Source organism: Herbaspirillum sp. SJZ107 (assembly GCF_006715485.1).
GTDB lineage: Bacteria > Pseudomonadota > Gammaproteobacteria > Burkholderiales > Burkholderiaceae_D > Telluria.
Genome location: NZ_VFNH01000001.1, coordinates 1137120 through 1365831 on the forward strand (window position 1 = coordinate 1137120; position 228712 = coordinate 1365831).

Sequence of the window (228712 nt, forward strand, 5' to 3'; positions counted from 1 at the left end):
TTCGAGCCCGGCCAGCGCCGCACGGTGGAGCTGGTCGACCTGGACGGGGCGCGCACCGTGGTCGGCTTCCAGGGCCGCGTGATGGGCGCGCTGGCGCCGGATTCCAGCAAAGGGGGAGACTGAATGGCCACGATCACGCGCCAGGCTTACGCCGACATGTACGGCCCGACCACGGGCGACCGCATCCGCCTCGCCGACACCGGCCTCGTCATCGAGATCGAGCGCGACTACGCGACCTACGGCGAGGAAGTGAAATTCGGCGGCGGCAAAGTCATCCGCGACGGCATGGGCCAGTCGCAGCTGACCCGCGACGGCGTCATGGACACCGTCGTCACGAATGCCGTCATCGTCGACCACTGGGGTATCGTCAAGGCCGACATCGGCATCAAGGACGGCCTGATCTTCGGCGTCGGCAAGGCCGGCAACCCCGACATCCAGCCGGGCGTGACGCTGCCGATCGGCGCCGCCACCGAGATCATCGCCGGCGAAGGCATGATCGTCACCGCCGGCGGCATCGACAGCCACATCCACTTCATCTGCCCGCAGCAGATCGAGGAGGCGCTCACCTCCGGCATCACCACCATGCTGGGCGGCGGCACCGGGCCTGCGGTCGGCACCGCGGCCACCACCTGCACGCCTGGCGCCTGGCACATCCACTCGATGCTGATGGCGGCCGACGCCTTCCCGATGAACCTCGGCTTCCTCGGCAAGGGCAACGTCAGCCGTCCGGGCCCGATCGAGGAGCAGATCGCGGCCGGCGCCATCGGCCTCAAGCTGCACGAGGACTGGGGCAGCACCCCGGCCGCGATCGACAACTGCCTGGCGGTGGCCGAGCGCATGGACGTGCAGGTGGCGCTGCACTCGGACACGCTGAACGAGGCCGGCTTCCTGGAATCCACGCTGGCGGCGTTCAAGGACCGTACCATCCACACCTTCCACACCGAAGGCGCGGGCGGCGGCCACGCGCCCGACATCATCGCCGCGGTGGGGCAGGCCAACGTGCTGCCCTCGTCGACCAACCCGACGCGCCCGTTTACGGTGAATACGCTGGACGAGCACCTCGATATGCTGATGGTCTGCCACCACCTCGATCCGGCGATCGCCGAGGACGTGGCCTTTGCCGAATCGCGCATCCGGCGCGAGACCATCGCCGCCGAGGACATCCTGCACGACCTCGGCGCGATCTCGATGATGTCGTCCGATTCGCAGGCCATGGGCCGCGTCGGCGAGACCATCCTGCGCACCTGGCAGACCGCGCACAAGATGAAGGCGCAGCGCGGTCCGCTGCCCGAGGATTCCAGCCGCAACGACAATTTCCGCGTCAAGCGCTACGTGGCCAAGTACACGATCAACCCGGCCCTCACCCACGGCATCGCGCATGCGGTGGGTTCGATCGAAGCCGGCAAGATCGCCGACCTGGTGCTGTGGCGCCCGGCCTTCTTCGGCGCCAAGCCGTCGATGGTGCTGAAGGGCGGCATGATCGCGTCGAGCCTGATGGGCGACCCGAATGCCTCGATCCCGACGCCGCAGCCGGTGCATTACCGGCCGATGTTCGGCAGCTTCGGCGGCGGATTGAAGAAATCGTTCACTTTCGTGTCGCAGGCGGCCTACTACGCCAACATCGGGCAGCAGCTCGGCCTGGCCAAGACCCTGATCCCGATCCGCGGCACGCGCGGCCTGCGCAAGGCCGACATGATCCACAACGGCGCCACCCCGCACATGCAGGTGGACCCGGAAACCTACGAAGTGCGCGCCGACGGCCAGCTGCTGGTGTGCGAAGCGGCCAGCGTGCTGCCGCTGGCGCAGCGGTATTTCTTGTTCTAGATGCGTTCATTCTGAAGGATTCACCATGCTGTCCCTGCATACCAAAATCGCCACCGCCGACACCGTCCACGACGAGCTGGTGCTGCCCTACGACGGGCGCGAACGCTGCCGCCAGCGTGCGCGCCTGGCGTCGGGCGAGGAGGTGGCGCTGTTCCTGGTGCGCGGCACGGTGCTGCGCGACGGCGAGCTGCTGACCGGCGAAGGCGGCCCGGCGGCGCGCGTGGTACGCGTCGTGGCGGCGCCCGAGCCGACCTACCTGGTGCGCTGCCGCGATGCGACCCAGCTGGCGCGCTGCGCCTTCCACCTGGGGAACCGCCACACCCGGACCGAGGTCGGCCCCGGCTGGCTGCGCATCCGCGTCGACCCGGTGCTGAAGGAGATGCTCGAGGGCCTGGGCGCCGAGGTCGCCGAAGAAGTGGCCAAGTTCGAGCCGGAGGCGGGCGCGTATGGCGGCGGCCACGGCCACCACCATGACGACGATGGCCATCGCGGCGGCCTGCTGGCGCCGGTGCCGGTGCGCCAGCGCATCCACCGGCCATCCGACCTGACCGCGCCGGCTGCCACCACCCCGGCCGAACCGGCATGAACGCCGCCAGCCTGCTGCACCTGCTGCAGTTTGCCAGCCCGGCGCTGCCGATCGGCGGCTACAGCTATTCGCAGGGGCTGGAGGCCGCCCTCGAGCAGGGCCTGGTGCACGACGCTGCGTCGGCGCGCGGCTGGATGGTGCGGTACCTAGGAGAAGTGATGGCGCAGTGGGACGGCCCGCTGCTGTGGCGCCTGCTGAAAGCCTTCGAGGCGCGCGACAGTGCCGCCGTGGCGCTGTGGAGCGAATGCTTCCTGGCCTCGCGCGACACCGCCGAACTGCGCGCCGAGACGGTCCAGATGGGCTACTCGCTGACGCGCCTGATCGCGGAGCTGGGCGTGGCAGATGTCGGTGTATTGGGCGATGAGGTGTCGCTGCCGGCCGCCTTTGCCTGCGCCGTCGACGCGCTCGACATCCCGCACGAGGAAGCCTTGCTGGCCATGCTGTTTTCCTGGCTCGAGAACCAGGTGCTGGTGTGCGTCAAGTCGGTGCCGCTGGGGCAGGTGGCAGGGCAGCGCCTGCTGCTGTCGCTGCGTGCCGACCTGGAGCAGGCGGCCGTCACCGCGCGCACGCTGCCGGACGAGGCGCTGTCGAACTGGTCGCCGGGCCTGTCCATGCTGTCGATGCGGCACGAGGTGCAGCATGGCCGCCTGTACCGATCCTGATTTTTTATGAAAGCTGATATGACATCGAATCCCGCACTTTCCACCTTACGGGTCGGCATCGGCGGCCCGGTCGGCTCCGGCAAGACCGCGCTCTGCGAACGCCTGTGCCAGGCCATGCGCAACGACTACGACATGGCCGTCATCACCAACGACATCTACACGCGCGAAGACATGGAGATCCTGCTGCGCGCCAACGCGCTGCCCCCCGAGCGCCTGATGGGCGTCGAAACCGGCGGCTGCCCGCACACCGCGATCCGCGAGGATGCCTCGATCAACCTGGAAGCGATCGCGCGCCTGCAGGCCGATTTCCCGGCGCTCGAGCTGGTGCTGGTGGAATCCGGCGGCGACAACCTGGCCGCCACCTTCAGTCCCGAGCTGTCCGACCTCACGCTGTACGTGATCGATGTCGCCGGCGGCGAGAAGATCCCGCGCAAGGGCGGGCCGGGCATCACCCGCTCCGACCTCCTGATCATCAACAAGACCGACCTGGCGCCGCACGTGGGCGCCGACCTGGACGTCATGGCCAGCGATGCGCGCCGCCAGCGCGGCGCGCGGCCCTTCGTGTTCACCAACCTGCGCACCGGCGAGGGCGTGCAGGCGGTGGTCGACTTCATCCGCGAGCAGGGACTGCTCGATCACTAATCAACAAGGGAGAAAACATGCGCAAGATGGTTCGATATGGGGTGGCCGGGCTGGCCGGGATGGCGGGGCTGGCACTCGCGCTGCCGGCACTGGCGCACCCGGGACATGCCGTGGAAAGCGGCTTCACGGCAGGCCTGCTGCACCCGCTGACCGGGTTCGACCACCTGCTGGCGCTGCTGGCCGTCGGCCTGTGGAGCCGCCAGCAGCGCCACGGTTTCGTGCTGCCGCCGGTGCTGCTGGTGCTGATGGCGCTGGGGGCCTCGATGGCGTGCGTGCTGCCGGCCGTGTCGGCCCTGGAAACCTCGATCGCCGCCACCGTGCTGCTGTTCGGCGTGCTGGCCGCGTTCGCGCTGCGGGTGCCGCCGACGCTGTCGGTGCTGACCGTCGGCTGCTGCGGCTTCCTGCACGGGCTGGCGCACGGACGCGAACTGGCCGGGATGGCGAGCGGCGCCGGCTTCCTGCTGGCGAGCGCGGCGATCATGGCGCTGGGGGCGTTGCCCAGCGCGCGCGTGCGCCGGGTTGCAGGCGCCGCCATCGGCGCGGCCGGCGCGGTGCTGCTGGCACAGGTGGGTTGAAAACGCGCCCGGGATGATCCGGGCCGGTATTCAGGAGGCCTTGTCGGCGCCGCCGGCCGGCGGATTCGGCGCCAGGCGGATCGGCGCCATATCCTTTGGAATGCGGCCGCGCACGCCTTCGTAGCGGGCGGCGATGGCCGCCATGTCGGCTGCCTCGTCGCCGCTCAGGGACATGGTGCGGGTAACGTCGATGATCTTCCTGCCGTAGTCGATGGCGATCAGCGCTACCGGCACCTCGGCTTCCAGCGCAATGCGGTAGAAGCCGCTCTTCCAGTAGGGGCGGTAGCCGCGCGTGCCTTCCGGCGTGACCGCCAGCCAGAACCATTCTGAAGCGTGCATGGTCTGGGCCAGGCGCTTGATCGCGCCCTGCGGCGCGCTGCGGTCGACCGCGACGCCGCCCCAGTAGCGCATCAGGACGCCCATCGGGCCGCGAAACAGCGAATCCTTGGCCAGCCAGCGGAATTGCAGGCCGACCGCCCACTTGGCCAGCAGGCCGACGAAAAAGTCGATGTTCGAAGTGTGCGGATACACCACGGCGATGCCGTGCGGGCCGGGCAGGGGCTTGAAGTGGAATTGCCAGCCGATCAGGTTCAAGAGCCGCAGGGCGGTGCGCTGGCGCCAGGTCGGCAGGGCCGACGGGCGCATCAGGTAGTCATTCATGTTCTCTCCGTCGGGCCGTGGGCGGCCTCTCAGTTGCACGTGCTGCAAGCCTCGGCATTTATATTGCGGTTCGGCAAGCAAACCGCGCATTCTATAGCGGGACATTTCCGGGGACAAGAAAAAACTGGAAGCCCCGCGGCGCTGCCGGTATCATCCTTGCCTCTTCAACAAGGATGGCAAAGATGGACGTCAGGATCTACCACAACCCGCGCTGCGGCACCTCGCGCAACACGCTGGCGCTGCTGCGCGATGCCGGCATCGACCCGCAGGTGACCGAATACCTGGCCACGCCGCCGACCCGTGCCGAGCTGGCCGAGCTGGCTTCGCGCAGCGGCGCCGGGGTGCGCGGTCTGGTGCGCAGCAAGGAAGCGCTGTTCACCGAACTCGGGCTGGACGATCCGGCGACCGGCGACGACGCGCTGCTGGACGCGATGGTGGCCCACCCGATCCTGATCAACCGCCCGATCGTGGTCACCCCGAAGGGCGTGCGTCTGTGCCGCCCGGCCGAGCTGGTGCACGAGATCCTGTAAGCCGCGGCGCCCTGGCCGCTCAGTGCTGGGCGGCGCCGATGTCGACCGGTCCCGCGCCGGCGCGCGCCTTGCCGTAGAAATCCGGCCCGCCGGCTTCGTCGCGCAAGCCCTTGCCGATCGCCGGCGAGCTGGCGGCCAGGCGGAAGTCGGGGGCGCCGTTGCGGTCGTAGGCGATGAAGCCCGGCTCGGCCGCCACCGTGCCGCTGTGGCGCATGCCCTGCGCCAGCTGCCAGTCGCCGTCGAGGTTGTGGAAGACCAGGTTGTTGCGGTAGCTGTTGTGGGCGCCGGTCGCGCCCAGTTCGGTGATGCCGTGGCGGTTGTCGTAGGCGATGTTGTTGATCACGCGGGTGTGGTCGTTCGGTCCCTTGCTGTGGAAAAAGTCGCCGCCGCCGACCAGGATGCCGGTCTCGGACGCCGTCACCGTATTGTTGGCCACCAGGACATCGTGCGCATCGTGCCACAGCAGGATGCCGCTGCCGGAGATCCGGTAGACGATGTTGTTGCGGATGCTGCCCGGCGCATTCATGTAGATGCCGTGCACGAAGCGGCAGCCGGGCGGGCCGATGTCGTGCACGCTGTTGGCGTCGACTTCGGAATGGATGCCCTTGTAGAAACTGTCGACGCCGATGCCGGCGCCCTCGGACGTGGTGCAGGCGATCGTGTTGGCGACGTGGTGCACGTGGTTGCCGGCAATGCGGTTGTACGATCCGCCGCTGTAGATGCCGACGCTCCATTTTTTCCCGGTGCTGGCGGCCACCCCGAGCGCCTGGGCGCCGTCCACCTGGGCGCTGCCGTCGACTTCGAAGCCCTCGATGTCGACGTGGCTGGCGCGGTTGTCCCAGGCCACGTCGCTGCCCGACACCGGCGGCGGCACGATGCGCGCGCGTCCCGGCTCGCTCGAGCGGAACACGATGCGTGCATTCGGCAAGCCGTTGACGTCGGTGCGGAAACCGCCGTGGTAGGTGCCGGGCAGCACGTTGACGATGGTGCCGGGCGCCACCAGGCGTGCCGCCCGCGCCAGCGTGCGCAGCGGCGCGCTGCGGGTGCCGGGATTGCTGTCCAGGCCGTCGGGCGCGACGTACAGCTCGGTCGGCACGACCTGGGGCGTGACGGTGACGGTGGGCGCTTCCTTGACGCGGCAGCCGGCGCACGCCAGCAGGAAAGCCAGCGGCACGGCAGCCGGCAGCCCCGGCAGCAGCACCGGCAAGCCCCGGCAAAAAGGCAAAAAGGTCGGATTCATGATCATTGGGTCCCGGTTCAGCCAGCGGCCCCATTGTGCCGGACCGATCCGGCAGCAAGTCCGGGTACCTCAAACGCGCGCTTGAGCACCCGCAACGTCCATCCAAGGTGGCAAAGCGCGCTACGGCAGGCGCATGCCACCTGCGTGGCGCGAAGGGCGGCGCCAAACCGCTAGAATTGAACGAGAGAACTTGCCAAAAACCGGACGCTGACCCCGGTTGAGAGAGGACACATGAAACAGTTGACATTGCCTTCCGGCCGCACGATCCCGGTGCTGGGCCAGGGCACCTGGTATATGGGCGAGGACCCGGGCGCGCGCGCCGGCGAGGTGGCGGCGCTGCGGCTCGGGCTGGAACTCGGGATGACGCTGGTCGATACCGCCGAGATGTATGGCGAGGGCGGCGCCGAGGAAGTGGTGGGCGAGGCGATCGCCGGACGCCGCGACGAGGTGTTCTTGGTCAGCAAGGTGTATCCGCACAATGCCGACCGCGCCGGCGTGCGTGCCGCCTGCGAGCGCAGCCTGCGCCGCCTGAAGACCGACCGCCTCGACCTCTATCTGCTGCACTGGCGCGGCGGCGTGCCGCTGGCGGAAACGCTGGACGCCTTTGCGCGCCTCAGGGACGAGGGTAAGATCCTCGACTTCGGCGTCAGCAATTTCGACCTCGACGACATGCAGGAAGCGGCCGCGCTGCCGCACGGGGACAGCATCGCCGCCGACCAGGTGCTGTACAACCTGGCGCGGCGCGGCATCGAATGGGACTTGCTGCCGTGGTGCCGCCAGCAGGGCATCCCGGTGATGGCATATTCGCCGCTCGAATCGAATGCGGCCGACCAGGCGCCGCTGCTCGGCCGGCCGCAGCTGCACACGGTGGCCGGGCGGCATGGCGTGACGCCGGCCCAGGTGGCAGTGGCCTGGCTGCTGCGCCAGGATGGCGTGGTGACGATCCCGAAGGCGGTGCAGCCGGCGCACGTGCGCGCCAACCGCGCGGCGCTCGACCTGGCGCCGCGTCTCACCGAGGACGACATGGCTACGCCGGACGCGGGCTTCCCGCCGCCGAAGCGGCGCCGCCCGCTGGAGATGCGCTGAGGCTCAGGCCAGCGCGACCAGCGGCGCCGCCGCCGGCGCCGACAGCGACCCGCCGGCCGGCGCCGGCATCTTTTCGCGCAGCCAGTCCAGCAGCGAGGCCGAGGTCAGCGGCCGGCTGAACAGGTAGCCTTGTCCCTTGGCGCACTGCTGGGCGCGCACGGCGGCCAGCTGGGCCTCGGTCTCGATGCCTTCGGCAACCGTGCTCATGCCCAGGCTCTGCGCCACCTTGACGGTGGCTTCGATCAGCACCTGGTGGTGGTGGCTGGTGTCGGCCTGGCACACGAAGGAGCGGTCGATCTTGACCGTGTCGACCGGCAGCTGGTGCAGGCTCGACAGCGATGAATAACCGGTACCGAAATCGTCCAGCGCCAGCGTGATGCCGATTGCCTTGAGCTCGTGCAGGCGCTGCTGCACCTGCTGGTCCTGGGCGGCCAGGCTCTCGGTCACTTCCAGCTGCAGGGCCGAGGCCTGCATGCCGTTCTGGTCGAGCACTTCGCGCACGGTCTGCGGCCACCCGGCTTCGCCCAGCTGGGCGCGCGACAGGTTCACCGCCAGCAGGCGCGGCGCGCGGGTGCCCAGTTCGCGCTGCCAGGCGGCGAAGTCGCGGCAGGCGCGGCGCAGCACGAAGTCGCCGAGCGCGCCGATCAGGCCCGATTCCTCGGCCACCTGGATGAATTCGAAGGGCGGCACCACGCCGCGCTGCGGATGCTGCCAGCGCACCAGGGCCTCGACCCCGGCGTTGAAGTCGGTGCCGCCGTCGGCGCGCAGCCCGACCACCGGCTGGTAGACCACGAACAGCTGGTCCTCGACCAGCGCCAGGCGCAGGTCGGCCTCGATGTCGGCGCGGCGCGCGGCGCGTTCGCGCATGGCGGTTTCGAACTGCACGCAGCGGGCACCGCCGGCGCGCTTGGCTTCGATCATGGCGATGCTGGCGTCGCGCAGCATCTCGCCGGCGGCGTCGCCGGCATCGTCGCTCCACACCATTCCGAGGCTCAGGGTGCAGGTGACTTCCTGGCCGGCCAGCGAATGCGGTTTCGACAGCGAGTCCAGCAGGCGCGCCGCGACCCGCTCGGCGTCTTCGCGGCAGCGCATGCCGTCCAGCAGCACCGCGAATTCGTCGGAGCCGATGCGCGCCGCCAGCTGGCCGCCGCCGGCGCCCGGATCGATGCGGTCGCTGGGCGGGCGCAAGGCGGCGCGCAGGCGCTCGCTGACCTGCACCAGCAGGCGGTCGCCGGCCTGCTGGCCGAGCTTGTCGTTGATCTGACGGAAGCGGTCGCAATTCATGAACAGCAGGGCGTAGCCGGTGTTCCCGCGCGGGCGCGCCAGGATCTGCTGCAGCTGCTCGAGCAGCGCCTCGCGGTTCGGCATCCGGGTCAGGGTGTCGATGCGCGCTTCGTTCTTGAGGCGGCGCGCCAGCCGTTCCTGTTCGCGCTGGACCTCGGCGGTGGCGTCGCTGACCGTGGCCATCAGGCGCGTGCCGTCGAGCTTCAGCACGCTCAGCGACAGCACCTGCGGCGCACCCGGGCCGGCGGCCGCGCCGAGCTGGATGCGCAGGCTCTCGCACACCACCCCGGACGGCGCGTTGAAGGCCGACACCATGCGCGCCAGCTGGGGGACGGCGTCCTGCAGCACGGTGAACAGGTTGTCCATGCTGCCGTCGTGCACCAGCGGCATCAGGAGGTTGGACGACATCGGATTCAGCATCTCGACGGTGCCGTCGAGGCAGGTCTGCACCATGCCGATCGGGGCGCGGTACAGGAACTGGACAAGGGCCTCGTAGGCGTCGATGTTGTCGGGCTGCGTCATCGCGGCGCCCCGGTTGACGGGCCGGCCGGCTCGGACAGGGCCGGGGTCCAGCATTCGACCCGGTTGCGGCCGCCGGCCTTGGCGGCGTACAGTGCGCGGTCGGCGCGCTTCATCAGGGTCTCGAGGTCGAGGTCGACGCCGTCGCTGGCGGCCACGCCGGCGCTGACGGTGAGGGAGATGGAGGCACCCTCGAAGGCCACCGCCTGCGCCTGCACCACCTGGCGCAGGCGCTCGGCCACTGCGGCCGCACCCGCCAGCGTCGACGACGGCAGCAGCACCGCGAATTCCTCGCCGCCGATGCGCGCCACCACGTCGACCTGGCGGAAGGTCGCGGTCAGGACCAGGCCGAGCTGGCGCAGCACGGCGTCGCCGCCCGGATGGCCGTGGCGGTCGTTGATGCACTTGAAGTGATCGGCGTCGACCAGGATCAGCGCGGTCGGGCGCGGCGCGCGCCGGTTGCGCTGCAGTTCCAGTTCGGCCGCCTCGAAAAAGGCGCGGCGGTTGGCGACGCCGGTCAGGTGGTCGCAGAAGGCCGACTTGCGGCGCGTCTCGATGGCCTCGCGCTTGTCGCTGATGTCGCGCACGACCATGCAATAGGCCGGCGCGTCCGGGTCCACCGGCTCGAGGTCGCGGTCCGGAATCGGCGAAATCATGGCGCTGGCCCAGAACTGGCTGCCGTCGGCGCGCACGCGCGCGCCTTCGTCCAGGTTCCAGCCGTTCTGGTCGGCTTCGCGCAGGCGGTCGTGCACCTGTTCGTCGGTGATCGCGTCGGGCGGATAGAACACCGCGTACGAACTGCCGACCACCGCTTCGGAATGCCCGGTGACGCGGCCGATGGTCTCGTTCCATTCGCACACCCGGCCCTCGCGGTCGAGGCCGACCAGCGCGTAATCGGTGATGCTGGTGAGGAGGGCGTTCAGCCAGGCGTCGTTCTGGCGCAGCTGGCGCTCGCGCCGCACCTGCTCGCTGACGTCGGACAGCACTGCCATCAGGCGCGTGTCGTCCAGTTTCAGCAGGCTGAGCGACAGCACCTGCGGGCTGCGCCGCGGGCGCAGGGCGCCGCCGCCCGCATAGTTCGGGTAGTTCAGGTGGATCTGCAGGCCGTCGCACACCATCCCGTTCGGACGCGTGAACGTCGCGCACAGGTGGCGCAGCTCCGGCGCCACGCCTTCGAGCGCCTCGAACAGATTGACTAGGTTGCCGTCGTGCGCCAGCGGCATCAGCAGCTGGGCCGAGATCGGGTTGATCATCAGGATCTCGCCGCCGCTGTCGGTCTGCACCAGGCCCACCGGGGACAGGTACAGGAACTGCATCAGCGCCTCGTGTTCGGCGGCCAGGCGCGCGTTGGCGTCCTCGGCGAAGGCCCGCAGGTCCACCGCCGCGCTCACAGGCGGCGCTGTACCAGGACGTAGCGCACCGCGCTACCCGGTTCGGCCAGCAGGCGCAGCTTGACCTTGATCGGGCGCATGCGCAGCGTCAGCACGTAGTCGATGGTGTCGTCGAGTGCCGTGTTGCCGTCTTCGGCGTCGTCGAAACGCTGCCCGACCATAAAGTTGTTCAGGCAGGGCGCGACGTTGGTGAACAAGGGCTGGCCCAGCACGCGCGGCCCGGTCAGGCCGGCGGCTTCCGATTCGGTGCGGTTATAGCGGCAGACGTTGGTCTCGGCGTCGAAGCCGATCACGCCGAAGTCGAGTTCGTCGAGCTGGTCGGCATTCAGTTGCGCCAGCTGTTCGAGCAGGGCCGGCGTGGTAAAGGACAGGGTGGTCGCAGTATTCATTGAGGACTCAAGCAAGGTCGGATCTGGATGTTGCAGTTAAGAAATGCATGGTGACACGGTGCCATGGGCGTGTCAAATCAATCGTACGGGAGTGTGTCGGAATTGTGTCTCATAGGCGTTCCGTTGAATAATTGACAGTAATGCGGCCCGGCCTCACCATCTTGCGCTGCCCCCGAACCGCGACTTTCACCCATGAATGATTCCACGCCCGCCGCCTGGTGGCGGCACGATCCGACCCTGCTGCGGGTCGTTACCGACCTGCTGGCCTTCGAGCTGGCCCAGGCCCGTCCGGGACGGCCGCCGCTGCCGCCGCCATGGCCGCGGACCTGCCATTTCATCCACGACCTCGGCGTCGATTCGCTCGAACTGCTGGGCATGGGTACGGCGCTGGCCGAAGCCCTGCACCTGCGGGGCGGCGACGTCGATGCGCGCCTGCTGGCCCATCCGGTGCTGGAGGCGTGGGTGGCGGCGGCGCGTGCAGGCCTCGAAACGGATGGCGCGCAAGCTGTCACCTTCCGCACCTCGGGCAGCGCCGGCACGCCGAAACGCTGCACGCACGCGCTGGCCACGCTGTGGCAGGAAACCCGGGTGCTGGCCGGCCTGCTGCCGGGCCGCACCCGCATCCTGAGCGCGGTGCCCTCCCACCATATCTACGGCTTCCTGTTCACGGCGCTGCTGCCGCACGCGCTCGGCATCGACGAAGTGGTCGACCTGCGCGCGGCCAGCCCGGCTGCCTGCCTCGGCCTGCTGCGCCCCGGTGACCTGGTGGTGGCCCATCCGGGCTGGTGGGAAGCGCTGGCGCGCCTGCAGCCGGCATTCGCGCCGGACATCGCCGGCGTGAGCTCGACCGCACCGTGCCCGGACGCGCTGGCCGGCGACCTTGCCGGCGCCGGGTTGCGCCTGCTGCAGGTGTACGGCAGCTCGGAAACCGGCGGCGTCGGCTGGCGCGAGGCGGGTGGCGCACCGTTTACCTTGTTCCCCTACTGGCAGGGCGCGGATGGGGTGCCGGAACTCGAGCGACGGCTGCCGGACGGCGCCGTGGCGCGCTACCCGCTGCAGGACAGGCTCGAATGGATGGACGACCGTCGCTTCCTCCCCGCCGGCCGCATCGACGACGCGGTGCAGGTGGGCGGCAGCAACGTGTTCCCGGGCTACGTGGCGGACGTGCTGTGCATGCACCCGGCGGTGGCGGAGGCATCCGTGCGCCTGATGCGGCCGGACGAGGGCAGGCGCCTGAAGGCCTTCATCGTGCCGCGCGCCGGCCATGGCGGCGACCGCGCGGCCCTGGGCGAGGCACTGGCCGCCTGGGCCGGCGAACGGCTGGCGACGCCGGAACGGCCGGCAGCCTGGACCTTCGGCGAACGCCTGCCGCGCCAGGCCAGCGGCAAGCCGGCCGACTGGATCATCGATGCCGAATGAAGCACACATGGAAAGCGTGTGACTAGTCGCCTGCCTTGATGGCCTGCACCACGGCCGGCATGTAGGCATCGAGAAAGGCCTGCGGCATGCGCCGCGGGCGCCCGCTGCTGATATCGATGCAGACCAGGTCCCAGTGGCCGCGCAGCACGGTGGCGCCGTCGCTTTCCCTGATGAGCTGGAAGCGGCGCGCCATCGACAGCTTGCCGTCGCCGGCCACCAGCCAGGTGCCCAGCAGCAGCGGCTCGTCGAGCACGGTCGGCAGGATGTAGTCGTATTCGCCGCGCCGGATCGCCATCGCGCGGTCGAGTTCGCGGTAGTGGTCGAGCGTCAGGCCGAGCGCCTCGGAGTGCGCCCAGCCGACCTGTTCGCACCAGCGCACGTAGACGGCGTTGTTGGTATGGTTCAGCCCATCGATGTCGGCCGCTTGCGGCACGCGGGGCAGGGTGTAGGGGTTCGGGTAATCCCAGTCCAAAACATGTCCTTGCTGATTGGTTCGCCCGGTATTCTACCGCCGCTGCCCGACCCGGCGCGCTCAGCCGAGCGTCAGCAGCAGCGGCTGGTGGTCCGAGCCGACGGCAGCGTCGTCGACGCGCACGCTGCGCACCCGCGGCACCAGTCCGGCGCCGACGAAGGCGTAGTCGAAGGTGAACGGGTCGGCGCTGCCGATGCCGACCGTCGGCGCATGTGCCTGGCCCGGCCGGGCCAGCTGCCAGGCATCGAGCCAGGCCGGCGTGCCGTCGGCGAACGGCGCCAGCAGGCGCTGCCAGGACCGCGAGCCGGGCAGCATGTTGAAGTCGCCGGCCAGCACGGCATCGCGTGCGCGCGAGATGGCGGCGAACGGCCCGCCGGCATCCAGGCCCGGACGGGGCGCACCGGCATGGGCGCAGGCTTCCTGCTGCAGCCGGCGCAGGCCGTCGACCTGGGCCAGGCGCTGCGCTTCCGAAAAGTATTCGAGGTGGGCGTTCAGCACCCGCAGGGGGCCGAGCGGCGTGTCCAGTGTCAGTTCGAGCACGCTGCGCGGCATGCTGGGCACCGCGGCATCAAGCGGCCACGGCAGCGAATGGCGCAGCACCTGCACGACCGGGAAGCGCGAGAAGGTCATGCAGCCGAGGCGGCGCCGACCGCCATCCGGACCTGCCACATCCAGTGCAATCGCAGTCGCCGCGTGCCAGGCGGGCAGGGCGGTCGCCAGCGCGGCGAAACCGTCGCCGCCCGAACTGCCGTCGCGCGCCGGAAAGCCGCTGCTGACTTCCTGCAGGCACAGGATGGCGGCATCGGGGAAGCGCCCGAGTGCGGCGGCGACCTGCTGCCAGTCGGCGCTGCCGGCCGCCGTGCGGGCGGACTGGACATTCCAGGTGATGAGCTCGATCATGCGCGTCCTCCCGAAAACACCAAGGCTAGTGCGGCTGCGCCGCCGCAAGCTGATGCAGATCAGGCGTGCGGAACGCGGCCGCGCGGCCGGCGTCCTAGGTAGACGATCGACGGAGTCCGCAATGTATACGATGATTCTTTTGCTGTACCTGCAGCAGGGACTGGACGTCACGCTCGACCAGGCCAACCTGCGCGGCGAATTCCCGAGCCAGGCAGCCTGCGAGACGGCGGCGCGCAAGCTGCGCGGTCCGCTCCCGATCCCGCACAACGTGCAGGCCGCCTGGCAGGACGTCATGTGCATCAAGCTCGCCAGCAACGTCCACGTCAACGCGATGAAGCCGGTCGAGCTGGGCAAGCTGCTCGAGCTGAATCCGCCGCTCAACTGCCAGGCCGAGGGGGCCTGGGCGCGGTTGGCAGAGATGTGCCGCGGTCCGGCCGCGCCGGCGGCGCCGGCCGGCGAGGACCGCCGCGAGCGGCGCTGAGCGCCGCGCTCGCGTCGCCGATTACTTCGCGGTCATGGCGCCCTTGATGGCCACGCAGCGCTGGTCTTCCTGCAGCGTGTCGAGCAGGGCGCGGCGGGTGCCGGCCGACAGCGCCGTCATGCCGGTGCTTGCTGCCTGCAGGCGCGCGACACTGGCCGGGGTGCAGGCGGCCGGGATCAGGCTCGGGCCGTAGGACCGCATGTAGACGGTGCCGGCGGCCTTGTCGAGCTCGGGCAGTTTGGCCAGGCGCTGGGCGGCGCTCTGCTCGGCCAGCGCGCCCTGTTCGGCCGGGTACAGGCTGCCCATCGCCGTGCGTACGCGCGAGAACGGCAGCTTGGTCTGCAGGTCCTGGATCGTGCCCAGCCATTCGGTCTTGACCGCCGGGTCCGGGCGGCTGACGGTGGCGGCGATCGCGGCGGCGGCGCCGGTGTCCGACTTGTCGCGCGCCTGCTCGGCTTCCACCAGCGCCGCGGCGCCCGGGTAGCCGTAGCGGTTCAGGCGGCCGATGATGGCCCAGCGCAGGTCCTGGTTGATGGCCAGGCCGTCGATCGTGGTCTTGCCGTCGAGCAGGGTGGCGAGGCGGTCGAGGCCTTCGCGCGAGCCGACCACGCCGAGATAAGTGCCGAACCAGCGGCGCTGGAAGTTGTCGTCGCCCTTGGCGGCCACGGCACCTTTCCAGCTCATCTCTTCGAGCTGGCGCGTGGCTTGCGCGGTGTAGGCGCCGTCGAGGTGCATGCGGTCGAGGTAATGCTTGGACTGCACGACCTTGCCCAGCACGTCGCCCAGCAGCGTGTAGTCCTTCTCGCCCGGCGCATTGGCGAGCGCGGTGGCGATGAAGTCGTTCAGCGGCAGCTTGGCGTCGCGGACGCCATCCCACAGGCTCTGCCACAGCATGGCGCGCAGCAGCGGATCGTCGACGCCCTCCATGTGGGCGCGCGCGCTGTCGAACGAGCGCGGGTCCAGCTGCACCTTGACGAAGCCCCAGTCCTCGTAGTTCGGATACACCAGGTCCGGGCAGGCAGCGCCGACCATGCCCGGCACGGCAGTGCTGGCACCCTTGTAGGTGACCGCCACCTTGCGGTCGAGTTTCAATTGCTCGCCGTCGCGGCGGAACGACGCCACCTGCACGCGCTGCTCGCGCAGGGTCGGGAACTCCTGCGGCGCACTCTGCTGCAGCGTGAAGCTGCCGATCTTGCCGCCCGTGCAGGTGTAATTCGCAGTGATCGTATTCACGCCCGGCTGGTACAGCCATTGCTGGGTCCAGCCCTTCATGTCGCGCCCGGCCGCCTGGCCCAGGCTGCCGATGAAGTCGTCCAGCTTCGCATTCTTGTACTGGTACTTGACCAGGTAGTTGTGCACGCCCTTGCGGAACACGTCGGCGCCCAGCAGGTGCCGCAGCTGCATCAGGGTCGACGCGCCCTTCGAGTAGGTGATGGCGTCGATGTTGTCGAAGGCGTTCTGGGTCGACGGCACCGGTACTTCGATCGGGTGGGTGGTGCTGCGCTGGTCCTGGGCATAGGCGTCCTGCTTGCCGCTGGAGTAGAAGGCGCGCCAGGCGTCCTTGAACTCGGTGGCTTCGGCCGTGGCCAGCGTCCCCATGAAGGAAGCGAAGCTTTCGTTCAGCCACAGGCCGTTCCACCATTGCATGGTGACCAGGTCGCCGAACCACTGGTGCGCCATCTCGTGCATGATCACGCCGGCCAGGCGCTGGCGCTGCTCGGCGGTCATCTCGGCCTTGTACATGAAGCCGCGCTCGGCGAAAGTGATGGCACCGGCGTTTTCCATGGCGCCGTACAGGAAATCCGGCACCAGGATCTGGTCGTACTTCTCGAACTGGTAGGGCACGCCGAAGTAGTCGTCGAAGAAGGCCAGGCCGGCCTTGGTGTACTTGAACCACTCGGCCGGCTTGATCTGCGTCGCCACCGACTGGCGCGCGAACAGGCGCATCGGGTATTTGCCGCTGCTGTCTTCCCACATCTTGTAGGGGCCGGCATGCATCGAGAAATTGTAGGGGCTGAGCTTCTTGGTCCGGGGGAAGGTCCAGCGCTTGGCGGCGCCGTCCGCGCTGACCCTGGTCTCGCGGGTGGTCGAGATCACCGTCCAGTCGGCCGGGGCCGTCACGTTGATCTGGTAGGTGCCCTTCAGGTCGGGCTGGTCGAAGGCGGCGAACATCTGGTGCGCCGCCGCCGGCTCGAAGTGCGAGTAGGTATACACGCGGCCATCGACCGGATCGACCATGCGGTGCAGGCCTTCGCCGTTGGTGCTGTGCGGGCGCTCGTAGGCGACCGTCACCGTGTTGCGGCCCTTTTTCAGGTCTTGTGCAGCCAGCGTGATGAACCAGCCATTGTATTGCGGGGTGACGCTCTTGCCGTTCACGGTCAGCGACTTGACGGTGGCCTTGTCGAGGTCGACGGTGAGGGCCGACGCATTGTCCTTCAGGTCGAACGCCAGGGTCGTGGAGGCGCTGAAATTTTCCTTGCCGGTCAGCGTGAAGTCCAGCACGTAGTCGACGTTCGAGACGCGTGCCGAACGGGCAGCGGCGTCAAGCTGCGACAGGTAGGCGTTTTCGGCGCGTGGTACGGTCGCTGCGGCGGTGTCGGCGGCAGCGGCAGGCATAGCGGCGCAGGCCATTGCCGTGGCGGCGGCCAGCGGCAGCAGGCGCAGGGTGAAGGAAGAGCTGAAGGCGAAGCGGGAGCGGTTCACGGTGATCCTTGCGGTTCGACGATTGAAGACCATGGCCGCGGCTTGTGGCCACGGCCAGAACGAATTGCGCAAGAATATCATGACAGCAATATCAAACGTACCGGTTGCGGCGCCGGTACGGGAAATTTTTGCTGGAGGCGGGCTCGATGGAGAAGAAAGCGACTCCGGGCTGTATGTATGCCGGAGCCGCTCTCGGGGGCCGCGCTGGACTCAGGCGTTGGCTTGCAGCGCCGGGTAGTCGGTATAGCCTTCGGCGCCGGGGGCATAGAAGGTTTCCGGACGGGCCGGGTTCAGTGGCGCATCGGCCCGCAGGCGCGCAGGCAGGTCGGGATTGGCGATGAACCACTGGCCGAAGGCCACCGCATCGGCGTCGCCGCTGGCGATCAATTGCTCGGCGCTCTCCTTGCTCAGCTTTTCGTTGGCGATGTAGACCCCGCCGAAGGCTTGCTTGAGGGCCGGGCCGAGGCGGTCGTCGCCGATCGCTTCGCGCGCGCAGATGAAGGCAATGCCGCGCTTGCCGAGTTCGCGCGCGACGTAGCCGAAGGTCTCGAGCGGGGTCGAATCGCCCATGTCGTGCGAGTCGCGGCGCGGCGCCAGGTGCATGCCGACGCGGTCGGCGCCCCAGACGTCGATGCAGGCGTCGGTGACTTCCAGCATCAGGCGTGCGCGGTTCTCGATCGAACCGCCATAGATGTCGTCGCGCTGGTTGGTCTTGTCCTGCAGGAACTGGTCGAGCAGGTAGCCGTTGGCGCCGTGGACTTCGACGCCGTCGAAGCCGGCCTTTTTGGCGTTCTCGGCACCCTTGCGGTAGGCGGCGACGACCTCGGCGATTTCATCCAATGCCAGTGCGCGCGGGGTCTCGTAATCCTTCATCGGACGCAGCAGGCTGACGTGGCCGGCCGGCTTGATGGCGGACGGCGCCACCGGCGCCTGGCCGTCCAGGAACACCGGGTCCGAGATGCGGCCGACGTGCCACAGCTGCAGCACGATGCGGCCGCCGGCGCGGTGCACGGCCTCGGTGACCAGCTTCCAGCCTTCGACCTGCTCGTCGGACCAGATACCCGGGGTGTCGGCATAGCCCACGCCCATCGGCGTGACCGAGGTCGCTTCCGACAGGATCAGGCCGGCCGAGGCTCGCTGCTCGTAGTACTGGGCCATCAGGGCATTCGGCACGCGGCCGCCGCCGCCGGCGCGGGCACGGGTCAGCGGGGCCATGACGATGCGGTTCGGCAGGCGCAGGGCGCCGATCTGGATCGGGTCGAACAATGTGCTCATCGATATTCCTGTAGTCGGTATGAATGGCTGGCCATCTTAAGCCAAGCGCGCGATTCCTGCCGGCGGCCGGCCATTTTGCCGGTGCTATACTCGGCGGCCCATCATGGGACAAGGAAAGACAAGCAAGGACATGGAATGAACTGGATCGTCTTGATCGTCGCCGGGCTGCTGGAAGTGGCCTGGGCCGTCGGCCTGAAGCACACGGCCGGCTTTACCCGGCTGTGGCCGTCGGTATTCACGCTGGCGACGATGGCCGGCAGCGTCGGCATGCTGGGCCTGGCGCTGCGCACTTTGCCGCTGGGCACGGCCTATGCGGTGTGGACCGGCATCGGCACCGTCGGCACTGCGGTGTTCGGCATGGCGGTGATGGGCGAACCGGCCGGCGCGCTGCGCCTGCTGTCGATCGGCCTGATCGTGGCCGGCATCGTCGGCCTCAAGCTCTTGAGCCCGGCCTGATCCGGCCAGCCTCATTGTCCTCCTGGGCCGCCGACCGCGCACACATTTGCGCTGTGTCGTTCGTGGCGCTTTCATGCGGGGTGAATATACGGTCTGCTCAGCCGCACTTGCGGCCCACGACCGGAGATTCGGATGAAGCTGCTCGCTGTGCCGCCCGACGATGTGCCCGCGGAGGATGCTCCCGTCGCCCTCTCGGTCGTGGTGCCCCTGCACGACGAGGAAGACAACGTGCTGCCGCTGGCAAGCCAGGTGCAGGCGGCGCTGGCCGTTTCGCCGTGGCCGTGGCAATTGATCCTGGTCGACGACGGCAGCCGCGACCGCACCGCCGCGCGCATCCGCGAGGCCGTCGCCGCCAATCCGCAGCAACTGGCAGGCGTACTCCTGCGGCGCCGCTTCGGCCAGACCGCGGCCATGCAGGCCGGCATCGACGCCGCGCGCGGCAGCGTCGTCGCCACCATGGATGGCGACCTGCAGAACGATCCGCACGACATCCTGCGCATGGTGCGGCGCCTGCTCGACGAAGACCTCGACCTGCTGGTCGGCTGGCGCCGCGCGCGCAAGGACGGCTTCTGGCTGCGCCGGCTGCCGTCCCGGCTGGCCAACGGGCTGATCGGGGCAGTCACCCGGCTGCCGCTGCACGATTACGGCTGTTCCCTGAAGGTCTACCGCGCCGCCGTGCTGCGCGAAGTGCGCCTGTACGGCGAGATGCACCGCTTCATCCCGACCTGGATGGCCACCGTCACCGCGCCCGAACGCATCCGCGAAGAAGAAGTCAGCCATTTTCCGCGCCTGCACGGCAAATCCAAGTACGGGCTGTCGCGCACCTTCAAGGTGCTGCTCGACCTGCTGGCGGCGGTGTTCTTCGTGCGCTTCCGCGCCAGCCCCGGGCACTTCTTCGGCCGCATCGGCCTGGCCTGCGCCTTTCCCGGCATGCTGGCCCTGGCCTGGCTGGCCTGGGCCAAGCTGGTCGAGGGTGAAGCGATCGCGGGGCGCCCGCTGCTGCTGTTCGCGCTGCTGCTGGCGGTGATCGGGGTGCAGTTCATCTGCACCGGCATCCTCACCGAAATGCTGGCGCGCACCTATTTCGAAGCCGGCACGGCGCGCACCTACCTGGTGCGCGCTACGCTCGGTACACCGGGTGCGGTCGATGGCGCGGGCGGCCTGGCGCAGCGGGTGCCGCAGTGTGGACAGGGCGCGCAGGGTGGGCAGGGTGGACGGCCTGCAGCGGCGGAGGGGGCATGAGGCCGCCGGGGCAGGACGGTGAGCAGGGCAGCCACGCGTCGGTGACGACGGCGCCGGCGCACGGCGATGGCCGGGCTGCCACGCTGCCGGCCAGCGTCGCCGCGCATCTGCTGCCGCTGCTGGCGCTCGCACTCGCGGTGCTGGCCAGCCTGTTCCTCGGGCTGGGGACGGTGCCGCTGTTCGATGTCGACGAAGGTGCATTCAGCGAAGCCACGCGCGAAATGCTGGCGCGCGGCGACTACGTGTCGACCTGGCTCAACGGCGCGCCGCGGTTCGACAAGCCGATCCTGATCTACTGGCTGCAGGCCGCTTCGGTCACGCTGTTCGGCATGGACGAATTCGCGCTCCGCCTGCCGTCCGCGCTGGCGGCGACGGCCTGGATCGGCGCCATCGCCGTCTTTGCGCGCACCCGTTTCGAGGGCGCCGACGACCCCGGCACCGGCTACGCCGCCGCCTTCATCGCCGCCACCACGGCCGGCGTCGGCGTGATCGGGCGCGGCGCCATCGCCGATGCGCTGCTGAACCTGTTCCTGGCGCTGGCCATGTTCGACATCATGCGTTACGCGACGGACGGGCAGGCCGCCCAGCGCCGCCGCGTCTACCTGTGGATCGGACTGGGCCTGCTGACCAAGGGACCGGTGGCCCTGCTGGTGCCGGGCGCCGCCAGCTGCCTCGGTTTCGCCTTGCAGGGCCGCTTGGCCGCATGGTGGCGCGCGCTGCGCGATCCGCTCGGCTGGGCGATCCTGCTGGCGGTGGCGGCACCCTGGTACCTGCTGGAATATGCGCGGCGCGGCGACGCCTTCCTGGCGGGCTTCTTCATGCGCCACAACGTCGAACGCTTCATGGCACCGTTGCAGGGCCATGGCGGCGGCATCCTGTATTACCTGCCGGCGCTGCTGCTGATCCTGCTGCCCTGGTGCGGCCTGCTGCTGGCCACCGTGCCCGCCATGTTCCGCGCCGTGCTGCCCGCGCTGCGCCGGCGGCGCATGGCGTCCGACGATGCCTTCCTGTGGAGCTGGTTCCTGTTCGTGTTCGCCTTCTTTTCGCTGGCCGGCACCAAGCTGCCGCACTACCTGCTGTATGGCGTGACGCCGCTGTTCATCCTGATGGCGCGCGCGCGCCGGGCGCCGCATCCGGCCTGGCTGGTGCTGGCGCCGCCGCTGCTGATGCTGGCCGCGGTGGCGGCGCTGCCGTACGCGCTCGAGCGGCTGGCGCCCGGCATCGGCAACACCTACATGCGCGAGGCGCTTGGACGGGGCGAGGTGTTCGGCGGCGCCTGGCGCGCCGTCGCCGGGCTGCTGCTGGGCGCCGCACTGGGGCTGGCGCTGTGGCGCGGCGCCGCCTTGTGGCTGCGGCTGGCCACGACCAGCCTGCTGTGCGCAGGCGCCCTCGGCGGCCTGCTGCTGCCCGCGGTCGGCGAACTGCAGCAGGGGCCGCTGAAGGAAGCGGCGCAACTGGCCCGGCGCGAGGGGTGGGACGTGCAGCGCTGGCGCATCGACGCGCCGAGCTTTTCGGTCTACCGCGCTGCGGTCACGCCGTCGACCCCGGCGCCGCATGCCGGCCAGGTGATCCTCACCCGCAGCGACGCGCTGCACACGCCGCAACTGGCGGGTGCGCAGATCCTGTACCGCAAGGGCGGCATCGTGCTGCTGCGCGTGCGCAACTAGGCCCGTCATGCGCCCACCCCTCCATCCAGCCTGGGTCTGGCTGCCGCCCGCCGCAGCCCTGGCGGCGTTGGCCGCGATCGTGGCCAGCGGCAGCAATCACGCGCTGTTCCTGCTGTTGAACCATGCCGGCGGCGTGCTGGGCCAACCGGTCTGGCTGCGGCTGACGATGTTCGGCGACGGCGCCATTGCGATGGTGCTGGTCCTGCCCAGCATCCGGCGCGCGCCGCACTGTTTCTGGGCGGCGCTCGCGGCGGCGGTCTTCGCCGGACTCTGGACCCAGGTCACCAAGCAGTTCATCGACGTGCCGCGGCCGCTCGCGGTATTCGGCGCCGGCGAGTTCTTCCACGCGGGCCCGGCCTACCGCCAGGTGTCGTTTCCGTCCGGGCACGCGGCGGCGGCGTTCGCGATTGCCGGCATCGGCATCATGGGCCTGGCCCGGCATACGCTGGTGCGCGCGCTGCTGCTGACGATGGCGGTGCTGGTGAGCCTGTCGCGCATCATGGTCGGCGTGCACTGGCCGGTCGACATCCTGTGGGGCATGATCGGTGGCTGGGTCGGCGCCTGGTCCGGCCTGGCGCTGCACGGGCGTTGCGGCTGGCGCACCTCCGGCATCGGCGGCCTGCTGGCCGGATTGCTGCTGCTCGGCATGGCGGCAGGGCTGCTGGTCAGCCACCACATGCACATCCCCGCAGTGATGCCGCTGCAGCGTACCGTCGCCGGCGCTTGCCTGCTGTGGGGAGCTTGGGAAATCGCGGCGATGCTGCCCTGGCGGGGCTGGCGCTGGCCGCTGACCGGGCGCGGCCGCGAACAGCCCGGCGAGCGTGGCGCCGAGCCTGCGCCCGAACGGCCGGTCGAGCGCACCGATGAGCATGCGGCGGAGCACAGCGCCGATGCCGCCAGGCCGGTGGCGATCAACAGGAGTGCTTCGGATGGATAAGGAAGGGTGGTGGCTGGTGGTCGGCTTCGGCGGGCAGGCCCTGTTCATGGCACGTTTCGTGCTGCAGTGGTTGACGAGCGAGCGTGAGCGGCGCAGCGTGATTCCGGTGTCGTTCTGGTACCTGAGCATCCTGGGGGCGCTGGTGCTGCTGGCCTATGCCGTGCACCGGCACGATCCGGTATTCGTCGTCGGCCAGGCGCTCGGCGTGGGGATTTACCTGCGCAACCTGCAGCTCATACGGGGTGAGCGGGAAGCCTCACGAAATGTCACCTCATCTTGACATTGTTTTACCAAACTTTACAGTGGCCGTGTATTTTTTAGCGCTGTTGAACAATAGAATTTGCCATCGCTTTTCAGCTCATGGAGGTCCTATGGTGTTCTGTGCCGTTCCCGTCGTTTTTCTCACGAAAGGCGCCAGCTCATGAAACCATTGCGCTCTCAAGCGGTCGAAATTGGTGCGCGCTGGCGTCCGAACGGGGCATTCCTCCGTGCCCCCGCCTCGGGCAAAAACAGTCCCGTTGCCGACACCGCCTGGAAAGCCGAACCGTCCATGCCCGTCCAGATGCCATTGATCCCGCCGGAGCGGCTGGCGCAGGCCGGCAAGATCCTGTTCATCGCACACCTGGCGCTGGGCGACTTCACCTATCTGCAAAGCTGTTTCCGCGCGCTTGCGGCGGCCTATCCGCAGCTCGAGATCCACCTGTGGGTCGACGAGCGCCGCCGCACCGCCAACGCAGCCGAATGGCCGCACCTCAGGAAATACGCGCTGTACGACTGGCTGGCCGAGTGTCCGTTCATCGCCAGGGTCTACAACGAGACCTACAGCCCGGCGTTGTTCGCGCAGTCCCTGGCCGCCGCGCAACGGGAAGATTATCCACTGGTGGTATCGCTGGCCGTGCTCGAGCGCCATAAATACGCGACCCTGGCGCGCAAGATCAGCCGTCGTGGTTTCGTGGTCGGACAAAAGAAACGGGTGCGTCCTTACGATGTGATGAAATACCTGATCTATCGCAAGTTGGACGCCAGTATCCCTGCCTACACCGCGGCATCGCATCGCGACCAGCATATCAGCGACATCTACGCCGGCTGGTTCACCCAGCTGTTCGGCATGGACATTCCTGCGCGCGCGCGTTTCCCGGTGCTCGATATCGGCGCGCACTGGATGCGTTATGCGCACGAACAGTTCGTGGCCTGGGGTTTCCGCCAGGCGCAAGGCCAGGGCCCTGGTCAGGGCGCCCGGCCGCCCGCCAGGGTGGTATTCCTGAATGCATTCTCCAAGTGCGCCGAGCGCAGCTGGCCGCTGGAGCGCATCATCGGCCTGATCCGCACGATGCGTTGCGATCCGGCCTGGGGCGACAGCGGCTTCGTGGTCAACGTCGTGCCCGAGGAGCTGGCGCGGGCGCGGGCGCTGTTCGATGCCGAGGGATTGGCGCATACCCATCTGTTCAGCGCGGAAGACAATTTCTTCCAGCTGCCCGCCATCCTCAGCCTGTGCGACCTGGTGATCTCGGTCGAGACGGCGGTCATGCACCTGGCAAACGCCGTACATGTGCCGGTGATCGCCCTGATGCGCCAGAAAAATCCCGAGTGGGCGCCGATCGACAAGGACAACAGCATCGTCATCACGGCGGCTGGCCGCGATGACTGGGTCGACCGCATCGGCGTCCAGGACGTGATGGCGGTGCTGGCGCAGCCTGTCGCCGACCACGCCTGAGTCAAGCGAAAACGGGGCGGGGCGCCGCCGGGGTATCATGGGGCGACGAAGCATTGACCTGACGCCTGCCCGGCTTGTGCCGGCGTCCACCGGATGTGAAAGGACTGCAGATGACGACGATGACCGGCAGCCGCGACGCCAGGCTGCGCCAGACTGCGGGCAAGCGGGTAGGGCGGGTCCTGTGGGTGACCGCCGCGATGCTGCTGGTGCCCGCGGTGGCGATGCGCTTTACCGCCGAGGTGAAGTGGGGGCCAATGGATTTCGCCGTCGCCGCCGTGCTGCTGGCCGGGACCGGCCTGGTCTACGAGCTGGCGGTCCAGCGCATCGGCAACCGCACCCACCGCATCGTCGGCGGGCTGGCGCTGGCGGGCGCGCTGCTGCTGGCGTGGGCCGAACTTGCGGTCGGCGTGTTCCACTGAGCGCTGCCCGCCGGCTTTACTCCTGTCCGAACGACGGATTCGGCCGCGTCATGTAATACCATTCCTGGTTCGGACCGGCATTCGTGTCCGGGAACAGGATACGGCCCGCGAACTCGGCCAGCACCGGCGTGCCGTCGGCACGCACGCCGATCTGTTCGCCTTCGGCGACCGGATCGAAACTGGCCCATGTACGCGTAAAGCGGTCGCCGGCGTCGAGCTTGTCGTGCACCACCACCATCTGCAGCGCTTCCATCTCCTCGAACGGCACCGGCGCCGGCGCCGGCGCGTCGATCAGTCCAAGGAAGGCGAGCGTGTTCATGATGGCGCGGTAGGCCACCTCCGGCGCCTGCGGATCGAGGTGCTGGCCGCATTCCAGCGTCAGGGCATAGCCGCCGGTGCTGCGCATGTATTCGGTGGTACCGACGCCGTAGCGCAGCACGGTTTCCAGCTCAGACGCACTGGATGACGCCGCGCGCGAACGGCGCTGCACGCCGCCGCCGTAGGCTGCCATCCAGCCGGTGACGAAGCGGCGCACACCCAGGCGCCGCGCCAGCGCGCGTTCTTGGCGCATGTGGCGGAACGGTTCGAGCGGACCGTCGTTGTCGGCCGGGCCGACCATCACGAAGGGTTCGCCGTGGGCCGCATTGAAGGAATGCAGGTCGAGCAGCACGTCGTGCCGGGCCAGCAGCGGGCACAGCCAGTTGGCGACGCGGTCTTCGAAGTCCTGCGGATCGGCTTTCGGGAACAGGTCGCGGTTCAGGTTGCGGTCGCCGGAGCGGGTATTCCTGGCGTACGCCAGCGGATTGACGATCGGGACAAAGGTGACGCTGCCGGCGCCGATGTGCAGGCGGCCGGCATCGAGTTCCGCCATCACCCGGCCGATGGCCTGGGTGCCGCAGACTTCGTTGCCATGCGTCGCCCCCATGATGATGACGCGCGGGCCTTGCCCGAGGCCGGTATAGGTGACGGATTTGAATTGCAGCGTGCTGGCGGAAGTCATGCGATGGTGGTCCAGGGATGTCGATCCAGCCATTTTAGCGGCAAATCCCGGCGCAACCCTGGCTGCTGCGGCCGGCGCATGGCATGATCCGGGTTTTGTCGACGACAGGCCACCATGAACGGCACTTCATGAGCACTCCAGCCGCAAGCAGGATCCACGGGCTCGATACCCTGCGCGCACTCGCGGTCACGCTGGTCGTGCTGCACCATTACGTGCTGTTCGTCAGCGACGCCCCGACCTTCGGCTGGGTCGGCGAGATCGGCTGGGCCGGGGTCGATTTGTTCTTTGCGCTGTCCGGCTACCTGATCGGCAACCAGATCTTCGCCGGCCTGCGCGACCCGAACGGCTTTTCGCTGCGCCACTTCTATGCGCGGCGCCTGCTGCGCACGCTGCCGAATTTCTGGGTGGTGCTCGCCCTGTACGCACTGTGGCCAGCCTTCCGCGGCGACGCGCCGCTGCTGCCGCTGTGGCGCTACCTCACATTTACCCAGAACATTCATCTGGAGCCGGGGACGGCGTTCTCGCATGCCTGGTCGCTCTGCATCGAGGAACAGTTCTATATGCTGCTGCCGGCGCTGGCACTGCTGGCGACCGTGATCCGGGCGCCGCTGCGCTGGGCCTGGCTCGCGATCGGCGCCGCCTTCCTGGTGGGGATGGCGGTGCGCTGGCAGGTCTGGCTGGACGGCATGACCGGCAAGGCCTGGCTGCACCACTATTATAAATACATCTATTACGCCAGCTGGTGCCGCTTCGACGAGCTGCTGGCCGGGGTAGCGCTGGCGCTGCTGAAGAACGGGCACCGGGCACTCTGGATTCGCGTGATGCGTCACGGAAATTATCTGCTGGCAGCTGGCGGTGTGGTCACGGCGCTGGCAGTGGTGCTGTTCCTGCACGACCACTACGGCCTCGGCGTGACCGTGTTCGGCTATCCGCTGCTGGCGCTCGGCTTCTCGCTGCTGACCCTGGCGGCGCTGGCGCCCGGATCGCTGCTGCACCGCCTGCGGGTGCCGGGCGCGGCCAGCCTGGCGCTGTGGTCGTACGCGGTCTATCTGGTACACAAGCAGGTATGTGTCATGGTGGCGGCGTGCCTGGCGCGGATGGGCTACGGCGCCGAGGACCCGATCACGATCGGCCTGTCGCTGGCAGCCTCGCTGCTGGCCGGCTGGCTGCTGTACCGCTTGGTGGAGACCCCGTTCATGGCCTTGCGCGCCCGCCTGGTGCCGGCCAATGGGCGGGCACCGGCGGCACCGCTCGGCAACCTTCGATGACCGCAGCCGGCGCCATGTTCGCCGACAGCGGTCGAGAAGTGCCCCGGTGTTGTGTGCCTCAGGTCAGGGTGGCGCTTTCATGTTGCGGAATAACGGTAGCCGGGTAGCGCGCGGCCGAGGAGGCGTTGATGAATTTCGCGCGCAGGATTCGGTTCAGTGGTTCCTCGATGTACTTGAAGCAGAGGCATGCCAGACCTGTGGTAAGGATGAAATACAAGCCAAAGTAGAGGTTCGGCTGACTGATGGCAAACGATGAACGCCCGAAAACCTCATCGAGAATCATCCATACCGGCCAGTGCAGGATGTAGACCGAAAAGCTGGCCTTCCCCAACTTGACCAATGGCTCGCAAGAGAGGATCTTTGCGATCGGCCCTTGTCCGCATGCAAGCGCGCAGATGAACAGCGCGACCAATGGGGCGAAGGTAGCTCTCGCATACCATCGGTCGTCGAGCGGGAGCAACATGAGGAGGACCAGAGCCCCCGCCGACAACGCCGTTACCCAGGATGCCGAGCGGTCGAACGCCCGGGTGTCGCGGCGCTTCCATATCAGCCCGGCGGCCACCCCGGTCAGAAATTCGGGAAGCCGGATCAGCGGTATGTAACCCCATAGATCCCCAGCAGCAAGCTCGACTATCGTCTGAGTGAATACCGAGAGCGCACCGATGCCGCAGCATACGCCGGCAAACACGGCCAGCCGGATTGTCGACAGTTTCGACAGCCTCACGCAAACGGCAGGGAAAAGCAGGTAGAAGAACGCCTCTGCAGACAAGGACCATCCCGGCGGGTTCCATATTCCCCAGGAGGTACCGAGCGAATTGAACCATGACTGGATCAACGCAAAAGACAAAATACCGCTGGCCAGTTGCTGCCATGCCGGCTCGGTTGACCGCATCAACACGACCGGGGCCATCAACATCATGCCGACGACATAAACGGGATAGAGACGCGCCACGCGAGCGGCCCAGAATGCCGGCCTGATGCCGCGAAATTTACCCGCGCCGGCGTCATAGCTGTAGACCAGAATGAAGCCGGAGAGAACGAAAAAGATCACCACGCCGAAGCCGCCATGATCGACAAGAGCTCTAACCCAGGCATTGCCCGATTTCGAAAAATGGAATGCGACCACCGATGCTGCGGCAAAATACCGCAGGCCTGTCAAAGCCAGGATCTGGCCGCCGTGTTGAATGGACATAGTTAGATTCTAATTGGAAATATTTCTCCAATTTACTTTCTAACAATGTTTTATGAACCTAGCGTAGTTACTAGGAGACATCAACTATCTTTGCATGCTTGCAACAAAGATAACGCTGCGTGCAAGGCCTGGACGTTGGCCTATACGCGAGCTGGGCGGCTTTGCGCTCAGCGCGCCTCGATGATCCGGTCGTCGATGACGTCGAAGGCAGCCGGCATGTCCGACAGGAAGGCAGTCAGGTGGGCCACCCGCATCGACGGGTCGTAGCCGTCGGTGGACGCGATCGCGGCGCGCAGGCCGGGCAGGGCTTCCGGGGTATAAGGGCTGGCGTAGGCCTCGAGCAGCATTGCCACCAGATCGGTGGGGTTGGCGCCGGCACCGCCGCCGCGGCGCAGGCGTGCGTGGATGATGCCCAGCAGGGTGCGCTGCATGCGCGGCGTCGGGTGTTCGATGTGGGCAAAGGCGGCCGGGGTGTTGGCGATGGCCTCGCAGATGGTGCGTTCGATGGCGTCCGGCTTCAGGTCGGACGGGATGTCGAACCAGGCCTTGTCCCAGCGCGTGCGCGCGTACTGGTGCCCGGGAGGAAAGGCGTCGAGCGACTCCAGGCCGAGCGCGCGGCTGGCGCGGGAGAGCAGGGTGGAGAGGGTGTCGAGCAGGGGCATGGCGCGGGTCGGAAAAGCGAATACCGCTAGTGTAGCCGAAGTCACAAGCGCGTCGCCCTGCGAAGGCCGGGGCGACGTTCAGAGGCTGACGGGAAAGAACAAGCTTGCTCTTCTCAACGGCGCGTCAAGCCGCAAACCGCCCGGCGCGGAAATCCTCCACCGCCTGGAACACTTCCGCCTGCGTATTCATCACGAACGGCCCATACTGCGCGATCGGCTCGTTCAGCGGCCGCCCGGCAATCAGCAGCAGCCGGCTCGGCGTCGCCGCCTTGATGCGCACGCCGTCGGCGCCTTGGGCGTTGTCGAGGATCGCCATGCGCGTCTGCGGCACACCCTTGCCCCCGACCACGGCTTCACCGCGGAACACGTAGATGAAGGCGTTGTGCCCGGCCGGCAGCGGCAGGTCGAGCGTGACGCCCGCCGGCAGTTCGATGTCCAGGTACAGGGGCAGGGTGCCGTCGCGCTGGACGGCGCCGGTCACGCCGTGCGTCTCGCCGGCGATCACCTGCACCACGGCGCCGGACGGCAGCGTGAAGCGCGGCACCGCTTCGGTCGGGATGTCGCGGTACCAGGGCGCGCTCATCTTGTCCTTGGCGGGCAGGTTGAGCCACAGCTGGAAGCCTTCCATCAAGCCTTCTTCCTGCTCCGGCATTTCGGAGTGGATCACGCCGCGGCCCGCGGTCATCCACTGCACGCCGCCGTTGGTCACCAGGCCTTCGTTGCCGGCGCTGTCGCGGTGGCGCATGCGCCCGGTCAGCATGTAGGTGACCGTTTCGAAACCGCGGTGCGGATGCTCGGGGAAGCCGGCGATGTAGTCGCCGGCCTTGTCGCTGCCGAAGGCATCCAGCATCAGGAAGGGATCGAGGCGGCGCTGCAGCGGCTGGGTCAGCACACGGTTGATCTTGACACCGGCGCCGTCCATCACGAACTGGCCGCCGAGCACGCGCTCGACGCCGCGGCTCTTCGCCACTGTCTGCTCCTGGATCTGCTCAGTCATGTTCATTCTCCCGTGGTCCGACCCGATGTGTGACTTAGGCCAGTGCGGCGACCGCAGCGTCGGCTTCGGCCTGGCCCTTGGCGGCCGCTTCCGGACCCATCGCCAGGCCGGCCGAGTAGATGAACTCGTTCTCGGTCATGCCCAGGAAGTTCAGCAGCATGCGGATCTGCGGCACTTGCGGATCGGCGTCGGCCGGGTAGATGCCGCCGCGTGCGGTCGCAACGTAGACCTTCTTGTTCTTCAGCAGGCCTTCCGGACCGGTCTCGGTGTAGCGGAAGGTGACGCCGGCGCGGGCGACCGCGTCGAACCAGGCCTTCAGCTGGATCGGCATGCTGAAGTTGTACATCGGCGCGCCGATGACGATGACGTCGGCGGCCTGGGCTTCAGCGATCAGGGCGTCGTCCTGGGCCACGCGTGCGGCCTGCTCGGCGCTGCGCTGGTCGGCCGGGGTGAACAGGGCGCCGAGGGCGGCACCGTCCAGCACCGGATGCGGATTGGCGCCGAGGTCGCGCACGGTCACTTGCGCGGACGGGTTGGCGGCGGTCAGGCGGGCGACGATGTTGCTGGCCACGCGGGTCGATTCCGATGCCGCGCCGCGTACGCTCGAATTAATTTGCAGAATCTTCATGCTGTCTTCCTTTAGTCTGGATGGGTGGGGTGTTGCAGTGTAGAGACTGTAACCGTTCCACTGGAAGTGTGGAAGACGATAGAATGGATAACATTATTCACGCGATGGAACAATGGTTTGCCCATGGAACCGAACGACTTGCTGCTGTTTGCCCGCATCGTCGAAGCCGGCAGCTTCAGCCTGGCGGCCCAGCGTCTCGACCTGCCCAAGTCGACGGTCTCGCGCCGCATTTCGCTGCTCGAGGCCAGCCTGGGCGAGCGCCTGCTGCAGCGGACCACGCGCAAGCTGATGCTGACCGAATTCGGCACCAGCCTGCTCGAGCATGCGCGCAAGGTGGCCGACGAGGTCGAGGCGGCCGGCGCCCTGGCCCAGCACCGCCAGGCCGCGCCCAGCGGCAAGCTGCGCATTTCGGTGCCCCACGATTTCGCCAACGTCGGCATGACGGAGTTGATCGCGCGCTTCGCCGAGCGCTATCCGGCGGTGTCGCTGGAACTGGACCTGTCGCCACGCCGGGTCGACCTGGTGGCCGAAGGCTTCGACATCGCGATCCGCATGGGCGACCTGCCCGAGGATTCGACGCTGGCCGCGCGCCGCGTGGCGCTGGAGCGCATGGGCCTGTATGCGGCGCCGTCGTACATCGCGCGCCGCGGCCTGCCGGAACACCCGGACGACCTGCTGCAGCACGACCTGCTGTGCATCCTCAGCCGCAGCGGCGGCCCGGTGCCCTGGGTGCTCCATCGCGGCAAGGTCGAGTGGAAACGCGAACTGCGCGCGCGCCTGACCGCCAATTCGCCCGAGCTGCTGGCGCGCATCGCCTCGAGCGGCATGGGCATCGCGGCCAGTTCCGATCTGTTCGTCGCGTCCTACCTGCAGAAGGGCGAACTGGTGCGCGTGCTGCCGGAGTGGGAGATGCCGACCGCGACCGGCTGGGCGGTGTTCCCGGGACGGCGCCTGATGCCGGCCAAGACCCGCGTGTTCCTCGACATGATGGAAGAGATGTTCTGCAAGGCGCAGGCGGGGAAATGAGACGCGGGCCTTTGCGGGTGCTGGTGGTGGAAGACCACGCGGCGATCGCGCGCCAGATCGTCGACTTCCTCGAGGGCCTGCACTGGGAAGCCGACCATGCCGCCGCCGGCGCGCTCGCCATCGAACTGGCCACGCGCGAGACCTACGACGTGGTCCTGCTCGACCTGAACCTGCCCGACATCGACGGCATCGCCGTATGCCGGGCGATCAAGGCGGGCGCGCCGCGCAACGTGCCGGTGCTGATGCTGACCGCGCGCGACGCTTTCGAGGACAAGGCGCGCGGTTTCCACGGCGGCGCCGACGACTATCTCACCAAACCGTTCGACCTGCGCGAACTGGCGCTGCGCTGCGAAGCGCTGGCCCGGCGCGGGCAGCTGCACCAGGATCGGGAAATCCGGGTCGGGTCGCTGACGCTGCGGGTGCGCGAGCGGTGCGCGCTGGTGGACGGTGCGCCGGCTTCACGCTGCTGCTGGCACTGTGCGAGGCCAGCCCGCGGGCGGTGTCGCGCTCGGCGCTGCTGCATGCGCTGTGGGGTGCGCAGCCGCCAGACAGCGATGCCCTCAAGTCGCACGTGTATGCGCTGCGCAAGGCGCTGGAAAAAGCCGGGGCGGCGGACCTGATCGCGACCATTCCGCAGCTCGGTTATCGTTTGCAGGCGCAGCTGCAGGCACCGCCCGAAGCCGATGTCTAGATCGATCCGCCATGGATGGTTCGCCGCGCTGGCCGGCTTCACGCTGCTGATCTGCGTCTGCTATACCGGGCTGGCGCTGATTGTTGCCTACGTCACCGAGGACATGCTGATCGACCGCCTGATGGCGCGCGAAGCGGCCGCCGTCGAGGCCCGCGCGCGGCAGGGCGGCGGCGTGGTCGCGGGCGAGGGCTGGATCCGCGCCTACCGCGACCCGTCTGCGCTGCCGCCCGCGGTGCGCGCCGCAGCCGCTGCCGGCCGGCAGCGCGCCGAAGTGTTTGCCGGCGGCGGGCGCCATTATCACCTGCGCACCCTCGACCTGCCGGGTGCCGGCGCCGGCGCGCCGCAGCGCCTGTACCTGGTGGCCGACGCCGGGCCGCTGCTGGTGGTGTCGGCCGTGGTGCGGGACGTCGGCGCGGTGCTGGCGGCGGTGGCGCTGGGGCTGACCGGGCTGGCGCTGCTGCTGGCCTGGTGGCTGTCGCGCCGGCTGGTGGCGCCGCTGCTGGCGCTGGCCGATGCGGTGCGCGGCCTGAAGCCGGGCGAGGCCGTCGCCTTCGACGCCAGCCGCCGCCGCGACGAGATCGGTTACCTGGCAGAGCGGCTCGGTACCGCGCTGTCCGAGCTGCATGCGGCGCTGGCGCGCGAACATGCGTTCACGCGCGACGCCGGCCATGAACTGCGCACGCCGCTGACCGTCATGCGCAACACCCTGGCCGGGGCGCAGCCCGACGTGCACGCCGTGGCCCAGCTGCGCACCCAGGTCGACGCGATGGCCGCCACGGTGGACGTCCTGTTTGCATTGGCACGCGCCGAACACGTCGCCGCCGAGACCTTCGACCTGCGTGCCCCCATCGAAGACACCTTGTTGAAGCTGCTGGACGCGCAGGCCTTCGATGCCGGACGGCTGGCGCTCGACCTGCCGGACCGCCTGCCTGTCAGCGGCAACCGCTACCTCGCCCTGCTGCTGATCGAAAACTGCCTCGGCAATGCGCTCTTTCACGGCGGCCCCGGCACCCGGCTGGCGCTGTCGTTCGCAGACGGCGTGCTGGCCATCGCCAACAGCGTCGATCCGGCCCGGCGCCGGGAAACCCAGGGCTTCCTGCACGGCCAGAACCTGCTGCGCCGGGCCGCCGCGGCAATGGACTGGGACCTGCGCTTCGAGGCCGGCACGGCCAGCTACCGCGTCGAGCTGGTGCCGCTGCGCCCGCGCTGAAAGCGGCCGGATTTCACCGCCGCTTCACCGGCGCGGGCCTATGCTGGCGGTTCCTCCACTTTTCAAGCCTGCCGCATGAAACGCCTGATCGCCGTCCTCATCCTTGCCTGCACCGCCGCGCCGGTCCTGGCGCAAGTCAAGTCGCTGGTCCACAAGGACGACAAGCGCCGCTACCTGGTCTACACGCCGCCATCGTACGAGGCGCAGCCGCACAAAGCCTTTCCGGTCGTGTTCAACTTCCACGGCGGCGGCATGACGATGGCCGAGCAGATGCTGTACACGCAGATGAACCGCGCCGCCGACCGCCACGGCTTCATCGTAGTCTACCCGGCCGGCATCAAGCAGGACTGGAACGTCGGCTTCGGCATGTCCTACCTGGAAGGGACCGACGACATCGGCTTTACCAGAGCGCTGCTGGCCAGGCTGCAGCAGGATTACCGGGTCGACCCCGGCCGCGTGTATGCCACCGGACTGTCGCGCGGCGGCTTCTTTGCGCTGCGCATCGCGGCCGAGCTGCCGCAGCTGTTCGCCGCGGTGGCCTCGGTGGGCGGACCGATGCCCGATGCGGTGATCCGGCATCACGCGCAGCCGGGCAAGGTAGGGGTATTGATCATGCACGGCAGCGCCGACCAGGTGGTGGCCTACGGCGGCAAGGCCGGCGATTACCTGTCGGCGCAAGCGACTTATGACTACTGGCTGCGGCACAACGGGGGCGCGGGGGCGCCCGCCCGGCGCCGCATCGATGCCGACCGCGGCGACGGCACCGAGGTGACGTGGCTGGAGCAGCAAGGGGTGGAGGAGAGCCGTGGCCGCCACAGCGTGGCGCTGGCGACGATCCGGGACGGCGGCCACACGTGGCCGGGCGCCGACCCGTTCAACGTCGGCCTGCCGATCGGCAAGACCACGCGCGATATCGACGCCAACGAGGCGATCTGGGATTTCTTCAGCCGGCAGCGCCGCTGACTGGATTCATTCAGGCTTGTTGCCCATCACCTCGCCCAGCACCACCTTGCGCTCCGGCGCCCAGTCGGCGTTGAAATCGATGGTGTTCTGCTGGAACAGCATGACGATGGTCGAGCCCAGCAGGAAGCGGCCCATTTCCTCGCCCTTTTTCAGGACGATGTCCTGGTCTTCATAGGTCCACTCGCTGATCTTTTGCGGGCGCTTCGGATTGACCACGCCGTGCCACACGGTGGCCATGCTGCCGACGATGGTGGCGCCGACCAGCACCAGCACGAAGGGGCCGTATTCGGCACTGTCGAATACGCACACCACGCGTTCGTTGCGGGCGAACAGGTTCGGCACGCCGCGCGCGGTGGTCGGATTGACCGAGAACAGGGCGCCGGGTACGTAGATCATGCGCGTCAGCTTGCCGTCGCAGGGCATGTGCAGGCGGTGGTAGTCCTTCGGCGACAGGTACAGGTTGGCGAAGCTGCCGTGGCGGAAGTGCGCCGCCAGGCTGGCGTCGCCGCCGACCAGTTCGGTCGTGGTGAAGCGGTGGCCCTTGGCCTGCAGGATGTGGTGGTCGTCGATGGCGCCGAACTGGCTGATGGCGCCGTCCACCGGGCATACGAAGTCGGCCTGCGCCAGCGGACGCACGCCGGCCTTCAGTGGACGCGTGAAGAATTCGTTGAAGCTGCTGTAGCTGGCGATGTCCGGATTTTCCGCTTCCGCCATGTTGACCCCGTACTTGCCGACGAACCAGCGGATCAGCCGGGTCGTCATCGAACCGCCCTTGGCCCCGGCGACGCGGCCGGCAAAGGTGGTGAGGCGCTGCTTCGGCAGCAGGTATTGCGGCAAGACTTTGAAGCGATCGGACACGGTAACCCTCGTGATGTTGACCAGTCAATTATAACGGGGGCAGTGCACGGGTGGACAGTTTTGGCGCCCGCCGATCGCCGCAACTGACATGCATACCAAATAAATTTCCCTATAAGCAACAAACAACAGTTGCTCGAGGCGCATCAGGCCAGGCCGCGCTGGCGGAACACCCACCACGCGATCCCGATCGCCAGCGCCTGCATGGCTGCGCACATGTAGAAACTGCTGCCCACGCGCCAGTCGCCGGGCGGCAGGTGGCTCACCGCGCCCAGGATCGCCGTTCCCACCAGCGGCATGATCACCAGCGCCAGGCTGCTGATCGATTGCAGCGATCCCATCAGCTCGCCCTGTTCACGCGGCGTCGACGACTTGGAGACGATGCCCTGCAGCGCTGGCCCGGCGGCAAACGACAGCAGGTTGCACAGGATGATCACGTATATCAGCCAGCCTTGGGTCGCCAGTCCGTACAGCAGTAAGGCAAGGGCGCCCGAGCTCAGGCCCAGCAGGGTGAGGCGCACCTCGCCGAAGCGGCGGATCAGGAAGGCCAGCAGGCCGGCTTGCACCACGATCGAGGACAGGCCGACGCAGAAGAGGGCCAGGCCATTGTCGGCCGGCCCCCAGCCGAAGCGGAAGCTGGTGTACAGGACGAAGGTCGATTGCAGCGACATCTGGGCGAAGGTGACCAGCGTGAATACCACCACCAGGCCGCGGATGTCGCGCCGGCGCACCAGGCGCAGCAGCGCCGCGAACGGGTTCATGCGCGACCACTGAAGCGGGGCGCGCCGCTCCGGCGCCAGCGATTCCGGCACGGCGATCCAGCCATAGATGAAGTTCGCGGCCGACAGCGCGGCGGCGACGTAGAAGGGCAGGTGCAGCCCGACGTTGCCGAGCAGGCCGCCCAGCGCCGGCCCGCAGATGAAGCCGAGGCCGAAGGCGGCGCCGATGCGGCCGAAACTCTTGGCACGGTTGTCCGGGGTCGATACGTCGGATGCATAGGCCGCCGCCACCGCCATGCTGGCCGACGATGCCCCACCGATCACGCGCCCGATGAACAAACAGGCCAGGTTCGGCGCCCAGGCGGTGGTGAGGAAGTTGATGCCCATGCCGGCCATCGAATACAGCAGCACCGGGCGCCGGCCGAGGCGGTCGCTGGCCATGCCGATCATCGGCATGAACACGAACTGCATCAGGCCGAACACGGCGCCGAGCATGCCGTACCACAGCGCCTGCTGCTCGCGGCCGTTGACGTATTCGCCGACCAGGGCCGGCAGCACCGGCACGATCAGCCCGACGCCGAGCATGTCGATGAAGACGCAGATCAGGACGAAATTCAGGTTGCCGGCCGGAGCCTTGGCGAACGTCGCGGTGCTGGTCATGGGCTGCCCGTCGTGGGTACGGAGGAGCTTCATGGTAGCACCGTTGGCGGCGCCTTCTGGTTGTTCGGCGGCGACGCTGCCTAGCGGCTCATGCGCCCGTCCATTCTGCTGCGAACACGGTGCGGAAGTCTTCCAGCATCGCCAGGCGCTGCTCGCCCAGGCGGCGCCCGGCCGCCGTCTGCATCATGGCGGGCAGCCTGGCCAGCTTGACCGGGATATGGTCGAGCGAGTAGGCCTTGTCGTCGAGTGCGCGGCTTGTGCCGAGCGGGTCGCTGCCGTGGGCCAGGCTGCTGCCCATGCGGCCGGCAATGTAGAACATGCGCGCCAGTCCGACCGCGCCGAGGCCGTCGAGGCGGTCGGCGTCCTGCACGATCTTCGCCTCGAGCGTGGTGGCGGGAATCGCGGCCGAGAAGCTGTGCGCCTCGATCGCGTGGGCGACGCTGTCCAGCCGCTCGGCCGGGAAGCCGAGGCGCTGCAGCTCGGTGCGCGCCAGCTCGGCGGACAGGCGCGAGGCTTGCGCACGGCGCGGGTCGTTCTTGGGAACGTTGACCAGGTCGTGCAGGTAGCAGGCGGCCAGCACGCTCAGCGTGTCGGCCTGCGCGCCGTTTTCCGCATGCTGGCCGGCCATGATCGCCTGGGCGTTGCGCCAGACGCGGTCGAGGTGGCTGGCGTCGTGGGCGCCGTCGTCGTCGGCAAGCTGTGCCGCCAGGGCGCGCAAGCGGTCGCGCCAGGTATCGAGTTCATGCATGGTGGGATTCCGCGGCGCGCTGCGACAGCGCGTCGGCTTCGAGGTTCTTGTGGCGCGGCACCCAGCGCAGGTGCAGGCTGGCGATGCGCGCGGACAGCGCGCGGACGGTGGCACGGTAGGCGGCCAGCGACGGCGCGGCAAACGCGTCCGGGCCATTGACGTCGTCGATCACGACGCGGCTGTCGCCGTACACCGTCAATTCGTCGGCGCCGTGGGCGACCGCGGCTTCGAGCACGGCGATCAGGGCGCGGTATTCGGCTTCGCTGCTGTTGCCGTAGCCGGCCGGCTGGGCCAGTTCGACGGCGGCGCCGTCCGGTCCGCGCAGCACGGCGCCGATGCCGCACTGGCCGGGGTTCGGACGGGCCGAGCCGTCGAACCAGGCGCGCCAGGCGGTCGGGCGGCCGTCGTGGGCGCTGGCGCGGCGCGCCTTGTCGGCGGCGCGCTGGGCGGCGCGGGCAGCATCGCGTTCGTCCTGGGCGGCGCGCTGGGCCAGGCGTGCCGATACCAGGGTGGCGAGGCCGGCCTGGCCGGCTGCCTGTTCCAGTACCTGGCGCAGGGCCTGGCCGCCGCTCAGGCCGCGGGCCAGCGCGAGGCGGCGGCTGGCGGCGCGTTCGCTCTTGTAGGCAAGTTGCTCGAGATGTTCAGGATCGGGAAGTTCGTTCATGCCGAGAGGATAACAAAAAAGCGCCGGTGTCCACGAGGGAACACCGGCGCAGCCTCTTTCAGAAGGACATCGTCGCGGTCAGGAACCGTTCATTACCGCAGGCCAGGCATCAGCGGCGCCAGCCGTTATCCGGGCGGCGGTCGTAGCGGTTCGGCACGCCGTCGCCGTCACGGTCGCGGTCGTAGCGGTTCGGGATACCGTCGCGGTCTTCGTCGCGGCGCGGGCTGTAGGCGTTGCGATCGTAGCCACGGTCATGGCCGCGGTCGTAGCCATGGCGTTCGTAGCGGTCGGGGATGCCGTCGCGGTCGCGGTCACGGCCGCGGTAGTCGTTACCGCGGTAATCGCTGCGGTAGCCGCCGCGGTAGCCATTGTCGTACGGCGTCCAGCGCGCCGGTTCCATGTACCAGCCGCCATTGCGGGCGTACCAGGTCGGCGCGTTGTAGGCATAGCCCGGGCGTTCGGCAACCCAGTAGCCGGGCGCCCAGACGTGGCGCTGGCCACCCCATTCCCAGTGGCCCGGCGCCCACACGTAACCGTGGCGCGGTGCCGGGATGCGCTCGACCAGCGGCGCGGGCGGGGCGGTACCGATGAACAGGCTGACATTGCTGGCGGCCATCGAGGTGAGCGGTGCGGCGGCGGCGCCGACGGCGATCAGGGCGGCAAGGGCGGTGCAGGTGAGGCGTTTCATGTTCTGTCTCCAGTCCGGAAATCGGATGGATGAACTATAGCGCGCGCTGCCGTGGCGTTGAAGGGGCGGAAAAGGATGCTTACATGTGATACAGATTCAAGGCAGTCGGCGATGCACGCTTGCCACAAAGCCTGTAGATAAAGGGACAACGCGATTTCACGGCGAAGCGGGCGGGACCCGGCGCGGCGGCCGGGTCCTGTGCTGCGCCCCGCATCATCAGGCACCCTGGCGGGCGCGCTCGAGCGCCAGCGATTGCTGCTTCTCGGCCGCCGTCATGCGCTTGGCGCTGACCTTCACCACGGCCATGCTGGTCGGGGTCGCGATGCTGGCGGCCTGCGCTGCGGCCGGGGCTGCAACATGGGCCTGGGCCGGCGGAATCGCTTCCAGTGCGACGCTGGCTGCGCCTGCCACGCTCAGCGAGAAGAGGAAGGCGGCTTCCATGTTCCTGATGATGTTCATTTGCTGCTCCTTTGCGGGTGGGTTGTCGATGGAGTCACTGTAGCCAAAGGCGTTATGGGTCTCCAGCGGCGTGCGACGGGCTGCACGAAATGCGGGACGAACTGCAAAAATGGCGGCCCCGGAAGGCAGGCCGCCCAGCCGTTTTTCCGGTTCCCTCCGCTACATGGCCGGGACAGCGCGAGGGCAGGGGAGAACAGGATGATCGGAGCGGTATTCGAGGTGCTGGCGGCGAGCCGGACGCGCCGGCGGCGGGCGCGCAACCTGCGTGCGGGCGGGCGCGCAAGCACGCGTACGCATGCGGGTGCGGGCATGGCAGCGCCCGCGGTCACGGACGCCGGCGTGCGCACGGCCGGGCTCGGCCTGGCGGCACGGCTCGCCGGCGCGCTGCCGCGCCCGCGCGTGCCGGTACTGCACATGCCGGTCCTGCGCAAGCCGGGTCCGCTGGCCTGGCTGACGCTGGCCGCGCTGCTGCTGGCCGGCGCCGGCGCCTGGGTCATCGCCACCCATGCACGCTGGCTGGCCGCAGCGGGTGTCGACGCCGTCAGCCCGCAGCTGGCCGTGCTGCAGCCGGCCCTGCCCGGTATCGCATTCGAGGTGCCGGACAGTGCCGGCGTGCGGCTCGGCCGGCACGGCGACGCCGCTTTGCTGGTCCTGTCCGGCATGCGCGCCGAGCCGGTCCAGCGCATCGACCTGTGCGCGCAGATGGCCGACCCGGCCAACGGACGCCTGCTGCCGGTACGGATCGGCTGGCCACTGGAGGCATTAGCGGCGCTGCACGCCACGCCGCGCAACCCGCTGCTGGCGAGCGGTCCGATGCCGCGTGTCGAGCTCAAGGGCAGTGCCCTCGGCGGCGTCCCGTTGACGCTGGCATGGAACGGCCACCCGGCTAACTGGATCGGCGATGCCGGCGCAGGCCGGCCGCTGTCGGGCGTACGCGGCGAGACGCCGTTCTACCGCCAGGGCTGGCTGCTGTGGGGTGGCACGGGGGCAATGCGCGTACTGCGCCGCCCCAGCAGCGCCTGCCCGCAAGCCGGCGAGCTGGTGCTGCAGCTGTACCGTCCGGACCCGTCGGCGGCGCCGGCGCGCGCGCTGGTGGCGGCCTTTCCCGCGGCCGGCACGCCGGTCGAGGTGCGGCTGGCGCCGGGCCGCTACGCCGTGCCCGCAAGTGCCCCGGCGCGCATGGAAGACCAGCAGCTGTTCGAGGGCTTGCGCGCACACAGCCTGGTGCGCCTGGGCGCCGATGGCCTGGCCGAGCTGGCGCCGCCCGACCTGGCCGGCTGGCGCGCCGCCGGAGCGACGCCCTGGGACCGCGCCGTGCTCGACACCGAGGGCCGGCGCCTGCTGCAGCACCTGTATGCGCGCGCCGACGGCGCGTTCGTGCGCGAGCAGGTGCGCATCTTTAATAGCGAACGCCGGCTGCTGGCCTGGCGCGTGCGCAGCGCCGAGCTGCAGGCCGCGCCGGCACCGGCATGGCGCATCGAGCTGGGCGGCGTGCCGGCGCCGCTGGCCGCCGACATGCCGGATGCCGGCGCGCGCCTGTTCGCACGCCTGCCGCAGGGCTGGGCGCCGTGGCAGCGCGTCGGCGCCTGGCCGTCCGGCAGCAATGCGCGCCTGCGCCTGACGCTGCCGGCGGCAGCGCGCGCCGGCGATGCGATCCGGGTGATGCTGGCCGGGCGCCTGCTCGGCGTGCAGGGTGGGCGGCTGGCGGCGCCGCCGCTGCCGGCCTGCAGCGGGCGCGCCTGCCGCAGCCCCGATCAGGTGCAAGTGCTCGACCTCCAGCTCGTGCCGGGCGCGCGCGAACTGGTGCTGGAGGCGGCGCCGCTCGGCATGGACGCGCTGGCCACGCCCGGCGATGCGCGCTACCGCCACCTGGGCGTGCGCGACGGCGCGCTGGCCTGGCAAGCCTTGCCGGCGGCGGCGCACGCATCCGGCCCGGCCCCGGCCTCGGCCGAGGTGCGGATCAGCGACCGCAACGGCGCGGCGCTGTGGCAGGACGGCGCCCCGACCGAGGCCGCGCGCGCCGCCGGCCTGGCCACGCTGCTGGGCGTGCGCGCCGACCAGGCCTCCGGCGTGGCCGGCATGCTCGGCCGCCTGCCCGGCGCCGGCCGCCACGACGCGCGCCTCAGTATCGACCTCGGCCTGCAGGGTGCGGCCCAGGCCGCGCTGGACTGCATCGGCATGCGCCGCGGCCAATGGCTGGACGGCCGCTGCAGCGGCGCAGGCGCGGCGCCGGAAGGCCGCCAGGCGGGGCTGGTGGTGCTCGACACCGAGACCGGCGAGGTGCTGGCCGCGGCCGGCAGCGGCAGCGGCCAGGTCGACGCCGCCAACTGGAGCGAGGCGCGCGCCTTCGAGCGCCTCGACCCGGCCGCCAGCCCGCTGCGCCTGCCGGCCTTCCAGCACGACGGCGGCGCCGAGCGCAGTCCCGGCTCGACCTTCAAGATCGTCAGCGCGCTCGGGCTGGAACTGGCGGCGCAGACCGAGCCCGGCCTCGACGCGCTGCTGAACGGCATGCCGCTGGCCGGCATCAACGCCTATGCGGCGGCGCGCGGCTGGGATTTCCGCACCGGGGCGCCGAGCTATCCGGCGGACGGCCGCGCGCGCATCACGAATTTCCGCGACCAGGGGCTGGACCGGCACGCCCAGGACGGCCGCCTCGGCCTGGCACAGGCGCTGACCTACAGCCTGAACACCTGGTTCGCCTGGACCGGCGAGCTGTCCGACCGCGCCGCCGGCCTCACCGACCTGCAGCCGCTGGCGGCCGACGGCCTGGACCGGGTGCGGCCGATCGTCGCCATGGCGCACCGGCTCGGCTTCGGCCAGGCGCTGCGCCTCGACGGCGGCCTGCTGCCGGCCGGGTATCCGTGGTCGGCCTGGGACGCGCTGCAGGCGACACCGGCCGCGATCGACCCGGTCCACACCCGCCACGAACTGCGCCAGATGGTGATCGGGCTGCGCATGCAGGCCACGCCGCTGCAGATGGCGCTGGCGGCGGGCGCGGTCGGGCAGGGCGGCGCGATTGCACCGCGTTTGCTGGTGGGGCTGGACGGCAGGGGGGCGCAGACGCTGCCGCTGCAACCGCTGGGCGTGCGCCTGGACCGCATCCGCGCCGGCATGAAGGGCGTGGTCGATGCCGGCACCGCGGCCGGCGCCTTCCGCGGCCCCGAGCTGGCCGGGGTGCGGCGTGGCCTGTCCGGCAAGACCGGCACGGCCCCGGTCGGCGACGGCGAGCGCGCCACGGTATGGTTCACCGGCTGGCTCGAGCCGGGGAGCGTCCCTGGCCAGGCGCACCGGCGGGCCATTGCGGTGTTCGTCAGCCGCTCGGAAGCGACCGGCGGCGAGCATGCAGCGCCGGTGGCGGCGGCCGTGCTGCGCCATCTCGCGGCCAGCACGCCACAGTATGCGTCGAAAGCCCGAAAAGAGGGGTAAATAAACCTCACCAGCGCGCCTTGCTAGTGTGTTTGTATGGCATTATTTGCTACGGCCAGGCATTGCCCGGCCGTCCACACGTCGAAAGGGAAGTATGCGTTTGCCGGGCACCCGGTACCAGGAACCGGGTTGGGAAGAAGTGCGCAAGCTGCTGGGGCAGTGCTCGCTGGCGCTGCTGCGCGCCGCGAGGCTGACGCTCGGGCTGGACGACTACGTCGACGGCATGGCGCGCCAGCTGCGCGCACAGCGCCGCAGTGCGCGCGCCCAGGCGTCCGGCAACAGCTATGGCGACAGCGTGCTCGAACTGGCGCTGGCGCTGGTCTACGAGCTGCGTGCCCGCGCGGCCGACTGGGACGCCCTGTGCGCGGCGCTGGCGGCCGAGGGTGACGGCATCGCCGACGCCCTGCTGCGCAAGAAGGCCAACGACATGTATGCGCTGCTGCGCGACAAGGTCGACGCCGACAATTACCAGGCCGCCTGCGGGCGTCCATGCAGCCCGAACCGGATCTACGCCTACCGCATGCTGGACACCGCCTACGGCGAAATCGCGCGCCTGTTCGCGGGCTGGGAACAGCACCGGGCCCAGGTCGGTGCCATCCTCGGGCGCGCCATCGACGGCGGCGTGCCGATCGAGGTGCGCCAGCTGCGCGCGATCGGCGACTGCCGGCCCGAATGGCTGTTGCGCTGGAGCGAGACGCTGGAACGCTATACCGGCACGATCGGCCCGCTGCACACGCGCTCGAAGCGCTTCGCCAGCCTGAAGACCAGTCCCGACAAGATCGGCGCCATGCTGCGCGAGATCGGCGAATACGAAGCCCTGTCGGCCAACCGCGACCACGACTGGCTGCAGGACCTGGACGACGCCTCGGTCTGGATGGAAGATTACTGGCGCGTGCTGCAGGCTGCCGGCGACGCCACCCCGGGGCCGGACCGCATCCTGGAAGCGCGCGAGGACGAGTTCGCGCCGGCGGACGATGAACAGGCTGCGCCGGCGCCGGACGATTTGCCCGACGCGGCGGCCGACGCGGGCCGGCAGGCGCGCCTGGAAACGATTGCCGCCACGGTTTCCCTGCCCCCCGGCTACATGCTGGCGGCGGCCCGTGCCGAGGACCGGCAGAGCTGGGCCGCGCGCACCATGGCCGGCGACGGCCTGGCGGTGCGGCTGGCGGTGTATGCGCGCCTGCTCGGGCCGGACGACGACAGCTTTCCGGACGCCTGGCGCGATCCGGCCAGCGGCGAACTGCCGACCATGCAGCAGCTGGCGGCGCTGGCCGAGGTATCGCTGCCGACGCTGCGCAAGCGGCGCGACGCGGCCATCGCGCGGCTGCAGGCTGCGACCCTATTGAAAGGCGGATGACGATGATGAAGGCGAAACAGATGGAGCGGCGCTTGCAGGAACAGGCGCTGCTCGGACGGCGAATCGACGGCGACCGCCTGGTGCTGGACGACGCCACCCTGCTGGCGGCGCTGGACGGCAGCCGGCCGCTGCGCGCGGCCGAGCGCGAGGCGCTGCAGGCCTCGCCGCTGACGGCGCGGCGCTTGCGCCAGCTCGCGCTCGAGCGCCGCGCCGGCGCCGGATCGAGCACCGTCACCGCCTGGCGCGGCAGCCGCGGCATGCTGCGCGCGGCCAGCAGCGGCGGCGCACCAAGCCCGATCCGCACCGACGACGGCTGCTGGACCCTGCATTTCATCGAATCGGCGGACGGCTGGCGTACCATTCTGCAATTGGCGCCGGATGCGCCGTTCGCCGCCGCGCTGCTGGCCGCGCGCGCGCCCTTGCAGGTGCGCGACGGCCTCGGGCGCATCCTGCTCGAAGGCCGGCTCGACGCCGACGGCGAATGCGAGGCGCCGTGGCCCTTGGCGGCGGCGCCGGCCACGCACCTGCAGGCGCACGGCGCCGCATTCACGGTAACGCCTCTCACGGAGACTTCATCATGTTAGGCCTGTTCAAGCGCGCGACCCCGGTCGCCGATGCCTGCGAGCTGGGCAGCAGCGCGGTGGCGCTGCCGGTGCGCAGCGGCTGCAACGTGCCGCCGCAGTTTCCGGTGGTGGTGGTCGACGCCCGCGGCAGCACGCGCCGTGCCGGCGCCGCCGCCGCCAAGCGCATCGAACTGCGCGACGGCGAGCTGGCCTATGCCTTCCATCCGGGGCCGTACACGGTCGACCTGCTGCCGTTTGCCGGCGCCCCCGAGATCGGCCTGCGCACCCGCTTCGCCATTGCCGCCGATGCGCAAGCCACCCACCAGCGCTTCGACCTGTACCTGGCCAGCGAAGTCTCGGGGCGGCTCGGGCTGGATGCGCTGGTGGCCGCGATGGAGGGCGCACTGCAGCGCGAACTGCAGGACGGCGGCCTCGCGCTGCCGCCGTGCACCACCATCGACGAGTGGAACGCCTTCCGCCTCGGCCTCAACCAGCTGCTCTACATGCGTTTCGGCGTGACCGTCGACGATTGCGTGCCGGCCGACCTGGGCGGCAGCCGCGATTATGCGGCGCTGCTGGCGGCACGTGCGGCGGGCGGCGCGGCCACGCTGGCGCCCAAGGCGGCGCCGGCGGTACCGGCTGCGGCGGCCGACGCCATCGCCGAACCTGCCATTGCCGACGCCAGGGCGCTGCGCCGCCTGTTCCTCGAGCTGCCCTGCCTGATGTGCGGGCTGCGCCTGGCCGCGCTGCCGGCCAGTCCCGAGCAGTTCCGCCAGCAGCAGGCCATGCTGCAGCGGCTCGACCTGCTGTGCGTCGGCGTCAACGCCATGCCGGCGCTGGCCATGGCGGCGCCGGGGCAGGCACTCGGCGCGGCCGAACAGCAGCGCCGCGCACGCCATAGCCGCCGCGCCACGGTGTCGCTGGACGAAGCCTGGGCACTGCTGGCGCGCCTGAAAAACGCCACGCCGGCGCTGCTGGCGCCGCTGTACGACGAGGCCGAGCGTATCGTCGCCAACCTCGAAGCCGACTGCGAGGGCCGCCGCCGCACTCAGGGCAGTGCGAACGAAAGCGAGACGGCATGAGCGGCCTGCCCACCAGCGCCGAGTGCCGCAGCCTGCTGCCGGACGGCAGCGTGCTGACGGTCAGCGCCACGCGCCGGCCGCGCGCCGGCCGCGCCGACGTCAAGTGCAGCGCCCCCGGCGACGCCCGCCTGGCCGAACGCATGCAGGAAGTGGTGCGCCTGGCGCGCCACACCGAAAGCCGTTTCGACAGCCGTGACCAGGTCGTGATCGGCATCGACCGCGCGCCCGCTGCCGGTGAGCGCGACTGGGAACTGGCGGTGGTGCTGGCCGACCGCATGGTGCGCGGCGTGTGGATGGCGCGGGGGGCGGTGCTGGCCAACGGCTGGTCGGATGCCTGGCACCTCGGGCGGGTCGACGGCCATGCGGCCGCCGTGCCCGCCGACACATTGCCGGCGGCGCTGCTGGGCGGCCCCGGCGGCCTGGTCCACCTGGGTCAGCTGTCCGGCCATCCGGACCCTGCCGCGGCGGTGTCCACGGCGCGTGCCTGGTTTCCGCTGCACGCCGGCGGCGCGGCCGACAGCCTGTGCTGGGTCGAGGTCGGCGTCTATCCGGTACAGGGCGCATCGGAAGCAATCGACGACGAACAGACCATCGCCGTGCCCGGCCAGGATGCGGCGCGCCAGCTGGCCGTGCGCCAGGCGCTGGCCGCGGCGCGCCACTTCGACGCCGGCCATCGCCCCGGCCAGGGCGGCGGCGTCCGCTGGCGCACCACGGTGCGCTTCGGCCAGCCGCATTTCCAGGGCCGCTCGTTCGAGCTGGCGCTGGTGCTGGCCGACCGCATCGCGCGCGGCCGCGAGTTTTTGCCGCGCGGGCGCCTGATCGCAAGCGGGCAGTCGGACGCCTGGCATGCCGGCCGCGTCGACACGGTCGAGGGCATCGCGCCGAAATGCGCGCTGCTGCTGCGCGAAGCGGCGCCCGGCGACCGCATCCTGCTGCCGCAGGCCTGGCAGGCGGCGCTGCCGGACGGTTTCGCGCAGCAGTTGCGCGCCCTCGGCGCCAGCATGGCCTGTGTCGAACGCATCGGTATCATCTAGGGTCGCTGCGCACGCTTGTTGCATGAAAACAGGATCGGGCCGCCGCTGCTACAATCGCGCGGCATGAAAGCAGGGCACAGTTTCAGTAACACGGGAGACCATATGTTCAATCTGTTCGCGGGCAATGCGGCGCCCTTGCGCAAGTCGCCGGTCCTGGTCGACAACCGCTGGATGCCGGAGGCGGACGATCTGGCCGTGTTCTTCGGCGTGGATGCCTTGTCGGGGATTTTCGTGAAGACCCTGCGCGTGCCGGCCACCGCGCGCGCCTACATCCTGCAGGGCGGGCAAGCCACCGAAGTGCCGCAGGGCGAGTACGAGATCGAGGGTTTCTTCACGCGCCTGAACCACCTGCTGCGCGACCAGCACGCCGAGATCCTGGTCACGCGCAGCAGCGCGATGGCGCTCGATTTTGCGCTCGACGGCCTGGTCACGGCCGAACAGCTGGAAGTGGCGGCGCGCCTGGCGCTGTCGGTCCGCATCGAGAACGTGCCGGCGTTCGCGCGCCATTTCATGACCATGCCCGGCACGATCGGGGCCGCCCAGCTGCGCGAACTGCTGCAGCCGCCGGTGCGCCAGCTCGCCGGCGAATTCGTGGCGGCGCGCTCGCTGCGCGACATGGCCGGCATGGCTCGCCTGCGCGAGGAACTCGACCAGCACCTGCAGGGCGGTATCGCCATGCTGCTGGCCCAGTACGGGCTGGCGGTGGTGCGGGTCGACACTTTGGCACTGCGCCACGATAAATTCGACGCCAACCGTGCCCGCATCGGCAGCCTGTGGCTGGCGGCCGACGAGCGCCACGTCGAGGTCGCGCATGCCAAGCAGCTCGACGATCTGTATTCCGAAGAAGAATGGCGCCGCATCCGCCGCCGCGAACAGGAGGCGCGCCTGGCCTACCGGCGCGCCGAGCTGGCCCAGGACGGCAGCCTGGAACGCGCCGAACTCTCGCTGAAAAACGCCGAACGCGCGCACGCGATCCGCGCGCGCGAGATCGAGCTGTATGGCCGCATCGTCGAGTCGCGCACGCGCAAGCAGGCGATCGAGCGCGGCGCCGTCGACGCGGTCAAGGAACTCGAGCACGAGCTGGCCGCCAAGCGCGGCGCGCGCCTGGACGAAGCCGGGCAGTGGGAACACCTGCGCGAGCTGGCCGCGATCCGCATGCGCACCGAGCTCGAAGTGGCGCGCCAGGACGCGGCGGAGGCACGCACCGTGGCGCAGCAGCGCTTCACCCACCGGTTGCTGCAGCAGCAGATCCGCAACAAGGTCGAGCAGGCGCAGGGCATCGAGGATGCGGCCCGCCGCCGCGCCGAGCTGGCGCGCCTGCAGGCCGCCGAGCAGGCCGCCGCCCGCCGCGCCCAGGACATCGACGACGAGGAGCACGCATCCCAGTTCCGGCTGGTGCAATTGGCCAACCGTGCGCGCGTGCGCGAAGCCGAGCGCGTGCTGGAATGGGAAGAGGCCCAGTTCGGCACGCGCCTTCGCGGCGCCGAGCGCGGCGAGTCGGTCGAGGCCGAGGACGTGCGCCAGCGCATCGAGTCGCTGCGCCGCGCCGGCGGCCAGGCCGAGGCGCTGGCCCAGCACGAAAAGCTGCTGCGCACGATCGAAGCCGATGCGCTGCAGCTGCGCCGCCAGCAGGAAGTGCGCAACGCCGGGCGCGAAGCCGAATGGCAGCACGAACTGCGGCGCATGGCCCAGGAGGCCGAACGCGCGGCGGCGCTCGGCGCGATGGACGACACCGCCAAGCTGGCACTGGCCGACCCGGCCAACGCGGCGCTGCTGGCCGACGTGATGAAGACACGGGTGCATGCCGGCATGAGTCCCGAGCAGCTGGCGGCGCTGGCCGGCATGGTCGGCGCCGCGCATGCAGGCGGCGTGGAGGCCCTGCGCCTGGCACAGCAGCAGGTCGAGGACGAGCGCGTGCGGCGCGAGCGCGAAGTCGACAAGGACCGCCGCCACCAGCTCGACCTGCTGGCACTGCAGAACGACGTCAACAAGGCGGCGCTGGCGTCGCAGGCGCAGCTCGGCACCGCCCTGGCCGGTACCGGAAAGGGGGACCCGGCGTCCGCATGCACGCACGCGCACGCGGGCGCCGGCGACCGCTTCTGCGGCGCCTGCGGCGCGCCCCTGCCGGCGCGGGGATGATGCAGACGGCGCTCGACAAGCTGCGCGAACTGCGCGCGCTGCACGAAGACGGCTTGCTGAGCCGCGAGGAGTTCGAGAGCCGCAAGAACGCGATCCTCGACGCCAGTTATGCGCCGCCGGCGGCGCCGTCGGATACGCCCGACGCCGCCGCGCGTCCCGGTACCGAGATCGGCCTGATGGCCGGCCAGGAAGTCGGCCCGTTCGAGCGCCGACACCGGCTCGACCGCCTGATCGCCCACGGCGGCATGGGCCAGGTGTGGGAAGCCACCGACCTCGCCACCGAGGCCGAGCTCGGACACAGCGCCCGGGTCGCGCTGAAGATCCTGCCGCCCCAGCTGACCGAGAACGGCGCCCACGCGCGCCTGCTGATCGAGGAAGCGGCGCGCGCGCGCCAGCTGGCCCACGAACACATCGTGCGCGTGTACGACTGGGCCCAGGACCCGGCCACGTCCAGCTACTTCATCATCATGGAATGCCTGGATGGCGAAGACTTCGACAGCCTGCTGGCGCGCGAAGGCCCGCTCGGCCTGGAACGCACGCTGCAGCTGCTGGCGCCGGCCGCGGAAGCCCTCGATCACGCCTGGGAGCGGCACCGCCTGGTCCACCGCGACATCAAGCCGGCCAACCTGTTCCTGACCCGCCGCAGCGACGTCAAGCTGCTCGATTTCGGCATCGCGGCCAGCGCCCGCGGGGGCGGCGATGCCGGCGGCGCGGGCGTGGAAGCGCCGCCCAGTTCCGGCACCGCCGGCTACCGCGCGCCGGAAGCCGGGCGCGACGCCGCTGCGCCGGCCCCTGCGCTGGACGTGTATGCGGTGGCGGTGCTGGTCTACCGGATGGTGGCCGGACGCCTGCCGTTCGGTCTGCTGCGCGATCCGCTGCAGCAGCCGGCGCGCCCGGCGGCGCTGAACGAGGCGCAGTGGGACCTGCTGCAGGCCGGTTTCGCGCTCGACCCGGCAGCGCGCCCGGCCAGCGTGCGCCAGCTGCTGGCACGCCTGCAGGGCGCCGCCGGACCCGGGGCCGCCGAGCTGGCCGAGGAGGAAAGGCAGCGCCGCGATGCCGCGCAGCGCCAGGCGGCCGAGGCCGCCCAGGAAGCCGAGCGCAAGGCCCAGCAGGCGGCGCGCGAAGCGGCGATCCGGGCCGCGGCGGTGGCTGCCGCCAGGGCCGCGGTCGAGCGCCAGCGGCGCGAACAGGAAAAGCTGGCGCGCGCGGCGGCCGAGGAAGCGCGCGCGGCACGCAAGGAAACGCTGCGGCGCCAGCTGGCCGAGCGGCGCGAGCTCGAGGCCGAAAAGGCCAGGGCGGCGCAGGAAGAGGCGCAGCGCAAGCAGGCGCAGGCCAGGGCCGCCGCGGTCTACCTGGCCGAGCAGAAGCGGGCGCGCGCCGAAGAGGCGGCGCGGGCACAGGCAAACGCCGGAGCGGCCTCGGCCGCAGCCGAGGCGACCGAGGCGCTTGTCCTGTCACCGGCGCCGACGCCGGCAGCGGCACCCGCCGGCGCGGCTGATGCCACTGTTGCCACTGCCGGCGCGGAAGGCATCCTGCGCGACAGATTCATCGCCATGGAGGGCCACGGCCCGGAACTGGTGGTGCTGCCGACCGGCCGCTTCCAGATGGGCTCACCCGAGCACGAGCGCCAGATCGCGATGGAAGCCGGCTCGCAGAAGGGCTGGCTCGCGCGCGAGCTGCCGCAGCACTGGGTCGGCATCGAGCGCCCGGTGGCGATGGGAAGGTATCCGGTGCTGGTGGAAGAATGGCGCGACTTCGTGCGCGCCACCGGCTGGCGCCCGGGCGGCGACGTCGACTGGAACGCGCCCGGCTTCGACCAGACCGGGCGCCATCCGGTGGTCGGCGTCAACTGGTTTGACGCGCTGCGCTACGTGCAGTGGCTGTCGCAGGCCACCGGCCACAGTTATCGCCTGCCGAGCGAGGCGGAATGGGAATACGCCTGCCGTGCCGGCACCCGCACCGCCTTCAGCTGCGGCGACACGATCAGCCCGGAGCAGGCCAACTACGATGGGAATTTCACCTACAACGGCGGGCCGCGCGGCGCCTACCGGCGCGGGACCACGCCGGCCGGCATGTTCGCCCCGAATGCCTGGGGCCTGCATGACATGCACGGCAACGTGTGGGAATGGGTGCAGGACGTGGTGCACGACAACTACGAAGGCGCGCCGCTGGACGGCAGCGCCTGGGAAACCGGCGGCGACGGCGCGCGCCGCATCCTGCGCGGCGGCTCCTGGCTGTACAACCCGCGCTACCTGCGCTCGGCGCTGCGCAACGGCTTCTCGGCCGTGCTGTCCAACGATATCGTCGGTTTCCGCGTGGTGCGCGAGCTTATCTAGCCCGCGCCTGGCTCCATGCCCGGTTCGACCTTCAGGCCGCCAGCGCCAGGCGGCCGCCGTGCACCGCTGCGCTGCGCGGGGCCGCAGGCGCATGCTCCTGGTCGAGGCGGAAGGTGCCGACCATTTCGGCCAGCGCATGCGCCTGGTCCTGCAGCGAGGCGGTGGCCGCAGCCGCTTCCTCGACCAGGGCTGCGTTCTGCTGGGTGGCCTGGTCCATCTGCACCACGGCCTGGTTGATCTGCTCGATGCCGGCGCTCTGCTCGGCGCCGGCCGCCATGATCTCGGCCATGATGTCGGTCACGCGCGCCACGCTGGCCACGATCTCGTCCATCGTGTTGCCGGCCTGGTCGACCAGCCCGGCGCCGGCGTCGACGTTCGCCACCGACGCCGTGATCAGTTCCTTGATTTCCTTGGCCGCCGCGGCCGAACGGTGCGCCAGGTTGCGCACTTCGCCCGCAACCACCGCGAAGCCGCGGCCCTGTTCGCCGGCGCGGGCAGCTTCCACCGCCGCGTTCAGCGCCAGGATGTTGGTCTGGAACGCGATGCCGTCGATGACCGAGATGATGTCGACGATGCGCTTGGACGAATCGTTGATCGAACCCATGGTCTCGACCACCTGCGACACCAGCTGGCCGCCGCGCACCGCGACTTCCGAGGCCGATACCGCCAGCTGGTTGGCCTGGCGCGCATTGTCGGCGTTGTGGCGCACGGTCGAGGTCAGCTCTTCCAGCGAAGAGGCGGTTTCCTCGAGGCTGCCGGCCTGCTGCTCGGTGCGGTTCGACAGGTTCAGGTTGCCGGCTGCGATCTCGCTGCTGGCAGTGGCGATCGAGGCGCTGCTGTTACGCACGCTGCGCACGGTGCCGGCCAGGTGGCGCTGCATGTCGGCCAGGCCCTGCAGCAGCTTGCCCATTTCGTCGGCCCGGTCGATCGTGACCGGGGTCGACAGGTCGCCCTTGGCCATCGCGTTGAAGTGGACCAGCGCCTGGTCGAGCGGACGCATGATGGCGCGCAGCAGCGATACCGAGGACGCGATGATCAGCAGCGCGCCGAGCACCACGGCGCCGATCGCAAGGTGCATCTGGCGTTCGCCCATGCTGACGCTGCCTTCGAAAGCCGTCTTGGCGGTGGCGATCTGGTAGTCGTCGAGCTTGGTCGAGGCGGTGTTGTAGTCGCCAAAGGTCGCGGTCAGCTTCTTCATGAACAGCGTTTCCAGCGTCGCGGCATCCTGCGCCTGCACCGCGCGGCTCACTGCCTCGATGGTGTCGACATAGGCCTTGCGCTGTTCGGCCAGGGTCTTGACCAGCGCCGCTTCCTCGTCGCTGCGCGGCATGGCCTGGTATTGCTGCCAGGTCTTCTCGGAATCGGCCATGAAGCCCTGCATGCGCGAGATGGTCTTGGCGACGTCGGGCGCATCCGGGTGCAGCACGGCGCGGTCGAGCACGAAGCGGGCGCGCGCCAGCCAGTTCTTGGAATTGTTCAGGGCAATACTGGACAGTAGCTGGTTCGAGTACACCTGTTCGAGCGAGCGCTGGGTCGCGCGCATGCCGTTGATGCCGATCAGGCCAGTCGCCACGATGATCAAGCCGAGCAGGGCCATGGTGGCGATCAGGCGGATACGGAGGGTCAGTTTGGTTGTCATACCGGGAAGCAGTGAATAGGGTAGGGGAACTCTACCGTCCAACTTTCCTTAACTCAACAAAATGGTGCGGATTTGTTGCTCTATGGATACATTGCACCAATAACTGCAAATTAAATAGTCAATGCACGATACATAATGACAACGTCGCGGAAAGTGCCATAATGGGGCGCTCAGGCTTCCCTGTTCATGATCGGACTGCGAGGTGTGACATGCACATTCCCAAGGACATCCAGATTCCCGTCATCGTGTTCGGGCTGCAGGCAGCCCTGCTGGCGGGAGCGGCGCTGGTGTTCCTGATGCTGATCCCGGACTGATCCGGTAAGGCGTCTGGCGGACTCAGGCGTTCAGCAGCGGCGCCGCAATGGTGCGGCGCGGCTCGGCGTGGTGCGCGTCTTCGGGGCGCGGCCGTCCCGTAAAGCGCACGGCGCCGTGGAACCCGGCCAGGCGCTCGAGTATGGTCGCCGGTGTCAGCGGCGTTTCCTGGCCGCTGGCCCGGTCGAAGTGCCAGAATCCGCCGTCGCGGTGGAACAGCAGCGGCATGGCGGCAGCGCGCGGCAATGCCCGCGCAGCGCTGTCTTCGGTACCGGGCGGCGCCGGCGCGCGTTCGGGCGCAAGCAGCATGAAGCACTCGGCGCCGCCGCCGGCATCCACGCGATGCAGCACCAGCGCGTGATCCAGCAGCGCCGTCACCACCAGTGTCACCACGCCGCGGATGCTTGCCGTCAGTTCGATGCGCATCCCGAGCCGCAGCGGCACCGGCTTGTGCTTGCCGGGCCAGACCCCATCCAGCAGCAGGCCGTAGCGCGAGACGTCCTCGATCTCGAAACCGTGGCGCCCGGCACGGACAGTGGCGTGGCGTCCGGACAGCCGGCGCGTCAGGCCGCCGGCGTCGGGACCGTGCTCGCCGTGGTGCTGCAGCAGCAGGTCGGCCTCGGCATGCGCCGTCTCGAAGCGCCCCAGCACGCACTCGTCGAGCGCGAACAGGCGCAGGTGGCGCGGGAAGCCGGCATCCGGCTCGGCCTGCACCAGGCAGGCGCTGGAGGCCGGGCAGGGATGGGCGGACGGCACGGCCGGCAGGCCGATCTCGACCAGGTCCTCGTCCCAGGCCAGCGTCGGCAGCGCCAGGTTGACTTTGCCGCCGCCGTCGCCGCCGCTGAAGGCCGCAAAGTCGAGCTGGGCGATCGAGGCATTGCGCGCCCCGATGTCGATGTCGAGGGTGCCGCCGGCGGCCAGGCCCTGCGCCAGACCCTGCAGGCGCGTGATGGCGCCGTCGTCAGCGTGCATGCGGACGTTCTTGTGGGTCGACAGGAACGTCTGGTGGATGTCGCCGAGCGTGGCGTCCGGGCGCGGCACCAGCAGCACCAGGGTCGCGGCCCAGGCGCGCGCGGCAGCACCGGCAAAGGCTTGCGCATGTACCTCGGCGTCGATCCGGTACTGGCCGTGCTCGCGTCCACGCGAGGAAAACTCGATGAACACCGGTCGCCAGTCGCCACCCGGCCCGCGCCGGAAGGCCATGCGTGTGCCGCTGTCGGCCAGCAGGTCCGATTGCAGCAGCAGCGCCAGTTCGGCCGGCGCATCCGGCGGCATGCCGCGCAGTTCCAGCTTGACGGCATGGCGGCCGCCGGCGGCGCGCGGGTCGTAGCCGCTGACGTGCAGGTGCGGCCGCGGCGCCGGCGCGGCCGCGCGAACGGCATTCGCATTGCCGCGCGCGCTGCGCAGTTCGGGGATCGTGTCGTAACTGGGCGTCTCGAAGGCATCGGTGGCGGCGCCGGCCGTGGGTTCGCCCTGCGGCTGGGCGTGGCCGTGCGCGCACTGCGTCTCGCCGGGCAGGACCCAGTGGGTGCAGTGCGGATGGTCGGGGCTGGCGCAGCGGTTCATGGTGGCGGCGGGCAGTGGCGGCGGGATGTTAGACGATAAACGGACGTGGCTCGAGCATAGGCGATTCTACCGGCAAGCGGCGCCAGCCTCCCCTGCGGCCAGGCACATTTTGCAATACTTTTTGCTGAATCGCATCGGTTTGCCACACCTCAGGCCAGCGGCAGCGCCGTTTCGTCGCGCCCGCCGCCATCCGGCGTGCGCAGCAGGATCGCGCTGACATTATCCGGATAGAAGAAGGCTGCAGGATGGGCGTTGTAGGCGGCCAGCAGCGCACCCAGCATGGTGGCGGCGTCGGCGCGCCCGGCCAGCAGCTGCGGCCACTGGGCCGCCCAGCCGTACGGGTCCGAGCACGACCACAGGCCGTCGGTGGCCAGCAGGTAGGACGCGCCGGGCACGAGACGCAGCGCGCGGCGGTCGGGCAGGTGCGCCAGCCAGGCCGGCAGGCGCTGCGGCGTCAGTTCGAACAGCGGGTCCTGCAGGCGCATCGGATCGGCGAAGGCATTGCCGAGGATGAAAGCCTGCGATACCTGTGGGCGGTGCTCGCCATGCACCTGCTGCCACCACTGCGCTTCCTGCAGCTGTCCGGCCATCGCGAGGGCGGTAGCCGGAACATGGTCGACCGTCAGCGGCGCCACCCGCGCGCGCGTGATCTCGTACAGGCGCGAGTCGCCGACGTGGTACAGCAACGGATCGGCGCCGGCCGGCAGTTCGAGCATGGTCAGCGTGGTGCCGGGGCGCGGGCCGTCGTCGAAGCGGGCGTCGGCGAAATGCCGCTGCAGGTCGGCGTGCAGGGTGTCCAGGCGCTGCGCCAGCACCGCCGCGTCGGTGCACGGCGGCACGGCCAGCAGGCCGGCCACCACGGCTTCGGCTGCCTCGCGTCCGTGGCCGTGGCCGCCCATCCCGTCCAGCACCGCCAGGCGCGCATGCCCGCGCGGCCAGCCGGACAGGCGGCGCCGCACCGGCACCTGGCCGTGCAGCCAGACCGCATTGCCGTCGTGGTCGACCAGCAGCAGGTTGTCCTGGTTTTCCGTGCGCAGGCGCGGGCCGGCGCCGAGGCGCGAGCAGGCGGCGACGTCGAGCGCGCCGAAGCGCAGGTCGTGGAGGATGTCGGATGGGAGCGGAATCGGCATGCTGTTACTTTAACCGATGCCGGCGCCGAGGTGGCCGGACTTCAGGCGCGCACGCAGGTGCCTGCCGCTTGTGCGGCCGCAGCGGCGTCGCCGGCACACTCGGGCGGCAGGGATTCGAAGCGCATGTCGTCCAGCTGCGCACACAGCTCGGGGTCGCCGCGCACCACGGCGCCGCGCTCGACCAGGCATTGCTCGACCGGATCGTGCGGCACCGCCGGGTTCTCGACCCGCACCACGTGGCCGGCGGCGTAATGGACGATCGTCAGCGTTTCCCAGCCGTCGCCGGCCTGCGCCCACAGCGTCTGGCAGCCGGCATAGTCCGGGCCGATGTCCGGGGTGCGCGGATAGACTTTCAGGAGCACGCCCATCTGGCGGTCGACCCCGGCGTCCGGCGGCGGCACGGCCAGGCCGCAGTTGGGAGCGGCACCGGCGGCGGCGTGCAGGGCCAGCGCCAGCAGGGGAAGGGAGCGGATCATGAGGGTCGGAAAGCCGGACATAACCATGAATTGTACCCGGCTGCCGCCCCTGTGCTAAGTTAACTCGACAATAACGATGCCGGATTCGCCCCGGATGCCTGCCATGCTGATCCGCCCCATCGAAGACGCCGACATCCCCGCCGCCGCCGCGCTGCTGCGGCGCGCGGCCGAAGAATTCATCCTGCACGAATCGACGCCGCAGGACGCCGCCGCTTTCCTCGTCGACCAGGGCGAGGCCGCGCTGCGCAGCCGTATCGCATCCGGCTACGTCTACCACGTGGCGCTGGTCGACGGCGAGCTGGCCGGGTTTGTCGGCGTGCGCGAGCGCAGCCACGTGTACAGCCTGTACGTCGACAAGCGCTACCAGCGCCGCGGCATCGGCCGCGCCCTGTGGGAGACCGCGCGTGCCGCGGCGCTCGACGGCGCTTCGGACCATCCCGGCGTGTTCACCGTGAACGCCTCCAACTACGCCGTGCCGTCCTACCTCGCGCTCGGTTTCGAGCGGACCGCGCCGATGCAGGTGTCGACCGTGCGCTATAACCCGATGCGTTTCGTGCCGGCCTGAGCGGCGCTAAGGGCGCCGTTCGTCGGCGCGGCGCAGCCACAGGCTGCTGGCCCAGCCTTCGCGCGCCTGGCCGTCCACGCGCGCGCGTACCTTCCACCAGTCGCCGTCGGCGGCGCCGGTGGTGGTCACCAGGGTGCCGGCGCGCAGCACCGCGGTCCGCTGCGCCCGTACACCGTGGGCGTCACGCAGGTTCAGATCGTCGACCACCAGGTAACTGCCGCCGGGCGCCGGGCGTGCGCCATGCGCATCCGGCACCACCGGGGCCGCCGCGCGCATAGGCGGCGTGATGGCGGTCGCCGGCAGCCAGGCCGAGAACAGCAGGCCGAAGGCGAGCGTGCCGCCGGCCAGCACGCCGAGCGCACGCAGGTTGGGACGGCGCCACCAGGCGCGCGGCGTCAGCCAGGCGGCCATCAGCAGCGTCAGCGCCAGGGCGGCGCCCCAGGCCGCGATGTGGATCAGGTCCATCTCAGGCATCGAAGCGCAGCACGTAATGGCCGGCCACCAGGTGATGCCCGGCCGGCAGCGTGTAGGGCGCGTCTGCCGTGGCGTCGCCGATCGCCGCCACGAAGTTCAGGTCCGGGTCGAGGTGGTACAGCGCTTGCGTCGGACTCAGGCGCGCGATGCGGTAGCCGTCGGTGACCGGTTCGAAGCTGAAGGCGCTGCGCGACAGGCCGAGCCGGTCGGCGCTCGACGTGGCGCTTGAGGCGGCGCTCCCGGCGGCGTGGCGCAGGAAGCGCGGCGAATCGAGCACGCGCAGCGCGGCCAGCACCGGCGTGCTGCGTCCGAACACCTGGCGCACGCCCGGCGCGACCGGCAGGGCCGGCGGCTGCGGCAGGCGCAGCAGCGCGCAGTAGCGGTCGGCCATCGCGGGCGCGGGGGCCAGCAGGTCGAGCGCGGTATGGTCGACCGGGCGGAAGCTGGCGGGCACGCTGATCGCCTCGCGGCCTGCGGCGGTGATCGCGTGCAGCGTGTCGCCGTCGTCGACGGCGAAGCGGATGATGCTGCCGCCGGCCGACGGCGCCAGCGCGCGGTCGAGGCCGATCTCCAGCGCCTGGGCGCCGGTATCGCGGTAGCGCGACAGGCGTGGCAGGGCCAGTGCCGCCAGCGCGACCCGCTGGCGCGACACCGGCGCGTAGGTCGCTTCGGCTTCGGCGGCCGCGGCGATGGGCGGCTGCGGCGTGGCCTGAAGCGCAGCCGGCACGGCGGTGAGGTCGGCCGGTGCCGCCATGCGCGGTTTCCAGACGGCGGGTCGGGCAGGGACCGGCTCGGCCGCAGGCGCGGCGGATGCGGCGGCGGTGGCTGCGGTGGCGCGCGTCGGCTGCGCCGCGGGGACGGATGCCGCAGGTGGCGCGGCCTGCGCTGCCAGCGGGCGCGGCGTTACCAGCGCAGCCGGCGCCACGGCGGCCGGCGCCGGCGTCACCCGCAGCAGCAGGCGCAGCGGCGCACCGGCGGCATCGACGCCGCCACGGCGCGAACGCACGATGTAGTAGCCCTGGGCGGCGTCGTGCACGCACTCGAAGGCATCCTTGGGGCGCACCTGGACTTCGATCGGCGTGCCGGGGCCGTCGTTGACCAGCAGGATCGACCCCTCCAGGCCAAAGGGCCAGCCGGGCGCGGCCCAGGTCGCGTGCTGGTCGTCGTTGCCGATCAGGGTCAGGCGCTGGTTCGGGTAGACCGGGCACGCGGTCTTCCAGACGGCGCTGTCGCGCGACACGCTGACCGTGTACTGGATGGTCTCGCCGGGCGCCGGCAGGTACACGGCGTGGCCGAAGCGGACCTCGACCTCGCCCGGCACCAGGCGCTCGGCGCCGACCACCTGGTAGCGCACCTCGTCGCCCTGCAGCAGGTCGCCGAAATCCTTCTGGTGCAGTGCCGCCAGGCCCTCGGTCAGCTCGCGCACGCGCGCGCCGCGCGTCAGGTGGCGGTCGTCGTCGACTTCTTCCTGCGGCAGCGCCAGTGTGATGTGCGAGAAGCAGCGGGTGGCGGCGCGTCCGCGCTGTTCGCGCGGGGCCCGTTCCAGCAGGTCGCGCAGCAGGGCGCGCCGCGAAAACAGGGCCAGCCCCGGCGCCTGCCAGATGGCGTCGGCGTCGAAGACGTCGGGAATGCCGGCCAAAATTTCGCGTTGGACGTAATTCGGTACGAGGCGGGGCATCATGATCAGGTTTCCTCCAAAGATTGGGCACTGGCTGCGGTCAACGCTAGCAGGGGGCAGATGAAAAACAGCAGGTGCGAGCCGCCGGCCGACAGAAAGCTCATCGGCTGGCCCATCACCGGGAAGATCGCCAGGTTGGTGCCCCAGGACAGCAGCAGGTGGCCGGACACGAAGGCGGCGCCGCCGCACAGCAGGAAGCAGCGGAAGCGTGCCAGCCAGGCGCGGCGGAAGTCGCGCGTGCCGGCCTGCGCCTGCCAGCAGCGCAGCGCCACGGCCAGCAATCCGCCGACGAAGGCGGCCTGCAGCAGCCACAGGCCGAGCGCCGCGGCCAGGCCGTGGCGGTTCAGGAAGAACGAGGGGGCGAAGTCGTCCTGCACCGCCGGGATGTGGCGCGCCGGACCGGCATCCTGGCCCAGCGCGGCCAGCCCGAACAGGTGGTCGGCGCCGCGCCAGCCGCCTTCGGCGACGGCGCGCGCGCCCAGCAGCAGCTGCTGGCCGGTGTGCGGATGGGTGCCCGGGTCGAGCCAGACCAGGAAGCGGTCGGCATAGAAGTTCCACTGCGCGATCTCGCCCGGGCCGGCGCCGCGCAGGGCGGCCACCGCCAGCACCGCGCCCCCGGCGCCGGCCACCAGCAGCACGGCGGCAAGGCGCTGGCGCGTGGCCAGCGCATGCGCCAGCGCCATCGCGCCGCCCCAGACGCCGAGCAGCACCAGCGGCGAATAATCGTCGACCTGCACCAGCGCCACGCCCAGCAAGGCCATGAACAGCAGCGCCGGCGTCGCCAGGCGCAGGCTGCGCATCCACAGGCTGCCCGGCGCCGGCTGCGCGCCCGCGGCCAGCGCCAGGCAGTGCGCGCTCAGCGCCGCCAGCGCCAGCTTGGCGAATTCCACCGGCTGCAGGTCGAACACGCCGGTCTCGTCGCCGAACACGACCTGCACCAGCAGCGCGGCCAGTGCGGCGCCGGCCAGCAGCACCAGCAGCGCTTCGATGCGCGCCTGCGGCAGCGGCGCGCCGTGCCGGGGCGGGCGCAGCGCCAGCAGCATGGCACCGCCGCCGACGCCAAGCGCCAGCGCGGCGGCAGTCTTTTGAAAGTAGCGCAGCCAGGACGATTCGGGCGCGCCCAGGCCGAGCTCCAGCTGGGCCAGCAGGCCGACCGCCAGCAGCAGCACGCCGGCGCCCAGCGCCAGCGGCAGCCGCCGCGGCGCCCACAGCGCCAGCCACAGCGCGCCCCACGCGACCAGCAGCGAGATGCCGGCGCCGGGCAGGGTGCCCGGGCCGCCCGTACTGCGCTGCAGCCACAGCAGGCCGAGGCCGCAGCCGGCCAGGGCGGCGCCGGTCAGCGCCGGCACCAGGTCACGCAGGCGATGCCGGCGCCGGCCGGCGCACAGCAGCGCGGCGGTACCCAGCAGCGCCGCGGCAGCGATCGCGGCCGGCACCCCGGCCCGCTCGGGCAGTTGCCACAGCCCGCGCCGCGTCCATTCCCAGCCGACGCCGGGCGCCAGGCGCACTTGCGTGTCGCCGTAGAGGGCGACGTGGCTGGCCGGCTGCAGGTGCAGCAGGTCGCCGTTGCGCTCGACCAGCAGGCGGGTGCGGCCGGTGACCAGGGCGGCGGCATCATCGAGGCGCTGCTCGCGGCCCGCCAGCGGCGCCGGCGGCGTGGCGGCGTCGCGCTCGGCCAGCAGCAGCGGCGCCAGCGTGTCGGCGCCGGCGGCCAGTACCAGGCCGTCGCGTGCGCGTGCAATGGTCGCCGCCGGTGCGGCCAGGCCGGCGACGGCGATGCGGTTCCCGCAATCGAGGTTGCCGCCGAAGACCAGCGGACGCGCCAGCGTCAGCGGCGCCGGCACGATGCGGTTCCAGGCCGCCGCGACGCGGGTGCCGAGACGGGCGTCCGGACAGCTCGCCTGCAGCGCGCCGTCGCGCAGCAGCATGGCGCCGTCGTAGTGCCAGCGGGTGCCCTGGCTGCTGAAGGTGGCGCCCCTGCCGTCGAGCGCATCGATGGTAAATGCGGCGGCGCCGAGCTGGAAGCGCTGGCCGGCGGCCAGCAGGGCGCTGCCGCTGCGGCGCTGCACGCCGTCGCGCTCGAGCGCGAGAAAGCCGCTGCCGGCGCCGCTGCGTGCCAGCCACCAGGCGCCATCGAGGTCGCGGCGCAGGCGCAGTTGCGGTGCGCTGCCGCGCGCCGCGCCGAGCATGGCGCTGTCCAGTTCCAGCGCGGCGCCGCGTGCCAGCGTCAGCGTGACCCTGGACGGCATCCAGGCCACGGGTGTACGCAACAGGGCCAGCAACTGCAGCGCGCACAGGCCGGCCAGGGCCAGCGCGGCGAGCGGACGCCAGGCCTTCATGCCGCGCTCCGCAGGGCGGGTGCGGGTGGGTGGCCGGCACGGGCCAGCAGGCGGCTGATCTCGAGCGCGTGGCGCGGCCGGTCTTCGGGACGCGGCGCCAGCAGGGCGCGCAGCAGCATCGTTAATGGCGCGCAAGCCGTATCGTGGGCGCCACCGGCCTGCTGCGCGCGGCTGGCAAACAGCGCCGCCTCGTCCGGATGCAGGGTCGGGGGCAGGGCGCCGCCGTGCTGCGCGCGCAGGCGGGCCGCGCCGGCCGTGCCATGGGTGCGGTAGGCGTCGGCGCAGGCGCCGGCATAGCGCAGCGCTCTGCCCGTCACCAGGCGGTACAGCAGGGCGCCGAGGGCGAAATAATCGGCGCGGGCGTCGGTGCGGTAGGCGCCGTCGTCGCCGGCAAAAAACTGTTCCGGCGCCTGCCAGGCGGCGGTGCCGGTGTAGGGGTGGGGCGCGCGGTCGGCCAGCGCGCGGCCGGTGCCGAAATCGGCCAGCTTGAGGGTGGTGCCGCCGTCGGCCAGCAGCAGGTTCGAGGGCTTCAGGTCGAGGTGGCGCCAGCCGTACTGGTGCATCCTGGCCAGGGCAGCGTTGACCTGCGCAATCCAGTCGAGCGCCTGGGCCGGCGGAATCGTATCGCCGCGTGCTTGCACCGCCTCAAGGTGGCGCGCCAGGTCGCCGTCTAGCAGTTCCAGCGCCAGCGCCGGCTGGCCGAGGTGGGTGCCGCTGTCGAGCAGGCCGACGATGTGGCGCCGGTCCCAGGGCTGCAAGGCGCGCAGGAAGGCAAGTTCGGCGCCGGCGCTGCGGGTCCAGCAGGCGCGCTGCGGCGGCAGGGCCAGCGCCATCTGTTCGGTATTCACCAGCTTGAGCGCCGCCGTCACGCCGCCGGGAACGGACTCGGCCTGCCACAGCACGCCATAGCTGGACGCGGACAGCGGCGCGCGCAGGCGCCAGGCACTCGCTGTCAGTGTGATGATGTCTCCGGCCTGATGCATGGTTCTCCCTTCGGTGGCGATCGCATCGATCTAGCCGGGGGACGCGGAAAGCCGGGTCGGTGGTGCAGGGACGAAAAAAAACCGCGCCGGGGCGCGGTTCTCGTGCGGACGATGCCGGTTGGATCAGCGGTGGTGACCCCAGCCGCCGCCATGGTGGCCACGGTCGTAATGACCGCGGTCGTAGCCCCGGCCGTAGTAGCCGCGGTCATAGTAGACCGGGCGCGATTCGACATACACCGGGCGCGAATCGTAATAATAGGGACGCGATTCGACGTAGACCGGGGCCGGTGCGGCATACACTGGTGCCGGTGCGTAATAGTTGTTCGAAGCGTAGTAACCCGACGATGCGTAGCCGCGGTTGCGGTAGTAATAATCGTCGTTGGTACGCACCGAGTTGCCGACCACGGCGCCGATCGCGGCGCCGACCAGGGCACCGTCACGGCCGCCTGCACTGCCGCCGATCGCGGCGCCGGCCAGCGCACCGATGGCAGTGTTCGCACCGCGGTCTTGCGCAAATGCCGTGGACGACACGGCTGCCGTCGACACGGCGGTCGCGGCCAGGAGCACCGCACCAAAGCATTTTTTGTTCAACATGGTAGTTCCTTGAGCCTCAACGGGGATCGATATGATCACGACGACGCCAGGCATGGTTGAAACTATAGACCTGGCAAACAGTGCTGCCACGGGTTAATACACATTATTACAGTTGCTTCCGAGGCCGTAACATCTGCGTTTATCTGCGTTGATCAGCGTATCGCTGCGGCGATCCGGCCTTGTGCGGGCGCCAGGCCGCCCCATCTAATGTGACATTTGCACGGATCGTTATCCCCATGGCCCGCCAACGCTCATCGCTTTCCCTTCTCGCCATCCTGGCCCTGCTGCACCTGTACATCGGCGTACGCCTGTTGCCGGGCATGGGGATCGGCCTGCCCGGCATCGTGCTCGGCGCACTGCTGCTGGCGCTGTCGGCCGTGCTGGTACGCATCGGCCTGGGGGCGCCGAACCTGCGCCGCAGCCGCTGGTCCGAACAGCTGTCCTGGGCCGGCCTGCTGGCCATGGGCCTGTTTTCCTCGCTGTTCGTGTTGACCCTGCTGCGCGACGTGGTGCTGCTGGTGCTCGCGCTGTTCAAGGCCGGCGGCCCGGCGTTTACGCGCGACAGCGCGGTGGCGGTGCCGCTGGTGGCGCTGCTGGTGACGGCGATCGGCTTCGTCAACGCGCGCCGCGTCGCACGCGTGGTGCGGGTCGAGGTGCCGATCGCGGGCCTGCCGCCGGCACTGGACGGCTATTCGATCGCGCAGATCTCGGACATCCACGTCGGCCCGACCATCAAGCGGCCCTACCTGAACGCGATCGTCAACAAGGTCAACGGGCTGAAGGCGGATGCGATCGCCGTCACCGGCGACCTGGTCGACGGCAGCGTGCAGCGGCTGGCCATGCACACCGAACCGCTGGGCCGGCTGTCGGCGCCCGACGGCACCTTTTTCGTCACCGGCAACCACGAATACTACTCCGGCGCCGAGCAGTGGATCGCCGAAGTGCGCCGCCTCGGCCTGCGCGTGCTGATGAACGAGCACGTGATCCGCCGCCGCGGCGACGCCAGCCTGATGATCGCCGGCGTCACCGACTACACGGCCCAGCTGTTCAATCCGGCGCACAAGAGCGACCCGCGGCAGGCCATCGCGGGGGCGCCGGGCGACGTCGCCGTGAAGATTTTGCTGGCGCACCAGCCGCGCAGCGCGCCCGCCGCCGCCGAGGCCGGCTTCGACCTGCAATTGTCCGGCCACACCCACGGTGGCCAGTTCTTCCCATGGAATCTGTTCGTGCCGCTGCAGCAGCCTTTTGTCGCCGGCCTGAACCGGGTGCGCTCGTTGTGGGTCTATACCAGCCGTGGTACCGGCTATTGGGGACCGCCGAAGCGTTTCGGGGCGCCGTCGGAGATCACGCTGGTACGCCTGGTGCCGGCGTAACTGGCCGTCCTAACATGTATTTATACTAATCTTTCCCTGCAAAAACTGCGTGAATGCGCTATCGTGGACGTTTTCGCCCTGACCGAAGGATTCACGCATGATTCGCAGCAGCCGTTTCCCCGTCCTGACCCTCGTCGCCGCGCTGGTCGCCGCTTCCCTGAATAGCGCCCAGGCCGCAGCGCCGGGCGCCGACCCGGCCGCACTGGCCAAGGTGCGCGACACGGCGCTGCAGAACGAGTACCCCTACCAGCGCCTGGAAGACCTGACCGACCTGGTCGGTCCGCGCCTGTCCGGCTCCGCCGGCGCGGCGGCGGCGGTGACCCAGGTCGCCGACGAACTGCGCAAGCTGGGCGCCAAGGTGACGCTGCAGCCGGTCAAGGTGCCGCATTGGGTGCGCGGTGTCGAGACCGGTACCATCGTCGACTACAAGGGCCGGCCGAACGGCGTCACCCAGCGCGTCGTGCTGACCGCGCTGGGCGGTTCGGGTGCCACGCCGGCGGCCGGCATCAAGGCCGAGGTGATCGTGGTGCGCAGCTTCGAGGAACTCAAGGCGCGTGCCGGCGAGGTGAAGGGCCGCATCGTGCTGTTCGACGTGCCTTTCGACCAGAACATGGCCGACCGCGGCCTGGCCGGTACCGCCTACGGGCAAGCCGTGGCCTTCCGTGGCGCCGGACCGCGCATGGCGGCCGAGATGGGCGCCTCCGCTGCACTGGTGCGCGCCGTCGGCGGCGCGGCCTATCGCATCGTCCACACCGGCGCGACCAATCTGCCGGAGAATGCGCGCATCCCGGCTGCCGCCATCACCATCGAAGATTCGATGCTGCTGGCACGCCTGGCCAAGCGCGGGCCGGTCACCCTGCACCTGACCCTGACCCCGCAGACCCTGCCGGACGCCGACAGCTTCAACGTGATCGCCGACTGGACCGGCACCGATAAAGCCGACGAGATCGTGCTGGTGTCCGGCCACCTCGATTCCTGGGACCTGGCAACCGGCGCCAACGACGACGGCTCGGGCGTGGTGAGCGCCATGGGCGTGATCGATACCCTGCGCAAGCTCGACTACCGTCCGCGCCGCACCATCCGGGTGGTCGCCTGGATGAACGAGGAAAACGGCGGACGCGGTGGACGCGGCTACAACGACGCTTATAAATCGAGCGCCGAAAAGCACTTCGCTGCCTACGAGGACGACAACGGTTCGGGCCGTCCGTTCGGCCTGCGCGCCGGCGTCAGTATCGCGTCAGCCAAGCTGTTTGCACCGCTGCAGGCCGCGCTGTATCCGATGGGTGCCGGCGCCTTCCGCCGCGAAGACGTGATCGCTTCCGGTGACCTGGCGGCGCTGGAAGTGTCGGGTGTGCCGAGCTTCGAACCCTGGATCGATTCGTCGGACTATTTTAATTACCACCACACCACGGCCGACACCTTCGACAAGGTGAATCCGGAAAACCTGCGCCGCCACGCCGCGGTGATGGCCACCACGGCCTGGTTCCTGGCGAACATGGACGAGCCAATCGGCCGCTCGAACGTGGCGCAAGGGAACGGGGCGACCAGCGCCAGGGCACAGGCGGCCGCCAACGCCAAGTAAGCCGGGTCCGCGCGGGCGGCACACGCCGCCCGCGTTGTCAGATGCGGCACCGGCCGGCCTGCTGCAGCCAGCCGCCACCAGCCGCGGCCTCAGCCGCCGTCGATGCGCCGGATCGCACGCGCATGGCCGCGGAACGGGCGGCCATACACGGTCTGGATGCCGCTTGCGAAATTCTGGCCCCAGACCAGTTGCGGACGCGTGTCGTGCTGTTCGCTCGACCAGTACCAAACGCGGTCGAAGCCTTCGCGCTGGTTGGCGAACAGCAGCGACAGCTCGCGCCGCGTCGGCAGCTCGCCCTCCCGCTCGAGCGCCCACTCGCGCGCAGCCGGCCAGCTGACGTCGGATGCTTCTTCCGGCAGCAGGATCAGGTGGTAGTCGGCATCGCCGTTCTTGCCAAGGATGAGGCCTGCATACGACTCGCCTTCCTTCAGCATTTCCTGGATTCTCAAGTAATCGCCCATGGCGCACTCCGTTAAGTGATTTCTAGCAGTCCTGTTCGACCGTGATCGCTGCGCTTGGTTGCGAAGCAAGACTCGACATAGCTCATAACGGAATGCGCTATAGCTGGTGCGAAATTCTCCAACAAGGCGTCCTGCATGGCTGTGAGGCATCATGCCATTGCCTTATGGAAAGCTTTTTGATGCTGATAAGAAAGTAGTAGAAAGACTCAGTCGTCGAGGGGGAGGGTGATCTGCGGCCCGTCGGCCCCCGCGCGGTTGACCGCGGTGCTGACCTTGTGCCATTCGAAGGCGTCGGCCGGCACCGCCGACTGGCGCGCCAGTTCGATCGCCTGCTGCGGCGACAGGCCGGGGTCGAGCCACAGCCTGGCGTCGTCGGCTTCCAGCACCACCGGGCGGCGGTCGTGGATGTCGAGCATGCCGCCGGAGGCGTCGTCCGTCACCAGCACGAAGCCGGCTTCGGCGCGGTTTTCGACGAACGGCCCGAAATTGGCCAGCGCCAGCAGGAACAGCGGGCCGTGGTCCTTGCGGTGGATATGCCAGGGTTGCTTGTGGCCTTTTTCTCCGGTCCACTCGTACCACCCCTCGGCCGGCACGATGCCGCGTCCGTTCTTGAGCAGGCGCGACCAGTAGCGGTTGGCCAGCTTTTCGAAACGTGCATTGATGGCGATGGGCACCTTGCCTTCGGCCCACTTGGCGCGGTAGCTCCAGAACACGTCGTCGACGCGATGCTCCCCATCCTGCATATGGAATACAGGGCGGTAGGTGCCGGGCGCCGCGTTCGTGGTCGGCGCCGACTCGCTGTCGAAGACGGCGTCGGTCCAACCCATTAAATTGGCGTAATGGCGCGCCGTCTGGCTTTGATCAAATCGTCCACACATGCTCCGATGGTACAGCAGATGGCCGACGCAGCGCGTCCGTTAGCGCCATCGCATGCCGGGGCAGAATGCAACACAACTTCACCGGGCCGAGCCCGGCAAGACACAAATCGTTGTAATTATCGCCGCGACTCTCAGTCGCGCATGTTTCTTTGTTACTATATGGATCGAAATTTTTCCATAATCCAATAAGCGGCATGCCAGTCCCGAGCACCCCCCGGCGCCCGACGTCGACCGGGTTGGTTCCGTCTCCCTTTCTGGTCCGGCAGTGAGCGTCTCGAGTCTCTTCTTCATCACCATCACGCTGTCCGCAGTCATGCTGCTGGTCTTGCGCTCGCTGGCGCGCCACGGCGTCGCCGGCGTGCGCGCGTGGTCGCAGGCAAACGGCCTGGCGATCGCCGCGCTGCTGCTGTTCATGGGACGCGGCGTGCTGCCCGACCTGCTGTCGATCGAAGGCGCCAACCTGCTGTTCCTGAGTGCGCCGGCCATGATGTACGCCGGCTTCCTGCAGCACCTGGGGCGCCCGGTGCCGGCACGCCGGCTGTGTGCCGGCGTCGGCCTCTCCATCTCCTTGCTGGCGCTGGTCCATCACCTGAGCGACAGCGCCGCCCTGCGCATCGCCCTGACCTCGGCCAGCCATGGCGTGGTGTACGCCCTCATCCTGTTCTGCCTGGCCGGGCGTGCCCGCTTCGCCGGTGCGACCTACCCGCAGCGTTTCAGTGCCGGCGTGGCGCTGCTGCTGATGGCGATCCACGCCGCCCGCACGCTGATCTACACGGGCATGCACGACAGCGCGGCGACGATCTTCGACCACTCGCCCCTGAACCTGGCCTTCTTCACGCTCGGCACGCTGGCGCTGCCGGCGCTGACGCTGGGCGCCGTGATGATGGCCAACGACGCCGTCATCCGTCGCACCACCTGGGCCGCCGAGCACGACCACCTGACCGGCGCCTGGTCGCGCCGCGCCTTCTTTTCCCTGGCCGAGCGCGAGCACGAACGTACGTGCAGGAGCGGAAGTCCGCTGTCGGTGCTGGTGTTCGACGTCGACCACTTCAAGGCCATCAACGACACCCACGGCCACGCTGCCGGCGACGGGGTGCTGGCCGACATCGTGCTGCGCACCGAAGCGGCGATCCGCAACCTGGATGCCTGCGCGCGCCTGGGCGGCGAGGAATTCGCGGTACTGCTGCCGGACACCGGACCCGACACGGCGCGCCTGGTGGCCGGGCGCCTCTGCGCGGCGCTCGACCAGTCCGCCGGCGCCCTGCGCTACACGGTCAGCATCGGTGTGGCCAGCCTGGGGGCGAACGAATCGCTGTCGGCACTGCTCGAGCGCGCCGATGCCGCCCTGTACGCGGCCAAGGCGGGCGGACGCAACCGGGTGTGCGAAGCGGCGCCGGCGCCAGCGCTGGCATTCGGTCAATAGTTCAACTACTAACACTGTGCTTGCCACACGTAGTACAATCCGGGCCGGTACGCGGCCATGGCGAAACTGGTAGCCGCAGCAGACTTAAAATCTGCCGCCGAGAGGCGTGCCGGTTCGATTCCGGCTGGCCGTACCATCTCCTTCCTCCGTCGGCAACCATCTTGGTTGCATCCTTGCATTGGTGTAGCATGCGCAGCGACGCTATGCTGCTTTGCAAGGAACGACATTGAACATCATCATCAACGAAGAACTCCGCTCTTTCATCGATCCCCTGACGCCGGTGGAATACGCGGCGCTGGAACGCAGCCTGCAGGCCGAAGGCTGCCGCGACGCCCTGGTGCTGTGGCGCGACGTGCTGATCGACGGCCACAACCGCTACGACATCTGCCAGAAGCACGGCATCCCGTTCCGCACCGTCCACAACAACAATTTCGCCACCCTCGAAGACGTGATGCTGTGGGTGATCGACAATAACCTGGCGCGCCGCAGCGTGTCCGACTTCCAGCGCGGCATGCTGGCGCTGCGCAAGAAGGAGATCGTGGCGGCGCGCGCGGCCCAGCGCGCGGCGGAAGCGCCGCCCGAGCAGGCGCCGGAAGAGGCGGGCGCCGACGAGTCGATCGATCCGCCGTGGAGCACGCGCGAAGACGTCGCCAAGGCGGCGCGCGTCTCGGCCAGCACCCTGAGCCAGATCGAACGTATCCGCAAGACCGCGGCGCCGGAACTGGTCGACGCCGTGCGCAGCGGGACGATTTCGGTGAGCGCCGCCGCCAACGTCGCCTCGCTGCCGGCCGACGCCCAGGTGGCGGCCGTGGCCGGCGGCAAGAAGGAATTGCAGCAGGCGGCACGCCAGGTGCGCGAGCAGAAGACCAGTACCCGTCCCAAGAAGGAAATCGACACGCTGGCGCCCGAAGACCAGGTCAAGGCGCTGCGCGCCGAGATCCGCGAGCTGAAGGACCGCATGGCGACCCTGCTGAACGAGAACGAGGTGCTGAAGTCGAAGCTGACCCACCTCGGCGCCACCTGAACGTTCACCCGAGCATCCACCCGAGCATCCCCTGACAGGAGAATCCTTGAATCCGCTTCCGCGCCTTGTCGCCACCACCGTCCTCGGCCTTGCCACGCTGGCCGCCTTCGCACCCGCACAAGCAGCGCCCGAGCGCGCCGTAGCCGCACCAGTGACCGCGACGTTCAGCGGCGCCGAGCTGGCGCGCATGAAGGCGGGCGCCGCCCGCGTCAGCATCCTGCGCGACAAGTGGGGCATCCCCCACGTGTTCGGCAAGAGCGACGCCGATGCGGTGTTCGGCATGGTGTTCGCCCAGGCCGAGGACGATTTCAACCGCGTCGAGCTGAATTACATCAACGCGATGGGACGTCTGGCCGAAGTCGAAGGGGAGGGGGAAATCTGGCGCGACCTGCGCATGAAGCTGTACATCGACCCGGCCGACATGCAGGCCAAGTACGCGGCCAGCCCGGCGTGGCTGAAAAAGCTGATGGATGCCTTTGCCGACGGCATGAACTGGTACCTGGTGACCCATCCGCAGGTGAAGCCGAAGCTGATCACCCGCTTCGAGCCGTGGATGGCGCTGACCTTCAGCGAGGGCAGCATCGGCGGCGACATCGAATCGATCGACCTGAAGGCACTGGCCGCTTTCTACGGCAGCCCGCCGCAGGCGGCGCCCAAGGTGGAGAAGGTGGCGCTGGCCATGCTCGGCAACGGCGCCGACAAGGGCTTCGACGAAGAGCCGAAGGGCTCCAACGGCTTCGCGATCGCGCCGCGCCTGACCGCCGGCAAGCACGCGCTCTTGATGATCAATCCGCACACCTCGTTCTACTTCCGGCCAGAAGTCCACATGGTCAGCGAGGAGGGCCTGAACGCCTACGGCGCCGTGACCTGGGGCCAGTTCTTCATCTACCAGGGCTTCAACGAGCGCCTTGGCTGGATGCACACCTCCGGTGGCGGCGACGTCATCGACGAGTACCTGGAAACGGTGAGCGGGAAGGAAGGCAGCTTCTTCTACAGGCACGGCAGCGAGGAACTGCCGGTGCGCAGCAAACGCATCGTCCTGCCGTACAAGACCGCCAATGGCATGGCCAGCCGCAGCGTCACCGCCTACTTCACGCAGCACGGCCCGGTGATCCGTGCGGAAAATGGCAAGTGGGTCAGCGTGAAGATGATGGACGATCCGATGCACGCCCTGATGCAGTCCTACGGCCGCACCAAGGCGCGCGACTACGCCGCCTTCCATAAAGTGATGGAACTCAGGACCAACTCGTCCAACAACACGGTGTATGCCGACGCCGACGGCAATATCGCCTACTTCCACGGCAACTTCATCCCGCGCCGCGACCCGCGCTTCGACTGGACCAAGCCGGTCGACGGCAGCGACCCGGCCACCGACTGGAAAGGCCTGCACGACATCAAGGAGACCATCACTGTCTTCAATCCGAAGAGCGGCTACATCTCGAACACCAACAACTGGCCGTGCACCGGCTTCGGCGCCAGCAGCCCGAAGTGCGCCGACTATCCGGCCTACATATGGTCGCTGCCGCAGAATGCGCGCGGCATCCACGCCGAGCGCGTGCTGCACGACGCCGCCAATCTCACGCTGGACGGCTTGATCGCGCGCGCCTACGATCCTTACCTGACCGCCTTCGAGCCGCTGGTGCCCGCGCTGGTCACGGATTGGGACGCGCTGCCGGACAGCGATCCGCGCAAGGCTGCGCTGGCCGGGCAGGTGGCGGCGCTGCGCGGCTGGGACCTGCGCTGGTCGACCGGGTCGGTGCCGACCTCGCTGGCCGTGTACTGGGGCCAGGACATGGTCAAGAACGCCGCCCCGCGTGCGCGTGCCGCCGCCATGCCGGTGGTCGACTTCGTGCAGGGCCGCTTGACGGCCGAGGAACGGCTGGCAGCGCTGGCGCGCGCCAGCGACAAGCTGCAGGCCGACTTCGGCAGCTGGCAGACGCCATGGGGCGAGATCAACCGCTTCCAGCGCCTCAGCGGCGCCGTCGACGCCGGCTACGACGACAGCAAGCCAAGCTTCCCGGTCGGCTTCACCTCGGCCAACTGGGGTTCGCTGGCCTCGTTCGGCATGACCGCCAAGCAGACCACCAAGCGCATCTACGGCGACCGCGGCAACAGCTTCGTGGCGGCGGTGGAATTCGGTCCGCGCGTGCGCGCGAAAAGCATCCTGGCCGGCGGCGAGAGCGCCGATCCGAAGTCGCCGCACTTCGCCGACCAGGCCGCGATGTACAGCCGCGGCGAGTTCAAGGATGTGCTGTTCTATAAAGAGGACATCGAGAAGCAGCTGGAGCGGAAATACCACCCTGGGGAGTAGGGTTGGCGGCTGGCGCGGGGCATGCCCCGCTTGCTATAATTTTAGGATGGCGAAACTCTATTTCAGGTACTCGGCGATGAACGCCGGCAAATCCACCTCGCTGCTGCAGGTGGCGCACAACTACGAAGAGCAGGGCCAGAAGGTCAAGCTGTACACCGCCGCCATCGACAACCGCTACGGGGTCGGCCAGATCACCTCGCGCCTCGGCCCGCAGCGCGAGGTCGACGTGTTCGACGGCCGCACCGACTTCCTGGCCTCGGCCCCGGCGGTGGCGTGCGTGCTGGTCGACGAAGCCCAGTTCCTCAGCAAGGAGCAGGTGGTGCAGCTGCACCAGCTGGCCCAGGTGCGCGGCGTGCCGGTGATCTGCTACGGTCTGCGCAGCGATTTCCGCGGCGACCCGTTCCCCGGCTCGGCCTACCTGCTGGCGCTGGCCGACGACATCGAGGAAATCAAGAACATCTGCACCTGCGGCAAGAAGGCGACCATGAACATCCGCGTCGACGCCGAGGGCCACCGCATCCGCGAGGGCGAGCAGGTCAGCATCGGCGGCAACGAAAGCTACCGCCAGGCCTGCGGACGCTGCTTCTACACCGGCGGCCACTGAGCCGCATCCGGCTGCGCTGACCCGAGCGGCGATGTCCGTCCTGCACGCCTGCACCTCGGTGCTGCCTCCCATGCTGTCCCCGGTGCTGCCCGGCTGGGGCTGCGACCTGGCCGCGATGGGCCTGTACCTGGTGCCGTCGCTGGCGCTGGCCTTCCTGATCTGGATCGTCACCGCCGCCCATCCATTATTTTTCATCTTCAGCGCCGCCGGCACCCTGTGCCACGAGCTCGCGCATTTTTCGGTCGGCCTGCTGCTGGGCGCCGAGCCGGTCGGCTTTTCGATCATTCCGCGGCGCAGCGGGCGCACCTGGGAACTCGGCTCGGTCACCTTTGCCAACCTGCGCTGGTACAACGCCGCCCCGGCCGCGCTGGCGCCCTTCCTGGTGCTGCTGCTGCCGCTGGCGGCGGCCTGGTGGCGCACCCGCGGCGACTGGCGCTTCGGCCCGGCCGACCTGGCGCTGACGCTGCTGCTGGCGCCGCAGTTCCTGTCGTTCTGGCCGTCGCCGGTGGACTGGAAGCTGGCCCGGCGCAGCTGGCCCTGGCTGCTCATCGTATTGACGACCGCAGCGCTCCTGTACTGGTTTCAGCCGAGTTTGTTTCGATTTGTAAAATTTTGAGGGCCGGCGGCGCCTCGAGACTTAAGCTCGGCTGAAGAATCACATAAGCCGACTCTGCGTCGTCGCGCTATCCTGTAGAATTGGTTGCATGCGCCGTCCAGTCGGCGCGGCTGCCAAGCTCGTCGATTTGCCAAGGTCCGGCAGCCGCCTCAAGCAATCCGTACCGGAGAACCCAAGAATGAAGAAGCAGATGTTGATCGTTGCGCTGGCAGCCGCCATGACGGCCCATGTCGTGACGGCGCAGCCCGAGAAAGTCTCGGACAAATCCATCGCCGTCCAGATCAAGCCGTCCGCCGCACAGACCCAGGCCGCCCTGTGGGCCTCGCGCGTGCTTGCGCGCTACCACTACAAGGCCACCCCGCTGGACGACGCGATGTCGGCGAAGATCTTCGACGCCTATTTCAAATCGCTCGACAGCGAGAAGCTGTACTTCACCCAGGCCGACATCGACCAGTTCGCGCCTTACCGCCTCAAGATCGACGACGCCATCAACAACGAAGACCTGACGCTGCCGTTCCAGATCTATAACGTCTACCAGCAGCGCTTCAGCGACCGCATGACCTATGCGCGCGAACTGCTGAAAGGCAAGTTCGACTTCAGCACCGACGAAACCCTGCAGATCGACCGCGAAAAAGCGCCCTGGGCCAGGAACGAGGACGAAGCGCGCGACCTGTGGCGCAAGCGCGTCAAGAACGACTGGCTGCGCCTGAAACTGGCCGGCAAGGACGAAAAATCGATCCGCGAAACCCTCGACAAGCGCTACGAGGGCTACCAGACGCGCCTGAAGAAGCTGAACAACGAAGACGTGTTCCAGATGTTCATGAACTCGTACGCGATGGCGATCGAGCCGCACACCAACTACCTCGGCCCGCGTTCGGCCGAGAGCTTCGACATCGCCATGCGCCTGTCGCTGGACGGCATCGGCGCCGTGCTGCAGGCGCGCGAAGACTACACCGTCATCCGCGAAGTGGTGCCGGGCGGCCCGGCCGACAAGTCGGGCAAGCTGAAGGTCGGCGACCGCATCGTCGGCGTGGCGCAAGGTAACGGCCCGTTCACCGACGTGATGGGCTGGCGTATCGACGACGTGGTGCAACTGGTGCGCGGCGAACGCAATTCCACCGTGCGCCTGGACGTGCTGCCGGCCGACGCCGGCCAGGACGGCAAGCACGTGACGATCTCGCTGGTGCGCCAGAAGATCAGCATGGAAGAGCAGTCGGCCAAGAAGCAGATCATCGAAGTCAAGGACGGCAACGTCAAGCGCCGCATCGGCGTGATCCAGCTGCCGACCTTCTACCAGGACTTCGATGCCCGCCGCAAGGGCGACAAGGACTTCAAGAGCGCGACCCGCGACGTCCAGCGCATCCTCGGCGAGCTCAAGAAGGACAAGGTCGACAACGTGCTGATCGACCTGCGCAACAACGGCGGCGGTTCGCTGATCGAGGCGGTGGAACTGACCGGCCTGTTCATCGACAAGGGCCCGGTGGTGCAGCAGCGTAACGCCGAAGGCAAGACCGAGGTCGAGAGCGATACCAATGCCGGCCTGGCCTGGGACGGCCCGATGGGCGTGCTGATCAACCGCGGCTCGGCCTCGGCGTCGGAGATCTTCGCCGCCGCGATCCAGGATTACGGCCGCGGCGTCGTGATCGGCGAGCCCAGCTTCGGCAAGGGCACGGTCCAGACCCTGATCCCGCTCGACCGCTTCTCGCAAAGCGACAAGATGAAGTACGGCGAACTGAAGATGACCATCGCCCAGTTCTTCCGCATCAACGGCGGCACCACCCAGCTGCGCGGCGTCACGCCCGACATCAAGCTGCCGGTGACCTCGGACACCGAGAACTTCGGCGAGACCTCGTACGAGAACGCGCTGCCGTACACCCAGATCAAGCCGGCGATGTACATGCCGTCGGGCGACCTGAAGGAACTGATCGGTCCGCTGCAGAAGAAGCACGATGTGCGCATTGCCAAGGACAAGGACTTCCAGGATATCCAGGACGATATCGCCGAAGCCACGAAATTGCGCAAGGACAACGTGATCTCGCTGAACGAAACCGTGCGCCGCAAGGAGCGCGAGAACCAGGAAGCCAAGGCCAAGCTGCGTGAAGCCCGCCTGGCCGGCGAAGGTGCACCGAAGGACGAGCCGGTGTCCGGTCCGGGCAGCAAGGAACAGCGCGGCAAGGTGCCGGATCCGACCAAGCCGACCAAGATCAGCAAGGCAACGGCGCTGAAGAACACCTCGCGCACCGACGACGGCCTGCAAGGCGACGAACGCAGCCTGTCGGCGGAACTGGCAGCCGAGAAGGCGGCCAAGAATGCCAAGGACGTGTACCTGCAGGAAGCGGCCCACATCCTCGCGGATGAGGCTGGCATGCTGAAGGCGGACACGCGGATGGCGTCGCGCGCCATGCCTTACTTGTCAATGTTGAAACAGAACGGGAACTAAGGCTTGTAAATAAAGTAATATTTAATGCAATAATTTCCGCTCGGGAAGGGTGGGTGAAAGCGGGGCTCCTCAAGGATGCCCCGCTTTTTTATGGATTTTTCATAAAGTAATTGGTACGATTCAATTGAACATTATGTTTTTTATACTTGTGTTACGATCCGCCCAGCAGTTGAATCAACAATAACTTTCTCTACCCCTCAAGGAGTACAATATGTCAACTCGTTACCTCATCGCAGCGTTGCTGATGACCAGTGCCTGCGTCGCCCAGGCTGACGTCTTGCCAGCCAGTGACACTGCCGGCTCGTCGCTCGTGCAGGCTTTGTATGGCAAGACCAGCGCCGACCAGTCCGGCGCGGTTACCGTGAACCTGGCCGACGGCGTCGAAGGTCCTTATGTGATCGGCACCAGCAACACCATCATGGCTGCGATGCTGGGTTACGGCATGTCGTCGGTATTCCACAAGACCTCTGCGGACGTCGCCCCGGTGAGCTACTCGGCACCTGACAGCGCCACGATCTCGGCCCCGGCAGCCGCTGCACCGGCAGCCGCCGCAGCGGACGCAGCCGCACCGGCCGCAACCGACCCGGTCGCCGAAGTGATCGCCGACACCGGCGCTGCCAGCGGCAGCAACCAGGATGTCGCCGCGCCGGCCGCCCCGGTGGCTCTCCCGGGCACCGTCGCTGATGCAGGTGACGTCGGTGTCGCTGCAGCCGAAGTGCCGGAACCGTCGTCGATCGCTCTGATGATGGCAGGCATGGCTGGTGCACTGGCACTGGGCCGTCGCCGCCGCAATCGTTGATCGGACATTCGTTCTTGTAAAAAAAGCGGGCTTAGGCCCGCTTTTTTTCGTCCGGCGTCAGCGGCCATCGTTATCTTATTTAGGTGACATATCCGGCACGGTCGTGCTATTTTGTTACGATAACGTGGAGGAGACCAATGGACCTGGATTACACGGACGACGACCTGGCATTCCGCGACCGGGTGCGCGCCTTCCTGGACGCCGCGCTGCCGCCCGACCTGCGGCGCAAGATGCACGACCGCCTGCGCCTCGAGAAGGATGACTATGTGCGCTGGCACCGCATCCTGGCGCGCCAGGGCTGGGTGGCGCCGGGCTGGCCGGTCGAATACGGCGGCCCCGGCTGGACACCCTTGCAGCGCCACATCTTCGAGGACGAATGCGCGCGTGCCGGCACGCCGCCGATCCTGCCGCTCGGCATCAGCATGGTGGCGCCGGTGATCATGGCCTTCGGCAGCCAGGCCCAGAAGGATTACTACCTGCCGCGCATCCTGTCCTGCGAGGACTGGTGGTGCCAGGGCTATTCCGAGCCGGGCGCCGGCTCCGACCTGGCCTCGCTGAAGACGACAGCGGTGCGCGCCCTTGATGCCGACGGGGAGCACTACATCGTCAACGGCCAGAAGACCTGGACCACGCTGGCCCAGCACGCCGACATGATCTTTTGCCTGGTGCGCACCGACAGCGGCGTGCGCAAGCAGGAGGGCATTTCCTTCCTGCTGATCGACATGCACGCACCCGGCGTCACGGTGCGCCCGATCCTCATGCTCGACGAAGATCGCGAAGTCAACGAAGTCTTCTTCGAGAATGTCCGGGTCCCGGCCGCCAACCTGGTCGGCCAGGAAAACAAGGGCTGGACCTATGCCAAGTACTTGCTCGGCCACGAACGCACCGGCATTGCCGCGGTCGGCCGTTCCAAGCGCGAACTGGCGCGCCTGAAGGCGCTGGCGCGGCGCGAGCAGAAGCGCGGCCGTGCGCTGATCGAGGATCCGCTGTTCGCCGCCAAGGTCGCCGACCTCGAGATCGAACTGATGGCACTGGAAATGACGGTGCTGCGCGTGCTTTCGCAAGCCGACCAGGCCCCTGGCCCCGAAGCCTCGGTGCTGAAGATCCGCGGCTCCGAACTCCAGCAGCGCCTTGCCGAACTGATGGTGGAAGCCGCCGGCCCGATGGCGCTGCCCTTCGACCCGGCCTACCTGGCCGGCGAGGCGGAGCACAGCGTCTTCGACGACGACGTCGCGGCGCCGCTGCTGTCGCACTACTTCAATTACCGCAAGACGACGATCTATGGCGGGTCGAACGAAATCCAGCGCAACATCATCGCCCAGATGATCCTGGGCCTGTAAGCGGAGCGAGACGGAACATGGACTTCAACTTCAAGGAAGAACAGCTGCAACTGGCCGACGCGCTCAAGCGCTGGATCGCGCGCGACTACGGCTTCGAGGCGCGCCGCGCCATCATCCGGTCCGGCAGCGGCAGCTCGGACGCCGCGTGGCGCCAGTTGGCCGAACTCGGCCTGACCGCGCTGCCGTTGCCGGAAGCGCAGGGCGGCTTCGACGGCGGCGCGGTCGACCTGTACCTGGTGATGCAGGAAGTGGGGCGCGGGCTGGTCGTCGAACCCTATCTTGCCACCGTGCTCGGCACCGAATGCCTCAAGCGCGGCGGTGGCCACGCCGGCTTGCTGGAACAGGTCGCCGCCGGCGATCTGAAGCTGGCCTGCGCCCTGGGCGAGCGCGGGGCACGCCACGATCTCCACGACATCGCTACCTGCGCCGTGCCCGCTGGCGGCGGCTGGCGCCTCGACGGCGAGAAGAAGGTGGCCCTGCATGCGGCCCAGGCCGGCGTCATCGTGGTCCCGGCCCGTACCGGCGGCGGCCGGCGCGACCTGGACGGCATCACCGTGTTCGCGCTGCCGGCGGATGCGCCGGGCCTGCAGATCACCGGATACCGCACGCTCGACGGCCTGCGCGCCGCCGACCTGCGCCTGGACGGCGTGCAGCTCGACGCCGGCGCCGTCGTCGGCACGGTGGGGGCGGGCTGGACCATTCTGGAAGCGGTAGCCGACTACGGCGCCGGCCTGCTGTGCGCGGAAGCGGTGGGGGCGATGGATGCGCTGTTCTCGGCCACGCTCGACTACCTCAAGACGCGCCAGCAGTTCGGGGTCCCGATCGGCAAGTTCCAGGCGCTGCAGCACCGCATGGCCGACATGTACATCCATCTCGAGCAGGCCCGCTCGCTGGCCTTGCTGGCGGCGGTGCGCCTGGATGGGAACGACGCCGCTGAACGCCGCCGCGCGGTGTCGGCCGCCAAGTACCGGGTCGGCCAGGCGGCACGCTTCGTCGGCCAGGGGGCCGTGCAGCTGCACGGCGGCATGGGCGTGACCGACGAACTGCCGGCCGCCCACTATTTCAAACGCCTGAGCACGATCGAACTCAGCCTGGGCGACAGCGATCATCACCTGGCGCGCTTCATCGCGCAACCGGGTTTCGACGGCAAGGAGGCCGCATGAAGGATTATTGGTATTTCGAGGATTTCCATGCCGGCCAGGACCTCGACCTGGGCAGCCGCACGCTGGGCGAGGAAGAGATCATCGCCTTCGCCACCCAGTTCGATCCGCAACCCTTCCACATCGACAAGGAAGCCGCCGCCCACTCGATCTACGGCGGCGTGATCGCCAGCGGCTGGCACACCTGCGGCACCATGATGCGCCTGGTGGTCGAGCAGCTGCTGAGCAAATCGTCGAGCATGGGTTCGCCCGGCCTGGACGGCGTGCGCTGGCTGGCGCCGGTCCGTGCCGGCGACACCCTCAACGTGCATTACCAGACCGTGAAAACCAAGGCCTCCACGAGCAAGCCCGACCGCGGGGTGGTGTGGTCGAAGTGGGTGGCGATCAACCAGCACGGCGAGACCGTGTGCACGGTCGAAGGCATGGGGATGTTCGGGCGCCGTCCGCTAGAAGCCGGCAACTAGAGCGGATCCGGCCCGGCGACGCAGCCCGCAGTCGCCCGGTAGCGGTTGCGGCCGCCCGCCTTGGCCTGGTACAGCAGGGCGTCGGCCACCTGGATCAGGTCGGCCGGGAAGCTGTGCTCGCCCGGCACCATGCAGGCGATGCCCATGCTGGCGGTCAGGTGCGGCGCGGTGGGCGAGGCCGCGTGCGGGATCGACATGTGGTCGAGTTCGGCCATCAGGCGGCGCGCCACGCCGCTGGCACCCTGCGCGTCGAGCTGCGGCAGCAGGATCGCGAATTCCTCGCCGCCGTAGCGCGCCACCAGGTCCTGGCTGCGCCCGGCCGCACGGCGCATGGCGCCGGCCACCTGCACCAGCGTGGCGTCGCCGCCCGGGTGGCCGTAATGGTCGTTGTACAGCTTGAAGTGGTCGATGTCGACCAGCATCAGCGCCACCGGCAGGCCGCTGCGGCTGCAGCGCCGCCATTCGGCGTCGAGACGCTCGTCGAAGGCGCGGCGGTTGGCGACGCCGGTCAGCGCATCGACCAGGATCAGGGCGCGCAGCGCATCGCGCTGGCGTTTGACCGTGAGCTGGGTCCGCACGCGCGCGCGCACGACGGCGGCATTCACCGGCTTGCTGATGAAGTCGGCGGCGCCGGCTTCCAGCGCGCGCGTCTCGTCTTCCGGCGAGCTCAAGGCGGTGACGAAGACGATCGGGATGTCGGCGGTCTCCGGCGCGGCCAGCAGTTCGCGGCACAGCACGTAGCCATCGATGTCGGGCATCACGGCGTCGAGCAGGATCAGGTCGGGTTGCTGGGTGCGCGCCAGTTCCAGCGCACGGGCGCCGTCGAGGGCGAACAGGACCTCGTGCTCGTCCTGGAGGGCGGCATGCAGGATCTGGATATTCTCCATCGCATCGTCGACCACCAGGATACGGCCGTTGATGGCCATGTCGGTCCAGCTCATGCATCCTCCAGGGTGTGCAGAATCTCGCGCACCAGTGCGGCGGCGGTGTCGAAGCGCAGCATCGCGACGGCGTCCGCCAGCGGCTGGCACCGGGCGGGGGCGGCGCGGCCGAGGGCGGGGCGCAGGGTATCGAACCGGGCAAGCGCTTTCATGTTGTTATTTTGCAGCAGATCGAGGAGTTGCGCCAACGCGGCATGCAGCTCGCATGGCGGCGCCGGGCGCGCCGGCGCGTCCTCGGGCAGGTCCAGTTCGCGCGCGGCCTGCAGCACTGTGTCCAGCGCCGCATCCAGCCGGGCCAAGCGCAGCGTCAGCGCGGCATCGGTGTCGACCCGCAGTGCGCCCTCGAACTCGAGCGCCAGGCGTGCGACCTCGGTCGCGCCGAGGTTGGCGGCGACGCCGCGCAGGCGGTGCACGGCCTGGGCTGCGCCGCCGCGGTCGCCCGCAAGCAGGCAGGCGCGCGCCTCGTCCACCGCACCGCCCTGCGAGGCTTCGAGGCGCTTGAACAGCGCGGCAAAGCGGGCGAAGCTGCCGCCGAAACGGGGCAGGGTGGCCTTCAGGTCGATGCCGGGGATGGCGGCCGGCAGCGCCAGCGCCGCGGGCAGGGGTACCGTTACCGCCGCCGCCGGCCCTTCCTCGCCGCCACGCCCGGTGACGCGCGCCAGCGTCTGCACCAGCTCGTCGACGTCGATCGGCTTGGCCACGTAGCCGTTCATGCCGGCGTCGAGCGCGCGCCGGCGGTCGTCTTCCATCGCGTTGGCGGTCATGGCGATGACCGGCAGCGCGTGCAGGCCCATGGCGCGGATCGCGGCAGTGGCTTCGACCCCGTCCATCACCGGCATCTGCAGGTCCATCAGGACCGCATCGTAGACGCTGCCGGCTTCCAGCATGCTGAGCGCGGCGCGGCCGTTGACGGCGAAATCGACGCGCGCGCCGGCGTGCACCAGCACGTAGTTCGCCACTTCCTGGTTCAGCAGGTTGTCCTCGACCAGCAGCACGCGCAGGCCGGCCAGGCGGGCGCGCAGCGGCGCGGCCTGGCCGGGGTCCGCGCCTGCGGCAGGCGCCGCGGCCCCGTCCAGCAGCGTGGCCAGGGTGTCGCGCAGCGCCTGCGGCGTGAACGGCTTGGCCAGCACCGCATCGATGCGCAGGTCGGCCGCCAGCGCGTCCAGGCGCTCGTGTTCGGGATCGGCGGCCAGCAGCGCGCAGGGCGGCATGGCGATCGCAGCGTCGGCGCGCGCGTAGGCAATGACCGAGGCGCCGTCGAGGTCGGGCAGGGCGCTGTCGATGAACGCCAGCCGATAGGGGGTGGGCGCTGCCGAACCGTCACCGCGCAGCAGCGCCAGCGCCTCGGTACCGCTGGCGGCGCCATCGACCTGCCAGCCGCAGCCGGCCAGCAGGCGCGCTAGCGCGCCGCGGCTGCTGGCGTTGTCGTCGACCACCAGCACGCGCGCATTGTCGATAGGTGCCGCCGGCACAGGCACCGCCAGTGCGTGTGCCGGTACTGCTCCAAATCTTGCCGTGAAGCGGAACTCGGCACCCTGGCCGGGCGTGCTCCGCACATCCAGGTCGCCGCCCATCAGCGCCACCAGGCGGCGGCTGATCGCCAGGCCGAGGCCGGTGCCGCCGTACTTGCGGCTGGTCGAGCTGTCGGCCTGCGAAAAGGCTTCGAACATGCGCTGCTGCTGTTCCGGGGCGATGCCGATGCCGGTGTCGCGCACCGAGAACGCCAGTGCGACCGCGCCGCCGTCGCCGTGCCCGCTGCGGGCGGCCGGCGCGATCGACAGCACCACTTCACCGTGCTCGGTGAACTTGACTGCGTTGCTCATCAGGTTGAGCAGCACCTGTTCCAGCCGCATCGGGTCGCCCACCAGGCTGGCCGGCACGCCGGGGTCGACCGCGAACACCGGTTCGATGCCGCGCTTCCAGGCGGTGGTCGCGGTCAGCACGCCGACGCTGGAGAGCACGTCGTCGATGCGGAACACCGTCTGCTCCAGCACCAGCTGGCCGGCTTCGACCTTGGAGTAATCGAGCACGTCGCCCAGCATCGACAGCAGGGTCTTGGATGCCATCTGCATGCGCGCCAGGTAGCCGCGTTCGCGCCGTCCGAGTCCGGCTTCCTCGAGCAGGCGCGCCAGGCCCATGATCGCGTTCATCGGGGTGCGGATCTCGTGGCTCATGTTGGCCAGGAAGGCGCCCTTGGCGCTGCTGGCCGCCTGCGCCGCCTGCAGCGCTTCCTCCAGGCGCGACTGCGTGCGTTTCAGCTCGGTGACGTCGGCATGCAGCATGTAGAAGCCGCGCACCCGGCCGGCGTCGTCGAAGTCGGGGATGTAGCTGCCCCAGGCATGGATCACCTTGTCGCTGCCGCTGCGCTGCAGGTTGCGTTCGAAGAACTGCGGTTCACCGCGCAGCACGCCGTCGAGCTGGGGCCGCACCTGGGCGATCTGCTCGGGATCCATCAGTTCGTCGATTGAGTGGCCGATCACCTCCGCGCTGCTCTTGCCCAGCCATTCGAGATAGGGACGGTTGGCGAAGCGGACGCGCAGGCCGACATCCCAGTAGCCGACCAGCGCCGGCAGGTGGTCGGTGACCATGCGGATCATGCGCTCGCTTTCTTCCAGGCGCCTGCCGGCGGCGCGCAGCGCGGCTTCGGTGGCGACGCGCGCGCTGATGTCGCGGATGGTGCCCTGCACGATGCCCTTGCCGCCGATGTCGACCCGGTTCAGCAGCACGTCCGCATGGAACACGCTGCCGTCGCGGCGGCGGTGCAGCCATTCGAACTGGCGCACGCCTTCCTCGAGTGCCCCGTTGATGTAGCGCTCGGCCTGCTCGTCGGAACGGCTGCCGTCGGGCTGGAATTCGGGCGAGGCGCTGGCCGGCGACATTGCCAGGAAGTCGGCGGTGTCGGCGCAGCCGAACATGCGCACTGCGGCCTGGTTGGCGCTGACGAAGCCGGCGCCGAGGGCGATCAGGACGTGGGCGTCGCCGGAATCCTCGAACAGGGCGCGGTACAGCACCTCGTTGTCGCGGTGGCGCTGGTCCTGCTGCATGCGTTCACTGATGTCGAGCACGACCGCGTTGATGCCGACCAGTTCGCGTTCCGACGCCGGGCCGGGGCCGAACACCGGGTAGTAGCTGCACAGCCAGTGGCGCATCACGCCCGGCGCCGCCGGCGAATCGCCGCTGTCCTCGACGTCGATCAGCGGCCTTCCGCTGGCCAGCACCTCGCGATAGGGCTGTTCGATGACGGCGCCGCGCGCGCCCAGCAGCTCGGGCAGGGTGCGGCCGATGTGGGCGGCCGCCGGCAGGCCGTTGATCGCCGCCAGGTAGTCGTTGACCATCACGATGCGCAGCTTGTGGTCGAGGAAGGACAGGCCGACCGGGGCGCTGGCGTACACCGTGGCCAGCAGCGCGCTGGAGCGCTGCAGTTCGTTGGTGCGCTTGGCCACCAGCGATTCCAGGCCGAGGCGGTAGTGCAGCAGTTCGTCCTCGACCTGGCGCAGCGCCCCGGCGACGCTCGCCGCTTCGCGGATCGTCAGCAGCGGGATGCGCAGCGGCTCGCCGCGGCCGAGCGCGGCGGCCGGCTCGGTCAGGGCGCGCACCGAGCGCGCGATCGAATTGCCGATGCGCCAGGCCAGCCCGAGGCTGAGCACCAGCAGGCCCAGGATGCCGGCCAGCGCGACGGCCGGCTGCGTGCCCAGCAGATCGCGCGCGGCGTGGCGCGGGAAGCCGATCGCCACGGTCCAGCCTTGCACCGGCGTGCGCGCGAAGGCCAGGTTGGCGGCGCCGGTGTCGCGCGCTGCCAGGATGGCGACGCCGCTGTCGTGCCCGGGCAGCGCGGCCGCCAGTTCACGCCGCATCGGCGCGCCGATCGCGCGTACCAGCTCGCCGGCGCGCGCGACCAGCAGCCCGTTGCGGTCGTAGACGTGGGCGTTCCAGTGCGGCGGCAGCTGCTGGGCGGCCAGCAGCTCGGCCAGGCGGCGCGGGCGCAGCTCGACGGTGAGCGCGTAGGCGATCTTGTCCCCCGCCCACACCGGCACCGTGATCGCGATGCCCCAGGGACGGGCGCTGCCGGCGCGGCGCAGACCGGAGACGACGGCGTCGCCGCCGGCGAACACCGTGCGCAGGTCGGCCCGGGTGACGTCTGCATCGGTATCGCCATCGGCCGGCGGCGGCAGCGGGCTGCCGAAGGCGTGGCGCGAATCCAGCAGCCGGCGGCCGTCGGGCGCGCTCAGCACGAAGGCCGCGACCGGGAAGGCCGGGCGCAGCAGGCGGCGCGCATTGGCGTGGAATTCGGCCAGGCGGCCGGCCGCCAGCGCCGGGTCGTTGGCCAGCGTGCGCGCCGCGGTCTCGCCGTTGTCCAGGTCGCGCTCGACCGCGCCCGCCAGCGCACGCGCGATCATGGCCGCATCTTCGGCCACGTGGCGTGCCTCGCGCTGGTCGGCATCGTGGGCGAACACCAGGTAGCCGATCAGGATCGGCAGCGCGCAGGCAAGGACCAGGGTAACCAGCTTGGACCGGATCGACGGCAGGGAATGAGGACGTGACAACTGCACCGCATGAAACTCCACGAATGCGCATCGCTATGCGCCTTGGATCGCATGGTAGCCCAGCCATCGGACCGGTGTAGCGCTGCTGTAGTTATTGAGAGTAATAAATTCACGTTAGTGGATGCAGGGCAACGTTCAAGTTCTAAACGACAATGCCGCAGTTTCCGGTCGTCGCGCGCGGGCGACGCTTCCGTATGGAAATTAATGCCAAGCGTAAATTTTTGTGTCTTCTGATTTAGAATGCGTGGAGGTGCTTTAAAGAAACTAAGAGGTGATATGGCGAGGCCGGAAAAAGTCAGGCTCGGGGAAATCCTGGTGCAACAGAAGCTGCTGTCGGAAGATCAGCTGAACCAGGCGCTGGCTGACCAGAAGCGCACCGGGCGCAAGCTCGGGCGCGTGTTCGTGGAAAGCGGCTTCGTGACCGAGGAACAGATTTCCGGCGCGCTGGCGCGCCAGCTCGGCATCCCCTACATCAACCTCAAGTTCTACAACATCAACCAGGACGTGGTGCGCCTGCTGCCCGAGACCCAGGCGCGGCGCTTCCGCGCGCTGGTGCTGGAAGACCGCATCGAGAGCGTGCTGGTGGGTGTGTCCGACCCGACCGACCTGTTCGCCTACGACGAGATCGCGCGCCTGCTGAAGAAGGGCGTCGAGCTGGCCGTGGTCAACGAGACCGAGGTGCTGCAGGTCATCGACCGCATCTACCGCCGTACCGGCGAGATCACCGGCCTGGCACGCGAGCTGGAACAGGACCTGGGCGATGCCACCTCGGTCGACTTCGGCGCGCTGGCCTCGAATTCCGGCCTGGAAGAGGCGCCGGTGGTGAAGCTGCTGCAATCGGTGTTCGACGATGCCGCCCAGGTGCGCGCCTCCGACATCCACATCGAGCCGCAGGACGGGCGCCTGCAGATCCGCTTCCGCATCGACGGCGTGCTGCACCTGCAGACCGAGGCCGACATCAAGATCGCGACCCCGCTGGCGCTGCGCCTGAAGCTGATGGCCGATCTCGACATCTCGGAAAAGCGCCTGCCGCAGGACGGCCGCTTCGCGGTCAAGGTGAAGAACCAGCGCATCGACGTGCGTATCTCGACCATGCCGACCCAGTACGGCGAATCGGTGGTCATGCGTCTGCTGAACCAGGTCGGCACCACGCTGCGCCTGGACGCGATCGGCATGCATCCGACCCTGGTCGAGCGCTTCCGCGCCATCGTCCAGCGCCCCAACGGCCTGGTGCTCGTCACCGGCCCGACGGGTTCCGGCAAGACCACGACTTTATATAGTGCGCTGGCCGAGCTGAATTCGGTGGAAAAGAAGCTGATCACGGTCGAGGACCCGGTCGAATACCGCCTGCCCGGCATCAACCAGGTGCAGGTCAACGACAAGATCGACCTGAATTTCGCGCGCGTGCTGCGCTCGGCGCTGCGCCAGGACCCGGACATCGTGCTGGTCGGCGAGATGCGCGACCAGGAAACCGCCCAGATCGGCCTGCGCGCCGCGATGACGGGCCACCTGGTCCTCTCCACGCTGCACACCAACGATGCCGCCTCGACCCCGCTGCGCCTGATGGACATGGGCGTGCCGCGCTACATGGTCGGCGGCTCGCTCCAGGCGGTGCTGGCCCAGCGCCTGGTGCGCGTGATCTGCGAAAGCTGCACCCAGCCGCACGCGGCGCCTGCGCCGGAACGCGCCTGGCTGCGCGCTGAACTCGGCGAGCGCGCCGAGACAGTGCCGTTCTTCCACGGGCGCGGCTGCTCGCACTGCAACGGCACCGGCTACCGCGGCCGCACCGGCGTCTACGAACTGCTGGAGATGACGCGCGCCGTCAACGACGCCGTCAACCACCCGGACCCCGGCCACTTCCTGAAGGTGGCCCATGCCGAGATGCGCGGCGAAACCCTGCGCCGCAGCGCCGTGCGCCTGGCGATCCAGGGCCGCACCACGGTGGCCGAGGCCATGCGCGTCAGTAACCAGACCGAGGAATAAAGCGTGCCGTTCTTCGCCTACAAGGGCCGCAACGGACGCGGCGAGATGATGCAGGGCGTGCTCGAGGGCGCCGACAGCGGGGCGATTGCCGACCAGTTGTTCGGCACCGGCGTCACGCCGCTCGAGATCGTGCTGACCACGCGCAAGGTCACGACCGGCAACGACGACGGCGAGACCGTGTGGCAGCGCCTGGCCCGCAAGCGCGTCACATCGCTCGACGTCCAGCTGTTCAGCCGCCAGATCTACACGCTGCTGAAATCCGGCGTGCCGATCATGCGCGGCCTGGCCGGACTGCAGGAGTCGGCCACCAACCCCTCGTTCGGCCGCGTGATCCGCGACCTGCGCGAATCGCTCGACGCCGGCCGCGAACTGTCGGCCGCGATGCGCCGCCATCCCGAATGCTTCTCGACCTTCTACCTGGCCATGGTGCGGGTGGGGGAGATGACCGGCCGCCTGGAAGAAGTCTTCCTGCGCCTGTTCGACCACATGGAATTCGACCGCGACATGCGCGAGCGCGTGAAGACCGCGCTGCGCTACCCGATGTTCGTGCTGATCGCGATGGTGGCGGCGATGGCGGTGGTGAACATCTTCGTCATTCCGCAGTTCGAAAAGGTGTTCAACAGTTTCCGTACCGAGCTGCCGCTGATGACGCGCATCCTGATCGGCACCTCGCGCTTCACGGTCGAGTGGTGGCCGGCCTTCGCGGTCGGCATCGCGGCCGCGGTCTTCGGTTTCCGCACCTGGACCCGTTCCACGGGCGGCCGCCTGGCCTGGGACCGCATCAAGCTGCGCCTGCCGATCGCCGGCAAGATCATCCACAAGGGCACGATGGCCCGCTTCGCGCGCAGCTTCGCGCTGTCGATCCGCAGCGGCGTGCCGATCGTGCAGGCGCTGACGGTGGTGTCGCAGACTTCGGACAACGCCTATCTGGCATCGCGCATCGAGCAGATGCGCGACGGCGTCGAGCGCGGCGACAGCATCCTGCGCACCGCCACCAATGCCCAGGTGTTCACCCCGATCGTGCTGCAGATGATCGCGGTGGGCGAGGAGTCCGGCTCGATCGACGACCTGATGGACGAGATCGCGATGATGTACGAGCGCGAGGTCGACTATGAGCTGAAGACCCTGTCGAGCCAGATCGAGCCGATCCTGATCGTGTTCCTGGGCGTGATGGTGCTGATGCTGGCGCTCGGCATCTTCCTGCCGATCTGGGACCTGGGCCAGGCGGCCCTCCATCACTAATGAGGATACCCATGCGCACACGTGGTTTTACCTTGCTCGAATTCGCGGTCACCGTGATGGTGGCCGCCGCCCTCAGCGCCGTGCTGCTGAACCGTTTCGACTATTACCGCGACCAGGCGGAGATGGCGGCGACGCGCCAGCTGGTGGCGGCCATGCGCACCGCGCTGCACGTGCGCGCGGTGCAGTTGCAGGCGGCCGGCCGCCTGGACGCGCTGCGCGCGCTGGCTGAGGACAACCCGATGAACCTGCTGATCGACAAGCCCTCGAATTATCTCGGCGAATTCGAGGCGCCGGACCCCGAAAAAATCGGCCGTGCCGGCTGGGTGTTTGATGCGCGCGACAAATCGATTGTGTATCTGTTACCAAACGCAGAAAGATTGTCTTTCGGTACGGCAAGATTGCTCAAGTTCAAGGTAGAATTCCTACGAGCACCTGAACAACGTAACGTCAGCCTGGCCCTGAATCAAGTCAGCGGATAGGCAACCGAATCACCAGCTAAACCAAGCGGCTTATCCGCACCACTTTTTTCGGAGATTATTGTATGAAGAAGAACCTCAAGAGCGCTGCACAAGGCGGTTTCACCCTGATCGAACTGATCGTCGTGATCGTCATCCTCGGCATCCTGGCCGCCACCGCGCTGCCGAAGTTCGCCAACCTGAGCGCCGAAGCGCGCGCCGCATCGGTGCAGGCAGTGCGCGGCTCGCTGAACTCGGTGTCGGCGATGGCCCACGGCCAGTTCCTGGTCAACCCGACCGCGAACTCGACCAACGCCACCATGGAAGGTCTGGCGGTGCCGATGTCGAACGGTTACCCGAGCGCCAGCGCCGCACTGGCAACCGCGGCCGGCATCACCACCGATGGCAAGACCAACAAGGATTATACGATCACCGTGGTCGCCACCGCCGGTACGACGACGGGCAGCGTGACCGTGTCGCCGATCGGTGTCAACGCCGAGACCAACTGCAGGGTCGTTTATACTCCCGCCACCGTGTCCGGCACCGTCGTGACGCCGCCGACCGTCGTTGCCGACGTCACCAACTGCAACTAAACCGCCGCGGAGGCGCGGCCCATGTCGAAGCACATGCCCCATATCTTGCGCCGTCCCTCCGCTTCTCTCCGCCGCTCCGGTGGCTTCACGATGGTCGAACTGATCGTCGTGATCATCCTGATCGGCATCCTCAGCGCCATCGGCGTGTCCCGTTTTTTCGATCGCAGCAGCTACGACGCGACCGCGTTCGCGGAGCAGAGCCGCGCCATGCTGCGCTATGCCCAGAAGCTGGCCGTCGCCCAGAACCGCCCGGTGTACGTGCAGGGCGCGCTCGACGGCGTGGCGCTGTGCTTCGATGCCGCCACCCCATGCCCGTCCAGCGCCCTGGTGCCGGCACCGTCCGGCGCCAACAGCGGCAGCGCGGCCACCCGCGCCCGCTGCGTTGCCGGCGGCGCCTACGTCCAGACCTGGTATTGCGAAGGCTGGCCGCGCGGCGTGAGCATGCAGCCGGTGTCCGGCAGCCTGGCACCTTTCTTCTTCAATGGCCTGGGCCAGCCCGGCATCACAGGTAGCAGCAGCGTCTTCGGCGGCCTGAAGGTCGTCATCGCGGGCGGCGGCGTGTCGATCCCGATCGAGGTGTCGCAGGAGACCGGCTATGTCAACTGAGCCGCGCGTCCGTTCCCGTAGTCATTCCCGCGTGCGCCAGCGCGGCGTGACGATGATCGAACTGATCCTGTTCATCATGATCATCGGCGTCGCCCTGGCCGCCATCCTCGCCGTGATGAACTTCACCACCCAGCGCAGCGCCGATCCGGTGCGCCGCAAGCAGGCCCTGATGCTGGCCGAGGCGCTGCTGGAAGAGGTCGAGCTGGCCAAGTTCTCGTACTGCGACATCTACGATCCACGCGCCGGCGACGACAATCCGGCCACCGCGGTCGCGGGGCCGGAGGGGTGCGCCGCCGCGACCGTCGAGAACTGGGGGCCGGAAGCCAACAATGCGCGGCCCTTCGACAACGTCAACGACTACGCCGTCGACCCCAAGTCGTTTGCCACACCCTTCAACGCCGCCGACGGCAGGCTGGCCGACGCCAATGGCAATCCCTTGCCGCTGAGCGGTTTCACGGCCAGCGTCAAAATCCGCCCGGATACGCTGGGCAGCGCCGGCGGCGCCAACGCCATCGGCAACGCCGGTGACAGCGCCCAGACCGACGTCCTGCGCATCACGGTCACCATCAATTACGACGGCAAGTCCCTGAGCCTGGACGGCTTCCGCACGCGCTACGCGCCGGCTTCGCTATGACCCTGTCGCGCAGAACCCCGCGCCGCGCACGCGGCTTCACCCTGGTCGAGGCGATCCTGGTCATCGTCATCATCGGCATCCTGGCCGCCGTCGTCGCGCTGTTCATCCGCGCGCCGATCCTGGGCTACCGCGACGCCGTCGACCGCGCCGAGATCACCGACCAGGCCGACCTGGCGCTGCGCCGCATCGCGCGCGACATCCGCCTGGCGCTGCCCAACAGCGTGCGCGTCGTGAACGGCAATTCGCTCGAATTCCTGCAGACCAAAACCGGAGGGCGCTACCTGGCGGTCGACGACGGCGTGACCAGCCTGCCGGCGTTCGACGATCCGGCGCAGACGGCGTTCACCGTGCTGGCGCCGCCGGACAGCTTCGCCCAGGTGGCGGCGGGCGACCGCGTGGTGGTCTACAACCTGGGCGTGGCGCCGGCCGATGCCTACGGCGGCGGCAACAGCGGCGTGGTGCAGGCCGCGCCGGCTTACACGACCGACGCCACGCTGGGACGCATCGCCACCGTGCGCCTGAACGCCAATCCGTTCGCGGCGGCCACGCCGGCGCTGCCGTCGCCGACGCGCAGCTTCCAGGTGGTCAGCGGCCCCGTCAGCTTTTATTGCCAGAACGCCGGCGACGGTACCCAGACCCTGATGCGCGCCTGGGGCTACGCCATCAATGCGACCCAGTCGGCGGTCCCGAGCGGCGGCCAGCGCGCCATCGTCGCCGCGCGCCTGACCAATTGCAACGGCCTGTTCAACTATGACACGGCGGCGACCCAGCGTACCGGCCTGGTGCTGGTGTCGCTCGAGCTGCGCGGCCGCTATCCCGATTCGCCGGCAATCCGCCTGGTCCACCAGATCCACGTCGACAATACCCCATGATGCGAGCACCTCTTTCCCTGGCGCGCAGCGCCGGCGTCGGCCTCGTCACCGCGATCTTCCTGCTGGTCGTGCTGACCGGCCTCGGCGTGGCGATGGTCTCGCTGTACACCAGCCAGCAAGCCAGTTCCGACCTTGACCTCGAGGGCGCGCGCGCCTACCAGGCGGCCCGCGCCGGCATCGAGTACGGCCTGTTCCGGCGCCTGCGCGGCGGCTGCACCGCAGCCGGCTGCTGCCCCGGCGCGTCCAGCCAGGTCACGCTCGCCATGCCGGCCGACAGCGAACTGCGCAGCTTCACCGTGGTGGTCAGCTGCAACCAGGCCGGCGGACCCAATACGCCCGCGAACATCACCTCGGTCGCCTGCAACATGGCCGACGCCAACAAGCTGTGCGAGGGCGTGCCCAACAACAGTCCACAATACGTGCGCCGCCGCATGGAGGTGTCGGCGTGAAGCCCGGCTACCCGGCGCAATGGCCGGCGCTGTTCCTGGGCCTGCTGCTCGGCTTGACCCTGCTGCTGGCCGGCCCGGCGGCGCGCGCGGACACCACGGTGCAGCAGTACACCAGCTTCCGCGGCCAGGTCAACTTCACCGGCACCGAGGCGACGATGCGCACGGCTGGCAACAACAGTTACAGCAATAGCGCCTGCAGCATCACCGGCAGCGTCTCGGCCAAGCTGTCCGGGGTGCCGACCGGCGCCACCATCCTCAGTGCCCGGCTGTACTGGGTCGGCTCCGGCAACACCGCGGACAACAACGTCACCTTCGACGGTGTGTCGGTGTATGCCGGACGCCAGTACACGTCCGGCACCGTCGGCAACGGCATGAATTATTTCAGCGGCGCCGCCGACGTCACGGCGCGGGTCAGGAGCAAGCTGAATCCCAACACGACTTATACGTTCAGCGGGTTGAGCATCGATAACGGCAACCCGTGGTGCGGCTCACAGGCGGTGGTCGGCGGTTTCGCGCTGCTGGTCGTGTATTCGCACCCGGACGAGCCATTCCGCCTGCTGAACGTCTACGAAGGCTTCCAGTATTTCCAAAACAGCGGCTTCATCATCAACCTCGGCAACTTCAACGTGCCGAATCCGCTGCCGAGCAACGTGACCGGCCGCATCGGCCACATCACCTGGGAAGGCGATGCGACGCTGTCGCAGGGCGGCGAGAACCTGCTGTTCAACGGCAAGGAGCTGACCGATTCGATGAACCCGGCGGGCAACCAGTTCAACTCGGCCAGCAACATCAGCGGCGACTACAGCAGCTACGGCATCGACTTCGACGCCTATACCCTGAACGCGAACTTCATCTCGCCGGGGCAGAACACCGCCACCACTACCTACCGCTCGGGCCAGGACCTGGTGCTGCTGAGTGCCGAGATCGTCGCCATGCCTTTCGTCGGCAACGGCGACCTGGCACTGTCGATGACGCGCACCGGCGACCTGCGCGTGGGTTCGACCGCCTATTACACGCTGAACGTCAGCAATGTCGGCACCGACGTCGAGACCGGCCCGATCACCGTCACCGACACGCTGCCGTCCGGCCTCAAGCTGGTCTCGACCAGCGGCAGCGGCTGGAGCTGCAGCAGCGCCGCCGGCAGCAACGGCGCCACGCTGGTCACTTGCACCCGCGCCGGTCAGCTTGCCGCCGGCGACAGGGCAAACGCGCTGACCATCACCGTGACGCCGAGCGCGACCGGCACCTATACCAATTCGGCCACCGTGGCCGGCATGACCGGCGACGGCAACACCGGCAACAACACGGCGACGAATACCAGCTCCGCCACCGACCCCGGTTCGTCGGCGGTGGTGTTCACCACCGAGGTCTGCAAGAGCGGCGATCCGATCGTCACCGCGCCGGGCGACGCCGGCTGTCACCGCTTCATCGGTCCGGTGACCGCCGCTGCCGGCACGACCAAGATCTATGTGACCTCGGTTGCCGGCGGCCGCGCCAGTGCCGTCAGCAGCTCGGACTACACCCTGAACATCGGCCTGGCGGCGACCTGCCAGCCTTACTCGAACGTGGCACTGACCTATGCGCAGGCCGGCCTGGGCCTGGACTGCAAGGGCAGCTGGAAGTATGTCAACGTGACCGTGCCGGCCAACCAGCCGACCGGCACCCTGCCGAACGGCTCGGCTTTCTTCTATGCCGACGTCGGCCGCATCAGCCTGTCGCTCAGCTACCAGGGCACGGTGATGGGAACGGTCGACTTCATCTCGCGCCCGACCGACATCCGCTTCCAGACCGTGTTCCGCAACGCCGACGGCGTCGCCGACCTGCTGGGCACGGGCGGCGACAGCTGGAAGAAGCCGAGTCCGACCGCCTTTGCCAAGGCCGGCGAACCGTTCACCATGCGCCTGGGGGCGCTGATGGCCGACAATAACTATGCGCCGAGCTTCGGCAAGGAGCCGACTGCGCTCAAGGGCGTGCTGGCGGACAACCTGATCGAACTCAATTTCAAGCTCGACCTGTTCGCAGCCGACCCGCTGGCGTCACCGGTCCTGCCGGTGGCCGACAGCGACGGCGCGATCGACAAGCTGGTCGCCGCAGCCTTCGTGCTGGACCAGGGTTTCACCCCGAACACCGGCATCGCTGGCGCGCTGGATGCGAAAGCACGCTGGTTCGAGGGCGGCTACCTGGCCGTCACGCCCTACCTGTCGGATTACCTGGGCACCGGCGTGGTCGGCGGTCCGGGCAAGGCGGTCAAGGCGGACCCGGCGCGGATCGTGAGTGCCACCCGCGTGATCGGCCACTTCTATCCCGACCATTTCGAGAGCCGGGTGGTGGCGCCTTTCGCCTGCACCCCCGACATGGCATGCCCGACCGATTTCGCGCCGGTGGGCGCCGTGTACTCGAACCAGCCGTTCAATTTCACGGTGACGCCGTATGCGCTGCCGCGCGACGGCGCCGAGCAGCCGCTGTCGCTGTTCCGCAACCTGGCCGGTCTCGCCAGCAACGCCAACGCCAACGTCGTCAACGGCGTGGTCTACCGCAACGTGGGCATGACGGCCGCGGTCAAGCCGAACGACATCACCAGTTCGCCCCTGACCGGTTTCGCGGTCGACCCCGCCAACCCGCTGCAGACTTCCGGCGGTCCCTACGAGTTCCCGGCCATGACGACCAACGGGACTTACGCGCTCGGCAACCCCTTCGTCGCGGGCAGCAGCGCTGCCGCCACCGGCGGCAGGGTAGCGCCGACGCTGTTCTACCTGCGCGCCAACATGCGCGAGCGGCTGTCGACCGGCCCCACAACGACCAAGGATATCTTCGTCACGTCGGCCACGCTGGACACCGCGCGCGCCGCCCAATACGAGGATGGCCTGATGGCCGTGTCCGGACGCCTGTTCGTGCCGAACGCCTTCGGTTCCGAACTGCTGAACCTACCCCTGAACCTGGCCGAGCAGTACTGGAACGGCAAGACCTGGGTGACCACCGCCACCGACAGCGCCACCACGACCGGCGACAAGCTGGTGCCGGTCACGAACAGCTGCACGCGCTTCTTCGCCGACAGCAAGAGCGCCACGCCGAGCGCCTGCAATACGGGCGCGGTAACGGCCCTCGGCGGCGGTGTTGCCATCCCGCTCAACAACGGCGTCGGCCGCCTGGGCCTGAAGAGCCCGGGCCGCACCAACATCGGCGCCTTCGACCTGACGGTTGGCGGCGGCAATGCCGGCATCTGGCTGCCGAGCACGCGCGCGCGCGTGACCTTCGGCGTCTACCGCAATCCGCTGATCTACCTGCGTGAAATCTACCGGTGAGGTGTAAGCACAACGGCTTCTTGGTTGTTCTACAAAGGAAACCGGGAATATTTTTCCTGAGTGCAAAAATGGTATCGGCTTTTGCCTGGAGTTGAATATAATCAAGAGTCTAGCGAATACTCCTCGAACTCACTGATGTCCACGGCCGCGCATGCGTTTATTTAGTCGACCCAAGAAGAACGGCGCCTGGCTGGCGATCGTGCCGCAGCGCGATGGCCTGGCCACCGCCAGCGTGGCCGCGCCCGCAGGCGGCGCCGCGGCGGAGGCCGAGCGGCAGCCAATGGTGATGCTTGCGCACTTCTTCCCGGGCCGCCTCGATGTCGACACCCTCGAGCGCGCCGGCAAGGAACTGCACAGCGGCGACTACCGCTGCGCCACGGTGCTGGGCGGCGGCGACTACCAGCTGCTCTCGGCCGAGGCGCCGAACGTGCCGCGCGAGGAACTCCGGACCGCTATGCGCTGGCGCCTCAAGGACCTGCTCGACTTCCCGGTCGACGACGCCACCATCGATGCGCTCGAGATTCCGGTCGACGCCAGCGCCGCCGCCCGCCCGCAGCAGAGCGTGTTCGCGGTGGCAGCCAGGAACAGCGTCGTCAAGGCGCGCCAGAACCTGTTCGCCGACGCCAAGGTCAGGCTGGGCGCGATCGACATCCCGGAGATGGCCCAGCGTAACGTCTCGGGCATGCTCGAACGCGACGGCCGCGGCGTGGCCATGCTGTCGTTCGGCGAGGACGGCGGCCTCTTGACCGTGTCCTGGCGCAGCGAACTGTACCTGTCGCGCCGCATCGACGTGACGCTGGCCCAGCTGCTCGAGCCCGACCACGAGCGCAAGCACCAGGCCTTCGACAAGATCACCCTCGAGCTGCAACGCTCGCTCGACCACTTCGAACGCCAGTTCTCCTTCATCAGCGTGGCCAAGCTGGTGCTGGCCCCGACCGCGGCCACCGGTCTCGAGGAATACCTGTCGAGCAACCTGTACACCCGCGTCGAGACGCTCGACCTTGCCACCGTGTTCGACCTCACGCGCGTGCCCGAGCTGAAGGACGCGGCGCTCCAGCAGCGCTTCTTCGTGGCGCTGGGCGCGGCCCTGCGCGATGTCCAGGCCGGTGCCGCCGGCACCCGCGCGCCGCAGCAGATCAACCTGTTCAGCGAACAGTTCGAGCAGCAGATCCAGCGTCTCACGGCACGCACGATGGCGATCGGCAGCGGCGTGCTGGCGCTTGGCCTGGCCGCTGCCGGCATCCATGAGAACATGCAGGTGGCCGACCTGCAGAGCGAGGCCAAGGCCGGCGCGGCACGCCTGGATGGGGTGCAGAAGCGCCTCGCGGGCGTCACCGCCGACTACCCGGCGCGCCAGAAAGACCCGAGGCTCGACGGCGAACTGGCCGAGGCCAACGCCCAGCTCGACGCGCTGCACCGCGTGTCCGACACCATCCGGCGCGGCGACCTGGGCAACACCCGCGGCTATGCCGAATACTTCCGCGCGCTGGCGCGCCAGCGCGTCGAGGGCCTGTGGCTGACCGGCGTCAGCATCGGCGGCGCCGGCCAGGACATCGGCGTGCGCGGCCGCGCGCTCGACCCGGCGCTGGTGCCGGGCTTCCTCGGCCGCCTGCGCAACGAGCAGGTGATGCAGGGCACGCCGGTGGGCACCCTGCAGATCGGCGAAGCGGCCGCGCTCAAGGTCGCGGGCAAGGACGGCAAGGACGCCAGCATGCCGGCGCCCTACGTCGAATTCAGCCTGGCGTCGGCGCCGCAGGGCAAGCCGGGAGCACAGCCATGATGAAGCAACGCTGGCAGGTACTGGCTGCCCGCATCGACGCCCTCAGCCAGCGCGAACGCGTGATGGTGTTCCTTGCCGTACTGGCGACGCTGGCCCTGGCCGCGCAATTCATCGTGCTCGGCCCGCTGCAGCGCAAGCAGGATGCGCTGCGCACCCAGCTGGCCCAGCAGAAGACCGCGATCGCCGCCACCAACGCCGAGATCGTGCGCAAGCTGGAACAGGCGCGCCAGGACCCCGACGCGCCGCTGCGCGCACGCCTGCAGGCGGTGCGCGGCGAGACCGAGCGCTTGAGCTCGGACCTGCGCGCGATGCAGCGTGGCCTGGTGCCGCCGGAGCGCATCGCGCCGCTGCTGGAATCGATCCTGCGCGCCAACGGCCGCCTGAAGCTGGTGGCGGTGCGCACCTTGCCGGTGGATCCGCTGAGCAGCATCGTGGATGCCGGCGAGAAGGCCAAGGGCCTGGCTGCCGCGCCGGCGCTCGCACCGGCCGCCGTCAAGGGCCCGGAGCTGCTGTTCCGCCACGGCGTCGAACTGACCGCGCGCGGCAGCTACCTCGACATGGTCGACTACATGACGGCGCTGGAAGCGCTGCCGACCCAGCTGTTCTGGGGCCGCGCCCAGCTCGATGTCGAAGAGTATCCGACCGTGCGCCTGACCCTGACCCTGTATACCCTGAGCCTGGACGAGAAATGGATGAAGCTGTGAAGACCCTGCTGGCCGCCGTGCTGACGCTGGCCGCGGGCGCCGCCGCGGCCCAGGCATTGCAGGACCCGATGCGGCCGCCGGCCAGCCTCATGACGGCCACGGCCGGCCCCGCCGCGGCGCCGAGCGCCGCGCCGCAACTGCAAACCATTTTGATCGGACGCGCGCCCGGCGGCCGCCACCTGGCCGTGATCGACGGCGAGACCGTGCGTCCCGGCGACGATTTCCGCGGTGCGCGCGTGGCGCGCATCGCCGACAACGAGGTCGAACTGGTACGCGGCCGCGAACGCCAGGTGCTGCGCCTGGTGCCCCCGGCCGCCGGCGGCATCTCGCCCGTACGCTCCACCCGAGGACAATGAATGCATACGACGCTTAACTGTGTGATTACCCGAGCCACCTCCATCGCAAGCGCCGCGGCGCTGCTGCTGGCCGGCTGCCAGAGCGCGCCGAACAACACGACCTACGACCAGATCCGCAAGGAAGTCGCCGGCGTCAACGCCAGCCGTCCGGCCGCCGCCCCGAGCGTCGACAGCGCGGTGGCCGACGCACTGCTGCCGCCCGCCGCCGCGCTCGCGACCCAGCTGCCGAAGGCACGCCCGGCGCTGGAAGAACGCTTCAACGTCTCGTTCAACAACGTCCCGGCGCAGCAGTTCTTCCGCTCGATCGTCGCCGGCACCCGCTACAACATCCTGGTGCACCCGGACGTCAGCGGCAGCATCACCGCCAACCTCAAGGACGTGACCCTGCCGGAAACGCTGGACGCGATCCGCGAGATGTACGGCTACGACTACAAGATCGACGGCACCCGCATCTCGATCAAGCCGCTGACCATGCAGACCAAGATGTTCCACGTGAACTACCTGGTCGGCAAGCGCCGCGGCGCCTCCAACCTGCGCGTGACCTCGACCTCGGTCTCGAACGCCGTCAACAACCAGAACGGCAACCAGAACGGCGGCCAGGGCGCGACGGGCCAGAACAACGGCAACCAGAGCAACCAGTACGGCGGCAATCCGGGCCAGGTCGAGAGCACCGACGTCAACACCACCTCGGACAACGATTTCTGGGCCGACCTGAAGGCGGCCGTGGAAGCCATCGTCGGGCCGAAGGAGGGCGGCCGCAACGTCGTGATCAGTCCGCAGTCGGGCGTGATCGTGATCCGCGCCATGCCGGACGAACTGCGCAACGTCGACGCCTACCTGAAGGCGACCCAGCTCGCGGTCGACCGCCAGGTGATCCTGGAAGCGAAGATCCTCGAAGTCGAACTGAACGACAGCTACCAGAGCGGCGTGAACTGGGCCTCGTTCGCCTCGATCCGCAGCAGCCACGACAACCGCGTCTCGGGCGGCATCATCGGACCGGGCGCGTCGCTGACGCCGCTGCCCTTCGGCGGCGGCCAGCCGGCCGTGATCACCGACCCGGCCACCGGCCTGTCGGCCAGCACCGGCTTCTCGCTGTCGAACGCGGTCAACGCGGCCGGCTCGATGTTCGGCCTCGCGGTCCAGACCAGCAACTTCGCGGCGCTGCTGTCCTTCCTGGAAACCCAGGGCACCGTACACGTGCTCTCGAGTCCGCGCGTGGCGGCGATCAACAACCAGAAGGCGGTGCTGAAGATCGGCACCGACGAGTTCTACGTGACCGGCGTGACCACCACCACCGCGCTGTCCACCAGCAGCAATACCGTCACGCCGAGCGTGACCCTGCAACCCTTCTTCTCGGGCGTGGTGCTGGACGTGACCCCGCAGATCGACGAGAAGGGCAACATCCTGCTGCACGTGCACCCGTCGGTGAGCCAGGTCTCGACCGTCAACAAGGACGTCAGCCTGGGCTCGGCCGGCAACCTGACGCTGCCACTGGCGGCATCGGCCACCTCGGAGCTGGACAGCATCGTGCGCGGCACCAACGGCCAGGTGGTCGCCATCGGCGGCCTGATGCGCCAGGCGTCGACCAACGACAGCTCGAGCGTGCCGGGCGCCACCAACGTGCCGGTGCTGAGCACCCTGTTCGGCCAGAAGAAACGCGTCAACCAGAAGCGCGAGCTGGTGGTGCTGATCAAGCCGACCATCGTCGAAGGCATCAACAACTGGAACGACGACCTGCTCGACGCCAACCGCCGCATCGAGCAGCTCGATCCGCGCGCGCGAGGGATCCGGTAATGTACACGGCCCACTTCGGCCTGCGCGAGGCCCCGTTCGGGATCACTCCGGACACCAGCTTCTTCTTCGGCAGCCCGCATTCGCAGGAAGCCCTGAACACGCTGCTGGTGGCGGCGCGCGGCGGCGAGGGCTTCATCAAGATCACCGGCGAAGTCGGCACCGGCAAGACCCTGTTGTGCCGCAAGTTCATGGCCACGCTGGGCCCGGATTTCGTCACCGCCTACATCCCGAACCCGTATCTGGAGCCGCGCACGCTGATGCTGGCGCTGGCCGACGAGCTCGAAGTCCAGCTGGAGCGCGACGTCGACCAGCACCGCATGCTGAAGGCGATCACCGACCGCCTCCTGCAGCTGGCGGGGCAGGGCAAGCACGTGATTTTGTGCCTGGACGAAGCGCAGGCGATTCCGGTGGAAAGCCTGGAAGCGCTGCGCCTGCTGACCAACCTGGAAACCGAAAAGCGCAAGCTGCTGCAGATCGTGCTGTTCGGCCAGCCGGAACTGAACCGCAAGCTGGAACTGCAATCGATCCGCCAGCTGGCCCAGCGCATCACCTTTCATTACCACCTCGGACCGCTCAGCCGCGACGACCTCGATTATTATGTGGCGCACCGCCTGCGCGTGGCCGGCTGGAGCGGCGCGCGCCTGTTCACGCAGGGCGCGATCGGCCGCCTGTACCGCAGCAGCGGCGGCGTGCCGCGCCTGGCCAACATCCTGGCGCACAAGGCGCTGATGCTGAGCTACGGCGAGGGCCGGCAGCAGGTGGCGGGCGCCCACGTGACCGCCGCCGCGCGCGACACGCTGGCGGCCAGCCCGCGCCGCGTCCGCCCATGGATGGCGGCGGCGGGTGCGGGCGCAACCTGCCTGGCCGCGGGCCTGGCCTGGGCGCTGCTGCGCTAACGTTCGGGATGAGTAAGCGATGAGTCTGATTAACAAGATGCTGCAGGACCTCGACGCGCGCGGTACCGCGCCGGGCGAGGCCTTACCTTCGCAAATCAAGCCGGTGGCGCGCGAGCCCCACGGTGTCAACAAGCGCATGCTGGCGGCCGGCGTGGGCGGTGCCTTCGCCGCCGTGGCGGTGGTGTGGTTCGGGTGGCAGCAGCTGCATGCACCCGGCGTGGCTAGCGCGCCGCTGGTGGCCAAACCGGCGTCGGCTGCCGTGCCTGCGCCCGTACCTGTGCCTGCAGCGGCCAAGGCGCCGCCGCAGATGACCAGCACGATCACCATGCTGCCGGCCGGTACGCCTGCTTCGGAGCCGGCATCGGCGCCGGTTGCCGAACCGCCTGCCGCGCAGGCACCCGAACCGGCACCGGTGGTGGCGGCGCGTGCCGCGGCGTCCGAGCCGCCGGCGCCAGCCAAGGCAGAGGCCCGTCCCGTGAAACCGGAGGCGCCGCAGGCCCGCCGCGACAGCGCCGCGCCGAAGCACAAGGCCGCCATCGTCGACACGCTGCCGGCGCGGGTGGCGTACCAGTCGGTGGCGCCGGTCGAGCCGGACAGCGAGGAAGCGCGCGCCGTACGCCGGGCCCTGACCCAGGAACTGGAAGCGCGCCTGGCGCGCAAGCCTTTTGCGCCTGCCGGGACCATCGCCGACAGCCGCAATGCATCGGCCCGCACCGCATCGGGCCGCAACCAGAGCGTGTCGCAGCGTGCCGAAGCCGAATACCGGCGCGCGCTGTCCAGCATGCAGGACGGCCGCATGGGCGAGACCATCGCCTCCCTGGAGTCCGCACTGCGCATCGACCCCGGCCACGAAGCCGCGCGCCAGACCCTGGTCGGCCTGCTGATCGAAGCCAAGCGCCCCGACGACGCGATCCGCCAGCTGCAGCTCGGCCTGACCCAGGACCCACGCCAGCCGGCGCTGGCGATGCTGCTGGCCCGTTTGCAGATCGAGCGCGGCGGCAACGGCATCGAAACCCTGACCCGCACCTTGCCGTATGCCGGGGCCAACCCGGACTACCACGCTTTCCTGGCGGGCGCCTTGCAGCGCCAGCAGCGTCATCGCGAAGCGGCGGCCGAGTACCAGGCGGCGCTGCGCAGCGTGCCGGGCAATGGCGTATGGTGGATGGGGATGGGGATTTCGCTGCAGGCCGAGAAGCGCAACAGCGAGGCGCTGGAGGCGTTCCAGAAGGCGCAGGGGAGTGGGGTGCTGTCGGCTGAGCTGCAGGCGTTTGTCGAGCGGCAGATCCGGCAGCTGGGGCGCTAGGCGGATTTTCAGATACCGAAATCGTCGCTGTTCAATGTGCAAGCTGGCAGCGCTGCTTTCAGTCCTTGCGCAACACGACATGCGTTGCCGATGGCGTCGGCACGTGCCGGGTGCAGCGGAAGCCCATTGCGTTCAGGTCCAGGCCTGCGAACAGGGATTCGCCGGACCCCAGCAACACCGGGGAGATCGCCAGGTGCATCTCGTCCACCAGGCCGGCCTGCAGGTACTGGCGCAACGTCGCCACCCCGCCACCCAGGCGCATGTCCTTGCCGTTTGCGGCGGTGCGGGCCTGCGCATAGGCGGACTCGATGCCGTCGGTGACGAAATAAAAGGTGGTGCCGCCTTTCATCTCCAGTGGCGCACGCGGATGGTGGGTCAGCACGAACACGGGGACGTGGTAGGGCGGCTCGTCGCCCCACCAGCCTTTCCAGCTGTCGTCCGGCCAGGGACCGCGGACCGGTCCGAACATGTTGCGGCCGAGGATCCAGGCGCCCACGTTCTCGAAGCCGCGCGCGGCAAAGTCTTCGTCCGGGCCATCCGTCCCTTTGCCTTCGTTGCCGATCATGCTCTGGAATGTGCGCGTGCCACGGAACCAGTGGTGCAGACCGCCGGCGCCTTCACCCATGGGGTTCTCCAGGCTCTGGTTCGGGCCTGCGCCGTAACCGTCGATGGAAATGGAAAAGCCTCGTACTTTTAGTTCAGACATCATGGCTCCTTTCGTGTTGGCGTTTCGACGAATTGTGCGAGATTCTCCAGGGAGGCCCTGAAGCCTTCGACATGGTCCTCGTGGCGTGTACCGCGAACAGGAAACGCAGGATGTTCATGGGGGGAGATCCATCGATATGGCGGTTTGGTTGTCGCGGGACTGGGCAGGCAGAGGCATGCCCGGGCGCCAGTTGCGGGACAGGCATTGGGCTTGCGCGATCTGCTCCTCCGTCATCCGGCGCGCGATGTCGGCGCGTTGAGATTCGGCATTGCGGTTGCCACCGGCCGCAGCGAGATTCCATAGCATGTACGCAATCACAGGATCTTCCGGTACGCCGGCGACATGGTAGCGGTACATCAGCCCGAGAGCGTACTGGGCGTCCGGATGCCCATGCTGTGCCGCCTTGCGGAACCAGGATACTGCCAGCGTCTGGTTCCGGGACACCGCATTGCCGGTGTAGTACATTGCGCCGATGACATATTCCGCGGCTGCATGGCCCTGGACTGCGGCCTTGTGTTCCCAGCGAAAGGCTTGCGTGTGATCCCGCGTCACACCGCGGCCCATGTAATACATCAAGCCGATCAAATGCTGCGCATCCGCATTGCCGGCGTCGGCAAGCGGAGCGACTTCCCTTAGCGCCAAGACATAATCGTGCCGGTCATATGCCACCACCCCTTCGGCGAAGCCGGCAATCGAGGCGCCATGCAGACCGATCCCGAACGCTATTCCGAGGATCTGTTTTTTCATTGCCTTGTGGAGGTTTGTTTCTACCTCATCGACGAATGGATGGACGGAATTCGACACATTCCTGAAAATTTTCCAGCGCAGCGGCGATCTCGCGGCCGCCGTCGGCAGCCGTACCTCGGGCGGCCGTGCGATGCTCCATGGCGAGTTGGCACACTATAATCGGCATGCTGGTTCCAGGTAAGGGCCAGCGGAGGCCAACGCGATAGGACTACAGGTGGACTACAGTCTTCTGCTCGCCGATTTCGAGCGGCAGCACAATGTCAGCGGCTGGCCGCGCCAACGCACGGTCCACGCCTGCCTGCGTGCAGCCATTTTGGGAGGGCGCCTTGCTGGCGGACACCGCCTTTTGTCCACCAGGCTCCTGGCGCGAGAGCTGGGCATTGCGCGTAACACCGTGTTGTACGCGTATGAGGAGCTGATGGCGGAAGGGCTGCTGCTGACATCCCGGCGCGGCACCCTGGTCGCGCACGTGGCGGCTTCTGCCATCGTGGAGGAAAGCGCGGACTGGACCGCGTTCGCCCTGTCCCGGCGGGCGCAAGCGCTCACCGGCATGGCGCTGCCCGGTGTGCTGAGCGGTGCCTTTGCACTCGGCGTTCCCGCGCTCGACGCCTTCCCGATGGCGGCTTGGCGCAGGACGCTGGACCGTGCCTGGCGCGAGACCCGCCCCTCTGAACTCGATTATGCCGACCCCGCCGGCCTGCAGGTGCTGCGCCAGGCGATCGCCGACTACCTGCAGGCCGCGCGCGGCGTGCGCTGCGACGCTGGACAGGTCGTGGTGACCAACGGCACCCAGGCGAGCCTGGAGCTGTGCGTTCACCTGTTTACGGACGCGGGAGACACCGCCTGGATCGAGAACCCCGGCTACCTCGGGGCGCTGTCGGCGTTTCGTGGCGGTCAGCTGCGTACGGTCGGCATCGCAGTGGACGACGAGGGCATCGTCCCGACTGCCGGCGACTGGGAGCGAACGCCGCCTCGTCTCATTTATACGAGTCCTTCGCACCAGTACCCGAGCGGGGGTGTGCTGGGTATGCGCCGCCGGCTGGCGCTATTGGACAACGCGCAGCATGCAGGCGCTCTGATCATCGAAGACGACTACGACAGCGAGTTCAGGCATGACGGCCCGCCTCTGCCCGCCATGCAGGGCCTCGTATCATCCTCGCCGGTCATCTATCTCGGCACCTTCAGCAAGACGATGTTCCCGGCCATGCGTACCGGCTTCATGGTCCTGCCACCCGGCCTGGCGGAGGTCGTCCGGCCTGTCCTGACACGCATGCCCATGCATGGGCGCGTGCCGGAACAGCGCGCCCTGGCGGCATTCCTGGGCAGCGGGCAGTTTCTACAGCACCTGCGCCGCATGCGGCGACTTTACCGCGAGCGGCGCGATGCATTGCTCGACGCTCTTGACCGGCATGTCGGCGGCATCGCAGCCGTGCACGGCGCCGGTACGGGTATGCACCTGTCGCTCCGCTTGTCCGACCCTGCCTGGCGAGACGACCAGATCACTGATGCTGCGCTCGCCGCGGGCATTGCCGTGCATTGCATGACGCGGCACGAAACCGGACTGCGCAAGACCTCGTGGACAGGTCTCTTGCTGGGCTACAGCCAGGTGCCGGCCACGGAGATCGACGCTGCGGTGCAGCGCCTCGCCGGAATCGCTTGTCGAGCGGCCACCATGAGAGCACGGTGACTACGCCGGGGCGTGCCCAGGCGATAAAGTCCGTTCAAACGATGTGCCTGCAGGTGGCGGCTCACACCTTCGCCAAGCGCTCCAGCGCCACCTGCAAGGTCTCATCCTGCTTCGCAAAACAAAACCGCACAATCCCCGATTCCTTCGGCGTGCTGTAGAAAGCCGACACCGGAATCGCCGCCACCTTGACCTCGCGCGTCAGCCACTGCGCAAATTCGGACTCGCCGAGATCCGAGATGCCCTCATAGCGCACGCACTGGAAATAAGTCCCGTCGGCCGGCAGCAGCGTAAACCGCGAACCCTCGAGCCCGGCCCGGAACAGGTCGCGCTTGCGCTGGTAAAACGCCGGCAGCTCGACATAAGGCGCCGGATCGCGCATGTACCCGGCCAGCCCATGCTGCATCGGCGTATTCACCGTGAACACGTTGTACTGGTGGACCTTGCGGAATTCCGCCGTCAGCCCGGCCGGTGCGGCGACGTAGCCGACCTTCCAGCCGGTCACGTGGTAGGTCTTGCCGAAGCTGGACACGACGAAGGCGCGCTCGGCCAGCACCGGGTGGCGGCTGACCGACGCATGCTGCTCGCCGTCGTAGACCATGTGCTCGTAGACCTCGTCCGACAGCACCAGGATATCGGTGCCCGCGACAATCGAAGCCAGTGCATCCAGGTCGGCCGCGCGCAGGATCGAGCCGGTCGGGTTGTGCGGCGTGTTAATCACGATCATGCGGGTGCGCGGCGTGACCGCGGCCGCGATCTGGTCCCACGGCACGCTGTAGCCTGCCTCGCCGAGGCGCATCTGCACCGTCACCGGCACGCCGCCGGCCAGCTGGATCGAAGGCCGGTAGCTGTCGTAGGCCGGTTCGATGACGATCACTTCGTCGCCCGGATGCACCGCGCACAGGATCGCGGTGATGATGCCCTGGGTGGCGCCGGCGGTGACCGTAATCTCGGTGTTGGCATCGTAGGCGTGGCCGTACAGCGTGGCGATCTTGGCGGCAATGGCCTCGCGCAGCGGGGCGGCGCCGGCCATCGGCGGGTACTGGTTCAGGCCGGCGCGCATGGCGTCGTTCACCATGTCGAGGAGTGTCGGGTCGCAGCCGAAGTCGGGGAAGCCCTGGCCGAGGTTGACTGCGCCATGCTCCGTGGCGAGGGCGGACATCAGGGTGAACACGGTGGTGCCGACGGCCGGCAGGCGCGATTGCAGGACGGGAGTGGTCATGGTGGACGGTGCAGTTTGTCGATGCGGCTATTGTAGCGCGGCCGGCGTTTCGGTCTTGTGCCAGGTCTCGGGCGTCATGATGCGGAACAGCCCTTCGCGTGCGGCCTTGCGCGCCAGCTTGAGCAGGGCTTTGTCCTTGGTGACGAGAATGGCGGCGCCGGCGTCGCGCGCGATTTCCAGGAACTTCTGGTCGTCGCGGTCGCTGCAGACGGGCAGGCGGACGGCGCGCGAATCGGGCGCCACCACCCGGATCAGGGCATCGAAACGTTCTTCGGCATGCAGGCGCGAGGCCTCGTCGAGCGGCAGGTGAGAGTAGTGCAGCACGATCCGGTATTCGTCGCGGCAGTCGGCGCGGGTCACGGCCTGGACGGCGCCGCTCTCGAGCGCCGCCAGCAGCGGCGCCCAGCGCGGGTCGTGGAACACGAACAGGTCGAGGCAAACATTGGTGTCTAGAATGATGGGTTTCGCTGGAGCAGGTATCATGTGCGGCATTGTACCTTTACTGAGCCGCTCCACAGTTTCCGCACCATGCTGATCGTCCTTTCTCCCGCCAAATCCCTCGACCTCGACACCCCTCCGACCACGCAGCATGCCACCACGCCGCGCTTCATCGACCACGCGGCCGAACTGATCGGGGTGCTGAAGCCCTGGTCGCCGGCCCAGGTCGGCGAGCTGATGAGCATCTCCGACCAGCTCGCCGTGCTGAACGTGACCCGCTACGCCGACTGGCACCCGGACCACGGCGCCGCGCGCCAGGCCATCATGTCCTTCGACGGCGACGTCTACACCGGCCTCGACGTGCGCACGCTGCATGCGGCCGGCCTCGAGTACACGCAGGGGCGCGTGCGCATCCTGTCCGGCCTGTACGGCCTGCTGCGGCCGCTGGACCGCATGCACCCTTATCGCCTGGAGATGGGTACCCGCCTGCAGAACCTGCGCGGCAAGGACCTGTATGCTTTCTGGGGCGAACGCGTCACCGAGGCGCTGAATGCCGACGCGGCCGAGGCTGGCGCCGGGGCGTTGGTCAACCTGGCGTCGGAAGAGTACTTCAAGTCGGTCAAGCCGAAGCTGCTGGACGTGCCGGTGATCACGCCGGTGTTCGAGGACTGGAAGAACGGCAAGTACAAGATCATCTCCTTCTTCGCCAAGCGCGCGCGCGGGATGATGGCGCGCTACGCGGCCGAGAACGGCATTACGGATCCGGAGCAGTTGAAGGACTTCGATGTGGATGGCTATGCCTTCGATGCCGCGGCGTCGAAGGAGAAGCAGTGGGTGTTCCGGCGCCGCCAGGAGGCCTGAGGGCCGGGCGCGCGGCACCGCCCGCGCATGAAAAAAGCCCCGGGGCCGTCGCCGGCACCGGGGCTTTGTTTATTTTCTAAGAACGAGGGCGGCTTACTGCACCACGTCTTTCGGCGACGGCTTCGGACCCGACTTGGCCCAGAACTTCCACCACGCCGCATCGCCCCTGGCGTTCGGGTTCAGGAAGCGGCTGTCCGGGTAGTTCTTCTGGAAGATGCGCTGGGTGTCGTCGCGCAGGTCGAACATGCCGAGCTTGTCGTAGCTGCGGATCATGATGAACAGCGCTTCTTCGCGCGCGGTCGCTTCGCTGAACTGGGTCACGGCGGTCTGGGCGCGGTTGAGGGCGGCCAGGTAGGCGCCGCGGCGATAATAATAGTTGGCGACGTGGACTTCATAGGCCGCCATCGCGTTGATCAGGTAATTCATGCGCGCGATCGAATCGGCTGCATATTTGCTGTTCGGGAACTTGTCGACCAGTTCCTTGAAGGCGGCAAAGGCTTCGCGCGTGGCTTTCGGATCGCGCTCGGTCGGGTCCTGCGAGTAGATGAAGCTCAGGAAGCCGATCTGGTCGTTGAAGTTGATCAGGCCGCGCAAGTAATACATGTAGTCGACGTTCGGGTGGTTCGGGTGCAGCTTGATGAAGCGCTCCACGGCCGCCATCGCCTCGGCGGCATCTTGCGCCTTGTAGTGGGCGTAGGCGATTTCCATCTGCGCCTGGGCAGCGTAGGTGCCGAACGGGTAGTTGGATTCCAGGCGCTGGTACAGCTTGATCGCGGACTCGTAGTGGCCGCCCGCCATTTCATCCTTCGCGTCAGCGTATAATTTCGATGCTGACACGTTCTTGCTCTCGTCGTTACCACGGTCCTTGAACAGACCGCAACCGGACAAACTGAGCAGGGCACAGGTCATGACCAATACAGACAATTTTTTTTGCATAGCTATTTGCAAGAAGTTTTTACCGAGCGGGACTGTGGACTTGCCACGGTTCCCAGAATCAACGAACAGCTGATTATAGCTGATGGGACTGACGTGATATTAAATGCTGCGCCGAATTCGGCTGAAATGATGATCGACTCCGACTTGGACGACGAACTCGATGCCGAATTCCCCGCCGGAGCCGGCGGCTTCGATTCTGAACCGATTACCCTGCAACTGAACGAAGAACACTGCGGCCAGCGCCTCGACAAGGTGGTCGCCGGCCTGGTGCCGCAGTTCTCGCGCAGCCGCCTGCAGCAATGGTTCGACGAAGGCCACATCCTGGTCGACGGCAAGCCGGCCAAGGGCAAGGGCACCGCCTACGGCGACGAAACCGTCGTGGTGGTGCCGCAGCCGGCCCCGGAAGATACCGCCTACACCGCGGAAGCGATGGACCTGAACATCGTCTACGAAGACGAGTCGATCATGGTGATCAACAAGCCGGCCGGCCTGGTCGTGCACCCGGGCTCGGGCAACTGGTCGGGCACGCTGCTGAACGGCCTGCTGCACCATTGCCCGCAGCTGGTGTCGGTGCCGCGCGCCGGCATCGTGCACCGCCTGGACAAGGATACCAGCGGCCTGATGGTGGTCGGTAAAAACCTGGAAGCCCAGACCGACTTGGTGCGCCAGCTGGCGGCGCGTACCGTCAAGCGCGAGTATTTCGCCCTGGTCTGGGGTACGCCGCGCGACCACGGCACCATCGATTCGCCCATTTCGCGCCACCCGAAGGACCGCATCAAGATGGCGGTGTCGAATGCGCCGCTGGCCAAGCCGGCCATTACCCATTACGAATTGCTGGAAACCGGCGAGCTGGATCGCCGTCCGGTGAGCCTGGTGCAATGCCGCCTCGAAACCGGCCGCACGCACCAGATCCGGGTCCACATGCAGCACCTGGGCTACGCGCTGGTCGGCGACACCGTGTACGGCAAGCCGCACCTGATGCCCTTCTTCCACCGCCAGGCCTTGCAGGCGCGGCGCCTCGGCCTGAGTCACCCGGCCACCGGCGAGCACATGGAGTGGGTGGTGCCGCTGGCCGACGATTTCGCCGAGCTGCTCGAACGCGCCGGCATCGAAGAGCCGGAAGCGGTCTGATGGCCGGACTCGAGGCCTGCCTGATCCGGCCCGACTGGCCGGACCTGCCCGCCGGCGTCGGCGCGCTGGCGACCACCCGCAAGGGCGGGGTCAGCGCCGCGCCCTGGGATGACGGACAGGGCGGCGGCGGCATGAATCTCGGCCGCCACGTCGACGACGCCCCGGAAGCAGTCCAGGAAAACCGCGCCCGCCTGCGGGCGCTGCTGCCGGGCGAGCCGGCCTGGATCGCGCAGGTGCACGGCGCCGACGTGGTCGACGCCAGCCTGGTCCGGCCCGGGGCGCCGGTGCAGACCGGCGACGCCAGCATCGCGGCCGGCGCCGGCATCGTCTGCGCCATCCTCACCGCCGATTGCCTGCCGGTGCTGTTTGCCGACCTCGATGGCAAGGTGGTGGGCGCGGCCCACGCCGGCTGGCGCGGCCTGGCCGGCGGCGTGCTGGGTGCCACCGTGGCCGCCATGCGTGCTGCCGGGGCGGGCGAGATCACGGCCTGGCTCGGGCCGGCCATCGGTCCGGACGCCTTCGAAGTCGGGGCCGACGTACGCGACGCCTTCGAGGCTGCGCTGCCTGGCGCGGCCGCCGACGCCTTCCGCGACTATCCCGGGCGCGAGGGCAAATACCTGGCAGACATCTATCTGCTGGCGCGGCGGATGCTGGCGCGCGACGGCGTCACCCGCGTCCATGGGGGCGAGCGCTGCACCTACAGCGAAGCGACACAGTTCTATTCCTACCGGCGCGACCGCGTCACCGGCCGTCAGGCGAGCTTGATCTGGCTCAAATAAAGCGCCGGGCCTGACGCCGCTGCGTGTCAGTGCCCCGGCGGATCGGCGTCATCCGGCGCAGCCCCAGGCTCGCTGCGCGGCGCCGCTCGCGGACGCCGCCGCAAGCGCACTCCGCCGAGATATAAAACGAGCGATAATGGCAGCACGCCATAACCGAGAAAAGTCATCATGCCGCCAACCACGCTTGGTTCGGTCGCCGCCATCAGGGTCACCACGTACATCCATCCTATGGCCACGATCCACATCGACTTCTCCGCGTTGGACAATCACTCATTCTAAAACAAGGGACACCGCTATGAATACGCCTGATGCCGCTTCCTGGATGTCGCAGTTTTCCGATCCCACTGCCTGGCAAGCCTGGATGAAGCTGCCCGAAGCCGGAATGGCTGCGATGAGCGGGGCCATGAACGGTGCCTTGAACGGCGGAGGCACGCCGGCCGGCCTGGCGACCCGCCTGATGGGCGATTTCGGCGCCAGCCTGGCGCCGGCCAAGCTGGATGCGCTGCGCAACGACTACCTGCAAAAGGCGGCGCGCCTGTGGCAGGACGTCATGACCGGCAAGACGCCGAGCCTGCAGGACAAGCGCTTTTCGGCGCCGGAATGGAGCGCGAACCCGATGTCGGCCTTCAGCGCGGCCTCCTACCTGTTGAATGCCGAATTCCTGATGGCGCTGGCCGAAGCCGTCGAAGTGCCGGCGCGTGAAAAGCAGAAGATCCGCTTCGCAGTGCAGCAGCTGGTCGATGCCCTGTCGCCGGCCAATTTCCTGGCGACGAACCCGGAAGCCCAGCAGAAAGTTATCGAAACCAATGGCGAAAGCCTGACCAAGGGCTTGCAGAACATGCTGGCCGACATGCAGAAGGGGCGCATCTCGCAATCCGACGAGTCGGCCTTCGAAGTCGGCCGCAACGTCGGCGTGACGCCGGGCAGCGTGGTATTCGAGAATGCGCTGTTCCAGCTGATCCAGTACACGCCGGCCACGCCGACCGTGCATGCGGTGCCGCTGCTGATGGTGCCGCCATGCATCAACAAGTACTATATCCTCGACCTGCAGCCGGAAAACTCGCTGGTGCGTTACCTGGTGGAACAGGGCAATACGGTGTTCATGGTGTCCTGGCGCAATCCCGACCAGACGATGGGCAACATCACCTGGGACGACTACGTGGAACAGGGCGCGATCGAAGCGCTGAATGTGACGCGCGCCATCTCGGGCCAGGATCGGGTCAATGTGTTCGGCTTCTGCGTGGGCGGCACCATCGCCGCCACCGCGCTCGCGGTCGAGGCCGCGCGCGGATGCAAGCCGGCGGCCAGCCTGAGCCTGTTCACGACGCTGCTCGACTTTGCCGACACCGGCGTGCTCGACGTGTTCGTCGACGAGACCCAGGTCGCGCTGCGCGAACAGACGCTGGCGCGCGGCGGCCTGATGCCGGGGCGCGACCTGGCCACCACCTTCTCGTCGCTGCGTCCGAACGACCTGGTGTGGAACTATGTCCAGCAGAATTACCTGAAGGGAAAGACGCCGCCGGCATTCGACCTGCTGTACTGGAACGCCGACAGCACCAACCTGCCGGGGCCGATGTACTGCTGGTACTTGCGCAATACCTATCTGGAAAACAAGCTGAAGGTGCCGGGCGCCTTGACGGTGTCCGGGGTGCCGGTCGACCTCGGCCTGATCGATTGCCCGGTCTTCATCTACGGCTCGCGCGAAGACCACATCGTGCCCTGGGAAGCCGCGTTTGCCTCGATGGGCTTGCTGAACCCGGCGAAGCCGAAGGCCAACCGTTTCGTGCTGGGAGCGTCCGGCCACATCGCCGGGGTGATCAATCCGGCGTCGAAGAACAAGCGCAGCCACTGGGTGTTCGAAGGTGGTAACGGCAAGGGCGCGAGCCGCCCCAAGACGGCGGACGAGTGGCTGGCCGGCGCCGTCGAAAAGAAGGGCAGCTGGTGGCCGGAATGGGCCAAATTCCTGGCGGAGAACGGCGGCGCCGAAGTCGACCCGCCGGCGGCACCGGGCGGGGCCGGCTACGCCGCGATCGAAGCAGCGCCGGGCCGCTACGTCAAGGCGCGCGCGGACTGACCGCCTGTCCGGTGTTTGATGGTGAAATCGGGCAACTTACTCACGGAAGAATTTAGTTGCCCGATGAATAATTGCTGCAACTGCGTTCGCGACGTGGTATTTTTGGGGTGTATCCTCTTGGAATCGGAGACACCACGGGTCCGCCCGTGGCTGCCGCATAAGAAAGCGCCAGAGCCAAATCACAGCGCACTATATGGAACATGAGATGAGTAGTGGAAAAAAAAGCAGCGAACGCCTGATCAAGAAATACCCGAACCGCCGGCTGTATGACACGCAGACCAGCTCTTACATCACGCTGTCCGATGTCAAGCAGCTGGTGCTCGATGCCGACGAATTCACGGTGGTCGATGCCAAGAGCAATGAGGACCTGACCCGCAGCATCCTGCTGCAGATCATCCTGGAAGAGGAAGCGCATGGCGTGCCGATGTTCTCGAGCAGCGTGCTGTCCCAGATCATCCGTTACTACGGTCACGCGATGCAGGGCATGATGGGCTCGTACCTGGAAAAGAACGTGCAGGCCTTTACCGACATCCAGAACAAGTTCGTCGGTTCAGCGACCGGCGCGCTGGAAGGCAAGCCGCTGAACACCGAGATGTGGACCCAGTTCATGAACATCCAGGGCCCGATGATGCAGGGCATGATGAACAACTACATCGACCAGAGCAAGAACCTGTTCCTGCAGATGCAGGAGCAGATGCAGAACCAGAGCAAGGCGATGTTCGGGGTGTTCCCGTTCGTGGCGCCGCAGCCGCCGGAGAAGAAGTAAGCGCTTGAGAAACGCGGGTATCTCAGTTGGCCCGCGCCTTCAGCACGTCGCCCCTGCGAAGGCAGGGGCCCAAGTTCGTAGCGTTTCGCCAACGTCAAATTGGGCCCCTGCCTTCGCAGGGGCGACGGGAGTGGCATTTTAGCCCCTCGGTTCTCCTTCGCTGTCCACTTGCTGTAAAATCGCGGATTGCCCAGAATTTTTCTTCGCACTCCATGCCCGAACTCCGCCGCAATCCGCTTCCCGTTTCCACCCCTGCCGACGCCGACGTCGCCGTCCTTGACAAGCCGGCAACGGCCTCAGCCGAGGTCACGATCCCGCCGGCCGTCGTCACGCCCGGCGCCGCCGCGCCCAAGGTCGGTTTCGTGTCGCTCGGCTGCCCCAAGGCGCTGGTCGATTCCGAGCAGATCCTGACCCAGCTGCGCGCCGAAGGCTACGAGACCGCCAAGTCCTATGCCGGCGCGGACCTGGTCATCGTGAATACCTGCGGCTTCATCGACGCCGCCGTGCAGGAATCGCTGGATGCGATCGGCGAAGCGCTGGCCGAGAACGGCAAAGTGATCGTCACCGGCTGCCTCGGCGCCAAGAAGGATGCCGCCGGCGACGACATCATCACCAAGGTGCACCCGAAGGTGCTGGCCGTGACCGGTCCGCACGCGGTGGCCGAGGTGATGGAGTCGGTGCATATCCACCTGCCCAAGCCGCACGATCCCTTCGTCGACCTGGTGCCGGACCACGGTGTCAAGCTGACGCCCAAGCACTACGCCTACCTGAAGATCTCGGAAGGCTGCAACCACCGCTGCAGCTTCTGCATCATCCCGTCGATGCGTGGCGACCTGGTGTCGCGCCCGATCCACGAGGTGCTGCAGGAAGCCGACAACCTGTTCAAGTCGGGCGTCAAGGAACTGCTCGTCATTTCGCAGGACACCAGCGCCTACGGCGTCGACGTCAAGTTCCGCACCGGCTTCTGGCAGGGCCGCCCGGTCAAGACCCACCTGACCCAGCTGACCGAAGAACTCGGCAAGATGGCGAAACAGTACGGCGCCTGGGTGCGCATGCACTACGTGTATCCGTACCCGCACGTCGACCAGGTGATCCCGCTGATGGGCGAGAACGTCGTGCCTTACCTCGACATCCCGCTGCAGCACGCCCACCCGGACGTCCTGAAGCGCATGAAGCGCCCGGCCAGCGGCGAAAAGAACCTGGACCGCATCCTGCAATGGCGCAAGATGAACCCGGACCTGGTGATCCGCTCGACCTTCATCGCCGGTTTTCCGGGCGAGACCGAGGAAGAGTTCGAGTACCTGTTGGACTTCCTGCGCGAAGCCCAGATCGACCGCCTCGGCTGCTTCGCCTACTCGCCGGTCGAAGGCGCCACCGCCAACGAACTGGCGAATCCGGTGCCGGAAGCGGTGCGCGAAGAACGCCGCGCGCGCGTGATGCTGCTGCAGGAAGAGATCTCGCTGAAGCGCATGCAGGCCAAGGTCGGCAAGACGATGCGCGTGCTGGTCGACGAAGTCGGCGCGCGCGAGGCGATCGGCCGTTCGGCGGCGGATGCCCCGGAAATCGACGGCGTGGTGCATATCAAGCGCGCACTGGCGCCGGGCAAGGCCAAGCCGGTCGTGGGCGAGTTCATCGACGTGGTGATCACCAGGGCCGACGCGCACGATCTGTGGGCGACCGTGGCGTAAGCGTTAAAATTCGATATTAGTTACTGCGTCGTTCCCGCGTAGGCGGGAATCCAAGTTCGGTGCGTGTCGATAGCATATGCTTTCGGCCACGCGTGCAACTTGGGTTCCCGCCTCCGCGGGAACGACGTTTTTACGCCCGCAGTAAGGTTTTACGCCAGCGTTAATCGACACAGGGAGCCACGCCGTGACCAAGAAATCCATCCAGACCCAACTGATCCGCAGCGACTACCGCGCCCCCGCCGGCTTCGACGCCTTTCCGACCGCCATCCACCACGCCTCCACGGTCCTGTTCAAGGACGTGGCCAGCATGCGCTCCGGCGACTGGAAGGACAAGAACGCCTACACCTACGGCCTTCACGGCACCCCGACCACCTTCACGCTGGAAGCGCGCCTGGCCGAGATCGAGGGCGGCAATCACTGCCTGCTGGCGCCGTCCGGCCTCGCCGCCATCGCGATGATCAACCTGGCGCTGCTGAAATCCGGCGACGACGTGCTGCTGCCGGAAAACGTCTACAACCCGAACCGCGAACTGGGGCGCTGGCTGGCGAGCGACTTCGGCATCACCACGCGCTTCTACGACCCGCTGGTCGGCGCCGGCATCGCCGACCTGATCCAGCCGAATACAAAATTGATCTGGACGGAGGCGCCGGGCTCGGTGTCGATGGAAGTGCCGGACATGCCGGCGATCTGCGCTGCCGCCCATGCACGCGGCGTGCTGGTGGCGCTCGACAACACCTGGGCCGCCGGCCTGGCCCTGCGCGGCTTCGACGTCGGCGCCGACATCGTGATGCAGGCGCTGACCAAGTACCAATCGGGCGGTTCGGACGTGCTGATGGGCGCCGTGATCACGCGCGAGCGCGCGCTCAACGACCGCATTGCCCAGTCCCATATGCGCCTCGGCATGGGCGTCGGCGCCGACGATGCCTACCTGGTGCTGCGCGGCCTGGAAACCATGAAGCTGCGTTTCGACGCCCACGATGCGGCCGCGCGCAAGGTCGCAGCCTGGTTGAAGCAGCGTCCGGAGATCACCAAGGTATTGCACCCGGCCTTCGAGGATTGCCCCGGCCACGCCAACTGGCGCCGCGACTTCAGCGGCGCCGGCGGCCTGTTTTCGGTGCTGTTCGATCCACGCTACACGGAAGCGCAGACCGACCGCTTCGTCGATTCCCTGAAGCTGTTTGGCATCGGCTACAGCTGGGGCGGCACGCACAGCCTGGCGGTGCCTTACCGTATCCAGGGCATGCGCCGCAACTGGCCGGACGCGGGCATCCTGGTGCGCTTCAATATCGGCCTGGAAGATACAGACGACCTGATCGCGGATATCGAGCAGGCCTTTGGCACGCTCCGCTGACGCCTGGCTGCAACAATAAGTACAAAGTCACCCTCGAGGTGACTTTTTCAATTCACAATTGCCGTACAGAAACTTCTGATGTTATAATTTCTCGAGGGAAATAGTATTCCGACGTGCCGGCTTCCCGGCCGTCATCACTCGAGAAACGAAACATGTCTTTGACAGACAAAGTACGGCGCGAAGAAGTCATATGGGCCCTGGGCAGCCTGTGCGGCCTCTATCGGATCCCGTTCGACGCTGCCCTGCTTGCCCAGCAGTTCCCGCCGCCGTATACCGTCGGCACCTTCCACGAAGCGGCGCGCTCGCTGGGACTGAAGACCGGCAGCTGCGCCGTCGCCGGCCTGGACTGGCAAGCCTTGCCGCTGCCGGCGATCGCCTTCCTGCGTCCCGTGCAAGGAAATGCCGACGCGTCCGCATTTCCGAGCGCCATCCTGATTCTCAAGACGGACGGCAAGGTCCTCAGCTATTTCCGCGCCGGGTCACAGCTCGCCGAGTCGATCGGCACCGACGAGGCCGTGCTCCGCTTCGAACCCGAGATCCTGCTGGCAACCAAGGAAGCCAGCGTCGGCGACGGCAAGGCCGGGGAAGAGGAGATTGCCGGCTTCGCGACGGAAAAGAAGAAGTTCGGCTTCCGCTGGTTCGTGTTCGAGTTGCTGAAGCATAAGAAGATCTGGCGCGACATCCTGCTCGCCTCGCTCGCGATCCAGCTGGTTGGCCTCGCCACGCCGCTGTTCACCCAGGTCATCATCGACAAGGTGGTGGTGCACCAGACCAAAAGCACGCTGATCGTGCTCGGTATCGGCCTGCTGATGTTCATGGTCTTCACGTCGGCCATGACCTGGCTGCGCCAGTACCTGGTGCTGCACACCGGCAACCGGATCGACGCCGTCCTGGGCAGCCAGGTGTTTCGCCATATGCTGCGCCTGCCGCTGCCGTATTTCGAGCAGCGTCCTACAGGCACGCTGGTCGCCCGGCTCCACGGCGTCGAAACGATCCGCGAATTCATCTCGGGCGCAGCGATCAGCCTGCTGCTCGATCTGCCCTTCCTGGTGATCTTCCTCGCCGTCATGTTCAGCTACAGCTGGCAGTTGTCGCTGATTGCCATTGCGCTGCTGGGCGTGATCGTGGCGATGAGCGTGCTGGTGACCCCGCTGTTCCGGGCGCGCCTGAACCAGCAGTTCATGCTCGGCGCCCGCAACCAGGCCTTCCTGACCGAGTACCTGGCGGGCATGGGCACGGTCAAGTCGCTGCAGATGGAGCCGGACATCGACCGCAAGTACGGCGACCTGCTGGCACAGTATCTGGAAGCCGGATTCCGGACCAAGCAGGTGGGCAATACCTACAACGTCGCCACCAACAGCGTCGAGCAGGTGATGACGCTGGCCATCCTGCTGGTCGGCGCGCTGCTGGTGATGCAGAACGACGGTTTCACGGTCGGCATGCTGGTCGCCTTCCAGATGTTCGCCGGGCGCATGAGCCAGCCGATGTTGCGCCTGGCCGGCCTGTGGCAGGAATTCCAGCAGGCGAACATCGCGGTCAAGCGCCTGGGCGACATGATGGACCTGCCGATGGAACCCTACGTCCTCACGCCCAGCCGGGAGGGCAAGGGGCAGGGCGCGGTCGACTTCGTCAACGTCGCGTTCCGCTATTCCGAGCAGCATCCCTGGCTGTACCGCAACCTGAACCTGAGCTTCAAGCCGGGGCGCCTGAGCGTCCTGATGGGGCCGTCCGGTTGCGGCAAGAGCACGCTGGCCAAGCTCCTGCTCGGCTTTTACCAGCCCGGCGATGGCCAGATCCAGCTCGACGGCCGCGATATCCGCTTCTTGGCGGCCAATGAATTGCGCCAGACCTTCGGCGTCGTGCCCCAGGAAACCGTGCTGTTTTCCGGCACCATCTACGACAACCTCGTCATGGCCCATCCGCACGCCAGCTTCGACGACGTGATCGAGGCCTGCAAGGCGGCCGAGATCCACGAGATGATCGAGAAGCTGCCGAACGGCTACCAGACCGAAATCGGCGAACGCGGCACCGGCCTGTCCGGCGGCCAGCGGCAACGCCTCGCGATCGCCCGCGCGCTGCTGAAAAAGCCGCGCATCCTGGTGTTCGACGAAGCCGTGTCCAACCTCGACCAGCAGACCGCGGAGCAGTTTGCCAAGACGGTCAATTCGCTGAAAGGCAAAGTCACGATGCTTTTCATTACGCACCAGATCCCCCGCGGACTTCAGGTTGACGAAGTCTTCAGTTTCGACCGTAACCTGCCCGCCGCCAAGATGAAAGTGGTGGACCAGCAGGCAGCCACTCCACGGGCCTAGCATTGCCGCACGCCTGAGATCAGATAACAAAGACAGGAAAAAACATGACCACGACCACCACCTCGTCCGACACCACCACGCTGCCGGCCAACGTCGACAACCTGACCCTGACCGGTGCTGCCGATATCGACGGCACCGGCAATGCGCTGAACAACGTCATCACCGGCAATGCCGGCGCCAACGTGCTCGACGGCGCCGGCGGTGCCGACACCCTGGCCGGCGCTGCCGGCGACGATACCTACGTGGTGGACAACGCGGGCGACGTGGTCATCGAAAACGCCGGCGAAGGCACGGACAAGGTCCTGTCCGGCGTCAGCTACACGCTGGCCCCGGATGTCGAGAACCTGACCCTGACCGGCGGCGGCAACATCAGCGGCACCGGCAATGCATTCGACAACACCATCACCGGCAATAACGGCAGCAACGCGCTGTATGGCATGGACGGCAACGATACGCTGGCCGGTAACGGCGGCAACGACGTGCTCGACGGCGGCCTGGGGGCCGACAAGCTGCAGGGCGGCACCGGCAACGACACCTATGTCGTCGACAATGCCGGCGACGTGGTGGTGGAGGACGCCTCCGCAGGCAGCGACACGGTGCAGTCGAGCATCGACTACACGCTCGGCGACAACCTCGAGAACCTGACGCTGACCGGCACGGCCGACCTGAACGGCAATGGCAATGCCCTGGACAACACCATCGCCGGCAACAGCGGCAACAATACGATCGACGCCGGCGCCGGCGCCGACACCGTGTCGGCCGGGGCCGGCAACGACGTCGTCGGCGGTGGCGACGGCAACGATATCCTGAACGGCGATGGCGGCGACGACCAATTGTCCGGCGGGGCCGGCAACGACAAGCTGAACGGCGGCGCCGGCGCCGACCGGATGGACGGCGGCACCGGCGACGACACCTACGTCGTCGACAACAGCGGCGACCTCGTCATCGAGAACGCCGACGACGGCATCGATACGGTACAGTCGAGCATCGGCTACACGCTCACCGACAACGTCGAGAACCTGGCGCTGACGGGTACGGCGAACATCGACGGCACCGGCAACGTACTCGACAACGTCGTCAGCGGCAACGGCGGCGCCAATACGCTGCACGGCCTGGACGGCAACGACACCCTCAACGGCGATGGCGGGGACGACAGCCTGTTCGGCGATGCCGGCAACGACCTGCTGGATGGCGGCACGGGCGCCGACAGCATGGCGGGCGGCACCGGCGACGACATCTATATCGTCGACCATGGCGGCGACGTCGTGACCGAGTTGGCGGGCGAGGGCGTCGACACCGTCCAGTCCAGCGTCAACACCACCCTGAGCGCGAACGTCGAGAACCTGGTCCTGACCGGCGGCGGCAACATCAGCGGCACCGGCAACGAACTCGATAACGTCATCACCGGCAACGATGGCAGCAACGTGCTGCGCGGCATGGAAGGCAACGACACGCTGGTCGGCAAGTCCGGCAGCGACGTGCTGGATGGCGGCCTCGGCGCCGACAACATGCAGGGCGGCAGCGGCGAGGACACCTACGTCGTCAATGAGAGCGGCGACATCGTCACCGAAGCGGAAAATGCCGGCCTCGACACGGTCCAGTCCAGCATCGATTACACGCTCGGCGCGAATGTCGAGAACCTGACCCTGACCGGCACCGACAACCTGGCGGGCACCGGCAATGCCCTGAACAACCTCATCACCGGCAATGGCGGCGACAACCTCGTGTCGGCCGGCGCCGGCAGCGACACGGTGTATGCCGGTGGCGGCAACGACACCGTCAGCGGCGGCGACGGCAACGATGTCCTCTACGGCGAGGCCGGCGACGACCGTCTGCTGGGCGACGCCGGCAACGACGTGCTGTATGCCGGCACCGGCAACGACATCGCCGGCGGCGGCGACGGCAACGACGTCCTGTACGGCGAGGCGGGCGACGACCATCTGCTGGGCGACGCCGGCGACGACACGCTGAACGGCGGCCTCGGCGGCGACCGGATGGAAGGCGGCGCCGGCAACGATACCTACGTGGTCGACGACAGCGGCGATAGCGTGATCGAAGCAGCCGGCGAGGGCGTCGATCTCGTGCAGTCGAGCATCACCTACACGCTGACCGACAACGTCGAGAACCTGACCCTGACCGGCAGCGCGGACACCGACGGCACCGGCAACGAACTCGACAATATCATCAACGGCAATACCGGCAGCAACGTGCTGAACGGTATGGACGGCAACGACACCATCAACGGCGAGGCCGGCGCCGACACCCTGATCGGCGGCGCGGGCAACGACGTGCTGAACGGCGATGCCGGCGACGACTTCCTGCGCGGCGACGCCGGCAACGACGTCCTCACCGGCGGTGCCGGCGCCGATACTATGGCGGGCGGCAGCGGCGACGACCTCTACGTGGTCGATAACGTCGCCGACGTCGTGATCGAGAGCCAGGACGAAGGCATCGACACGGTCCAGTCCGCGGTCAGCTACACGCTGGCCGCCAACGTCGAGAACCTGACGCTGACCGGCCGCGCGGATACCAGCGGCACCGGCAACGGACTGGACAACGTCATCACCGGCAACCGCGGCAGCAACGTGTTGAGTGGCCTCGACGGCAACGACACGCTGATCGGCAATGCCGGCAACGACATCCTCGACGGCGGCACGGGCGCCGACGACATGCAGGGCGGCAGCGGCGACGATACCTATGTGGTCGACCATGCCGGCGACATCGTGACCGAGAGCGCGGGTGACGGTACCGACAACGTCCAGTCCAGCATCGACTACACGCTGACGGCCAACGTCGAGAACCTGACCCTGACCGGTGCCGACAACCTGTCCGGCAGCGGCAATGCGCTCAACAACATCATCACCGGCAACGGCGGCGCCAACACGATCAGCGCCGAAGCGGGCAACGACACGGTGTTCGCCGGCGCGGGCAACGACGTCGTCAGCGGCGGCGACGGCGACGACGTGCTGAACGGCGAAGCCGGCGACGACCAGTTGTTTGGCGACCTCGGCAACGACACGCTGGATGGCGGCGTGGGCGCGGACCGGATGGCCGGCGGGACCGGCAACGACCTGTACGTGGTCGACAACGACGGCGACCTGGTGGTGGAAGCCGCCGACGCCGGCACCGACCTGGTGCAGTCGAGCATTACCTACACGCTGACCGACAACACCGACAACCTGACCCTGACCGGCGGCGCCGACATCGACGGCAGCGGCAATGCGCTCGACAACATCATCAACGGCAACAGCGGTGCCAACGTCCTGGACGGCAAGGCCGGCAACGACACGATCTACGGCAACGCCGGCGCCGATACCCTGATCGGCGGCGACGGCAACGACCTGCTGAACGGCGGCGACGGCGACGACCGCCTGCAAGGCGATGCCGGCAACGACAGGCTCGACGGCGGCGTGGGCGCCGACAGCATGGCCGGCGGCAGCGGCGACGACACCTACATCGTCGACAACGCCGGCGACCTGGTGGCCGAGCACGCCGGCGAAGGCAGCGACACCGTGCAGTCGAGCGTCAGCAATACCCTCACCGACAACGTCGAGAACCTGATCCTGACCGGCTCGGCCAACCTCGATGGCAGCGGCAACGCGCTGGACAACGTCATCACCGGCAACGGCGGCAGCAACGTGCTGAGCGGCATGGGCGGCAACGACACGCTGCTCGGCAATGCCGGCGACGACAAGCTGGACGGCGGTACCGGCGCCGACAACATGCAGGGCGGCAGCGGCAACGACACCTACGTGGTCGACGACGCCGGGGACCTCGTGGTCGAAGCGGCCGGCGCCGGCGACGACACGGTGCAGTCCAGCATCGACTACACGCTGGGCGAGAACGTCGAGAACCTGACGCTGACCGGCACCGACAACCTGAACGGCACCGGCAACGCGCTGGCCAATGCGATCGTCGGCAACGCCGGCGCCAACCTGATCGACGGCGGCGCCGGTATCGACAGGATGAGCGGCGGCGCCGGCGACGACACGTATATCGTCGATGCCACCGCCGACGTCATCGTCGAAGCGGCGAATGGCGGCTACGACATTGCCTACGCCAGCGCCAACTACACGCTGAGCGACAACGTCGAAGACCTGGTCCTGACCGGCACCGCCAACCTCAGCGGCACCGGCAACGCCCTCGACAACACGATCACCGGCAACCCCGGCGACAACGTCCTTTACGGCATGGCAGGCAGCGATCTGCTGATCGGCGGCGCCGGCAACGACACCCTCGACGGCGGCAGCGGTAGCGACACGATGCGCGGCGGCACCGGCAACGATACCTACGTGGTCGACAGCGCGGCCGACACTGTGCTCGAAAACGCCGCCGAAGGCACCGACACCGTGCAGTCGGGCATCAGCTACACGCTGGGTTCGCATCTGGAAAACCTGATCCTGACCGGCAACGCCAGGCTCGACGGCAGCGGCAACGCGCTGGACAACGTCATCATCGGCAACGACGGCAACAATCTGCTGAACGGCATGGACGGCGACGACACGCTGCTCGGCGGTGCGGGCAACGACACCCTGATCGGCGGTGCCGGCGCGGACAGCCTGCAGGGCGGGGCGGGCGACGACACCTATATCGTGGACGCCGCCGATACCGTGATCGAAGCGGCCGGCGCCGGCACCGACACGGTGCTCTCAAACATCGACTACACGCTGAGCGAGAACGTCGAGAACCTGACGCTGGCCGGCAGCGCCGACCTGAACGGCACCGGTAACGCGCTGGCCAACGCGATCGTCGGCACCGCCGGCGCCAACGTGCTCGACGGCGGCGCCGGTGCCGATACGATGACTGGCGGCGCCGGCGACGACACGTATATTGTCGACGCCACCGCCGACCGCATCGTCGAAGCGGCCGATGGCGGCCACGACATCGCCTACGCCAGCGCCGACTACACGCTGAGCGACAACGTCGAAAGCCTGGTCCTGGCCGGCACCGCCAATCTCAGCGGCACCGGCAGCGCCCAGGACAACACGATCACCGGCAACGCCGGCAACAACGTCCTCTCCGGCATGGCCGGCAGCGATGTGCTGATCGGCGGCGCCGGCAACGACACCCTCGACGGCGGCAGCGGCAGCGACACGCTGAGCGGCGGCACCGGCAACGATACCTACGTGGTCGACAGCGCGGACGATACCGTGTTCGAGAACGCCGCCGAAGGCATCGACACCGTACAGTCGGGCATCAGCTACACGCTGGGTTCAAATCTGGAAAACCTGACCCTGACCGGCAACGCCAGGCTCGACGGCACCGGCAACGCGTTCGACAACGTCGTCACCGGCAACGACGGCGACAACGTGCTGAACGGCATGGACGGCAACGACACCCTGGTCGGCGGTGCGGGCAACGACACCCTGATCGGTGGCGCCGGCGCCGACAGCCTGCAAGGCGGGGCGGGCGACGACACCTATATCGTGGACGCCGCCGATGCCGTGATCGAAGCGGCCGGCGCCGGCACCGACACGGTGCTCTCAAACATCGACTACACGCTGAGCGAGAACGTCGAGAACCTGACGCTGACCGGCACCGCCGACCTGAACGGCACCGGTAACGCGCTGGCCAACGCGATCGTCGGCACCGCCGGCGCCAACGTGCTCGACGGCGGCGCCGGCGCCGATACGATGACCGGCGGCGCAGGCGACGACACCTACATCGTCGACAACGCCAGCGACGTGGTCGTGGAAGCGGCCGGCGAAGGCAGCGACACCGTGCTGGCCAGCGCCAGCTACGCGCTGGGCGCCAACGTCGAGAGCCTGGTCCTGATCGGTAGCGCGGATAGTATGGGTGTCGGCAACGCCGGCGACAACACCATCACCGGCAACAGCGGCGCCAACACGCTCGATGGCGGCCTGGGCGCCGACCTGCTGTACGGCGGCGCGGGCAACGACACCCTGATCGGCGGCGCAGGCGACGACACCCTCGACGGCGGCACCGGCGGCGACGCGCTGCAGGGCGGCGCCGGCAACGACATCTATATGGTGGACAACAGCGCCGACACGATCGTCGAAACGGCCGACGGCGGCACCGATACCGTGCATGCTGGCGTCAGTTACACGCTGTCCGCGCACGTGGAAGCGCTGGTCCTGACCGGCACCGGCAACCTCGACGGCACCGGCAACGCGCAGGATAACGTCGTCACCGGCACGGGCGGCGACAACGTGCTGGCCGGCATGGATGGCAACGATACGCTGGCGGGCATGGACGGCAACGATACGCTGGCCGGCGGCGCCGGCGACGACCTGCTGCTCGGCGGCGCGGGCAACGACACTTACGTGTTCCGCGCCGGCGACGGCAACGACCGCGTCGTCGACGCCCAGGGCAGCGACACGCTGTACGTGGGCGGTGGCCTGACCCTGGCCGACCTGCTGGCCGAACGGGAAGGGAACGACCTGGTGCTGACCGCGGCGGAGGCCGGCAACCGTATCGTGCTGACCGACTGGCTCAGCCAGGCCGAAGGCGTCTCGCGCATCGTGTTCGACGACGGCACGGCGCTCGACAAGGCAGGCATCCGCGCGCTCTACAACACCGCGCCGACCGCCGTCGCCGATAGCGTCGTCGTGCACGAGGACGGCGGCCTGTTCGCGGCGCCGGTCACCCAGTTGCTGGCCAACGATATCGACCCGGATGACGGCGACGTGGTCCGTGTCATCTCGGTCGGGTCGTCGGCCGTCGGTGCCATCGTGTCGCTGAACGGCGATACCGTCGGCTACGACATCGGCGCCGCCTACCAGGAGCTGGCCGAAGGCGAGGTGCTCAACGACAGTTTCACCTACACCATCGCCGACGCGCTGGGCGAGACCTCGAGCGCGACCGTCGAGGTCCAGATCGTCGGCAGGAATGACGCCGCGATTGTCGCCGCCGATACCGCGGCCGTGACCGAGGACAGCGCGATCGTCGCCAGCGGCAACGTGCTCGCCAACGACAGCGACGTCGACAAAGGCACCGTGCTGCAGGTGGCCGCCCCCGGCACCTATGCGGGCGTCTACGGCGCGCTCGCCATCGCGCAGGACGGCAGCTACACGTATACGCTGGATAGGAACGCCGCCAACGTCCAGGCACTGGCCCAGGGCCAGGTCGTGACCGACAGCTTCGCGTACGTCGCGACCGACGGCCTGCTGGGCGTCGCGTCCACGCTGGCGGTCACGGTCACCGGCACCAACGACGCGCCGGTCGTGGCGCTCGACAGCGCCCAGGTGAGCGAAGACGGCGCGCTCGCCGCCGGCGGCAACGTGCTTGCCAACGACCGCGACATCGACAGCGCGTCGCTGACCGTGGCGGCGCCGGGCACCTACGCCGGCACCTACGGCAGCCTGACCCTGGCGCAGGACGGCAGCTACACCTACAGCCTGAACAACGGCGGCGCCAACGTGCAGGCGCTGGCCGCAGGGCAGTCGGTGGTGGACAGCTTCGCCTACGCCGCCACCGACGGCATCGACGCCACGGCATCGCGCCTGGACATCACCGTCAGCGGCGCCAACGACGCGCCGGTGGTGAGCTTCGACAGCGCCCAGGTCACGCACAAGCTGGCGCCATCGGCCACCGGGAACGTCCTGGCGAACGACCATGATGTCGATCACGGCAGCGTCTTGAGCGTCGCATCGAGCGGCACCCTCGCCGGCCAATACGGCTCGCTGGTGCTGCAGCAGGACGGCAGCTATGTCTACAACCTGAACGACGGCGCCGCCAACGTCCGGGCGCTGGGCCGCGCCGAGTCGGCCGTCGACCACTTCGCGTACGTCGTGACCGACGGCAGCGCCAAGGTGAGCTCGACGCTCGACGTCACCGTCCACGGCAGCAACGACGCACCGGTCGTGGCGCTGCCATTGGCCGACCGCAACCTGACCTTCAACAAGGCGTTCGCCTTCGCGATGCCGGCCAGGACCTTCGTCGACGTCGACAAGGGCGACACGCTGACCTACACCGCCACCCTGGCCGACGGATCGAAGCTGCCGTCGTGGCTGAAGTTCAATGCGGACACCGGTGTGTTCTCCGGCACCACGCCGAAGTCCATCGGCTCGATCGACGTCAAGGTCACGGCAACCGACAAGGTCGCGGCCACCGGCAGCACCGCCGGCAGCCTGTCGGTATCGGACGTGTTCACGCTGTCGGTCAGCCACGGCAACGAGGGCCTCGGCAATGGCTGGGACGCGCCGCCGCCGGGACACGACCAGGACCATAACGACGGTCCCGGCACCAGCCCCGGCAACCCGGGTTCGAAAGGTGGCTGCAATGCGCCGCTGCCGAAGCCGGGTAGCAACGGTGCGAACGCCGTGCTGAGCCTGGCCGTGGAGATCGACACGCCGCGCGGCGAAGCCGGCATCAAGCTGGCGATCCCCGCCTACCTGACCCCGAGCCAGCTGAGCAGCCTGGGCGGGCCATCGGGCAGCATGGGCAACACCGTGTCGGCGTCGCAGACCTTCGGCAACTGGCTCGCGGTCGACTTCGCGGTGTCGGCCGCGGTCGCGGACCAGAAGACCCTGGCCGCGCTCGCCGATCACGGCGGTATCGACGTGACGGTGGTCAGCAAGGCGACGGCCGGTTACCTGGGCTCGACCTCGGCCATCGGCACCAGCCCGCTGTCGCTGAACGCATGCTCCGGCACCGACCTCAAGGGTTTCGAGGGCCTGGGCCAGGGCGTCAAGAAAATCAAGTAAACAAGTAAGCAAGGGCAATGAAAAAATCCACATCCCAAGCGCCGGCGAACGTGCTCGATTTCTCGCCGCCGCTGCTGCGATTGCAGGCGTCGGCGCCCAACCCGCTCGGCGGCAAGGTGCTCTGGACGCTGTTGCTGCTGCTGGCCGGGCTGGTCGTCTGGGCGGTGCTGGGGCGGCTCGACATCGTCGCGGTCGCCGAGGGCAAGCTGGTCCCGCAGACTTACGTGAAGATCGTGCAGCCGTCCGAATCGGGCATCGTCAAGGACATCCTGGTGCGCGAAGGCGACCCGGTGCGCGCCGGCCAGGTGCTGATGCGGATGGATACATTGATCACCGATGCCGACGCCACCGCGATCCAGGCCGACCTGGATCGCAAGCGCCTGACCTTGCGCCGCGTGGACGCCGAGCTGGCCGACGTGCCCTTCCAGGCGCAGCCGAACGATCCGCCGCACCTGGCCGCCGCGGTGCAGGCGCAGTACCGGGCCAACCGCGCGGCCTTCCAGGCGGCACTCTCGGAAGAGAAGAGCCGCCTGGCGAAAGCCAAGCAGGACATGGCCGCAGCCCTCCAGATCGAGCGCAAGTTCAGCGAGGTCCTGCCGCACTACCGCGAACAGGAACAGGCGTTCGAACGGCTTGGCAAGGCCGGTTACGCCGGCGGCGTCATGGTCAGCGACAAGAAGCGCGAACGGATCGAGAAGGAGGAAGAACTCGCCACGCAGGCGCACATGATCGAATCGGCCCGGGCCGGCGTGCAGCAATCGGAAATGAAGCTGGTCCAGATCGATTCCGACTACCGCCGCCAGCTGCATACCGAGCGCGACGAAGCCCAGAGCGCGTTCGACAAGCTGTCGCAGGAACTGGCCAAGCAGACCCATCGCAAGGAATTGCTGGAACTGAAAGCCACCCAGGACAGCGTCGTGAAGGACCTCGCCACCCATTCGATCGGCACCGTGGTGCAGCCGGGGACCGTACTGCTGACCCTCGTGCCGCGCCACGAAACCCTGCGCGCCGAGGTCTGGCTGTCGAACGAGGATATCGGCTTCGTGAAAAAAGGCCAGAAGGTGCGGCTGAAATTTGCCGCCTTCCCGTTCCAGAAATACGGCATGGTCGAAGGCACGGTGGAGCACATCGGGGCGGACGCGGTGGACAGCACGAATGGCGCGCCGGCCGAAAAGGCGGGCGCGACGTCGGGAGCGACCTACAAGGCGCTGGTCGCGCTGAGGGCTGCGCAGCTCGAAGCCGACGGCGAGCGCTTCGCGCTGGCCGCCGGCATGCAGGCGAACGCCGAGATCCTGCTCGGGACGCGGACCGTGCTCGAGTACCTGCTGTCGCCGGTCCAGAAGGCCTGGCACGAATCCGGCCGCGAACGCTGAGCGCGGCTCCAGCGCGCCCTGGTCACACCGGCATCGGCCGGTTGTTGTTCAGGTCGAGGAAGCCGCGGATGATGCGGTAAGCCATCCAGATCCAGGCAAGCCCCCAGATCGCCCACGCGATCGGAATGCCGATAAAGGTGAAGAAGATCACGGTGGCGATCGCGAACCAGATCGCATACCACCAGAACGAGCGGATCATCCAGGTATGGTGGCTGTAGACCATGGTCCCGGCGGTGTCCGGGCGCTTCACGTAGTTGACGAGCAGCACCAGGATCGACAGCATCCCCGCCGAGAAGAAGAAGGTGAGGGCGTGCGCGACGTACAGGATGCGTGCGAACTGCTTGGCATCCTCGACTCCGCGTTCATAGACGAGTTCCTGCGACATGGTGCTCTCCTGTAAATATCAAGTTGCCTGAATGATAACCCATCCGCGCATCAGGCGGCGCGCGTCCGCGACCGCATCTGCGCCGCTACCCAAGCCGTGATATTGCCCGCATCCATCGCACCGGCCTGGCGCGCAATCTCCTTGCCTCCCTGGAACAGCGCCAGCGTCGGGATGCTGCGGATGCCGAAGCGCGCGGCCAGGTCCTGCGAGGCCTCGGTGTCGACCTTCAGCAGGCGCACCTGCGGTTCCAGCCGGCCGGCGGCCTGCTGGTAGGCCGGCGCCATCATCTTGCACGGCCCGCACCAGGCGGCCCAGAAATCGACCAGCACCGGAATGTCGTTGCGGCCCACGTGTTTCTCGAAACGCGCGCTGCTGACGTCGAGCGGCGCGCCGGTGAACAGTGCCTTGCTGCACTTGCCGCAGACCGGCTGGTCGGCCAGGCGTTCGCCGGCGACGCGGTTGACGACGTCGCAATGCGGACAAACGATGTGAAGTGGATCGGCCATGTTTTATCCTCCATAGTCATGATGCATTTATTCTAAGCCTTGCGGGTGGCCGGCGTGCGCCGTCAACTGGACCTTTCGTCATAGAATCGGCTTCCGGGCGCTTGCCCTCAAGATAAGAGCAGATGAGCGATTTGCAACCCACCCCCAGCGGCGCGCGCCTGATCGGTTGCGCGGGCTGGAGCATCCACAAGGACGCGGCGGCCGCCTTTCCGGAAGAGGGCAGCCACCTCGAACGCTACGCCCGGGTGTTTCCCGCCGTCGAGATCAATTCCTCGTTCTACCGCCCGCACAAGCCGGAGACCTATGCGCGCTGGGCCGACAGCGTGCCGGACGCGTTCCGCTTCTCGGTCAAGCTGCCCAAATCGATTACCCACGAGGCGCGCCTGCGCGACGCCGACGAGCTGCTGGACCGCTTTGCCCAGGAAACCGGGGCGCTCGGCTACAAGCTCGGCTGCGTGCTGGTGCAGCTGCCGCCGCGCGGCGTGTTCGACGAGGCCTCCGCCGCCGACTTCCTGCCGCGCCTGCGCATGCGCTTCGGCTGCATGCTGGCGCTGGAAGCGCGCCACCCGACCTGGTTCGGCGACGCCGCGACCACGCTGCTGGAACAGCACGCGGTCACGCGCGTGATTGCCGATCCGCCGGCCGGCCAGCCCGGTCCGCACGTGCCGACCACGCTGGCAACCTACATCCGCCTGCACGGCACGCCGAAGATCTATTACTCGAGCTATCCGCCCGAGTTCCTGGCGCGGGTCGAGCGCCAGATCGAGAAACGGCGCGCCGGCGGCGGCGATGTCTGGTGCATCTTCGACAATACGGCCGCGTTCGCTGCAGTGCCGAATGCGCTCGACGTGCTGCGCGGCGTTGCGGCCGGCGGCGCGGCCGCCTGACCCGCTCCGGCTTCCGTCCGAGGCGCAGCCATGGTCCACGCCACCTTCCGCTTCTACGACGGCCTGAACGATTTCCTGGCACGCGAGCGGCGCGGCGTGGATGCCACGGTGCCGTGCGCGCGCGACGCCACCACCAAGCACATGATCGAAGCGCTGGGCGTGCCGCATACCGAGGTCGAGCTGATCCTGGTGAATGGCGCGTCGAGCGGACTGGAGCGCATCCTGGAAGAGGGTGACCGCGTCGCCGTGTACCCGCGCTTCGCGCAGCTCGACGTGGCGCCGCTGGCGCGCCTGCCGCAGCAGCCGCCCGGACGCCTGCGCTTCGTCGCCGATGCCCATCTCGGCGGCCTCGCGCGCCTGTTGAGAATGGCAGGGTTCGACACCATCTACCGCAATACGATGGATGACGGCGAGATCGAAGAACTGGCGCTGGATGCAGGCCGCATCGTGCTGACGCGCGACCGCGAACTGCTGAAGCGCCGCGGTGTCGAGTTCGGCTGCTATGTGCGTGCCCTGCATGCACAAGAGCAATTGCACGAAGTATTCGAACGGTATCGCCTGGCAGAGCGTGCGCGGCCGTTCACGCTGTGCCTCCATTGCAACGCACCCTTGCGCAGCGTCGCCAAGGCCGAGGTGCTGGACCGGCTGCCGCCGGCGGTACGCGTGTCGCAGGAAGTCTTCACCACCTGCGACTGCTGTGGCCGGGTGTTCTGGAAAGGCTCGCACTGGAAGCGCATGGCCGCCACGCTGGACGCGGCCATGGATGACGATCAACTGCCCGCGCCGGAGGAAGACAACTGATGTACACTCGATGCTCGGCCGGCGCCCGGCGCGATGCGAACCGTTCTTGACAGCGTGATTCCATGTTGCAACAAGCACAGATACCGATTCTCCGCACCGAATGCCCGCCCGGCGCCTGCGTCTGCGGCCGCGAGATCCTGCTCGCCGAACCCGGCGCCGACCTGCGTCCGCTGCGCCTGACGCGGATGGAAGAGGACCGCCTGCTCGAGCGCATCGACCGCGTCACGACCTACGAGGAACTCAGGACGCTGCAGGCCCGCGTCCGTGCCAACCTCGGCGTCGAACTCAGGATCGTGCCGGGTCCGAACGAGGTGCGCACGCTGCGCGGCATCCTGATCGTGCTCGAAGACCGCCCCGGCCTGTGCAAGAAGGTACGCCAGTCGGTGCCGGCGGCGGTGCGCAAGGTCCTCGACCGGCATCCCGAGATCACCTATGCGATCCTCGACGCCCACGACCTGTTCGGCCTCGAAGGACATTGACGGCGCCGACTGCAAGACGGCGTCCGGCCGGGAATCGGCCTAGAATGCAGGCAGGACCAGCACACGGGAGGACCCGATGGCGACTCGATACGATGGCGTGGCGACACGCCTGATGCTGCCGCTGGCGGCGCTCGCGGCAGCCGCCGCCCTGTCCGGCTGCGCGGTGTATGCGCCGCCGTACGCCTACGACGCCGCGCCGGTGGTCGCGCCCTACGGCCCCGCGGTGGTCGCGCCCTACGGTCCCTATTATTATCCGTACCGCTACGGCTATCCCTACGCCTACGGCCGCCCGGCCTGGGCCGGACCGCCGGTGGCGCTCAACTTCGGGTACTACCATGGCAGCCGCCACGGCGGCTACCGCGGTCCCGGCTGGCACGGCGGACCGGGCTGGCACGGCCAGCCCGGCTATCGCGGACCAGGCCGCGGCGGACCGGGCTGGGGCGGGCCGCGCGGCGGCTACCGGGGCGGTTTTGGCGGAGGCTACGGCGGCGGTCGGGGCGGCGGCGGCCGCGGCCACCGCTGACGACCCCGGCTGTCTACCCGGCGCGACAAGGCGCCGGGAATGAGTGGCTGTCGTTACAAGGCTGGGCTACACTCGCGTTTCCGCTTCCGCCACGCCTGACGCATGCCCTCGCACGACCCTGCCGCGCCCCCTTCGCCCGCCTCCCGACCCGATTCCGCCGATGACGCGCTCCTGCAGCAGGTGCAGGCGCTGCTGCGCGAGCGCACCGGCCACGACTTCAGCAAGTACAAGCAGGGCACGATCCTGCGCCGCATCGAACGCCGCATGCGGGTGCGCGGCATGCGCGACCTGCATGCCTACTGCATCCTGCTGGACGAGGACCGCGACGAAGCCGGGCACCTGCTGCAGGACCTGCTGATCGGCGTCACCAGTTTCTTCCGCGACCGCGACGAGTTCGCGGCATTCGAGCATGTGCTGCTGCCGCAGCTGTTCCATGGCAAAGGCCCGGCCGACGAGGTGCGCGCCTGGACCGTTGCCTGCTCCACCGGCGAGGAAGCCTATTCGCTGGCCATGCTGCTGCACGAACGCGCCGCCGCCATGGCCGCGCCGCCGGCCTTGCAGCTGTTCGCGACCGACGTCGACCGCCGCGCGATCGTCGCCGCAAGGGCAGGCGCCTACCCGGCGGCGCTGGCCGACGACATCCCGCCGGCGCTGCTGCAGCGCTACGTGGTGCGCGACGGCGCCCAGATCAGGATCCAGCCGGCGCTGCGCGAGGCCGTGCTGTTCGCCGAGCACGACCTGCTGCGCGATCCGCCGTTTTCGCGGCTCGACCTGATCAGCTGCCGCAACCTGCTGATCTACCTCGACCGCGACGCCCACCGGCAGGTGCTGGCGATGTTCCATTTCGCGCTGAAGCCGAGTGGCTACCTGTTCCTCGGCAGCGCCGAGACGGCCGATGCCGCCCCCGACCTGTTCGCACCGGTCGACGCGCGCCACCGGCTGTACTAGGCCAGGGCGGTCGCGCGCAGCGCGGGGGCGCTTCCGGCCGCGGTGCCGGAAGCGCCCCCGCCCGTGGCCCCGAAGCCCGCGGCGGCGGCCGACGCGCCGCGCGTCCGGGCCGGCGCCTGGGCCGAGCTGCACCGCCGCGCCGCATCCAGGGCGGCCCCGCCCAGCATACTGGTCGACGCCGGCAACGATATCCTGCACATCGACGGCGACGCGGGCCGCTACCTGCGCCACGCGGGCGGCGAGCCGACCCGCGATGTGGTCGCGCTGGTGACGCCCGAGCTGCGCCTGGCGCTGCGCGCGGCCCTGTTCCAGGCGCGCCAGGGCAGCCATCCGGCCGTCACCGCGCCGGCCCGCATCGGCGGCGGCGGAGGGGGCGGCAGCGCGGCGCGTGCGCTCGCCATCGCCGTGCGGGCGCTGGACGCCGCCGACGCCGGCGGCACCCCGGGGCTGTTGCTGCTCCAATTCTTCGAGACCGAGGCGCCGGCGGCGCCCGACGGCGCCCACGAGCCTCAGCCGGACGGCGGGCACGCCGCCATGCTGCAGCTGGAAGACGAACTGCGCTTCGCCCGCCGCAAGCTGCAGGAAACCATGGACCATGCCGACGCCGCGGTCCACGATGAGCGCCTGGCCAACGAATGGCTGCGCAGCACGGTCGCCGAGCTGCAGTCCAGCCTCGAAGACCAGCAGCGTCGGCATGAAGAACTGCAATCGCTCAACGAAGAGCAGGTCACGGTGAATGCCCAGCTGCGCAGCAAGGTGGAAGACACCGCCAAGGCACACGACGACCTGAGCAACCTGATCGCCTCGACCGACATCGCCACCATCTTCCTCGACCGCGAGATGCGCATCCTGCGCTACACGCCGCGCATCGGCGAAATCTTCAACGTCATCCCGGGCGACGTCGGGCGTCCGCTGGCCCACCTGGCGAGCCGGCTCGAGTATCCGCGCCTGGTGGCCGACATCGCCGGCGTGCTGGAATCGGCGCAGCCGGTCGAGCGCGAGGTCGACGGCAAGGAAGGCCGCTGTTACATCGTGCGCATCCATCCCTACCGCACCACCGACGACCGTATCAATGGCGCCGTCATGACCTGTTTCGACATCACCGGCCGCCGGGCCGCCGAGCAGGCGCTGCGCCGCAGCGAAGAACGCCACCGCGCCGAGCTCGAACAACTGGTGCGCGAACGCACCGCCGAACTCGAACGCAGCCGCGACCTGCTGCGCGCAACGATGGATGCCTCGATCGACATGATCCAGGTATTCGAGGCGGTGCGCGATGCCGATGGCAGGATCGTGGATTTCCACTGGACCTTGAACAACCACACCTCGGAGTCGCGCTACGGCGAAGTGCGTGGCGAGAGCCTGCTGGAACGCAATCCCGGCGTCATCGAAGAAGGTATCTTCGCGGCCTTCTGCCAGGTGACCGAAACCGGCGAGCCGCTGCAGGCCGAACGCCACTACGCGCATGAACAGTTCGACAGCTGGTTCCTGCAGTCGGTGGTCAAGCTTGGCGATGGCGTGGCGACCACGAGCAAGGACATCGGCGACTGGAAGCGCGCGCAGGCGGAACTGCTGCGCCTGCGCGACGAAATGGTTCAGGCCCGCCTGCAGGAAAGCGAGCGGGCGCTGCGTTCGAGCGAAGCGCGCCATGCCTTCCTGCTGACCCTGTCCGACGCCCTGCGTCCGCTCGACGAGCCCGAGGACATCGTGTACACGGCGGCGCGGGTGCTCGGCGAGCGGCTCGGCAGCGACCGCGCCTACTACGTCCACGTCGACGAGGAACGCCAGGAATTCGTGGTCGAGCATGACTGGTACGCCCCGGGAGAGAGCAGCCACGCGGGGCGCTTTCCATGCGCCGCCTGGAACATGCCCTGGCTGGCCGACGGCCGTACCTGGGTGGTGGCCGACGTCGATACCGATGCTGTCCTGCCCGACCCGCAGCGGCCGGCCTACCGCGCCAAGGGCATCCGCGCCGCCATCGTGGTGCCGCTGATCAAGCACGGGCGTCTGGTGGCTACCTTCTGCACCAACCAGCGCCAGCCGCGCGCCTGGACCCCGACCGAGGTCGGCCTGATCGAGGACACCGCCGAGCGCCTCTGGGCCACCATCGAACGGGCCGGGGCCAAGGCCGCGCTGCGCGATACCAGCGAGCGCCTGTCGCTGCTGCTGCAATCGATGGACGAGGGCGTGATCGGCATCGCACCGGACCACCGCTGCATGTTCATCAACGATGCCGCGGCCGCCATGCTGGGCTGCCGGGCCGACGAGCTGGTCGGCCGCTGCGCGCAGGCGCTGCTGGGCGACGGCCGCGTGCTGAAGGCGATGCAGGAAGGCGTGTCGATGCACGTCGAGGGCGAGGCTTTCCGGTGCGAGGATGGCACGCCGCTGCGCATATCGTGCCAGGTGTCGCCGATGGTGCTGGGCGGGAATCCGGCGGGGGCTGTGGTGGTGTTCCGTCGAGCTTGAGAACGGCGCCCGTCACGCGACGACCGACGGGCGCCGGCCCGGCGGTCACGGACAGTCGCGTGCCATCGATGCCCGCAGATGGGCGCGCTCCTCGTCGGTCAGCAGGTGGCGGCCTTCGGCGCGTTCGCCGCGATGACGGCTGGCGCGCAGCCCGCCGGCACCGCGCCAGCCGCCGAACAGCAGCCAGCTCAGCGCCATCAGCCCGACCGCTTGCCAGAAGCCGATGACCGGCAGGCCGAACAGCCCCGGCATCAGCCAGTTCCACAACTGCCAGATGGCCGCACCGAAGCCGGCGATGGCGATCAGGCCCCAGATCAGGATCAGGACGATCAGTTTGCTACCGCGATGTTTCATGTCGACTCCCTCGATAAAAGATGATGGTCATACCCGGTCGCACTTCAGCTGCCCGTCAACCCATCGTGGACGGCCTGCAGGCGCGTGCGCAGCGCCTTGACGGCATAGTGCTTCCTGGACAGCAGGGTGTTGACGCTCTCGCCGCTGGCCTGCGCCATGGCCTTGAACGAAACACCTTCGATTTCGTGGGCGATGAAGACGGCGCGCTGGTCGTCGGGCAGGGCCAGCAGCGCGTCTTCGAGGGCCGCGACCAGGCGCTTGCGGACATACGCCTGTTCCGGTCCGCCATCCGGGTCCGGCAGCAGATCTTCCAGCCATGCGGCCTCGTCGTCGTCCGGCACGGCGCCGGTGCCGGCGGCGGCCGTGCCCGCGCGCAGGCCGCGCCGGCGGTACCCGTCGGTGACGCGGTTGCGGATCACGGTGAACAGCCAGGCGCCGGCATTGCGCATCGGTTCGATCAGGCGCTGCGCGAGCACGAATTCGTAAAACGCATCCTGCAGGATGTCTTCGATGTCCTGCGGATCGGGCACATGGCGGCGCAGCCACGCCCGCAGCCGCGGCTGTTCGCGCCGGATGGTGGCGGCGACGGCGGCGTCGCGCGCTGCATCGTCCGCTGCATCGCCGCGTGTTGGGTGTCCCTCTGCGTCAAGTTGTCGGCTCGTGTCCATACCTGTATAGACGCGCGGGGCGGGCGGATATTGTGTTCAGGTGCGCATCGCCGGGGCGCGCAGCGCATCGAATTCGATGACGCCGGCCCCGGCCCGCGCCGGGATGTCAAAATTTAATGCAGACAAGCGGGTGCCGGATGTCCAGTCGAGGATGCCATGCCTGAATGCGAAGCGGCGCCGGCGACTTCCGTTTCTCCGGCCGCAACCACGCGATTCCTACCCGACGCCTTGGCCGCATACAGCGCACCGTCTGCGCGACTGACCGTCGATGAAAAACATTCCCCATCGCGGGACGCTGCGATGCCGATCGAGACGGTCACCTGGTCCGGACCGGCGCCAGCGGCAAAAGCCAGGTCGGCCACGCGTCGACGAATCCTCTCCGCGAACGCTTCGGGGTGAAGGCCTTCGCTGCCCGTGAGAAGGACGATGAATTCCTCGCCACCGTAGCGCCCGAAGCAGTCTTCGTCGCGCACCTCGGCCTGGATCGCTTTCGCAACGGTTTGCAGGACGACGTCGCCAACTGCATGGCCGAAGGTGTCGTTGATCTGCTTGAAGCGGTCGAGGTCGATCAGGCAGATATGGAAAGCGCCGGCGCCGCTTCGCGCACGCCGTTCCGCGTCTTCCATGCGAGCCGAGATGTGACGTCGATTGAAGATGCCGGTGAGCGGGTCGCGGATGGCGAGTTCGCGAATGACCTCGGTCGCTTCCTGCAGACGCAGGTTGGCATGCTTTCTCGATGCCTCCACCATGAAGACGAAAGTCGTCACGCTCAGCCCGAGGACGATGAGGCTGAAGGTGTACAGGAAGTTCATGTCGGCCGGAAGGTAGCTTGCCATGCGGGAGGTGCTGCCGTGCAGCTGGTGCAGGATAAAGAAGCCGGCGGTCGATATTGCCAGCCAAAACAATCCTGAGATAACGCTGCCGAGCAGGATGGCAACGATCGGCAGGGTGATGAACCAGATGCTGCCGGGCGACGTTATGCTCGCCAGGAATATGGATTCGAACAACTTGAACGCGAACAAGCTGGCAAGGAAACTCTCCCGTGCAATCGGCAGGCTGCCGGTCTTCTTGTAAATCCATGGTGACGCCACCATTACGGTGCCTGCGCAGCCCAGCGCTACTGCTAGCTGCCAAATGCCGAAAATGGCAAACTCCACGACAAAAGCGACGACGACCGGCGCGGCGAGCAGCGAGAGATTGAGCAGCCGCGCAATGTCGTGGGCGTGTTCGGAAAGCGGATCGGTGTCAGGCACGCTCACCCGTGCAAGCAGCGTCGAATAGGTATCTCGAAAGTACTCAGCTAGGCGGTCCATGCTTGTTGCCACAACCCGATATAAGAACAAAGTATTATAAGATGTTTCCGGCGAGAAATATTAAATTCCTCAAATTTTCGTGAGGCGTGTGGTTTTTATGTCTTTACGCATCCCGTTGTCCAAAATGGCGCCTGCCGGCTCGGAAGCTGCTCGCGTGGCAAGCTTCTACGGGCTGTGTGATCATGGCCAATGCAACGTGAAAGCTAAAATTATAGATGCCTACTGACATGGAAAGAATTGGCTTTGGCGGAGGTTGCCATTGGTGCACGGAGGCCGTGTTCGCTTCCCTGCGTGGCGTTACCCAGGTCGAGCAGGGGTTCATCCGCGCCGATGCCCCTGACGACGATTTCTCCGAAGCCGTGGTGCTCACGTTTGACCCGGAAAAAATCTCGCTGGGAGCCCTGATCGAGATCCATTTGCGGACGCATTCAAGCACATCGAACCACGCAATGCGGCAGAAGTATCGCAGCGCAATTTATGTCATGGACGAGGCCCAGGCCGAGGGTTCACGACGCACCTTTACCGAAGTCGGGACAGGATTCGATGCGCCTCTGGTTACCAGGATCCTGCCCTTTCGAGCGTTCAAGGCGTCGGAGGAGCGCTTTCAACGCTACGGTGAAAAGAATGCCGGTGGTCCGTTCTGTACCGCCTATATCGATCCGAAACTGGCCTTGCTCAGAAAAGAATTCGGCCGTTTCCTGAGACCGGTATCCGAGTTGCCGTGATTGTGAGGATCACGGCTCTCGCTGCCATGTGGCCGCCCGCGGTGCACAAAATGACGCTCATTCAGAAACTGTGACGGACACCCAGGTTGGTCGCCCGGTCGCCTGTACCGGCATCGCTGTTATTGCCAACAGTATAGGCTGCACCATTCCTGTTTTTGATCATGCCGTAGGATGCGTAGGCGCTGGTGCGCTTGGACAGCGCATACGTATAGCCCACCGCGTACTGCCGTGCGTCCTGGTTCAGTGTCGTCTTGTCGTTCTTGCGAATGTAGGATGTGATCAACGTGCCAGCGGCCCCGATCGGGATCTGGGCGCCGAGCAGCAGGTCGTCGCCCTTGAGAGTCGGATTGAAGGTGCGCCCGTATGGTCGGGGCGTAGCGTTGTTCAAGGGTGCACTGTTCATGCCCTTGTCGGCACTGTAGGCGAAGAAAAGTTTCGCCACTTTGAAGCTGTAGTTGGCGACCAGGAGCGTGTTATGGCCGATGCTGTTGTCGGTGACAGTGGCAGTGTCGTTGTTACGGTTGTTGTAGGCCAGGCGCGCCGTGAGTGGGCCTTTGGCGTAATTGAGGCCGAGGTTGAACTGGCGGCCTGCCGTACTGTTGCCGGGTACTTCGCCGACCGCATACAGGGCTTCGGCCGTGAAGCCGTTCATGGTCGGGCTCGTATAGATGATGGAATTGTTGGCACGGAGGTTGGCACCGGCCACCGGGAACAGGTTCTTGGCGCTGCCGGCGAGGCCGGCCGCGAACGGGTCGCCAACCTGGCCCAGCGCGTTGTAGGTCAGGGTGTATTGCCGGCCCAGCGTGACGGCCCCCAAGGTGTTGCTCTTGAGCCCGACGAAAGCCTGGCGGTTGAACGCCGCGCCGGCCACGTCCGATGCACCGGTATCGATCAGGACGCCGGATTCCAGCACGAACAATGCCGATAATCCGCCACCGAGGTCTTCCGTTCCTCTGAAGCCGAGCCGTGACGCGGAGCCGATGCCGCTGCTGAGCTTGACGACATTGCCGGCGGCGCCGCCGCGTTCGACCTCGACGCCGGCGTCAACCAGGCCGTAGATCGTCACGCCTGATTGTGCGAATGCGGCTTGACTGATGGCGCCCAATAGCGCGGCGGTGATGATCGTCTTTTTCATGAATGTCTCCTCCATGGTCTTGTAAGAAATCTGCAGACCGTACATGCCCCTGTTGGATACCCGGAGCTTCTCGCAAGGCCGTGCAGCAGCGTGACGCCCGGTTGATCGGGCGCCGATGTGCTGGTAAATGGTTGGATTGCCTACTCGAGGACGAGGTCGAGGAGCGCGGAACTCAGCGATTTGCCGTGGGCGTCCAGGGCCAGCGAGCGTGTCACGCCGCCGGCTAGCGCGCCGTGCATGACAAAATTCATCGCCCCGAGGCCGGGTAAGAGGAAGCGCTCGACAGGGCCATGCACGATCCCGGAAAAGTGGGCCTGTACACGCTCGGCAGTTACCAGCCGTTGGAGCAGTGCGTAGTCGTCGATCCGGTAGGCAATGACTGACAAGTTGGAGATATCGCCTTTGTCGCCGGCGCGCGTATGTGCAATGTCACGCAGCTTCATCTCAGATCTCCTCGAAGTGAATGTCGACGCGCACATTTGCCGCCGGCATCAAGGTGGAACGCACCGCCACCACCTGGCGCGCTGACTTCGTGGCGCCACCGCCACCCGAGGGCCCGCACGTATACAGGGTCTCGACCTCGTTCCCGATACGCAGGGCCTGTTGCATGGTGGCAGTGCGTCCCGCCACGCGCAGCCGCACCTCGTAGGGTTCAGGATGTGCCGCTGCCAGCAGATCACCGTGGATGGCGTTCAAGCCGATGAGGTCGAAACGCACTTCCTCCAGCGGCAAGCCGGTGATCCTGAACCGTTCGGCGACGATATCCTGGGCAAGCCGCGCGCGCGCGACTGCGCCCGGTCCGGCGTAGGAAATCTGTCCTTCGCCAACGTAGCTGTCAACGTAGCCGATCGATACTTTCAACAGGCCGCTGTTCGGATGCCCTGTGGCGCCCTGAACCGAGACACGGTCCGCTCCGACCTGGATCATCGAGACGCCGGAGAAGTCCGCGACCACGTCCGGCGTGAGGTAGGCCGCCGGGTCGTGTATTTCGTACAGCAGCTGTTCGGTGCAGGTCGCCGTCGTGACGGCGCCGCCCGAGCCCTCCACCTTGGTGATCTCGAGCGAACCGTCCTCGGACACGACGCCGATGGGAAAACCCAGGCGCGCCAGGTTGTGCACGTCCTTGTAGCCGGGGTCGGCGAAATAGCCACCGCTGACCTGGCCCGCGCATTCGAGCAAATGCCCAGCCAGGGTTCCTTGGCCGAGGCGTTCCCAGTCGTCCGCAGCCCAGCCGAATTCGTGGATCAGGGGGGCGAGCACCAGCGCCGGATCGGCGACGCGTCCGGTGACGACCACGTCGGCGCCTTGTGCAAGCGCTTCGACCAGCGGTTGGACACCCAGGTAGGCGTTGGCAGACAGCAGGCGCTCGCTAAGTTCTGCCACGGGCGCGCCGGTGTCGTCCCGGTAGTCGTCACGGCGAAGCTGGTCGAGGACGTCATCGCCGGTAACCGCAGCGATCTTCAGTTTTGCCAGGCCAAGAGCACGTGCCACCTGCTTGATCTTGGCTGCAGCCGCGAGGGGATTGGCCGCCCCCATGTTGGTGACAATCTTGATGCCCTTTTCGCTGCAGGTCCGTAAGACGGCCAGCATGCGCTGCTCCAGCAAGGGATCGTAGCCGAGCGCCGGGTCGTGCATCTTGGCTTGCTGGGCCAGCGCGATAGTGCGCTCGGCCAGGCATTCGAAGATCAGATAGTCGATGTTGCCTTTTTCAGCGAGCTCGAGGGCAGGCTCGATACGGTCGCCCGAATATCCGGCGCCCGCACCGATGCGGATCTGTTTCATGCGATGCTCCTTAAAGCGGGAAGACCCCGATGACGATGCAGGCGATCGTCATCAGGATCGACGCCGAAAACAAGAATTTGAAGGTGTATTTCTGGTGGTCGGCCAAGTCGATGCCGGCAAGACCCGCCACGAGGAAGGTCGCCGGGGTCAGCGGGCTCACTGGAAACCCGGTCGTCATCTGGCCAAGCAACGCAGCCTGCGCCACCTGTACTGGCGCCACGCCCAGCATATGGCTCACTTCGGCCACGACCGGCAGCACACCAAAATAGAACGAATCCGGGTCGAAAAGCATGGACAGGGGCATGGACAGCACGCCCAGCACGGCGGGAATGTGCGATGCCAGTTCTGCGGGCACGAAGCCGACCGCCGTCGCGGCCATCGCCTTCAACATGCCGGATTGGGTCATGATGCCCGTGAAGACGCCCGCCGCAAACAGGATGCTGGCCATCAGGAGTGCGGCCTTGGCGTGCGCATCGATACGGGCACGCTGCTGATCGACGTTGGGATAGTTGATCATCAGGGCCAGCACCACGCCGACCATGAACATGACCACCGGATCGATCTTCCCGCTGATCATCACGCCCAACACGACCGTCGTCAGCACGATATTGATCCAGAAGTTTTGGGGACGCCGGATCAGCTTTTCCGCATCGGTCAGTACGTGCGTATGGGTGAAGCCGGCAGGCGCGCCGTGCTGCAGGCCCAAACGGATTTCTTCCTTGCGGCCCAGCCACCACGCGGTGCCGAAGACAAAAACCAGGCCGACCAACTGCACCGGGATAAGTGGCATGAAAATATTGCTGACAGGGATGTGAAGCGCTGCGGAGGCACGGATCATCGGTCCGGTCCAGGGAAGGAAGTTGACGCCCGCCGCCAACGAGGCAACGCAAGCGAGAATGCGCTTGTCGATGCCAAGCCGCGTGTATAGCGGTAGCATCGCCGGTATGGTCACCAGGAACGTGACCGCACCGGAACCGTCGAGGTGGATCAGGAGCGCCAGCAGCGCAGTACCCGGCACGATGCGCGACGGACGGCTGCCGACCACGCGCAGAATGCCGGTGATGACCGGGTCGAGCATGCCGGCATCAGTAACGATACCGAAAAACAGGATCGCAAAGACAAACATACCGGCGACCGGTGCGATTTTCGTGATGCCGCCGACGATGAACTTCGAGGTTTCCATTCCGAAGCCACCGATCAGTGCGGCGGCAATGGGAATGGCGATGAGCGCCACCAACGGCGACATCTTTTTAGTAAGGATCGACGCCAATAAAAGGGCGATCGTGGCCAAGCCGAGCAGTGCCAGCATGTTGTCTCCAGTTTGTATATGCATGTGCCGATCGTTGCAGCACTATCGATAAGTCTGGAGTACAGGTTTTATCTTGTAAAATGAAATCTTTCGATTGATTATCCTGCTTTTCAACTTAATCGGCCGTGGCTGTGTTACCGAATATCTCCACCAAGCAGTTACAAGCTTTCCTCGCATTGGACGAGTGCCGGCATTTCACGCGTGCCGCAGAGCGTTGCCACCTGTCGCAATCGGCTTTCAGCGTGGTGATTCGAAAGCTGGAGGAAGCGGTCGGCGCAAGACTGGTCGAGCGCGATACGCGCAATGTCACCCTGACATCGGAGGGAGCATTGTTTGTCGATGTTGCGCGTGCATTGGTAGCGGATCTGGACGCAGCCTTTACCGACATGGGCGACTTCATCGCACGCCGAAAAGGCAGGGTGGCACTGGCGGCACTGCCATCGCTGGCCGCCAATGCACTGCCCGGCGTCATTGCCGAATACAAGCGTGTCTATCCTGGCATTACGGTTCAGTTGTTCGATTCGCTATCGGACCAGTGTCTGCATATGCTACGGCAGGGGAAAGTCGACCTGGCCCTGACTGCGCCGGGCGCCAATCTGGCGGAATTCTCCACGCGGACGCTCTGCAGCGATCCGTTTTATCTGGTATGCCGATTCGACCATGCGCTGGCCCATCAACAAAAGATCAGGCTGGAAGACCTTGCCGGTTGCCAGCTGATTCATTTGGCGCAGTCGACCAGCGTGCGTCAACACGTCGATCAGCTTACGCGCGGCATCGCGGTACATCATTCCGGACTCGAGGTCGAGCATCTGGCGACCGTCGCTGGCCTGATCGGACACGGCCTGGGTGTAAGCCTTGTACCGGAGCTGACGCTGTTCCAGTTCCGCAGCATGGACCTGGTGGCGATCCCGCTGGACACGGATGTCGTTGCGCGGCCCATCCTGATCGTGCAGCACAAGGAACGCCCGTTATCGCATGCCGCACAGGGTATGCTGGAGCTCATCGAAACGCGCCTGCGTTCCACTGGAAAAATCCGTCGCGACCTGCTCGGATAGCGCACTGTGAACGGAGCAGGTCCGGCGACGCTGCCTGTTCGGGCAGCGCGGCAGCGGCAGCAATGCCGCCGCCGCCAGGCACCGCCTTAGCGCGATGGCCCGCCTTGCTGCCCCATCCGCGAGCCGGCCCGGCTCGCCGCATACAGCCCCCCGCCGATCAGCGCAATGCCGAGCACGGTACCCATCGACGCCGAGGGCAGCAGGCGCATGGCGGCGGTGGCCCATGGCGCCGGGCGCTCGCGCTGGGGATCCGAGGCGCGGCGCTTCAGGGCGACCTTGCTGGCTGGACCGCCGGCGTACAGCTGGATCATTTCGCGCACGAAGGGCACCATGTCTTGCGGACCGCGGCTGGTCAGCCAGTTGCCATCACGCACGACTTCCTGGTCGAGCCATGTGGCCCCGGCATTGACCATGTCGTCGCGCACGCCGGGCCACGAGGTCAGTGCGCGCCCATCCGCCAGCCCGGTCGAGGCAAGCAGCCATGGACCGTGGCACAGGGTCGCGATCGGCTTGCCCTGCGCGTCGAATTCGCGCACCAGCTCGCGCGCCGCGGCCGACTGGCGCAGCAGGTCGGGATTGATGAAGCCACCCGGAATCAAGAGTCCGTCGTAATCGCTCGCGCTCACCTCGTCGATCGTCCTGTCGACGTCGACGGCCCGCCTGGCCGGCTTGTTCAGGTTGACGCCGCGGATGGTGCCGCCGTGCAGCGAGACGACCTCGACCAGCGCCCCTGCCGCCTCGAGTGCCGTGACCGGCACGCTGAGTTCGACCTGTTCGAAGCCGTCCGTCGCCAGCACGGCAATGCGCTGCCCATCCAGTTTCTTACGTCCTATCATCATGTCCTCCGTTGTGAGATCGTATGAGGACATACAGTACCGTGAATGCGCATGCCCTGACGTTCAATAAACGGCGGGCATCACGCGTGCGGCGCCAGCAGCACCGACACGTACAGCAGCAGGCGGTCTTCGCTGCGCGCCAGCACCAGGCCGGTCAAGTCTTCGATGCGGCGCAGCCGGTAGTCGAGCGTGTTGCGGTGGATGCCGAGGGCGGCGGCGGTCGCGGCCGCGCTCTCGTTGCAGGCGAACCAGGTCTGCAGCGTCAGCAGCAGGCCGGCGCCGCTGCGCTCGCGTCCGAGCAGGGCGAGCGGGCGCCGTAGTTCCGCCGCCTGCCAGCCGGCGTCTAGCCCGGACAGCAGCACCGGCAGCGCCAGGCCATAGTAACTGTGGCGGCGCGCCTCCGGATCGCGGGAGCGGCCGATGCGCGCGGCCGCCTGCGCGCTCTGGTAGGACACGGCGGCGGCGCCGCTGCCGCTCGAAGCCAGGCCCATGGTGAGGATGGCCGCCGCACCCGCCAGCTCGTCGGCCAGTGCGTCGACCTGGGCCGCCAGCGTCTCGTGGCGGCGCGCCAGCGCCTTGATGCGGTCGGTCTCGCGCGCGTCGGGCTCGAACACGTCGAGGATGACCAGCTCGTGCGGGCCGGCGGTGGCGCTGAGCAGGGCCGGACGGCGCGCCAGCAGCGCCAGCTGCAGGCGCTGCAGCCGCGCCAGGGCTTCGTCGTCGGCCAGGTCCGCGCTGGTCCCGGAGGCGGTGAGCTCCAGCAGAAACACCGCCTGCATGCGCCGCAGGTCCACGCCCAGGCGCCGGCCCCAGGCTTCCAGGTCGGGGCGGCCGCCGGCATCCGGACGGATCAGGTTCAGCACGAAGGCTTCGCGGTAGCGGCTGTCGCGCTGCAGCTCGCCGGCCAGGCTGGCCTGTTCCAGGATCATCTCGGCGGTCAGGCGCACCAGTTCGCCGAACTGGCGCACCGCGGCCGGCTCGCCGCTCAGGCCGACCGCGCCGCACAGGCGCCCGCCGACCACCAGCGGCAGGTTGATGCCGGGCTTGGCGCCGTGCATCAGCCGGCTCGACGCCGCATCGACTTCGACCGTCGCGCGCTTGGCCAGTGCCAGCAGGGCGCCGTCGTGCAGCTCGCCGACGCGGGCGGCATCGCCGCTGGCCAGGATCACGCCGTGCGCATCCATCACGTTGACGTTGAACGGGATAATGCGCATGGTGCGGGCGACGATGTCCTGCGCCAGATGGGTGCTGAGTTCGATCATGGCGCCAGTCTAGACGGTCACCGCGATTGTGCCAAGCGCCGAAGGGCGGCCGCTCCCGGCGCCGATCCGCCTGTCCCGATTGTGCATGAGCACAAAATCATGGCAGAAAAACATGAGTCGGCTCGTGCCGCGCGCCGACGCGTGCAGGCGCCGCATTGGTCATAATGCAGGTGCCGCCAGTGGTTTTCGGCGGACACCACGGAGACATATCACCATGAACAACAATATCGGCAAGGGGGCGTACGCCGACCCCGCCATCCTCGAACGCGGCTACCGCAAGGCCACCTGGCGCCTGATCCCGTTCATCTTCATCTGCTACCTGTTCAACTACCTGGACCGGGTGAACGTCGGCTTCGCCAAGCTGGAAATGCTCGACGCCCTCAAGCTGAGGGAAACCGTGTACGGCCTCGGCGCCGGCATCTTCTTCATTGGCTACGTGACCAGCGGCATCCCGAGCAACCTGATCCTGCACAGGCTGGGCGCGCGGCGCTGGATCGCCGTCATGATGATCTTGTGGGGCGGCCTGTCCGCAGCCATGATGTTCGTCCACAACGCCGGCTCGTTCTATGTGCTGCGCTTCTTCACCGGCGTGGCCGAAGCTGGCTTCTTCCCGGGCATGGTCTTCTATTTCACCAACTGGTTCCCGACCCAGAAGCGCGGCCAGGTGATGGCGCTGTTCATGTCGGCGATTCCCGTGTCCGGCCTGATCGGCGGCCCGCTGTCGGGCTGGATGCTGAGCCATTTCCAGTCAGGGCAGGGCGGCCTGGCTGGCTGGCAGTGGCTGTTCCTGCTGCAGGGCCTGCCGACCGTGCTGCTGGGCGTGGCCGTGCTGTTCTACCTGTCGGACGGCCTCAAGCATGCAAAATGGCTCAGCACGGACGAAAAGGCGGCGATGCAGGCCGCGCTCGACCTCGACGAGCAGAGCCGCAGCGCCGGCGGCCATGCGGTCCACTCCTTCGGCCAGGTGCTGCGCAACGGCCACGTGTGGCTGCTGGGCGTGGTCTACTTCAGCATCCAGATGGGCGTGTATGCGATCAACTTCTGGCTGCCCTCGATCATCAAGGCGCTCGGCTTTTCCAGCGCGACCACGGTCGGCTGGCTGAGCGCCTTGCCCTACCTGTTCGCCGGCATCTTCATGGTGGTGGTGGGCCGCTCGGCCGACGCCAGGGGCGAACGCCGCTGGCACCTGTCGGTGCCGATGCTGATGGCCCTGGTCGGCCTGATGCTGGCCGCGCACTTCTCCAGCAACGTCGTCATCGTGATGGTCGGCCTGACGCTGGCGACCATGGGCGCGCTGACCGGCCTGCCGATGTTCTGGCCGCTGCCGGCAGCCTTCCTGGGCAGCGCGGCCGCCGCCGGCGGCCTGGCCCTGATCAATTCGCTGGGCCAGGTGGCCGGCTTCGTCAGCCCCTTCCTGGTCGGCTGGATCAAGGATGCCACCGGCAGCACCGACGTCGCCCTGTACATCCTGTCGACCGTGCTGCTGGTCGGCGCGATCCTGGTGATGCTGGTGCCGGCGCGCCTGGTAAATCGTTGAACCTGAGGCCACGTCCATGAAAATCGTCATTGCCCCCGATTCGTTCAAGGAAAGCCTGTCGGCCCTGCAGGTGGCCGCCGCCATCGAAGCCGGCATGCGCGAGGTATTCCCCGACGCCGAGTACGTCAAGGTGCCGGTCGCCGATGGCGGCGAAGGCACGGTGCAGGCGCTGATCGACGCCACCGGCGGCTGGCGCGTCGAGCAGCGCGTCACCGGCCCGCTTGGCGAGCCGGTCGCCGCCTTCTACGGCCGTACCGGCGACGGCGGCGCGGTCATCGAAATGGCAGCCGCCAGCGGCCTCGAACTGGTGCCCCCCGCCCGGCGCGACCCGCGCATCACCACTAGCCGCGGCACCGGCGAACTGATCCTGCACGCGCTCGACGCCGGCGCGCGCCGCTTCGTGCTCGGCGTGGGCGGCAGCGCCACCAACGACGGCGGCGCCGGCATGCTGCAGGCGCTCGGCGCCAGCCTGCTCGATGGCGAGGGCCGGCCGATCGGCCCCGGCGGCGCCGAACTGGCACGCCTTAGGAGCATCGACCTGACCGGCCTCGACCCGCGCCTGCTGGACAGCGAATTCCACATCGCCTGCGATGTCAGCAACCCGCTTACCGGGCCGCGCGGCGCCTCCGCCATCTTCGGCCCGCAAAAAGGCGCGACGCCCGAGATGGTCGAGCAGCTCGACGCCAACCTGGCGCACTATGCCGACATCGTCGCCCGCGATGCCGGAGAAAATCATGGCCGCCACCAAGGCGATCAGCGCGACATGCCGGGCGCCGGCGCCGGCGGCGGCATCGCGCTGGCGATGGTGGTGTTCCTGCGCGGGCGTCTGCGGCCCGGCATCGAGATCGTCACCGAAGCGGTGCGGCTGGACGCGGCGGTGCGCGGCGCCGACCTGGTGATCACCGGCGAGGGCCGCATCGACGGCCAGACCGTGAACGGCAAGACGCCGATGGGCGTGGCGCGCGTGGCCGCGGCGCATGGCGTGCCGGTGATCGGCATCGGCGGCGGCCTGGCGGCGGATGCCGGGGCGGTGCATGCGCATGGCATCGACGCCGTGTTCGCGGCGGTCAGCCGGCCATGCACGGTGGCGGAAGCGCTGGCGGCGGGCGAGGCCAACCTGCGCACGGCGGCGCGCAATATAGCGGCGGCCCTGCGGCTGGGGGCAAGCATCGGTCGGCGCTGAGGGCGTACGGGGCCGATATCATGTGCTTTCTGGTCAGTCTGACTAGCGCGGCACCGTTTCAATTCATGTGGCGCTTGTCGGCCACCGCGGCGGCGTCTTTTTTAATTGTAAAGACGAAGCCTTATGTGGCTCGCAGAGTTATATAGAAACGTCATCAACATTTGCTTTATTGTTGGTTTGTAAATATTCATTCTGCATAAATTCAGCTTTTGATGCACTATGAAGTCTTCCGCCGAAGTTCGTATTTCGAATTTAATCATTGGCCCGAGGTATGGGGAAAATCATCACTTATCGCGACGCCCGTTCGTTTAAAATTCGCGATTCTGGTTAATAAGGAAATAACTCTAAACTTCCCATAGAATGTGTGCACTACTGTTATAGATGAGGTCAGTTCATCCTCATCAACTAGGCTATCCATACCCATAATCTTGAGGTTGTAGATCTCTTGGTTTCTAATTTTTTTTCCTACGAACGAGAAGTTGATCGAAGTGAGGGTGTCGCTAAGCATAAAGTTATCCATGAAGTCTTTGGCGTTCTCATGAATTTCCTTGCCACCTTCACTAAAAAACTTGTGATTTAGATCATGGAATCTATGGTGCACTCTGTAAGAGGCAATATCGAATTTTCTCTTAATTTTCTTAGCAATAACTCCGTAAGTTAAACAATCAAAGAAAGCGTTCATTCGTTCCATGTCTACGGGGAATTCGTACCCATCAGCGACACGCACCCGATTTTTCATTATTGTTCTTTCAAGCGCGTTATTATTAAACTTTAGTTGAGGAAAAACGTTGTTTAGGAAAACATGACTAGCGTCTTTGTCAGTCTGGTCTTTTATGACGTTAAAGCAGATCTGTGCTAAGACGTAAATATCGTCCTTCGTTTTTTCATTGTTATGTTTAGGGCAGGATTTTACTGTCATCAAATCTAATTTTTTTCGTTCGGAAAAAAAGATTTAGGTGGAATGTGCTCTTTTGTGTTCCCATGTTCAGAGCATCCCGGGTAGTAACAAGTCGCCATTTAAATAGCCTTTAAAATATTTCGTGAATTAGAATTTTTATGGACTTGATTGTCGTCAGCGCCCCTCGTCTTGCGAGGAATTGATGCATGAATCAGTCGAGATAAAACTAGCCTGATTTAATGTGCTTGCTGGCCGCCAAGATAAGCCGCCACCACCTTCGGATCCGTCTTCAGGTTCTCAGCCGGCCCATGCACCGCAATCCGCCCATTTTCCAGCACGTACCCGTAATCCGCCACGTTCAGCGCCGCCTGCGCAAACTGCTCCACCAGTAGCATGGTCACGCCCTCGAGCTTCAGGCGCGCGATGATGCGAAACACCTCGTCCACCAGGATCGGCGCCAGTCCCATCGAGGGTTCGTCCAGCAGCACCACTTCCGGATTCATCATGACCGCGCGCGCCATCGCCAGCATCTGCTGCTCGCCGCCGGACAGGGTGCCGGCGAGCTGCGTGCGGCGCTCCTTCAGGCGCGGGAACAGCTCCAGCGCGCGTTCCAGGTCGCGCCCGATGTCGCCCTTGGGCCGGGCACGGGTAAAGCGCGGAAAGGCGCCCAGCAGCAGGTTGTCGGTGACGCTCATGGTCGCGAACACGCGCCGTCCCTCGGGCGAATGGGCCAGGCCGGCGCGCGCGATGCGGTGCGAGTCGAGGCCGGTGATATCAATGCCATCGAGCGTCACGCTGCCGCCGCGCGGCTTGACCATGCCGGAGATGGCGCGCATCGTGGTGGTCTTGCCGGCGCCGTTGGAGCCGATCAGGGTCACCAGTTTCCCTTTCGGGACCTCGAGCGAGATGCCGTGCAGGACTTCGACCTTGCCGTAGGCGGCGTGCAGGTTCTGGATGTTCAGCATGGGTGGTTCCTCAGGCGGCGGCGGAGGCCGGCGAGCCGCCGGCGCCGCCCAGGTAGGCTTCGATTACTTTCGGGTCCGACTGCACCCGCGCCGGCGTGCCTTCGGCGATCTTCTGGCCGAAATCGAGCACGGTGACGGTGTCCGAGATCGCCATCACCACGTCCATGTGGTGCTCGATCAGCACGATGGTGATGCCGTGCTCGCGGATCTTGCGGATGATCGCCATCAGCTCGCGGATGTCGGGTGCGGTCAGGCCGGCGGCCGGTTCGTCGAGCAGCAGCAGGCGCGGGTCCAGCGCCAGCGCGCGGCCGATCTCGAGCAGGCGCTGCTTGCCGTAGGGGAGGTTGCGCGCTTCCTCGTCCGCCAGTTCGTCCAGGCCGACGAAGGCCAGGATCGCCTGGGCGCGCCGCCGTGCGGCCGCTTCTTCGCGCAGGTAGCGCGGCGTGTGCAGCATGGCGTCCAGCCAGGTCGAGCGGAAGCTGTGGTGCAGGCCGACCAGCACGTTTTCGAGTGCCGTCATCTCGCCGAACAGCTGCACGTTCTGGAAGGTGCGGGCGATGCCGCCGAGCGCGATCTGGGCTGGCGTGCGGCCCTTGATATCCGCACCCTGGAAGCTGACCTGGCCCGCGGTCGGCTTGTAGATGCCGGTGAGGACGTTCATCATCGTGCTCTTGCCCGAGCCGTTCGGGCCGATCAGGCCGTGCACGCTGCCGCGCACCACCTGCAGGTCGACCCCGTTCAGCGCCTTCAGGCCGCCGAACTGCATCAGGACCTGGTCGACGCGCAGCAGTTCGCCGCTGGGCGCTTCGGCGCGCATGCCGGCGAAGGGATCGGACTCCGCCGCCCCGGCCAGCGCATGCGCGTGGCTGCGCCCGCGCCCGAGCAGGCCGCGCAGGAAGCCGACGATGCCGTCCTGCAGGTAGTAGACCACGAACAGGGTCATCAGGCCGAAGATGGTCAGGCGCCAGTCGACCATGTTGTCGAGCTTGAAGGAGACCGCGGCCAGCGCCAGCGTCGCCACCACCGGTACGGCGACCCCGCGCGCGCTCGTGCGCTTGCGGGCGAGCGCGATGCCGGCGCCGATCACGGCCAGGACCGCGGCCGTCACCGCGATGCGGCGGAACACATCGATGTCCGACAGCAGGCTCGGCAGCATCACCACGATCAGCGCGCCGAGCAGGGCGCCGCTGCGGGTCTTGCGCCCGCCCATGATCACGGCCAGCAGGAACAGGATGGTCAGTTCGAAGTTGTAGGTGTTGGGCGAGATGTAGCCTTCCGAGTAGGTGTACAGGCTGCCGGCCAGTCCGGCGAAGCCGGCGCTGATGACGAAGGCGTACACTTTGTAGCGGTACACCGACACGCCCATGCAGTCGGAGGCGATCGGGCTGTCGCGCAGGGCTTCGAAGGCACGCCCGATGTGGGAGCGCAGCAGGCGGTGCACCAGCAACAATGACAGCAGCATCAGGCCGGCCACGGCGTAGTAGTACTGGACTTCGCTCAGGGTGGTGCCGAAGACGGCGGGCTTGGTCACGGTGATGCCCATCGGTCCTTCGGTCAGGAAGCTCATCTCGTTGATCAGGATTTGCGCGATGGTGCCGAAGGCCAGCGTCACCATGGCCAGATAGGGACCGGTCACGCGCAAGGCCGGCAGCGCCAGGATGGCGCCGAACAGCGCCGTGACCAGCACGCTGGCCGGCAGCGTCAGGTACCAGGCCGCATCCAGCTTCAGGATCAGCACCCCCGCCACATACGACCCGATGCCGAACAGGCCGGCGTGGCCGAGCGAGACCTGGCCGGTGTAGCCGACCACGATGTCGAGGCCGAACAGCAGGATCGCATAGATCAGGATGGTCTCGGCCAGATGCACGTAGTACGGATTGGTGAACACCAGCGGATACGCGACCAGCGCCGCGATGCCCAGCAGCGCAGCGCCCAGGAATCGTTTGCTCATGCGGAGGTGGGTGGCCATGCTCATACCTTCTTGATCGCGGTCTTGCCGAACAGGCCGGATGGTTTCACGGCCAGCACCAGCAGCAGCAGGACCAGGCCCGGCACTTCCTTGTAGCCGGTGGACAGGTAGAAGCCGGTCGCGGTTTCGGCAATGCCGAGGATGATGCCGCCGACGATCGCGCCCATGCCCGAGGTCAGGCCGCCGATGATGGCTACCGCGAAAGCCTTCAGGCCGAGCGAGGCGCCCATGGTGGCGCTGGTCAGCGTCAGCGGCGCGATCAGGGCGCCGGCAAAGGCGGCGGTGGCCGAGGACAAGGCATACGAAAACGTGATCACCAGCCGGGTGTTGATGCCCATCAGGCCGGCGGCGTCGCGGTCGTTCGAGGTCGCCACCACGGCCTTGCCGTAGATCGAGGTGCGGTTGAAGATCTCGACCGCCAGCATGATCGCCAGCGCCCCCAGCACCACCGCCACCTGCATCGGCTGGATGTTGGCGCCCAGCACCGTGAACGGTTCCGAGGCCAGCGGCGACGGGAAGGGCAGCACGTCCTTGCCCCAGATGTTCTCGGCCACGTTCTTGAAGATGATCGCCAGCGCGATGGTCGACATGATCCAGCCGAATTCCGACTTGATGCGCAGCGCCGGCCGCACGCCGATGCGTTCGACGAACATGCCTTGCAAGGCGCCGAACAGCACCACCAGCGGAATCATCAGCCAGTAGCTCATGTAGGGGCCGCCGTGGATGCCGCCGACCAGCGACAGCCCGACCAATGCGCCCAGCATCAGCGCCTCGCCCTGGCCGAAGTTGAGGGTGCCGGAGGTGGCGAAGGTGAGTTGGTAGCCGAAGGCGATGACGGCGTAGATCATGCCGAGGGCGATGCCGGAGACGACGAGTTGCAGGAGGATGTCCATGATTCACCCGATCAGGTGTTGCGTCAGTTGACCTATGCACGTCGCCCCTGCCTTCGCGGGGACGACGTTTTACGCTGGCGACTGGGTCTTACTTCGCCAGCACCACCCGCCCGCCACGCACCTCGCCGAACTGGGTATTCTCGAAGTTGATCGCCTCGTGGTCGGTCTTGCTGAACGGCTTGTTGTAAGTGGTGACCACGCCCTCGACCGGCGCGTTCAGGTTTTCCAGCGCCGCCAGGATCTTCGGTCCTTCGGTGCTGTTGGCCTGCCTGATCGCAGCAGCCAATAAGTACACCGAGTCGTAGCCCTGGGCGGCCGACACCGCCGACGGCATGCGGCCGCCCGGCGGGTTGTAGGCCTTGAGGTAGGCGTCGATGAAGGCCTTGCGCTTGGGCGTGCTCGGCTCCTGGATGAAGGTTTGCGGCATGCGCGTGCCTTCGCCGTTCTTGCCGGCGTTGTCGACGAAGTTGGCCATCGACAGGGTCCAGCTGCCGACGATCGGCACCTTCCAGCCCAGCTTCTGCATGCCGTTGGCGATCTGCGCCAGTTCCGGGCCGATGCCGTAGGTGAGCACGACGTCGGCGCCGGCCTGCTTGGCGCGCAGCAGCTGGGCGGTCATGTCGACGTCGCCGATGTTGTACTTCTCGACGGCGACCGGCTTGACGCCCTTGGACTCCAGGACTTTTTCGAGGTCGGCGCGGCCGAGCTGGCCGTAGTTGGTGGAGTCGGCCAGGATCGCCGGTTTCTTGAAGCCGCGCCGGCCGACGGCTTCCTGGGCGATCATCGCCGACTGGATGGTATCGTTGGCGGAATTGCGGAAGGTGTAGTTCTCGGGCTGGCCCTCGAACTTCTTGGTGACGACCGAGCCGGTGGCCACGTTGATGAACATCGGGATCTTGCCGTCCTGGTAGAAGCGCTGGGCGGCCAGCGCCACGCCGGTATTGGCGTAGCCGACCGTCGCCACCACTCGTTCCTTGCTGACCAGCTCTTGTGCGATCTGGACCCCGCGTTCGTTCTTGGCTTCGTCGTCGCGCTCGACCAGCTGGATCGGGCGCCCGAGCAGCCCGCCCTTGGCGTTGATCTCGCTGACGGCGAGGCGCACGCCGTCGCGCATCGAGACGCCCATCGGTGCCGAGCCCGCCGTGAACGGTCCCGCCACGCCGATCTTGATCGGGTCGGCCGCCACGGCCGCCATCGACCAACCCAGTACAACACTTGCAAACAACGCTTTCGATTTGAAATCCATTGCCGTCTCCTGTGTTTTATGTGCGTCCGGGCTTGCCCGGCTGGGTCCATCTCGACCGATTGTAGGATAGCAAACGGGCAACAGCAATTCATTGCTATGACGCGATGCAGCATGCGTCATTCATGCAAATGCGTAAGACATACGTAAGGCGCGTGGCGTATGTACAAACAAAAAAAGGCCGCGCCAAATGGCGCGACCTTTTTTGTGGTCCTTCTTTGTTGTCTTTCAACGGTGCAGCCCGTACCGGGCCGCCGGGCGATGCTTAGCGGTGGCGTCCGCCGCGGAAGCCGCCGCGGTAGCCACCATGGTAGCCGCCGCGGTAACCGTGGCCCCAGTTACTCCAGCCAAAGTTGAGACCGATCGAGACCGGCGGATACCAGAACGGATCGGCGTACACCGGCGCCGGGGCATACACCGGGGCCGGCACGTACACCGGCTGGGTGACGACGGTGGTCGGCGCCGCGGCATAGGTCGTGACCGGCTCCGAAGTGACCCGGCCGGCATCGCCGGCGTTGGCGCCGGTACCGACCGGAACCGGGGTGACGGAGACGACCTGCCAGCCGTTCGGATCGGCCGGGGCGGCGTAGGCCCGGGTACCGTAGTTGGCCGGACCCGGGTAGGTGGTGGCACAGCCGCTCAATGCGGCAACAGCAAGAATGATGGCAAGCGTTTTCATGGCGGTTCTCCTCGTGTGTTAACTATAGGAGTTATGACCCGGTTGCGCTTGTTAAATTACAGCCTGTTACAGCTGTTCGATTTCCCGAAATATCAGGCCGCCTCCAGGCTCAGCATGTCGTTGCGCGCACGGCTGCCGCCGGTGCGGAAGCGGCCTACCTGTGCGGTCAGGTGCTGTGCCTGCTCGTGCATCGCTTGCGCGGCCGCTGCGGCTTCCTCGACCAGCGCCGCGTTCTGCTGGGTCAGGCCGTCGACGTGACAGACCGCCTGGTTGATTTCGCGGACGTGGACCGCCTGGTGGTCGCTGGCGGCCACGATGGCCTGCATGGTGTCGGCCAGGTGGGTGACCTTGCCGACAACGTCCTTGATCGTGGCGCCGGCGGTGTTCACCAGCTCCGAGCCGTCCGAGATGGCGTTCACCGATTCCTGGATCAGGCCCTTGATTTCCTTGGCGGCGCCGGCCGAACGCTGGGCCAGCGTACGCACCTCGCCGGCCACCACCGCGAAGCCGCGGCCCTGTTCGCCGGCGCGGGCCGCTTCCACGGCTGCGTTCAGGGCCAGGATGTTGGTCTGGAAGGCGATGCCGTCGATGACTTCGATGATGTCGACGATGCGTGCGGCAGCGTCGTCGATGGACTTCATCTTGGCGACCACCGACGCCATCACGGCGCCGCCCTCGGATGCGGCCGACGAGGCGTCGGCCGCGGCCTTGCCGGCGGTCTTGGCGGTGGCGGCGTTGTCGCGCATGGTGACGGTCAGGGTTTCCATCGAGGCCGCGGTCTGCTGCAGCGACGAGGCCTGGGATTCGGTGCGATGCGACAGGTCGATGTTGCCGCTGGCGATTTCCTCGGTCACCTGGCTGATGTTGGTGGCGCCCTGGCGGACTTCGACCACGATCCGTTCGAGGCCGCAGCGCATCTGCTGCAGGGTGCGCATCATCACGCCGAGTTCGTCGTTCGCGTGCGAATCCAGCTGCACGGTCAGGTCGCCGCGTTCGATCGCATGGGCGAAGTCGCAGGCACGGGTAACCGGACGCACGATGCTGATCGACACCGCGTAGGCCAGGAAGGCGGCACAGGCGACGGCCAGTGCCGAGATGGCGACGATGATGGTGCGCGACTCGGCGGTCACGTCGTTGACGTCCTGGCTGGCGGCGTTCATGTCGGCTTCGATGACCTTGATCGCCTTGTCCAGGTCGAGCACGATCTGGCGGCGCAACGGGGTGCATTCGGTGAGCAGGAACCGCGAGTACGCTGCCATGTCGTGTGCTTCGCGCATCTTGCGCGGACGGCCCAGTTCCTTGGACATGCGCACCAGGCCCTCATGGGCGGTGCGGAATTCGGGGCGGCTGCCCAGCACCGGCTCCAGCGTCGTCAGGCGGGCCAGGAAGATATCGCGGAATTTGTCGATCAGGTCGAGTTCGCGCGCGGCCTCGGCGTCGTCCTGCATGATAAAGGCGTTACGTGCCGAAATGCCGGTCTGGGCCAGCGCCTCGCGGATGTCGTACAGTGGTGCCAGCTGGTTCTGGCGGATCTCGGTCGCTTCCGAGATGGTGCGCGCCGTGGTGGCGAAACGCGTCAGTGAAATAGCGGAAATCGCGAGCATCAACGCGACGACGAGAGCGAAGCAGGTGGTGAGGCGTGTTCCAATTTTCAGACGGGTCAGCACGGCAAGTCCTTTGCATTAAAAGTTGCCTTATTCTAACTCGAACAAATCAATAAAATCCGCAAATACGAAATCAATATTATTGTTGTCGCTAGGAAACAACAAACGTCTTTTCCGCTACGCTGTCCTACGCGCGGGGGTAACCCAGGCCGCACTGCCGACTGTGCGTATTGACAGCCGGCCGCGGCGCTCCCAACGGCACTCCTCTGCACGTCAGTGTGGGTCCCCGACTGCGCGGGGACGATGCGGAAGTGGCGATTTTGTCGATTCAGGACGTCAACAGGGACAGCGGCACTGCCCGCGCCATCGCCTCGTACCCGGCGTCGTTCGGATGCAGGTGGTCGCCGCCATCGCGCGACGGCAGTAGGCGGGTCGGGCGGCTGGGGTCGCGCACGGCGGCGTCGAAGTCGACCACGGCATCGAAGGCGCCGGCCGTGCGGATCCAGCTGTTCACGCGCTGGCGCACGCTTTCGCGCGCCGCCGAATACCATTCGTAGCCTTCGAAGGGCAGCAGGGTGGCGCCGAACACGCGCATGCCGCGCGTGCGGGCGCGCGCCACCAGTTGCTGGTAACCGTAGGTGATCTGGCTGGCCAGGTTCGCATCCGGCGAGGAACTGAACAGAATATCGTTGATGCCGATGAGGATCACCAGGAAGCGCGCGCCGGCGGTCGCCAGCACGTCGCGGTCGAAGCGCTCGATCGCGTCCTTGCCGGCCAGCGGGGTGTTGTCGGCGTCGCCCAGCAGGCGGTTGCCGGCGATGCCGCGGTTGACCACCCCGACCGGCAGCGCGCCGGATCCGGTCTCGGTCTGCAGGCGGCGTGCCAGGTAGTCCGGCCAGCGGCAGTTGGCGTTGTTGGTGCTGCGCAGGCCGTCGGTCTGCGAGTCGCCCAGCGCGATCAGCGTGGCGCCGGCGCGCGTGGTGCCGATGTCGATCTCGGTCAGGAAAGGCCAGGAGTACAGGGTACGCTGGCTGCTGATGCTCTGGCTGGCGGCGTAGTTGCCGGCGCCGGACACGTAGCTGGTCTGGTAGGCGGCGTCGTGCACGGTGGCGGCCTGCACGCTGCCCGGCAGGTACAGGCTGAGCGCCAGGTTGGCCTGGGCCGGGATGCTCAGGTCCACCGGGTCCGACAGCAGCGCGCTGCCGGCGGCGAGGCTGGTGCCGGCGCTGCCGCCGAAGCGCAACTGGCGGTTGCTGCCCGTGACCAGGGTGGCGCCGGAGGCGCTCAGGCCCAGCCACACGGCGCCGATTTGCACCGAAGCACGTCCGAGTTCGTTGGACAGGCGCACGCGCGCGCGGCTGCCGCCGATGCTGCCGTGCGCGATCAGGCGCAGGGTCTGGTTGCTGAAGCTGAGGTAGCTGCCGGCGGGTGCCGGGCCGGCCGGGGCCGCGCCCCAGGTGCCGTACCAGGTGTCGGCGGCCGCCGCCTGGCGGATGGCGCCCGGGGCCAGCGCCAGCCCGGCGGCCAGGGTGGACGTGTTCTGCATGAAGCTGCGGCGCGATGGTTTTGCAGGCGCTTCGGATGACGCATTCGGCATGGCACTCTCCTTGGGTGGTTGATATGCCATGTGAATGTACGGTCGCGACAGGACCCAAGCGTACCGCCTGCGGCGCACCATGTTTGCGAAATGTCGAGGCGCGTTACTGTCGCTGTGCTCAGCTCGCCGCAAAAAGACCGAGCGGGATCGCCCTTGCGATCGCATCGAAGCCGGCGTCGTTCGGATGCAGGTGGTCGCCGCCGTCGTAGGCCGGCAGCAGGCGTCCGGGCTGGGCCGGATCGCGGATCGCGGCGTCGAAGTCGAGCACGGCGTCGAAGGCGCCCGACGTCCGGATCCAGCTGTTGACCTGCTGGCGTGCGGTCTCGCGCGCCGGCGAATAGTAGACGAAGCCTTCGAACGGGGGCAGCGTGCTGCCGAAGACGCGCAGGCCGCGCGTGCGGGCACGCGCGATCAGCTGCATGTAGCCGAGCGCGATCTCGTCCTGGATCGTGGGCAGGTCGCTGGAGGCGGCGAACACGATGTCGTTGATGCCGAGCTGGACCGCCAGCCAGTGCACCCCCGCGGTGGACAGCACGTCGCGGTCGAAGCGCTCCAGCGCATCCTTGCCCGCCAGCGGCGTGTTGGCGGCGTCGCCCAGCAGGCGGTTGCCGCTGAGGCCGCGGTTGACCACGCCGACCGTGACGGCGGGCGACTCCAGCTGCAGGCGCCGCGCCAGGTAGTCGGTCCAGCGGTGGTTGGTGTTGCCGACGCTGAGCGCGCCATCGGTCTGCGAGTCGCCCAGCGCCACCAGCGCGCTGCCGGCGACCGCCATGTCGATCTCGGTCAGGAAGGGCCAGGAATACAGGCCGGCCGCGATCGGCAGCGAAGCGCTGGACGCGTAGTTGCCGCTGCTCGACACGTAGTTGGTCTGGCAGGCCGCATCGTGCACGGTCTGTGCGGTCACGCTGCCGGGCAGATACAGGCTGACCGCGAGGTCGGACTGGGCCGGCACCGCCAGGTCGACCGGATCCGACAGCATCGGCGCGCCGGGGGTGATCGTGATCGCGGTGCGTCCGCCGAAGGTCAGCTGGCGGTTGCTGCCGGCCACCAGGCTGGCATAGGTCGAGGTGATCCCGATCCAGGCGGCGCCGATCGTCAGCGGCGTGCTGCCCATTTCGTTGGACAGGCGGATGCGCAGCCGGTTGCCGCCGATGCTGGTGTGGGCGATCAGGCGCAGGGTCTGGTTGTTGAAGGTGAGGGCGCTGGCGCTGGTCGGCGGTCCGGCCGGGGCCGTGCCCCAGGTCGCCGTCCAGTTTTCCGCCGCCAGCGCCTGCGTGACTGCACCCGGCGCCAGGCTCAGGCCGGCGGCGAATGCCGATGCGCCGCGCAGGAAGCTGCGGCGGCCCTGGACGGCGTGGCGGAAGGGGGCGGAAAAGGGAAGGGGGCGGGGCATGGCATTCTCCTGGCGCACGGTTCGGTTCCCGCGGCCGGGACCCGGTGCGGGTATGCGAAGGGAATGTTAGACCTCGCCTTACTGTCGGGCTCGCTGTTTGCGCAGGATGTGCTTTGCGCCAGATTCAGGTTGAGCTTGATTCCTAGCAGGAAATATAGCGAGGACAAGAATACGGCACCGCCGGTACCGGCACGTGGTACCAGCGCCGCGCGCAGGCGGGGCAAGGTCAGGCCAGAATGGCCAGTACCCCATCCAGGCCGCTGAAGTTCAGCGCGATATCGGCCTGCGCCCGCACCACCGGCTTGGCACGGAAGGCCACCGACAGGCCGGCGATGCCCATCATCTTGAGGTCGTTGGCGCCGTCGCCCATCACGATCGCCTGGCGCGGCGTGATGCCGAGGTCGGCGCACACGCGCTCGACCGTGCGGCGCTTTTCCTCGGCGTCGACGATGCCGCCGACCACGCGGCCGGTCAGCTTGCCGTTCTCGGCTTCCAGCACGTTGGCGTGGGTGACGTCGAGTCCCAGGCGCGGCTTCAGGCGCTCGGTGAAGAAGGTGAAGCCGCCCGACACCAGCAGGGTCTTCAGGCCGGCCGCCTGCACGCCCGCCAGCATCGCTTCGCCGCCCATCGAGATCGCCAGGCGCTCGTCGTAGACGCGGCCGAGCGCCTCGACCGGCAGGCCTTCGAGCAGGGCCACGCGCCGTTTCAGGCTTTCGGAAAAATCGAGTTCGCCGCGCATCGCCGCTTCGGTGATGCTTGAAACCTGCGGCTTCAACCCCTGCATGTCGGCGATCTCGTCGATGCATTCGATGGTGATCAGGGTCGAGTCCATGTCCATCGCCACTAGCCTGAAGTCCGCCAGCGAGAGGCCGGCGTCGACGAAGCTGGCGTCGACCCGCGCCGCGAAGGCGGCGGCTTCCACCGCCGCTTTCAGTTCAGGCGTGAAGTCGATGCCGTCGCAGCGCAGCGCATGCGGGTTGAGTGCGGTGGTAGTGCGCGCCCCCGCCAGGGCGGCGATACGGGCGAGCGTGGCCTGGTCGGCGTCTGGACCTTGGAGAATCAGCTTCTTGGACATGTCGCTTCTTTAAACTTCTATGCTAATAATTGTCGGATGGTTTGCTTGACCTGGTTCACGCGCGCCGGCAGGTCCGGCATGGCGGCCGTGATGCGCAGCTTGTCCTGGCCGGCCAGCTTGATGTGGCGGTTCTTCTGGATCAGCGTGATGATCTTGATCGGGTCGATCGGCGGCTTCTCCATGAACTGCAGGCTGGCCGCTTCGCCGTGGGCGTCGATCTTGACGATGCCGACCTGCTTGGCCGCGATGCGCAGGCGGTGGGTTTCGATCAGCGCCTTGACCGCGTCCGGCAGCTTGCCGAAACGGTCGATCAATTCTTCCTGCATGGCGTCGATGCGGTCCTGGGTTTCGCAGTTGGCCAGGCGCTTGTAGATCGACAGGCGCTCGTGCACGTCGCCGCAGAAGTCGGCCGGCAGCAGCGCCGGCACGTGCAGGTTGATTTCGGTGGTCGAGGACAGCGGCGCCGCCAGGTCCGGCTCCTTGCCGGCTTTCAGCGCTTTCACCGCCTCGTTGAGCATGTCGGAATACAGCTGGAATCCGACTTCGAGCATCTCGCCCGACTGGTTCTCGCCCAGCACCTCGCCGGCGCCGCGGATTTCCAGGTCGTGCATGGCGAGGTAGAAGCCGCTGCCCAGTTCTTCCATCTGCTGGATCGCATCGAGGCGGCGCTGCGCCTGTTTGGACAGGCCCAGCACGTCGTTCACCAGCAAATACGCATACGCCTGGTGGTGCGAACGGCCGACGCGGCCGCGCAGCTGGTGCAGCTGGGCCAGGCCGAATTTATCGGCCCGGTGCATGATGATCGTGTTCGCGCTCGGCACGTCGATGCCGGTCTCGATGATGGTGGTGCACAGCAGGATGTTGTAGCGCTGGGCCACGAAGTCGCGCATCACCTTTTCCAGGTCGCGCTCGTGCATCTGGCCGTGGGCGATGCCGATGCGCGCTTCCGGCAGCAGGTCGCGCAGCATGGCCAGGCGGTTCTCGATGGTCTCGACTTCGTTGTGCAGGAAGTAGATCTGGCCGCCGCGCTTCAGTTCGCGCAGGCAGGCTTCGCGGATCACCGAGCCGTCCTCGCTGCGCACGAAGGTCTTGATCGCCAGGCGCTTCTGCGGCGCGGTGGCGATGACGGAAAAGTCGCGCAGGCCTTCCAGCGCCATGCCCAGCGTGCGCGGGATCGGGGTCGCGGTCAGCGTCAGCACGTCGACTTCGGCGCGCAGCGCCTTCAGCGCTTCCTTCTGGCGCACGCCGAAACGGTGTTCCTCGTCGATGATCACCAGTCCGAGGCGCGTGAACTTGACGTCCGGCGACAGCAGTTTATGGGTGCCGATCACGATGTCGACGGTGCCGTCGGCCATGCCCTTGATCGCGTTGTTGATCTCCTTGCCGGTGCGGAAGCGCGACAGCTCGGCGATCTTGACCGGCCAGTCGGCGAAGCGGTCGGAGAAGGTCTGGGCGTGCTGCTCGGCCAGCAGCGTGGTCGGCGCCAGGATCGCCACCTGCTTGCCGCCCATGACGGCGATGAAGGCGGCGCGCAGCGCGACCTCGGTCTTGCCGAAGCCGACGTCGCCGCACACCAGGCGGTCCATCGGGCGGCCCGAGGTCATGTCCTTGATCACGTTGTGGATGGCTTCGGCCTGGTCGGGCGTCTCGTCGAAGCCGAAGCTCTGCGCGAAGTTCTCGTAATCGGTGGCGGAATATTCGAAGGAATGGCCGGTGCGCGCGGCGCGGCGCGCGTACAGGTTGAGCAGCTCGGCCGCGGTGTCGCGTACCTGTTCCGCGGCTTTTCTCTTGGCCTTGTCCCACTGGCCGGAACCGAGCGCGTGCAGCGGCGCATCTTCCGGCGAGGCGCCGGAATAGCGCGAGATCACGTGCAGCTGCGACACCGGCACGTACAGCTTCGATTCTTTCGCGTACTCCAGGTGCAGGAACTCGGTCTCGCCTTCGCCCAGGTCCATGCTCATCAGGCCCATGTAGCGGCCGATGCCGTGATTGATGTGCACCACCGGGTCGCCGATCTTCAGCTCGGACAGGTCGCGCACCATCGACTCGACCTGGGTCGTGGCTTCCTGCTTCTTCTTGCCGGCGCGCCGGCCCGAACCCGCGTACAGCTCGGTCTCGGTGATGAAGATCAAATGGCCGCAGGCGCTGTCCATCAGCTCGAAGCCGGCCTGCAGCGGCGCCACGCCGAGCATCACCGGAGAAGTCGAGGCGCACACGCCGCCATAGCCTTCGACCGCGGCAAGGTCCAGCTTGTATTCGTTGAAATACTGCTGCAGGGTTTCGCGGCGGCCGTTCGACTCGGCGCAGATCATCACCTGCGCACCCGACTGCGCGGTGCGCGCCAGGAAGGCGCGCAGGTTGGCCAGCGGGTCGTCCAGGCGGCGGTTGACGGCGATGTCGGGCAGCGGCGCCGACAGATCGGAAGGCTGGCCGTCGAGGTCGCGCCCAATGGTCCAGCGGCCGTGGCGCTTGGCGCACACGAAGAAGTCCTCGGCCGCCAGGAAGATTTCCTTCGGCTCCAGGATCGGACGCTCGCGGTCGGCCTTCAGGAATTTGTAGCGCGACTGGGTATCCGACCAGAAGCGCCCGATGCTGGCTTCGATGTCGCCGACCAGGGCCAGGCTGGCATCCTCGGGCAGGTAGTCGAACAGGGTCGCGGTCTCCTCGAAGAACAGCGGCAGGTAGTATTCGATGCCGGCCGAGGCGATGCCGTTGCCGATGTCCTTGTACACCGGTGAACGGGTCGGGTCGCCTTCGAAGCGCTCGCGCCAGCGGCCGCGGAAGCCGGTCCGTGCCCCTTCGTCCATCGGGAATTCGCGGCCCGGCAGCAGGCGCACCTCGCGCACCGGGTACAGCGAGCGCTGGGTGTCGGCGTCGAAGGTGCGGATGGTCTCGATCTCGTCGCCGAACAGGTCGAGGCGGTAAGGCAGCGCGGAGCCCATCGGGAACAGGTCGATCAGGCCGCCGCGCACCGAGTATTCGCCGGGCGACATCACCTGCGACACGTGGGTGTAGCCGGCCAGGGTCAGCTGGGCCTTCAGCCTGGCTTCGTCCAGGGTCTCTCCCTGGCGGAAGAAGAAGGTGTAGGCGGCCAGGAAGGAGGGCGGCGCCAGCCGCACCAGCGCGGTGGTGGCCGGCACCACCAGCACGTTGCACTGGCCGTTGCGTATTTCATGCAGCGTTGCCAGGCGCTCGGACACCAGGTCCTGGTGCGGCGAAAAGGCGTCGTAGGGCAGGGTTTCCCAGTCCGGCAGCAGGTGGCACGCCAGCTTGCCGTCGGCGAACCAGGGAATCTCGTCGAGCAGGCGCTGGCCGTCGCTGGCGTTCGCCACGATCACGGTGAGCATCTGTTTTTTCGCCTTCAGCTCGAGCGCCGCCTGCGCGAGCGCATAGGCGTCCGAGGAGCCGTACAGGGCCGGCAGGGCGAAGCGGGTTCCGGGTTTCGGGAGATGTTTTTTGAGATCGAAAGGCATCGACGCGTGCTATCAACAATCGGCAGGACCAGAGGGCTTCATTATAGACGAAGGCGCAATGCGGGGCCGCAAGGCAGGGCGCCGTGCAGGCCGAGCCGCGCAGGCCGGGCCGCGTAGGCCGGGCCGCGTGCCCTCAGCCTTGCTGGACGCCCAGCCGTTCGAAGTGGCGTCCCGCCGGGCCGGCCAGCAGCGCCGGCAGCGGCGCATCGCCGGCGCCGAATATACCGGCGTCGAGCAGCAGGCGCAGCTTGGCCAGCAGGTCGGCGCGGCCGAGCGCTTCGGCCAGCGGTCGCGCAGTCAGCGAACTCGCCGGACGCCCGGCGCGCACGATCGCGGCAGCGGCGAACGGCGGCAGTTCCCAGTGCGCGGCGATGCCGGCCGAGAGGTCGCGCGCGCCTTCCAGCAGGGTCGCGCAGAAGGCATCCGACTGCGGCACCACCGGGTGCCCGAGCTGTTCGATCAGGCGGAACGCCACCAGCAGCCCGACGTTCAGCACCAGCCCGGTGAGATACGCCTCGAACGGATCGGCACCCAGTTCCGGCGCCAGCAGGCTGGCGGCCAGCGCGCAGGCATCGGCGTGCAGCCACAGGCGCGGCGCCACCAGGCGCACGATGCGGTCGGCGGCGCGCCCGCCCTGCATGTTGATGACCGGCCGGAACGCCACCCGCGCCAGCAGGATGCGCAGTCCGTTCTCGCCCAGCACCATGACGGCGCCGTCGATGGTGGTGATCGGCCGACCGCTGCGGAAATACGGGCTGTTGGCTTCGCGGATGACTTCCGCTACCAGCACCGCGTCGCGCGCGATCTGGCGCGCCAGTTCGCCGCTCGAGACGCTGTCGTCGCGCAGGCTCTTGAGCAGTTGCGGCACCACCGCCGGCACCCGCGGCACCAGCGCGCCGGCGGCGGCCGGGTCGCGCGCCAGGCGTGCCAGTTCCGCCAGGATGCCGGCTTCGGCCCGGGCATCGGCGTCGCCGCGTACCGGGTCGGTGAGCCAGCGGTAGAACGCGAGGTCGACGTGGGGCGCCGCGGCGCTGTCGAATGCGGGTGCGCTGTCGCCCGCCGCGGCGGCGTCCGGGGCCGGGGCCGCCCCAGGGTGGAAAGCCGGTCCGGGGATGGAGTGAGAAGGTGTCGTCTGCGCCGGCGCAGCCGTGGCGGCGCCGCCGAACAAACGCGTGAGCCATTGTTTCATGCTGGGCCGCCGTGGTGGAATGCGCGCATTCTACTCTGGTACGGCGCCGCGGGGCGACCCATTGCGTGAACCATTGACGGCGGGTAGAACCGTGGTGCCGCCGGCACGCGCCGGCGGCGGGAGAGTCATGCTCAGCGGGTCGAGCCTGGCGGCATCGAGGTGCTGCCGGAGATGCCGCTGGGAGCAGCGCTCGGCGTCCCGGTGCCGGTGTTCGGGCTGGTCGAGCCGGAGGCGCCGGTCGTCTGCGGGTCGGCCTGGGAGCGGCCGGCGCCCTGGGAACTGGTCGACGAACCGGTGCCGGTGCCGCCTTCCATGCCGGCGGAGGTCGTGCCCGTGGTCGCCGAGCTGCCGCTCATGCTGCTGGAAGTGCCCGTGCCGGTGGAGCTGCAGGCGGCCAGGCTGGCGGCCATCAGGGCGGCGAGGGCGAGGCTGTGGAATGGTTTCATGGTCTTCTCCTTGTCGGATGCAGCCTTACTGGCCCCAGTTGCCGGAACCCGAGGTCTTGGTGCTGCCGCTGGTGCCCGAGCTCGAGGTGCCCGACGCGCCATTGCCCGAGGTGCCGGTGGTGCCCGAGTTGGAAGTGCCGGTGGCGCTGCTGCCGCTCATGCTGCCTTCGGCTGCGGTGGTCGAGGCCGCGCTGGCCGACGAGCCGCCGCTCATGCCGCTGTCGGTGGAGGTGCCGGTCGAGCTGCAGGCCGCCAGGCTCATCGCCATCAGGCCGCCGAGAATGACGCTTTGGTAGGTTTTCATGGTCGACTCCGTGTTTTTGGTTGATGATGCAATGATGTGGCCGCAGCATCCCGTTCAAAATAGGATGAGCACGTCCAGTCGCGTAGGACAAACCGGACACTCACCTTGTCAATTTCGCCATACTAATTACATTCGTGAACATGTAATGACAACGGGCCGCACAAGGCGGCCCGTCGGGGTTCAAGCTGGCATCGCGGTCAGAACAGGCTGTTCTGCAGCTGGGTCTGTTGCGGCGACGGTGCCTGCTGCGGAGGCGCATTCGGGTCTGCCGGGGGCGCGTTCGGGTCCGCGGCCGGCTGCTGGTCGAGGTCGATCCCGCCCAGTACCGGGGTTTCCGCGTATTCGGTGTACACCCAGTCGTCGTTCTCGCGCACCAGGCCTTCCGGCTGGGTGCGTTCCTCCTGCGGACGCTTGGCCAGCGCCACCTTCATGTAGTCGATCCAGATCGGCAGCGCCAGCGTGGCGCCGAATTCGCGTCCGCCCAGCGAGCGCGGGTCGTCGTAGCCCATCCAGGCCACCGCCACCACGTTGCCGCCGTAGCCCGAGAACCAGCCGTCGACCGCGTCGCTGGTGGTGCCGGTCTTGCCGGCGATGTCGGTGCGGTTCAGGGCCTTGGTGGCGGCGGCGCCGGTGCCGTAGCGGGTCACGTCGCGCAGCATGCTGTCGGTGATGAAGGCATTGCGGGCGTCGAGCACGCGCTGCTCCTCGTTGTGGGCAGCGGGCGGTGCGGCCTGCTGGATCACCTTGCCGTCGGCATCCTCGATCCTGGCGATCAGGTAGGGCTGGACCTGGTAGCCGCCGTTGGCGAACACCGCATAGGCGCCCGCCATCTGCAGCGGGGTGACGGCGCCGGTGCCCAGCGCCAGCGTGAAGTTCTTCGGCTGGCGCTGCAGGTCGAAACCGAACTTGCCGATGAATTCATGCGCGAACGGCACCGAGACCGAACGCAGCAGGCGCACCGACGGCACGTTCTTCGATTCGGCCAGCGCGCGGCGCATGGTGATCGGACCGTCCCATTTGCCGTCGTCGTTCTGCGGCGACCAGGTCTTGCCGGCGTCCTCGCCCGGCAGGTCGAGCGGCGCGTCGAGGATGCGCGTGGCCGGCGAATAGCCTTTCTCCAGCGCCGCCGAGTAGACGAAAGGCTTCATGCCGGAACCCGGCTGGCGCCAGGCCTGGGTCACGTGGTTGAACTTCTGGAAGTTGTAGTCGAAGCCGCCGACCAGCGCGTGGTAGGCGCCGCTGTCGGCATCGATGGCGACGAAGGCGGCCGCCACCTGCGGCACCTGGGTCACGGTCCAGCGGCCTTTCGCCTCCTTGCTGACGCGGATGATGGCGCCCGGGCTCAGGCGCAGCGCTTCCCTGGCGTTCGGGTTCAGGCCGGCCTGGGCGAACCGGATCGCGGCGCCGCTCAGGTCGACCGTCTCGCCGTCCTCGGTTTCGACGCGCGCCGACTTCGATGTCACCGACAGCACCACGGCCGGCACCAGGCCGTCGCTGCTGGGGCGCTTGCCGAGGGCGTCGGCGATCGCGTCTTCGCGCTCTTCGGGATCCTCGGGCAGTTCGATGCGGCCTTCCGGACCGCGCCAGCCGTGGCGCTGGTCGTAGGCGATCACGTTGCGGCGCACCGCGGCGTAGGCCGCTTCCTGCTCGGCCTTCAGGATGGTCGTGGTGACCCTGATGCCGCGGGTATAAGCCTCGTCCTTGAACTGGGCGTAGGCGGCCTGGCGTGCCAGTTCGGCCACGTATTCGGCGTGGGTATCGAATTCCTGGCCGCGGGTATTCACGCGCAGCGGTTCTTCCAGCGCGGCCTGGTACTGGCTCTCGGTGATGTAGTTCAGCGCGCGCATGCGCCCCAGCACCGCGTGCTGGCGCTCGCGCGCCCGCTTCGGATTGGCGACCGGGTTGTGGCGCGACGGGTTCTGCGGCAGGCCGGCCAGCATCGCCATCTCGGCCACCGACAGCTGGTCGAGGTTCTTGTTGAAATAGGCGCGCGCGGCGCTGGCGAAGCCGTAGGCGCGCTGGCCGAGGTAGATCTGGTTCATGTACAGCTCGAGGATCTCGTCCTTGGACAGGGCGGCCTCGATCTTGTAGGCAAGGGCGATCTCGTTGACCTTGCGGCTCAGGTGCTTTTCGCGCGACAGGAAGAAGTTGCGCGCCACCTGCATCGTGATGGTGGAGCCGCCGCCGGCGCCGAAGCCATGGCGCAGGTTCGAGACCACCGCGCCGATGCCGCGCTGGAAGTCGATCGCGCCGTGCTCGTAGAAGCGCGCATCTTCGATCGCCAGCAGCGATTTCTTCATCAGGTCGGGGATTTTCTTGATCGGGACGAAATCGCGGTGCTCTTCGCCGAACTCGCCGATGAGCACGTTGTCTGCTGTATACACACGCAGCGGGATCTTCGGCCGGTAATCGGTGACGGCGTCCAGGGCCGGCACGTTGGGCAGCACGCGGAAGGCGATGTAGCCGACGATGACGGCGACGAACAGGACGATGGCGGCCAGGGCCAGGAAAATGAAACCGCGCAGGCGGCTGGGCGCTTGTTTTTTAGTTGCCAAAACTGATTCCTCTATATGGTCGGAATGACCAGAACGGCCCTCCGCAAGGACGGCCGGTGGGAAATTATAATCCGCTTTTCTTCCACTACGGCATGTGCGATAGTCACGCTTTGGTGGTTTGCCAGGCTGGCTCGGCGGTACCGCCGGTCAGTACTTTTTGATGTTTGAAGGATTTTCATGCCCTACGATCCCGCTCCGCCGCCCGTCAAACCCTATATTCCGGCGACGGCGCATCTTCCCGAGCTGACCTGGCGCGCGCTGATCATGGGCACCGTGCTCGGCATGGTGTTCGGCGCCTCGTCGCTGTACCTGGTGCTGAAGGTCGGCCTCACGGTGAGCGCCTCGATCCCGGTGGCGGTGATCGCCATCACCCTGTTCGGGCTGGCGAAAAAGGCGGGCGGGCGCGAATCGACCATCCTCGAAAACTCGATCACGCAAACCGCCGGGTCGGCCGGTGAATCGCTGGCCTTCGGCCTCGGCGTGACCATGCCGGCGATCATGATCCTCGGCTTCGACCTGGAAATCTCGCGCGTCATGCTGGTCGGGATCCTGGGCGGCCTGCTCGGGATCCTGATGATGATCCCGATGCGCCGCACCATGATCGTCGACCAGCACCGCGAGCTGAAATACCCGGAAGGCACGGCCTGCGCCGAGGTGCTGAAGGCGGCGGCTACCCCGTCCTCGCGCGAAGCGGCGGGCGAGGTGCAGCTGCCGGGTTCCGACGCCGCCAGGGAAGCGCGCCAGCGTGCCTTCATCATCTTCGGCGGTTTCGGACTGGGCCTGCTGTACAAGGTGCTGAGCATTTCGCTCAAGCTGTGGAAGGACACCGTCAACTTCGTGTTCGGCGCGCCGCTGAAGGCCGGTTCGGCCGGCGCCGAGATCTCGCCCGAGCTGCTCGGCGTCGGCTACATCATCGGTCCGCGCATCGCCATGACGATGGCGGCCGGCGGCGTGCTGTCTTATCTGCTCCTGATTCCGATGATCAAGTTCTTCGGCGAGCTGCTCACCGTGCCGGTATCGCCTGGCACGATGCTCATCAAGGACATGGGCCCCGACGACATCCGCAGCGCCTACGTGCTGTACATCGGCGCCGGCGCGGTCGCGGCAGGCGGTTTGATCAGCCTGGTGCGTTCGCTGCCGACCATCTGGAACGGCTTGAAGGGCGGGCTGTCGGGCATCGGTAAAAAGAGCACAGCGAATTCTTCACTACGCACCGACCAGGACATCCCGCTGAAAGGGGTGCTGATCGGCTGTCTCGGCATCATCGCCGTGATCACCTTCGCCGCACCGCTGCACATGAACCTGCTGGGCGCGCTGCTGATCCTGGTGTTCGGCTTCCTGTTCTCGACCGTCTCGTCGCGCCTGACAGGCGAAGTCGGCTCGTCGTCGAATCCGATTTCCGGCATGGCGGTGGCTACGCTGCTGTTCACCTGCCTGATCTTCCTGGTGATGGGCTGGACCGGCGGCCGCTATTACGTCACCGCGCTGTCGGTCGGCGCCATCGTCTGCATCGCCGCCAGCAATGCCGGCACCACCTCGCAAGACCTGAAGACCGGCTTCCTGGTCGGCGCCACGCCGCGCCTGCAGCAGTACGCGATCCTGGCCGGCGCCTTCGCCTCGGCGCTGATCCTGGGGCCGATCCTGCTGAAGCTGAACGACGCCGGCACCGTCTACGTGCCGGCGGCCCAGGTGGCGCCGCACGTCACGGTCGACGCCGCCAAGTTGACGCAGACCGCGCAGCTGCAGGGGCCGCAGGCCGACGCCGACCACGCCACCTATAAAGTCTGGCAGAAGCTCGATACCGCGGGCGGCCCGGCCGGCAAGTACCTGGTGCGCGACGACGGTTCGCTGGCCTGGCTGGTCGACCCCGGCATCAACGGCCAGTTCCACACCCGCCCGGACGGTTCGGAAGTCAAGAAATACGATGCGCCCAAGGCGGTGCTGATGTCCTACATCATCAAGGGCATCCTCGACCGGCAGCTGCCCTGGACCCTGGTGGTGTTCGGCGTGATGATCGCCGTGGTGCTCGAAATGGCCGGCGTCAATGCGCTGTCGTTCGCGGTCGGCGTCTACCTGCCGCTGGTCTCGACGCTGCCGATCGCCATCGGCGGCGCGATCCGCTGGATGGTCGACCGCCGCAACAACAAGCTGCCGCAGTACGCCGGCCTGAACGAGGAAGAAATGCAGGCTGCGGGCGACCGCAGCTCGGGTACGCTGCTGGCGTCGGGCTACATCGCCGGCGGGGCGCTGGCCGGCATCATCATTGCGATCACGGCCGGGGTGCTGACCGGGTTCGACAACCGGATGACCAAGTGGGCGGAGGCCATGAATCCGTTCTTTGCCGGCGTGGATGCGGATGTGCTGTCCCTGATTCCGTATGCGGCGATTTGCGTGCTGCTGTATTGGGTGGGCAGGGAGAAGGCGAAGCGGATTATTGGCGGGCAGGCGGCGGTCAAATAAACGCCAGATCATGCTGCCGGATCGTATGGTCGATCCAGTCCTCGCACTGCCCGAAGCGGTACCCCAGCCCCTTCGCGCGGGACGTATCCAGCACCATCCTCGCCGGCAAATCGAAAGGCGACAAGGCGCCCGCCGCCGCACCGGCCGCGGCACGGCGCACCTGCGCCGGCGTCTCCAGCACGTCCGCCACGCGGCGGTACAGGTCGAGCGCCGACAGCGCGCCGTCGCTGGCGGCATTGACCGCCCCGCCGAACGACTGCATCCCGGTCCAGAACAGCACGTCCGCCGCCGCATGCGGATCGATGAAGGAGAGCTGCGCGCCGGCGGCCGTGTAATCGAGCGTGCCGCCGCGGCGCGCCAAGTCGACGTAATGTGCCAGCCGGCCGGTGAAGTCTTCGGGGCCCGCCAGCACGTGCGCCAGGCGCACCGTCGCCAGCGGCAGCGAACCGTCGCGCACCAGGTAGGCTTCGGCCTGCACCTTGCCCGCCACATAGCACTCGGTGGCGCGGCGCGGATCGTGCCAGGGATAGGCGGTGTCGATGGCCTGGGCCTCGACCGCGAGGTCGTCCTCGGCCAGCAGGCCGCCGTGACCGTAGCCGAGCACGCGGTAGGCATCGATGGTCGAAGTCATTATGTAGCGCCCGGCCTTGCCGGCCAGGGTACGCACGGCGATCGCGGCGTCGAGCGGGTTGTAGCACATCTGGTCGAACACCACGTCGAAGGGGGCGCAGGCGGCGAATGCCCTGCGCATCGCCAGTTCGTTGCGGCGGTCGACGCGGATGCGCGCTATGCGCTCGCCGAACGGATCCGGCGCATAGCCGCGGGTGGCGATGGTGACGCGATGGCCGGCGCGCAGCAGGCGCTGGACCAGCAGTTTGCCGACGAAACGGGTACCGCCGATCACCAGGATATTCTTGGACATGGGTTTTCCTCGATTGACAGCTGTGCAGCAGATCGGCACTATTTTCCATTCACGTTGGCAATTATTCAAACAAGAAAAAACGCAGTCATGAATAAGAAAAACTTATGCATGTCCCCGCGCGCCGGGCTGGCATGAAGCCCTTGCGCAGCCTGTCCGGTCTCATCGATTTCGAATGCGCCGCGCGCTGGGGCAGCTTCAAGCTGGCGGCGCGCGAACTGCACAAGACCCCGGCCGCGGTCAGCCTGCAGGTCAAGCAGCTCGAGGAAGCGGTCGGCTTCGCGCTGTTCGTGCGCCATCCGCGCCACATTGCCCTGACCGCCAAGGGCCAGGAGCTGGCGGTGGCGGTCGGCCGCATGCTGGGCGATTTGCGCACCAAGGTGGCGGCGCTGCAGCGCGGCGATGAAGAAGCGGTGCTGCGCATCTCGACCACGCACTCGTTCGCGCTCAAGTGGCTGGTGCCGCGCATGCCCGGCTTCACCAAGCTGCATCCGGAACTCGACCTGCGCATCGATTCCAACGATGCCCCGGTCGACATCGAGGACGATGCGGTCGACGTGGCGATCCGCTACGGCCCGGTCAAGGATGGCGACCCGGCGCTGCTGTTCCGCGAACGGCTGGTGCCGGTCTACAGCCCGGCCTTATTGGGCGAGGGCAGGTCCGAGTTGACGCTGGCCGACCTGGCGCGCTTTCCGCTGCTGTGCGAGCGCAGCCCGGAAGCCTGGCTGCAGCTCCTGAACGAAAACCGCGCACTGAAGGGCGACTACGATTTCTCGCGCACCTACAGTCACTGGGGCGTGCTGGCCCAGGCCGCGGCCGCCGGGCAGGGCATCGCGCTGGTGCCCTACGGGATCGCGTTCCAGGACATCCTGGCCGGTACCCTGCGCGTGATCGCCTGCCGCAGCGCGCCGTATGCGAGCGGTTACCGTTTCCTGGCCAATCCGCACAAGGAAACGATGCTGAAGGTGCAGCAGTTCCGTGCCTGGATCGTGGCGGAGATGACGGAGATGCGGCGTATGCTCGACCCGCAGGCCTGAAGCGCCGCCGCCATGGTCACGCCGCCTTGCGCCCCCACCAGTCTTCCAGCGCCGCCGGCGCCAGCGGCCGGCTGAAGTAATACCCCTGGCCCAGCTGGCAGCCGCGCGCCCGCAGGTAGTCCAGCGCCGCCTCGGTCTCGATGCCTTCGGCCACCAGTTCCAGGTTCAGGCTGTGCGCCAGCGCGATCACGGCGTCGATTACCGCGCGGCTGGCGTGGTCGGTCTCGATGCGGCGCACGAAGGACTGGTCGATCTTCAGCTTGTCCAGGGGGAGGGCGGACAGGGCGCCCAGGCTGGAGTAGCCGGTGCCGAAGTCGTCCAGCGCGATCCGTACGCCCAGGGCCTTGACCTCGCCCAGGATCGCGGCTGCCTCCGCCAGGTCCTTGATGATCGCGGTCTCGGTCACCTCGATGACGAGCTGCCACGGTTCGATGCCGCTGGCGGCGATCAGGTCGCGCACGCGCTGGGCGAGCCCGGCGCGCGAGAACTGCAGCGGCGAGACGTTGACCGACACGCTCAGCGCCAGCCCGGCGGCCTGCCAGGCGACCTGCTGGCGGCAGGCTTCGCGCTTGACCCAGCTGCCGATCGGGAGCACCAGTCCGCAGCTTTCCGCGATCGGCACGAAGGTGGCGGGGCCGATCGCCGGTTCGATGCCGTCTTCCAGGCGCAGCAGCGCTTCGACGCCCACGGTCTTGCCCGACGCCAGCTCGACGATCGGCTGGTAATGCAGCCGCAGGGAGCCGTGGTCGAGCGCGTGCTGCAGGCGGCGCTCGACGCTCAGCGTGAACTGCGCCTGTTCGTCCATGTGCGGCGCATACCATGCGAATCCGCCGCGGCCGTTCTTCTTGACCTGCAGCATGGCCATGTCAGCGGCATGGATCAGCAGGTTGGCCGTGTCGCCCTGCTCGGGGAAGCGGCTGATGCCGATCGACGCCGACAGGACCGCCTCGATCCCGCCGGCCTCGATCGGCAGCGCCATGGCGTCGAGGATCGCGCGCGCAACGGCCTCGGGCCGCTCCAGGTCGTCGCCCAGGCAGGGCATCACCACCACGAACTCGTCGCCGCCGACGCGGGCCAGCAGCGCACGCTGGTCGACGCACGCGTACAGGCGCTGCGCGACCGCCTGCAGCACGCGGTCGCCGACTTTATGCCCGTGCTGGTCGTTGACCGGCTTGAAGCGGTCGAGGTCGACGAACAGCAGGGCGCCGCCCGGCGCGCCGGCGCGCTGGTCGTCGAGAGCCTGCTCGAGGACCGCGAGGGCCCTTGCACGGTTTGGCAGCCCGGTCAGGCCGTCGTGGGCGGCGGCCCAGCGCACCGCCCGTTCGACCTGCTGCCGTTCCGAGATGTCGCGCGGTGCCACATGCATCAGCCACTCGCCCTTGACCTCGAGGACGGTGGCCGTGATCTCGACCGGGATCTGGCAGCCGTCCTTGCAGGTGTACACGCGTTCGAAGGGCCGCATCTGTGCCTGGCGCGATTCGGCGAACACCTGGTGCAGCTGCAGCGGACGGGTCGGCAGGTCGATCTGGAACAGCGTCATCGACAACAGTTCGGCATTGCTGTAGCCGAGGCGCTCGGATGCCCTGCGGTTGGCGTAGCGGATGCGGCCGTCCTCGTCGAGCAGCAGCAGCATCTCGTTCGCATGCTCGCTGAAGAACTTGAACTGCTGCAGCTCTTCCTGCTGCGCGCGCAAGGCCGCGTCGCGCTGGCACAGCAGTGCGGCGGCGCGCTCGATCGCGGCGCCGACCTCGGCGGCTTCGCGCAGGTGCACGGCGGGCATTGCCGGCGGCATGCCCTGGCCGAGCGCGGTGGCCGGTGCGATCAGCGCCTGCATCGAGCCGGCGATGCGGCGGCTCATGGCGCGCGCCAGCAGCAGCCCGAGGGTCGACAGGCAGGCCAGCGCGGCCGCCAGGTAGAGCAGGCGGGTCGTCAGCGGACCGACGACGTCGGCATGGGGGATGCCGACGATGGTGGTAAAGCCGGTCAGCGGCGAGCGCACGAACACGGTGAAATTCGGCACGCCTTCCTTGGTAATGGTGTCGAGCTTTCCCTCTTCCTGCGCGGCGATGGCCGTGCGCAGCTTGTCCATCGCCGGCTGGCCGGCATAGCGGTCGGCGGCCCGGTTGCGGCCGGCGATGATGCCGCGGTGGTCGAGCAGGGCGGCCAGCCACCCTTGCGCCAGAGGGCGCTGCGCCAGCAGTGCGCTCAATTCGGCGGTGGGCATCGAGACGCTCAGCACATGGCCGGTCTTGCCGTCGTTGACGATGGGGAGATGGGCGACGACAACGCGCTCGCCGGTCGCGGCGTCGGTGGCGACGTTCCCGATCACCGCCTTGCCCGTCGCGAAGACCGACCCGACCGCCTGCAGGTCGAGCGGGTCCGGGGCCACCTGTTCGCCGCGGCTGGAGATGCCGGTCATCCCGTTGCCAGTGGCGCGGTAGACGACGACCGGATTGCCGAACACCGAGGCAACCGAGCGCGCGCCCTGGGGCGAAAACAGGTCGGTGTCGGCGCTCGTGCCCGGCTTTGCCGGCGACAGCGAGCGCGCCAGGGTCTGGGCATGCAGCAGGTGGGTGTCGATGGCGCGGCCGATGTCGCGCGCCAGTGCCAGCATTTGTTCGTTCTGCTGGCGCCGTTCGTCGCGGTATTCGCTGAGCAGGAACAGCGCGCTGCCGAGGACGCCCGGCAGCAGGCAAGCCAGGACGAGGCCGGTCAGGAGGTGGGCAACGGGGCGTTCCCGTCTGATCGAGGGCATTCGGAACATGGGCGGGAACGAAGGGTCAAGTAAAACGATAAAACCGATAAATCATACAGCATGTCCATAAAGAAACTCTAGTTATTTGTACGCAATTGTCAGATCGACGCCACGACACCCGAAACAAAAAACGGCAGCCCTGGGGCTGCCGTTTCGGATACCTCTGAAAAGGTAAAAGCCGGGCGCTTACTTCACGCCGTGCATCAGCTTCTGGATCAGCGGCGCGATCAGGAACAGCAGCGCACCCGAGCCGATCAGGGCCCAGAAACCGAAGGTGTAGCCGGACAGCGCCGATTCCACGGTCATGCCTTTTTCGCCCGAGACGATACTGGCGAAGATGCCCGACAGGTTGTTGCCGATACCGGTCGACAGGAACCAGCCGCCCATGCCCAGGCCGACCAGGCGGGTCGGGGCCAGCTTGGTCACCATCGACAGGCCGATCGGCGACAGGCAGAGTTCGCCGATGGACTGGATCACGTACACCATGAACAGGGTCCAGAACGGGATCTTGCTGTCCGGGCCGACCAGGAAGCTCAGCGCGTACCACAGCAGCACGAAGGCCAGGCCGTTGAAGATCAGGCCGAGGCCGAACTTGCGCGGGATCGACGGGTTGGCGCTGCCCATCCACACCCACACCGCGGCCACCAGCGGGGCGCACACGATGATGGCGAGCGTGTTCACCGACTGGAACCAGCCGGTCGGGAAGATCCAGCCGCCGAAGTCGCGGCGCACGATGTTCTCGGCCAGGAAGGTGAACGAGCTGCCTGCCTGTTCGAAGAAGCACCAGAACATCACGTTGAAGAAGAAGATGATCATCATCGCGATCACCTTGTCGCGCGCCACTTTACCGTTGCGCACGCCTTCGACCACCAGCATCGCGGCCAGCGCCAGGAACAGCACGGTCAGGATGCCCTGCAGCTTTTCGGCGCCCAGCTGCAGCAGGAAGTAGACGCCGGGGATCACGACCAGGGAGCCGATCACGACGCCGATGACGCGCGCCGGGCTGGCCAGCGGACCGGTGGCGGCGCCGATGCCTTTCAGGCCGCGGCGGCCGATCTGGAACCAGATCAGCGACAGGATCATGCCGATGCCTGCGGCGAAGAACACCGCCTTGTAGGCCGGCACGCCGGTCTGGCTGGACATGCGCTCGGCCAGGATGCCGGTCAGGATCGGCGCGATGAAGCCGCCGCCGTTGATGCCCATGTAGAAGATGGTGAAGCCGGAGTCGCGGCGGGTGTCGTGGATGCCGTACAACTGGCCGACCATGGTCGAGATGTTCGGCTTGAACATGCCGTTGCCGACGATGATGGTGGCCAGGCCGAGCTTGAAGACGTCGGGGTTCGGCACCGTGATCGCGAACAGGCCGAGCACCATGAAGGAGGCGCCGACCAGGATCGAGCGCTGGTAGCCGATGACGCGGTCGGCGATGTAGCCGCCGAACACGGCGCCGGCGTACACCAGCGCGAGGTAGGAACCGTAGGTCAGGTTGGCATCGGCCTGGCCGACGCCGCTGCCGCCGTAGAACTGGGCGACGATGTAGAGTACCAGGGCCCAACGGATGCCGTAGAAAGCAAAGCGTTCCCAGAATTCCGTCATGAAGAGCATCCACAGCGGCGCTGGGTGGCCCATGATCTGGCGGAATTCCGGGGGCGCCTTGGCGTCGGCGGTAGTAGTAGCTGCACCGCTCATGCGGTTCCTCCCGAAAATCGTGTTTTATAAGAGTTGTTACCGGCCTTGCCTTCCGCTGTACGGACGGCGGCCAATAGCGTCGCATTTTAGTAGAATTCTCACGCTTTCTGGCAACTTTTTCCGGTCACTGTCTTGACCGCATCCAAGGTCTGGGCCGACGGCGCCCAATCGGAGCCGCGGACTCGGGTGAGTTCGCGTATATTGGAAGAAATGCCACATTGATTCATAGAAGAGTAAAGGAAGCGAACCATGACATACGAGGTTGTCGATACCCTGATTTCGCCGGAAGGCCGGCTGGAAGTCCTGTCCAAGGCCGAGGTGGCCAAGCTGCTCGATACCAGCCAGGGCGGGCTGTACCAGGTGTTCCGAAAATGCGCGCTGGCCGTGCTGAATTCCGGCAGCTCGATCGACGACGGCAAGGAACTGCTGGAGCGCTACAAGGACTTCGACATCAAGATCATCCAGCGCGAGCGCGGCATCAAGCTCGACATCCGCGGCGCGCCGGCCCATGCCTTTGTCGACGGGAAGATGATCAAGGGTATCCACGAGCACCTGTTTGCGGTGCTGCGCGACATCGTCTACGTGAATTTCGAAGTCACCGACAATCCGCGCTTCGACCTGCAGCGGCCGGAAGGCATCACCGACGCCGTGTTCCACATCCTGCGCAACGCCAACGTGATCCAGCCGCAGCGCAATCCGAACCTCGTGGTGTGCTGGGGCGGCCACTCGATCAACCGGGTCGAGTACAACTATTCGAAGCACGTCGGCTACCAGCTCGGCCTGCGCGAGCTCGACATCTGCACCGGCTGCGGCCCGGGCGCGATGAAGGGTCCGATGAAGGGCGCCACCATCGGCCACGCCAAGCAGCGCCTGCAGGGCGGCCGCTACCTCGGCATCTCGGAGCCGGGCATCATCGCCGCCGAGTCGCCGAACCCGATCGTCAACGACCTGGTGATCATGCCGGACATCGAGAAGCGCCTGGAAGCCTTCGTGCGCACCGGCCACGGCATCGTCGTGTTCCCGGGCGGCGCCGGCACCGCCGAAGAGATCCTGTACATCCTCGGCATCCTGCTGCACCCGGAAAACGCCGACCAGCCGTTCCCGCTGGTGTTCACCGGCCCGGCGTCAAGCAAGGAATACTTCGAGCAGATCAACCAGTTCATCGGCCTGACCCTGGGCGCCGAAGCGCAGAAGCGCTACAAGATCATCGTCGACGATCCGGAAGCGGTGGCGCGCGAGATGCACACCGGGATCCGCCAGGTGCGCGAATTCCGCAAGTCGCGCAGCGACGCTTATTACTTCAACTGGGGCTTGCGGATCGACCCCGAGTTCCAGCGTCCGTTCCGTCCGACCCACGAGAACATGCGCAACCTCTCGCTGCACAAGAACCAGGAAACCCACCTGCTGGCAGCCAACCTGCGCCGCGCGTTTTCGGGCGTGGTGGCGGGCAACGTCAAGGACGAGGGCATCCGTGCGATCGAGAAGTACGGCAAGTTCGAGATCCACGGCGAGGACGAGATCATGGCGCCGATGGACAAGCTGCTGCAGTCGTTCGTGGAGCAGAGCCGGATGAAGTTGCCGGGTAAGGAGTACATTCCCTGCTATCGCGTTGTTCGCTGAGTTGGCAGTGATTCCGTCGCCCCTGCGAAGGCAGGGGCCCAAGTTTTCGGCGGCACCACGAACTTGGGCCCCTGCCTGCGCAGGGGCGACGTTTTGGTGCCAACGCAGAGAATAAAAAAGGGGCGCCGCGGCGCCCCTTTCTTTATCCGATCATGCGATCGTCGATCAGTCCTCTTTACGCAGGTGCGGGAACAGCAGCACGTCGCGGATGTTCGGCGAATCGGTGATGATCATCATCAGGCGATCGATGCCGATGCCGCAGCCGCCGGCCGGCGGCATGCCGTATTCCAGCGCGCGGATGTAGTCGGCGTCGTAGTACATCGCTTCCTCGTCGCCGGCATCCTTGGCGTCCACCTGGGCCAGGAAACGCGCCGACTGGTCTTCCGGGTCGTTCAGCTCGGAGAAGCCGTTGGCGATCTCGCGGCCGACCATGAACAATTCGAAGCGCTCGGTGATGCCTTCGCGGGTGTCCGAGGCGCGCGCCAGCGGCGACACTTCGACCGGGTAGTCGATGATGAAGGTCGGTTCCCACAGCTGGGCTTCGGCGGTTTCCTCGAACAGCGCCAGCTGCAGCGCGCCCAGGCCGGCGTGGGCCAGCGGCTTGACGCCGAACTTCAGGAGTTCGGTGCGCAGGAATTCGGCGCTGTCGAGCTGCTCGGCAGTGTAGCCCGGCGCGTACTTGTTGATGGCCTGGACGATGGTCAGGCGGTGGAAGGGCTTGCCCAGGTCCAGCGCGCGCCCGCCGTAGGTCAGCTCGGCGGTACCGTGGGCGTCGACGGCGGCCTGGCGGATCACGGCTTCGGTGAAGTCCATCAGCCACTTGTAGTCGGTGTAGGCCGCGTAGAACTCCATCATCGTGAATTCCGGATTGTGGCGGACCGAGACGCCCTCGTTGCGGAAGTTACGGTTGATTTCGAACACGCGGTCGAAGCCGCCGACCACCAGGCGCTTCAGGTACAGCTCGGGCGCGATACGCAGGAACATCTGCATGTCGAGCGCGTTGTGGTGGGTGATGAAAGGCTTGGCCGCGGCGCCGCCCGGGATCGGGTGCAGCATCGGGGTCTCGACTTCCATGAACTGGTGTTCCTGCATGAAGCGGCGGATCGACGCGATCGCGGCGGTACGCGCCTTGAAGGTGCGGCGCGTCTCTTCGTTCATAATCAGGTCGACGTAGCGCTGGCGGTACTTGGTTTCCTGGTCGGCCAGGCCGTGGAACTTGTCCGGCAGCGGGCGCAGCGACTTGGTGATCAGGCGCAGCGTGGTCACCTTGACGGTCAGCTCGTCGACCTTGGTCTTGAACAGCGTGCCTTCGACGCCGAGGATGTCGCCCAGGTCGTAGCGGCGGAAGGCTTCCATCGCTTCCTCGCCGAGGTTGTCGAGGGTGACGTAGATCTGGATGCGGCCGTCGGCGCGCAGGCCCGACGCGTCCTGCAGGGTGGCGAACGCCGCTTTCTTGCCGGCTTCGCGCTTGAGCATCATGCGGCCGGCCAGCACCACCTGCTGCGGCTCCTTCTCCAGCTCTTCGCGGCTCCAGCCGCCGTACTGCTCGGCCAGGTCGGCCGCCTTGTGCTGCGGGACGAAATCGTTCGGGAAGGCCACGCCTTTTTCACGGATCGCGGCCAGCTTGGCGCGGCGCTCGGCGATGATCTTGTTGTCGTCGAGGCCCAGGCCGGCCGGTTCCTGGTGTTGTTGTTCTTGGTTGTTGTCGGTGCTCATATCAGGTTCACTCTAGTATTGATTGCAGACTTGGCTCACAGGCTCGCGCACAGGCTGCCGATGTCCAGGTCGGCATAGTCGTCGACCACGCGGATGACGTTGTCGAATTCGGCAAAGGCCTCGGCCGGCAGCGTGGTCGTGATGACCACCGCGCGCATGCCGGCGCGGCGCGCCGCTTCCACGCCCATAGGCGCGTCTTCGAACACGATGCATGCGGCGGGATCGATGCCGAGCTGCTCGGCCGCTTTCAGGAACACGTCCGGGTGCGGCTTGCCGTGCTTGACGTCGGCGGCGCCGACCACGGTGTCGAAGTGGCGGCGCAGGTCCAGCTCGTCGAGCGTGAAGACGATGTTCTTCGGCGGCGCGGACGTCGCCACCGCCAGCTTCACGCCGGCCGCGCGCGCGCTCGTCACGAAGTGCTCGAAGCCCTCGATGGCACGGCGGTGCGGGCCGTACATCTCGCGGTACAGCACATCCTTTTCCTGGGCCAGCACGGCGATCTCGTCGTCCGGGATGTCCGGGCCGAGGCGCGCGCGCAGGATCTCGCGGCCCTGGGCGCCGGCCGTCTCGCGGAAGAAGGCGTCAGCCTCGTAGGTCTTGCCGCGGCGGGCGAAGAACTCGAGCCAGGAGTCGGTATGGAAGGCCATGTTGTCGACGATGGTGCCGTCCATGTCGAAGATGAATGCGCGCGCTTGGGTCATGCTGTTTACTCTCTGTTATACGCCTTGCTTCAGCGATGCGGAAATGAAATCGTCGAGGTCGCCGTCCAGCACGTTCTTGGTATTGCCGGTCTCGAAGCCCGTGCGCAAGTCCTTGATGCGCGACTGGTCCAGCACATACGAACGGATCTGGTGGCCCCAGCCGACGTCGGTCTTGGAGTCTTCCAGTTTCTGCTGCTCGGCCATGCGCTTGCGCAGCTCGAGCTCGAACAGTTTCGCGCGCAGCATGTCCCAGGCTTCGGCCTTGTTGCGGTGCTGCGAGCGGTCGTTCTGGCACTGGACCACGATACCCGAAGGCGCGTGCGTCAGGCGCACGGCGGAGTCGGTCTTGTTGATGTGCTGACCGCCGGCACCGGATGCGCGGTAGGTATCGATGCGCACGTCGGCCGGGTTGATCTCGATCTCGAAGGACTCGTCGACTTCCGGATACACGAACAGCGAGGTGAACGAGGTATGGCGGCCGTTGGCCGAGTCGAACGGCGACTTGCGCACCAGGCGGTGCACGCCGGTCTCGGTGCGCAGGTGGCCGTAGGCGTATTCGCCGTCGACCTTGATGGTGGCGGTCTTGATGCCGGCTACCTCGCCCTCGGAGATTTCCATCACCTCGGCCTTGAAGCCCTTGCGTTCGCAATAGCGCAGGTACTGGCGCAGCAGCATCGAGGCCCAGTCCTGGGCTTCGGTACCGCCGGCGCCGGCCTGGATGTCGATGAAGCAGTTGGCGTGGTCCATCGGGTTGCTGAACATGCGGCGGAATTCCATCGCCTCGATGACCTTCTTGATCTCTTCCGCGTCGCCTTCGACGGATTCGATGGTGTCGTCATCGCCTTCTTCGCGCGCCATCTCGAACAGGTCGTTCGCATCGCCCAGGTCGGCGCGCGCCTTTTCCAGCGTCAGCACGACGCCTTCGAGGGCCTTCTTTTCCTTGCCCATCTCGAGGGCGCGTTTCTGGTCGTTCCAGATGGCCGGGTCTTCCAGCTCCTGGTTGACCTGTTCTAGTTTCTCGGACTTCTTATCGAAGTCAAAGATACCTCCGAAGTTCGGCTTCACGATCCGTCAGGTCGTTCAGCAGGGCGGAGAGGGCGTTGATGCGTTCAGCTTCCATGGTCGGTGGTGTGTCTTGTAGTTGAATCGAACCGGAGATTATACCCGACTGCGCCGGCGCCAAGCGCCAAGTTGGCCTGACCTTGCCGGGTGACATGACGCTTCTGTATGATGGACCGCTGTTGCCAATGTTTCTTGTCATTCCTGCCATGCCGAATCGTCTTCGCTCCCGCCTTGCCTTCCCCCTTTCCGTGTCGCTGATGTCGGCGCTGGCCGCATCCGCCTGGGCTGCGCCGGCAGCCAGGCCGGCTGCCGGCACCCATGCCGAACTGGCGCTGCTGGAAACCACCGACATCCACTCGAACGTGGTCGGCTACGATTACTTCAAGCTGGCTGCCGAGCCGTCGCTGGGACTGGACCGCGCCGCGACGCTGATCGCCCAGGCGCGCGCCGAATTCCCGAACACGCTGCTGTTCGATAACGGCGACACCATCCAGGGCACCGCGCTGGCCGACTACCAGGCGCTGGTCAAGCCGGTGAAATGCGACCAGCAGCTCGGCATCTATAAAGTGATGCAGCGCCTCGGCTACGACGGCGCCGGCATCGGCAACCACGATTTCAACTACGGCCTCGGCTTCCTGGGCCAGGTCAGCGGCAAGGGCTTCGACGCCGACGGCGTGCCGGCCAAGGGCGGCAAGGCGTGCGCCGGCCCGGGCTTCCCGATGGTGCTGGCCAACGTCTACAGCAGCAAGACCAGGCAGCCGCTGTTCGCGCCGTACCGGATCATCGACAAGCGCGTGAAAGCGGTCGACGGCGCCGGCCGCCCGGTCGAGGCAACCGTCAAGGTGGGCATCATCGGCTTCACGCCGCCGACCATCCTTGCCTGGGACAAGCGCTGGCTGGAAGGGAAGGTCTACACCGAAGGCCTGGTCGAGACCGCGAAGCGCTACGTGCCCGAGATGCGGAGAAAAGGGGCCGACCTGGTGGTGGTGATCTCGCACGGCGGCCTGGATGCCGCCCCATATTCGCCGACGATGGAAAACGGGAACTACTGGCTGGCGCAGCAGAGCAGCGAGATCGGCGGCATCGACGCCATGCTGCTCGGCCATTCGCACATGCTGTTCCCGAACCCGGCCAGCACGGTCCCGCAATTCAACCTGCCGCACGTCGACAAGGCCAAGGGCACCGTGTTCGGCGTGCCGACCGTGATGGCCAATTTGTGGGGCAAGAACCTGGGCGTGGTCAGGTTTTCGCTGCGCCACGACGGCAAGGGCTGGAAAGTCGAGCGCGACCGCACCGTGGTCGAGAGCCGCACGACCGAGCAGGGCAACAGGCAATACGTGGCCGCCGATCCGCAGGTAATGCAGATGGTGCGCGCCGAGCACGAAGCCACCATCGAGTACGTGAAGACGCCGGTCGGCAGCACCGACTTCCGCATGTCGACCTACTTCGCCGACGTCGGCGACAGCTCGGCGATCGAGGTCGTCAACCAGGCCCAGACCGAGTACGTGCGCAAGTACGTCGCCGCCAACCTGCCGCAGTACGCGGACCTGCCGGTGCTGTCGATGGCGGCCGCCTTCAAGAGCGGCTTCGGCGGCGCCGGCGACTACACCGACGTCGCGCCGGGCAACCTGGCGCTGAACAACGCGGCCGACCTGTACCTGTATCCGAATGCCCTGTACGCGGTGAAGGTCGACGGCGCAGGCCTGAAAGCCTGGCTGGAAAAGGCGGCCGGCCGCTTCAACACCATCGACCCGGCGAAGACCGAGCCGCAGGAACTGCTGAATCCTGCCTTCCCCAGCTTCAACTTCGACACGGTCACCTCGGCGGCGCTCGGCTACGAGATCGACGTCACACGGGCGCCGGGCGGGCGCATCCGCAACCTGACGCTGAACGGCAAGCCGGTGGCCGACACCCAGGCCTTCCTGGTCGCGACCAACAACTACCGTGCCAGCGGCGGCGGCAACTTCCCCGGCCTGGACGGCAGCAAGACCGTGATCGCCTCGCCGGATGCCAGCCGCGACGTGCTGATCGACTACATCCGCACGGCGAAGCAATTGACGCGCGCCGCCAACGGCGCCCAGCGCAGCTGGCGCTTCGCCCGGGTCAAGACCGCCGGTCCGGTGGTATTCCACTCGGCGCCGGGCAAGATCGAGCTGGCGCGCGCCGCCGGGCTGGCCAACGTGTCGCAGTTGCGCGAGGACGACGGGCAGGGCAAGGGGTTTGCGCTGTATGCGGTCGATTTGTCGAAATGAGGTGGAGGCATGCCTCCGCACTGCTGCTGGCGGCGCTGCTGCTTGGCCCCGCGGCGGCCGCGCCGTCACCTGATGCGGCGACGGCCCACGCGGACTACCTGCGCGGGCTGGCGTATCGCAACGGCAGCCACGGCCTGCCGGTTGACGCGGCACGGGCGGCCGCTGCGCTGACGGCAGCGGCCGAGGGTGGGGTGCCTGAGGCGATGTTCATCCTGTCACACATGCTGGCGGAAGGCGAGGGCACAACGCGCGACCCGGCCGCGGCGCGGCGCTGGCTGGAAGCGGCGGCGCAGGCGGAGTATCCGGAGGCCTTGCAGGAGATGGCAATGAGGGCCATGAGCGAGCGCGACCCGGCCAGTGCGGCCGAGTTGCTGCGCGAAGCGGCGCATGCGATGCAGCACCGTGCGCACGAGTCACAGCGTCAATGACAGGCAGGTGGACGGGTTTCCCGTCCACCCGTTCTTGTCCACCCTACAAATTCAATGGCGGGAAGGGCGGTTAGGCGCCTGGATCTCGTTCGCCGCGATCTCGGCCAGGTCGAGCAGGCTCTGCACCTCGGACGCGCGCAGGCGGCGCGGCTCGCGGTCGATGACGCACAGCGTGCCGAGCGGCTGGCCCGACTTGTCGCGCAGCGGCACGCCGGCGTAGAAGCGGATGTTGGGGTCCTGCTGCACCAGCGGATTGCTGCGGAAGCGCTCGTCCTGCAGCGCATCTTCGACCACGAACAGTTCGTTCTGCAGGATGGCATGCGAGCAGAACGCCCAGTCGCGCGGCGTTTCCTGTGCCGGCAGGCCGACGCGCGCCTTGAACCACTGGCGGGTCGACGTCAGCAGCGAGATCAGTGCGATCGGCGAGCCGGTGACCATCGACGCCAGCCGTACCACGCGGTCGAAGCGGGCTTCCTCGGCGCTGTCGACCAGGCCGGACGCCGCCAGCGCCGCCAGGCGCGCACGCTCGGTGGCCGGGACCGGGTAGTTCGGGGCCTGTGCCGGCTGGTATTCGGGATCGGTATTCGGATCGGGGGTGTTGCGGGCTTCCTCGCCGTGCATCAAGCCCTGGACCAGGCTCAAACGGGTACGGCGGTGCCCTCCCGGGGTTTTCCACGATTCGATCGCGCCGCTTTCCATCCAGATCTGGACGGTGCTCGTGGCCACGCCTAACAAGCGAGCGACTTCGCTGGTAGTGAGAATGGGATCGTCTTCTTTGATGTTGCTTTGCATAAACAGCCTCTTTCGCCTCAGTATAACGGATTCGAGCGAATGTTTTCCGGTCTTCGTTTAGCTATTTTGTCGTCAAATTCGATTATTCAGGCCTTGAGTTTGTTACTTTTAACACGAATTTGGCTAAAATATTTCAGATGGTCAACTATTCTGTCGTCAATTTAATGATATGCTCATCAATTGCATCAATTTCCATCGGTAAATCTCATCTTGTCAACTAAGAAAAATATGACAAAAAAATTGCAAAGTGTTGGCATTGCTGCACAACTTTATGGCGCCTTTGCGCTCGTGGTCGTGGTCACGGTGGCGCTGGCCCTGTTTTCGGTATCGCGCGTGAACGCGATCGAGCGCGCGCTCGGCAATGCCGACAGCTTGCGCAGCACCCGCCTGGAACCCTTGTACGAAGCGCGTGAAGCGCTCGACCAGTCCGGCATCGCGGCGCGCAACGCCTTCGTATTCAAGAACGATGCCGACGCGGTGCGCGAACTCGACCTGGTCGACCGGCACGCGGCGGATTTCCGCGCCGCGCTCGGCAAGCTCGACGGCCCGCTGCAGGGCGACCCGCAGTACGCCAAGGTGCGCGCGGAGCTGATGGCGATGAGCACCGAACTGCAGCGCCCGCGGCGCTACCGCGCGGCCGGCGACATGGACGGCTTCGGCACCTTCCTGACCCAGGAATGCACGCCGCTGCGGCGCCGCATCGTGGCCGACATCGAGGTGCTGCTGAAGCGCCTGCAAGACGGCAGCGACGAGGCCAGCGCGGCCGCGCGCGCCACCGCCTCGTCGGCGCGCACCACGATCGCCGCCCTGACCGCGCTGTGCGTGGTGCTGGCAGCGGCGGTCGGCCTCCTGATCGTGCGCAGCCTGGTGCGCCAGCTGGGCGGCGAGCCGGCCTACGCGTCGAGCGTGGCGCATGCGATCGCGCGCGGCGAGCTGCAGCACCAGGTCGACGTGCGCCGCGCGCCGCCGAGCAGCCTGCTGGCGGCGATGAGCGCCATGCGCGACAGCCTGAGCGGCATCGTCGGCAAGGTGCGCGGCGGTACCCATGCAATCGCGTCGGCGTCGGCCGAAATCGCTCTCGGCAACGTCGACCTGTCGCGCCGCACCGAGTCGCAGGCGGCCGAACTGGCCCAGGTGGCCGGTTCGATGAAGCACCTGATCGATTCGGTGCGCCGCAACGCCGGCTATGCGGACGAGGCCAGCCGGCTGGCCCAGGACGCGTCCAGCGTGTCGCGCCAGGGCGGCGACGCGGTCGACGGCGTGGTCCAGACGATGAGCCTGATTAACGACGCGTCGAAGAAGATCGTCGACATCATCGCCGTGATCGACGGCATCGCGTTCCAGACCAACATCCTGGCCCTGAACGCGGCGGTCGAGGCGGCGCGCGCCGGCGAGCAGGGCCGCGGCTTCGCCGTGGTGGCGTCCGAAGTGCGCAACCTGGCCCATCGCTCGGCCGCGGCGGCCAAGGAAATCAAGGCCCTGATCGAGGATTCGGTGAGCAAGGTGGACGCCGGCACGGTGCTGGTGGGACGCGCCGGCGCGACCATGCGCAAGGTGGTCGACGGCGTGCACCACGTGAGCGATATCATGGGCCGCATCTCGGAGGCGACCCGCAGCCAGAGCCAGGACATCGAGCGCGTCGACGCCGCCATCGTGCAGCTGGACGAGATGACGCTGCAGAATGCCGCGCTGGTGGAGCAAGCCACGGCGGCCGCGCACTCGCTGCAGGACCAGGCCGACCAGCTGGCCGAGCTGGTCAATGTGTTTCAACTGGAAGCAGGGCGCGCCGGGCGCGGCGCGGCGCTCCTGAGCGCTTGATTCGCAGAAGCCTGCGATTGCAGGGTGGGCACCCCGTGCCCACACGTACGCCGGCTCGATGCCGGGCCATCTTTATGCTGCACTGCCAAATCAGTGCAGGCTCTTCTTTTCCGGCTGCACCAGCACGAACGGGCTCACCACCGAGGCCCACAGCTGGCTGTCGGCCGCCTGCCAGGTCTGGGCCTGGATGGTCGTCACCTTGGCCAGCTTGCCTTCGCCCATCCAGCGCGCGATGCTGGCCTTGTCGTCGTGGGCGATGCGCAGCGCGACTTCGATCAGGTCGAGATCCTCGCTGACGTACACCACATTGCCCTGGGCGAAATGGCGTTCCAGTTCGGACCAGTGGACGCGCGCGGTCTCGCTGTTGATCTTGTCGTGCAGTTCGCTGTCTTTCAGCGGGTCGGTCTTGATAGGCTCGTTGCTCATGTCGGTACTGGATTAAATGGGTTCGATCCCGGGAATCGGCGAACCCGCCCATGTTAACCGATAGGCGGGACCCTTGCGGACATTCCCGACCAGCGCCGGCCGGAAGCAGGCCAGGTTGGTGCCCTCGGGCCGGCGCACGCTCGGATAGATCACGCCCATCGAGCCGGCCTCGAGCAGCTCGGCCGCCAGCCCTTGCGAAGCGACGTAGCTGCGCGGGTCGAGGCAGGCGCGCGCCGGCGCGAAGCCGCGCAGGTCGTGGAAGCCGGCGGTGAAGTCGGCCAGCAGGCACTGGTAGCTGACGCTGTCTTCGAAACGGCCGATCTCCTGGTACTCGACCGCCTTGTGGAAGCCGATCTCGGCCAGCGCGGTCGCGGCGTCGAAGGCGCAATACCAGGCGCCGCGCGCGCCGTCGTTGAAGCGGCTGCCTTCCGGCCGCGCATAGGTATAGGCGGCATTGATCATGCGGAAGTTGGGCACGCCGAACACCAGTTCGTCCATGCCGATGCCGGGCAACAGGCCGGACTCGCCGCGCAGGCGGTCGTTGGTCGCGTTGTCGAGGTCGAACAGGTCGCGCAGGACGCCATCGTCGCCGCCGGCCAGCGGGGCCAGCACCGAATCCTCGGCCTCGGCAAAGCGCGACGGGATCAGGCGGCAGGTGTCGAATTGGCGCAGGGGGGTGACCGGCGGCAGCGCGCGGCTGGCCGGCTTGTCGAGGAGCTTCACCTCAGAGTCCTCCGCGCCGCGCGTCGAGCAGGCGCCTTACCGTCTGCATGGCCAGCAGCCCGCCGCCCAGCATGTAGGCCAGCGGCGTGGTGCCGCGGAAGATCGCATTCGTGTTGGGCAGGCGAATCCATTCGTCGGCCAGCTTGTCGCCGTACAGGATGTGCAGTGCCTTGTAGATGCCGAGCAGGTAGGAGATGCGCGTGATGCGGTCGACCTCGAGCACGCGCTCGTGGTTCTTTTTCCATTCGTAGAACGACGACGAGGACAGGCCGCCGAGCAGCTCGCGCGCATCGTCGTCGCGCAGTTGCCAGGCTGCGGCAAGCTGGAAGAAGCCCTTCAGTGCGGAGCGGGACAGGCGCTCGCGCTCGGGTCGGGCATTCAGGTCGACCAGGGGCGTGGTTTCGAAATGGCTGGTGGGATAGGCGTACGCGTGGCTCATATCAATCCTCCGATTCTGTAGTTTTTATACTCCGCTTCAGGATCGATTGCAAGTCGCTTGTGCAAAGCCGAGCGCGATGGCAGAATTGTTCAGTTAATAATAAGTAACTAATAGCGAGAGACAATGTCTAAGCGGGAGGTGCACCGTGCGTCTGCTGTCGATTGGCGTCTTATGCCTCAGCATGCTGATGCTGGCCCTGGCCAATGTGGCGCGGCCCACCAACGCCGACCTCAAGCGGCAGGTCATCAACGCCGAGCGTGCCTTTGCCGCCACCATGAAGGCGCGCGACCATGCCGCCTTTCGCGGTTTCCTGGCCGAAGAGGCCATCTTCTTTGACGGCACTACCCCGCTGCGCGGCCGCGATGCCATCGCGCGCGCCTGGCGCGCGTATTACGACGGCCCGCAGGCGCCGTTTTCGTGGGAGCCGGAACAGGTCGAGGTGGTCGATTCCGGCACGCTGGCCTACAGCGGCGGCCCGGTGTTCGACGCCGGCGGCAAGCGGGTAGGGCGTTTCAATTCGATCTGGCGCCTGGAAGCGCCGGGACGCTGGAAGATCGTGTTCGATCGCGGCGACACGCCGTGCGCATGCACGGGTGCCGCAGCCAGGTAAGCATCCAACCATGACAGGAGCGCACATGAAGCGAGTGACAGGCATCGGCGGCATTTTCTTCCAAGCGCAGGACCCGGACGCGCTGCGCGCCTGGTACGGGCGCCACCTCGGCATCGACGTGCTGCCATGGGGCGGCGCGGCCTTCAGCTGGCGCGGCGCCGACGGCGAGCCTGCCGGCGGCACCACGATCTGGTCGATCGGCCAGGCCGGCAGCGGGCATTTTGCCCCGGGTACCGCACCCTTCATGATCAATTACCGGGTCGACGACCTGGACGCGCTGCTGCAGGCGCTGCGCGACGAGGGCTGCCAGGTGCTCGACAACACCGACGACTCGGCATTCGGCAGGTTCGGCTGGGTGATCGACCCGGAGGGGAACAAGGTCGAGTTGTGGCAGCCGCCGGCAGGACAGTAAGCACACTGGAAGGAGCGCATGATGTCCACCCCCGATACGCCACCCGTCGCCCTCGCCGCCGCCGCCGCGCCGGCGCGCGCCAAACCCTCGAATTACCCGGAGCCGTTTGCCTCGATGGTGCAGGGCCGGGTCAAGCGCCCGCTCGGCGACCCGTTCGGCCTGCAGGGCTTCGGCGTCAACCACGTGACCATGGCGCCGGGGGCGATATCCTCGCTGTTCCACCGCCATGCGGTGCAGGACGAATGGATCTACGTCCTCAGCGGCGAACTCGTGCTGGTCCACGACGGCGGCGAAACCCGCCTCGGCGCCGGCATGTGCGCCGGTTTCCCGGCCGGCGGCACCGGTCACCAGCTGGTCAACCGCTCGGCGCAGGAGGCATGCTACCTCGAAGTGGGCGACCGCCGCCCCGGCGACGGCGTCGTGTATCCGCGCGACGACCTGGCGGCCGAGCGCAGCGCGGAGGGCTGGCGCTTCACGCGTAAGGACGGCACACCGTATCCGGAGCGCTGAGCACGGAAAGGATGATTCGGCGACAATGAGGCATCCATGCACTCCGGAGACTTCATGTCCACACAGGCGATGCCCGCTTCATCGCCGCTGGCGACCGTCATTCGCGTCACCAGCGGCAACTTCCTCGAGATGTTCGACTTTTTCCTGTACGGCTTCTATGCCACCTACATCGCGAGCACCTTCTTCCCATCCGGTAACGAATACCTGTCGCTGATGCTCACCTTCGTGACCTTCGGCGCCGGCTTCCTCATGCGGCCGCTCGGCGCGGTCATCCTGGGCAGCTACATCGACCGCATCGGCCGCCGCAAGGGCTTGATCGTGACGCTGGCGATCATGGCTTGCGGCACCGTATTGATCGCCTTCGTGCCGGGCTACGCCACCATCGGCGTGGCGGCGCCGCTGCTGGTGCTGACCGGCCGCCTGCTGCAGGGCTTCTCGGCCGGTGTCGAGCTCGGCGGCGTGTCGGTGTACCTGTCCGAGATGGCGCCGCCCGGCCAGAAAGGCTTTTACGTGAGCTGGCAGTCGGCCAGCCAGCAGGCGGCGGTGATGGCGGCGGCGGCGCTCGGCTACCTGCTGAACCAGCAGCTGGCGCCGGGCGTGATCGGCGACTGGGGCTGGCGCATTCCCTTCTTCGTCGGCTGCTCGATCATCCCGATCGTGTTCGTGATCCGCCGCTCGCTGCAGGAGACCGAAGCCTTCAAGGCGCGCAAGCACCGCCCGGCCTTCCGCGAGGTGGTCGGCTCGATGGTGGCCAACTGGCGGCTGGTGCTGCTGGGGATGATGCTGGTGGTGATGACCACGGTGTCGTTCTACCTGATCACGGTGTACGCGCCGACCTTCGGCAAGAGCGTGCTCAAGCTGAGCGCGGCGGACAGCCTGCTGGCCACCTTCTGCATCGGCCTGTCCAACTTCATATGGCTGCCGCTGATGGGCGCGCTGTCGGACCGCATTGGACGCTGGCCGCTGCTGGTCGTGTTCACGGTGCTGCCGCTCCTGACCGCGCATCCGGTACTGGCCTGGCTGGTGCGCGACACCACCTTCGCGCACATGCTGGAAGCCGAGCTGTGGCTCTCCTTCATGTACGCCAGCTACAACGGCGCCACCGTGGTCGCGCTCACCGAGATCATGCCGGCCGACGTGCGCACGGTCGGCTTTTCGCTGGCCTACAGCCTGGCGACGGCGATCTTCGGCGGCTTCACGCCGGTGGTGTCGACCTGGCTGATCCAGGTCACCGGCGACAAGGCGGCACCAGGCTACTGGATGGCGGCTGCGGCGGCCTGCGGGCTGGCGGCGGCGCTGATCCTGTACCGGCCCTGGCGCGGCGCGCGGGCGCGGTCCCAGCCGCAGTAAATACGGCCTGCGCGGCGCTGCCGATGTCGCAGGTCGGCCTGGACGGCGCCTGAGCCGTCACGGGCGCTTGCGGCCGAGCGCGCCGACGACCGGCGCCATCAGCACCGCCAGCAGGGCGATCGCAGCGGAGATATAACCGATCTTGTCCAGCCCCAGCGTCGGGATCACGGCGCCGCCCAGCATGGCGCCGATGCCGATGCCGGCATTCGCGGCCGAGACGTTGGTGGTGCCGGCCAGCGCCTGCGAATGCGTCGCCGAGCTCATCACGCGCACCTGGCAGATCGGGAACAGGGCGGTGTAGGCGATCCCCCATACTGCCAGCACCAGGCAGAACATCGGCAGCGAATGCACGGCCGGCACGCTCAGCGCCATGCCGATGCCGAGCAGCGCCGCGAAGCCTGCCGTGGCCTTGACCGGCGCGCGGTCGACCGCCTTGCCGCCCAGCCAGTTGCCGACCAGGCCGATCGCGCCGAAGCCCATCAGCCACCAGCCGACCCGGGCCGGGGCGATGCCGGCCAGGCGCTCGAGGATGTCGGCGAGGTAGGTGTAGGCGGTGAACATCGCGGTGAACACGACGATCGACAGTGCGACGTTGGCCAGGAAGTAGGGCTCGCGGAACAGGCGCGCCTGCTGCTTGAAGTCCATGCGCGGGGCGCGCGCCACGGCCGGCATCAGCGCCCACAGCGCAGCCGCCATCGCCAGCGACAGCACGGCCAGCATCCAGAACGCGTTGCGCCAGCCGACGCTGTTGGCGGCCACGGTGCCGAGCGGGATCCCGAACAGCAGGGCCGCCGAGATGCCGAGGTAGACGCGCGACACCGCCTGGCCGGCCTTGGCGGGACCGGCCAGCTGGCCCGCGGTTTCGCTGGCCGTGCCCCAGAATACCGGCAGCGCCAGCGCCGGGATGAAGCGCGCCAGCGCCAGCACCCAGATGTTGGGTGCCAGCGCGGCGAGGGCGTTGGACAGGGCGAACACCACCAGGATGGCGACGAACAGCTTCTTGCGGTCCAGGTGCGACAGCCAGGCCGTCAGCGGCGGGCCGAACAGCATGACGGTGAAGGCGAACAGGGTCACCAGCTGGCCAGCGGCCGAGATCGAAATGGCGAGGTCGCGCGACAGCGCCGGCAGCAGGCCCACGATCAGGTATTCGGTGGTGACGATGACGAAGGCGGCGATCGCCAGGATCAGGATCGAGATGGCGGCGCCAGGCTGGGTGGTATCGTGCGCGGCGCGTGTTGCGGTGGCTGGATGGGACATGGAAAGGTTGTCGATTGCAGGGGTGAGCATCCTATTCGATATGTATGTTCCTATCTCGGGTATTTTTTCTATAATTAGCGGAATTTATTTCCGGAATCAGGCATGCCGAACAGTGAACGTTTGAAAGGTGTAGAAGTGTTTGTTGCAGTGGCCAGGGCCGGCAGCTTCGTGCGCGCCGGCGAGCGCCTGAATCTGACCAGTTCCGCGGTCGGCAAGGCAGTCGCGCGGCTGGAAGTGCGGCTGCAGGTGCGCCTGTTCGAGCGCAGCACGCGGCGCCTGGCGCTGACCGAGGCGGGCGGCCGCTTCCTGGCGGCCTGCACCCGGGTGCTGAGCGAACTCGAAGAAGCCGAACATGCGCTCGGCAGCGACGGCGAGGTGCTGGCAGGGCGCCTGCGCATCGACCTGCCGGTGACCTTCGGCCGCCTGGTGGCGCTGCCGGTGCTGGCGCCGTTCTTCGGGCGTTATCCGCGCCTGCAGCCGGTGCTGTCGTTTACCGACCGCTACGTCGACATCCACGACGAAGGCATCGACGTGGCGCTGCGTATCGGCAGTCCGGAAGCCTGGCCGCCGTCGCTCGGCCATTGTTACCTGGGTCGGGAACAGAAAGTGTTCTGCGCGGCGCCGGCCTACCTGGCCGCGCACGGGACCCCGGCGACGGTCGAGGACCTCGTGCAGCATGCCGCCATCATGTACCGCAAGGCCGACGGCAGCATCAGCCCGTGGCTGATCCGCAGCGGCGAAGGCCGGGCCGAACCGCGCATCGAAAAGACCGCGCTCGATGCCCGCATCGTGGCCGGCAATGCCGAGGCCCAGCGCGACCTGACGCTGGCCGGCCTCGGCATCGCCCAGTTGCCGACCTGGCTGGTCGGCGGCCAGCTGGCGGACGGCAGCCTGGTGCAGGTGCTGCCGGCACATGCGGCGCCGGGGCTGCCGCTACATGTAGTCTGGCCCAGGGCCAAGGCGTCGCTGCCGCGCGTCAGCCAGGTGGTGGCTGTGCTGTGCGAGGCGCTCGGCGACGAGGCCGATGCTGCGCCCGAGGGCGCGGTCGATGCGGCAAGTTGACAAACTGTCTTTATTTCTCCTCTTTCATCTGCTAGAGTCCGGCAACACTTTTGGGAGACTCGAGATGAAACGCATCATTGGAGCAGCCGTGCTGGCCTGCGTGCTGGCTTCTGCGGTAACAGCCTGCGGCGGCGCGGGCGAGGGACCGCCGCTGGGCGAGTTCGCGGCGATCAGCAAGAAGGAAACCGACGCGCCGTTCGTCCTGACCGCGCCGTCGTCGCGCAGCCCGGCCGCGTTCGTGTACACCAGCTCGAATCCCGCCGTGGCCACCATCAGCGGCGCAACGGTCACGATCAAGGGCGTCGGCCAGACCGAGATCACGGCCGCCCAGCCAGGCTACGAAAGCTACGGCCCGACGCGCACGTCGACCACGCTGACCGTCAGCGCAACCTGCGTCAGTCCGGCCACGGTGGCGAATTACGCCTGCACGGCGCCGGTGTCGCCCGGTGCGACCGCCGCCCTGACCGACGGCCTGATCTACGCACGCGTGCTGCACACCGACACCTATGCGCACGCGACCGACTTCTGCGCCGGCACCGTGATCGACAGTGTCGCCAACTGGCGCCTGCCGACCCAGGCCGAGCTGGCGCGGCTGGTGGCGTCGGGCAAGATCGCCGGACACAACTGGCAGCTGGGCAAGGCCTGGACCTCGACCGCGGCGGGCGGCGCGAACGGCGCCCACATGGTGCTGGACCTGGAGACCGGGGATGCTGTCAGCCGCACGGATACGGATGTGGCTTACGTCAGCTGCGTGCGCTCATAAATGCAAGGCAGGGAGCATGCCGAGCCGGCGTTACGCCGGCTCGGCATGCTCCACCAACAACTGCACCTTGGTCACGCCGTTGTACTCGTTGGCATCCAGCCGGAAGGCCACCCGCGCCATGTCGCCGAGCGCGTCGGTGTGGCCGAACCAGATCGCGTCGTAGCGGCGCCCGTTCCGTTCCAGCAGCAGCTTGAGGTGCTTGTCCTTCAGGATGCGCTGGCTGACCACGCGGAATTCGTCGACGAACACCGGCGGCGCGAAGCCCTGGCCCCAGACCTGGCCGTCGAGCAGCTCGATGAACTGGGTGCTGTAGAAATCGTCTTCCAGCGGGCCGTCGGTCTCGACCACGCGCTCCAGCTGGGCGGCGCTGAGCCAGGCCTGGCCGACCGCCTCGAAGGCCTGGCTGAAGGTGTCGAAGTGGTCGCCGCGGATGGTCAGGCCGGCCGCCATCGCGTGGCCGCCGAACTTGTCGATCAGCCCCGGCACGCGTTTGGACACCAGGTCCAGCGCGTCGCGCAGGTGGAAGCCCGGGATCGAGCGGCCCGAACCCTTGATCCAGCCGTCGCCGGCCGGCGCGAAGGTGATGGTCGGGCGGTAGAACTTTTCTTTCAGGCGCGATGCCACGATGCCGATCACGCCCTGGTGCCAGCCGTCGTCGAACACGGCGATCGTGCTGGCGGCGGCCGGTTCGAAATCGTCCAGGTGCAAGAGGGCGGTGCCCTGCATGTCGGCTTCGATCTCGCGCCGCTTCAGGTTGATCTCGTTGAGCTGCTGGGCAATGGCCCAGGCGCGGCCTTCGTCGTCGGTGGTCAGGCATTCGATCCCGAGCGACATGTCTTCCAGGCGGCCGGCGGCGTTCAGGCGCGGACCCAGCGCGAAGCCGAGGTCGAACGGCGAGGCCGTGCGCGCCTCGCGCCCGGCGACGCGGAACAGCGCCGCCACGCCGGCATGCATGCGTCCGGCGCGCATGCGCTTCAGGCCCTGCGCCACCAGTATGCGGTTGTTGGTGTCGAGCTTGACCACGTCGGCCACCGTGCCCAGCGCAACCAGGTCGAGCAGGGAATCGAGTTTGGGCTGCGTCTGCGCATCGAACACGCCGCGCTTGCGCAGTTCGGCGCGCAGCGCCAGCAGCACGTAGAACACCACGCCGACGCCGGCCAGGTGCTTGCTGGGGAAGCCGCACTCGGGCTGGTTCGGGTTGACGATCACGCGCGCGTCCGGCAGACGGTCGCCCGGCAGGTGGTGGTCGGTAACGACCACGTCGATGCCGCGCCGCTTGGCCGCCTCGACGCCGTCGATGCTGGCGATGCCGTTGTCGACGGTGATGATGATGTCCGGCGCCTTTTCACGCGCGGTCAGCTCGACGATTTCCGGCGTCAGGCCGTAGCCGTACTCGAAACGGTTGGGCACGATATAGTCGACGTGCGCGTTCATCGCGCGCAGGCCGCGCAGTGCCACCGCGCAGGCGGTGGCGCCGTCGCAGTCGTAGTCGGCGACGATGGTCATCTTCTTGCCGCCCTGGATGGCGTCGGCCAGGTAGACGGCGGCGGCGTCGATCTGCAGCAGGGCGGCCGGCGGCAGCAGCGCCTGCAGCTCGCTGGCGAGTTCGCGCGCGTCGGTCAGGCCGCGCGCGGCGAACACGCGCGCGAGCACGGGGTGGATGCCGCTCTGGCGCAGCATTTCGGACTGGCGTACCGGGCAGGGACGGATGGCGATGCGGGTTTTCACAGTGCGGTCTTTAGATGCGGGTCTTTAAATGAGTGCTTCCAGACTCGGACGGCGCCAGAACTTGCGTTGGGCCATCGGTGTGGTTACAAGTTCCAGGTGGCCGTCGCGGTGGCTCAGCACCAGGCGCAGGCTCTGCACGCGGCCCTTGCCCAGCAGCGCCAGCAGCGGCGCGAACAGCTCGGCTTCCAGATACTGGATGGCGCGCAGCCAGCCGTCCCAGTCGGCGGCGATGGCCGGCGCAGCCGCGTTGCCGGCCACCAGCAGCAACTGGCCGGCCTGCGCCGCGTCGATGCCTGCCAGCAGGGCCGACGGCGTGGCGGCACGCGTGCCGGCGAGGGCATCGAGCCAGCCCGGCACCGCATGGGTCAGCACGGCAGGCCTGTCCATCGACTTGCCCTGGGCGCTGGCCACCAGGCGGGTGGCCTCTTCGGTCGCGCTGCTGGCGCCGCCCCAGGGCCAGATCGAGTTGATCGGCACCTGGCCGCGCGCCTCGCGCGCCGCGTTGACCGGGTCGGTGAACCAGCTCACCTGCACGTCGTTCTGCAGCTTGCGGAAGGCGCGCGCCTGGGCGCCGGTCGGCATCCAGTCGGTCAGGTTCATGCCCACGGCCGCATCAAGGCTCGCCGTGTGCAGGTCGTCCCAGGCGTCGGCGCGCATGAACCAGGTGTCGGCACTGCCGTAGCGCAGGTCGTGGCCGGCTTCCGTAAAATTGATCAGGGCGCTGTCGAACAGGGCGCGGCCTTCGTCCTCGCGCAGGTCGAGCTGGCGCGGGTCGCCCATCATCAGGTGGGTGCGGGCGATCTGGATGTGGGTCGGATTGACCACGAACCAGGTGCCGTCCTGCGGGTCGAGGCCGAGGCCGCGCATCGCGCTGGCGGCCACGGCCGGCTCGACGCCGCGCATCAGCCCGAGGGCGCGGGCGATCCACAGTTCGTGCGGCAAGACACGCTCTTTCGGGTCGAGCGGATGGTAGCGGCGCTCGGACGTGCGCGACGACAGCGCCGCCAGCGCCGGCGCTTGCAGGGCGCGGATCAGGTCGGGCGCGAACTCGGGAACGGGGAGGGCGAACGGCAGGACAAGCGAAATATGAGCCATCCTCGTATTGTAGGCCATGTCCGCCAGAAATGCGCGGCCTGTGCAGGCATGGCCGGTTTGCTAAGGTTTCGGTTTGCCCGGATCTTTTCCCGGCGCGCCGCCACCCGGGGTGACGCCGGCACCGCCGTCGCCCGAGACTTCGGCCGGTGAAGCGGCAGCGCGCATGGCGCCGGTGCCGAGATTCGGCCCGCTGCCGGAGGTGCCGGGCACGACGCCGGCACGCGCGCGCACGATGCCGCCGGCGTCGCTGCTGGCCGAACCGGCGCCGCTCAGGCCGGCCGCGCTCAGGCCGACGGTTTCCTCGTACCAGGTCTGCACCAGCGACAGGTGGGTGCGTTCCTGCACCAGCGCATCGCTGAAGCGGTCGACCAGCTTGTCGTGGCCGCCTTCTTCGGCCAGCGCGATCAGGGTTTCCCAGCCGGCGTTGTCGCACAGTTCGATGGTCAGGATGGCATGCAGCGACTGGGACAGGCTGGTGCGCGGATCGTTCAGCACCTGCACCATGCCCATCGACTCGACCCCGACCACGTCCGCGCTGGGCGTCTGCGCGGTCGGGTCGCCTCCCATCGATTCGATCGCTTCCTTCATCAGGAGCATGTGGCGTGCCTCGTCGCCGCGGATGCTGGCGGCCTGTTCGCGCGTGATCGATCCCATCGATGCGGCGGCGGCGCTATCAGCCTGCAAGACGTCGAGCTTGGTCAGCAGGGCGTCGTACAGGCGGGTGCCGGTGCGCTCGAAGGCCAGCCGCTCGGCCATCTTGTCGAGCAGGATCTGCGGCTTGTCGCCGGTCAGCATGTTGACGCCCATGCTGACCATGCCGGTCACCGTGCCCGGCGCCGGGATCGAGCCGACCCCGCCCGAGTCGGCGATATAGGCTTCGCGCAGCTGCAGCGCGGCGCTGTCGTCGCCCGGCGTGCCGCGCGTGAGGATGTCGTCGTCATCCAGCATGCGGCCGGTTTCCAGCGGCGACATCTGGATGCCGGTCTTGTTCATCCCGACATGTTCATGTTGTTGCGCCATGATGTCCTCCGATGGGGTTCAATGCAGGGTGGCCGGCATGCTGGCCGCATTCGCCATGCCGGTGGCCTGGGCGGCGCCGCTGACGGCGCCGCGGGTGACGATTTCGGTGCCCGGCGCCCACACGTAGCCGGCGGAGATCGCCATGCTGGGCGAGCCGTCGCTGTTCATCTGGGTGCGGTAGGCGATGCTGTCGCGGCTTTCCTGGTCCTTCGGCACGAACTGGGTGCCGAGGGCGCGCAGGTCGACCTCGTCGACCAGCACCTTGCGGTAGAAGTCGCGCTGCGATTTCAGCGGGATCGGCGCGTCGAAGGCGCCGGTGATGACCTCATGCGGATCGCGCCGCTCGTATTTCGCGAAGGCCTCGGCCGCGGTGTGGAAGTGGCCCAGCTCGTAGTCGAGGAAGCGTTCCCAGATCGCCTTGATCTCGTGGTTGGTCTCGGTCTCGACGCAGCTGTAGTAGTTGTAGCACTCGTTGGCCTCGTGCAGCATCCACTTCTCGAGCCAGGTCTCGGTCGGATCCAGCATCGATTCGTACTGGGTGACGTGCTGCTCCTCGACCGAGGCGATCTCGGCGTAGAGCTGGCGCGCCACCGGGTCGGCGAACAGCGGCCCCACGTTCATGTAGTAGTTCTGGGTCTGCTGTTCGGTGGAGGTGATGGTCAGCGCATGCAGCTTGCTCAGCATGTGCGCGGTGCTGTGGTCGTAGGGCACGCGCAGGTCGTCGGACGGATGGCGGTGGTGTTCCCAGGTCGGGCGCGCCGGCAGGATGTCGGTGTAGCTCTGCACGATGTTGTTCGGGTCCTTGCCCTCGAGGCGGTCGAGCAGCGCGGAATAGCGGTACAGGTGGTCGAAGTCTTCCAGCAGGCCGAAGCGGTAGCACTGGGCCAGGTAGCCGTCCGGCTCGCGCTGGGCCACCGCCGCGGTCAGTTCGATCGCCACCTGCTCGTAGGCGATCGTGGTCTCGAGCGGGGAATGGTCGGGCGACAGCAGCCAGTTGACCATCGTGGCCTGGTGCTGTTCCGAGCGCCGGATCAGGGCCAGCGGCAGGCGCAGCGCGCTGTTGCAGCGCGCGCAGTTGTGCGAGAAAGCGAGCGCTTCGAGCTCGATGGCGTTCATGATGATGACGCGCACGCGGGTAAACGCGTCGTCGTCGAGCTTGCTGAGGGGTTTGCGCACCAGGTCGCGCCAGGTATAGCGCTGGTTGTCGATCGGGTTGCCTCTCGAATCGAACACGCTGAATGCCATGGTGATTCTCCTGAAACGGATGCGCCGTCGGGGTTCGGCCTTTTCGTACGATAGGCGGACGCGCCCGAAGTTCCGTCGGCGCGGTTTCATTCCAATTTTGGCCGCTCTGTTAGGAAATTGTTATTCCAATTGTGACAAGACCCCACATGGATGAGTTTTGTGTGGCACACTGCGACACCAGATGGTTTTAGACCGGAGCACATGAGCCTCATCCACAAATTGCCCTACGAATGGCTGGTCGGCCTGCGCTACACGCGCGCCGGCAAGCGCAGCAACCGCAACAGCTTCATCTCCTTCATTTCCCTGATTTCGGTGTCCGGTATCGCGCTCGGGGTGGCGGCGCTGATCGTGGTGCTGTCGGTCATGAACGGCTTCCAGAAACAGGTCACCGACCGCATGCTGTCGGTGCTGGCCCATATCGAAGTCTTCGATGCGGGCGGCAGCATGCCGGACTGGCGCAAGGCCGAGGGGGAAGCCCTGCGCAACCCGGCGGTGCGCGGCGCCGCGCCCTTCGTCGAGACCCAGGGCCTGCTGGTCAAGGACGACGCCATGAAGCCCTCGAACATCCGCGGCATCCTGCCCGACGAGGAGCCCAAGGTGTCCGACGTGGCGAAACAGGTGCGCCAGGGCAGCCTGCAGGACCTGCGGCCGGGGCAGTTCAACATCGTGCTCGGCTACGTGCTGGCGCGCTCGCTCGGCGTCGGCGTCGGCGACAAGGTCAACATGATGCTGGCCCAGGGCCAGATGACGCCGGCCGGCATCGTGCCGCGCTCGCGCCTGTTCACCGTGGCCGGCATCTTCGAGGCCGGCCACTACGAATTCGACTCGAGCATGGCCTTCATCCACATCCAGGATGCCGAGCGCATGGAGCGCCTCGACGCCCCCAACGGCCTGCGCCTGCGCATCGCCGACATGCACCAGGCGCCGCAGGTGGCGGCCCAGCTCAAGGGGCAGATGTCGGGCAACCTGGTGATGCGCGACTGGTCCAAGCTCAACGCCAACTGGTTCGCCGCGGTGCAGACCGAAAAGCGCATGATGTTCATCATCCTGACGCTGATCATCGCGGTGGCCGCCTTCAACCTGGTCTCGACCCTGGTGATGACCGTCACCGACAAGCAGCCCGACATCGCGATCCTGCGTACCCTCGGCGCCTCGCCGCAGTCGATCATGAAGATCTTCATGATCCAGGGCGCCCTGGTCGGCATCATGGGCACGCTGGCCGGCGTCGGCCTGGGCGTGCTGGTGGCGCTCAATATCGACGTCATCGTGCCCTTCATCGAGCACCTGTTCGGCATCCAGTTCCTGTCCAAGGACATCTATCTGATCAGCGAGATCCCTTCGGACATGCGCTGGCCGGACGTTTTCAAGATCGGCGGCGTCTCGGTGCTGCTGGCATTCGTGGCGACGATCTATCCGAGCTTCTCGGCGTCGCGCGTCAAACCGGCTGAGGCCCTGCGTTATGAATGACATGAACCACACATCGAACAACAATAACAGTGCTGCCGGCGGGCTGGCGGTGCTGGCCTGCCGCGGCGTCGGCAAGACCTTCACCCAGGGCGACTATTCGGTCCAGGTGCTCGGCAACATCGACTTTGCGATCGGCCGCGGCGAACGCGTGGCGATCGTCGGCGCCTCCGGTTCCGGCAAGTCGACCCTGCTGCACATCCTCGGCGGCCTCGATACCCCGAGCACCGGTTCGGTCACGCTGCAGGGCGAGGACTTCGCGGCGCTGTCCGAAGCCCGCCGCGGCGAGCTGCGCAACGCCTCGCTCGGCTTCGTCTACCAGTTCCACCACCTGCTGCCGGAATTCTCGGCGCTCGACAACGTCGCCATGCCGCTGCTGATCCGGCGCATGAAGCGTGCCGACGCAGTCGCCCAGGCCGAGGCCATGCTGGCGCGCGTCGGGCTGACGAAGCGCGCGATCCACCGTCCGGGCGAACTGTCCGGCGGCGAGCGCCAGCGCGTGGCCCTGGCGCGCGCGCTCGTCACCCAGCCCGCATGCGTGCTGGCCGACGAGCCGACCGGTAACCTCGACAGCCAGACCGCCCAGGGCATCTTCGACCTGATGCTGGAACTGTCCAAGACCCTCGGCACCTCGTTCGTCATCGTCACCCACGACCCGGAACTGGCGCGCCGCTGCGACCGCGTGCTGCGCCTGGCCGAGCACGGCCTGCATCCGGAGCGCTGACCCCATGACGGCGCCGCTCTGGATCGATACCCATTGCCACCTCGACGCCCACGAGTTCGGCGACGAATCGCTGGCCGTGGCGGGGCGTGCCGGCGCCCAGGGCGTGGGCATGATCGTGATCCCGGCGGTCGAGCGCGGCAACTTCGACGTCGTGAAGCGCCTGGCCGACGGCGCGCCCAACACCAGCTATGCGCTCGGCATCCATCCGATCTGCGTGCCCCGGGCCAGCGACGACGACCTGCTCGCACTGCGGCGGCGCGTCGAAGCGTCGCTCGGCGACCCGCGCTTCGTCGCCATCGGCGAGATCGGCCTCGATTTCTTCATCCCGATGCTGTGCGAACCGGCGATGCGCGAGAAGCAGCAGCGCTTCCTGCGTGAACAGTTGCGCATCGCGCGCGATTTCGACCTGCCGGTGCTGACCCACGTGCGCCGCTCGCAGGACCAGGTATTGAAACATTTACGCCAGCTCCGCCCCAACGGCGGCATCGCGCATGCCTTCAACGGCAGCTTCCAGCAGGCGCAGAACTTCATCGACCTCGGTTTCCACCTCGGCTTCGGCGGCGCCATGACGTTTACGCGCGCGCTGCAGATCCGCCGGCTGGCGCTGCAGCTGCCGCTGGACGCCATCGTGCTCGAGACCGATGCGCCGGACATTGCACCAAGCTGGGTGCATCCGGGGCGGAACAGTCCGGAACAGCTGCCGGCGATCGGGCGCATGCTGGCCGAGTTGCGCGGCATACCGCTCGATGAGGTGCAGGCGGTTACTCATGCCGCCGCGCTCAAGGCCATTCCGCGGCTCGCTGCGCTGATGTAGGGTGGGCACCCATCCGCGCCGCGTAGTCAAGGCGCATACCGCCGCTGCATAAACTGCGTTCAGACCGCCCCCGCTGCGCCGAGTTCCACGGCCTTGCCATCGTCCGCACCACACGCCTCCACGGTGCGTCACACGCCACCCTGCAGATGCGCTGGAATCGCTTCCGCGCGTCTGCGGAATCATAATCTCCGTGTCCGGGAAGCATGGAAAAATGACCACATCTACCGCATTGCGGCATCGTCATCGGAGAGATTGTGGAAAGCGCCAGCGAGTTCCTGCGGGTCCTGCAGCACGAAAAGTCCCTGAGCACCGCGCACCGCGCACTGCGCCTGCGCCTGGCGCACGGCGGGCAGCAGGGCGCCAGCACCTTCGATGACGTCCTGCTGCCGCAGCGCGTGGTCGGCAGCGAAGCGGTCTGCGGCGGCATCGAGTACCGCATCGCCTGCCTGGCCGGCAGCCCGGCGCTGCCGCTGAAGGAGTTCATCGCGCTGCCGGCGGAGCTGCAGTTCGTCACCGACCGCGGCCAGTTGCGCAGCGTGTGCGGCATCGTCACCGAAGCGCGCGCCGGCGACGCCGACGGCGGCCTGGCTGCCTATGAACTGGTGCTGCGCGACGTCTTCGCCGTCATGGAAAAGCGCAGCGGCAGCCGCATCTTCCGCTATCACAACGAGCTCGAGATCGTGCAGGTGCTGTGCGACGAATGGCGCCATGCGAACACGGTACTGGCGAGCGCTTTCGAAGTCGAGCTGGACCCACTGTTCGACATGCGCGCCTTTCCGCCGCGCGAGCAGACCATGCAGTACAACGAATCCGATGCTGCCTTCGTGCGCCGCCTGCTCAAACGGCGCGGCATCGGCTGGCTGTTCCGGCCGGGCCGCAGCCGCACCACCGCGGTCGACCCCTTGCACGACCGCACGCCGGCGCACACGCTGGTGCTGTTCAACGATGCCAACAGCCTGGCCCGGAATGCCGCCGGCACGGTGCGCTACCACCGCGACGCCGCCGCCGACGGCCGCGACACCATCACCTCCTGGACCGCGGCGCGGCGCCTGCAGCCGGGCGTCACCACCCGTCACAGCTGGGACTACAAGAACCCGGGCGCGCCCCAGTTCATGACGGCCAGCAGCCGCGGCAACGCCGACCAGGGCCCGGGCGGCAACCGCCTCGCGGCCACCCTGGACGACTACCTGGTCGACATCCCGCACGCCGGCAACGACGTCGAGGACAGCTGGCGCCTCGGCCAGGTGCGCATGCACCGCCACGAGTTCGCGTCCAAATGCTTCGAAGGCGAGGGCAGCGTGCGCGACTTCTGCGCCGGCCAGTATTTTTCGCTGGAGGGCCATCCGGAAATCGACACCCACCCGGCATCCGAGCGCGACTTCGTGATCACCGAACTGCACGTCAGCGCCGACAACAACCTGCCGCGCGAACTCGACGCCCGCGCCAGCCGCCTGCTGCCTGACCCTGCCTGGCCGCCGCTGGCAGCGCCGCGCACCGGCGACGGTGCCGCGCGCGTGCGCGTGCGCTTTTCGGCGGTACGGCGCGGCATCCCGATCGTGCCGGCCTTCGACCCGCGCATCGACCTGCCGCATCCGCAGCTGCAAAGCGCGATCGTGGTCGGCCCGAAAAGCGAAGAAGTCCACTGCGATGCGCTGGGCCGGGTGAAGATCCGCTTTCCCGGCATGCGCGCTGCCGACCACGCGCATGCGCACGGCGCCGGTGCTTCGGATTCGCCGGCCGATTCGGCCTGGGTACGGGTCGCCTCGAACTGGGCCGGCAACGGCGGTCCGGGCAACGGGGGCGGCGCCGGCAGCCGGGACCAGTCCGGCTTCCTGGGCCTGCCGCGCGTCGGCACCGAGGTGCTGGTCGCCTTCCTCGGCGGCGACCCGGACCGCCCCATCGTGCTGGCCCAACTCTACAACCAGCGCGCCGCGCCCCCCAGCTTCAGCGCCGTCGGCGACCTGCCCGGCAACCGCTACCTGTCCGGGACCCGTACCCGCGAAATCCAGGGCCGGCGCGGCAACCAGCTGCGCTTCGACGACAGCCAGGGCGAGATCAGCGCCCAGCTCGCCAGCGACCACGGCAGCTCCGAACTGAACCTCGGCTGGCTGACCCGGCCCAAGGCCGGCGGCGCGGGCAGCCCGCGCGGCGAGGGCGCCGAACTGCGCAGCGACAAGGCGGTTGCCGTGCGCGGCGGCCAGGGCGTGCTGCTCAGCGCCGAAGCCAGCCCGGAGGCGGAGGGCGCCCAGCTGGGGCGCGCCGGCCTGGTCGGGCTGGCCGAAGTCATGCAGGGCATCCTCGACGAAGTCGGCAAGCTGGCCGCCGTCCACACCGGCGACGAGCCGGCCGGCGAGCGCATGGCGGCGCTGGTCGACAAGCTGAAGCGCTGGCACGAAGGCAGCAACGTCGCGGAGGGCGGCACGGGCGGCGGCGAAGCCATCGTGGCCGCGACCGCGCCGGCCGGCATCATCGTCGCCAGCCAGGACAACCTGGCGCTGGGCGCGTCGAGCAAGATCGACGTGGTCAGCGCCGGCGATACCGAAGTCGCGGCCGGGCGCAACCTGTTCCTGCGCGCCGCCCGCAGCATCGCCATGTTCGCGCACGAGCTGGGCCTGAAGCTGGTGGCCGGCCGCGGCAACATCGTGGTGCAGACCGACCAGGGCCACATCGAGATCAAGTCCTCGGGCCGCATCAGCCTGATCGCCGCCGAGGGCATCGAACTCGATGCGCCCTTCGTCAGGGTGGTCGCGCCCGGCGCCCAGACCGATTGGGCCGAGGGTTCGATCACGCACCAGACCAGCGGCGCGCAAGTCATGAAGGGCGCCGATTTCGTGCACCTGGGGCCGGGCGGCGCGACGCCACAGGGCCTCAAGCTGCCGAGCGCGCGCCTGCAGACCGACGAATACGTGGTGCTGCACCACCAGCAGACCGGCAAGCCGGTACCGAACCAGCGCTACATGGCGAAGCTGGAAGACGGGCGCACGGTCACCGGCCGTACCGACGAGACCGGCAAGACCTCGCTGCTGATCGGCGACATGATCGGCGACGTCGCCATCACCTTCCTCCCCGATTGATCCGTCCCACCCATAACGATAACGGAGCGCCCCATGGCCGACCCGACCCGCCCCTTGCCGAACCTCGTCCCGCAGCCCGATGGCAGCTGGGTGGGGCATACGGTGTTGACGCCGACTGCGTTGCATACGCGCGGGCGCTTCACGATGCCGTCGAGGAAGGTGGTACCGGTGATCGTGGTACCCGGGATCATGGGCAGTAATTTGAAAGCAGGGCCGAGAGCTGCCAAACAGGCGGAGCGTTTGCTGAAGCCCGGCGAAGAAGCATGGCGTGCCCCGAATGGACTCGTCGAAGGTGTCACCGCGGCACGGCTTTGGAAGAGCCGTAATCCACGTACCCGCCAACTGATCCTGGATGGCGACATCCTGGAGGTGGATAACCGCGGTGCCATCAACCTGCCGGACGATGCTTCGCAATACGGTACGACGAAGGATGAGGTACGCGAGCGCGGATGGGGCGAAGTCCACGCGGACTCCTATGGCAAGCTGCTGTATGGCTTGTATATCGGTTTGAACCATACCTTCGAGATGGACCCGCTGGACCGGGTGCGCGTACTGCGCCGCCACTGGCGCGACGTGATCGACTGCGACCCGGCCAGGTGGGGCGTCCGATCGATCGAGAAGATTACCGAGAAAGAACTGGAAAAGCACGCCGACTATTATTATCCGGTGTACGCCTGCGGCTACAACTGGCTCAAATCGTGCGAAGACTCGGCCAATGCCTTGAAAGAACGCATCGAGCAGATCATCGCGTTCTGGCAGCAGCGCAAGTGCGATTGCCAGAAAGTCATCCTGGTAACGCATTCGATGGGCGGACTCGTCGCACGTGCCTGCGCCAAGCAGATTCCCGACCGCATCCTCGGTGTGATTCACGGCGTCATGCCTGCCCTGGGCGCGCCTGTCTGTTACCGCAGGATCGCCTGCGGCACCGAAAAGTGGAGTCCCAGTAACGGCAAGGTCCAGAACAAGACGGCCGAGGCGGTGGCGGAAATTCTGGGCGAGCGGCCCGAATCGACGATGGCGGTGATGGCAAATTCTCCGGGGGCGTTGCAGCTTCTGCCGAATCATCTGTATCCGGGGCCGTGGCTGCACCTCTACATGGTCAGCCGGGTCAATAACAAGGATACGGGACGTGATGTCGCGCATCTGCCCGCTGGGAACCCTTACGACATGTACCGCGATATGGATTCATGGTACCGGCTGGTCGATCCGCAACTGGCCGATCCCGCCAACAAGTCGCGTGGCGATCTCCGCAAGGTCAAGGGCGACATCCGCGCCGCGATCGACGTCGCCGAGCGGTTTCACCGGGACCAGCTCGGTACCTACTATCATCCGAATACGTATGTGTTTTATGGCACCGATCCGGCGGAGATGTCCTTCGGTGCGGTGCGCTGGGTAGCGCGCGATCCCGGCGGCGGTGCCGTCTTTACCGAGGCGAACCTGCGCGGCGCGGCGGGAACCGGTTATGGACCGTCGGGCGGCCGGCGCGTGCGTGTCGAGGGGCGCACGGACCTGCATTTCGTCCCGGCGCGACAAGATGTGGCTGGTGATGGGACTGTCCCGCAACAGTCCGGTGCCGGACCGAAAGGGATGGTGCGGCAGATGTTTGACATCCGCGGGTTCGATCACCAGGAAGCGTTCAACCAGGACGCTGTTCTGCTGCTGACCCATCACCTCATTGTCAAAATGGTACAGACGCTGGCATGAACTCATTGAGCAAACATGGACGGACGTTCATCGCGCGCTTTGCAGCGTTGTTGACTCCCCGTTCGATCATCGGACTGCCATAGAAGTTTGCCATGATGCGAATGAGGAAACGCGGATGGCGCGAAGTCATCGTTTTGCTGGCGGCCCTGGGCTGTGCGGGAAGCTGGGCAGCCAGTCAGGTCCGGAGTATGCGGGACAGATCCGAGGTGGCGAAAATGACGGAAAAGGTAAAAACGGTATGCGTCGGGCGCTTCCTCGTCGATGTGCCGGCGAATGCCGAAGTCAGCCTGTCAAACCAGATGATGGATGGCTTTGCGATCGACACGGTCGAGGAAAGCGAGACCGCATTCAGCACACGGCTGGCGGCACGCGAAGCCGAGATCCGGTCGCGCGGGGGCGCCACCGACGGCACGGGCGGGATGGTCGAAGCGTCCGATCTGCGGGTCGGCGGTATGTCGGGACGGAACTTCGTTTATGGCCTCAACCGCGGCTACTGGATGGAAGGCGACCGGCGCGTCGATGACGAGTTCGTCTCGTTCGAAGCGCATGCCCACACCGGGGGGCTCAGCTTTACGCTGTCGAGGAAAGTGGCAGACGCGGCCGACGCCAAGGTTGCAGAGACCCTGTTGGCCAGGCTGCAACTGCGAGGCGAGGACGAGGTGCCAGCCGTGGCAGGCTTCTGTATCGGGCGCGCCTTGTTCGCCGAGCCGCTTCCGCCTCACAACACGGAGCATGTCGTGATGCACATCGGCTTGCCCGGCCACCCGGATATCGGCATGGCGTTTGCAAGCCTGCCCGGCGGGCGCAGCGCCCGCAGTCTGCTGACGCGCGTGGCGGAGATGGATGCGGACGCCGGTGCCGATGAGATGTTGCGCGTGACCAAACTTCGCACGGGCAAGCGCGACATTAACAATTTCCCCGGTGAAGAGTCGCTGGAGCGTGTTCGCGAGTTTAATTTCGCAACGACCTTTGGCTTCGTGTGGGAAACGGAAGGTGTGAAAGACGATCCCTTGCAGCCTTTCCTGTCGCTGGAACTGCATGCCGGGATCAGCCCGGAACCTGGCGGCAAGCCGGTCGATTCGAGCTTGCATGAAGATGCCGTGCTGGCGCTATGGGAGGCGATTTCGTCCAGCATCCGCCTGCGCCCGAACGGTCCGCTGCCGTCGGACCCGCCCGCCGAACCGCCGGCGCCGCAGCTGGGCACCACGGCCATCGCCGGCGACATGTGCCCGCAGTCCGGCTGGTGGCAATGCCGCGAGGGTGGCCCCGGCCTCGACGTGCATGGCGGCCAGGTGCAATACATCCGCAAGGGCGAGCGCATGCCGCAGGCACTGCTGCTGCCCAGGCAGACGCTGTGGCAAAAGGTGCGGCGCGTCCAGCCGAGCATGGAAAGTCCGCGCCTGACCGCCTGGACGCTGGTCGACAAGCGTATGCGGCCGCGGGTGACGTCGGTCGTTTCGCTGGCGGCGGCCAGCCCGCCACCGGCCGGCTTCGAATCGGCCACCGCCGAACCGCGCGCAGCGGTCGGGACCTACGTGCGTACTGGTGAAACCTGCCCGGCCAGTGGCTGGTGGCGCTGCGAGGAAGTACACGCGCTGGACGGCACGCGCTGGTTCGCACGCGGCAGCGTGCTCCCTGTGGCCACCTTTCAGGTGCCGCCCGGCGTGTTCGGCAAGGCAGACGGCCCCGAAGTGATCCAGCGCCGCAGCCTCTGGCAACTGATGCGCCAGGTCGAGGCGCCTGCCATGACGCAAGGCACGCCGATGCCGGACGCCGGCCTCTCGCTTGGCGAGCCGCCGGCCCTGGCTTGAGGCGCGCGCCTGGACCGGAACCTGATGCAGGCAACGCCTTCCCCTGATCCGGCATGCGCTGCCTGATCCTCGGCTTCGTCGCCGGCGTCCTGCTCCTGCAGAACGCTGCCACGCTGCCGCCGTCCTGGCTGCAGCTGTGCTGCGCCGCCGCCGCGCTGATGCTGCTGCTGGCGGGGCGGTGCATGACCCGGCCCGCAGCCGGCATCGCAGCCTGCGCCGGCGCCGGCATCATGCTCGGCTACGCCTGGGCCGCGCTGCTGGCGCACCTGGCGCTGGCGCCGGCCCTGTCCACCGAAGACGAAGGCCGCGACCTGCAGGTCGTCGGCATCGTCGGCAGCCTGCCGGCGCGCTTCGAACAGGGCATCCGCTTCAACCTGAACGTCGAACGCACGCTGACGCCGCAGGCAACCGTACCGCCGCGCGTCGCCCTGTCCTGGTACGCCGACAGGGGCCATGCCGCCGGCGCGCTCGCCGAGGTGCAGCCCGGCCAGCGCTGGCAGCTCACGGTGCGCCTGCAGCGCCCGCACGGCAACGCCAACCCGGGCGGCTTCGATTACGAAGCCTGGCTGCTGGAGCAGGGCTTGCGCGCCACCGGCTACGTGCGGGCGGCGGGCCGCGACAACCGCCGCCTCGACGATGTGGTGCCCGGCTTCGGCACCGCGGTCGAGCGCAGCCGCGCCTTTCTGCGCGACCGCATCCTGCATGCGCTGGCGGGCAGGGACTATGCCGGCGTGATCGTGGCGCTTGTGATCGGCGACCAGCGCGGCATCGAGCAGTCCGACTGGCAGGTGTTCAACCGCACCGGCATCGGCCACCTGATCTCGATCTCGGGCCTGCACATCACGATGATCGCCGGGCTGGTGGCGCTGGGCGTGTCGGCGCTGTGGCGGCGCTCGTTCTTTACCGGTGCCCAGCTGCCGCTGCTGCTGCCGGCGCAAAAGGTGGCGGCGCTGGCCGGCGCCGTGGCCGCCCTGCTGTACGTGCTGCTGGCCGGTTTCGGCGTGCCGGCCCAGCGCACCTTATATATGCTGGCGGTGGTGGCGCTGGCCCTGTGGAGCGGGCGCCTGAGCGCGGTCACGCACGTGCTGTGCGCGGCGCTCGGGGTGGTGGTGGCGCTCGACCCGTGGGCGGTGCTGTGGCCAGGGTTCTGGCTGTCGTTCGGTGCGGTGGCGATGATCCTGTTCGCCGGCCATGGCCGGCTCGGTCCCGAGCCGCGCGGCATGCGCGGCGCGCTGCTGCTGGCCGGACGCACCCAGTGGGCGGTCACGCTCGGGCTGGTGCCGCTGACGATGCTGCTGTTCGGCCAGGTCTCGCTGGTCAGCCCGCTGGCGAATGCGGTGGCGATCCCGCTGGTGAGTTTCGTCGTCACGCCGCTGGCGCTGGCCGGCAGCCTGCTGCCCGAGCCGCTGTGCGGCTGGCTGCTGGTGCCGGCGCATGCGGCGGTGGCGGCGCTGGCCTGGCTGCTCGGCCACCTGGCCGCGCTGCCGGTCGCCGTGTGGCGGGCGCCGGCGCCGCAAGCGTGGGTGTTCCTGCTGGCGGCGGGCGGCACCTTGTGGCTCCTGATGCCGCGCGGCTGGCCGCAGCGCTGGGCCGGCGCCGTGGCCTGGCTGCCGCTGCTGCTGCAGGCGCCCGACCATCCGCCCGACGGCGGCTTGCGCGTGACCGCGTTCGATGTCGGGCAGGGCATGGCGCTGCTGGTCGAGACGGCGGGCCACCGCCTGCTGTACGACACCGGTCCCGGCTATGCGCCGGGCGCCGATGCCGGCAGCCGCGTCCTCCTGCCCTACCTGCGCATGCGCGGCATCGGCGCAATCGACGGGATGGTGATCAGCCACGGCGACCTCGACCACACCGGCGGCGCGGCGGCGCTGCTGGCCGAGCTGAAGGTCGGCTGGCTGGCGTCTTCGCTCGCTGCCGGGCATCCGATCGCACGCGCCGCGCCGCGCCACCTGCAGTGCGCGGCCGGCCAGCACTGGGAATGGGACGGTGTCCGTTTCGAGATGCTGCACCCGGCGCCCGCCAGCTACGCCGACGCCGGCCTGAAGGCGAATGCGCGCAGCTGCGTGCTGCGCATCAGCCGTGGCAAGGGCAGCGGCCGGCGCAGCGTGCTTCTGGCCGGCGACATCGAAGCCGCCCAGGAAGCGGCGCTGGTGGCCGGCGCGCCCGGCCGGCTGCAGGCCGACGTCCTGCTGGCCCCGCACCACGGCAGCGGCACCTCGTCGACGCCGGCTTTCCTGCGCGCGGTACAGCCCAGCGTCGGAATCTTCCAGGTCGGGTGGCGCAACCGCTATCGCCATCCCAAGAAACAGGTCGTCGAGCGCTACGCCACGCTCGGGATCGAGCACCTGCGGACCGACCTCGCGGGTGCGCTGACGATCGAGGCCGGCGACGCCGTCGCCATCGACAGCTACCGCGCCGTTCACACCCGCTACTGGTACGGGCGCTGAAGTTCACAATTTGTCAATGTCGGGATAATTTACAGAGGCGCCAGCCTGCCGGAACAGTGTTGCCGTAAGTCTTTGAAATTGCTGAAAAGAATCCAAATGGCATAGCTTGTGCTTGTGAAAGATGCTTACTGTCAAAAAGTGACTTATGAAAAAGCTGATTACCTGCGCCGTCGCCGCATTGTCCATCCATGCCAGCAGCCAGGCCAACGTCGTCTACGAGTGGCAGGGTAACAACAATGCCGCGCCCTACAACCTGACCTTGCGCATGGAATTCACCGACGCCGCCTTCGCCGCCGGTGCGGTGCACGTGTGGGCGCGCCAGTACCAGTTCCTGCCGAATACCGGCCTGGTCTCGTTTCATTACACCTTCCCCGGGCCGGCGCAGCCGATTTCCTATTTGCCGGCCGAGCGCCCCTTCGGCGAAGGCGAATTGCTCGACATGGATATCGTGTTCGAAAAAGATCTGACACTGTCCGGGAATTTCAAGGCGATCGGTATCGAGAGCCATGTTTTCATGGACAGCGTCGGCAGCCTGTTCACCGTCACCAACGCCAATAGCGATGCCGGCATGGTGTGGGCGGGTTGCGCACCGTGGACGGCCTGCGCGGGCGCGACCGGCGTGTTCCGCCAGGTGCCCGAGCCCGGCAGCATGGCGCTGGTGGGGCTGGGCCTGATCGGCCTGGCGCGCCGGACCCGGCGTGGGAAACCGCCGGCGCCCTGATACGCTCAGGCCGGCGGCGCCTCCGCCAGCGGCAGCGTGATCGTCACCCGCAGGCCGCCGCCGATGCGGTTGGCCGCCGTGATGCGTCCGCCGTGGCTGTCGACCACGCGCCTGGCGATCGCCAGGCCCAGGCCGTGGCCGTCGACGTTGTTCATGGTCGGATGCGAGCGGAAGAAGGGTTCGAAGATCTCGCCCAGGTGTTCGGGCGCGATGCCGGGACCGCGGTCGAGCACCTCGATGTCGGCCTGGCCGTTCCCGCCGCGCAGCTCGACCTCGACCTCGGTGCCGGCGCCGCCGTGCTTGACCGCGTTGCGCACGATGTTTTCCACCGCGCTCCACAGCAGGTCGGGTGCACCGCGCACCGTCACCGGTACCGGCGCATGCACCTGGATGCGGGCGCCGGCCTCGAAGCGGGCGTCGTCGGCGATCTGGTCGACCATCTCGACCAGGTCGACCGGTTCGCAGGCCGGCAGCGTGGTCGACGCTTCCAGCCGCGACAGCGTCAGCAGCTCCCCGACCAGGCGGTCCATGCGCACGCTCTCGCGCTCGATGCGTTCGAGCGAGGGTTGGATCTTGTCCGGCTGCTGGTGCGCGAGGCCGATCGCCGCCTGCAGGCGCGCCAGCGGCGAACGCAATTCGTGCGAGACGTCGTGCAGCAGGCGGCGTTGCCCCTCCATCAGGGCGCGCAGGCGCGCGCTCATGCGGTCGAAGTCCTGGCCCAGTTCGGCCAGCTCGTCGCCACCGACGCGCGAGCGTGCGCTGGCGAATTTCGGCGCCAGGTCGCCGGCGGCGGCCGATTCGAAGGCGTTGCGCAGCGCCCGGATCGGACGCGAGAAGTACCAGGCGAGCAGGGCGGCGAACAGCAGGCTGGCCAGGGTTGCGGCGGCCACCCCGAACCAGCGTCCGACATGCGGCGGGAAACCGAAACCGCCCATCCCGCCCGGCATGGGGCCGGGACCGAAACCCGGCCCCGGGCCCATGCGGGCGCCGTGGCCGGCGTGCCTGGTGCCATCCATACGGCCATCCATGCGGCCGTCCATGCCGCCGCCCATGGGCCCCAGCGGCGCCGCGGTGCCGATCGCGCCGCCGCCGGCTTCGATGCGCGCCGCATCCTGCAGGATCGCGTCCGGGGCGCTGCGCGGGATGCGCGAAGCGAAGGCGATGTACTTGCGTCCGTCGGGGCCGGTCAGCTGGGCCACCGCGCGGGCCGGGTTGTCGTCGCCGAGGTTGCGCGTGACTTCCTCGCGCAGCTTGGCGGGAACCGGGCGGCCCAGCAGTTCGCGGCCCTGGGCGTCCAGCACGTACAGGCGCATGCGGCGGCTGTTGCCGGCCAGGTCGCGCAGGCCGTCGACGCCGGCATGGCGCAGCGTCGCCCGCGCCGCGTCCAGCATCATCATGCCCGGCGGGCCGACGTCGAGGGTGGCCTCGACGTTGCGGTTACGCGTCTGGTCGCGCAGCCAGACCGTGGCGAGCGTGCCGATGGTGGCCGCTACCTGCGCCAGCAGGATGCACAGGAAGAATTTCCAGAACAGCCGGCCCATCGCTACTCGCGGATCAGCTGGTAGCCGAGACGGTAGACGGTCTGCAGGCAGGAGCGGCCGTCGGACAGGGTGCCGAGCTTGTGGCGCAGGCTGCTCAGGTGGACGTCGATGTTGCGGTCGAAGCGCGCCAGCGGCCGGCCCAGGCCCTGCTCGGACAGGTCGTTCTTGCTGACCGGGCGACCGGCGTTGCGCGCCAGGACCTCGAGCAGGTTGAATTCTGTGCTGGTGAGTTCCAGCGCGCCGCCGTCCCAGGTGGCGCGGCGCTGCTCCGGCAGCATGGTCAGCTTGCCGACCGTGAGCGTGATGCCGGGGCCGTCATTGGGCGAGCTCTGGGTGCGGCGCAGGATGGCGCGCACGCGCGCGGTCAGCTCGCGCGGCGTGCAGGGCTTGGCCACGTAGTCGTCGGCCCCCAGTTCGAGGCCGAGGATGCGGTCGGCATCGTCGCCGCGGCCGGTCAGCATCAGCACCGGCATGCGGCTGGCGGCGCGGATGCGGCGCAGGGTGTCGATGCCGTTCATGCGCGGCATCATCACGTCGAGAATGGCGATGGCGTACTGGCCGGACAGGGCTTCGCGGGCACCGGTTTCGCCGTCATGGGCGCAGGCCACGCGGAAACCTTCCTGCTCCAGGTATTCCGTGAACATCCCGACCAGTTCGGTATCGTCGTCAATTAACAGCACTTGGTTCATGCTCGCATCTTAGCAAACGCGGGCCTGGCCGCGGTGGCGCCGGGCTTGTCTTTACCCGAATTTACACAGGGCTAACACTAATTAACAAGGCGCACGATGAGAATGGCGTTCCTGAATCAACAAGGATGTGGAACATGACATTTTCTCGCCGTTTTACCCGTCATTCAGCGGCAGCGCTGCTGGTCGCCTGCTTCGCCGCCACTGGTACCAACCCCGCTCTTGCGGGCGGCCAGGCCGATGCGCAGGCAGGTGCCGGACCGGTTGCCGATGCCCCCAGCCAGGGTCCGCGTGGCGGCCGCGCACCCGGCGAGGGCGCGCAACCCGGTTTCGCTGATCAGAGTTTCGGTGAACACAGTTTCGGTAAATCCAGGCCCGGTGCACCGGGCCTGGATGGGCCGACCCCGGCAGGGCCGCCGCACGACGATCCTCTACATGGCCCGGGCGGCTTCGGCCTGTTCGGACGCCTGCATCGCCTGCACCTGAGCGAAGCCCAGCAGGACCAGTTGTTCGCGATCATGCATGCCGCCGCGCCCCGGCAGCGCATGCAGGCGAAGGCGGAACGCAAGGCGCACGAAGCGCTGCGCACCCTCGGTGCCGCGCCGCAGTTCGACGAAGCCCGCGCCAATGCCGCGGCGCGCGAACTCGGCCAGGCGGTCGCCGACGGCGCGCTGCTGCGCGCCCGCCTCGAATCGCAGGTGCTGGCGGTGCTGACGCCCGAGCAGCGCCAGCAGTTGCGCCGGGAGCGTCCTCCGGGGCCGCCGGACCGTCCCTGACAGCGGCAGTAAACACCGCAAGCGAAGGGCTAAACAGCAACGCAGGTGGTAGTGTTTTCCCTCTAATCCGGCCACAGCGGGTACGATAACGTTTCGTAAAGACATTACAATAAGCGTCGATTTCGCTTAGCTTGCCGCCATGACCAAACCATTGCTCCACTTCACGCACGGAAACAGTTATCCGTCGGGTTCGTACGTGAAGCTGCTCGAGGACCTGGGGCGCGATTATGAAGTGCGGGTTACGCCGATGCTCGGCCACGATCCGCGTTTCCCGGTCGGCGACAACTGGCACACGCTGGTCGACGAACTCATCGCGCAGCTGGAGCGCTACGACGGGCCGGCGATCCTGGTCGGCCACTCGCTCGGCGGCGTCGTCAGCATGCTGGCGGCATGGCGCCGTCCGGAGCTGGCACGCTGCGTGGTCATGCTGGATTCGCCGGTGGTGGCCGGGTGGCGTGCCCTGGTCTGGCGCCTGGCCAAGGCCTTCGGCCTGGGACGCCGGCTGTCGCCGGGCAGCGTGGCGGAACGGCGCCGCACCACCTGGCCGTCGCGGGAAGCGGCGTTCGATCATTTCCACGCCAAGCCGCTGTTCCGTGCCTGGGCGCCCGGCACGCTCGAAGATTACCTGCAGCACGGCCTCAAGCCGCATCCGGACGGGGTGCAGTTGCGCTTTTCGCGCGAGATCGAAGCCGACATCTACGCCACGCTGCCGCACGACATGGGGCGCGTGCTGCGCCAGCCGTTCCCGGTGCCGGTCGGCCTGATCGCCGGCACCGAGTCCGAAGAGCTGCGCCAGGCCGGCATGGGCGCCACGCGCAAGCTGGTCGGCCGCAACCTGGTCATGATCGAGGGCAGCCACATGTACCCGATGGAATCGCCGCAGATGACGGCGCAGCTGACGCGCGAAATGGTCAGGCGCCTGCTGGCCAGGGATGGCGGACACCCGGCCGGCATGGCAGGACGCAAAGGCGGCGGCGACCACGCGCCGGTTTTCGCGTAGAATCGCGGGTTTATGATTTCCCAACTTCCCTGAGCCAGCGATGACTATCAAGAGCGACAAATGGATACGCAGGATGGCGGAACAGACCGGCATGATCGAGCCGTTTTCGCCCAACCAGGTGCGCGAGGCCGACGGCCGCAAGATCATTTCCTGGGGCACCTCGTCCTATGGTTACGATATCCGCTGCGCCGACGAATTCAAGGTGTTCACCAACATCAACAGCACCATCGTCGACCCCAAGAATTTCGATTCGAACTCCTTCGTCGACATCAAGAGCGACGTCTGCATCATCCCGCCGAACTCGTTCGCGCTGGCGCGCACCATCGAGTACTTCCGCATCCCGCGCAACGTGCTGACGGTCTGCCTCGGCAAGTCGACCTACGCGCGCTGCGGCATCATCGTCAACGTCACCCCGTTCGAACCGGAATGGGAGGGTTATGTGACGCTCGAATTCTCGAACACCACGCCGCTCCCGGCCAAGATCTACGCCGGCGAAGGCTGCGCGCAGGTGCTGTTCTTCGAAAGCGATGAAGTGTGCGAAACCTCGTACAAGGACCGCGGCGGCAAGTACCAGGGCCAGCATGGCGTAACGCTGCCGAAGACCTGATACGGTTTGCGGCGCCAGGCCGCACGCGGCATCGAGAGGGACTGCGGTCCCTCTTTTTTCGTCAGCCCATCGCGCGCCGTCCGTTCGGATTGCTGCGCCGGTCCTCGATATGCCGGTGCTCGACGCCGGTATAGCCGACCCGGCTGCGCGTGCCCTGGGTGCCGAGCGAGGGACCGCCGGTGAGGGCGCCGCCCCTGCGGTTGCGCTCGTAGATCTGGCGCACGATCATGCCGGCGGTATCGCGCCCGCCGAGGCCGAACGACAGCCCCAGCGCCAGCGCCAGCGCGCCGACCACGGCCATGAACAGGATCGTCACCAGCGAGCTGGCGATGCCGACCTGGTTGACGGCAACCAGGATGGTGAATGCCCAGACAGCCCACCTGGCGGCGGTACCGAGCACCTCGTGGCTGTTCATGCGGCTGCGTGCGGCCGCCCGCCGCACCAGGTCGCCCAGCGCATTGGCGGCGATGCCGCCGATCACCAGCACCACCAGCGCCACCGCTAGGTTCGGCAGCCACAGCAGCAACTGCTGCAGCACCTGCGACACGGCCGGCACGCCGAGCGCATCGAAGGCAGCCACCAGCACGATCAGGCGCACGAACCATTTGGCGATCAAGCCGAGCATGCCCGAAGGTTCGCGCTGCACCGTGCGCGCCATCCCGCCCAGGCCGGCGCGGTCGGCGAAGCCGTCGAAGTGGACGGCGCGCAGGATGGCGACCAGCAGTTTCTCGATGAGCGAGGCGACCAGCCAGCCGATCCCGAGGATGACCAGAAAGCCGAGTACGCGCGGCACGGCGGCGAACAGCAGGGACATCGCGGACGACAGCGATGCCATCAGGGAATTACCCCAACTGGTGATGTGCGGGTCCATTGTGTCCTCCGTGGGCGCGATGTGGCGACTGGAGGTTCGACCGGAGGAGGGCCGAGGGGTTTGGCGCAGAGGGGGGGCGGGGCTTGTAGGGCTTGCGCGGCGTCAAAAGAAACCGGCTTAGGACACGCGGCATGAAAACGTCGCCCCTGCCTTCGCAGGGGCGACGGTGGTCGAGCTGGTACCGTGAATCAGTCCTGCTTCACGCAATCCACGAAATACCCCAGCTTGCCATCGATCTCGCGCTTGACCAGGCCGTGCACGTCGGTCTCGAAGCCCGGGAAGCGCTCGTTGAAGTCGCGTGCGAAGCGCAGGTAGTCGACGATGGTCCGGTTGAAGCGCTCGCCCGGGATCAGGAGCGGGATGCCCGGCGGGTACGGGGTCAGCAGGATGGCGGTGATGCGGCCTTCCAGCTCCTCGATCGCCACGCGCTCGATCTCGCGGTGCGCCATCTTGGCGAAGGCATCCGACGGTTTCATCGCAGGGATCATGTCCGACAAATACATCTCGGTGGTCAGGCGTGCCACGTCGCGCGACTTGTAGAAGTCGTGGATCTGCTGGCACAGGTCGCGCAGGCCCCAGGTTTCGTAGCGCGGGTTGGCGGCCGTGAATTCCGGCATGATGCGCCACATCGGCTGGTTGCGGTCGTAGTCGTCCTTGAACTGCTGCAGGGCGGTGACCAGCGTGTTCCAGCGGCCCTTGGTGATGCCGATCGTGAACAGGATGAAGAACGAGTACAGGCCGCACTTCTCGATGATCACGCCGTGCTCGGCGAGGTACTTGGTCACGATCGAGGCCGGGATGCCGGAGTCGCCGAAGGTGCCGTCCAGCGCCAGGCCCGGGGTCACCACGGTGGCCTTGATCGGGTCCAGCATGTTGAAGCCTTCGGCCAGGTGGCCGAAGCCGTGCCAGGTGTCTTCGGCGTGGATCAGCCAGTCGGCCTGGGTGCCGATGCCTTCCTCGCTGGTGACTTGCGGGCCCCAGACCTTGAACCACCAGTCGTCGCCGATTTCCTCGTCGACCTTCTGCATCGCGCGGCGGAAGTCGAGCGCTTCGTAGATCGATTCCTCGACCAGCGCGGTGCCGCCCGGGGCTTCCATCATGGCCGCGGCGACGTCGCACGAGGCGATGATCGAGTACTGCGGCGACGTCGAGGTGTGCATCAGGTAGGCTTCGTTGAAGGCGTCCTGGTCCAGCTTGACGGTTTCCGACTCGCGCACCAGCACCTGGGAGGCCTGCGACAGGCCGGCCAGCAGCTTGTGCGTCGACTGGGTCGAGAAGATCATCGACTCCTTGGCGCGCGGGCGGTCGCGGCCGATCGCATGCATGTTCTTGTAGAAGTCGTGGAAGGTCGCGTGCGGGATCCAGGCTTCGTCGAAGTGCAGGGTGTCGATCTTGCCGTCCAGGAGTTCGCGCAGGACTTCGACGTTGTAGACCACGCCGTCGTAGGTCGACTGGGTGATGGTCAGGATGCGCGGCTTCTTGTTCTTGGCTTCGCGCGCGAACGGATTCGCTTCGATCTTGCGCTGGATCGATTCAGGCGTGAATTCGGACAGCGGGATCGGGCCGATGATGCCCAGGTTGTTCCGGGTCGGCATCAGGAATACCGGGATCGCGCCGCACATGATGATCGAGTGCAGGATCGACTTGTGGCAGTTGCGGTCGACCACGACGATGTCGCCCGGCGCCACGGTCGAGTGCCAGACCATCTTGTTCGAGGTCGAGGTGCCGTTGGTGACGAAGTAGCAGTGGTCGGCGTTGTAGATGCGCGCGGCGTTGCGCTCGGACTTGGCCACCGGGCCGGTGTGGTCGAGCAGCTGGCCCAGTTCTTCCACGGCGTTGCAGACGTCGGCGCGCAGCATGTTCTCGCCGAAGAACTGGTGGAACATCTGGCCGATCGGCGACTTCAGGAAGGCGACGCCGCCCGAGTGGCCCGGGCAGTGCCAGGAATACGAACCGTCGTTGGCGTAGTTGACCAGCGCGCGGAAGAAGGGCGGCGCCAGGCTGTCCAGGTAGGCCTTGGCTTCGCGGATGATGTGGCGCGCGACGAATTCCGGCGTGTCCTCGAACATGTGGATGAAGCCGTGCAGCTCCTTCAGGATGTCGTTCGGGATGTGGCGGCTGGTGCGGGTCTCGCCGTAGATGTAGATCGGGATGTCCGAGTTCTTGTGGCGGATCTCCTGCACGAAGGCGCGCAGCGCACTGAGGGCGAAATTGGTCTCTTCGACCGTTCCGCCGCCGAATTCCTCATCGTCGATCGACAGCACGAAGGCCGAGGCGCGCGACTGCTGCTGGGCGAACTGGGACAGGTCGCCATAGCTCGTCAGTCCCAGCACTTCCATGCCTTCTTTTTCCATCGCGGCCGCAAGCGCGCGAATGCCGAGGCCCGAGGTGTTCTCGGAACGGAAATCCTCGTCAATGATGACGATAGGGAAACGAAATTTCATCGACAGCTCCAAAGCGAAGCGCCGCGCACGCCGTCTTCCCGGTGGGGGAAGGCGGCCGGGCACGGCACCGAAAAAAATAAGAAGCGGATTTTCGCAGAAATGCGCGCTTGTTGGTGAAAAAATTATGGCTTTTAAGCCATCCCGTACCTGCGCCAGCCTAACGGCCTTTGGCGATCGGCGGCGCACTCTTGTCGAGCATGGCGCAATGCGGATCGGGTTTCGGCGCACTTAGGTTAATCGGCTAACGGAAGCGGACGCTGCAGGCCAATAAGCTGGAGTCCTGTCCTGCACCGCAACCGTTTCCCCATTTGAGGCCACCATGAGTACCGTCCGCGTCGCATTCCAGAGCAAAGTCGCCACCAGCCCCGAAGAACTGTGGGACTGGAGCACGTCGGTACGCGGCGTCGACGCCGAGATGGGGCCGGTCCTGAAGCTCGACTTCCCCAAGGGAATGACCCATATCCCGCGCGACGGCAGCGGGCTTGGCAAGCCGCTCGGCAATTGCAAGTTCCTGTTGTTCGGCCTCCTGCCGGTCGATTTGTCGCGCCTGACCTTCGTCGAGGTCGAGCCGGGCCGGCGCTTCGTCGAGCAGTCGCCGCTGCTGTCGATGAAGTCCTGGCGCCACGAGCGCACCATCGCGCCGGGGCCGGATGGCACCGAGGTGGTCGACCGCCTCGAATTCACGCCGCGCTTCGCACCGAAGGTCGTGACCTGGTTCATCTCCAAGTTCTTCCAGCACCGACACGACGTGCTCAGGCGCGTGTTCCGCGAACGCCGCGCAGCGGCGCGCCCGCAGGTCGCCCACCCGGCCTGAGCGCGGGCGGCGGCGCTGCCGCCCAGCGCGCCGCTCAGTGCGTCGCTGTCCGTGCAGCTTCGTGCGTGGCCGGACCGGACGCCATCAGGGCGCCGAGCGGATCGACGTGCAGGCCGGCGAAGGCGCCCAGCACGAAGCCGACGATCGCGACTACGTAGGTCACGCGCAGCAGCCAGCGGCGCCGGGTCAGCAGCACGATCGCCGCCAGCGAGATCGCGATCTGTTCGGCGGTGGTGGCCAGTGCCCACTGGTGGTGGCTGTGCAGCGCGCGTTCGGACCTTGCGTTCCAGACGTCGGACTCGTGCTCGTACTTCTCGGCTTCCTTCTTGATACCGCCCTTTTCGCTCTCGTAGCGGGCGACGTCGGCCTTGTACTTGGCAGCATCCACGCCCGGCAGCGAGGCGGCCAGTTCGGCCAGGTTCTGCTTGTTCGACTTGGCCTGGTAATAATTCCAGGAATTGGCTGCGGTGGTCTTGGCGATCGCCGCGTTGTTCTTGAAGAGGGCGGCGTCGTTCTGGGTGGCGCCGCCGAGGTAGCCGAACAGCGCGCCGACCGTGGCCAGCACGGCGGTCATCACCGCGATATTGTTGGAAAAGCTGTCGCCGTGGGCGCCGCCCTGTGCGACGTGTTCGACCGCGTGGTCGTGCGGTCCGTGTACGTGAAATCCGTGTCCTGACATGCTGCGGGTACTTGTATGTTTACGTGGTGCGTTCGTAGGTGACGAACGAGAAGTCGAAGTCGCCCTCGGCCGCGTGCTGCGGCTCGCGCGCGGTCGCGGTCCAGCGGGCGGCGTCGATCTCGGGGAAGAAGGTGTCGCAAGGGTAGACCTTGTCGATGTGGGTGACGATCATGCGGTCGGCCACATCCATCGCTTCGGCGAAGATCTGGGCGCCGCCGATGATGCTTGCCGTGTCGCCGCCCACCATCGCGATCGCTTCCTCGAGCGAGTGGGCGACCTCGACGCCTTCATGCGTCCATCCGGGATTGCGCGTGACGACGATGTTGCGGCGCTTGGGTAGCGGTCGGCCGATCGAGTCGAAGGTCTTGCGGCCCATGATGATCGGGTTGCCGAGCGTGACGCGCTTGAAGTGCGCCAGGTCTTCCGGCAGGTGCCAGGGCAGCCGGTTGTCGACGCCGATACCGCGCGCGGCGTCCATCGCGACCACGAGTGTCAGTTGTATTGCCATATTCATTCTCCGGGTGGAGCGGCATTCTAACAGCTGATGTCAGTCTGCGTCCTGCAGCGGGAAGCGCACGTGCACGTCGAGGCCACCCTGGGGCGCATCGCCGAGCGCGATTTTGGCACCCAGGCGGGCGGCAATGGTGCCGGTGATCGCCAGGCCGAGGCCGGAGCCGATCTGGCCGTTTCCGAGCACGCGGTAAAAGGCGTCGAACACGCGCGCGCGCTCGGCCGCCGGGATGCCGGGACCGCTATCCTCGACGTGCAGGTCGGCCCAGCGGCCCGCCGGCCCGGCGTCGACGCCGACGCGGATATCGACCCGGCCGCCCGGCGGCGTGTAGCGGATCGCGTTGTCGATCAGGTTCTTGACCAGGGTCTTGAGGTCGACCAGCGGCCCGGCCACCAGCGGGTCGGCGTCGCCGACCACGCCGAGGTCGATTCCCTTGGCCTCGGCCAGCGGCACCAGGTCTTCCAGGCATTCCAGGATCGCGCGCTTGAGCGAGACGGCGGCGCCGTCGCCGCTCTCGCCGGCAGCGGCTTCCTGGATGCGCGCCAGCGTCAGCAGCTGGTCGAGCAGGATGCGGGTGCGGCCGATGCCGGCCGACAGCGCGTCCAGGCGGGTGCGCGCTTCGGGCGACATCTCGCTTGCGGCAAGGCGCTCGGCCTGCAGCGACATCGCCGTCATCGGCGAGCGCAGCTCGTGGGCGGCGTCGGCAATGAAGCGGCGCTGGCGCGCGATGGTGCGCGCGGTACGGGCGATCAGGCGGTTGATCTCGGCGACGAAGGGCCAGACCTCCGACGGCAGCGCGCTGCGCTCCAGGTCTCCGGTCTCGTGTTCCTGGCGCGCACCCAGCTGCGCGGTGAGCGTGCGCAGCGGCCGGAACATCAGGCGCACCAGGATCGTCACCAGCAGCGCCAGCAGCGGCGCCAGCACCAGCAGCGGCATCACGGTGCGGGCGGCGTCGCCGCGCGCGATGGCGTCGCGCATCGCGGTCTGCTGGGCCACCGCGGCGCGGATGCCTTTGTCATTGGTGCGTACATAAACCCGCCACTGTTCGCCGCCGCTGTCGACGGTCTGCAGGCCGTCGGCCAGCTCGTCGGAAAAGCAGGGCGGCGGACCGTTGCAGAGGATCGGTCGGCCGCCTTCGCCCGCGATGAAGCGCAGCACGATGCGGGCATCGAAGTCGATGTCGCCGGCGCGTGCGCGCGCCTGCGGCGAGGCCGGCACCGCATCGAGCTTGCCGATGATCTGGCCGATCTGGCGCAGCTGCACGTCTTGCAGGCGGTGTGCATCCTCGGTGGCGTCGACGTACGAACGGGCGCCGGCGGCAAAGGCGCCGAGCAGGATCGTGGCCGAGATCCAGGCCGACAGCCGGAACCGCAGCGACGAGGCTAGCGGGCCTTCGCGACCATCCATCCGACACCCCTCACGTTCTTGATGACCTCGCTGCCCAGCTTCTTGCGCAGCGCGTGGATCAGGAATTCGATCGCATTGCTTTCGACTTCCTCGTTCCAGCCATACACGCGGTGCTCGAGTTCGGCGCGCGACAGGATCGCGCCGGGGCGCACCAGCAGCGCCTGCAGCAGCGAGAACTCGCGCGCGGTCAGGCGCACGGCTTCCGCGTCGCCGTTCTTCGCTTCATGGGTGACCGGGTCCAGTTGGACGATGCCGTTCCCCAGCCGCAGTGCGCCGCCGTTGCCGCCGCCATCCCGGCGCCGCACCAGCGCGCGCATGCGCGCCAGCAGCTCGCTCATCGCGAACGGCTTCACCAGGTAGTCGTCGGCCCCTTCGTCCAGGCCGGCAACGCGGTCTTCGGTGGCTTCGCGCGCGCTCAGCACCAGCACCGGGACGTCGTTGCGCGCGGCGCGGATCGCCCGCAGCACGCTCATGCCGTCGGTGCGCGGCAGGTTCAGGTCGAGCAGCACCATCTCGTAGTGCAGGGTCTGCAGCGTGGACAGCGCGCTCTCGCCATCGCACACCCAATCGGCGGCATAGCTGGCGTCGCGCAGCGCCGACTGCACCACGCTGCCGATCATCGGGTCGTCTTCGACCAGTAATACTCTCATCCCGGCATGCTCCCGTTCCTGGCAGGCGCGTCGAACATCTCGGCAGCCACGCGCGCCAGGTCGTTCATGCCGGCGCCGGCCGCCATGTGTGCGTTCAGCCAGCCAGCCTGGCCGCCGTCGCGCAGCAGTTCGTCGATCAGCACGCACGCCGCCGGGAAATCGGGATCCTCGGAGCGCGCGGCCAGGCGCGCCAGGTCGGCGCGCACCACCTGCTCGACCGGGCGCGCGATGCCGGTTTCGGGGTCGATCCAGTTGGCGTGCACGCCATCCTTGGCCGCGTTGAAGCGGTTCCAGGTGTAGACGTCGCGCGAGCCCTCGGCCGGCCAGGTGCCGGGCTGCGCGGCGACCTCGATGCACAGCTCGCGCGCGTAGCAGGCCAGGGCCGCCGCATGCGACGGGTGCAGCGGCGTGTCCAGTACGCGCAGCTCGATGGTGCCGTATTCCGGCTTGGGCCGCACGTCCCAGTAGAAATCCTTGATGCTGTTGACGATGCCGTGCGCGGCCAGGCGCGCGAAATGGGCCGCGAACTGGTCCCAGCTGCGGATGTCGGGCGGCATGGTGCCGCTCATCGGGAAGGCGCCGACCACGTTGCTGCGCGCGCTGCAGAAGCCGGAGTCCTCCCCCTGCCAGCACGGCGAACTGGCCGACAGCGCGATGAACAGCGGCGCGCGCTGGGTCAGCCAGGCGCCCACGCGCACGGCTTCGTCGGCACTGGGCATCCCGATGTGCACGTGCATGCCGAACACGGTGAACATCTTGGCCAGGTAGCCGTACTTGCGCGCCGATTCGCGGTAGCGGTCCTTCGGGTAGATGCGCTGCTCGTTCCACTTCTGGAAGGGATGGGCGCCGCCGCCCGAGATCGCCGCGCCGACCGCGAAGGCGGCGCGCTGGACGCTGGTGCGGATCTCTTCCAGCTGCCCGGCGGCAGCGCGGAAGCCCGTCAATACCGAAGTGGCGACTTCCAGCATCGAGGTGGTGATTTCCGGCGTCGCCACCCAGTCCTTTTCCTGCCTGTCGAGCAGCAGCAGGATGTCCGGCGCCGCCGGCAGCAGGTCGTGGGTCAGGCGGTCGAGCACCATCAGCTCCAGCTCGATGCCCATCGTGCCCAGCTGCGAGCGGGCGAACGGCGGCAGGAAGGCGGGGCCGCGGCCGGCGACGGCGCGGGCCTGGGCTTCATCTGTCGTAGTCGTCATGCTTCGTTCCCTTCATGTGTTTCGCCGGCCAGGCGCAGGCCGGCCCAGGTGACCGCGGGCGCGGCCAGCACGTTCAGCGCCAGCAGGGCCTGCATCAGGCGGTGCGCGCTCTCGCTCAGGTAAGCCGCATTCGAAATCGAGCTGTCCACTACCAGCGTGCTGAAGCTGACCAGCGAGCAGGCGGCCAGCGCGATCGCGTGTTTCTTGCGCCTGCTCCAGGCTTGCCCGGGCACCAGCGCCAGCCGGGTCAGGGCGATGCGCGCACCGAACACCAGCAGCGCCGCCAGCAGGACCGACCAGTGCAGCAGCTGCTGGAACTGGACCAGCGCCGCCGACATCATGAACAGCAGCGCGTAGCCGATGTCCTGCACGGTCTTGATCTGGGCCTGGAACACGTTGTCGCGCTTTTCGGCGTTGCGCAGCAGGAGACCCATCAGCAGCAGCGACAGCAGCGCGCTCGACGAGGTCACCGAGCACAGGCCGAGGTCCATCATCAGCGTCGCCAGCAGGATACCCGGTCGCAGGCCGGCCTGGGCGCTCGACAGGCGTGCGGCGACCGTGTACACGGCGTAGCACGCCAGGGCAATGCCGGCGCCCTGCAGCAGCTTGCCGCCCTGGAGCAGCAGCTGCCCGGCGAAGGGCGCTTCCTGCACCGCGCCGTGGCTGCGCAGCCAGGCCAGCGACACCGACAGCGCGACCAGCGCCACCAGGTGGCTCAGGCCGACCGTATTGGCGGCGGCGTAGGTGGCCACGCCGCTGGCGTTGTTGTCGGCCACCATCGAGGTGAACACGACCGGGTTCACGGCGACCAGGATCGCGGCGATGAAGGCCGCCTCGGCCCAGGCCAGGCCGAACACGCGCAGCAGCACCAGGGTGCCGGCGCCGCGCAGCACGCAGCCGAGCGCCAGCGAGGCGCCCTGGGCGCGGCTGCGCCACAGCCAGGCCAGGTCGGTCTTGCGCCCGGCCTCGAACAGCACCAGCGCCGAAGCGGCGTTGAGCAGCTCCTGAAAATAGGTCAGCAGGGCGCCGTCGACCACCTTCAAGCCGCTCACGCCCAGGATCAGGCCCGCCACCACGGCGCCGTACAGCCGCGGGACGCCGCGCTTCTGCAGCAGCACGCCGATCACCTGCGACAGCAGCAGGCCGGCGCCGATGATGGCCAGCGGCGAGAACAGGAACAGCGGCAGTCCGCCGCTTTCCTCATTCATGGCGCACTGCCCATTGCGCGGCGAGCGCTTCGAGTTCGTGTTCGACGGCTTGCCTGGCCTTGACCACCGGTGCCGCCTCCGGATGGGCGCCCAGGCCCGGCGCCAGGCGCGTGCTCATGCGCACGCGGATGGCGCGGCCGTCGCCCCTGGCCGGCATCCACAGCTGGCTTTTCAAGTCGTCGCCCTCGAGCCAGGTGGCGAGATACTTGGCGCCGGCCGCGGGTGCCGCCGGCAGGGCCAGCAGCTTGAACGGCGTCAGCCAGACGGCGTTCGGGAACTGGCGGCTCAGCTGGAGGTGGCTCGCCGCACGCTGTTCGAGGCGGCTGTCGGCGGCGTTGTAGGACAGCGGCAGCGTCGACTGGCCCGGCAGCGGGTTGCTGAGCC

Annotated in this window: 193 protein-coding genes, 1 tRNA gene and 1 pseudogene (2 of these 195 only partly in view); 104 read left to right on the top strand and 91 right to left on the bottom strand. The window is 67.7% G+C overall.

The window, feature by feature from the left end; translation table 11 throughout:
- The 6 genes in view from FBX97_RS05165 to FBX97_RS05190 are tightly spaced (at most 25 nt apart) and all read left to right on the top strand, a layout consistent with a single transcriptional unit that may run on beyond the window.
- Positions 1–123: the 3' end of an urease subunit beta gene (locus FBX97_RS05165; protein ID WP_141829236.1), read on the top strand. The gene continues 210 nt to the left of window position 1, outside the view; only the last 123 of its 333 coding nucleotides appear in the window; its start codon lies off the left edge, out of view; the stop codon is at positions 121–123.
- Positions 124–1824 (top strand): urease subunit alpha, encoded by a 1701-nt coding sequence (gene ureC / locus FBX97_RS05170; protein ID WP_141829237.1) that lies wholly within the window; start codon positions 124–126, stop codon positions 1822–1824.
- A gap of 25 nt (positions 1825–1849) precedes the next feature.
- Entirely contained in the window at positions 1850–2410 is a 561-nt protein-coding gene (gene ureE, locus FBX97_RS05175) for an urease accessory protein UreE (protein WP_141829239.1), read from the top strand.
- Positions 2407–3072 (top strand): urease accessory protein UreF, encoded by a 666-nt coding sequence (locus FBX97_RS05180; protein ID WP_141829241.1) that lies wholly within the window; start codon positions 2407–2409, stop codon positions 3070–3072. The genes ureE and FBX97_RS05180 overlap by 4 nt, the downstream gene beginning before the upstream one ends.
- Before the next feature lie 18 nt (positions 3073–3090).
- Entirely contained in the window at positions 3091–3714 is a 624-nt protein-coding gene (gene ureG / locus FBX97_RS05185) for an urease accessory protein UreG (RefSeq protein WP_255517302.1), read from the top strand.
- A gap of 17 nt (positions 3715–3731) precedes the next feature.
- The gene (locus FBX97_RS05190) at positions 3732–4289 is read left to right on the top strand and encodes a HupE/UreJ family protein (RefSeq protein ID WP_221631739.1); all 558 of its coding nucleotides are present in this window, start codon (positions 3732–3734) and stop codon (positions 4287–4289) included.
- 30 nt (positions 4290–4319) lie between these two features.
- On the opposite strand, the gene FBX97_RS05195 is transcribed toward FBX97_RS05190, so the two are convergent.
- Positions 4320–4949 carry a 1-acyl-sn-glycerol-3-phosphate acyltransferase gene (locus FBX97_RS05195; protein ID WP_141829244.1) on the bottom strand — a complete coding sequence of 210 codons (630 nt, stop codon included), beginning with the start codon at positions 4947–4949 and terminating at the stop codon, positions 4320–4322.
- Between the two features lie 182 nt (positions 4950–5131).
- On the opposite strand from FBX97_RS05195, the gene arsC reads away from it, so the two are divergent.
- A complete protein-coding gene (gene arsC, locus FBX97_RS05200) occupies positions 5132–5479 on the top strand; it encodes an arsenate reductase (glutaredoxin) (RefSeq protein WP_141829247.1) in 348 nt (115 codons plus the stop codon).
- A 19-nt stretch (positions 5480–5498) separates the two neighbouring features.
- Here arsC and FBX97_RS05205 read toward each other — a convergent pair whose 3' ends face one another.
- Complete coding sequence (locus FBX97_RS05205) at positions 5499–6719, bottom strand: right-handed parallel beta-helix repeat-containing protein (protein WP_185748478.1); 1221 nt, start codon at positions 6717–6719, stop codon at positions 5499–5501.
- 231 nt (positions 6720–6950) lie between these two features.
- Here FBX97_RS05205 and FBX97_RS05210 point away from each other — a divergent pair, with 231 nt between their 5' ends.
- A complete protein-coding gene (locus FBX97_RS05210) occupies positions 6951–7805 on the top strand; it encodes an aldo/keto reductase (protein ID WP_141829250.1) in 855 nt (284 codons plus the stop codon).
- 3 nt (positions 7806–7808) lie between these two features.
- Here FBX97_RS05210 and FBX97_RS05215 read toward each other — a convergent pair whose 3' ends face one another.
- Genes FBX97_RS05215 through FBX97_RS05225 form a run of 3 tightly spaced genes read right to left on the bottom strand, consistent with a single transcriptional unit; the run spans position 7809 to position 11388 of the window.
- The gene (locus FBX97_RS05215) at positions 7809–9611 is read right to left on the bottom strand and encodes a bifunctional diguanylate cyclase/phosphodiesterase (protein WP_141829252.1); all 1803 of its coding nucleotides are present in this window, start codon (positions 9609–9611) and stop codon (positions 7809–7811) included.
- Positions 9608–10987 carry a sensor domain-containing diguanylate cyclase gene (locus FBX97_RS05220; RefSeq protein WP_255517303.1) on the bottom strand — a complete coding sequence of 460 codons (1380 nt, stop codon included), beginning with the start codon at positions 10985–10987 and terminating at the stop codon, positions 9608–9610. Before FBX97_RS05220 ends, FBX97_RS05215 begins: the two co-directional genes overlap by 4 nt.
- Before the next feature lie 8 nt (positions 10988–10995).
- The gene (locus tag FBX97_RS05225; protein ID WP_141829253.1) at positions 10996–11388 is read right to left on the bottom strand and encodes a phosphonate transporter; all 393 of its coding nucleotides are present in this window, start codon (positions 11386–11388) and stop codon (positions 10996–10998) included.
- A gap of 192 nt (positions 11389–11580) precedes the next feature.
- Here FBX97_RS05225 and FBX97_RS05230 point away from each other — a divergent pair, with 192 nt between their 5' ends.
- The gene (locus FBX97_RS05230; RefSeq protein ID WP_141829255.1) at positions 11581–12807 is read left to right on the top strand and encodes an AMP-binding protein; all 1227 of its coding nucleotides are present in this window, start codon (positions 11581–11583) and stop codon (positions 12805–12807) included.
- Positions 12808–12829: 22 nt separating this feature from the next.
- On the opposite strand, the gene FBX97_RS05235 is transcribed toward FBX97_RS05230, so the two are convergent.
- Together FBX97_RS05235 and FBX97_RS05240 are read right to left on the bottom strand one after the other, a co-directional pair.
- Positions 12830–13279: a thioesterase family protein gene (locus FBX97_RS05235; RefSeq protein ID WP_141829257.1), complete on the bottom strand. Its 450-nt coding sequence runs from the start codon at positions 13277–13279 to the stop codon at positions 12830–12832.
- A gap of 60 nt (positions 13280–13339) precedes the next feature.
- On the bottom strand, positions 13340–14179 hold the full coding sequence (locus FBX97_RS05240; RefSeq protein ID WP_141829259.1) for an endonuclease/exonuclease/phosphatase family protein: 840 nt from the start codon (positions 14177–14179) through the stop codon (positions 13340–13342).
- A gap of 121 nt (positions 14180–14300) precedes the next feature.
- Here FBX97_RS05240 and FBX97_RS05245 point away from each other — a divergent pair, with 121 nt between their 5' ends.
- On the top strand, positions 14301–14660 hold the full coding sequence (locus tag FBX97_RS05245; protein WP_141829260.1) for a hypothetical protein: 360 nt from the start codon (positions 14301–14303) through the stop codon (positions 14658–14660).
- Positions 14661–14681: 21 nt separating this feature from the next.
- On the opposite strand, the gene pepN is transcribed toward FBX97_RS05245, so the two are convergent.
- Both pepN and FBX97_RS05255 read right to left on the bottom strand, forming a co-directional pair.
- Positions 14682–17363, bottom strand: coding sequence for an aminopeptidase N (pepN, locus tag FBX97_RS05250; protein WP_255517304.1), 2682 nt, complete (start codon positions 17361–17363; stop codon positions 14682–14684).
- Positions 17364–17573: 210 nt separating this feature from the next.
- Positions 17574–18638, bottom strand: a complete 1065-nt coding sequence (locus FBX97_RS05255) for an alkene reductase (RefSeq protein ID WP_141829262.1) — start codon at positions 18636–18638, stop codon at positions 17574–17576.
- 135 nt (positions 18639–18773) lie between these two features.
- Here FBX97_RS05255 and sugE point away from each other — a divergent pair, with 135 nt between their 5' ends.
- The 7 genes from sugE (at position 18774) to FBX97_RS05290 (ending at position 25073) form a co-directional block, all read left to right on the top strand.
- Positions 18774–19094: a quaternary ammonium compound efflux SMR transporter SugE gene (gene sugE, locus FBX97_RS05260; protein WP_141829265.1), complete on the top strand. Its 321-nt coding sequence runs from the start codon at positions 18774–18776 to the stop codon at positions 19092–19094.
- Between the two features lie 132 nt (positions 19095–19226).
- Positions 19227–20336, top strand: a complete 1110-nt coding sequence (locus tag FBX97_RS05265; RefSeq protein WP_141829267.1) for a glycosyltransferase family 2 protein — start codon at positions 19227–19229, stop codon at positions 20334–20336.
- A complete protein-coding gene (locus tag FBX97_RS05270) occupies positions 20333–22003 on the top strand; it encodes a glycosyltransferase family 39 protein (RefSeq protein WP_141829269.1) in 1671 nt (556 codons plus the stop codon). Before FBX97_RS05265 ends, FBX97_RS05270 begins: the two co-directional genes overlap by 4 nt.
- Positions 22004–22010: 7 nt before the next feature.
- The gene (locus FBX97_RS05275; RefSeq protein WP_141829271.1) at positions 22011–22940 is read left to right on the top strand and encodes a phosphatase PAP2 family protein; all 930 of its coding nucleotides are present in this window, start codon (positions 22011–22013) and stop codon (positions 22938–22940) included.
- Positions 22933–23220, top strand: coding sequence for a lipid-A-disaccharide synthase N-terminal domain-containing protein (locus FBX97_RS05280; RefSeq protein WP_141829273.1), 288 nt, complete (start codon positions 22933–22935; stop codon positions 23218–23220). The genes FBX97_RS05275 and FBX97_RS05280 overlap by 8 nt, the downstream gene beginning before the upstream one ends.
- Before the next feature lie 270 nt (positions 23221–23490).
- The gene (locus FBX97_RS05285; RefSeq protein WP_255517305.1) at positions 23491–24654 is read left to right on the top strand and encodes a glycosyltransferase family 9 protein; all 1164 of its coding nucleotides are present in this window, start codon (positions 23491–23493) and stop codon (positions 24652–24654) included.
- A 110-nt stretch (positions 24655–24764) separates the two neighbouring features.
- Positions 24765–25073 (top strand): hypothetical protein, encoded by a 309-nt coding sequence (locus tag FBX97_RS05290; RefSeq protein ID WP_221631742.1) that lies wholly within the window; start codon positions 24765–24767, stop codon positions 25071–25073.
- 16 nt (positions 25074–25089) lie between these two features.
- Here FBX97_RS05290 and FBX97_RS05295 read toward each other — a convergent pair whose 3' ends face one another.
- Complete coding sequence (locus FBX97_RS05295) at positions 25090–26073, bottom strand: succinylglutamate desuccinylase/aspartoacylase family protein (protein ID WP_141829275.1); 984 nt, start codon at positions 26071–26073, stop codon at positions 25090–25092.
- A 128-nt stretch (positions 26074–26201) separates the two neighbouring features.
- Here FBX97_RS05295 and FBX97_RS05300 point away from each other — a divergent pair, with 128 nt between their 5' ends.
- Positions 26202–27341, top strand: coding sequence for an acyltransferase (locus FBX97_RS05300; RefSeq protein ID WP_141829277.1), 1140 nt, complete (start codon positions 26202–26204; stop codon positions 27339–27341).
- Positions 27342–27399: 58 nt separating this feature from the next.
- On the opposite strand, the gene FBX97_RS05305 is transcribed toward FBX97_RS05300, so the two are convergent.
- The 4 genes from FBX97_RS05305 to FBX97_RS05320 form a co-directional block, all read right to left on the bottom strand.
- On the bottom strand, positions 27400–28533 hold the full coding sequence (locus tag FBX97_RS05305) for an acyltransferase (protein ID WP_141829279.1): 1134 nt from the start codon (positions 28531–28533) through the stop codon (positions 27400–27402).
- A gap of 167 nt (positions 28534–28700) precedes the next feature.
- Positions 28701–29195: a hypothetical protein gene (locus tag FBX97_RS05310; protein ID WP_141829281.1), complete on the bottom strand. Its 495-nt coding sequence runs from the start codon at positions 29193–29195 to the stop codon at positions 28701–28703.
- Positions 29196–29319: 124 nt separating this feature from the next.
- Positions 29320–30192: a pirin family protein gene (locus FBX97_RS05315; protein WP_141829282.1), complete on the bottom strand. Its 873-nt coding sequence runs from the start codon at positions 30190–30192 to the stop codon at positions 29320–29322.
- A gap of 34 nt (positions 30193–30226) precedes the next feature.
- Entirely contained in the window at positions 30227–30820 is a 594-nt protein-coding gene (locus FBX97_RS05320; protein WP_141829284.1) for an FMN-dependent NADH-azoreductase, read from the bottom strand.
- Between the two features lie 117 nt (positions 30821–30937).
- On the opposite strand from FBX97_RS05320, the gene FBX97_RS05325 reads away from it, so the two are divergent.
- The 5 genes and pseudogenes from FBX97_RS05325 to FBX97_RS05340 all read left to right on the top strand — a co-directional run bounded on the left by FBX97_RS05325 (position 30938) and on the right by FBX97_RS05340 (position 34710).
- Positions 30938–31846, top strand: a complete 909-nt coding sequence (locus tag FBX97_RS05325; protein ID WP_185748480.1) for a LysR family transcriptional regulator — start codon at positions 30938–30940, stop codon at positions 31844–31846.
- Positions 31843–32127 (top strand): annotated as a pseudogene (locus FBX97_RS29960) (response regulator); the annotation flags it as partial. The gene FBX97_RS05325 and the pseudogene FBX97_RS29960, both read left to right, overlap by 4 nt.
- Positions 32043–32537, top strand: a complete 495-nt coding sequence (locus FBX97_RS05330; RefSeq protein WP_255517394.1) for a helix-turn-helix domain-containing protein — start codon at positions 32043–32045, stop codon at positions 32535–32537. The pseudogene FBX97_RS29960 and the gene FBX97_RS05330, both read left to right, overlap by 85 nt.
- Positions 32530–33747, top strand: coding sequence for a HAMP domain-containing sensor histidine kinase (locus tag FBX97_RS05335; protein WP_141829287.1), 1218 nt, complete (start codon positions 32530–32532; stop codon positions 33745–33747). Before FBX97_RS05330 ends, FBX97_RS05335 begins: the two co-directional genes overlap by 8 nt.
- A 75-nt stretch (positions 33748–33822) precedes the next feature.
- Positions 33823–34710 (top strand): PHB depolymerase family esterase, encoded by an 888-nt coding sequence (locus FBX97_RS05340; protein ID WP_141829288.1) that lies wholly within the window; start codon positions 33823–33825, stop codon positions 34708–34710.
- A 6-nt stretch (positions 34711–34716) separates the two neighbouring features.
- On the opposite strand, the gene asd is transcribed toward FBX97_RS05340, so the two are convergent.
- The 6 genes from asd to FBX97_RS05370 form a co-directional block, all read right to left on the bottom strand.
- Complete coding sequence (gene asd / locus FBX97_RS05345; protein ID WP_141829291.1) at positions 34717–35568, bottom strand: archaetidylserine decarboxylase; 852 nt, start codon at positions 35566–35568, stop codon at positions 34717–34719.
- Positions 35569–35711: 143 nt separating this feature from the next.
- Complete coding sequence (locus tag FBX97_RS05350; protein ID WP_370457155.1) at positions 35712–36977, bottom strand: MFS transporter; 1266 nt, start codon at positions 36975–36977, stop codon at positions 35712–35714.
- A 55-nt stretch (positions 36978–37032) separates the two neighbouring features.
- Positions 37033–37692 carry an HD domain-containing protein gene (locus FBX97_RS05355; protein ID WP_141829293.1) on the bottom strand — a complete coding sequence of 220 codons (660 nt, stop codon included), beginning with the start codon at positions 37690–37692 and terminating at the stop codon, positions 37033–37035.
- Positions 37685–38356 (bottom strand): ribonuclease HI family protein, encoded by a 672-nt coding sequence (locus tag FBX97_RS05360; protein ID WP_141829295.1) that lies wholly within the window; start codon positions 38354–38356, stop codon positions 37685–37687. The genes FBX97_RS05355 and FBX97_RS05360 overlap by 8 nt, the downstream gene beginning before the upstream one ends.
- Before the next feature lie 109 nt (positions 38357–38465).
- Entirely contained in the window at positions 38466–39044 is a 579-nt protein-coding gene (locus FBX97_RS05365) for a YXWGXW repeat-containing protein (protein WP_141829296.1), read from the bottom strand.
- Positions 39045–39260: 216 nt separating this feature from the next.
- Complete coding sequence (locus tag FBX97_RS05370) at positions 39261–39503, bottom strand: hypothetical protein (protein ID WP_141829298.1); 243 nt, start codon at positions 39501–39503, stop codon at positions 39261–39263.
- A gap of 198 nt (positions 39504–39701) precedes the next feature.
- Here FBX97_RS05370 and FBX97_RS05375 point away from each other — a divergent pair, with 198 nt between their 5' ends.
- The 7 genes from FBX97_RS05375 to FBX97_RS05405 all read left to right on the top strand — a co-directional run bounded on the left by FBX97_RS05375 (position 39702) and on the right by FBX97_RS05405 (position 51440).
- Positions 39702–42929: a penicillin-binding transpeptidase domain-containing protein gene (locus tag FBX97_RS05375; RefSeq protein ID WP_141829300.1), complete on the top strand. Its 3228-nt coding sequence runs from the start codon at positions 39702–39704 to the stop codon at positions 42927–42929.
- 94 nt (positions 42930–43023) lie between these two features.
- Positions 43024–44286 (top strand): hypothetical protein, encoded by a 1263-nt coding sequence (locus FBX97_RS05380; RefSeq protein ID WP_141829303.1) that lies wholly within the window; start codon positions 43024–43026, stop codon positions 44284–44286.
- Between the two features lie 2 nt (positions 44287–44288).
- On the top strand, positions 44289–44870 hold the full coding sequence (locus FBX97_RS05385; protein WP_255517306.1) for a hypothetical protein: 582 nt from the start codon (positions 44289–44291) through the stop codon (positions 44868–44870).
- On the top strand, positions 44864–45931 hold the full coding sequence (locus tag FBX97_RS05390; protein ID WP_141829305.1) for a hypothetical protein: 1068 nt from the start codon (positions 44864–44866) through the stop codon (positions 45929–45931). The genes FBX97_RS05385 and FBX97_RS05390 overlap by 7 nt, the downstream gene beginning before the upstream one ends.
- Positions 45928–46965 carry a hypothetical protein gene (locus FBX97_RS05395; RefSeq protein ID WP_141829307.1) on the top strand — a complete coding sequence of 346 codons (1038 nt, stop codon included), beginning with the start codon at positions 45928–45930 and terminating at the stop codon, positions 46963–46965. Before FBX97_RS05390 ends, FBX97_RS05395 begins: the two co-directional genes overlap by 4 nt.
- A gap of 102 nt (positions 46966–47067) precedes the next feature.
- Positions 47068–49104 (top strand): hypothetical protein, encoded by a 2037-nt coding sequence (locus tag FBX97_RS05400; protein ID WP_141829309.1) that lies wholly within the window; start codon positions 47068–47070, stop codon positions 49102–49104.
- Entirely contained in the window at positions 49029–51440 is a 2412-nt protein-coding gene (locus tag FBX97_RS05405; RefSeq protein WP_370457157.1) for a bifunctional serine/threonine-protein kinase/formylglycine-generating enzyme family protein, read from the top strand. The genes FBX97_RS05400 and FBX97_RS05405 overlap by 76 nt, the downstream gene beginning before the upstream one ends.
- 31 nt (positions 51441–51471) lie before the next feature.
- On the opposite strand, the gene FBX97_RS30345 is transcribed toward FBX97_RS05405, so the two are convergent.
- The 4 genes from FBX97_RS30345 to FBX97_RS05425 form a co-directional block, all read right to left on the bottom strand.
- A complete protein-coding gene (locus FBX97_RS30345) occupies positions 51472–53079 on the bottom strand; it encodes a methyl-accepting chemotaxis protein (RefSeq protein ID WP_141829310.1) in 1608 nt (535 codons plus the stop codon).
- 336 nt (positions 53080–53415) lie between these two features.
- A complete protein-coding gene (locus FBX97_RS05415; protein WP_141829312.1) occupies positions 53416–54957 on the bottom strand; it encodes an FHA domain-containing protein in 1542 nt (513 codons plus the stop codon).
- A 149-nt stretch (positions 54958–55106) separates the two neighbouring features.
- Positions 55107–56087 (bottom strand): PP2C family serine/threonine-protein phosphatase, encoded by a 981-nt coding sequence (locus FBX97_RS05420; RefSeq protein WP_141829314.1) that lies wholly within the window; start codon positions 56085–56087, stop codon positions 55107–55109.
- A gap of 41 nt (positions 56088–56128) precedes the next feature.
- Entirely contained in the window at positions 56129–56563 is a 435-nt protein-coding gene (locus FBX97_RS05425; protein ID WP_141829316.1) for a hypothetical protein, read from the bottom strand.
- Positions 56564–56666: 103 nt separating this feature from the next.
- Here FBX97_RS05425 and FBX97_RS05430 point away from each other — a divergent pair, with 103 nt between their 5' ends.
- A complete protein-coding gene (locus tag FBX97_RS05430) occupies positions 56667–57128 on the top strand; it encodes a GNAT family N-acetyltransferase (protein WP_141829318.1) in 462 nt (153 codons plus the stop codon).
- Positions 57129–57134: 6 nt separating this feature from the next.
- Here FBX97_RS05430 and FBX97_RS05435 read toward each other — a convergent pair whose 3' ends face one another.
- From FBX97_RS05435 to FBX97_RS05455, 5 genes are all read right to left on the bottom strand, one after another.
- Positions 57135–57593, bottom strand: a complete 459-nt coding sequence (locus FBX97_RS05435) for an SH3 domain-containing protein (protein ID WP_141829319.1) — start codon at positions 57591–57593, stop codon at positions 57135–57137.
- 1 nt (position 57594) lies between these two features.
- Entirely contained in the window at positions 57595–59283 is a 1689-nt protein-coding gene (locus FBX97_RS05440; protein ID WP_255517307.1) for a hypothetical protein, read from the bottom strand.
- Positions 59284–59285: 2 nt separating this feature from the next.
- A complete protein-coding gene (locus FBX97_RS05445) occupies positions 59286–61619 on the bottom strand; it encodes an FtsW/RodA/SpoVE family cell cycle protein (protein ID WP_141829321.1) in 2334 nt (777 codons plus the stop codon).
- Positions 61616–62602, bottom strand: a complete 987-nt coding sequence (locus FBX97_RS05450) for a protein kinase (protein WP_141829323.1) — start codon at positions 62600–62602, stop codon at positions 61616–61618. Before FBX97_RS05450 ends, FBX97_RS05445 begins: the two co-directional genes overlap by 4 nt.
- Before the next feature lie 123 nt (positions 62603–62725).
- Positions 62726–63196, bottom strand: a complete 471-nt coding sequence (locus tag FBX97_RS05455; protein WP_141829324.1) for a glycine zipper domain-containing protein — start codon at positions 63194–63196, stop codon at positions 62726–62728.
- 236 nt (positions 63197–63432) lie between these two features.
- Here FBX97_RS05455 and FBX97_RS05460 point away from each other — a divergent pair, with 236 nt between their 5' ends.
- Together FBX97_RS05460 and FBX97_RS05465 are read left to right on the top strand one after the other, a co-directional pair.
- Complete coding sequence (locus tag FBX97_RS05460) at positions 63433–64569, top strand: metallophosphoesterase (protein WP_141829326.1); 1137 nt, start codon at positions 63433–63435, stop codon at positions 64567–64569.
- A 97-nt stretch (positions 64570–64666) separates the two neighbouring features.
- Positions 64667–66151 carry a M20/M25/M40 family metallo-hydrolase gene (locus tag FBX97_RS05465; RefSeq protein WP_141829328.1) on the top strand — a complete coding sequence of 495 codons (1485 nt, stop codon included), beginning with the start codon at positions 64667–64669 and terminating at the stop codon, positions 66149–66151.
- Positions 66152–66240: 89 nt separating this feature from the next.
- Here FBX97_RS05465 and FBX97_RS05470 read toward each other — a convergent pair whose 3' ends face one another.
- On the bottom strand, positions 66241–66612 hold the full coding sequence (locus FBX97_RS05470; protein WP_141829330.1) for a DUF1566 domain-containing protein: 372 nt from the start codon (positions 66610–66612) through the stop codon (positions 66241–66243).
- A 206-nt stretch (positions 66613–66818) separates the two neighbouring features.
- Positions 66819–67490 (bottom strand): SOS response-associated peptidase, encoded by a 672-nt coding sequence (locus tag FBX97_RS05475; RefSeq protein ID WP_141829332.1) that lies wholly within the window; start codon positions 67488–67490, stop codon positions 66819–66821.
- A gap of 265 nt (positions 67491–67755) precedes the next feature.
- Here FBX97_RS05475 and FBX97_RS05480 point away from each other — a divergent pair, with 265 nt between their 5' ends.
- The 11 genes from FBX97_RS05480 to FBX97_RS05530 all read left to right on the top strand — a co-directional run bounded on the left by FBX97_RS05480 (position 67756) and on the right by FBX97_RS05530 (position 79671).
- The gene (locus FBX97_RS05480; RefSeq protein ID WP_141829334.1) at positions 67756–68913 is read left to right on the top strand and encodes a diguanylate cyclase; all 1158 of its coding nucleotides are present in this window, start codon (positions 67756–67758) and stop codon (positions 68911–68913) included.
- Between the two features lie 51 nt (positions 68914–68964).
- Positions 68965–69049 (top strand) — tRNA-Leu (locus tag FBX97_RS05485).
- 90 nt (positions 69050–69139) lie between these two features.
- On the top strand, positions 69140–69937 hold the full coding sequence (locus FBX97_RS05490; RefSeq protein WP_141829336.1) for a hypothetical protein: 798 nt from the start codon (positions 69140–69142) through the stop codon (positions 69935–69937).
- Positions 69938–69983: 46 nt separating this feature from the next.
- Positions 69984–72248, top strand: a complete 2265-nt coding sequence (locus FBX97_RS05495) for a penicillin acylase family protein (protein ID WP_255517308.1) — start codon at positions 69984–69986, stop codon at positions 72246–72248.
- A gap of 46 nt (positions 72249–72294) precedes the next feature.
- Positions 72295–72852, top strand: coding sequence for a thymidine kinase (locus FBX97_RS05500; protein WP_141829337.1), 558 nt, complete (start codon positions 72295–72297; stop codon positions 72850–72852).
- Positions 72853–72883: 31 nt separating this feature from the next.
- A complete protein-coding gene (locus tag FBX97_RS05505) occupies positions 72884–73468 on the top strand; it encodes a hypothetical protein (RefSeq protein ID WP_255517309.1) in 585 nt (194 codons plus the stop codon).
- A 178-nt stretch (positions 73469–73646) separates the two neighbouring features.
- Positions 73647–75908: a carboxy terminal-processing peptidase gene (locus tag FBX97_RS05510; protein ID WP_141829339.1), complete on the top strand. Its 2262-nt coding sequence runs from the start codon at positions 73647–73649 to the stop codon at positions 75906–75908.
- Positions 75909–76119: 211 nt separating this feature from the next.
- Positions 76120–76707 (top strand): PEP-CTERM sorting domain-containing protein, encoded by a 588-nt coding sequence (locus tag FBX97_RS05515; protein ID WP_141829341.1) that lies wholly within the window; start codon positions 76120–76122, stop codon positions 76705–76707.
- 137 nt (positions 76708–76844) lie between these two features.
- Complete coding sequence (locus FBX97_RS05520) at positions 76845–78047, top strand: acyl-CoA dehydrogenase family protein (protein WP_141829342.1); 1203 nt, start codon at positions 76845–76847, stop codon at positions 78045–78047.
- Between the two features lie 17 nt (positions 78048–78064).
- Positions 78065–79210: an acyl-CoA dehydrogenase family protein gene (locus tag FBX97_RS05525; protein WP_141829344.1), complete on the top strand. Its 1146-nt coding sequence runs from the start codon at positions 78065–78067 to the stop codon at positions 79208–79210.
- Positions 79207–79671 carry a MaoC family dehydratase gene (locus FBX97_RS05530; RefSeq protein ID WP_141829346.1) on the top strand — a complete coding sequence of 155 codons (465 nt, stop codon included), beginning with the start codon at positions 79207–79209 and terminating at the stop codon, positions 79669–79671. The genes FBX97_RS05525 and FBX97_RS05530 overlap by 4 nt, the downstream gene beginning before the upstream one ends.
- Here FBX97_RS05530 and FBX97_RS05535 read toward each other — a convergent pair.
- A complete protein-coding gene (locus FBX97_RS05535; protein ID WP_141829348.1) occupies positions 79668–80612 on the bottom strand; it encodes a diguanylate cyclase domain-containing protein in 945 nt (314 codons plus the stop codon). The genes FBX97_RS05530 and FBX97_RS05535 overlap by 4 nt on opposite strands.
- On the bottom strand, positions 80609–85162 hold the full coding sequence (locus FBX97_RS05540) for a response regulator (protein WP_141829350.1): 4554 nt from the start codon (positions 85160–85162) through the stop codon (positions 80609–80611). The genes FBX97_RS05535 and FBX97_RS05540 overlap by 4 nt, the downstream gene beginning before the upstream one ends.
- A gap of 270 nt (positions 85163–85432) precedes the next feature.
- Here FBX97_RS05540 and FBX97_RS05545 point away from each other — a divergent pair, with 270 nt between their 5' ends.
- From FBX97_RS05545 to FBX97_RS30355, 15 genes are all read left to right on the top strand, one after another.
- Entirely contained in the window at positions 85433–87139 is a 1707-nt protein-coding gene (locus tag FBX97_RS05545) for a GspE/PulE family protein (RefSeq protein ID WP_141829352.1), read from the top strand.
- Positions 87140–87142: 3 nt separating this feature from the next.
- Positions 87143–88381, top strand: a complete 1239-nt coding sequence (locus tag FBX97_RS05550; protein WP_141829354.1) for a type II secretion system F family protein — start codon at positions 87143–87145, stop codon at positions 88379–88381.
- Between the two features lie 11 nt (positions 88382–88392).
- Complete coding sequence (locus FBX97_RS05555; protein ID WP_185748481.1) at positions 88393–88860, top strand: type II secretion system protein; 468 nt, start codon at positions 88393–88395, stop codon at positions 88858–88860.
- Between the two features lie 62 nt (positions 88861–88922).
- Entirely contained in the window at positions 88923–89429 is a 507-nt protein-coding gene (locus FBX97_RS30350; protein WP_141829357.1) for a type II secretion system protein, read from the top strand.
- 33 nt (positions 89430–89462) lie between these two features.
- A complete protein-coding gene (locus tag FBX97_RS05565) occupies positions 89463–90035 on the top strand; it encodes a Tfp pilus assembly protein FimT/FimU (protein ID WP_141829359.1) in 573 nt (190 codons plus the stop codon).
- A complete protein-coding gene (locus FBX97_RS05570; protein WP_141829361.1) occupies positions 90025–90669 on the top strand; it encodes a type II secretion system protein in 645 nt (214 codons plus the stop codon). Before FBX97_RS05565 ends, FBX97_RS05570 begins: the two co-directional genes overlap by 11 nt.
- Positions 90666–91541, top strand: coding sequence for a prepilin-type N-terminal cleavage/methylation domain-containing protein (locus FBX97_RS05575; RefSeq protein WP_141829363.1), 876 nt, complete (start codon positions 90666–90668; stop codon positions 91539–91541). Before FBX97_RS05570 ends, FBX97_RS05575 begins: the two co-directional genes overlap by 4 nt.
- On the top strand, positions 91538–91990 hold the full coding sequence (locus FBX97_RS05580; RefSeq protein ID WP_185748482.1) for an agglutinin biogenesis protein MshP: 453 nt from the start codon (positions 91538–91540) through the stop codon (positions 91988–91990). Before FBX97_RS05575 ends, FBX97_RS05580 begins: the two co-directional genes overlap by 4 nt.
- Positions 91987–95292 carry a DUF6701 domain-containing protein gene (locus tag FBX97_RS05585; RefSeq protein WP_141829365.1) on the top strand — a complete coding sequence of 1102 codons (3306 nt, stop codon included), beginning with the start codon at positions 91987–91989 and terminating at the stop codon, positions 95290–95292. Before FBX97_RS05580 ends, FBX97_RS05585 begins: the two co-directional genes overlap by 4 nt.
- Before the next feature lie 151 nt (positions 95293–95443).
- Positions 95444–97072 (top strand): hypothetical protein, encoded by a 1629-nt coding sequence (locus FBX97_RS30450; RefSeq protein ID WP_370457158.1) that lies wholly within the window; start codon positions 95444–95446, stop codon positions 97070–97072.
- Entirely contained in the window at positions 97069–97776 is a 708-nt protein-coding gene (locus FBX97_RS05595) for a hypothetical protein (protein ID WP_255517310.1), read from the top strand. The genes FBX97_RS30450 and FBX97_RS05595 overlap by 4 nt, the downstream gene beginning before the upstream one ends.
- Positions 97761–98132, top strand: coding sequence for a hypothetical protein (locus FBX97_RS05600; RefSeq protein WP_141829367.1), 372 nt, complete (start codon positions 97761–97763; stop codon positions 98130–98132). Before FBX97_RS05595 ends, FBX97_RS05600 begins: the two co-directional genes overlap by 16 nt.
- Positions 98133–99926: a pilus (MSHA type) biogenesis protein MshL gene (gene mshL, locus FBX97_RS05605; RefSeq protein ID WP_141829369.1), complete on the top strand. Its 1794-nt coding sequence runs from the start codon at positions 98133–98135 to the stop codon at positions 99924–99926.
- Positions 99926–100822, top strand: coding sequence for an ExeA family protein (locus FBX97_RS05610; protein WP_141829371.1), 897 nt, complete (start codon positions 99926–99928; stop codon positions 100820–100822). Before mshL ends, FBX97_RS05610 begins: the two co-directional genes overlap by 1 nt.
- Before the next feature lie 19 nt (positions 100823–100841).
- Complete coding sequence (locus FBX97_RS30355) at positions 100842–102125, top strand: M48 family metallopeptidase (protein WP_141829373.1); 1284 nt, start codon at positions 100842–100844, stop codon at positions 102123–102125.
- A gap of 58 nt (positions 102126–102183) precedes the next feature.
- Here the strand turns inward: FBX97_RS30355 and FBX97_RS05620 are convergent, their stop codons facing one another.
- The gene (locus FBX97_RS05620) at positions 102184–102831 is read right to left on the bottom strand and encodes a dihydrofolate reductase family protein (RefSeq protein ID WP_141830943.1); all 648 of its coding nucleotides are present in this window, start codon (positions 102829–102831) and stop codon (positions 102184–102186) included.
- 114 nt (positions 102832–102945) lie between these two features.
- Positions 102946–103578, bottom strand: coding sequence for a tetratricopeptide repeat protein (locus FBX97_RS05625; RefSeq protein ID WP_141829375.1), 633 nt, complete (start codon positions 103576–103578; stop codon positions 102946–102948).
- 214 nt (positions 103579–103792) lie between these two features.
- Between FBX97_RS05625 and FBX97_RS05630 the strand changes: the two genes are divergently transcribed.
- Positions 103793–105265, top strand: coding sequence for a PLP-dependent aminotransferase family protein (locus tag FBX97_RS05630; RefSeq protein WP_141829377.1), 1473 nt, complete (start codon positions 103793–103795; stop codon positions 105263–105265).
- Positions 105266–105326: 61 nt separating this feature from the next.
- Here the strand turns inward: FBX97_RS05630 and FBX97_RS05635 are convergent, their stop codons facing one another.
- Together FBX97_RS05635 and FBX97_RS05640 are read right to left on the bottom strand one after the other, a co-directional pair.
- Positions 105327–106484 (bottom strand): pyridoxal phosphate-dependent aminotransferase, encoded by a 1158-nt coding sequence (locus FBX97_RS05635; protein ID WP_141829378.1) that lies wholly within the window; start codon positions 106482–106484, stop codon positions 105327–105329.
- A 27-nt stretch (positions 106485–106511) separates the two neighbouring features.
- Entirely contained in the window at positions 106512–106967 is a 456-nt protein-coding gene (locus tag FBX97_RS05640) for a putative toxin-antitoxin system toxin component, PIN family (RefSeq protein WP_141829380.1), read from the bottom strand.
- 45 nt (positions 106968–107012) lie between these two features.
- Between FBX97_RS05640 and yaaA the strand changes: the two genes are divergently transcribed.
- Complete coding sequence (gene yaaA / locus FBX97_RS05645) at positions 107013–107783, top strand: peroxide stress protein YaaA (protein WP_141829382.1); 771 nt, start codon at positions 107013–107015, stop codon at positions 107781–107783.
- A gap of 93 nt (positions 107784–107876) precedes the next feature.
- Here the strand turns inward: yaaA and FBX97_RS05650 are convergent, their stop codons facing one another.
- Positions 107877–108719: an outer membrane protein assembly factor BamD gene (locus tag FBX97_RS05650; RefSeq protein ID WP_141829384.1), complete on the bottom strand. Its 843-nt coding sequence runs from the start codon at positions 108717–108719 to the stop codon at positions 107877–107879.
- Between the two features lie 126 nt (positions 108720–108845).
- Between FBX97_RS05650 and FBX97_RS05655 the strand changes: the two genes are divergently transcribed.
- On the top strand, positions 108846–109850 hold the full coding sequence (locus tag FBX97_RS05655; RefSeq protein ID WP_141829386.1) for an RluA family pseudouridine synthase: 1005 nt from the start codon (positions 108846–108848) through the stop codon (positions 109848–109850).
- Positions 109850–110629 carry a peptidoglycan editing factor PgeF gene (gene pgeF / locus FBX97_RS05660; RefSeq protein WP_141829388.1) on the top strand — a complete coding sequence of 260 codons (780 nt, stop codon included), beginning with the start codon at positions 109850–109852 and terminating at the stop codon, positions 110627–110629. The genes FBX97_RS05655 and pgeF overlap by 1 nt, the downstream gene beginning before the upstream one ends.
- Positions 110630–110655: 26 nt before the next feature.
- Here pgeF and FBX97_RS05665 read toward each other — a convergent pair whose 3' ends face one another.
- Entirely contained in the window at positions 110656–110874 is a 219-nt protein-coding gene (locus tag FBX97_RS05665) for a hypothetical protein (RefSeq protein WP_141829390.1), read from the bottom strand.
- A gap of 50 nt (positions 110875–110924) precedes the next feature.
- Here FBX97_RS05665 and phaC point away from each other — a divergent pair, with 50 nt between their 5' ends.
- From phaC to FBX97_RS05700, 7 genes are all read left to right on the top strand, one after another.
- Complete coding sequence (gene phaC / locus FBX97_RS05670; RefSeq protein ID WP_141829392.1) at positions 110925–112703, top strand: class I poly(R)-hydroxyalkanoic acid synthase; 1779 nt, start codon at positions 110925–110927, stop codon at positions 112701–112703.
- 205 nt (positions 112704–112908) lie between these two features.
- The gene (gene phaR, locus FBX97_RS05675; RefSeq protein ID WP_141829394.1) at positions 112909–113469 is read left to right on the top strand and encodes a polyhydroxyalkanoate synthesis repressor PhaR; all 561 of its coding nucleotides are present in this window, start codon (positions 112909–112911) and stop codon (positions 113467–113469) included.
- Positions 113470–113681: 212 nt separating this feature from the next.
- Positions 113682–115157, top strand: coding sequence for a 30S ribosomal protein S12 methylthiotransferase RimO (rimO, locus tag FBX97_RS05680; protein WP_141829395.1), 1476 nt, complete (start codon positions 113682–113684; stop codon positions 115155–115157).
- Between the two features lie 184 nt (positions 115158–115341).
- Positions 115342–116508 carry a cystathionine beta-lyase gene (locus FBX97_RS05685; RefSeq protein ID WP_141829397.1) on the top strand — a complete coding sequence of 389 codons (1167 nt, stop codon included), beginning with the start codon at positions 115342–115344 and terminating at the stop codon, positions 116506–116508.
- A 152-nt stretch (positions 116509–116660) separates the two neighbouring features.
- A complete protein-coding gene (locus FBX97_RS05690) occupies positions 116661–118820 on the top strand; it encodes a peptidase domain-containing ABC transporter (protein ID WP_141829399.1) in 2160 nt (719 codons plus the stop codon).
- Positions 118821–118864: 44 nt separating this feature from the next.
- The gene (locus tag FBX97_RS05695) at positions 118865–127486 is read left to right on the top strand and encodes an S-layer family protein (protein ID WP_141829400.1); all 8622 of its coding nucleotides are present in this window, start codon (positions 118865–118867) and stop codon (positions 127484–127486) included.
- Positions 127487–127503: 17 nt separating this feature from the next.
- Positions 127504–128859: an HlyD family type I secretion periplasmic adaptor subunit gene (locus FBX97_RS05700; protein WP_141829402.1), complete on the top strand. Its 1356-nt coding sequence runs from the start codon at positions 127504–127506 to the stop codon at positions 128857–128859.
- Positions 128860–128881: 22 nt separating this feature from the next.
- Here FBX97_RS05700 and FBX97_RS05705 read toward each other — a convergent pair whose 3' ends face one another.
- The gene (locus tag FBX97_RS05705; protein ID WP_141829404.1) at positions 128882–129244 is read right to left on the bottom strand and encodes a hypothetical protein; all 363 of its coding nucleotides are present in this window, start codon (positions 129242–129244) and stop codon (positions 128882–128884) included.
- Between the two features lie 50 nt (positions 129245–129294).
- On the bottom strand, positions 129295–129750 hold the full coding sequence (trxC, locus tag FBX97_RS05710; protein ID WP_141829406.1) for a thioredoxin TrxC: 456 nt from the start codon (positions 129748–129750) through the stop codon (positions 129295–129297).
- Positions 129751–129872: 122 nt separating this feature from the next.
- Between trxC and FBX97_RS05715 the strand changes: the two genes are divergently transcribed.
- The 6 genes from FBX97_RS05715 to FBX97_RS05740 all read left to right on the top strand — a co-directional run bounded on the left by FBX97_RS05715 (position 129873) and on the right by FBX97_RS05740 (position 135851).
- Complete coding sequence (locus FBX97_RS05715; RefSeq protein ID WP_141829408.1) at positions 129873–130637, top strand: DUF72 domain-containing protein; 765 nt, start codon at positions 129873–129875, stop codon at positions 130635–130637.
- A 30-nt stretch (positions 130638–130667) separates the two neighbouring features.
- The gene (locus tag FBX97_RS05720; RefSeq protein ID WP_141829410.1) at positions 130668–131438 is read left to right on the top strand and encodes a Mut7-C RNAse domain-containing protein; all 771 of its coding nucleotides are present in this window, start codon (positions 130668–130670) and stop codon (positions 131436–131438) included.
- Positions 131439–131500: 62 nt separating this feature from the next.
- Positions 131501–131917 (top strand): hypothetical protein, encoded by a 417-nt coding sequence (locus FBX97_RS05725; RefSeq protein ID WP_185748483.1) that lies wholly within the window; start codon positions 131501–131503, stop codon positions 131915–131917.
- Between the two features lie 76 nt (positions 131918–131993).
- Positions 131994–132440 (top strand): hypothetical protein, encoded by a 447-nt coding sequence (locus FBX97_RS05730; RefSeq protein ID WP_141829412.1) that lies wholly within the window; start codon positions 131994–131996, stop codon positions 132438–132440.
- A 102-nt stretch (positions 132441–132542) separates the two neighbouring features.
- Complete coding sequence (locus FBX97_RS05735) at positions 132543–133388, top strand: protein-glutamate O-methyltransferase CheR (RefSeq protein WP_141829413.1); 846 nt, start codon at positions 132543–132545, stop codon at positions 133386–133388.
- A 63-nt stretch (positions 133389–133451) separates the two neighbouring features.
- Positions 133452–135851, top strand: coding sequence for a PAS domain-containing protein (locus tag FBX97_RS05740; protein WP_141829415.1), 2400 nt, complete (start codon positions 133452–133454; stop codon positions 135849–135851).
- Between the two features lie 45 nt (positions 135852–135896).
- Here FBX97_RS05740 and FBX97_RS05745 read toward each other — a convergent pair whose 3' ends face one another.
- The 3 genes from FBX97_RS05745 to FBX97_RS05755 form a co-directional block, all read right to left on the bottom strand.
- A complete protein-coding gene (locus FBX97_RS05745; protein ID WP_141829417.1) occupies positions 135897–136205 on the bottom strand; it encodes a hypothetical protein in 309 nt (102 codons plus the stop codon).
- Between the two features lie 44 nt (positions 136206–136249).
- Positions 136250–136873 (bottom strand): RNA polymerase sigma factor, encoded by a 624-nt coding sequence (locus FBX97_RS05750; protein ID WP_141829419.1) that lies wholly within the window; start codon positions 136871–136873, stop codon positions 136250–136252.
- Positions 136874–136986: 113 nt separating this feature from the next.
- Complete coding sequence (locus tag FBX97_RS05755) at positions 136987–138186, bottom strand: GGDEF domain-containing protein (RefSeq protein WP_141829420.1); 1200 nt, start codon at positions 138184–138186, stop codon at positions 136987–136989.
- A 227-nt stretch (positions 138187–138413) separates the two neighbouring features.
- On the opposite strand from FBX97_RS05755, the gene FBX97_RS05760 reads away from it, so the two are divergent.
- Positions 138414–138911: a peptide-methionine (S)-S-oxide reductase gene (locus FBX97_RS05760; protein WP_255517312.1), complete on the top strand. Its 498-nt coding sequence runs from the start codon at positions 138414–138416 to the stop codon at positions 138909–138911.
- A gap of 61 nt (positions 138912–138972) precedes the next feature.
- Here FBX97_RS05760 and FBX97_RS05765 read toward each other — a convergent pair whose 3' ends face one another.
- From FBX97_RS05765 to FBX97_RS05780, 4 genes are all read right to left on the bottom strand, one after another.
- The gene (locus FBX97_RS05765; protein ID WP_141829424.1) at positions 138973–140046 is read right to left on the bottom strand and encodes a porin; all 1074 of its coding nucleotides are present in this window, start codon (positions 140044–140046) and stop codon (positions 138973–138975) included.
- Positions 140047–140186: 140 nt separating this feature from the next.
- Positions 140187–140489: a hypothetical protein gene (locus tag FBX97_RS05770; RefSeq protein ID WP_141829425.1), complete on the bottom strand. Its 303-nt coding sequence runs from the start codon at positions 140487–140489 to the stop codon at positions 140187–140189.
- A gap of 1 nt (position 140490) precedes the next feature.
- A complete protein-coding gene (locus FBX97_RS05775) occupies positions 140491–141828 on the bottom strand; it encodes an acyclic terpene utilization AtuA family protein (protein ID WP_141829427.1) in 1338 nt (445 codons plus the stop codon).
- Positions 141829–141838: 10 nt separating this feature from the next.
- Positions 141839–143137, bottom strand: a complete 1299-nt coding sequence (locus tag FBX97_RS05780; RefSeq protein WP_141829429.1) for a CitMHS family transporter — start codon at positions 143135–143137, stop codon at positions 141839–141841.
- Between the two features lie 131 nt (positions 143138–143268).
- Between FBX97_RS05780 and FBX97_RS05785 the strand changes: the two genes are divergently transcribed.
- On the top strand, positions 143269–144192 hold the full coding sequence (locus FBX97_RS05785; RefSeq protein ID WP_141829431.1) for a LysR family transcriptional regulator: 924 nt from the start codon (positions 143269–143271) through the stop codon (positions 144190–144192).
- Positions 144193–144278: 86 nt separating this feature from the next.
- Here FBX97_RS05785 and FBX97_RS05790 read toward each other — a convergent pair whose 3' ends face one another.
- On the bottom strand, positions 144279–145031 hold the full coding sequence (locus tag FBX97_RS05790; RefSeq protein WP_255517313.1) for a type 1 glutamine amidotransferase domain-containing protein: 753 nt from the start codon (positions 145029–145031) through the stop codon (positions 144279–144281).
- 77 nt (positions 145032–145108) lie between these two features.
- Positions 145109–146290 (bottom strand): sugar diacid recognition domain-containing protein, encoded by a 1182-nt coding sequence (locus FBX97_RS05795; RefSeq protein WP_141829432.1) that lies wholly within the window; start codon positions 146288–146290, stop codon positions 145109–145111.
- Positions 146291–146498: 208 nt separating this feature from the next.
- Here FBX97_RS05795 and FBX97_RS05800 point away from each other — a divergent pair, with 208 nt between their 5' ends.
- Together FBX97_RS05800 and FBX97_RS05805 are read left to right on the top strand one after the other, a co-directional pair.
- Positions 146499–147827: an MFS transporter gene (locus FBX97_RS05800; RefSeq protein WP_370457200.1), complete on the top strand. Its 1329-nt coding sequence runs from the start codon at positions 146499–146501 to the stop codon at positions 147825–147827.
- Between the two features lie 16 nt (positions 147828–147843).
- Positions 147844–149010, top strand: a complete 1167-nt coding sequence (locus FBX97_RS05805) for a glycerate kinase (RefSeq protein WP_141829437.1) — start codon at positions 147844–147846, stop codon at positions 149008–149010.
- 256 nt (positions 149011–149266) lie between these two features.
- On the opposite strand, the gene FBX97_RS05810 is transcribed toward FBX97_RS05805, so the two are convergent.
- The 15 genes from FBX97_RS05810 to FBX97_RS05880 all read right to left on the bottom strand — a co-directional run bounded on the left by FBX97_RS05810 (position 149267) and on the right by FBX97_RS05880 (position 169293).
- Positions 149267–149929, bottom strand: coding sequence for a hypothetical protein (locus FBX97_RS05810; protein WP_141829439.1), 663 nt, complete (start codon positions 149927–149929; stop codon positions 149267–149269).
- Positions 149930–150144: 215 nt separating this feature from the next.
- Positions 150145–150873: an ABC transporter ATP-binding protein gene (locus tag FBX97_RS05815; protein WP_141829440.1), complete on the bottom strand. Its 729-nt coding sequence runs from the start codon at positions 150871–150873 to the stop codon at positions 150145–150147.
- A gap of 10 nt (positions 150874–150883) precedes the next feature.
- Positions 150884–152824 (bottom strand): ATP-binding cassette domain-containing protein, encoded by a 1941-nt coding sequence (locus FBX97_RS05820; protein WP_141830949.1) that lies wholly within the window; start codon positions 152822–152824, stop codon positions 150884–150886.
- A gap of 20 nt (positions 152825–152844) precedes the next feature.
- Positions 152845–153735, bottom strand: a complete 891-nt coding sequence (locus tag FBX97_RS05825) for a branched-chain amino acid ABC transporter permease (RefSeq protein ID WP_141829442.1) — start codon at positions 153733–153735, stop codon at positions 152845–152847.
- Between the two features lie 88 nt (positions 153736–153823).
- Positions 153824–154981 (bottom strand): ABC transporter substrate-binding protein, encoded by a 1158-nt coding sequence (locus FBX97_RS05830; protein WP_141829444.1) that lies wholly within the window; start codon positions 154979–154981, stop codon positions 153824–153826.
- A gap of 262 nt (positions 154982–155243) precedes the next feature.
- Complete coding sequence (locus tag FBX97_RS05835) at positions 155244–155657, bottom strand: hypothetical protein (RefSeq protein WP_141829446.1); 414 nt, start codon at positions 155655–155657, stop codon at positions 155244–155246.
- 92 nt (positions 155658–155749) lie between these two features.
- On the bottom strand, positions 155750–157324 hold the full coding sequence (locus FBX97_RS30360; RefSeq protein ID WP_185748484.1) for a methyl-accepting chemotaxis protein: 1575 nt from the start codon (positions 157322–157324) through the stop codon (positions 155750–155752).
- 265 nt (positions 157325–157589) lie between these two features.
- On the bottom strand, positions 157590–158858 hold the full coding sequence (locus tag FBX97_RS05845) for an SGNH/GDSL hydrolase family protein (RefSeq protein ID WP_185748485.1): 1269 nt from the start codon (positions 158856–158858) through the stop codon (positions 157590–157592).
- A 118-nt stretch (positions 158859–158976) separates the two neighbouring features.
- Positions 158977–160251, bottom strand: coding sequence for an SGNH/GDSL hydrolase family protein (locus FBX97_RS05850; RefSeq protein ID WP_141829450.1), 1275 nt, complete (start codon positions 160249–160251; stop codon positions 158977–158979).
- A gap of 226 nt (positions 160252–160477) precedes the next feature.
- Positions 160478–161326, bottom strand: coding sequence for a phosphoserine phosphatase SerB (gene serB, locus FBX97_RS05855; RefSeq protein WP_141829452.1), 849 nt, complete (start codon positions 161324–161326; stop codon positions 160478–160480).
- A 17-nt stretch (positions 161327–161343) separates the two neighbouring features.
- The gene (mfd, locus tag FBX97_RS05860; protein WP_141829454.1) at positions 161344–164799 is read right to left on the bottom strand and encodes a transcription-repair coupling factor; all 3456 of its coding nucleotides are present in this window, start codon (positions 164797–164799) and stop codon (positions 161344–161346) included.
- A gap of 133 nt (positions 164800–164932) precedes the next feature.
- The gene (locus FBX97_RS05865; protein ID WP_141829456.1) at positions 164933–165988 is read right to left on the bottom strand and encodes an HDOD domain-containing protein; all 1056 of its coding nucleotides are present in this window, start codon (positions 165986–165988) and stop codon (positions 164933–164935) included.
- A 131-nt stretch (positions 165989–166119) separates the two neighbouring features.
- On the bottom strand, positions 166120–166434 hold the full coding sequence (locus FBX97_RS05870) for a hypothetical protein (protein WP_141829458.1): 315 nt from the start codon (positions 166432–166434) through the stop codon (positions 166120–166122).
- Between the two features lie 25 nt (positions 166435–166459).
- Positions 166460–166738, bottom strand: coding sequence for a hypothetical protein (locus FBX97_RS05875; RefSeq protein ID WP_141829461.1), 279 nt, complete (start codon positions 166736–166738; stop codon positions 166460–166462).
- Positions 166739–166935: 197 nt separating this feature from the next.
- On the bottom strand, positions 166936–169293 hold the full coding sequence (locus FBX97_RS05880; protein WP_141829463.1) for a penicillin-binding protein 1A: 2358 nt from the start codon (positions 169291–169293) through the stop codon (positions 166936–166938).
- 177 nt (positions 169294–169470) lie between these two features.
- On the opposite strand from FBX97_RS05880, the gene FBX97_RS05885 reads away from it, so the two are divergent.
- Positions 169471–171753: an OPT family oligopeptide transporter gene (locus FBX97_RS05885; protein WP_141829465.1), complete on the top strand. Its 2283-nt coding sequence runs from the start codon at positions 169471–169473 to the stop codon at positions 171751–171753.
- Here FBX97_RS05885 and FBX97_RS05890 read toward each other — a convergent pair.
- Positions 171746–172675, bottom strand: a complete 930-nt coding sequence (locus FBX97_RS05890) for an NAD-dependent epimerase/dehydratase family protein (RefSeq protein ID WP_141829467.1) — start codon at positions 172673–172675, stop codon at positions 171746–171748. The genes FBX97_RS05885 and FBX97_RS05890 overlap by 8 nt on opposite strands.
- A 104-nt stretch (positions 172676–172779) precedes the next feature.
- Between FBX97_RS05890 and FBX97_RS05895 the strand changes: the two genes are divergently transcribed.
- Positions 172780–173709: a LysR substrate-binding domain-containing protein gene (locus tag FBX97_RS05895; RefSeq protein WP_255517314.1), complete on the top strand. Its 930-nt coding sequence runs from the start codon at positions 172780–172782 to the stop codon at positions 173707–173709.
- 16 nt (positions 173710–173725) lie between these two features.
- Here FBX97_RS05895 and FBX97_RS05900 read toward each other — a convergent pair whose 3' ends face one another.
- Positions 173726–176464, bottom strand: coding sequence for an EAL domain-containing protein (locus FBX97_RS05900; protein WP_141829469.1), 2739 nt, complete (start codon positions 176462–176464; stop codon positions 173726–173728).
- 186 nt (positions 176465–176650) lie between these two features.
- On the bottom strand, positions 176651–178153 hold the full coding sequence (locus tag FBX97_RS05905; RefSeq protein WP_141829471.1) for a peptide MFS transporter: 1503 nt from the start codon (positions 178151–178153) through the stop codon (positions 176651–176653).
- 249 nt (positions 178154–178402) lie between these two features.
- Between FBX97_RS05905 and ppnN the strand changes: the two genes are divergently transcribed.
- On the top strand, positions 178403–179773 hold the full coding sequence (gene ppnN / locus FBX97_RS05910; RefSeq protein WP_141829473.1) for a nucleotide 5'-monophosphate nucleosidase PpnN: 1371 nt from the start codon (positions 178403–178405) through the stop codon (positions 179771–179773).
- Positions 179774–179938: 165 nt separating this feature from the next.
- On the opposite strand, the gene lysS is transcribed toward ppnN, so the two are convergent.
- The 3 genes from lysS to prfB form a co-directional block, all read right to left on the bottom strand.
- Positions 179939–181489, bottom strand: a complete 1551-nt coding sequence (gene lysS, locus FBX97_RS05915) for a lysine--tRNA ligase (protein ID WP_141829475.1) — start codon at positions 181487–181489, stop codon at positions 179939–179941.
- 35 nt (positions 181490–181524) lie between these two features.
- Positions 181525–182190, bottom strand: a complete 666-nt coding sequence (locus tag FBX97_RS05920; RefSeq protein ID WP_141829476.1) for an HAD family phosphatase — start codon at positions 182188–182190, stop codon at positions 181525–181527.
- A 15-nt stretch (positions 182191–182205) separates the two neighbouring features.
- Positions 182206–183310, bottom strand: a protein-coding gene (gene prfB / locus FBX97_RS05925) for a peptide chain release factor 2 (protein WP_141829478.1) whose coding sequence is annotated in 2 segments (ribosomal slippage) — positions 182206–183228 and positions 183230–183310 — 1104 coding nt in all. Because the reading frame shifts where the segments join, the coding sequence is not laid out codon by codon here.
- 148 nt (positions 183311–183458) lie between these two features.
- On the opposite strand from prfB, the gene FBX97_RS05930 reads away from it, so the two are divergent.
- The gene (locus tag FBX97_RS05930; RefSeq protein ID WP_141829480.1) at positions 183459–185504 is read left to right on the top strand and encodes a bifunctional 2',3'-cyclic-nucleotide 2'-phosphodiesterase/3'-nucleotidase; all 2046 of its coding nucleotides are present in this window, start codon (positions 183459–183461) and stop codon (positions 185502–185504) included.
- Positions 185501–185932 (top strand): SEL1-like repeat protein, encoded by a 432-nt coding sequence (locus FBX97_RS05935; protein ID WP_141829481.1) that lies wholly within the window; start codon positions 185501–185503, stop codon positions 185930–185932. Before FBX97_RS05930 ends, FBX97_RS05935 begins: the two co-directional genes overlap by 4 nt.
- A gap of 51 nt (positions 185933–185983) precedes the next feature.
- On the opposite strand, the gene FBX97_RS05940 is transcribed toward FBX97_RS05935, so the two are convergent.
- A complete protein-coding gene (locus tag FBX97_RS05940; protein WP_141829483.1) occupies positions 185984–186724 on the bottom strand; it encodes a GAF domain-containing protein in 741 nt (246 codons plus the stop codon).
- Between the two features lie 228 nt (positions 186725–186952).
- On the opposite strand from FBX97_RS05940, the gene FBX97_RS05945 reads away from it, so the two are divergent.
- On the top strand, positions 186953–188542 hold the full coding sequence (locus FBX97_RS05945) for a methyl-accepting chemotaxis protein (RefSeq protein WP_185748486.1): 1590 nt from the start codon (positions 186953–186955) through the stop codon (positions 188540–188542).
- Between the two features lie 90 nt (positions 188543–188632).
- On the opposite strand, the gene FBX97_RS05950 is transcribed toward FBX97_RS05945, so the two are convergent.
- Genes FBX97_RS05950 through FBX97_RS05960 form a run of 3 tightly spaced genes read right to left on the bottom strand, consistent with a single transcriptional unit; the run spans position 188633 to position 190130 of the window.
- Entirely contained in the window at positions 188633–188953 is a 321-nt protein-coding gene (locus FBX97_RS05950) for a DUF2288 domain-containing protein (protein ID WP_141830958.1), read from the bottom strand.
- A 27-nt stretch (positions 188954–188980) separates the two neighbouring features.
- Positions 188981–189691 carry an RES family NAD+ phosphorylase gene (locus FBX97_RS05955; RefSeq protein WP_255517315.1) on the bottom strand — a complete coding sequence of 237 codons (711 nt, stop codon included), beginning with the start codon at positions 189689–189691 and terminating at the stop codon, positions 188981–188983.
- Between the two features lies 1 nt (position 189692).
- Entirely contained in the window at positions 189693–190130 is a 438-nt protein-coding gene (locus FBX97_RS05960; RefSeq protein WP_141829485.1) for an antitoxin Xre/MbcA/ParS toxin-binding domain-containing protein, read from the bottom strand.
- A 181-nt stretch (positions 190131–190311) separates the two neighbouring features.
- On the opposite strand from FBX97_RS05960, the gene FBX97_RS05965 reads away from it, so the two are divergent.
- Genes FBX97_RS05965 through FBX97_RS05980 form a run of 4 tightly spaced genes read left to right on the top strand, consistent with a single transcriptional unit; the run spans position 190312 to position 193012 of the window.
- On the top strand, positions 190312–190740 hold the full coding sequence (locus tag FBX97_RS05965) for a DUF4440 domain-containing protein (RefSeq protein ID WP_141829487.1): 429 nt from the start codon (positions 190312–190314) through the stop codon (positions 190738–190740).
- Between the two features lie 25 nt (positions 190741–190765).
- A complete protein-coding gene (locus tag FBX97_RS05970) occupies positions 190766–191152 on the top strand; it encodes a VOC family protein (RefSeq protein ID WP_141829489.1) in 387 nt (128 codons plus the stop codon).
- A gap of 18 nt (positions 191153–191170) precedes the next feature.
- On the top strand, positions 191171–191662 hold the full coding sequence (locus FBX97_RS05975; protein ID WP_221631747.1) for a cupin domain-containing protein: 492 nt from the start codon (positions 191171–191173) through the stop codon (positions 191660–191662).
- Between the two features lie 54 nt (positions 191663–191716).
- Positions 191717–193012 carry an MFS transporter gene (locus FBX97_RS05980; protein ID WP_141829491.1) on the top strand — a complete coding sequence of 432 codons (1296 nt, stop codon included), beginning with the start codon at positions 191717–191719 and terminating at the stop codon, positions 193010–193012.
- 57 nt (positions 193013–193069) lie between these two features.
- On the opposite strand, the gene FBX97_RS05985 is transcribed toward FBX97_RS05980, so the two are convergent.
- Positions 193070–194269, bottom strand: a complete 1200-nt coding sequence (locus FBX97_RS05985; protein WP_141829493.1) for an MFS transporter — start codon at positions 194267–194269, stop codon at positions 193070–193072.
- Between the two features lie 102 nt (positions 194270–194371).
- Here FBX97_RS05985 and FBX97_RS05990 point away from each other — a divergent pair, with 102 nt between their 5' ends.
- Together FBX97_RS05990 and FBX97_RS05995 are read left to right on the top strand one after the other, a co-directional pair.
- Positions 194372–195331, top strand: a complete 960-nt coding sequence (locus tag FBX97_RS05990; RefSeq protein ID WP_141829495.1) for a LysR substrate-binding domain-containing protein — start codon at positions 194372–194374, stop codon at positions 195329–195331.
- 64 nt (positions 195332–195395) lie between these two features.
- Entirely contained in the window at positions 195396–196094 is a 699-nt protein-coding gene (locus tag FBX97_RS05995; protein WP_141829497.1) for a DUF1566 domain-containing protein, read from the top strand.
- 30 nt (positions 196095–196124) lie between these two features.
- Here the strand turns inward: FBX97_RS05995 and recJ are convergent, their stop codons facing one another.
- The 4 genes from recJ to FBX97_RS06015 all read right to left on the bottom strand — a co-directional run bounded on the left by recJ (position 196125) and on the right by FBX97_RS06015 (position 201182).
- Positions 196125–197774 carry a single-stranded-DNA-specific exonuclease RecJ gene (gene recJ, locus FBX97_RS06000; RefSeq protein ID WP_141830965.1) on the bottom strand — a complete coding sequence of 550 codons (1650 nt, stop codon included), beginning with the start codon at positions 197772–197774 and terminating at the stop codon, positions 196125–196127.
- Between the two features lie 72 nt (positions 197775–197846).
- Positions 197847–198917 carry a hypothetical protein gene (locus tag FBX97_RS06005; protein WP_141829499.1) on the bottom strand — a complete coding sequence of 357 codons (1071 nt, stop codon included), beginning with the start codon at positions 198915–198917 and terminating at the stop codon, positions 197847–197849.
- A 60-nt stretch (positions 198918–198977) separates the two neighbouring features.
- Positions 198978–199937: a ferritin-like domain-containing protein gene (locus tag FBX97_RS06010; RefSeq protein WP_185748487.1), complete on the bottom strand. Its 960-nt coding sequence runs from the start codon at positions 199935–199937 to the stop codon at positions 198978–198980.
- An 18-nt stretch (positions 199938–199955) separates the two neighbouring features.
- Positions 199956–201182, bottom strand: a complete 1227-nt coding sequence (locus tag FBX97_RS06015; RefSeq protein ID WP_141829501.1) for a hypothetical protein — start codon at positions 201180–201182, stop codon at positions 199956–199958.
- 201 nt (positions 201183–201383) lie between these two features.
- Between FBX97_RS06015 and FBX97_RS06020 the strand changes: the two genes are divergently transcribed.
- The 8 genes from FBX97_RS06020 to FBX97_RS06055 all read left to right on the top strand — a co-directional run bounded on the left by FBX97_RS06020 (position 201384) and on the right by FBX97_RS06055 (position 213941).
- Entirely contained in the window at positions 201384–202649 is a 1266-nt protein-coding gene (locus FBX97_RS06020; protein ID WP_141829503.1) for a lipoprotein-releasing ABC transporter permease subunit, read from the top strand.
- A 1-nt stretch (position 202650) separates the two neighbouring features.
- Positions 202651–203370 carry a lipoprotein-releasing ABC transporter ATP-binding protein LolD gene (gene lolD, locus FBX97_RS06025; RefSeq protein WP_141829505.1) on the top strand — a complete coding sequence of 240 codons (720 nt, stop codon included), beginning with the start codon at positions 202651–202653 and terminating at the stop codon, positions 203368–203370.
- Positions 203371–203374: 4 nt separating this feature from the next.
- On the top strand, positions 203375–204184 hold the full coding sequence (locus FBX97_RS06030; protein ID WP_141829507.1) for a TatD family hydrolase: 810 nt from the start codon (positions 203375–203377) through the stop codon (positions 204182–204184).
- Between the two features lie 254 nt (positions 204185–204438).
- Complete coding sequence (locus FBX97_RS06035) at positions 204439–207258, top strand: type VI secretion system Vgr family protein (protein ID WP_141829508.1); 2820 nt, start codon at positions 204439–204441, stop codon at positions 207256–207258.
- Between the two features lie 33 nt (positions 207259–207291).
- Complete coding sequence (locus FBX97_RS06040; RefSeq protein ID WP_141829510.1) at positions 207292–208962, top strand: triacylglycerol lipase; 1671 nt, start codon at positions 207292–207294, stop codon at positions 208960–208962.
- A gap of 215 nt (positions 208963–209177) precedes the next feature.
- Positions 209178–210773, top strand: a complete 1596-nt coding sequence (locus tag FBX97_RS06045) for a T6SS immunity protein Tli4 family protein (RefSeq protein WP_141829512.1) — start codon at positions 209178–209180, stop codon at positions 210771–210773.
- 53 nt (positions 210774–210826) lie between these two features.
- Entirely contained in the window at positions 210827–213220 is a 2394-nt protein-coding gene (locus tag FBX97_RS06050) for a DNA internalization-related competence protein ComEC/Rec2 (RefSeq protein ID WP_141829514.1), read from the top strand.
- A 145-nt stretch (positions 213221–213365) separates the two neighbouring features.
- On the top strand, positions 213366–213941 hold the full coding sequence (locus FBX97_RS06055) for a PEP-CTERM sorting domain-containing protein (protein WP_141829516.1): 576 nt from the start codon (positions 213366–213368) through the stop codon (positions 213939–213941).
- Positions 213942–213946: 5 nt separating this feature from the next.
- Here FBX97_RS06055 and FBX97_RS06060 read toward each other — a convergent pair whose 3' ends face one another.
- Both FBX97_RS06060 and FBX97_RS06065 read right to left on the bottom strand, forming a co-directional pair.
- Positions 213947–215482 carry a cell wall metabolism sensor histidine kinase WalK gene (locus tag FBX97_RS06060; RefSeq protein WP_141829525.1) on the bottom strand — a complete coding sequence of 512 codons (1536 nt, stop codon included), beginning with the start codon at positions 215480–215482 and terminating at the stop codon, positions 213947–213949.
- A gap of 2 nt (positions 215483–215484) precedes the next feature.
- Positions 215485–216171 carry a response regulator transcription factor gene (locus FBX97_RS06065; protein ID WP_141829526.1) on the bottom strand — a complete coding sequence of 229 codons (687 nt, stop codon included), beginning with the start codon at positions 216169–216171 and terminating at the stop codon, positions 215485–215487.
- A 134-nt stretch (positions 216172–216305) separates the two neighbouring features.
- Between FBX97_RS06065 and FBX97_RS06070 the strand changes: the two genes are divergently transcribed.
- The 3 genes from FBX97_RS06070 (at position 216306) to dcd (ending at position 218551) form a co-directional block, all read left to right on the top strand.
- Entirely contained in the window at positions 216306–216944 is a 639-nt protein-coding gene (locus FBX97_RS06070; protein ID WP_141829528.1) for a Spy/CpxP family protein refolding chaperone, read from the top strand.
- A gap of 139 nt (positions 216945–217083) precedes the next feature.
- On the top strand, positions 217084–217944 hold the full coding sequence (locus tag FBX97_RS06075; protein WP_141829529.1) for an alpha/beta fold hydrolase: 861 nt from the start codon (positions 217084–217086) through the stop codon (positions 217942–217944).
- Positions 217945–217984: 40 nt separating this feature from the next.
- On the top strand, positions 217985–218551 hold the full coding sequence (gene dcd / locus FBX97_RS06080) for a dCTP deaminase (protein WP_141829532.1): 567 nt from the start codon (positions 217985–217987) through the stop codon (positions 218549–218551).
- A gap of 61 nt (positions 218552–218612) precedes the next feature.
- On the opposite strand, the gene FBX97_RS06085 is transcribed toward dcd, so the two are convergent.
- Both FBX97_RS06085 and FBX97_RS06090 read right to left on the bottom strand, forming a co-directional pair.
- Positions 218613–219422: a small-conductance mechanosensitive ion channel gene (locus FBX97_RS06085; protein WP_141829534.1), complete on the bottom strand. Its 810-nt coding sequence runs from the start codon at positions 219420–219422 to the stop codon at positions 218613–218615.
- Positions 219423–219610: 188 nt separating this feature from the next.
- Positions 219611–221866 carry an arginine/lysine/ornithine decarboxylase gene (locus FBX97_RS06090; protein ID WP_141829536.1) on the bottom strand — a complete coding sequence of 752 codons (2256 nt, stop codon included), beginning with the start codon at positions 221864–221866 and terminating at the stop codon, positions 219611–219613.
- A gap of 319 nt (positions 221867–222185) precedes the next feature.
- Here FBX97_RS06090 and FBX97_RS06095 point away from each other — a divergent pair, with 319 nt between their 5' ends.
- Positions 222186–222680, top strand: coding sequence for a hypothetical protein (locus FBX97_RS06095; protein ID WP_141829538.1), 495 nt, complete (start codon positions 222186–222188; stop codon positions 222678–222680).
- A gap of 34 nt (positions 222681–222714) precedes the next feature.
- Here the strand turns inward: FBX97_RS06095 and FBX97_RS06100 are convergent, their stop codons facing one another.
- The 7 genes in view from FBX97_RS06100 to FBX97_RS06130 are tightly spaced (at most 39 nt apart) and all read right to left on the bottom strand, a layout consistent with a single transcriptional unit that may run on beyond the window.
- Positions 222715–223359 carry a DUF4337 domain-containing protein gene (locus tag FBX97_RS06100; protein WP_141829539.1) on the bottom strand — a complete coding sequence of 215 codons (645 nt, stop codon included), beginning with the start codon at positions 223357–223359 and terminating at the stop codon, positions 222715–222717.
- Positions 223360–223378: 19 nt separating this feature from the next.
- Positions 223379–223867 (bottom strand): dihydrofolate reductase, encoded by a 489-nt coding sequence (locus FBX97_RS06105; protein ID WP_185748488.1) that lies wholly within the window; start codon positions 223865–223867, stop codon positions 223379–223381.
- Between the two features lie 39 nt (positions 223868–223906).
- Positions 223907–225277, bottom strand: coding sequence for an ATP-binding protein (locus FBX97_RS06110; RefSeq protein ID WP_141829543.1), 1371 nt, complete (start codon positions 225275–225277; stop codon positions 223907–223909).
- Positions 225253–225927: a response regulator transcription factor gene (locus tag FBX97_RS06115; protein WP_141829545.1), complete on the bottom strand. Its 675-nt coding sequence runs from the start codon at positions 225925–225927 to the stop codon at positions 225253–225255. Before FBX97_RS06115 ends, FBX97_RS06110 begins: the two co-directional genes overlap by 25 nt.
- Complete coding sequence (locus FBX97_RS06120) at positions 225924–227120, bottom strand: YbdK family carboxylate-amine ligase (protein ID WP_141829546.1); 1197 nt, start codon at positions 227118–227120, stop codon at positions 225924–225926. Before FBX97_RS06120 ends, FBX97_RS06115 begins: the two co-directional genes overlap by 4 nt.
- Positions 227117–228328, bottom strand: a complete 1212-nt coding sequence (locus FBX97_RS06125; RefSeq protein ID WP_141829548.1) for a cation:proton antiporter — start codon at positions 228326–228328, stop codon at positions 227117–227119. The genes FBX97_RS06120 and FBX97_RS06125 overlap by 4 nt, the downstream gene beginning before the upstream one ends.
- Positions 228321–228712: the 3' portion of a hypothetical protein gene (locus FBX97_RS06130; protein WP_141829550.1), read on the bottom strand. Its footprint extends 712 nt past the window's final position; the window shows 392 of its 1104 coding nt (coding positions 713–1104); the start codon falls outside the window, past its right edge; its stop codon occupies positions 228321–228323. Before FBX97_RS06130 ends, FBX97_RS06125 begins: the two co-directional genes overlap by 8 nt.

Bases quoted from the DNA above. Each gene is read 5' to 3' on its own strand.
- ureC (WP_141829237.1), top strand. From the start codon at position 124: ATGGCCACGATCACGCGCCAGGCTTACGCCGACATGTACGGCCCGACC.
- ureE (WP_141829239.1), top strand. From the start codon at position 1,850: ATGCTGTCCCTGCATACCAAAATCGCCACCGCCGACACCGTCCACGAC.
- FBX97_RS05180 (WP_141829241.1), top strand. From the start codon at position 2,407: ATGAACGCCGCCAGCCTGCTGCACCTGCTGCAGTTTGCCAGCCCGGCG.
- ureG (WP_255517302.1), top strand. From the start codon at position 3,091: ATGACATCGAATCCCGCACTTTCCACCTTACGGGTCGGCATCGGCGGC.
- FBX97_RS05190 (WP_221631739.1), top strand. From the start codon at position 3,732: ATGCGCAAGATGGTTCGATATGGGGTGGCCGGGCTGGCCGGGATGGCG.
- FBX97_RS05195 (WP_141829244.1), bottom strand. From the start codon at position 4,949: ATGAATGACTACCTGATGCGCCCGTCGGCCCTGCCGACCTGGCGCCAG.
- arsC (WP_141829247.1), top strand. From the start codon at position 5,132: ATGGACGTCAGGATCTACCACAACCCGCGCTGCGGCACCTCGCGCAAC.
- FBX97_RS05205 (WP_185748478.1), bottom strand. From the start codon at position 6,719: ATGAATCCGACCTTTTTGCCTTTTTGCCGGGGCTTGCCGGTGCTGCTG.
- FBX97_RS05210 (WP_141829250.1), top strand. From the start codon at position 6,951: ATGAAACAGTTGACATTGCCTTCCGGCCGCACGATCCCGGTGCTGGGC.
- FBX97_RS05215 (WP_141829252.1), bottom strand. From the start codon at position 9,611: ATGACGCAGCCCGACAACATCGACGCCTACGAGGCCCTTGTCCAGTTC.
- FBX97_RS05225 (WP_141829253.1), bottom strand. From the start codon at position 11,388: ATGAATACTGCGACCACCCTGTCCTTTACCACGCCGGCCCTGCTCGAA.
- FBX97_RS05230 (WP_141829255.1), top strand. From the start codon at position 11,581: ATGAATGATTCCACGCCCGCCGCCTGGTGGCGGCACGATCCGACCCTG.
- FBX97_RS05240 (WP_141829259.1), bottom strand. From the start codon at position 14,179: ATGATCGAGCTCATCACCTGGAATGTCCAGTCCGCCCGCACGGCGGCC.
- FBX97_RS05245 (WP_141829260.1), top strand. From the start codon at position 14,301: ATGTATACGATGATTCTTTTGCTGTACCTGCAGCAGGGACTGGACGTC.
- FBX97_RS05255 (WP_141829262.1), bottom strand. From the start codon at position 18,638: ATGAGCACATTGTTCGACCCGATCCAGATCGGCGCCCTGCGCCTGCCG.
- sugE (WP_141829265.1), top strand. From the start codon at position 18,774: ATGAACTGGATCGTCTTGATCGTCGCCGGGCTGCTGGAAGTGGCCTGG.
- FBX97_RS05265 (WP_141829267.1), top strand. From the start codon at position 19,227: ATGAAGCTGCTCGCTGTGCCGCCCGACGATGTGCCCGCGGAGGATGCT.
- FBX97_RS05270 (WP_141829269.1), top strand. From the start codon at position 20,333: ATGAGGCCGCCGGGGCAGGACGGTGAGCAGGGCAGCCACGCGTCGGTG.
- FBX97_RS05275 (WP_141829271.1), top strand. From the start codon at position 22,011: ATGCGCCCACCCCTCCATCCAGCCTGGGTCTGGCTGCCGCCCGCCGCA.
- FBX97_RS05280 (WP_141829273.1), top strand. From the start codon at position 22,933: ATGGATAAGGAAGGGTGGTGGCTGGTGGTCGGCTTCGGCGGGCAGGCC.
- FBX97_RS05285 (WP_255517305.1), top strand. From the start codon at position 23,491: ATGCCCGTCCAGATGCCATTGATCCCGCCGGAGCGGCTGGCGCAGGCC.
- FBX97_RS05290 (WP_221631742.1), top strand. From the start codon at position 24,765: ATGACGACGATGACCGGCAGCCGCGACGCCAGGCTGCGCCAGACTGCG.
- FBX97_RS05295 (WP_141829275.1), bottom strand. From the start codon at position 26,073: ATGACTTCCGCCAGCACGCTGCAATTCAAATCCGTCACCTATACCGGC.
- FBX97_RS05300 (WP_141829277.1), top strand. From the start codon at position 26,202: ATGAGCACTCCAGCCGCAAGCAGGATCCACGGGCTCGATACCCTGCGC.
- FBX97_RS05305 (WP_141829279.1), bottom strand. From the start codon at position 28,533: ATGTCCATTCAACACGGCGGCCAGATCCTGGCTTTGACAGGCCTGCGG.
- FBX97_RS05310 (WP_141829281.1), bottom strand. From the start codon at position 29,195: ATGCCCCTGCTCGACACCCTCTCCACCCTGCTCTCCCGCGCCAGCCGC.
- FBX97_RS05315 (WP_141829282.1), bottom strand. From the start codon at position 30,192: ATGACTGAGCAGATCCAGGAGCAGACAGTGGCGAAGAGCCGCGGCGTC.
- FBX97_RS05320 (WP_141829284.1), bottom strand. From the start codon at position 30,820: ATGAAGATTCTGCAAATTAATTCGAGCGTACGCGGCGCGGCATCGGAA.
- FBX97_RS05330 (WP_255517394.1), top strand. From the start codon at position 32,043: ATGCCGGGCGATCAAGGCGGGCGCGCCGCGCAACGTGCCGGTGCTGAT.
- FBX97_RS05335 (WP_141829287.1), top strand. From the start codon at position 32,530: ATGTCTAGATCGATCCGCCATGGATGGTTCGCCGCGCTGGCCGGCTTC.
- FBX97_RS05340 (WP_141829288.1), top strand. From the start codon at position 33,823: ATGAAACGCCTGATCGCCGTCCTCATCCTTGCCTGCACCGCCGCGCCG.
- FBX97_RS05350 (WP_370457155.1), bottom strand. From the start codon at position 36,977: ATGAAGCTCCTCCGTACCCACGACGGGCAGCCCATGACCAGCACCGCG.
- FBX97_RS05355 (WP_141829293.1), bottom strand. From the start codon at position 37,692: ATGCATGAACTCGATACCTGGCGCGACCGCTTGCGCGCCCTGGCGGCA.
- FBX97_RS05360 (WP_141829295.1), bottom strand. From the start codon at position 38,356: ATGAACGAACTTCCCGATCCTGAACATCTCGAGCAACTTGCCTACAAG.
- FBX97_RS05365 (WP_141829296.1), bottom strand. From the start codon at position 39,044: ATGAAACGCCTCACCTGCACCGCCCTTGCCGCCCTGATCGCCGTCGGC.
- FBX97_RS05370 (WP_141829298.1), bottom strand. From the start codon at position 39,503: ATGAACATCATCAGGAACATGGAAGCCGCCTTCCTCTTCTCGCTGAGC.
- FBX97_RS05375 (WP_141829300.1), top strand. From the start codon at position 39,702: ATGATCGGAGCGGTATTCGAGGTGCTGGCGGCGAGCCGGACGCGCCGG.
- FBX97_RS05380 (WP_141829303.1), top strand. From the start codon at position 43,024: ATGCGTTTGCCGGGCACCCGGTACCAGGAACCGGGTTGGGAAGAAGTG.
- FBX97_RS05385 (WP_255517306.1), top strand. From the start codon at position 44,289: ATGATGAAGGCGAAACAGATGGAGCGGCGCTTGCAGGAACAGGCGCTG.
- FBX97_RS05390 (WP_141829305.1), top strand. From the start codon at position 44,864: ATGTTAGGCCTGTTCAAGCGCGCGACCCCGGTCGCCGATGCCTGCGAG.
- FBX97_RS05395 (WP_141829307.1), top strand. From the start codon at position 45,928: ATGAGCGGCCTGCCCACCAGCGCCGAGTGCCGCAGCCTGCTGCCGGAC.
- FBX97_RS05400 (WP_141829309.1), top strand. From the start codon at position 47,068: ATGTTCAATCTGTTCGCGGGCAATGCGGCGCCCTTGCGCAAGTCGCCG.
- FBX97_RS05405 (WP_370457157.1), top strand. From the start codon at position 49,029: ATGCACGCACGCGCACGCGGGCGCCGGCGACCGCTTCTGCGGCGCCTG.
- FBX97_RS30345 (WP_141829310.1), bottom strand. From the start codon at position 53,079: ATGACAACCAAACTGACCCTCCGTATCCGCCTGATCGCCACCATGGCC.
- FBX97_RS05415 (WP_141829312.1), bottom strand. From the start codon at position 54,957: ATGAACCGCTGCGCCAGCCCCGACCATCCGCACTGCACCCACTGGGTC.
- FBX97_RS05420 (WP_141829314.1), bottom strand. From the start codon at position 56,087: ATGCCGATTCCGCTCCCATCCGACATCCTCCACGACCTGCGCTTCGGC.
- FBX97_RS05425 (WP_141829316.1), bottom strand. From the start codon at position 56,563: ATGATCCGCTCCCTTCCCCTGCTGGCGCTGGCCCTGCACGCCGCCGCC.
- FBX97_RS05430 (WP_141829318.1), top strand. From the start codon at position 56,667: ATGCTGATCCGCCCCATCGAAGACGCCGACATCCCCGCCGCCGCCGCG.
- FBX97_RS05435 (WP_141829319.1), bottom strand. From the start codon at position 57,593: ATGGACCTGATCCACATCGCGGCCTGGGGCGCCGCCCTGGCGCTGACG.
- FBX97_RS05440 (WP_255517307.1), bottom strand. From the start codon at position 59,283: ATGATGCCCCGCCTCGTACCGAATTACGTCCAACGCGAAATTTTGGCC.
- FBX97_RS05445 (WP_141829321.1), bottom strand. From the start codon at position 61,619: ATGAAGGCCTGGCGTCCGCTCGCCGCGCTGGCCCTGGCCGGCCTGTGC.
- FBX97_RS05450 (WP_141829323.1), bottom strand. From the start codon at position 62,602: ATGCATCAGGCCGGAGACATCATCACACTGACAGCGAGTGCCTGGCGC.
- FBX97_RS05455 (WP_141829324.1), bottom strand. From the start codon at position 63,196: ATGTTGAACAAAAAATGCTTTGGTGCGGTGCTCCTGGCCGCGACCGCC.
- FBX97_RS05460 (WP_141829326.1), top strand. From the start codon at position 63,433: ATGGCCCGCCAACGCTCATCGCTTTCCCTTCTCGCCATCCTGGCCCTG.
- FBX97_RS05465 (WP_141829328.1), top strand. From the start codon at position 64,667: ATGATTCGCAGCAGCCGTTTCCCCGTCCTGACCCTCGTCGCCGCGCTG.
- FBX97_RS05470 (WP_141829330.1), bottom strand. From the start codon at position 66,612: ATGGGCGATTACTTGAGAATCCAGGAAATGCTGAAGGAAGGCGAGTCG.
- FBX97_RS05475 (WP_141829332.1), bottom strand. From the start codon at position 67,490: ATGTGTGGACGATTTGATCAAAGCCAGACGGCGCGCCATTACGCCAAT.
- FBX97_RS05500 (WP_141829337.1), top strand. From the start codon at position 72,295: ATGGCGAAACTCTATTTCAGGTACTCGGCGATGAACGCCGGCAAATCC.
- FBX97_RS05505 (WP_255517309.1), top strand. From the start codon at position 72,884: ATGTCCGTCCTGCACGCCTGCACCTCGGTGCTGCCTCCCATGCTGTCC.
- FBX97_RS05510 (WP_141829339.1), top strand. From the start codon at position 73,647: ATGAAGAAGCAGATGTTGATCGTTGCGCTGGCAGCCGCCATGACGGCC.
- FBX97_RS05515 (WP_141829341.1), top strand. From the start codon at position 76,120: ATGTCAACTCGTTACCTCATCGCAGCGTTGCTGATGACCAGTGCCTGC.
- FBX97_RS05520 (WP_141829342.1), top strand. From the start codon at position 76,845: ATGGACCTGGATTACACGGACGACGACCTGGCATTCCGCGACCGGGTG.
- FBX97_RS05525 (WP_141829344.1), top strand. From the start codon at position 78,065: ATGGACTTCAACTTCAAGGAAGAACAGCTGCAACTGGCCGACGCGCTC.
- FBX97_RS05530 (WP_141829346.1), top strand. From the start codon at position 79,207: ATGAAGGATTATTGGTATTTCGAGGATTTCCATGCCGGCCAGGACCTC.
- FBX97_RS05535 (WP_141829348.1), bottom strand. From the start codon at position 80,612: ATGAGCTGGACCGACATGGCCATCAACGGCCGTATCCTGGTGGTCGAC.
- FBX97_RS05545 (WP_141829352.1), top strand. From the start codon at position 85,433: ATGGCGAGGCCGGAAAAAGTCAGGCTCGGGGAAATCCTGGTGCAACAG.
- FBX97_RS05555 (WP_185748481.1), top strand. From the start codon at position 88,393: ATGCGCACACGTGGTTTTACCTTGCTCGAATTCGCGGTCACCGTGATG.
- FBX97_RS30350 (WP_141829357.1), top strand. From the start codon at position 88,923: ATGAAGAAGAACCTCAAGAGCGCTGCACAAGGCGGTTTCACCCTGATC.
- FBX97_RS05565 (WP_141829359.1), top strand. From the start codon at position 89,463: ATGCCCCATATCTTGCGCCGTCCCTCCGCTTCTCTCCGCCGCTCCGGT.
- FBX97_RS05570 (WP_141829361.1), top strand. From the start codon at position 90,025: ATGTCAACTGAGCCGCGCGTCCGTTCCCGTAGTCATTCCCGCGTGCGC.
- FBX97_RS05575 (WP_141829363.1), top strand. From the start codon at position 90,666: ATGACCCTGTCGCGCAGAACCCCGCGCCGCGCACGCGGCTTCACCCTG.
- FBX97_RS05580 (WP_185748482.1), top strand. From the start codon at position 91,538: ATGATGCGAGCACCTCTTTCCCTGGCGCGCAGCGCCGGCGTCGGCCTC.
- FBX97_RS30450 (WP_370457158.1), top strand. From the start codon at position 95,444: ATGCGTTTATTTAGTCGACCCAAGAAGAACGGCGCCTGGCTGGCGATC.
- FBX97_RS05595 (WP_255517310.1), top strand. From the start codon at position 97,069: ATGATGAAGCAACGCTGGCAGGTACTGGCTGCCCGCATCGACGCCCTC.
- FBX97_RS05600 (WP_141829367.1), top strand. From the start codon at position 97,761: ATGGATGAAGCTGTGAAGACCCTGCTGGCCGCCGTGCTGACGCTGGCC.
- mshL (WP_141829369.1), top strand. From the start codon at position 98,133: ATGCATACGACGCTTAACTGTGTGATTACCCGAGCCACCTCCATCGCA.
- FBX97_RS05610 (WP_141829371.1), top strand. From the start codon at position 99,926: ATGTACACGGCCCACTTCGGCCTGCGCGAGGCCCCGTTCGGGATCACT.
- FBX97_RS30355 (WP_141829373.1), top strand. From the start codon at position 100,842: ATGAGTCTGATTAACAAGATGCTGCAGGACCTCGACGCGCGCGGTACC.
- FBX97_RS05620 (WP_141830943.1), bottom strand. From the start codon at position 102,831: ATGTCTGAACTAAAAGTACGAGGCTTTTCCATTTCCATCGACGGTTAC.
- FBX97_RS05625 (WP_141829375.1), bottom strand. From the start codon at position 103,578: ATGAAAAAACAGATCCTCGGAATAGCGTTCGGGATCGGTCTGCATGGC.
- FBX97_RS05635 (WP_141829378.1), bottom strand. From the start codon at position 106,484: ATGACCACTCCCGTCCTGCAATCGCGCCTGCCGGCCGTCGGCACCACC.
- FBX97_RS05640 (WP_141829380.1), bottom strand. From the start codon at position 106,967: ATGATACCTGCTCCAGCGAAACCCATCATTCTAGACACCAATGTTTGC.
- yaaA (WP_141829382.1), top strand. From the start codon at position 107,013: ATGCTGATCGTCCTTTCTCCCGCCAAATCCCTCGACCTCGACACCCCT.
- FBX97_RS05650 (WP_141829384.1), bottom strand. From the start codon at position 108,719: ATGCAAAAAAAATTGTCTGTATTGGTCATGACCTGTGCCCTGCTCAGT.
- FBX97_RS05655 (WP_141829386.1), top strand. From the start codon at position 108,846: ATGATGATCGACTCCGACTTGGACGACGAACTCGATGCCGAATTCCCC.
- pgeF (WP_141829388.1), top strand. From the start codon at position 109,850: ATGGCCGGACTCGAGGCCTGCCTGATCCGGCCCGACTGGCCGGACCTG.
- FBX97_RS05665 (WP_141829390.1), bottom strand. From the start codon at position 110,874: ATGTGGATCGTGGCCATAGGATGGATGTACGTGGTGACCCTGATGGCG.
- phaC (WP_141829392.1), top strand. From the start codon at position 110,925: ATGAATACGCCTGATGCCGCTTCCTGGATGTCGCAGTTTTCCGATCCC.
- phaR (WP_141829394.1), top strand. From the start codon at position 112,909: ATGAGTAGTGGAAAAAAAAGCAGCGAACGCCTGATCAAGAAATACCCG.
- rimO (WP_141829395.1), top strand. From the start codon at position 113,682: ATGCCCGAACTCCGCCGCAATCCGCTTCCCGTTTCCACCCCTGCCGAC.
- FBX97_RS05690 (WP_141829399.1), top strand. From the start codon at position 116,661: ATGTCTTTGACAGACAAAGTACGGCGCGAAGAAGTCATATGGGCCCTG.
- FBX97_RS05695 (WP_141829400.1), top strand. From the start codon at position 118,865: ATGACCACGACCACCACCTCGTCCGACACCACCACGCTGCCGGCCAAC.
- FBX97_RS05700 (WP_141829402.1), top strand. From the start codon at position 127,504: ATGAAAAAATCCACATCCCAAGCGCCGGCGAACGTGCTCGATTTCTCG.
- FBX97_RS05705 (WP_141829404.1), bottom strand. From the start codon at position 129,244: ATGTCGCAGGAACTCGTCTATGAACGCGGAGTCGAGGATGCCAAGCAG.
- trxC (WP_141829406.1), bottom strand. From the start codon at position 129,750: ATGGCCGATCCACTTCACATCGTTTGTCCGCATTGCGACGTCGTCAAC.
- FBX97_RS05715 (WP_141829408.1), top strand. From the start codon at position 129,873: ATGAGCGATTTGCAACCCACCCCCAGCGGCGCGCGCCTGATCGGTTGC.
- FBX97_RS05720 (WP_141829410.1), top strand. From the start codon at position 130,668: ATGGTCCACGCCACCTTCCGCTTCTACGACGGCCTGAACGATTTCCTG.
- FBX97_RS05725 (WP_185748483.1), top strand. From the start codon at position 131,501: ATGTTGCAACAAGCACAGATACCGATTCTCCGCACCGAATGCCCGCCC.
- FBX97_RS05730 (WP_141829412.1), top strand. From the start codon at position 131,994: ATGGCGACTCGATACGATGGCGTGGCGACACGCCTGATGCTGCCGCTG.
- FBX97_RS05735 (WP_141829413.1), top strand. From the start codon at position 132,543: ATGCCCTCGCACGACCCTGCCGCGCCCCCTTCGCCCGCCTCCCGACCC.
- FBX97_RS05745 (WP_141829417.1), bottom strand. From the start codon at position 136,205: ATGAAACATCGCGGTAGCAAACTGATCGTCCTGATCCTGATCTGGGGC.
- FBX97_RS05750 (WP_141829419.1), bottom strand. From the start codon at position 136,873: ATGGACACGAGCCGACAACTTGACGCAGAGGGACACCCAACACGCGGC.
- FBX97_RS05755 (WP_141829420.1), bottom strand. From the start codon at position 138,186: ATGGACCGCCTAGCTGAGTACTTTCGAGATACCTATTCGACGCTGCTT.
- FBX97_RS05760 (WP_255517312.1), top strand. From the start codon at position 138,414: ATGGAAAGAATTGGCTTTGGCGGAGGTTGCCATTGGTGCACGGAGGCC.
- FBX97_RS05765 (WP_141829424.1), bottom strand. From the start codon at position 140,046: ATGAAAAAGACGATCATCACCGCCGCGCTATTGGGCGCCATCAGTCAA.
- FBX97_RS05770 (WP_141829425.1), bottom strand. From the start codon at position 140,489: ATGAAGCTGCGTGACATTGCACATACGCGCGCCGGCGACAAAGGCGAT.
- FBX97_RS05775 (WP_141829427.1), bottom strand. From the start codon at position 141,828: ATGAAACAGATCCGCATCGGTGCGGGCGCCGGATATTCGGGCGACCGT.
- FBX97_RS05780 (WP_141829429.1), bottom strand. From the start codon at position 143,137: ATGCTGGCACTGCTCGGCTTGGCCACGATCGCCCTTTTATTGGCGTCG.
- FBX97_RS05790 (WP_255517313.1), bottom strand. From the start codon at position 145,031: ATGATGATAGGACGTAAGAAACTGGATGGGCAGCGCATTGCCGTGCTG.
- FBX97_RS05795 (WP_141829432.1), bottom strand. From the start codon at position 146,290: ATGATCGAACTCAGCACCCATCTGGCGCAGGACATCGTCGCCCGCACC.
- FBX97_RS05805 (WP_141829437.1), top strand. From the start codon at position 147,844: ATGAAAATCGTCATTGCCCCCGATTCGTTCAAGGAAAGCCTGTCGGCC.
- FBX97_RS05810 (WP_141829439.1), bottom strand. From the start codon at position 149,929: ATGACAGTAAAATCCTGCCCTAAACATAACAATGAAAAAACGAAGGAC.
- FBX97_RS05815 (WP_141829440.1), bottom strand. From the start codon at position 150,873: ATGCTGAACATCCAGAACCTGCACGCCGCCTACGGCAAGGTCGAAGTC.
- FBX97_RS05820 (WP_141830949.1), bottom strand. From the start codon at position 152,824: ATGAGCAAACGATTCCTGGGCGCTGCGCTGCTGGGCATCGCGGCGCTG.
- FBX97_RS05825 (WP_141829442.1), bottom strand. From the start codon at position 153,735: ATGGACATCCTCCTGCAACTCGTCGTCTCCGGCATCGCCCTCGGCATG.
- FBX97_RS05830 (WP_141829444.1), bottom strand. From the start codon at position 154,981: ATGGATTTCAAATCGAAAGCGTTGTTTGCAAGTGTTGTACTGGGTTGG.
- FBX97_RS05835 (WP_141829446.1), bottom strand. From the start codon at position 155,657: ATGAAAACGCTTGCCATCATTCTTGCTGTTGCCGCATTGAGCGGCTGT.
- FBX97_RS05845 (WP_185748485.1), bottom strand. From the start codon at position 158,858: ATGCCGAATGCGTCATCCGAAGCGCCTGCAAAACCATCGCGCCGCAGC.
- FBX97_RS05850 (WP_141829450.1), bottom strand. From the start codon at position 160,251: ATGCCCCGCCCCCTTCCCTTTTCCGCCCCCTTCCGCCACGCCGTCCAG.
- serB (WP_141829452.1), bottom strand. From the start codon at position 161,326: ATGTCCAAGAAGCTGATTCTCCAAGGTCCAGACGCCGACCAGGCCACG.
- mfd (WP_141829454.1), bottom strand. From the start codon at position 164,799: ATGCCTTTCGATCTCAAAAAACATCTCCCGAAACCCGGAACCCGCTTC.
- FBX97_RS05865 (WP_141829456.1), bottom strand. From the start codon at position 165,988: ATGAAACAATGGCTCACGCGTTTGTTCGGCGGCGCCGCCACGGCTGCG.
- FBX97_RS05870 (WP_141829458.1), bottom strand. From the start codon at position 166,434: ATGAAACCATTCCACAGCCTCGCCCTCGCCGCCCTGATGGCCGCCAGC.
- FBX97_RS05875 (WP_141829461.1), bottom strand. From the start codon at position 166,738: ATGAAAACCTACCAAAGCGTCATTCTCGGCGGCCTGATGGCGATGAGC.
- FBX97_RS05885 (WP_141829465.1), top strand. From the start codon at position 169,471: ATGCCCTACGATCCCGCTCCGCCGCCCGTCAAACCCTATATTCCGGCG.
- FBX97_RS05890 (WP_141829467.1), bottom strand. From the start codon at position 172,675: ATGTCCAAGAATATCCTGGTGATCGGCGGTACCCGTTTCGTCGGCAAA.
- FBX97_RS05895 (WP_255517314.1), top strand. From the start codon at position 172,780: ATGCATGTCCCCGCGCGCCGGGCTGGCATGAAGCCCTTGCGCAGCCTG.
- FBX97_RS05900 (WP_141829469.1), bottom strand. From the start codon at position 176,464: ATGCCCTCGATCAGACGGGAACGCCCCGTTGCCCACCTCCTGACCGGC.
- FBX97_RS05905 (WP_141829471.1), bottom strand. From the start codon at position 178,153: ATGAGCGGTGCAGCTACTACTACCGCCGACGCCAAGGCGCCCCCGGAA.
- ppnN (WP_141829473.1), top strand. From the start codon at position 178,403: ATGACATACGAGGTTGTCGATACCCTGATTTCGCCGGAAGGCCGGCTG.
- lysS (WP_141829475.1), bottom strand. From the start codon at position 181,489: ATGAGCACCGACAACAACCAAGAACAACAACACCAGGAACCGGCCGGC.
- FBX97_RS05920 (WP_141829476.1), bottom strand. From the start codon at position 182,190: ATGACCCAAGCGCGCGCATTCATCTTCGACATGGACGGCACCATCGTC.
- FBX97_RS05930 (WP_141829480.1), top strand. From the start codon at position 183,459: ATGCCGAATCGTCTTCGCTCCCGCCTTGCCTTCCCCCTTTCCGTGTCG.
- FBX97_RS05935 (WP_141829481.1), top strand. From the start codon at position 185,501: ATGAGGTGGAGGCATGCCTCCGCACTGCTGCTGGCGGCGCTGCTGCTT.
- FBX97_RS05940 (WP_141829483.1), bottom strand. From the start codon at position 186,724: ATGCAAAGCAACATCAAAGAAGACGATCCCATTCTCACTACCAGCGAA.
- FBX97_RS05945 (WP_185748486.1), top strand. From the start codon at position 186,953: ATGACAAAAAAATTGCAAAGTGTTGGCATTGCTGCACAACTTTATGGC.
- FBX97_RS05960 (WP_141829485.1), bottom strand. From the start codon at position 190,130: ATGAGCCACGCGTACGCCTATCCCACCAGCCATTTCGAAACCACGCCC.
- FBX97_RS05965 (WP_141829487.1), top strand. From the start codon at position 190,312: ATGCTGATGCTGGCCCTGGCCAATGTGGCGCGGCCCACCAACGCCGAC.
- FBX97_RS05970 (WP_141829489.1), top strand. From the start codon at position 190,766: ATGAAGCGAGTGACAGGCATCGGCGGCATTTTCTTCCAAGCGCAGGAC.
- FBX97_RS05975 (WP_221631747.1), top strand. From the start codon at position 191,171: ATGATGTCCACCCCCGATACGCCACCCGTCGCCCTCGCCGCCGCCGCC.
- FBX97_RS05980 (WP_141829491.1), top strand. From the start codon at position 191,717: ATGTCCACACAGGCGATGCCCGCTTCATCGCCGCTGGCGACCGTCATT.
- FBX97_RS05985 (WP_141829493.1), bottom strand. From the start codon at position 194,269: ATGTCCCATCCAGCCACCGCAACACGCGCCGCGCACGATACCACCCAG.
- FBX97_RS05990 (WP_141829495.1), top strand. From the start codon at position 194,372: ATGCCGAACAGTGAACGTTTGAAAGGTGTAGAAGTGTTTGTTGCAGTG.
- FBX97_RS05995 (WP_141829497.1), top strand. From the start codon at position 195,396: ATGAAACGCATCATTGGAGCAGCCGTGCTGGCCTGCGTGCTGGCTTCT.
- recJ (WP_141830965.1), bottom strand. From the start codon at position 197,774: ATGCTGCGCCAGAGCGGCATCCACCCCGTGCTCGCGCGCGTGTTCGCC.
- FBX97_RS06005 (WP_141829499.1), bottom strand. From the start codon at position 198,917: ATGGCTCATATTTCGCTTGTCCTGCCGTTCGCCCTCCCCGTTCCCGAG.
- FBX97_RS06010 (WP_185748487.1), bottom strand. From the start codon at position 199,937: ATGGCGCAACAACATGAACATGTCGGGATGAACAAGACCGGCATCCAG.
- FBX97_RS06015 (WP_141829501.1), bottom strand. From the start codon at position 201,182: ATGGCATTCAGCGTGTTCGATTCGAGAGGCAACCCGATCGACAACCAG.
- FBX97_RS06020 (WP_141829503.1), top strand. From the start codon at position 201,384: ATGAGCCTCATCCACAAATTGCCCTACGAATGGCTGGTCGGCCTGCGC.
- lolD (WP_141829505.1), top strand. From the start codon at position 202,651: ATGAACCACACATCGAACAACAATAACAGTGCTGCCGGCGGGCTGGCG.
- FBX97_RS06030 (WP_141829507.1), top strand. From the start codon at position 203,375: ATGACGGCGCCGCTCTGGATCGATACCCATTGCCACCTCGACGCCCAC.
- FBX97_RS06040 (WP_141829510.1), top strand. From the start codon at position 207,292: ATGGCCGACCCGACCCGCCCCTTGCCGAACCTCGTCCCGCAGCCCGAT.
- FBX97_RS06045 (WP_141829512.1), top strand. From the start codon at position 209,178: ATGACGGAAAAGGTAAAAACGGTATGCGTCGGGCGCTTCCTCGTCGAT.
- FBX97_RS06050 (WP_141829514.1), top strand. From the start codon at position 210,827: ATGCGCTGCCTGATCCTCGGCTTCGTCGCCGGCGTCCTGCTCCTGCAG.
- FBX97_RS06055 (WP_141829516.1), top strand. From the start codon at position 213,366: ATGAAAAAGCTGATTACCTGCGCCGTCGCCGCATTGTCCATCCATGCC.
- FBX97_RS06060 (WP_141829525.1), bottom strand. From the start codon at position 215,482: ATGGGCCGGCTGTTCTGGAAATTCTTCCTGTGCATCCTGCTGGCGCAG.
- FBX97_RS06065 (WP_141829526.1), bottom strand. From the start codon at position 216,171: ATGAACCAAGTGCTGTTAATTGACGACGATACCGAACTGGTCGGGATG.
- FBX97_RS06070 (WP_141829528.1), top strand. From the start codon at position 216,306: ATGACATTTTCTCGCCGTTTTACCCGTCATTCAGCGGCAGCGCTGCTG.
- FBX97_RS06075 (WP_141829529.1), top strand. From the start codon at position 217,084: ATGACCAAACCATTGCTCCACTTCACGCACGGAAACAGTTATCCGTCG.
- dcd (WP_141829532.1), top strand. From the start codon at position 217,985: ATGACTATCAAGAGCGACAAATGGATACGCAGGATGGCGGAACAGACC.
- FBX97_RS06085 (WP_141829534.1), bottom strand. From the start codon at position 219,422: ATGGACCCGCACATCACCAGTTGGGGTAATTCCCTGATGGCATCGCTG.
- FBX97_RS06090 (WP_141829536.1), bottom strand. From the start codon at position 221,866: ATGAAATTTCGTTTCCCTATCGTCATCATTGACGAGGATTTCCGTTCC.
- FBX97_RS06095 (WP_141829538.1), top strand. From the start codon at position 222,186: ATGAGTACCGTCCGCGTCGCATTCCAGAGCAAAGTCGCCACCAGCCCC.
- FBX97_RS06100 (WP_141829539.1), bottom strand. From the start codon at position 223,359: ATGTCAGGACACGGATTTCACGTACACGGACCGCACGACCACGCGGTC.
- FBX97_RS06105 (WP_185748488.1), bottom strand. From the start codon at position 223,867: ATGGCAATACAACTGACACTCGTGGTCGCGATGGACGCCGCGCGCGGT.
- FBX97_RS06110 (WP_141829543.1), bottom strand. From the start codon at position 225,277: ATGGATGGTCGCGAAGGCCCGCTAGCCTCGTCGCTGCGGTTCCGGCTG.
- FBX97_RS06115 (WP_141829545.1), bottom strand. From the start codon at position 225,927: ATGAGAGTATTACTGGTCGAAGACGACCCGATGATCGGCAGCGTGGTG.
- FBX97_RS06120 (WP_141829546.1), bottom strand. From the start codon at position 227,120: ATGACGACTACGACAGATGAAGCCCAGGCCCGCGCCGTCGCCGGCCGC.
- FBX97_RS06125 (WP_141829548.1), bottom strand. From the start codon at position 228,328: ATGAATGAGGAAAGCGGCGGACTGCCGCTGTTCCTGTTCTCGCCGCTG.